Genomic DNA, 230,686 nt, shown 5'->3' on the forward strand with positions numbered 1-230,686 from the left:
TATCTGAGCAGGTAGGATCAGTTGTAAACTTAGGGGTTTTAGTAGATGTTGATTATACAATTAAGGAATCCGGTGGATTTATATTGCAACTTATGCCTGGGGCAGGTGAAGAAATTATTTCAAAAATAGAGAGTAATATAAAAAATATGAAATCTTATACTTCTTTACTTGACGAGGGAAATAATCCTGAAGATATTATAAAAATGGTACTTAAGGGTTTTGATACAAAGGAGCTTGAAAGAAAAAACATAGAATTTTCCTGTGACTGTTCAAGAGAAAAAGTTGTAGATTCATTAATATCAATAGGTAAAAAGGAAATTGAAGATATAATTAAAGAAGATGGAAAGGCTGAGGTAGTTTGCCATTTTTGTAATAGTAAATATTTATTCAGTAAAAAAGATTTGGAAGATATTTTAGAAAAAATGCCTGAATAAAAAAATGGAGCGGAAGACGAGATTCGAACTCGCGACCCTCGCCTTGGCAAGGCGATGCTCTACCACTGAGCCACTTCCGCACTGGTGCCCAGAGCCGGAATCGAACCAGCGACACGAGGATTTTCAGTCCTCTGCTCTACCGACTGAGCTATCTGGGCTTGTATGAAATTAATACTTCAAGATAGTAACATAAATTTTACATTTAGTCAAGATAATAAAAAATATTAAAAAGGTTGAACTTAATCAACCTTTTTTTAATACTTTGCAAAATATTAAAATCTAAACTTAAATAGCTCTCTCAACTTTACCTGATCTTAAGCATCTAGTGCATACATTTATTCTCTTTCTTTCGCCATTAACAACAGCTCTAACCCTTCTTAAATTAGGAGACCAGGATCTGTTGCCTCTTTTGTGAGAGAATGAAACCGTATTACCGAAAAGCTTTTGCTTTCCACAAATTTCACATCTTTTTGCCATAGTGCACCTCCTTGTACTAAAAACTAGCTTAAATATATTAACATATTTTTTACAATTTTTCAAATTGTCTTTAAATATAAAATTATTTAACAAATACCTATTTGTGATATAATATTACACAATTAGATTATCTGAAGGAGGTGCATTATGTCTGCAAATATAAAAACTGATAAGGGTTTTATAATTATAGATAATAACGTTATAGCAAATATAGCAGGAGTATCTGCTATGGAAAGTTATGGTATTGTAGGCATGGCTGCAAAAAGTGCTGCAGATGGAATTTTAGAAATATTGAAATTTGATAAATTATCAAAGGGTATTAAGGTAAGTACAGAAAACAATGAAATAAATATAAGTTTACACGTAGTTCTTGAATATGGAGTAAAAATTTCAACTGTAGGAGAAAATATAATTGACAGAGTTAAGTTTAATATTGAAAGCTTAACAGGTCTTACAATTAACAATATAGAAGTTGTAGTTGAAGGCGTTAGGTTTAAGTAGGGGGATTAGATTTGAAAATAAAGAATGTAGATGGTAATTTGCTTGCCGAGGCTTTTTCAGGCGGAGTTAATTATTTGATTCTAAATAAAGAAGAAGTCAATGCCCTTAATGTTTTTCCTGTTCCGGATGGGGATACAGGAACTAATATGTCCTTGACGGCAAAATCTTCTTTAAAGCAAATTAATAATCTTGATAATAAGGATTCAGTTTCGGAGGTTGCCAAAGCCGCTGCAAGAGGATCTTTAATGGGCGCTAGAGGAAATTCAGGTGTTATTTTATCACAGTTTTTGCGAGGATTTTCAGAAGGCTTGGAAGATAAACAATCCGCAACTATAGATGACTTGGCCCATGCTTTTAAAAGTGCATCAGACACCACCTATAAAGCTGTAATGAAGCCTACAGAAGGAACCATACTTACAGTTGGAAGAGAAGTGGCAGACTTTGCAGTTAGAAAGAGCAGAACCTATAAAGATATTACAGAGTTTTTTGAGGATTTGGTTAAAGAAGCAAACCTATCTCTTAGTAAGACACCTGAAAAGCTTCAAGTTTTAAAAGAAGCAGGAGTTGTGGATGCTGGAGGAAAGGGTCTTACACTTATATTTGAAGGGATTTTAAAAACTCTAAAGGGAGAAAAGACAACTGTCATAGAAGATGATGATGTGCTTAAGACAAAGGCTCAAAAAGAAGTTTTTACAGGCACAGGGGATGAAAATATAAAATTCGGATACTGTACTGAATTTATTATAAGCACCGACTATGAAGATGTTGAAAGCTTTAAATCAAGACTATCACCTCTTGGAGATTGCCTTTTAGTAGTTGGAGCAGGTGGAACCGGACTTATAAAGGTCCATATTCATACTAATAATCCTGGAGAAGTTTTGGAAAAGGCACTGAAAATTGGCGCTTTACAAGATATAAAAATTGATAACATGAGATTTCAACATAAGGAAGTTCTTTTCAAGAAAGAGGAAGTTGATAGAGTATCAAAAGAAGAAGGCGAAACAGCTTCTGAGGATATTCAAAGGGAAAATTCCTTTATTGTTGTTTCTATTGGTGATGGAATAAATAAAGTATTTAAGTCTTTAGGTGCCGACTATATTGTAGAAGGCGGACAGACTATGAACCCAAGTACTGAGGATTTTATAAATGCTATAGATGAAGTAAAAGGGAAAAAAGTCTTTATTATTCCAAATAACAGCAACATAATCCTAGCCGCTAATCAAGCTAGAGATTTAACTGATAGAGAAGTTTATGTAGTTCCGACAAAATCAATACCACAAGGAGTAACGGCCCTTCTATCATTTAGTGAAGATCTTGAGGGTAAAGAAAACCTTGAAAATATGACAGAGGCTATGGAAGAAGTAGTATCAGCCCAGGTAACTTATGCCGTAAGAAATACTAATATGAATGGAAAAGACATCAAAGAAGGAGATATTATAGGTTTAAGCGGAAAAGAAATAATTTCTTCAGGCGATGATGTAAATGATGTTACAAAAAATCTTATATCTAAGTTGGTAAGGGAAGATACATCTATGATTACTATTTATTGGGGATTTGATTTATCTGAAGATAAGGCTCAAAAATTATGTAGTGATCTTAGAGAAGAATATGGAGACCTGGATATAGACTTAATAAAAGGTGATCAGCCCCTTTACTACTATTTAATATCTTTGGAGTAAAAAGTCTATATAATATAGACTTTTTATTTTAATGGTGATTATATGAATATTAATGATTCCGTTATAACATTAAAGGGATTGGGTCCTAAAAAAGAGAAAAGCTTTAATGAGCTTGGAATATATACCTTAGGGGATCTTTTAACCTTCTATCCAAGAACATACTTAGATAAAACAAATTTAAAATCCATATCTCAAGCTATACCTGGAGAAAAAGAAAGCTTCCTTGTAGTATTTAAAACACTTCTTGAAGATAGAAGGATAAAAAGGAATTTACATCTTACTTCCTTTGCAGTAACTGATGGTGATTCTATTGCGAGGGTAAGTTTTTTTAATAACAGATTTATAAAATCCATGATAGATCTTGAAGAAAAATATGTGCTTACAGGTAAGGTTTCTGTTTTTAATCGCCAAATTCAAATTACATCTCCGGATTTTATAAAATATGAGGATTACCTTAAACAACCCCAAATATATCCCATATATCCCTTAAGCAAAAAAGTTAGAAACATAGACCTAACAAGGGCAATTAATCAAGTTTTAGATAAGAATCTTTTTGAAGAAAATTTGCCGGAATATTTAATAAAAAAATATGGACTTATGGATAAAAATAAAGCCATCTATAATCTCCACAGACCTAAGGATAAAAAAACTTATATTAGTGCCAGACAAAGGTTAGTTTTTGAAGAACTTTTTTTATTCCAGTTAAATCTTTTAATGATAAAAAAGAAAAATCAAGATCAAAGGGCTAAGGTATTTACTATAGATGAAAGAATTTATAAATTTATTGAAGGTTTAAAATTTGAACTTACTGAAGGGCAAAAAAATGTAGTTGAAGAAATTTTTAATGACCTAAAATCTTCAAAAAGAATGAATAGACTTATACAGGGGGATGTTGGGTCAGGTAAAACCATAGTAGCTATTATAGCTATGTATTTAGCCTATTTAAATGGTTATCAATCTTCTATTATGGTTCCTACTGAAATACTTGCCAAACAGCATTTAAAGTCATTTAGAGACCTTCTAGAGCCTTTAGGTGTAAGGGTTGAGCTTTTAGTGGGTTCAACAAGTCAAAAAAATAGGAATAGAATTTTAGCTGGCCTTGAGACGGGAGAAATAGATATCTTAATAGGAACCCATGCTCTCATAAATGAAAATGTGAGGTTTAGAAATTTAGCACTAAATGTTACTGACGAACAGCATAGATTTGGAGTTAAGCAAAGGGAAGCTTTTGTCGGAAAAGATTTATATGCTCACACATTGGTTATGACAGCTACTCCAATACCAAGGACATTAACCCTTGTCCTTTATAGCGATTTGGACATTTCAGTAATTAATACATTGCCTCCAAACAGAAAAAAAATAAAAACAATTGCAATTAATAAAACCATGCTTAACAGGGCTTTAAACTTTATTAAGTCTGAGGTGAAAAAAGGTAGGCAAGCCTATATAATAGCACCTCTTATTGAAGAAAGCGAAAAACTTGAATTAGATTCAGCCATGGAAATTTATGAATCCTTAAAGTCTGATTATTTTGAAGATTTAAATCTTGCTCTTTTACATGGAAAAATGGAAAATCAGGAAAAAGATTTAATTATGAAAGATTTTAAGGAACATAAGATAGATATAATAATCTCAACTACTGTAATAGAAGTGGGAATAAATGTAGCAAATGCCACAGTAATACTTGTATATAATGCAGAAAGATTCGGTTTGGCACAACTTCATCAATTGCGAGGTAGGGTGGGAAGATCGTCCTATGAATCTTACTGTATACTATATAACAGTTCAACAACAGATATTTCTTGGAAGAGAATGAAGGTTTTAGAAAATTCCAATGATGGATTTTTTATTGCCAATAAAGACTTAGATTTAAGAGGTAGTGGAGATATTTTTGGAACTAGGCAATCAGGCTTTATGAATTTTAAATTAGCTGACCTTGTAAGGGATGTAGATATATTAAAGTATACAAACTTAGAAGCAATGAAGCTTTTAGAAGAGGATCCGAAGCTTGAATTGCTTGGAAACAGTAGTCTAAAAGAATCTATGAATCAATTTTTCACAGCTGACCTTAGAACCCTTAATTAAATATTGTTATATTTATAGCGCTATGGTAGAATTAAGTAATTGGAGGACTTATGAGAGTTATTGCCGGTAAAAACAAAGGAACGAAATTATTTTCTCCCAAAAATTTAAATGTCAGACCCACAGAAGATAGAGTAAGAGAAAATGTTTTTAATTTAATAAGCCATAATCTTTACGGCACAAGAGCCTTAGATTTATTCTCCGGGAGTGGGGCCATAGGAATTGAATTTTTATCAAGGGGAAGTAAAGAGGTTTATTTTTTAGAAAAGAGTCCTCAGGCTTTAGATATTATTAGGAAAAATTTAGATAAAACAAATTTGAACGATAAAGCTTCAGTAGTTGCCTCAGATAGTATAAGATTTATTCAGGAATTTCATGGAGAGAGTTTTGATTATATATACATTGATCCTCCATATAAGGATTCAAAATTATATTTTGAAAGCATTAAAAACATAAAAAAATATAATTTGGCAAATAAAGATTCAGTTATTATAACAGAGGAAGATGTAAAATACATTCGGGATTATAGCGACTATTTAAATCTTATAAAAGAGAAAAAATATGGTAATACCTGTATTAGGATATGGAGTTTAATATGAAAGCAATTTATGCGGGCAGCTTTGATCCCGTGACAAATGGTCACTTAGACATTATAATGAGAGCGAAAAATATTTTTGGCGAGTTAATAGTGTCTGTACTTAATAATACAAATAAAAAAAGTTTATTTACAGTAGAGGAGAGGATGCGGCTGCTTAATGAGGTTTTAAAAGATGTAGACGGAGTGTATGTAGATTCTTTTGAAGGCTTGTTAGTTGATTATGCCAAAAAGAAAAATTGTCGCACAATTGTAAGAGGTCTTAGGTCTGCTTCAGACTACATAAATGAGTATACTTTAGCCATGGCTAATATGCACTATAAGGATGGAGTTGAAACTGTATTTTTACTTTCATCAAATAATAATTTATTTGTCAGCTCAACCTTAGCTAAAGAGGTGGCACAGTTTGGCGGAGATTTGTCTTTGTTTGTACCCGATGTAGTGGGCAAAGCTATGAAAGAAAAATTAATTAGGAGGTAACTTATGAATTTATTGGAATTAGTTGAAGAACTTGAGGATTTAATTGAAACATCAAGTCAAATCCCACTTACGGGAAAGGTAATGTTGGACAGAGATGAGCTACTTGAGTTGGTAAATGAAATGAAGAATGAAATACCTACAGAAGTAAGAGAGGCTCAAAGAATAAGCACAGATAGAGATACGATTATTCAAAGTGCCCAAACAGAAGCTGATAATATAATTGCGGGAGCTAGATCTCACGCTGAAGAAATTATATCTAAAGACGAACTTGTTTTACAAGCAAATCAAAGAGCTGATGAAATATTAAAGTCTGCAAATGAAGAGTCCACAAAGATTAGAGAAGGGGCAAGAGACTATGCCGATGAACTTCTTGAAAATACACAAGTTAATTTATCAGACATTATAAAATTACTAAATGAAAATAGACAAGAACTTAGGGGATAAACCCTAAGTTCTTTTTATTTTGCTACTTACCAGGTAATCTTCTCCTGCAGGTTTATTTAAAATATTGTTGTATAAATCTGTAGCAAAGCTTTCTTTTAGAGCAATTTTTTTAACAATAGAATCATCATCAAGGGACTTTATTTTTACAAACTTATCAATATAAGTTATCTTTTTTTCTTTTAAAACTTTAAGAATGGAGAAGCCATTTTCGCTTGCTCCTAAAATTCTTATGTAAGGAGCACTTAGTGAGCTTAAAATAAAATCTTTTTTTAAATCCAAGACTATTTGTATAATAAGTCTTGTTATTCGTGAATAGGTATACCTTTTAGACGATACTTTTTTTATAAATTCGTAGATATCCTTTGAGTCCATAAATTCTAAAAATCTTTTTTCAATTCCTTTTTCATAATCAATGTAGTCAGTATAATTAATATCCTCTTTTAAAATTATATACTTAAAGATTTTAAAGAAATCATTTAGATAAACTTTAGGTTGTGATATAAGCTCATTGTAGGAGTTTTGAGGAACCAGATCTTTTATTATTAAAAAATTATTTTTTTCAATCTCTTTTCTTATAAAACTTGATGATGAAAAGTTATTAATTGCTCTTGTTGATTTATGAGAAGCATATTTTCTTTTAATGTGTATAGGCTTAATCTGTGACTTGTAAAAATCAAGAGCCCTTAAATATTCAAGGCCTAAAATATTGTTAGGCTTTTTAATAATACTTTTATATTCAAAAGTTAAAAAATCATAGGATAATTCTCTTGCAACAGGATAGGAGTAGCCCATAAATAAATATTTTCTAATATTTATATCAGATACGGATTTATTAGCATCAATTAAAGTCTTAATATTAACTAGATCTTTAATATTATCTTCAAGCCCGAAACAAAGGTAATCAATACAGTCCATAGAGTTTAAAATTCCTATCGCCCCTTTTGCAAATATTTCAGCATTAGATGTTGAAAAAACACAAGGCAGTTCAATTACAAGATCAGCTCCATTTTCCAAGGCTATAAGAGCTCTTGTAAACTTATCTATAATTGCAGGTGTGCCTCTTTGAGTAAAGGACGAACTCATTATAACAATGACATTTGATTCATTATTTTTAATTTTTTCAATTTGATATTTATGACCCTTGTGAAAAGGATTATATTCTGCCACAATGGCTGTATTTTTCATAAAACACCTCTGTGTAAGATAATTATATGATATAATAAAATAGTTACGAAATAAAGTAATATGGGAGGTAAACATGAATATTTTAGTTATTAACTGCGGATCTTCATCTTTAAAGTATCAGTTAATTAATATGAAAGATGAAAGTATTTTAGCTAAGGGACTTGTAGAGAGAATAGGAATTGAAGGATCAGTTGTAAAGCACAAAACTCCACAAAAAGGAGAACACATTATAAAAGAGCCGCTTAAAGATCACAAAGCAGCTTTAAAAATAGTTATGAGTTCGTTAGTTGATAAGGAATATGGAGCGATTTCATCTCTTGATGAAATTGATGCTGTAGGACATAGGGTAGTACACGGTGGAGAGGATTTTGCACAAAGCGTTCCTATAGATGAAAAGGTAATGGAAGCTATTGATAGGAATATAGATCTTGCGCCTTTACACAATCCTCCTAATATTATGGGTATTGAAGCTTGCAAAAACTTGCTTCCAAAAGCAAAACAAGTTGCTGTTTTTGACACAGCATTTCATCAAACAATGCCTTCTGTTAATTATATATACGCTTTACCATATGAAGAATATGAAAAGCATAAAATAAGAAGATACGGATTCCACGGGACATCTCATAAGTATGTTACAGAAAGAGCAGCGAGTATTCTTGGCAAGAATGTAGACGAGGTTAATTTAATTACTTGCCATTTAGGAAATGGATCAAGTATTACAGCTGTTAAAGGTGGAAAATCAATTGACACCTCTATGGGACTTACACCTCTTGAAGGGCTTCCTATGGGTACAAGAACAGGTAATATAGATCCTGCAATAATTAAATTTTTAATGGATAAGGAAAACTTATCTATAGATGAAGTTAATGAAATAATAAATAAGAAATCCGGAGTTCTAGGAATTTCAGGAGTAAGCTCAGATTTCAGAGACATTGAAAATGCAGCAGAAAAAGGCAATGAGAGAGCGAAACTTGCACTTGATATATTTGAAAGTTCAGTAGCAAAATTTGTGGCTTCTTATTTGACAGAGTTTGATAATATCAGCGACATTGACGGAATAGTATTTACTGCCGGTCTTGGAGAAAATGCAAAGACAACTAGGGCAAATGTAGCAAAAAAATTATCAGTATTTGGAATTAAAATAGATGAAAATGCTAATGATGTAAGGGGGAAAGAAAGGATTATATCATCTGAAGATTCAACAATACCCTTACTTACTATTCCAACAAATGAAGAACTTATGATAGCAAAAGACACAATGAGACTTGCAAAATAATCTAGTGACTTGTTGACAAAGATATTTTACCAGGGTATAATATAGTGTGCTAATTTTAGGTGATGATCAATTATGAGAGTAGATTTAAAGAATTTTATAAACAGTGATGACGTCACTATGGAATTTGCCGGCGAGTTGGATAGGTATCACAGTGATTATGATACTGAAGACTTAAATTTAATATTACCTATAAAATATAAAGGAACGGTATATGATATAGGGGATGAATTACTTCTTGATTTATCAATAGTTTATAAGTATAAAACTCAATGTGACAGATGTTTAAAACCAATTGTTAAAGAGGAAGAGTCTGAACTAGAAGCATATTTTTTAAAGACTAAACAATTTGATTTAGCTGATGAAGCTGATGTTCAATACTTTGAATTAGAAAATCAGGAAATACTTCTTGATGATATTATAATATCTCAAATAATTACAGATAGGCCATTAAAGAACCTGTGTAATGAGAATTGTTTAGGTTTGTGTCCAAAGTGTGGAAAGGATTTAAATGAAGGTCCCTGCGAATGTGAATCTGAAGCAGATATTGACCCGAGATTTGAAAGTTTATTAGATTTGTTTAACGATGAGGAGGTGTAATAATGGCAGTACCTAAGGGAAAAACTTCAAAACAAAGAAGAAATAAAAGAAGAGCATCTTCTTATAGATTAAATAAAGCTACTGTTGTGGAATGTTCAAATTGCCATGAACCTAAATTACCGCATAGAGTATGTCCGAGCTGTGGACACTATGACGGAAAAGAAGTAATAACAGTTGACTAATAAAGAGAACTTCCTATTTAATTAATAGGGAGTTTTTTTATGTAGAATTTTGCCTAATATGGCAGTGATGAAATTTAATTCGGATTATGTTAAAATACAGTATAAATAAAATTTGAAAGGGGAAACTTATGTCAGGACATTCTAAATGGAACAATATTAAAAATAAAAAGGGAAAAGAAGATGCCAAAAAGGGTAAAATTTTTACAAAACTTGGCAGAAATATAATAGTAGCAGTTAGAGAAGGTGGACCTGACCCCAACTATAACCCATCATTAAAGGTAGCTATTGATAAGGCTAAGTCTGAAAATATGCCTAATGACAATATAGAAAGGGCTATTAAAAAAGGTAGTGGAGAAGGTTCAGAGGACAATTACGAACAAGTTATATATGAAGGTTATGGACCCAGTGGAATAGCAATTATGGTGGATTGCTTAACAGACAATAGAAATAGAACTGCACCTGATGTCAGACATATATTTGATAAAAATGGAGGCAATTTAGGTCAACCCGGTTGTGTTTCTTTCATGTTTTCTAAAAAAGGTCAACTTGTTATTGAAAAAACAGATTCCGTTGATGGAGAAGATCTTATGATGAATGCTATTGAAAGTGGTGCCGAAGATATATTGGAAGAAGATGAAGTCTTTGAAGTCTTGACTGCGCCTGAAGACTACCAAAAGGTTAGAAAAGCCCTTGAAGATTTAGGTTATGATTTTATGCATTCAGACATTACTTATATTCCTCAAAACTACACAGATCTTACAGATGAAGAAGACGTTAAAAAATTGGAAAAGTTAATTGATTCATTAGAAGATAACGACGATGTTCAAGATGTTTATACAAACTGGGGAGAATAGTAATTTTGAAAATACTTACAATAATGGGCTCAGAGAGAAAAAATAAAAATACTGCAAAGCTTCTTAACTTTTTTAATAAGAGATTTATTAAAGCTGAAGATGAAGTATATGAGTATATATTAAAAGATCTTAAATTTTCAGCCTGTATATCCTGCTATGGTTGTGCAAAGAAGCCTGCTTGTATAATAAATGATGATCTTCAAGATCTTTACAAATTGATTGAAGAAGTTGATGCTATAGTATTTTCAACACCTATATACTTTAATTCTGTACCTGCTATTTCTAAAAGTTTTATAGATAGAATGCAAGTTTATTGGTGCAGAAAATTTATATTAAAACTTCCTCCTATAAAAGAAAAAATAGGAATAGCACTAATAAATGGAGGTGCTCCTTACTATGAAGAACAATTTATAGGGCCGGAACTTGTATTTGATCATTTCTTTAAGTCTACAACTTGTAAAAGGAGAATATTTTTAGAACTTAGCAATACTGATTCAATTAAAATAGATGAAGACAATAAAGAGCTTGTTAGTTTTTTAAATAATATTGATTACTCCTTTAAAGAAAATAAAACTTACAAATTATAGGAGATATTAGAAGATGATTAATGAAATTATTGATCACGCTCTTTTAAAAGCAGATTCTTGCAAAGAAGATATAGAAAGGATTTGTCTGGAGGCAAAGAAATATAAATTTAAGACGGTTTGCGTCAATCCTATATGGGTGAGTTATGCATCAAATCTTCTTAAAAATACAGATATAGGCGTATGCACGGTTATAGGATTTCCATTAGGGGCTTCAACTACAGAGGTTAAGAAGTATGAGGCGGATAATGCGGTTAAAAATGGTGCTGATGAAATAGATATGGTTATTAATATAGGCTATCTTAAATCAAAAGACTATAAGGCTGTAGAAAAAGATATTAAAGCTGTGGTATTTGCTGCCAAGGGAAGACCTGTAAAGGTTATTTTAGAAACCTGTCTTTTAAATTCGGACGAAATTGTAAAAGCTTGTGAGCTTTCTAAAAATGCCGGGGCAAGCTTTGTAAAAACATCTACTGGATTTTCTATTGCCGGAGCAAAGGTTGAAGATGTTAAGTTAATGAGAGAGGTCTTAGGCGATAGCCTTGGAATAAAAGCATCAGGAGGGATAAGAGATTTGAAGACAGCTAGGGAAATGATAAAAAATGGAGCCACCAGACTTGGCCTAAGTGCTAGTGTATCCATAATTAAGGAATATGAAAATGAATTTTAATCCTGTGGCATTTAGAATTTTTAATATTGATGTAATGTGGTATGGCATTCTTATAGGGCTAGGCGTTTTAGTAGGCATTTTTCTTGCGGATAGACTTGCAAATAAAGAAGGCTATTACAATGGTATGATAACTGATCTTGCAACATTTTTGATTATTTTTGGAGTTATTGGTGCAAGGCTTTATTATGTTGTTTTCAGTTGGGATTACTATTCTAAAAATCTCATCGAAATATTTGCTATAAGAAATGGCGGCCTCGCAATATACGGGGGAGTTTTTGCAGGAATAATTGTGACCTATATCTTTTCAAAAAATAAAAATATCCCATTTTTTAAACTGGCGGATATTTTGGTTCCATCTTTAGCGTTTGGACAGGGAATAGGAAGATGGGGTAATTTTATTAATGGAGAGGCCCATGGAGGTCCTACTAGTTTGCCTTGGGCTATTAATGTTGATGGAGTTATGGTCCATCCAACATTTTTATATGAATCTATTTTGGATTTTGCAACATTTTTATTTCTTTACTTTTATTTATATAAAAATAAAAAATTTGAAGGTCATGTTTTTAGCTTTTATATGATCTTATATGGGCTAGGCAGGTTTTTTATAGAAGGTTTACGCACGGATTCTCTTTATATAGGGCCTTTTAGAGTATCTCAACTTGTAAGTCTTGTTTTTGTTTTTGTAGGAGTAATCTTATTAATTAAAAACAAAGAGAATTTAAAAAAATGACCCTTGTAATCGTAATTTTTCTTTTAGGATATTTATGCTTTCAGCTTGCAATTTTTAAGGTTGAAGGATTAAATATAAGAAATAAGAAGGTAAACTCAGAGATTAAAATAGTACAAATATCTGATTTTCATAATAATTTTTTTGTAAATTTAAAAGGCTTAAAAAGAAAAATTAATAAATTTAATCCAGATTTAGTATTTTTTACTGGAGACATGATTTCAAGAAATACAAAAAATTTTAAAAGATTGGATAAGTTTGTAAAAATTTTTTCTAAATATAGATGTTTTTTTGTAACGGGGAATCACGAACTTGAAAATCCACATATTGATTATTTGGAGGTATTTAACAAATACGGAGTTGAGATTTTAAGAAATACTTCTAGTAAAATAAAAATAAAAAATCAAGACCTTTTTATCTATGGTCTTGATTTTGGAAGTAATTCTATCCCTTTAGGAGATAAAAAATCATACAATATACTTTTATGCCACAATCCCGATACTTTTCTTTATTCTAAAATTAAATCCTATGATTTAGTTCTTAGCGGTCATAAGCACGGAGGTCAGGTAAGATTGCCTTATTTCGGTCAAATAATAGACCATGGTCCAAGGTTATTTCCTAAATTTTCCAAGGGTTTATATAGCTATAATAATGCAGATTTCTATATAAGTTCCGGTCTAGGGCAAAGTGTTTATTTTAGAATAAATTGTAGAATTTCATATACGGAAATTTTATTAGGCGGTAATTAAAATGCAAAGTTACCGTCTTTAAATATGTCTATTTTTTCTCCATTGTCCTTAACGCCTATAACATTTGTCGTTTTATCTCCTATCATAAAGTCCACATGAATTAAAGAGTCATTTGCACCCTCTTTCTTTAGACTTTCTACATCCATATCTTCTCCACCTTTTAGACAGGTTGGGTAAGCTTTGCCTAAAGCTATGTGGCATGAGGCATTTTCATCATAGAGAGTGTTATAAAAGAGGATGCCCGTATTTGATATTGGAGAGTCGTAGGGTACAAAAGCTATTTCTCCTAGGCTTTTTGAACCTTCATCAGTTTCAAGCAAATTTTTGAGTACTTCATAGCCAATAGTAGCATCAAAATCAACAACTTGTCCATCTTTAAACCTTAGATAAAAGTCATCAATTAAAGCTCCATTGTAGTTAAGAGGTTTAGTATTATACACAATTCCATCTATACGGTCCTTATGGGGTAATGAAAAGACCTCTTCAGTTGGAATATTTGCTATAAATTCGTTGCCGTGACTGTCATATTCACTTGCCCCTTCAAAAATATAATTTTTAGGCATACCTACTTTTAGATTAGTGCCATTATCGGATTTGATAATAAAGTAATCAAATTGATGCTGGTTCAGAAACTTACTGTGCCTTTTAAGAGTATAAGTGTGTTTTTCCCAGGCAGCCACAGGATCTTCAAGATCTGCACGACTTGTATAAAATATAAGCTCCCACAATTTTAAAGTTGCTTCTTTTTCATCAAGGTCCGGAAAAACTGTCTTTGCCCAGCTTGGAACAGCAGCACCAGCTACGCACCAAGAGTTTTCGCTATTCATCATTCTGTTGTTAAAATCTTTTAAAGCTTTTGAAAAAGCAATAGTTGATGCTTTTATTTTATCTGCCGGTATATCTTTAAGTAAATTTGGATCTTCTCCCGTTAGGGATAAAAATTTGGCAGATTTATCCATATAAAAATTTTGTTCCATTATAAAATGTTCTGGGACTTCGCTAACTGTGTCAAGACTTGCATATTTGTATCTTATTTTAGAAAAAACCTCATCTCTATAATTAACTTTTACATCTCTGGCTCCTGACATAAAGGCGGTTTCTGTAAGAAGATTTATAAATTCTCTATTCTCCGCTTGACCTCTTATTACAAGAAAATCTCCTTCTTTTATATTTAAACATTTTTCTATAATGAGTTTTGCATATTTTTTTAAATTATCATTGAAAGTCATGTAATCACCTCTATAGTAATTATATCACAGAGTAATTACAGTATTAATATAATAAAATTTTGTAATCTATATATAAAAAATAAGAACTTATAATTACTAAAGACTATCTTAGACTTTAATATTTATAAGTTCTTATTTTTATCAATGGCAGGGGTAGCAGGACTCGAACCCACGACACCTGGTTTTGGAGACCAGTGTTCTACCAGCTGAACTATACCCCTAAAAGTAAACCATAACTTACAACAAAGTACAGTTTACCAAAAATTTATATTTAAATCAAGACATTAATTCGTTTTTATATAATCCTTTATTTCTTCGAACTTTTTTTCGCCTATTCCACCAACATTCATAATATCTTCAATTTTGGAGAAAGAATTTTTATCCCTGTATTTAATAATTTTTTCTGCCATTTTAGGACCTATTCCCGGCAAACTTTTAAGCTCTTCAGCACTAGCTGTATTTATATTTACCTTCCCTTGGTCTGAGCTTGGCAAGTCACTTGTAGAAGTTTCACTTACAGCAGGAACATGAACCCTTTCTTCATCCTCAAGTTTCTTTGCAAGGTTTATATTGTCAAGGTCTGCATCTTCGTACATTCCTCCTGCAGCGTTAACTGCATCTATCACCCTTGATCCCTGATTTAATTCTATAAGTCCAGGATTTTTCACGCGACCGCAAACCTGTACAAAAATAGTATCTGTCTTATCATCTTCATCTGGTTCATCAGAATTTATTTCTTCAAGGCTTTCAACAGCTTTTTGATTAGACTCGTCAGATAAAGTTTTGCTGCTGTATTTGTTGTCATATGTTAGTTTAACTACAAACAAAAGAACAACAACAAGAGTTGCTAATAAAATTTTCTTTTGAAGATCAGAAAAATTGTCCATTTATAACTCCTTAATTTTAATGATTATACCACAGAGAATAAAAAAGGTCTTTAATTTAATAAAGCTTAATGTTTTTAAAAGTATCTTCAATAATATCCATGACTAGTTTTTTTACGTTATGAAAAATAAAGTCTTTTAAATATAAGAGATAGACCTTATCTGGGGAAGGTATATTAGATACATCCTTTATATTATTGAAATCTTCTGATAATATGTAGCGACATATAAGACCTTCATCATATTTATTTTCGTAAGTAAGAATATTTATATTAAAAATATTTTCTTTTAAGTAGAAGCTATGATTAAAACTATTAACTTCACAAGTAAAGGGACAATTTGTTGTACCTTTAATAATTAAAAGATTGTTTGAAAAAGACAAATCCTCAATTATAAAATTGTAACCTTCAACTTCTACAGTAAGCAATTTTTTTATAAAATTTATTATTTCCAAAGATTTTAGAAGACCTGTGACGTCATCTTTATTGTGGTTAATAATGGAGTTAAGTAAGTCGTCGTCTCTTGTTTTTAAATAATTTTTATAATTTTTTATAAGTTCTGCACCTGATATAAATTCATCTCTTTCATATCCAAGAAATTTTTCTATATTCTTTTGCTTGTAACTGTCTAGATTAAGAAGATACTTATATTTTTTTATATAATCATACAAATCGAAGCTTACATAAGATGAGGTTTTAATTGAGTAAAATTGCTCTTTATTTTTAATAAAGGGAAGGTCAAATCTATTGCCGTTATAAGTAATTAGCTTTCTATTATCTACATTTAAATTTAATAAAAGATCGACTTCTTCCTTTAAATTTTCTGCAAAATATATTTTGATTTTTGCAAATTTTTCTATTTCTAAAAGGCCAAGAATGATAATAGTGTCTTTTTGTCTTGAAAGTCCTGTAGTTTCGATATCTAAAATTATGGAATTTTTAAAATTTTCCAAAATAAATTTATTATTTATAGTTATTGGATACTCAAATTTTTTCATATACATCTCCAAGGTCATTATACATTAAAAATCGTTATGATTATTTGAAATTAATTTAAAATTTAAAGAATTTGGTTTATACTTATAGTGATATTTAAAAGAAGCCAAGGAAAGGTTGGTTATGTATGATATACCTAGATAATTGTGCAACAACTAAACCAAGAGATGAAGTTGTTGATATAATGATTCAATCTATGAGGGAGGATTTTGCAAATCCATCATCTTTACATAGTTTTGGACAAAGCGTTGAAAATAAAATTGAAGAGGCAAGAGAAAATGTTGCGAATTTAATTAATGCTGATCCCAGCGAGATATATTTTACATCAGGAGGGACTGAAAGCAATAATACAGCCTTAAATGGTTTTATTAATAAAAACAAAAGATTTGGTAATGAAGTTATCACAAGTTCAATTGAACACTCTTCAATTGTTGAAAAGTTAAATAAATACAAAAATGAAGATTATAAAGTTATAGAAATAGGAGTAGACTCCAAGGGAAATATAAATACTGATGAAATTTACTCAAAAGTTAATGAAAAAACGATTTTATTATCTCTTATTCATGTAAATAATGAACTGGGTACAATTGCACCTATAGCTGAAATTACTAAGAAAGTAAAGTCTATAAATAAAAATGTTTTAGTACATGTAGATGGAGTTCAGTCTTTTGGAAAAATAAAAATAGATATTAAAGATATGAATTGCGACAGTTATTCACTATCAGGACATAAGATATATGGCCCTAAGGGAATAGGTGCCCTATATTTAAAGAATGGTATTCAAATTGAGCCTTTGATAAAAGGTGGAGGGCAGGAAAAAAATATGAGATCAGGCACTGAAAATGTGCCGGGAATACTGGGCCTAGGTAAGGCTGCAAAAATAATGCTTGAAAATTTTGAACCTGAGCAGACTCATATTTTAGAAATTAAAAAATACTTAATAACTAAGTTAAATGAAAATATAAGTGACTTTATAATCAATACACCTAAACACTCATCTCCCTATGTGCTTTCTGTATCAATTAAAGGTATAAGGGGAGAGGTGCTTTTGCATTACTTGGAACAAGATGAAATTTATATTTCAACAGCATCGGCTTGTACTTCAAATGGCACTCACAAAAGTAGAGTTCTAGAGGCAATTAAATTAAAGCCTGACTATGAAGAAGGGACTATAAGAATTTGCTTATCCTATGAAATAAATAGAAATGATATAGATATTTTTATAGAAAAATTAAAATCTTATGTAAATGAAATTCGTGAAATAATGAAAAGGTGATAAATTGGAAAGAGTAGTAAGTTTAAGCCTTGGAGAAGTAATGCTTAAGGGCAATAATAGGAAAAGTTTTATAGACCAAATAATAAAACAAATAAAGAGATCCATATCAGACATTGAACATGGAAAGATTTATATAGATATGGGAAAAATCTATATAAGCGCTCCCAACGATAGCATAGATAAAATTATAGAAAAAACCTTAGATATATTTGGAATAGTTTATGCAAGTCCTTGTATAAAGATAAATAAAAATATGGAAGAATTTGAAGAAGCTATTTTAAAATCATTAGAAGAAGGATTAGATAAAGAAAATAAAACCTTTAAAGCACATTGTAAAAGGTCTGACAAGAGCTTTCCTATTAAATCCATGGATTTAAATAGAGAAATAGGAGCCATAGTTTTAAAAAACACTGATTTAACCGTGGATGTTCACAATCCGGATATTTATCTTTATTGCGACATAAAAAAAGATGTATACATATATACAAAAAAACATAAGGCAAGAGGAGGGCTTCCACTTGGTACAAACGGCAAGGGACTTCTCCTTTTGTCGGGGGGAATAGACTCTCCTGTAGCAGGATATATGATGGCTAAAAGAGGCATTAAGTTATCTGCCCTTCATTTTCATTCATATCCTTTTACATCAAAAAGAGCTGAGGAAAAAGTTCACAACCTGGCAAGGATTCTATCAAGGTATTCCGGAAGAATTAAAATATATTCAGTCAATCTTTTACCTATACAAAAGGAAATAAACAAAAATTGTCCTGAAAGGGAAATGACCATTATATCTAGAAGATTTATGATGAGAATCGCAAGAAAAATATCTATTGAGAATGGGTATAAATCGATTATAACAGGAGAAAATTTAGGTCAGGTAGCATCCCAAACAATAGATGGATTAAATGTTACAAACAGTATAGCAGATATGCTTGTTTTTAGACCATTAATAGGGATGGATAAAATAGATATTATTAATATTGCTAACAAAATAGGTACCTATGAAACTTCAATACAGCCTTTTGAAGATTGCTGTACGGTATTTCTTCCAAAGCATCCTGTTTTAAGACCTAAGCCGGAAGATATAGAAGCTTCTGAATCTTTACTGGAAGTGGAAAATTTAGTTGAAAGCGCAATTAAAGAAATGAAAATCGTAGAAATTGATTAGGAGGAATTATGAAGAAAATTATAGTAGCAGTAGTAGCTATATTATTGTTAATAGTAGCAAGTATTGTACCTAAATATAATAGACTTGTTGAACTTGATAATAATGTAGATCAAGCTTATTCCCAAGTTCAAGTAGTAATAAAAAGACGTGCTGATTTAATACCTAACCTTGTTGAAACTGTAAAAGGTTATGCGAATTTTGAAGAAGAAACTTTAACTAAAATTACAGAAGCAAGATCTAAGGTTAATAGTGCAAGCGGCCCTGAAGAACTCGCAAAGGCTGATTCTCAATTAACTGAATCAATTAGAAATTTTAATGTAGCAGTTGAGGCTTACCCTGAATTAAAGGCAAATCAAAACTTCTTGGATTTACAAGCACAGCTTGAAGGTACTGAAAATAGGATTGCAACTGAAAGGCAAAGATACAACGAAGTTGTTGCAACTTACAATAAAGAAGTAAGGAGTTTTCCTATGAACTTGTTTGCAGGGATAACCGGTTTTGAGAAAAAAGAATTTTTTGAAGCACCTGATAATGAACAAGAAGCTCCTAATGTTAAGTTTTAAAAAAGTTACAGGTGATAAAATGAGAAGGAAAAAAGTATTTTCTCTAATAATCGCCATGTTATTTTTCTTTACATCTTCGATTTTTGCAAAATCTTTAGAGGAACTGATACCAGACCCTGCTGAGGCAAGCAAGAACGTATATGACGAACTTGGTATTTTGAATAGCGATACAATTGAATATATGAACAATACAAATTCCGACTTGCAAAGTAAAACTGGAGGGCAAATAGTTGTTGTAGTGGTAAAATCCCTAGATGGATATAGCATAGAAGAGTATTCGACAAAGCTTTTTGAAAAATGGAAAATAGGAGATTCCAAAGAATTAAACGGGAGCCTTTTGCTTTTTGCTATAGATGATCATAAAATGCGAATTGAAAATGGTTATGGGACAGAGGGTTTTATTCCTGATGCATATAGTTCAAGAATAATAAGAAATATTGCAGAGGTATTTACATCAGATCCTGATAAGGGAAAGTTCAATGAAGGCATCCTTGAAGGTTATAACGAAGTCTTGCAGTATTATGCAGATGAATATAATGTTGAAATAGAAAATAAAAAAGATTCTGAATTTGATTATGCTGATTCAGAAGATGAAATTTATGTTTCCGATATTATGAGGATAATTTTTATAATGATAATTATTATAATTATTTTCAGCGGTCCCAGAAGAGGTAGTAGGTATAGGAGAAGGCGATTTCCATTTTATGGCGGTGGCTTTTTTGGAGGAGGGTCCTCAGGCGGAGGTTTTAGCGGTGGAGGATTCTCAAGTGGTGGTTTTTCCGGCGGCGGAGGAAGATCCGGCGGTGGAGGAGCAAGCGGAGGTTGGTAAAATAAGGGGCAATGTTTATACATTGTCTCTTTTCTAAGGAGAAAAAATGAAATTATTTAATTATAAGAAAGACGGACAGATAAGGTTAGGATTGAAAATTAATGGTATTTCAATAGATCTTGTTAAGGAAGCAAAAAATTTAGACTTTGATATAGAAGAGGACATGATTTCATTTATAAAAGGCTACAACAAAAAAGACTGGAATGAGCTTTTAAAAAGAATTGAACTAAATAAAAAATCACTAAATTTTTTAAATGAGGAAAAGATAGAATTTGCACCTGTGGTTTTAAATCCTGAGAAAATAATATGTGTGGGTTTAAATTATAAGGAACATATTGAAGAATCAGAATCCTTTAATCTTCCTAAGGAGCCAGTTCTTTTCAGCAAATTTAATAATTCTCTTTGCGCTTGTAATGAAGATATTCCTTTGCCTAGATATGGTAAAGAGTTAGACTATGAAGCGGAGCTTGTTATAGTTATAGGGAAAGATGGCAAAAATATAGACGAATATTCTGCTTATAAACATATTTTTGGATATACTGTTGGAAATGATTTATCAATTAGAGATCTTCAGTTTTTATCAAATCAGTGGCTTATAGGAAAAACGGCAGATAAATTTGCTCCAATAGGACCGTATATTGTAGAAAAAGATTATATAAATCCTAATAACCTTAATATTTCAACTAAAGTTAATGGAGAGTTTAAACAAAATTCAAACACTAAATATATGATTTTTAAACCTGAGGAAATAGTAAGTTATGTGTCAAGAAATATAAGCTTGAAAGCGGGAGATTTAATTTTCACAGGCACTCCAAAGGGGTGCGTTCTTGGATATCCTAAGGACGAAAGAAACTGGCTTAAAAAAGGTGATGTCGTAGAAATTGAAATTGAAAATATAGGAAGGCTAATAAACAAGTTAGTTTAGAATTAAGGATCATGAATAAATTTTCATGGTCCTATTTTTATAAATAATTTTGGTAATAGTATATTAAGTTTTTTATTTTATTTTTTAAATAATATTGACTTTAAAAATTAAAAGGTTTATAATTCATTAGTATTTAATAAACTAAATAATTTGTTTAATATTTTATAAGGTGATTTTATTGGATATAGGTAAAAAATTAAAAAATCTAAGAGTTAAAAATTATTTAACTCAGGAAGAATTGGCAGATAGATCTGAACTTACCAAAGGTTTTATATCTCAAGTTGAAAGGAATTTAACATCTCCATCAGTCGCAACTCTCATAGATATTTTAGAAGCTCTTGGTACAAGTCCTGATGATTTTTTCAAAGAAAGTGAAGAAAAAATTATTTTTAAAGATGATGATTATTTTAAATCGGAAAAAAGTAAAGGATATAAGGTAAGTTGGATAGTGCCAAATGCTCAAAAAAATCAAATGGAACCAACTATTTTAGAACTTGAATCAGGGGTTTCTACAAGAGAGATTCAGCCTTTTCCTGGTGAGATCTTAGGATATGTCTTAGACGGAAAAATAGAGTTAACTTATGGAGACGATATTTTTGAAGTAAATAAAAATGAAACTTTTTATTTTGCAGCTGATAAAGCAAGTAAGATAAAAAATTTAAGAAAAAAGTCGGCTAGGGTTATGTTAATCAGTTCGCCACCAAATTTTTAGGAGATTGGAGGAGTACATGGAAAATAATATTTTAATTAGTTTAGAAAATATTACCAAATCCTATGGGAACAATACAGTTTTAAAAAATTTTGATTTAGAAATTAAAAAAAATGAATTTTTAACCTTATTAGGTCCCAGCGGTTGCGGTAAAACTACTATACTTAGGATTATAGGAGGATTTGAATCTCCTGATGAAGGAAATGTTATTTTTGATGGGGAAGATATAACTAATTTGCCTTCATATGACAGAAAAATAAATACAGTTTTTCAAAAGTATGCACTTTTTCCTCACTTAAATGTTTTTGACAACATTGCTTTCGGTCTTAAAATAAAGAAAATGCCTAAAGACGAAATAGAATCAAGAGTTAACGATGTTTTAAAAATAGTTAATTTAGTTAATTTTAATAAAAGGGACATAGATTCTTTAAGTGGTGGCCAACAGCAAAGAGTTGCCATTGCAAGGGCCTTGGTTAATGAACCGGAAGTTGTTTTGCTTGATGAACCATTGGGAGCACTTGATTTAAAACTTAGGCAAGGAATGCAAATAGAGTTAAAAAGGCTACAAGAAAAAGTTAGGAGTACATTTATCTATGTTACTCACGATCAGGAAGAAGCCCTTACTATGTCTGATACTATAGTAGTTATGAACAATGGAGTTATTCAACAAATGGGAAATCCTATAGATATATATAATGAACCTAAAAATGCTTTTGTAGCTGATTTTATAGGGGAAAGTAATATTATTCCCGGAACAATGTTTGATGATTATAAGGTTAGTTTTTTAAATCATACATTTGAATGTGTAGATAAAGGATTTGAAAAAAACGAGTCTGTTGAAATAGTAATAAGACCTGAAGATGTAAAACTTGTTAAAAATGATGGTTACTTAAAAGGAAAAGTTGTATCAAATATTTTTAAAGGCGTTCATTATGAAATGGAAATAGATATAAACGGTTATATTATGCTAATTCAGTCTACAGTATCAAGTGAAGTAGGAGAAGATGTAAACATAGTTATAGAACCTGACCTTATACATGTAATGAGAAAGTAGGTACACTATGAAAAAATATTCTTACTTTTATATTTTATGGGCAATAGTTTTTATTCTTTTACCTTTAGTGCTTATTTTTGTTTATTCTTTCAATGGAGAGATAGGTGTAGGATTTGAAGAGTATTCCTTTTCCCTAGATAACTATAAAAATTTTTTTGATTCCCTTTATATAAAAATACTGTTAGTATCTATAGGTCTAGCAATGATATCTACACTTTTATGTTTATTAATAGGCTATCCCTTGGCATATATTATTTCTAGAATGTCTGAAAGATTAAGAAATAATCTTATACTTCTATTTGTTATACCAATGTGGATGAATTTTTTATTAAGAACCTACGCTTGGTTAACTCTTTTAGGTAATAATGGACTTTTAAATAAATTTTTCGGGCTTATAGGACTTGGCCCTTTTGACCTTATGTATAATATGAAAGCTGTTTTGCTAGGTATGGTTTATAATTTTTTGCCATTTATGGTTTTGCCAATTTACTCCGTTCTTTTAAAAATAGATAAGGACCTAATTGATGCTGCAAAAGATTTAGGAGCTGATAACAAAAAAGTTTTTTTAAAAGTAATTCTCCCATTATCACTGCCCGGAGTATACACAGGAATAACTATGGTATTTATTCCTGCTATATCAACCTTTGTTATTCCAAACCTACTTGGAGGAAACAAATTTTATCTAATCGGAAACTTAATTGAAAGACAGTTTACCTTTACAGGGGATTGGGGATTCGGATCAGCAATAAGTATAATACTTATTATAATTATGTTTTTGTCACTTTTCGTAACCGGAACTATATCAAAGGGAAAGAGTGAAAATCAAGAAGGGGGTGGCTTATGGTGAGAAAATATCTTGAGAAGATATATCTGTTATTAATTTTTGTTTTCTTGTATGCTCCCATAGTCGTTCTTATGGTATTTTCCTTTAATAATTCCAAGCTAAAGGGCAGGTGGATGGGGTTTACTTTCAAATGGTACAAAGCTCTTTTTGAAGATACCACAATATTGCAGTCTCTTTATAATACTCTAATAATCGCATTAATTGCGACGGTTGTTGCAACTATTATAGGAACAATTACAGCTATAGGTTTATATGAATTAAGAAACGGATTTTTAAAAAAATTTATATTAAACATTAATTACTTGCCTATTTTAAATCCTGATATTATAACAGCTGTTTCATTAATGGGACTTTATGCACTATTTAAACCATTAGGATTAAATTTCGGTTTTGTTACCATGACGATATCCCATATTGTATTTTGTACCCCTTATGTAATATTGGCAGTTTTACCGAAACTTTATCAAATGGACAGGAATACACTTGAAGCAGCGATGGATCTTGGAGCAAAGCCTTTATATGCAGTAAGAAATGTTGTAATACCTCAGATAATTCCTGGTATTGTAACAGGAGCATTAATGTCATTTACCTTATCAATAGATGATTTTGTAATTAGTTATTTTACAACAGGTCATGGAGTTTCAAATCTGTCAATAACTATTTACTCTATGGCAAGAAAAGGTATAAATCCTTCTATTAATGCAATTTCTACAATAATGTTTTTAACATTATTAGTTTTGCTTCTTATAATTAATAAAAATACTATAAAAGTAGATCTAACTACGGAGGAAGGGGAAAATATTGAAGAAAAAATTTAATTTTGTTTTAATTTTACTTATCTTACTTATTTCCTTGGCAGCTTGTTCAAAAGGAGATTCATCAAAAGAAACAATTAATGTGTATAATGCAGGAGAATATATTGACATGTCCGTTATTAAAGACTTCGAGAAGGAATTTAATGCAAAGGTTGTTTATGATACCTTTGCCTCAAATGAGGACATGTATCTTAAGGTTACTCAGGGAAATGATACCTATGATGTTTTAGTACCGTCAGATTATATGATAGAAAGACTTATTAAAGAAGATTTTCTTCAAAAATTAAATTTTGAAAATATACCTAATTTTGAAAAGGTTGAAGATGCACTGAAGAACCCTGAATTTGATCCATCTAATGAATATTCTGTACCCTATTTTTCAGGTACTTTAGGCATTATATATAATAAATCTATTATAGATGATAAAATTGATTCTTGGACAGATTTATGGCAAGAAAAGTATAAAGATCAGATAATTATGTATAACTCTCAAAGAGATTCAATAGCTTTGACTCTTAAAATGTTGGGTTATTCAATGAACTCAACTAATCCGAAAGAGCTTGAAGAGGCAAAACAGGCCCTAATAAAACAAAAGCATTTAGTCTATGCCTATCTAACAGATGATGGCAAAGACACAATAGTCCAGGGTGATGCAGCAATAGGAGTTCAATATTCCGGAGATGCGGCTCTAATGATTAATGATAATCCAGACCTAGAATATGTTATCCCAAAAGAGGGATCAAATGTTTGGATAGACTCCTTTGTAATACCTAAAAATGCAGAAAATAAAGAACTTGCTGAAAAATTTATAAATTTCATGTGCAGACCTGAAATAGCAAAAAGGAATGCGGAATATTTAGTAGGTTATACTTCACCTATAAAAGATGTTAAAAATCTTTTGCCTGAAGAAATGAAAAATTCTGAAGTTGCATACCCGGATTACTCTAAATTACCGGAACTTGAAACCTATAAAAATTTAGACAAGGAAGTTTTAGCCCTGTATGATAAGGTTTGGACTGAAGTATCCGCAAGCTCAAAAGAAAAATAAAGTCCTATATTTTTAATTTAAGTTTTCTTATTTATATAAACTATTTTATAATATGTTTAAACTTAATATTGTCATTGCCTTGATAAATTTAAGAAATATAATTTTGGAATAAAATATAAAAACTAATCCTGAAGCTATTTTAGAGAAATTATTCTAAAGTACTAGATTACAATAAAAAATAATTTAATAGATATAGAGTTTTTCTTGTAAGTAAAATACTTGGTAGTTTTAGAACCTTACAAAAATAAAAATATAATGATGTGATAGATTGGAAATCCTTAATTACAGAATATAAGTACGATACCTTAAAAACTGCTATTAAGATGAAATACAATACAATAATCAATGATGCTATACAGGGAAAGCACATACTGGTCATAATAATTATAAAACTGGTAAAGGCTATCTAAAGAAAGGAATAGATCCGCAAGGGTTTGTTTATAAATATGCTGGGACAGGGAAATAAAAATAAGTCCTAGAAGTTTTAAGTAAAGGCCTTAATAAAAGACAGTATAGCGATGATAGACAGGTTAAGTTTTATAATAATATACCAATTGTATATTTAGATAATGAGACAGAGTTCATAATATTATAGATAGAGGGAAAATGGAAAAATATCTGATTTAGGCTATGATATGCAAGATGTGATTGCAGAGATGGATTATATGGATGATTTCACAGAATGTAGAGAAAAGATCATAGAAATATTCAACAAAATGAAAAAAGAATATAATTATAACAAGCACACTAGCAAATAATGTTAGATGTGCTTTTTTATTGAAGAAAATATAGAAAGGCTTTAATTAAAAGTTTAAGTGTAGATAAGGGAAAACTCTATATAGTTAGATATTGGCATATAGACTTTGAATTTATAAACAATTTGAGATTAATATCTATGGAGGAAAAGAATATATAAATAGTCTAGAAAAAATGTAGTAACTAATAATATTACCTTGCACTTATTGTCCTTTATATTTTTATTAGTAAAAGCATATCTAATATACAAATAAATAGATAATTTTAAAATTTAAGAAGATGCTTTAATATGTGTATTTTAAGCTTTTATATATAAACTTCTTTATATTCTCATATTAATATGTTATTATATACTCATAAAAATGTTTTCATATGGAGGTTATTGAATGAGTAAAAGATTAAAAAATGCAATTATATTTGGTATATTTATTTTAATTTTATTCATCTCCACTTTAACTGGTAAATTCAGTGCCAATAACTTATGGAGTCAGTCCGAGGGAATAAGCTCTGAATTCGGAGGATTGCTTTTTAAAGATCCTGCCGATGTTTTGAATCTGACAGTTCAAAGAAGTATAGACAAAAGTGACGGTGAAGATATTGTTAAATATGATGTTGAGTTTATTTATCAAGGTCAAGACTCAGATCTTAGAATATTAGGCACTCCTGTTAGACAGGTGTTTTTCGGCAAAGGGTTAGTTCCAAGCCATAGCGTAGTTAATATAAAGGGTGACTATGATAAAATAAATGATAAGCTTTTCAATGAAAAACTTTCTTTAAACGATTATTATAAAAAGACTGAGAACTATGAATTTACAGCTAAATCCCAAATAAGGCTTCCTCTTGAAAATAGGGAAGAAGCTTATTCATTTACTTTGTACTATAAGCCAAGGGATTTAATGTATAAGAGTGAAGATAAATTTGCTTCAATGTCTGTATTTATAACAAATGCAAGAGTTGACAAATTTACAAATTCTCAAAAAATGGGAGAAAACGAAAATCCTACCTTTAGTGAATCAGGATTTTATGTAAATGCACAAGAAGTAAAAAATGACAGCAAAGTATCGAGAGTATCTTTGTTTAACAATGTTACGTATCTTGTTTTTGTAGTTTCAGTTATTCTTGTTGCAGGATTAATTTGGTTAGATAAAAAGTCTCTTTCAAAATTATTTATACCTTTGTTCATGCTTATAATTTTAACTTTTTATAAGTTCTTAGGCTTAGCGGCATCAACGCCTGTTATTCTCATAGTATTCCCTATTTTATCTTATATTGGAACATCTTTAGCTAGGCTTATGACAAAGGATACATTGAAACTTACAAAGAAGGAACTTAAACAAAATTTAGCTTACACTATAGCTTTCTTCGTATTTATGCTTGTAGTTATAATTATACCTAGAGCAATGTAATTTTATAGAATAAAAATTAGAATATATCGGCATTAGAACTTATAGTTTTTATGCCGATTTTTATTGACAAATTCACTTGTATACATAATTTGATATTTTATGATAATATATAAAATATGAATAAGAAAAACATATTAATTTCTTTTGATCTTGACGGTACTCTTTTAAAAGATAATAAAGAGCTTGATAATAGGAATTTTGAATATTTAAAAAAATTAAAATCTAAAGGTTATAAGGTAATTATAAATACAGGTAGAAGTTATAGATCTGCAGCTAATTTTTTTAAGGGTAGACTTGGAGTTGATATTATTTTTAACAATGGGAATGCTTGCAGGAATGTTGATAATGATGAGCTTTTGTTTATAGAACCTATAAAAAATGATATTGCTGTTAAGTTTATAAGTAAGGTTAAAAGCAAAAAGATTCAACCTCTAGTTCATATTAATCTTTATGATAGAGGTTATGATATAGCCACGATAAAAAGATATACCAATGAAAAAGCCGATAAATATATTAAAGCTTTTGGAGATCATGTTTTGTATTTAGAAGATTTTAGAAATCTTAATGCAGATATTATATCTATAGTTTTAATAGGTGAATATGAAGATTTATATCCATATAAACTTGAATTTGAGATGGATTATCCGGACTTTAATATTCATCTTATGAAGATTCACTCTAAACATAATTATATGCTTGAGATTTTACCTAAAACCAGTGATAAGTGGTATGGAATACAAAGATATATTAAGGCAAAAGGTATAAACGGTATTTATACAATTTCAATTGGAGATGATTCAAACGATTTTCTCATGCTAAAAAATTCGGACTTTGGCATTGCAATGATAAATGGAGAAAAAATAGCAAGGGATGGAGCAGACATTATTTCTAAATATAATAACAATGATTTAGGTGCCATTAAAGCTATTGATGAAATTTTAGAGGTTGGTGAGTGAATTGAATATAAATTGGTTTCCAGGACATATGAAAAAAACCATTGAAGATATAGAGAAAAAGTCGCTACTTACTGATTTTTATATTGAAATAATCGATGCGAGAATACCTATTTCAAGTAGAAATCCTTTACTAAAAGAGGCTCTTAAAAACAAACCCGGCCTTTTAATTTTAAATAAGTCCGATTTAGCTGAGGACTCCCAAAATAAAAAATGGGAGAAAGAATTATCTCAAAATGGAAATTTTGCAATTTTATATAATTCAAATAGACCTAATGTAAATAAAATTATAGATGCTTCATTTAAACTTATGGAGGATAAAATAAATAGTTTTAAGTTAAAAGGAGTTAACCTTACAACACTTAGAGCTATAATAGTTGGGATACCTAATTCAGGTAAGTCAACTTTTATTAATGGAATTTCAGGTAGAAAATCTGCTAAAACAGGAAATAAACCAGGAATCACCAAAACCAACCAGTGGATAAAAATAAATACTAAACTCCATTTACTAGATACTCCAGGTATTTTATGGCAAAAGTTTGAAGAAAAAGAAACTGCTCTTAACTTAGCATATACAGGGGCTATTAAAGATGAAATATTAGATACTGAGACTCTTGCTCTTAGGCTTGTTGAAAAGCTTAACGAAATTAATCCGGACCTTATAAAAAATCGATATAAAATACAAACTGATGATTTGACTTCTATTGAGATTTTAGATGCAATAGCCCTAAAGAGAGGAGCTATTATTAAAAAAGGCATGATAGATTATAGTAAAGTTGCAAATATTATTTTAGATGAGTTTAGGAAAGGAATAATGGGTCCCGTAACTATTGAGAGGTTATAATGGAAAATTTCGAAGAGGAATATTCAAATAATGGTTATAAATATATAGCAGGTATAGATGAAGTAGGTAGAGGATCTTTATTTGGAGATGTTCTGGCCTGCTCTATTATTATGCCTTTGGAAAATAGAATAGAAGGAGTAACTGATTCCAAGAAATTATCTAGAAAAAAGAGAGATTATTATTATGAATTGATTTTAAAAAATATGGTTGCCGTGGGCATTGGTAGAGTAAATGCAAATCTTATAGATAAAATAAACATTAAAAACGCTACTCACCTAGCTATGATTAAATCTGTTAAAAATCTAAGAAATAAGTATGACAAGCAAATAAGACCTGATTTGCTTTTAATAGATGCTGAGCATATAGAAGCCGATATAGAGCAAGTCTCTATAATTAAGGGAGATGACAAGTGCTATACTATAGCATGTGCATCTATTGTAGCAAAAGTATATAGAGATAAGCTATGTGAAATTTGGGCTAAATCATACCCTGAATATGGAATTGATAAACATATGGGATATGGCACAAAAAAACATAGAGAAATGATAAAACTTTATGGTCCATCAGATATGCACAGAAAGACTTTTGTTAAGAATAGTGAGAACTGGTAATGGATAATAAATATTTAGGTAAACTTGGAGAAGATGTTTCTGTAAAATATTTAGAAGATAAGGGCTATATAATACTTGATAGAAATTATAGAGCTCTAGGTAAAGAAATTGACATAATAGCTTTAGATAAGGACATATTAGTATTTATAGAAGTAAAAACTAGAAGCTCAAAAAAATTCGGATTTGCTTATGAAGCAGTAGATGAAAGAAAAATCTCAAATATAGTTAAAGCATCTCTAAATTATATAATTTCTCATAATCTATCAAGATTTCAAGTAAGATATGATGTAATAGAATATTATAATATTGATGGACGTTTAAACCATATAGAAAATGCTTTTTATGCCGTATAGGAGGAGTATATATGTATTGTAGCTTAAAAACCTGCTCGCTTGAAGGACTGGAAGGGAATTTAATAGATGTTGAGGCGGATTTAAGCAATGGTCTACCGAAATTTATTATAGTAGGTTTGCCCGATACAGCTATTAAGGAATCTATAGAAAGAGTTAGGTCGGGAATCAAAAACAGCGGCTTTGAATTTCCTCTAAAGAGAATAACTATAAACTTGGCACCTGCAAATTTAAAGAAGGATGGATCTCAGCTGGACCTTGCTATTGCAATGGCAATTTTAGGAGCTAGCGAGGAAGTTCAAGACATAGACGAAGACTATATATTTTTAGGGGAACTGTCATTAGATGGGGGAATCAATCCAATTACAGGTGCTTTGGCTATGATTATTTCTCTTAGAGAACAGGGGTTTAGAAAATTTATAGTTCCTGAAAAGAACAAAATAGAATGTTCATTAATTAGAGATGTGGAAATATACCCTGCAGACTCATTAAGAGGGGTTGTTGAGCATGTAAATAAGGAAAAGCCCATAGAGAGATACATAGGACAAATTGAATATAAAGATGATAGTTATGATTTAGATTTTTCTGATATAAAAGGGCAAGCTTTTCTTAAAAGATCCTTGGAGGTATCAGCTGCAGGAAAGCACAATATTCTTTTAATAGGAGTCCCGGGAAGTGGCAAATCTATGGCAGCTAAAAGATATGCCACTATTTTACCAAAGTTAAGCTTTGAGGAATCTATAGAAGTTACAAAAATTTATTCTGTAGCAGGGCTCTTAAAAGAAAACAATTTGATGATAAACCCTCCTTTTAGATCGCCACATCACACTGCATCATCTGTATCTTTAATAGGAGGAGGAAGAATTCCAAAGCCGGGTGAAATATCCTTGTCTCACAACGGAGTTTTATTTTTAGATGAGTTATTGGAGTTTCCTAAATCAGTATTGGAAGTTTTAAGACAGCCACTTGAAGATAAAACTATAAACATTGCTAGAGCTAATGCGAGCATTTCATATCCTGCGAATTTTATCTTACTTGCTGCAACTAACCCCTGCCCCTGTGGATACTATGGAGATCCTCACCATGAGTGTACTTGTAGTGTTTCTCAAATAGAAAGATATATGTCAAGAGCGTCACAACCGCTGTTAGACAGAATAGACATACACGTAAAAATAGATGCTGTAGATTATAAACATTTGGCAGCTGATGAAAAATCGGAGTCATCAAAAGATATAGCTAAAAGAGTTGCAGAAGCTAGAGAAATACAAAAAGACAGATATAAGAATTTAAACATTAATTACAATTCAGACCTAAGGGAAAATCAGGTTAACATATATTGCAGGTTAGATAAAGAATGTAAAAAAATCATGGAATTAGCATTTAACAAGTATAGATTTTCTGCAAGAGCATATAATAAAATCCTTAAAGTATCAAGAACAATAGCAGATCTTAGCGGAAATAAAGAAATAGAGAAAGAAAATATACTTGAAGCGATTAGGTACAGATCCCTTGACTTAAAGAGGTTAGTATGAATTATAATGAATTTTTATTAAACCTAAACTTTTTAAATTTTGAAAACATACAAATTGAAAGGCTTGAAAAGACTTTATTAAGCCTTGAGGTAAGTTATGAGGACTTTTTAGATAAATACGAAAGGTATGAAGATAAAATAAGTCCCGGAATAATCAAAATGTTAAAAAATTATAAATATAGTATAGCGGATAAAGCTTATGAATATTGTGAGAAAAAGGATATAAAAATATATTTTCAAGATGATCCTCTATATCCTAAGTACCTTTTAAACATCGATGATTCACCTAAGCTTATTTATGTTAAAGGTGACATTGCAAAAACTTGGGATGTAGGGGTAGCAATAGTAGGAGCCAGAAAGCACTCGGATTATGGCAGAGTGGTTGTAGATTCCATAGTAGATTATTTAAGTGATTATAATGTTGCAATTATAAGTGGTATGGCCTATGGGATAGACGCTGTATCTCATATGAGAGCAATAAAAAATAACATAAAAACTATAGGGGTTTTGGGAAACGGAGTAGATGTTGTATATCCATTGAAAAATAAAGATATATATAATAAAATTTTGGAGTATGGAGCTATAGTAAGCGAGTATCATCCAGGATCAAAAGCCATGCCTTATAGATTTCCCCTTAGAAATAGAATAATATCAGGACTTAGTGATATTGTAATAGTTGCAGAAGCGAGAAAGAGAAGCGGATCTTTAATTACAGGTAGAATTGCCGCAGAACAAGGAAAAGAAGTTTTTGCGGTTCCAGGTAACATAAATTCCATATATTCTGAAGGAACTAATAAATTAATTGCAGATGGGGCTTCTATACTAACTGAAATAAATGACCTTAGTATTTATCTTCCTTCAAAAAATAAAAGTACTTCCATCCTTGATGAGTCTAATTTGGGAAATGATGAATTAAAAATATTAAGGGAAATAGAGAATGGGACAGAGGATATTAATCTTATTTCCATAAATCTTAAGGAAGATATTGCAACAGTAAATTCTATACTTACAATACTTGAAATGAAAGATTTAGTTGAAATAAGCGGTCAAAAAGTAGCGCTTAAGGTTAAAATTTTATAAGGCATATAATCTCATAAAGCAAAGTAAATTAAGCGTAAAAAAAAGATTTATATTTTGTTAAGTTTCACCATACATTTTAAAATTTATGTTATAATTTTCGCGGGAGGACTTATGAAAAAGATTATTTTTGATTTACATCCGCTTGCAATGTTTTCACTGTCATGTGAAGCATATTCTCTTTATTATAAGCGTAAATATAACAAAGAAATATTTGTATATACCAGAAAAAAAGATAAATACATACGCGTAGATAATGACCGTGATAAACAAAAACTTAGAAACAGAGTGATGACATTAATCGATTTAGGCGAAGTTATAGATGAGATACCATTTGATAGTGAAATAAGAGTTCAGCCCATTGACGAAAGTTATGAAGAAGACGAAATATTACAAAATATAGTTGAGGAATTAGGGGATAGCGTCAATTGGAAAAACTCTAATCTTAAAATAATAGAAGTAGAAGATTGCAACTAATTTCGATAATTTGAATTAAACTGACTAATAAAAAACTGATACTTAAATTATAATTTAAGTATCAGTTTTTCAATTCTATTTCTTTTACTACTTGATATAGTAAAATTTAAGTTATCAATAAGCAATTTTTCGCCAGTTTTTGGGAATCTGTCAATTTTTTCTATAATGTAACCAGCTATTGAGTCGATTTCTTCAGAGAACAAGTTAGTATTGAAAGCGTGATTAAAATCATCGAGATTCATTGAGCCATTAATAATATATTCATTTTTACCGATTTTTATAAAGTCTTCATCCTCATCTTCATCATACTCATCTGAAATTGAACCTACTATTTTTTCAACTAGGTCTTCCATTGTAACCATACCCTCAGTTCCACCAAATTCATCATTAACTATTGCAACAGAAGTTTTGTTACGCCTCATTTCGTTAAAAAGCTTTCCAATAGGTTTAAACTCGTAAGTGTAGAGAACAGGTTTTAAAATGTCGATTTTATCCTTCAGCAGCTCTCCCTTTTCAAAAGAAATTAAATCTTTAACATGAAGTATTCCAACTATATTATCAAGATCCTCTTCATAAACAGGCATCCTTGAAAATGCTTCAGATTTTACAACATCAACTATCTCTTCATAAGAAGAATCTATATCTAAGGTTACCATGTCAGTTCTTGCTGTCATTGCATCCTTTGCCATTAACTCTTTAAAATCCATAACATTTTCAATAAACATAGACTCTTCTTCATTAATAATTCCTTCCTCAATTCCTAGAGAAACAGCATCTATAAGTTCATACCTTGTCATTAAAGGTTCCTTATAATTTTTACTTCCACCTACTACTCTTATTAATCCTTTAGAAATAAATTTTAAAAATTTTACAAAAGGAGAAAAAATACTGGTTAAAAAACTCAAAGCTTTAGCTCTTTTAAAAATTATTTTTTTATATTTTTGTTTTCCAATAGATTTAGGAACAATTTCCCCTAGGACGATTATTATAAAAGGAGCTAAAAAGCCTGCAATAACAAGCCCCTTAAAGCTATGTTTTGAAAACAAGATTAGACCTATAAGGATTGATACTAAAGAATTGGCAAAATAATCAAAAACTAAAACTGTTGAGAATAATTTATCACTCTTACTTAGATCCTTTACTATTTTATAAATTTGCTCGGACTTTTCTTTATATCCTTCTATTTCAAATTGAGTAATAGATAAAAAAGCACTTTCAATCATAGTAAACTCAAAGGAAAGAATAATTGAAATCACCAGTAGAACTATAACTATCGAAAAATAAGAATCCATAATACACCTCAACTTTATTAATAGATATAATAATATATTTTTAAAAAATTAACAATAAAAGATAAGCATTATATTCTTAAGTTAATATTTTAGTAAATAAATTTATATTAATTTAATCATTTATATATTTTAAGCTTTGTGATATAATCTAAAAGAATTAAATCCGAGCAAATTTGTATGATTTGACAAAAGGAGTGTAAAATGAGTAAAGAATTATTAAAAATAGAAAATTTATCTGCCTATGTAACAGAAGATCAAGACTTAGAAATATTGCACAATATTAATCTTAATATTAATTATGGAGAAGTGCATGTAATTATGGGTCCAAATGGGTCTGGTAAAACGACCCTTGCTAATGTAATCATGGATAATCCTGAGTATTCCTTGAAAAGTGGAAAAATTTATCTTGATGGTGAAGACATAACTGAATTAAGTACTGATAAGAGAGCACGTAAGGGATTGTTTATGAGTTTTCAAGCACCTATGGAAGTTTCAGGGATAAGTGTTGAGAACTTTATAAGGACAGCTAAATCTTCAATTGAAGATAAAAACATACCAATTTTAAAATTCAAGAAGGAATTAAAAGCTGAAATGGAAAAACTTGAGTTTGATGAATCTTATGCCAGTAGATATTTAAACCAAGGATTTTCAGGTGGAGAAATGAAGAAAAACGAAATTCTCCAAATGCTCATGTTGAATCCAAAGCTTGCAATTTTAGATGAAACGGATTCAGGTCTTGATGTTGATGCTACAAGAGTTGTAGCTGAAGGTATATCAAGATTTATGAACAAAGATAAGGCGGTTCTTATTATTACACACCACAGGGAATTAATTAAAAATATACACCCTGATTATGTTCACGTAATTGTAGATGGAAGAATAGTAATGACAGGAGACGACAGTCTTGTTGATAAAATAGAAAAAGATGGATTTAATTGGATAAAAAAAGAGGTGGAATAATTGTCAGATAGAATTAAAAAGAAAACTCATATAGATGATATGGACAGAGGCATCTATGACATAAAAAACAAATTCACCTATAAGTCAAAAACCGAACAGGGCCTTACGGAAGAAATAGTAAGACAAATTTCAAAGGAAAAAGGCGAACCGGAATGGATGCTTAACTACAGACTAAAGGCTCTTGAAATTTTTAATAGTAAAGAAAATCCTGTATGGGGTCCTGACCTAACTGAAGTTGATATAAATGAAATAACGACTTATATACGTCCTGATGCAGAGCTCACAGACGATTGGAGAAATGTTCCCGAAGAAATAAGAGATACTTTTGACAAGCTTGGCATTCCTGAAGCAGAAAAAGACTATCTTTTATCAGGAGTAGGGGCCCAATATGATTCCGAGGTTGTCTACCATAACATTCAAAAATATTTATTGGATCAAGGAGTTGTTTATGTAGACTTTGAAACAGGGCTTAGAGAATATCCTGAGATTGTAAAGAAATATTTTGGAAAATGCATAAGTCCTAATTTACACAAATATGCAGCTTTACACTATGCTGTGTGGAGTGGGGGATCTTTTGTTTATGTGCCTAAGGGAGTCAAGGTAGATGTTCCTCTTCAATCATATTTTAGATTGAATGCACCTGGAGCAGGACAGTTTGAACATACTTTAATAATTATTGAGGATAATAGCTATTGTCACTTTATAGAAGGTTGTTCAGCTCCTAAATATAATATGATTAATCTACATGCAGGAGCAGTTGAATTATTTGTAGGTGAAAATTCAACTCTTAGATACTCAACTATAGAGAACTGGTCAAAAAATATGTATAACTTAAATACTAAAAGAGCAATTGTAGAAAAAGATGGAAAAATAGAATGGATATCAGGATCCTTTGGATCAAGAGTGTCTATGCTATACCCTGCATCAATTTTAAAAGGAGAAAGAGCATCAAGTGAATATGTAGGCATATCATTTGCGGGTGCCGAGCAAAATATAGATACAGGAGCACAAGCCATACATCTTGCACCTCATACTAAATCAACAGTAAACTCAAAATCAATTTCCAAAGCAGGTGGTAAAGCTATTTATAGGGGCCTTGTTAAAATAGCAAAAGAGGCTACTGATTCTAAAGCAAGTGTTTCATGTGAATCTTTAATGCTGGATAATTTATCAAGATCAGATACCATACCTGTAATAGATATAAAAAATAAGAATGTTGACTTTGGGCACGAAGCTAAAATTGGTAAAATATCCGACGAAGTAATATTCTATTTAATGAGTAGAGGAATACCTGAAAGCGAAGCAAAAGCAATGGTAGTAAGAGGATTTGCAGAGCCTATAGCTAAAGAGCTTCCTATGGAATATGCAGTTGAAATGAATAATTTAATTAACTTGGAACTAGAAGGATCAATCGGTTAGGAGGAACTATGAATTCAACGGTTGTAACAAATAAGCTTACATTTAAAACTTTTAATTATTTGAATGTTAATGATTCTAAAATAGAGCTTCCTGAATTAAAAAATATCAAGCTTAGTATAGAATCTGATAAGGCTGATGATTTTTTAAATAGAAATTTTTATAAAAATGAAAAAGAAGAACTTCCAAAAGATATTTTAGATTTAAACAGAAATAATTGTAATCTCTTTAAGATTCATAAGTCAAATACAGAAAATTCCACAAGTAAAGTAATTATTAAATCTGATGACATTAGTAATCAAGTAATAGACTCTCACTACGTGGTAAGTGAAAAAGATGAGACATTAAATCTTATTTTAGATTATGAGAGTAGTGGTAATATTGAAAAATTTAGAAGCTCATTAATAAAAATATATGCAAAAGAAAATTCAAAAATCAATGTTTTCATTATACAGAATGAAGACAATGAGCATACATCAATTGAAACTATATATGTCAACATACAAGAGGGAGCAAGTGTAAATATTCATCAATTTGAGTTAGGGTCAAGTAAACTTTATACTTATCTTCAAAGTGATTTAATGGGGGAACATTCTAATTTTAACGTAAATTCAATTTATTTTGGTTCAGGTAGTAACGAAATAGATATGCTGTATAATGTCTTTCATTATGGAAAAGATAGCAAGTCCAATATTGTTGTAAATGGGGCCTTAAAAGATAAATCTAAGAAAATATTCAGATCTACTCTTGATTTTAAAAAAGGCTCATCATTTAGTACGGGTTCTGAAGAAGAATATGCAATACTACTTGATGATGATGTTGAGTCTATTTCTGTACCGGTGCTTTTGTCACATGAAGACAATGTTGAAGGCAATCATGCAGCGAGTGCTGGTAATGTAGATGATGATTTAATGTTTTATATTATGAGTAGAGGATTTGATGAAGAAAGCTCCAAATCAATTATTATACAATCTAAGTTTTCAAGTGCAATAAATAGTTTAGAAGATGAAAACTTTAAAAAAGTAATTTGGGATAGGGTTTTTGAAAAAGTTAGGGGTAGTAGAGATGTTAGATAAAAAAACAGTTGAAAAAATAAGATCTGATTTTAAATTTTTGGAAGAGGACGATAATTATATATATTTTGACAATGGTGCTACGACTCAAAGACCAATTCAAGTAATAGAAAAAACCGCTGACTTTTATAAAAAATATAATGGTAACCCTCATAGGGGAGCTCATTTTTTTGCAATTAAATCAACCGAGTTTTATGAAGAAGGTAGAGAAAAAATTTCAAAGTTCATAGGAGCAAATTCTTCAAATGAAATAATTTTTGTAAGGAATGCTTCAGAGGCCTTAAATCTTGTTGCTTATTCTTGGGGATTAAACAATTTAAAGCCGGGAGATGAGATACTTCTTTCTATTATGGAACATCACTCAAACTTAGTCCCTTGGCAAATAGTAGCAGAAAAGACAGGAGCAAAACTCAAGTTTCTTTATTTAAATAAAGATAGGCAAATAGAAGATAAGGATTTTGAAGATAAGCTAAGTAAAAACACAAAGATTTTTACAATAACAGCAGCATCAAATGTTCTTGGAACTATGCCTAATGTAAAAAGATATATAAAAAAGCTTAGGGAAGTTTCCCCGGATGCTATTAGTATCGTAGATGGGGCACAATATGTTCCACATCACAAGATAAATGTAAGAGAATTAGATTGCGATTTTTTAGCATTTTCAGGGCATAAAATGCTTTCCTCAATGGGAATAGGTATATTGTATGGTAAAGAAGATATTTTAAATTCAATGCCTCCGTTTTTATCAGGAGGAGATATGATTGAATATGTATATGAAGACAGAACATCTTATTTATATGCGCCTCAAAGATTTGAAGCGGGGACTGCAAATGTAGGCGGGGTTGTGTCACTTTCAGCAGCAATTGATTATATAGATAATATAGGTATAGAAAGTATTTATGAATATGAAAAAAAATTATGTGAATATGCTTATGATAAAATGAAAGATTTACCATATCTAGATTTATATACTACGCCGATAAAAGATAAATCTCCTGTAATAGCTTTTAATTTTCATGATGCTCACCCTCATGATGTAGCCTCTATACTTGATTCATATAAAATAGCTGTAAGATCAGGTCATCACTGCGCTCAACCTTTACACAGATACCTTGGTATAAATTCGTCATGTAGAGCAACCTTTGCATTTTACAATACCTTTGAAGAGATAGATACCTTTATAGAGCATTTGGAAGATGTTAGGAGGTTAATGAAAATTGAATCTTAATGAAATATATACTGAAGTAATTTTAGAACAAAGTAGAAATAAAAGAAACAAAAGAGATTTAGATAATCCAACTGTCAAGGAACTTGGGCACAACCCATCATGCGGAGATGAAATAACCTTACAGCTGAAAGTAGACAATGGCAAAATAGAAGATGCTTCCTATACAGGTACAGGGTGTGCAATTTCACAAGCCTCTACATCTATTATGGTTGATAGAATTAAGGACCTTTCCTATGAAGAAGCTTTAAAGCTTGCTAATGATTTTATAGCCATGGTCAAGGGAGAAGTTAAGGATGAAAAAACCTTAGAAGAACTTGGAGATGCTGCAATTTTTGAAAACATACAGAATCTCCCTGCAAGAGTAAAATGCGCAGTTTTACCTTGGTATACTTTAAAAGAAATTATAGAGAAAAAATAAAAAGTTTTATAAAGGTGGTGATTTAATGAAAATATCAACTAGAGGAAGATATGGATTAATGGCCATGTATAGTGTTTTTCAAAACTATGGAAAAGGACCTATATCAATTAATGAAATCGCAGAAAAAGAACATCTTTCAGTAGCTTATCTGGAACAGCTTTTTGCACTTTTAAAAAAAGCTGGTCTTGTAAAGTCTATAAGGGGAGCATTTGGAGGTTATGAGCTTACTAGAGATCCATCAAATATCAAAATAAAAGAAATCTTAAATGCGCTGGAAGATGACATAGCTTTATCATGCTCGGTTATGAGCAATAAACCTGAATGTAGAAATCTAGAAGAGTGTGCAACAAAAGACATATTAGACAAACTTCAAATTAAGATTGATGCTGTACTGGACTCCTTAACTCTTGCAGATATGTGAGGTCGATATGGAAATTTATTTAGACAATGCGGCTACCACTAAAATAAAAGATGAAGTTTTTGAAGCTATGGAGCCTTATTTAAAAGAAAATTATGGGAACGCTTCATCTATTTATTCCTTAGGTAAAATATCAAGAAATATAGTAGAGGAGTCCAGAGATAAAGTTGCGGAAATATTAGGATCTAAACCTGAAGAAATTTTTTTTACATCAAGTGGAAGTGAGGCTGATAACTGGGCTATAAAAGGTAGAGCCTTTTACATGATAGATAAGAACAAGCATCTTATTACAAGCCCTATTGAGCATAAAGCTGTACTTGAAAGTATGAAATATCTAAAAAAATTCGGTTTTAAAATAGATTATGTAAAAGTTGATAAGGAGGGATTTGTAGATCTTGATCATTTAAAAGATTTAATAAAAGAGGATACTTCTCTTGTATCCATTATGTATGCAAATAATGAAATAGGAACTATTGAACCCATTAAAAAAATTAGTAATATTTTAAAAAATAAAAATATAGCTTTTCACGTAGATGGTGTCCAGGCATTGCCTGGTATTGAATTTAATTTAAAAGACTTAGATGTGGACCTTTTTAGTATTTCCTCTCATAAAATAGGAGGTCCTAAAGGAATAGGTGCTTTATATAAAAAATCTGGAATGAAAATAGATAATCTTATTCATGGTGGAGGACAGGAAAGATCTAAAAGAGCAGGGACTGAAAATGTAGCCTATATAGTCGGTTTTGTCAAAGCCTTAGAAATACTTGACAGAGAAAAAAGTAAAAACATCAAGAGAGTAAAAGGAATGAGAGATTATTTTTTAGATAAACTTTTAAAACTTAACGGCGTTTATCTTAATGGCCCAATAGAAAATAGGTTGCCAGGGAATATAAATATTTCTATAGATAATATAGATTCCCAGTTTTTATTGATTCTTTTGGATAAATATACTATATTTGCCTCCAGTGGAAGCGCTTGTAATGCAGGAAGTATCGCCCCTTCTCACGTACTTAAAGCCATAGGAAGAAGTGATGAGCTTGCAAAAAACTGTTTAAGAATTACTATTGGGGAGAATAATAATATGAATGAAATTATTCAAGGGTCTGATATAATAGTAGATACAATAAATTCATTAAGAGGTTAAAATTATATGAATACAATTAAACTTACAGCTGATGAGTTTAATAAGCTCTCACCGGGATTTCTTTCAACTTTAAGAAGCGTACTTGTTGCAATGCTTTTGTTTTTGATTATTTATTATCTTATAAATATAGGAAATAGATACATTGACAGATCAAGACGTATTGAAATAGATCTTATAAATATAATAAGAATATTTTTAGTTATTGTATTTCTTTATATAGTAAAGATTATTTTTAATAAATTTCCTATTATAGCTGATACATTTTGGGCAATGATACTGGCAATAGTTATTTCTTTTGCAATTAATCCAATAGTTACCTATTTGGAAAAGAAAAATATAAAAAGAGGCTATGGAATAATCATTATATATATAAGTGCCTTATTAATATTTACAATTTTGCTTGTAATAGTAATACCAAAGACCGTATCTGAAATGTCTAATATTATTCTTAGATTGCAGGACGCCTTTGAAGTTTTAAATTCTGAGGCTTTAAAACTAAATTCATATATAAAAGATATTTTTAGTTATGATTTGCCTACATATGTAGATTCTAAAAAAATATTTGATTCTATACAAAAATCTATTACTGACTATATTATAGAATTTCAATCTCAGGCACTATTTAAAATTAGAAATTTGGCAACAAGCGTGGGAGGATTGGTTTCAAAAATTATAAGGTTTGCTCTAATATTTATTTTCACCTTTTATTTTACCATTGATAAGAATAAATTTAAGGCAAAAGTAGTAAGGGCTCTACCAGAAAAACATAAAGCTGATATTTTGTATATTTCAAATAAAATTAATCAGGCTCTTCTTGATTTTGTTAAGGGAAGAGTACTCATGGCTGTATTTGTAGGCCTTATAACCATGATTTATTTATTGATATTAGGCGTAGATTTTGCAATAGTAATAGGAATTATTACATGTATAGCGGATATAATTCCTTATATAGGTCCTTTTTTAGGATTTTTACCAGCAGTATTGTTTGCTTTTATAGATTCTCCAACGAAGGCTCTTTGGGTTTCGGTTTTATTTGTTTTAGTACAATGGGCTGAAAATAATATACTTGGGCCAAAACTTTTAAGCAATAAAACAGGGCTTAGTCCTATTTTGATTTTAATCTCCATAATAGTTGGAGGGGCAACTATGGGTGTTTTCGGTATGATTTTTTCAGTACCTATAGCATCTATTATAGTTATATTAATAGATTTTGCGAAATTAAAGTATAATGAAAAGAATAAGAATGTAGTCTAATTGACAAATTATGTCATTTTAATTATAATTTGAGTAAGGTATCTCCTCCCAAAATGGGAGGAGTTTTAAGGTGAGGTGCAGTGTGAAAAGATTAAAATTACATGATATTAGGACAGCTTATTTAGAATTTTTTAAATCAAAGGGACATTTAGTCCTGCCAAGTTTTTCCTTAGTTCCAAAGGGGGATAAATCTTTGCTTCTTATAGGTGCGGGAATGGCGCCTATGAAAAAATATTTTACAGGGGAATTAACACCTCCTTCTAAAAGAGTGACTACTTGTCAAAAGTGCATTAGAACAGGAGACATAGAAAATGTAGGTAAGACAGATAGACATGCTACTTTTTTTGAAATGTTGGGGAATTTTTCTTTTGGTGATTATTTTAAAAACGAAGCTATTGAATGGGCTTATGAATTTTTAACAAAGGTACTTGAAATAAACCCTAAAGATATATGGGTTAGCGTATATTTTGAAGATGATGAAGCTTTTAATATCTGGCACAATAAAATAGGGATACCTGAAGAGAAAATAGTTAGACTTGGAAAAGAAGATAACTTTTGGGAACTTGAAGTAGGCCCGTCAGGTCCTTGTTCAGAAATTTACATTGACAGGGGAGAAGATTATGGTTGCGGAAGTCCTGACTGTAAACCTGGTTGTGAATGTGACAGGTTTATAGAGGTTTGGAATCTTGTATTTACTCAATTTGATAAAGATGAAAATAAAGTTTATAATCCTTTAGATCATCCCAATATAGATACAGGTATGGGTCTTGAAAGATTGGCAACTATTTTACAGGGAACAGATAATATATTTGAGATAGATGCTATAAAGGAGATAATTTACTTAATTACTAAAAAAGCAGGCTACAAATACACAAGTGACAGTAAACTTGATGTATCTGTTAGAGTGATTACAGACCATATAAGGGCTATAACTTTTATGATTTCCGACAATATAAGGCCTTCAAACGAAGGTAGAGGTTATGTTCTTAGAAGGCTTATAAGAAGAGCTTCAAGACACGGTAGGCTTCTTGGAATCAAAGGAGGTTTTTTATCTGAACTTTCAGAATTTGTTATAGACTCCTGGGGCCAAGATTATTATTCTGATTTAAAAGATAACAAGGAAACTATAATGAAGGTTATTAAAGCTGAAGAGGAAAAATTCCTTGAAACTTTGGAATCAGGCATGGAGATACTGGATTCATATATAAATTCAATGAAAAATAATAATGAAAAAATTCTTAGTGGAGAAATTGCTTTTAAATTATATGATACTTATGGATTTCCAGTAGATTTAACAGAAGAAATATTAAATGAAAAAAACATGTCCATTGATATGGAAGCATTTAAGTCTAATATGGAAGAGCAAAGGCAACGAGCAAGGGAAGCAAGGCATGATAATACAGATTCTGGATGGTCAAACTTATCTGATGAAAAAATTTATGAAAATTTAGAATCTGAATTTGTAGGCTATGAATATAATAAAAGTAAATCAAATATTATTTTTATAACTAAAGACGATAAAGAAGTTGAGAATTTATCTGAAGGACATAGAGGTATAGTTGTACTCGATAAGACACCTTTTTATGGAGAAAGTGGAGGTCAAGTGGGAGATACAGGCATAATCTATTCAGATGATTTTAAGCTTAGAGTTTTAGATACTAAAAAGATTCATAATGATTTAATTATTCATATTGTAGATGTTGAAGAAGGGACTGCAAGAAAAACGGCAGTTAATGCAGAAATTGATGCGGCAAGAAGAAATAATATTAGAAAAAATCACTCAGTTACACATTTATTACACAAGGCTTTAAAAGAAGTTTTAGGAGATCATGTAAATCAAGCCGGATCTGAAGTTTTAGATAAATCAATGAGATTTGACTTTACTCATTATGAAGCTATAAAAGATGAAGATTTGGAAAAGATAGAAAGAATAGTAAATGAAAAAATTTCTGAATCTCTTAAAGTTAAAACTGAAATTAAACCATTGAAAGAAGCATATGAGTCAGGAGCAATCGGTCTTTTTGAAGAAAAGTACGGAGAAAAGGTTAGGATTGTATCTATGGGAGATTATTCTACAGAATTATGTGGGGGTACTCATGTGAATAATACTTCAGAAATTCAAATGTTTAAAATTCTTTCAGAAAACGGAATTTCATCAGGAGTAAGAAGAATTGAAGCTATTACGGGACCTGTTGTATATGATTATCTAAATAATCTTGAAAAGACAAGAAACCAAAGCGCTGCTTTGTTAAAATCCAGTAAAGAAGAGATTGTTAATAAAATTGAACATTTAACTAAGTCTTTAAAAAATTATGAGAAAGAAATTAATCTTCTTAAACTTCAGACTGCAAAAGACGAGATATCTAAAATTATTAACAAGGTAAGAAGTATAAACTCAATAAATTATGTAACATATAAGTTTAATGGAGTTGATCTTGATACATTGAGAAACCTTGCAGACCTTGTAAGAAACAAACTCGATTCTGTTGTTGTTGTTTTTGCAACTGAAAATGATGGAAAACTTAATTTTGTATGTGCAGTTTCAAAGGACCTTGTATCTAAGGGTATTAATGCAGGTAAAATAGTAAAGGGAATTGCTAAAATCGCTGGTGGAGGCGGAGGCGGAAGACCTGATATGGCGACGGCTGGTGGAAAAGATTTGTCTAAAGTTGATGAAGCCCTTTCAGGTATAGAAAATCTTTTAAATTAATTTTGTTATAGAAAGTTCTATGATATAATTAACGTGGAGGTTAATTATGGATAAAAATTATGAAACACAAGTATTTGAAAAACAATATTTAGAATCTGAAAAATATAGGAATATGCTAAAAAGTATATATGATTCTTTAGAGGAAAAAGGATATAATCCAATTGATCAAATTATAGGATATATACTATCTGGAGACCCTACTTATATAACAAGTTATAATAATGCAAGATCCATAATTCAAAAGATAGAAAGAGATAATTTATTGGCGGAACTATTAAAATCGTATTTAAAATAATGAAGTGAGATGGTGTTTCCATCTCACTTGCACATTAAAGATAAGTTAGGTTGTGATTGTATTAGAATTTTAGGATTAGATATAGGAGATAAGTGGATAGGTGTATCTATTAGTGATGAGCTTTTATTTATTGCACAACCTCTTGTAACAATTAAACGTGAATCTAATGAACAGGTCTTTAGTGAAATTAAAGATATTATTGATAAATATAATATTGGAAAAATTATTGTAGGTCTACCGAAAAATATGAATAATACAATAGGTCCGCAATGTGAAAAGGTTAGAAAATTTGCCACAAAGCTTGAAAACGAATTTAACATTAAAGTGGGTTACGTAGATGAGAGATTGACTACTATTTCTGCAAATAGAGTCTTAATGGAAGGTAAAGTTAGAAGAGAAAACAGAAAAAAACACATAGATAAAATTGCGGCGACTTACATTCTACAAACTTATTTAGATAGTAACTAGGAGGAAAAATGAACAAGCAAATTTTTTATGACGAAGAAGGAAATTCTGCTGAATTTGACATTAAGGCAAAGTTCGGCATTGATGATAAATATTATGTGGCAATGCAAAGAATTGACGATGAAGAGAACTTAATCTATTTACTAAGAATAGAAATCGATGATGAAGGCGAGGAATATTTAAAAGGAATAGATGATGAGGAATTAAAAGAGGCTCAGGAAGCCTATGAGGAATTGATTTCTGAAAAATAATATAGATAAAGGGGTGGATTATGAGCTCAAGTAGGGAATATATCAAGCAAGTGCTTAAGGAAAATGGACATAAATTTACTAATCAAAGATCGAAAATTTATAATGTATTTTTAAATAACCCGGGAGAGCATTTATCTACTGAAGATGTTTACGAATATGTATCTGAAGAATCTCCAGAAATTGGTATTGCAACCATATATAGAACACTTATGCTTTTTGAACAACTTGGAATTCTATATAAAATTAGTTTTGATGACGGTGTCGTTAGATATGAAGTTAAATCATCTAATTCAAAACATAGACATCATCATTTAATTTGTTTGAACTGTTCAAGTATTACTGAAGTGAAATTAGATTTATTAGATTCTTTGGAAGAAAAAATCGAGAAAACTGAACATTTTACTATAATTGATCATAATCTTAAGTTCTACGGATATTGTGAGAAATGCCGCAATAAAAAGGAGAAAGATAATGAAAAATAGTAATAAGTTAAAAATTATTCCCCTTGGAGGTATGCACGAGGTAGGGAAAAATTTGACTTTGATAGAATATCGTGATGAAATAATTATAGTAGATTGTGGTATGACATTTCCTGGAGAAGAACATCTTGGAATTGACATAATAATTCCAGATGTATCTTATTTAATCAAAAATCAAGAAAAGATTAAGGCTTTGGTTTTAACACACGGACACGAGGACCATATAGGGGCTATACCTTATGTTTTGAAAAAGATAAAGATGCCTATTTATGGAACACCTCTTACAATAGGACTTTTGGAAAATAAATTAAAGGAGCATCGTTTGGGTAATGTTGACCTTAATGTTGTACATGCAGGAGATAATATAAAATTTGGTAAAATGGAAGTTGAATGGATAAGAGTAAATCACTCAATTCCTGATTCGTGCGCCATAGCAATTAAAACACCATTGGGATATGTTTATCATTCGGGAGACTTTAAAGTTGACTTTACACCTATTTCCGGTGAGAAAATTGATCTTAAGAGAATATCTCAGATTGGAGAAAAAGGTGTTATTGCAATGATAGGAGAATCTGTTAATGTACTTAGGGAAGGCTATACAATGAGCGAATCCAAAGTAGGAGAAACTTTTAACAGATTATTTTCTCAAAAGAAAGATAACAGACTTATAATAGCTACCTTTGCATCAAATGTTCATAGGGTGCAGCAAATAATTAATTCTGCAGAAAAATATAATAGAAAAGTTGTTTTATCCGGCAGGTCAATGGTTAATGTTATAGAGACAGCTAGAAAATTAAATTACTTAAATGTTAAAAAGAATACTATTATTGATATAAAGGATATAAATAAATATGATGATAATGAGCTTGTTTTTATAACAACAGGTTCACAAGGAGAACCGATGTCGGCTTTAACTAGAATTGCTTGCGGGGAACATAGAAAGATACACTTAACTAAAAATGATGTGGTTATACTTTCCGCTACACCTATTCCAGGTAATGAAACGGATGTAACAAAGGTAATAAATAAATTACTGGAATCTGGGGCAGAGGTTGTGTATGAAAGTTTAACAGAGATTCATGTTTCTGGTCACGCCAGACAAGAAGAGCTGAAACTAATCCTTACTCTTGTGAAGCCCAAGTACTTTATACCGGCTCATGGTGAAATTAGACATTTGTTTAAACATGCTGAAATTGCTGAATCTTTGGGGGTAAAAAAAGAAAATATATTTATAATGGACAATGGAAATGTACTTGAGATTTCACAGAATGGCGCTAAATTCATAGGGGACGTTCCATCAGGAGAAATACTTGTAGATGGGCTTGGTATAGGAGATGTAGGCAATATAGTTCTAAGGGACAGAAAACATTTATCTGAAGATGGGCTTATAATTGTAGTTCTTGGAGTATCAAGAGAAAAGAAAAAGATTGTATCAGGGCCTGAAATTATTTCAAGAGGTTTCGTATATGTAAGAGAATCAGAAGATTTAATGGAAGAGGCTAAAGGAGTGGTTCAGTTAAGTCTTGATAAATGTTCATCTGAAGATATATTTGATTGGTCATCACTTAAAAATACTATTAGAGACGATTTAAAGGGATATTTATTCCAACAAACCAAAAGGAACCCTATGATATTACCTATAATTATAGAAATTTGAAAATTGGAATCGAAAGATTCCTTTTTTTACGAGGTAAAAATGACAAATATTAACTATGAATATATTGAAGGCTATATTAAAAGTTTAAATTTTGAAGAAGATCCCAAAATTTTATCTATGAGAAATTATGCTAAGGAAAATTCTATACCTATAATTGGTACTGAAACGGAAGAATTTATAAAATTTTTAGCATATATGAAAAACTCTGAGAAAATTCTTGAGCTTGGTACAGCTATTGGATATTCTTCTATAATTTTAGCAAAAGCTTCAAAGAATTTAAAAAAATTAAAAACAATAGAAATAAATAAAGAAATAGTAAAAATAGCAAATAAAAATATAGAGGATTTTAAATTATCAGATAAAATTAAAGTTATTAATGAAGATGCATATTTATATCTACAGGATGAAAAAGAGGTTTTTGATTTAATTTTTATAGATGCAGCAAAGGGACAGTATCAAAAATATTTTGACTTGGCGATTAGGTTGCTTAATAGCAATGGAATAATTATATGTGATAATGTTTTGTTTAAAGGCATGATTGCAAGTGACGATTTGATTAATAAAAGGGCAAAAACAATAGTAAAAAGGTTGAGAAAATTTTTATTAGATATAAAGTCAAATAATAGTTTTATTTCATCAATAGTTCCTATAGGAGACGGAATTTTATTAGTTAGGAGGAAAAATGACTAAAAAAGTTGAGTTATTAGCACCGGCAGGTGACTTAAATAAATTAAAATATGCTATAGACTATGGAGCTGATGCGGTATATTTAGGAGGAGAGAGTTTTGGATTAAGAAAGGCATCAAAAAACTTTAATATCGATCAAATAGCAAAGGGAGTAAAATATGCTCATGACAGGGGTAAAAAAGTACATGTTACCCTAAACATTATCCCTCACAATAAAGACATAATAGGGGTAGGTAACTATGCAAAAAACCTTTATGATATAGGAGTGGATGCCGTAATAGTTTCTGATCCGGGAATGTTTACAAATATTAGAGAATCAGCTCCAAACTTAGATATTCATATTTCAACTCAAGGTTCTGTTACAAATTCTCAAACAGTCAAATTTTGGGCTAATCAAGGCGCTAAAAGAGTAGTCCTTGCAAGAGAGCTATCTTTGAAGGAAATAAAAGAAATTGTTAGAGATTGCTCTAACTTAATTGAGATAGAAACCTTTCTTCATGGTGCTATGTGTATGTCTTATTCTGGTAGATGCTTATTGTCAAATTACATGACAGGTAGAGATGCCAATATGGGAGATTGTGCTCAACCCTGTAGATATAAATATTATCTTGTAGAAGAAAAAAGACCGGGAGAATATTTTCCCATAGAAGAACACGAAGAAGGTTCTTTTATAATGAATTCAAAAGATTTGTGCATGATAGAGCACATCGATGAGCTTATAGAAGCTGGTATAAGCAGTTTAAAAATAGAAGGAAGGGTAAAGAGCGAGTATTATTTAGCGACAGTTATTAGATCTTATAGAATGGCTATAGATGCTTATTATAATAATCCTCAATCATACAGGTATGATCCGGCACTTTTAGAAGAAATAAAAAAAGTAAGTCACAGAGATTTCACCACAGGATTTTTCTATGGTAAGGCAAATCAGGACTCTCAAGTATATGAAAATAATTCATATATTAGGGGTTATGATTTTATCGGAATAGCATTGGACTATGATAAAGATACACAAATAGCGACTATAGAGCAAAGAAATAGAGTTTTTAAGGGAGAAAATATAGAAATCTTTGGGCCAGGAGTTAAATATTTTAATCAAACCATTGATTTTATGACGGATGAGGACAACAAAGATATTGAAGTTGCAAATAGGGCAAAACAAATATTTAAAATAAAAACTATAAATGAAGTAAAACCTGGATTTTTACTAAGAAGAAAATCTAATATTTAATCTTAAAAGATAACATCAATAGATGTTATCTTTTCTTTATTTAGAATATACTATTGATAGTGACATAATTAATAATTAAAGCTTATAAAATTATATTATAGCTAAGTTTTAAATTTTTGATAAAAACAGGAGGATAAAAATGGCATTTTCAATGAATGGTAAGAATGTTTTAATAACAGGCGGGGGAAAGGGGATAGGTAAATCAATAACTGAAACCTTTTTAAAAGAAGGCGCGAATGTTGTTTTTTCAGGAAGAAACGTTCAAACTGGGGAGAGCACAGAAAAAGAATTTTCAACCTATCCTGGAAAGATAAAATTTATAAAATCTGACGTATCGTTAGAAGAAGATACAAAAAAATTATTTAAGGAAACAGAAAAATTCCTGGGTTCTATTGATATAGTTGTTTTAAATGCAGGATACTTTCCACAAAAAAGAATATCTGATATGTCTTCTGAAAACTGGGATGAAGTTATAAATATCAACTTAAAAGGAGTTTTCCTAAACACAAAGGAAGCTATGAATTATTTAAAAACAGGAGGGAGCATAGTCATAACATCTTCAATTACAGGAAACAGAGTGGGAAATCCCGGACTTTCTCACTATAGTGCTGCTAAAGCAGGAGTAAACGGATTTATGAGAACGGCAGCTCTAGAATTATCAGGTTTAGGTATAAATATTAATGCAGTAGAACCTGGAAATATAATGACCCCGGGAATGGAAAATGTTTTAGGAGAAAAATATATAAAAGATCAAGAGTCTATAATACCTTTAGGTAAGTTAGGTAAACCTGAAGATATTGCTTATGCTGTAATATTTTTAGCATCTGACGAAGCAAAGTATATTACCGGACAAAGTATAATAGTAGATGGTGGTCAGATTTTACCGGAATCAGCACTTGATCTTAAATAGTTCACAAATTAAAATTTAGATAAATTTTATTCAGGACTTATTATTTAAAAATATTTAAAATAATAGGTCCCTTTATGTATGCAATCATTTTATGAAATTTTATAAAAAATTAACCACTTTATGCCTTTCTTGACTTATCTTTTTAAAAGATATAAAATAATTCTGTACAAGTTTATATTGAAATATGTAATTATAAAATTGGAACTTGAAAATTAAATAAGGAGGTGTATGAATGTTACAGATTATAATTGCGATCATTGTCAGCCTTCCAATAGGCTTAGCCATTGGATATGCTGTTAGAAAATATATTAGCGAGGGTAAGTTAAATGATGCTAATAATTTAGCGACAAGAATAATCACAGATGCAGAACATGAGGCTGAGTCTAAGAAAAGAGAATTACTACTTGAAGCTAAGGAAGAAATTCATAGACTTAGAAGTGAAAATGATAGGGAAACAAAGCAGAGAAGAAAGGAACTCCAAACTCTTGAAAATAGAGTTGTTGCAAGAGAAGAGTCTGTTGAGAGAAAAATTGTATCTCTTGAGAAGAAAGAAGAAAAACTTAGCTCTAAGCTGGATGAAGTTAAGGAAAAGTATGCTAAAGCCGAAGAACTTGTTGAGTTAAGGGATCAGGAGCTTCAAAAAATTTCTGGACTTACTGCTGATGAAGGTAAAAAACTTTTACTATCTGAATTGGAAAGAGAAATTACTCAAGAATCTGCATTGATTATTAAAGAAAATGAAGCAAGAATTAAAGATGAAAGTAACAAGTATGCGAGGGATGTTATTGCCCAAGCTATTCAAAGATGTGCAGCGGATCAAGTTGCAGAAAGTACTGTGTCTGTTGTTAATCTTCCTAACGATGAAATGAAGGGAAGAATAATAGGCAGAGAGGGTAGAAATATAAGATCTATTGAAGCGCTAACAGGTGTTGATTTAATAATTGATGATACTCCTGAAGCTGTGGTTTTATCTTCATTTGACCCTGTTAGAAGGGAAATTGCAAGAGTTGCTTTAGAAAAACTGGTTTCTGATGGTAGAATTCATCCTACTAGAATTGAAGAATCAGTTGAAAAAGCTCAAAAAGAAGTAGATGTTATGATTAAGGAATCTGGAGAACAAGCAGCTTATGATGCTGGAGTTCATGGACTTCACCCTGAGCTTATTAAATATTTGGGTAGACTTAAATATAGGACAAGTTATGGTCAAAATGTTTTAAAACACTCTGTTGAGGTTTCGAATATTGCTGGTATATTAGCCAGTGAGATAGGAGCTGATGTTAAGTTAGCTAAAAGAGGCGGACTTCTTCATGATATAGGTAAAAGCATTGATCATGAAGTTGAAGGCCCTCATGTTGATCTTGGTGTTGAACTGGCAAAAAGATATAGAGAACCAGCCACAGTTATTGACGCTATAGAATCTCATCATGGAGATACAGAACCTAAATTTATCGAATCAATTTTGGTTCAAGCAGCTGATGCTATATCTGCAGCAAGACCGGGTGCGAGAAGAGAAACTGTCGAATCTTATATAAAGAGGCTTGAAAAACTTGAAGAGATTGCAACTTCATTTAATGGAATTGAGAAATCATATGCTATTCAAGCTGGTAGAGAGATTCGTATAATAGTAAAACCTGAAGAAATTTCAGAAGCTGAAATTACTTTGACTGCAAGAAAAATTGTAAAAAGAATTGAGAATGATTTGGATTTTCCAGGACAGATAAAAGTAAATGTCATTAGGGAAACTAGAGCTGTTGAATATGCCAAATAAAAAACCTGTTTAATACGGGTTTTTTATTTATAGGAGGAAAAATGATAAAAAGTAATTTATTAGATGATTTTATATCTTATCTTAGTACTTCAAGAGGCACCTCTGAAAAAACCAACAGAGAATATTATTATGATATAAGAACTTTTTTTAGATTCATTCTAATTAGAAAATCAATAGTCAAAGAATTCGAGATAGAAACCGAAAAAGATGTTGATATTGATCTTATGGACTTAGATGTTATTAAGTCTATTGATAAAAGAGATGTCTATGCTTATATATCTTATTTAGATAAGAATAGAAAAAATAATAATAAAACAAAATTTAGAAAAATATCATCTGTAAGAACTTTTTTTAATTATTTGGCTAATAAAGTAGACTTAATTGAATATAATCCAGCTAAAGATGTAGATATGCCTAAGATAGAGAAGACCTTACCAACCTATTTAACACTGGATGAATCATACAGGCTTCTTAAAGAAATAGAAAATTCAAAATCCCAAGATAAGTATAAAGCTAGAGATTTTGCTATAATCACCATATTTTTAAATTGTGGAGTAAGACTAAGTGAACTGACAGGTCTTGATATTAATGATATTAGAGATAATGATACAATGGTTGTAACTGGCAAAGGTTCAAAGCAAAGATCCATATATCTAAATAGGGCTACTAAAGAAGCAATAAACAATTATCTTTTATATAGACCTAAATCTAAAGATGAGGCTTTATTCTTATCAAATAGAAATACTAGAATCAGCAATAGACAAGTTCAAAGAATGGTTGAAAAATATATAACAAATGCCGGCCTTGATCCCAATAAGTATACAGTGCATAAATTGCGTCATACGGCAGCTACTTTAATGTATCAATATGGAGATGCAGATATAAGGTCTTTACAAGAAATTTTAGGTCATGAGTCCGTTACAACAACTCAAATATATACTCATATTGATAATAAATCATTAAGAGAAACTGTTGAGAATAATCCGTTATCCGATTATGAATTCAAGGAAAAATAAATATTTTTAATAGCTTATATAAAATAACTAAATATAAATTTTAAATTTAAATATTATATGTTCAGTCTTAAAAGTTATAAGTTAAACAATTAATAGTGGATTATAAGATTTAAAATTTATATTTACAAACGCTTATACTTAATCCGATAATAAGAACTAGAATTAATGTCTTAACAAAACTAAACAGTTGAAATATAGATATTTAACTGAAACTGCGACCATATAAAAATAGTCACAAAATTATTATTTTGTGACTATTTTTATGTCCATTAATCTGTATTTAAATTACTTACTCTTAACTTCACCGGGTATTTTAAGAACTGATCCAGGCTTAATATTATCCCCTATTTGATTAACTTCTTTTATTAAATTAATATAATCCCTTTTGTCAATTTTAAATCCATATTCATCTGCAATAGTCCATAAAGTATCCTTCTCAGAAACTATATAGTAAGAATAATTTGAATCTGGCTTAGGCAAATAATAATTAGTTAAGTCTACTATATTAAGACCTGTCAAAAAAATAAAAATGAAAATTAAACTTATAATTGCCTTTTTCTTTTTTATATATATTTTTCTATTCATAAAATCACCTCATAAATAAATATATGTTCTAAATGTATGTTCGGAATATATGTTCTGTATATAAGATAAACTAAGAACATATATTTGTCAATAGATTTTTCAAATAAATCAAACATTTGTTTGAAATGCTTGTTCTTTTTTGTTATACTTAAACAAATAATATATGGAGGAGATTTTTATGTACGAAAATTTAAATAGTCGAGAAATAGATATTTTACTTTTTATAAAACGTTTTATTGAGTCTAATGGTTATCCTCCCACAGTTAGAGAAATATGCACAGAGCTTAATATAAAAAGTACTTCTACGGTACACGGAAGTATGGAAAAACTTGAAAATAAAGGATATATTAAAAAAGACCCTACTAAACCTAGGGCAATAGAAATATTGGATAGTAATAATGATTTGCTTTTAACGAAAAAAAAGACTGTAGATATACCTATAGTAGGTTGCGTCACGGCCGGGATGCCTATCTTAGCCTATGAAAATATAGAGGATACCTATCCCCTACCCTTAGAGTTTACACAAGATAAAGATTTATTTATTCTTAAAGTTCGTGGAGAAAGTATGATTAATGCAGGTATTTTAGATGGTGATTATGTAATTATAGAAAAGACGGATTTTGCGAGAAATGGGGATAAAGTTCTTGCTCTTATTGAAGATGAAGCTACTATTAAAACCTTTTATAAGGAAGATGGCATATATAGGCTTCAACCTGAAAATGATTCTATGGAGCCTATATATGTGTCTAATTTAAGTATACTTGGTAAGATAGTTGGACTTTATAGGACGATGTAATTATCTTAAACCTTTACATAAATTCTGATAAAATTTTTGCTAGTGCAAATTTTGAATGATAATAAGTTAATCCACCTTGGTAGTATACCATGTAGGGTTCTCTTAAAGGACCATCTGCTGAAAGCTCTATAGAGGATCCCTCTATAAAATCTCCTGCAGCCATTATTACCTTATCTTCATATCCCGGCATATCCCAAGGTTCAGGAATAAAGTGAGAGTCAACAGGAGATGATTCTTGAATTGCTCTGCAGAATTTTTTTAGTAATTCAGGATCCTTTAATTCAATGGCAAGTATTATGTCAGATCTCTTATCTGTGGACTTTGGTATTGTTCTAAAACCAAGTTTCTCAAAAGCCACGGAGAATAGTAAAGCGGAATTTACAGCGTCTTCTACAACTTTTGGAGATATAAACAATCCTTGTAGTATTTGTCTAGTCATACCAAAACTTAAACCGCAATCTTTGCCGATTCCTGGGGCTGTAAGTCTATTTGCTACTCTTTCAATAAGATCTTTCTTGCCAACTACATAGCCTCCACTGTAGGCTAATCCCCCTCCAGGATTTTTTATTAATGAACCTGCTATTAAGTCTGCTCCGTAATCTGTAGGTTCTACTGTTTCTGTAAACTCTCCATAGCAATTATCTACAAATGTAATAATGTTAGGATATTTTTCTTTTATATATTTTATGGCCTTAGCGAGTTCATCTACTGTAAGGGCTCTCCTATCTGAATAGCCCGTAGATCTTTGAAGACCTATTACCTTTGTTGTTTTTCTAATTTTATTGTCCAGATTTTCAATATCTATTGAATTATTTTTTAAGTCAAGCTCAGAGTACTCCACACCCTTTTCTATTAAAGAACCTTTAGCATCTCCTTTAATACCAATTACTTTTTGTAGTGTGTCATAAGGAGATCCTGTTATATATAGTAAATGATCTCCCCTTTCAAGACATGAAAAAAGACTCAGGGAGATAGCATGAGTTCCGCTAACTATATTAGGTCTAACAAGCCCATCTTCTGTATTAAATATTAGACTATAGATTTTTTCAACTTTTTCTCTACCTATATCCCCGTATCCATAGCCTGTAGTCCAATTAAAGTCAGTTGACTGAAGTTTGCACTCTTGCATAGCTTTTAATATTTTTATCTGATTATACTGGCTTATATCCTTTCTATCTCTAAATTTATGTTCCAGTTCCTTTTCACAAGTTTCTATAAAATCGTATACTTTTTTTGAAATTTTATATTCTCTATCAAGTATTGAGTATAATTTATTTCTTTCCAAAATGCTCTCCCACTAATTTATCAATTTTTTCTTGCCAATTGTCTTCATCTTTATTTATCCAAATAATTCTTTTATCCTTTTTAAACCAAGTAAGCTGTCTTTTTGCATATCTTCGTGAATTTCTTTTTATTAATTCTACGGCTCTATTAAGATCTATTTCCCCTTTTAAATATGATATAAGCTCTCTATAGCCTATAGCTTTAAAACTTTCTAAATCATCACGGCTAAATTTGTTAAATAAAAATTCAGTTTCTTCTAAAAGTCCTGCTTCCATCATATTATCAACTCTTAAATCAATTTTTTCGTAAAGTCTTTTTCTATCCATATATAAGCCTATAAACAAAAGGTTGTATGAATTATTCTCACTTCTAAAATTTTCATTATTCTTCCTGGAGTATTTATTAATTTCAAGAGCTCTTATAAGCCTTTGTTTATTAGCTGGATCTATTTTTAAGGCACTTATAGGATCCAAACTTTCTAGTTTTTTATAAAGATAATCAGATCCCATGTTTTCATATAAACTGTCAAGGTAATCTCTATATTCTTTATCTTCCTTAACCTCCTGAAAATCTAAATTATAAACTATTGAATTAATATAAAGCCCTGTTCCACCAACTATAATGGGTAAGAAGTTTCTAAGATTTATGTTTTTTATAAGCTTTTTTGTTTCATATTGAAAGTCAACCACACTATATTTTTCACTAGGATTAATAATATCTATCATATGATGCTTAATATAAGTATCTTTAATATTAATTTTTGCAGTACCTATGTCCATACCTTTATAGATTTGCATAGAATCTGCCGATATAATCTCTCCCTTATATTTTTCGGCAAGCTTAATTGATAGGTCGCTTTTCCCAATTCCTGTAGGTCCTGTAATAATTAAAAGATTATCCAAAGGATCACTCCCTTAAAAACATTTTTTCTATGTTAGATTTTCTAATTTCTATAACAGTTGGTCTTCCATGTGGACAGGTATAAGGGTTATCGCATTCAAGTAAGGATTTTAACAAAGAATCAACTTCGTTTAAGCTTAGTTTATCGCCAGCTTTAACGGCGGCTTTACAAGCTTTTTTCATAATTCTATATGGATCTACTTGATATGGATTTGATACGCTCTCAAGAGAAGATATAAGATCATAAATAAAGTTTTTATCTATATTTTCACCAAATAATATAGGATATTGTCTTATTAGAACTTCAGACTCTCCAAAATCGGATATTTCAAAACCTAATCGCTTAAATAAATCTAAATTGTTTTCAATAAGATTTTTTTCCTTAGGGCTTAGCTTGATTATTTCAGGTTTAAGTAGTATTTGGCTATATACTTTAGAATTATCATACTGATTTTTAAATTTTTCGTACATGACTCTTTCATGAGCTGCATGCTGATCTATTAAAAACAAGGTATCTCTAGATTTATCCTCTAATATTATAAATGTATCAAAAATTATACCTACAGGCCTTGCAGTTAAAAGGTCCTTGTCTATTTTTTTATTATTATCTTCTAAGAGATTATTAGAAACTTTTTCAGTTAAGGCACTATTGTTGAAATTGATCTCATATTTAATATCACTTTCTTTAACTTTAGATTCTCTAGTATCAAAATTAGGTTCCTTTACATCAAAATTTTGATATTTATGATTTATGCTCACCTGATTATCACTAAGACTTTTTTTATCTTTAAATAAATCAAAAATACTTATATTTTTATTTGATTTGTTTAAAGATTGATTATTTTCAGTTTTTTTAGGATTATAAATCAATCTATTAGGATAAAGAGCTTCCGAGACCAGATTTGATAAGATTTCAGTTAAATTATTATCTTTAGAAAGTTTAATTTCTTGTTTTTTCGGGTGTATATTTACATCCACTAAAATAGGATCTATATTTATATATAAAACAAATACCGGAAATCTCTTTAGAGGAATCAATGAGTAATATTTATCTTCTATAGCTTTTGATATCTCTAAGCTTTTTACATATCTACCATTAATATAAATATACTGGTGAAGTCTGTTCGACCTATATAAGTTATTATTTGAAATAAATCCCTTAATATCATAGGAAGATGATTTAAATTCTATAGGAATTAATTGTGAGGCAATATCTCTTCCTAAAATCGAATATATATGATTTATATTATTTTCATTTTTTAAAGATTCAAGTATTATTTTATTATTTCTAATAAGTTTAATAGATATATTTGGATTTGAAAGAGCAATTTTCTGAGCTATATCATAGATATTATTAAATTCGACATTATCGCTTTTTAAATATTTCCTTCTAACAGGAGTATTGTAAAATATGTCTCTTATATAGAAGCTGGTACCTCTTTGCATTGCTATATTTTTTATATCCCTAATAAGTCCCTGATCTACATAAGCTTTTAAACCTGTTTTTTCAGCATCGTTTTTTGTTAAAACTTCAATTTTTGACACAGCTGATATACTTGCTAAAGCTTCTCCCCTAAAACCTAAAGAAGATATATTCATAAGGTCATCGGCATTTTTAAGTTTAGAAGTTGAATGCCTAAGAAAAGCAATTTGTAAATCTTCTTTAATCATTCCGATGCCATCGTCGATAATTTTTATCTCATGAGTACATTCCCCTTGTATTTGAACAAGAATATGTTTAGCTTGTGCATCTATTGAATTTTCAAGAAGCTCTTTTACAATTGATGCCGGGTTTTCAATAATTTCACCTGCGGCAATTTTTGAAATTGTATTATCATCAAGTATATTTATAGTCATAGTATCTTCCTTATTTCTTGAATAATTTTATTTAGTAGGTTAAGAGATTCTAAAGGCGAAATATTATTTATATCTATTTGTGAAATATCACTAATTAATTTGTTCTTTGCTGGATCCTCCAAACTTTCTTGCTTAATTGATCCTGAAGAGCTTAAAATTTTGATATCTTTATCTTCTGATATGGTATATAGAATTTCATTTGCTCTATTTAAAATAGACTCATTTATCCCGGCAAGTTTTGCAACTTCTATACCATAAGAATTGTCGCTATACCCTTCTACTATTTTCCGTAAAAAAATAATATTATCCTCTTGATTTTCAACTTCTATAGTTAAATTAGTTACAGATTTATACTTTTTACTTAATTCTACCAATTCATGATAATGAGTTGCAAATAGGGTTTTAGCTTTTATATTTTCTGCTATATTTTCAACTATAGCCCAAGCAAGAGAGATGCCATCATAGGTACTAGTACCTCTACCTACTTCATCAAGTATTACAAGAGAATCTTTAGTTGCGTTGTTAATAATATTGGCAACCTCTTTCATCTCCACCATAAAAGTACTTTCGCCTCTTGAAAGGTTATCTGAAGCTCCTATTCTTGTAAACAATTTATCTATAATAGAAATATTTGCATAAGATGCAGGTACGAAAGAACCAATTTGAGCCATTATAACAATAATAGCGACTTGACGCATATAAGTCGACTTACCTGCCATGTTTGGACCGGTAATTATATGAATCATATTGTCCATATTGTCAAGTATTGTATCATTAGCTATAAAACGTTCATCTGTCATACTTTTTTCTACAATAGCATGTCTACCATCTTTTATATCTATAATTCCATTATTATTAATAATGGGTTTTACATAATTATTTTTAATAGCAGTGTCTGCAAGGGAGGCTAAAATATCAATTTTTGAAATAGCCTTTGAAAGAATTTGAATATTATGGATATTGTTTATTAATTCCTTCCTAAGATCGTTGAAAAGATCCATTTGCATTTTCAAAGCATCTTCTCTTGAGGTTAGAAGTTTAGATTCCATTTCCTTAAGCTCAATACAAAAATATCTCTCAGAACCTACCAGTGTTTGTTTTCTAATGTAGCTATCAGGTACTTTGTCTGTAAATGACTTAGTAACTTCAATAAAGTAGCCTAGGATTTTATTATATTTTATTTTAAGGTTTTTTATTCCTGTATCTTTTCTTTCCTTGTCTTCAAGCTTTAAGATCCATTCTTTACCTCTTGAACTTATATCAAAAAGTTGATCTAAATCTTCAGAAAATCCGGTTCTAATAAAAGGGTTCTCCTCAAAATTAGCTGGAGGGTCTTCCATTATCATTTCTGAAATTCTGCTTTTTATTTCAGAAAGAGGCTCTATTTCATCTGAAAGATCATTAAAAATTTTATAGTCGCAAGTCGCTAAAATTTCTTTAATCTTATTTATGGAATCCAAAGAATCGGCCAATGATATAAGATCCTTAGGAGTAACTGTTTCTTTTGCGATTTTAACACTTAATCTCTCAATATCATAAATATTTTTTAAGTAAGAAGCAATTTTATCAAGAAGTATAAAATCTTTTATAAAGGTATCTATGATTTCATATCTGTATTCAATTTTTTCTTTATTTTTCAAAGGTTCTTCAATCCATTTTTTAAGCTCTCTAGATCCCATAGATGTCTTGCAATTGTCAAGTACGCCAAGTAGGGATTCAGATTTAGACCCTGTGTTGGAGCCGCGAACAAGTTCAAGATTTTGCCTTGAATTTTCATCAATAGTCATAAACTTATCGCTATCATAATATACTATTGAGTTTAAGTGATTTAATCCCATTTTTTGTGTTTCAGCCAAGTAATTAAGCAGAATATTAACAGAAGAAAAATCATTAACAAGGTTTTTTGAACCTAAAGCATCTAGGTCTTTAATAATATCTTTATTAATTAAAAATCTATTTTTTTCATTAATTACAGTATAATCATAGCTGAAATCATCAATATAGTTGACATAAGTATTTAATCCTTCAATAGCATTAACAACTTTTTTATTATTTTGTTTATTTATAAGAATTTCGCTTGGATTTATTCTATAATATTCATCCGTAAAGAATTTTATAAGATTATCAGAATTTAAAAATACTTTTGAGGTAGTGTAAAGCTCACCTGTACTGTAATCGGAATAACTTATATATACGCTGTTATTTTTAATAAATAAAGATAATAAAAAGTTGTTTTCCCCTCCCTTTAAATAGTTAGGATCAGTGAAGGTCCCGGGAGTTAAGACTTGTATTACCTCTCTTTTTACTAATGATTTTGCTAATTTAGGATCTTCTACTTGTTCGCATATTGCAACCTTATACCCTCTATTAATAAGTCTTGATATATATGACTGGGCTACATGATAAGGAAATCCGCACATTGGGGTATTAGATCCTGAAGAAGCCCTTTTAGTTAGTGTCAGATCTAACTCTTTAGATACAATTAAAGCATCTTCAAAAAACATTTCATAAAAATCTCCAAGTCTAAAAAGTAATATTTTATCCTTATGTTCTTTTTTAATATCTAAATATTGCTTCATCATTGGAGTTATATTTTCTTTATTAAGATTCAATTAAATCACCATTTAAAGAAAAAGTATTTGCAGATATAATTTTTACATCCAAAATATTTCCAATATCTTTTTTATTTCCCTTGAAATTAACAGTTTTAAAACCTTCTGTCCTGCCTGTTAAAACGTCACTTCTATTTTTACTTGCTCCCTCAACAAGGACTTTTTCAATATTACCTATAAGTTTTGTATTTTTTTTAAGTTGAATAGGATACAAAACATCAAGGAGTCTTTCAAATCTTTCATGCTTTATATTATCTGGGATTTGTTCTTTAGATTTTGCAGCCCTTGTCCCTTCCCTTTTTGAGTATATAAAGGTGAAGGACGTATCATATTCGACTTTTTTAACTAGGTCTAGAGTTTCTAAAAAGTCTTCTTCTTCCTCTCCCGGGAATCCCACCATTAAGTCTGTGCACAAAGCTATATCGGGATTTACATTTTTAATTTTATCTATAATTTTCAAATAGTCTTCTTTTGTATATTTTCTATTCATTAATTTAAGTAATCTTGTTGATCCGGATTGAACTGGTAAATGTAGAAAGTTACATAGCTTGTCAAGATCTTTATAGGCATTTATAAGTTCATCTGAGATATCCTTAGGGTGAGATGTCATAAATCTTATTCTTTCCAATCCGTCAATTTCATTGATTCTATACAACAGGTCTGTAAAATTTATTCTTTTGTCTAAATTTTTTCCATAGGAGTTTACATTTTGACCCAAAAGAGTTACTTCTTTAGTACCTGTTTTAACAAGATTTTTAATTTCATTAATTATATCATCAGGCTCTCTACTACTTTCTCTGCCTCTAGTATACGGTACAATGCAAAAAGTACAAAAATTATCACATCCATACATGATATTTACATAAGACTTAAATTTATAAAGTCTATTTGTGCCAATATCGCTATCTGTACGAAGCATACTCTCATCAATATCCATTGCCAAACTATTAGTTTCATAGTTGGAAATTATTAACTCCGGTAGTCTAAAAATATTGTTAGTTCCGAAAATTATATCTACATTTTCGAATTTATCAATTACATATTCTCTTGATTCTTTTCTTTGCATCATGCAGCCACAAACGGCAACTTTCATATTTTTATTTTGATTTTTTAGATGTTTAAGATTTCCCAACTGTCCATAGACCTTATCTTCCGCAGAGTGTCTTACAGAACACGTATTAAGCAAAATAAAGTCTGCATCCTCTATTGTATCTACTAGATTGTAACCCATTTTTTCAAGTAACCAACTTATTTTTTCGGAATCGTGTTCATTCATTTGACAACCATGAGTTATAACAAGTGCATTTTTATTTTGACAGCTATAATTCTCTTTAACATTTTTTATATATTCTTCAATATTATATTTATAATCGTTAATTAAATTTATATTTTCCAATTTAAACCTCTCTTTGCTAATACATAATTATAACATAGTAAGGCTTTATAAGTAGCGCTGAAATAAAAAATAAACTCCTTAGAGTTTATTTAAAAAGTTGTATTAATACTCATTAGACTTTTCCACAATAGAAATGCCGGCTTTATTTGTCACAAAATATGACAAGTCGCAAATTTCACTTAAATGTTTATCGTGGGTTACCATTATTATTTGTCTTTTAAACATATTTGAGGATTTTTTTAAAAGCTCCCCAAGATTAAATATATAGTCGTCACTTACGTGCTTTCCAGGTTCATCTAAAATCAAAGGACCCTGTATTTCAGGTCTATGGATTTGCATAAAAGCAATCCTTAAAGCTATAGATATAATGTCTACTATTCCTCCACCTCGCGCAAGTTCTGGTTTTGTTTTTATACTATAGCCATCATAGTTAGATATAACGTAAAATTCTGCCTGAGGTATATCTCTGCTTTCGCTAATTTCAATAGTAAACTCAATATCACTTTCAAGTATGTATTGCAAACATTTTGTAACCAAGTTTTCAATTTGTGTCTTAGCTTGCCTTCTGCCATAATCAGAAGTCTTTTGAAAAAGAATTATAACCTTAGATAGAATATTTTCATATTCTTCCAAAGATTGGATTTCAGACTGAGTCTTATCTAATTGTGCTTGTAAAATACTTCTTTCTCCCCTAGCAACATTTATTTCCTTTTCGAGAGAAACTATTTTATTATTAAGAAAATCCAGATCCATTTAATCATTCCTTAGGCATTAATTCATTTGCTTGTTTAAAAAGTTCATCTATTTCGCTTTTAAGTTTAGCTATTTCACCTTCTAAATTTTCAGGTTCAATATTCAGCGCTTTTATCTCTTTTATAAGTTCCTCTTTTTGCGAATAAAGTTGTTCAAGCTTGGCTTCCGCTTTATATTTAATACTTTTAGATTTTTCAAGTTCATCTCTTAACTTATTAAGATTTTCTTCGTAATTCATAATAACTCCTTAATTATAAAAGTTCTTTTATATGGCTTATTGTGTCATCTGTTATTTCGCTCATGCACAGAGGACAATGACCTAATTTTAATAAATTATATTCATATTCGTTATAATATTCATCTATAGATATCTTAGTTTTATTTATATAGTTGTTAAGGTTTTTAATATCCTCTGTTAAGGCATTTAAAGATTTTAAAGAATTAGACAATAGATTTAATAAAGATATTTTGTCATTAAGATTTTTACTAATAAAAAGGACTTTATCAATTTGTTTATATTTTTTTATAAATTTTTCTCCAAGTTCAATTCTATCAATTATATTGGTATATCTACTGTATATATCCAAAATATTATTATATTTTTTTATTTTTTCTTTAAGAGAAATTTGTAAATTATCTATAGAGGTTAAATCCTTGTATTTATTAAGACTAAACCTCGTATTTTCTAAATTAACATTTAAAATCTCAAGATTTTTATATAAATCATTAAAATTTTTATATTTATCAAATTTAAAAATAATATTTTCTTTTAAATTTTCCAATTTTGATAAATTTTTTACTTTTTCTAAAATTTTAGTGTTATAAGATATTTCTAAACTAATATCTATATAATTCTTGCTTAGATTTTTTAATTCTTTATACTTATAGTATTTAAAATTTATATCACTAAGCAAAATAGAAATTTTTTCTAAATTTTTATATTTGTTTAGTTCTTTTTTTATAACTTTAAGTTCAGAATTAAAATTCAAATAAAATTTGTTTAAATCGTTAAGTTTATCATAAAAAATTATCTTAGTATCAAGATCTTTTTTTAGAGCTTTAAGTTTGCCTAAAAGTAGCTCCTTATCTTTTAAATAGTAAAAAGCTTTTAGTTCCTCAGACAATTCATCTGACTTGGACTTTAAATATTTTAAACTTGTAGATGAAGTTTTACTATCTCTTATAGCATCTCTCATTGCATTATCTATAAGATTAACACCTATTAATCTACCAATAGCACTGGCTCTAATAGAAGTTTTTTCATTAATTAAAAATGGGCCTTCAAGTTGCTCAGCTATGTTGATAATATTATCATTACTACTGTCAAGGCTTATTTTATACATATTTATTTCTTGAATAATTTCTTTGGGAACACTTCTGCCAAATCCGTCAAAATTAAATTCTTCACCATTTGATTTCTTTAAATAATAGCTGTTTTTTGAAGAGGATCTAAATCTCCTTACTATGGCCCCTGTATTGAAATAAATAGTTACCGAAACTTTTTTCTCTCCCTGTCTAATAAAATAGTCGCCTTGAGGTTCATTATAAAGAGCCCATTTAATAGCTCTAATTATAGCTGTCTTACCACTATCAGAACTACCTATTATTACATTTAATCCTCTGTTAAATTCAAGAGTACTTTTTTTGTGAGACTGAAAATTTTCAAGTTCCAATTTTGTAATATAGATCAATAAAATTCAGCCTCCTGTATTTGTTGTTTTTCAATTCTTTTTATAGCTTCTTTTCTAATTTTTTCATCTATGGATTCATTTAATGCAATATTGTTCAAAATATCATAAACATCAATATTACCAAGTTCCGTCGTTGATTCTATGATTTCTTTAAACTCATCAAGTTTAAAACTCTTAAACTTATGTCTTTCAATTTCACTTCTATCAAGGACTAATTCTCCATCAAGAGCGGATTTTAAATAAATATCTTTTATTTCAATTTTATCAGTTAATTCAATTATATTTACCTTGGGTTTTCTTTTTATTTCAGTTAAGGAGTTGGATATACGAATCAAAGCTCCTGGATTAATAAAATATTTATCGTCTACTTTTTGAGTTTTAAAACCATAATGATAGTGACCTGCCAAGGTAATGTCAGCTTTTGTGTCTAAAATTTCAGATATAAGAGTGTGGGATACACCCCTTATAAAAGGCTTATCTATCAAAAATCCATGAGTCATATGAATCATATAATCAACATTAGGATTTTTTTCTTTAACAATATAATTTTCTCTATTTTCTGGATTATCCATACCCACTGAATAAGGATAACCTGTAAGCTGTACTTTTATACCATCTTTTTCGAGTATAATTTTTTTATCATTAACCAAGTTAACTACATTAAAGCTATTTAACAATCCTAACATACTTCTATTTAAAGTTTTGGAATTATGACCGAATATATCGTGATTACCACTTATTATATAAATAGGTGCTTTAAATTTCCTAAATATTTTTGAAAAATCAGCCACTAAAGCAATAGGTGTGTCAGGTCTATCAAAAAGATCTCCTCCATGTAGTACGAAGTCAACATTTTCTCTTATACTTATATCTGCTACTTCATTTATTTTGTTTTTTAAAGTTTGTAAGAAATCATCTAGCCTATTTTTTGGGCTTGTAGCTCTGATATGAGTATCTGTAAAATACAAAAATTTCAACTATATCACTGCCTTATTCATTAAGGTCTGAATCTTGAGCATCCTTATCGTCTATTTTTTTATCATGTTTACCTATATGATATTTCTCTTTTATTTCAGCTTCAATTTCTTGTAAGACTTCAGGATTTGCAAGAAGAAAATCCTTTGAATTTTCTCTTCCTTGACCAAGTTTATGTTCATTATAACTGTACCAAGCTCCTGATTTATTAACTATACCTGCTTCTGTTCCAACATCTAAAATATTTCCTATTCTAGATATTCCAGTTCCATACATAATATCAAATTCAGCTTGTTTAAAAGGGGGAGCAACTTTGTTTTTTACAACCTTAACCCTAACCCTATTACCGACTATTTGATCGCCTTGTTTCACGTTTTCTGTTCTTCTAATATCAAGTCTTATGGTAGAATAAAACTTTAATGCCCTACCACCTGTTGTCGTTTCAGGATTTCCAAACATTACTCCAACTTTTTCTCTTAACTGATTGATAAATATAACTGCAGTTTTTGATCTATTAATGGCTCCAGTAAGCTTTCTAAGAGCTTGAGACATGAGTCTTGCTTGAAGACCTATATGGCTATCTCCCATTTCACCTTCGATTTCAGCTTTAGGCACAAGAGCCGCAACAGAATCTACTATAATAACGTCAACTGCATTTGATCTAACTAAAGATTCTGTTATTTCAAGAGCTTGTTCTCCCGTATCAGGTTGAGAAATTATTAAATTCTCTATATCAACTCCAAGGTTTTTGGCGTATCCCGGATCAAGAGCATGTTCGGCGTCTATAAAAGCCGCTATACCGTCTCTTTTTTGAGCTTCAGCAAGTATATGGAGAGCAAGGGTTGTTTTGCCTGAAGATTCAGGTCCATATATTTCTATAATTCTTCCCCTAGGTATACCTCCTACACCAAGTGCTAAATCCAAAGATAAAGCACCAGTAGGGATAATATCTATATCAAGTTTGCTATCTTCTCCTAGTTTCATAATAGAACCTTTTCCGAATTGTTTTTCAATTTTTGCTATAGCAGAATCTAAAGCTCTTTTCTTATTTTCTTGTTCCATATTGCCCTCCTATTTTAAATATCAAGTGTAATAAAATTGTATCTACAGTGCGTGATTGAATAGTATTTCTATCTCCATTTAAAAAATATTCTTTTGTTTCATAATTATTTTCATTAAAATAATAACAGACAAAAACAGTACCTATGTCTTTTTCTGACTTAATAGGACCTGCCTCCCCTGTAACTGAAACACTTATGTCACTCATGTTAAGTTTACTAAGACCATACGCCATTTCATAAGCAGTTTCTTTTGATACAGCACCGTATTTGTTAAGAGTTTCGGGTTTTACTCCAAGAAGTTTTGATTTTGCTTCATTTGAGTATGTTATAATCGAATTTTTAATAGACTTAGATGCACCGGCCTCTGACGTTAATCTTGAGGTTAATAATCCACCTGTAACTGATTCTGCAAAGGATATGGTAAGATTATTTCTTATAAGCTTATTTAAAAGCATTTTTGCTAAGCTTATATTATCTTCAGAATAAAGATTTTTGCCAAAGCTTTCGTGAAGTCTTTTAACAACCTCATCAACCTTACTTATTAGTTTAGTTCTATCTTCTCCTTCTGCAATTATTTTGACTTCAGTATCGTAGTATCTGGCGAAAGTATTTAGAGAAACTTCACTATCTTCCAAATTTAATTTTCTAAGTCTATCCTCAACTTTACTCTCTCCAAGACCTGCAATATTTACCGATTTAATAATTATGGATCTGTCATTTATTAAATATTTCATAGTATATTTGTCAACCATAGGTTCAAATTCCCTTGGAGGTCCGGGAAGTAAAAATATTTTTTTATCTTTGTATTCAACAAGCTCGCCAGGAGCGGTACCATTATCATTATCAAGAATAGTTGATGACTCTATAACATAAGCTTGTCTTACATTATTTTTAGTCATAGTAGATTTATTCTTTTTGAATCTATTTATTAATTTGTTATATTGCTCATCATCAAGTATAAGCTTTCTGTCTAAATAATTAGCCAAAACTTGCTTAGTAATATCATCATCTGTTGGCCCAAGACCTCCGCACAAAAATAATATATCAACTTTTGAAAGTAAGTTTTCAATTTGATTTGTCAAAGCTTGTGCATTATCTCTAACTGATACATGATAGTCTACATGCACTCCAATTTCTGAAAGCTTTTCAGAAAGATATTTTATGTTTGTATTTAATATACTTCCTATAATTATTTCAGTTCCAACTGTTATTATTCCTGCATTCATAATTTCTCCTAAATATTCTCAAGATCCAAAACCCTTTTATTTTTTATAAAATAATCTAAACCTGAAATTATTGTAAATAATATTGCTAAATAGAAAAGATATATTCCAAATTTATATAAAATAGTTATGTTAGACAAAAGTATTATTGTGGATATAAGCTGGGATACTGTTTTTACTTTTCCAAGTTTGCTTGCTGCAATTGTTATGTTTTCAGATGCAGCTATAATTCTTAATCCAGTTACGGCAAACTCCCTTGCTATTATAATAATAACTCCCCAGGCGGGAACATCTCCTATTTCTGTAAGAATAATTAAAGCGGCACAAACAAGAATTTTATCAGCAAGGGGGTCTGCAAACTTGCCGAAATTAGTCACCAATTGATTTTTTCTGGCTATATATCCATCTAAAAAATCTGTAAAAGAGGCAAATATAAAAATTATAGTTGCAGCTATCCTTGCACCTTGGAAATCCATATACATTAATACAACAAAAACAGGTACCAATAAAATTCTTAAAAAAGTTAATTTATTAGCTAAATTCATAACAACTCACCAATTAAATCATACTCAAAACTATCGATTACTTGCACTTTTACGAAGTCACTTATGCATATATTCTTATTAGTATTTAAATAAATAACTCCATCTACTTCAGGAGCATCGCAATATGCCCTTCCAATATAATTAAAGTCATCAACCTTTTCTTCAACTAAAACATCAAGTGTTTTTCCTATATAGTTTTTAATATTATCTTCTGAGATATCTTTTTGGAGGCTCATTATTCTTTCATATCTATCTTCCTTTATTTCATCAGATAGATGATTTTTTAAATTATAAGCAGGAGTGTTTTCTTCCTTAGAATATTTAAAAACACCTAACTTATCAAGTTTGTTATCCTTAATGAAATTATAGAGTTCCATAAAATCTTCTTCACTTTCTCCAGGAAAACCTACAATAAAAGTTGTTCTTATAACAATATTTGTAATTTCTTTTCTTAGCTTATTAATTAAATTTTGAATGCTTTGCCTATCTGTGTGTCTATTCATCATCTTTAAAATTTTGTTGCTTACATGTTGAAGAGGAATGTCCACATATTTTAAAAGTTTATCATTTGTTTTAAATTCATTAATTAGCCTAGTATTTAAGTTATCTGGATATAAATACATGACTCTTATCCACTCAAGATCTTTTATTTTAGAAATTTTTGCTATAAGATCTGCTAACTTATATTCACCGTAAATATCTATACCATAGTCTGTGGTATTTTGCGCAATTAAAATTATCTCTTTTGCACCTTTGCTGACTAAATACTCAACCTCATCATAAATGTCTTCTATTTTTCTTGATCTGTTGCTACCTCTTAATTTTGGAATAATACAATAGGTGCAATTGTTATTGCATCCTTCTGAGATTTTGACATATTCAGTAGCAAATACATCTTTTTTCTTAAGCCCTTCTATATATTTATTATTTAAGTTATCTATTTCTATAGTTTTTTTGCCTTTTAGTGAAGTATCAAGAATATTATTTATATCGCCAAAATTGCCTGTTCCTATAATTGAGTCAATTTCAGGGATTTCTTCCAATAGTTCCTTTGAGTATCTTTGTGCAAGACACCCTGTTACAATAAGCTTCTTACACTTACCGGTTTCTTTATATCTTGAAGAACTTAATATTGCGTCTATAGATTCTTCTTTAGCAGCATCTATAAAACCACAAGTATTTACAACTATTACATCTGCACATTCAATGTCATCACTTATATCAAATTTATTTTCATCAAGAATAGATTTCATTTGAGAAGTATCTATGTCATTTTTAGAACAACCGAGAGTCATAAAATATACTTTATTCATTATCGTCTCCTATCAGTTTTCTAATATCTTCTTCACTCATTAAAATTTTTCGAGGTTTGGATCCTTCGTAAGGACCTATAATACCGGACTCTTCCATTTGATCAACAATTCTTGCAGCACGAGAGTAGCCTACTTTTAATTTTCTTTGTAAAAATGAAATTGAAGCCTGCTCATCCATTAATATATATTCAACAGCTTTTGCAAAAAGAGGATCTTTAGCATTATCAATGCTATCTTTTTTTTCTTTTATTTCATTTTTTATTTTATTCTCATACGGATTATCATATTCTGAATTTTCTTTTACGTAATTTACAACGGCTTCAACTTCATCGTCACTAATAAAAGCTCCTTGTAATCTTACAGGTTTAGAGTAAAAGCCAGGATAAAAAAGCATATCTCCTTTTCCTAAAAGTTTTTCAGCACCGCTCATATCTAAAATAGTTCTTGAATCAATAGATGAAGATACAGCAAAGGCAATTCTTGATGGAATATTGGCTTTGATTGTACCTGTTATTACATCAACAGATGGCCTTTGAGTGGCAATAATTAAATATATTCCAGCAGCTCTTGCCATTTGAGCAAGTCTTGTAATATAATCTTCAACCTCAGCTTGAGATGCCATCATTAGATCTGATAGCTCATCGATTATAATCACTATTTTAGGAATAGGATCTCCTTCTATGCCAGCCTTTTTCACTTTGTTGTTATATGATGTAAGGTCTCTAACAGCGTTTTCAGCAAAAATTTTATATCTTCTTTCCATTTCTCCTACTGCCCAATTAAGTGCAAAAGCTGCTTTTTTAGGATCGGTTACAACTGGAATTAAAAGATGAGGTATTCCGTTATAGACACTTAACTCAACAACTTTAGGATCTATTAACATAAGCTTAACTTCGTCAGGTGAAGATTTATATAAAATACTAACAATTATTGTGTTAATACAAACTGATTTGCCTGATCCAGTAGCTCCTGCAATTAACAAGTGAGGCATTTTATCTATAGATGATATTTCAATAGATCCAGATACATCCTTTCCTAAGGCTAAAGGTAGATGGGAAGTTGAATTTTTAAACTTATTGCTTCCAATAATTTCTCTAATAGTTACGGGTTGTTTATTTTTATTCGGCACTTCTATTCCAACTGCAGATTTTCCCGGAATTGGAGCTTCAATTCTTATGTCCGAGCTTGCCAGGGATAAAGATAAATTATCATTTAAAGATACTATTTTAGACAGCTTGACTCCTGCTGCAGGCTCAAGTTCATAGCAGGTAATTACAGGTCCTCTGTTAATCGCTACTATTTTACATTCTATTCCAAAATTCTCCATCGTTTTTTGAATTATTTGTCCATTTTTAATAATTTCACTTTTGGATATCTCAGTTGCTCCATCGTAATTATTAAGCAGATCTATTTTAGGAAAGGAGTAAATATTTTTTGATTTTTCTAAACCTTTATTTAAAACCAATTTTTCTTCTTCTAACTCTTTATCAAAGTCAAAATTTGTTTTATTTAATTCTTTTTCAATAATTTTGGTCTTATCTTTATTTTCTTTTTCTGGCTCACCCATAAAAGGGTTTTGCATTATATTATCTTCTTCTAAATCTGAAGACTCTTCATTTATAAGCTGATTTATCTGAAAATCTTTTATAAGAAAATCTTTTTTTTCATCTGCTAAAAGATTTATAGGCTCTTCAATAGTATCAAAATTTTTCTCTGCCCCTTTTTTCTCTTCCTTAGCAAATTTTCTTTTTTCTGATTTTTCTATTAAATTTTCTCTAAAACTAGAAAGCTTTTCAGAAAATCTTGAGAAGAATTCTTTATTGTATTTAACAAGTAGATAAAAATTAAATACTATTATAAGAGACAAAATAATATAAGTTCCAATAGAGCCGAAAAGCTTATAAAGAAAAAATCCAAGAATAGAACCTAAAATACCCCCTGAAGTTGCAATGTCAAGGTATTGAATGGATAAAGATATTCTGTCTATTAAGGTTAAATCTGATGTCTTGGTTCCGTCAAGAAAAACTAATATACAAAGAGTTATGATAATACCTGAGATAACTATTTTGAAAAAATTTTGTCTAAATTTTTCAAAACCGTATAAAAGTCCCCATACTATAAATAAAATTGGAAAAATAAAATTTCCACTTCCGCATAAAAATGTAAATATTTTATAAAAAATATTTCCAATTATTCCCATTTTTGAACTGAAAAGACTTATTAAACTAAGTAAACCAAGAATTATTAGGCTTATACTTATAATTTCTTTATTAAAATTTTGTGAATTAACTTTATTTTTTTTAAAAATTTTTTTCTTTGCCAAATTGACACCTCGTATGTTGATTATACCATATCGAGTCTTATATTAGGGTAAAATTACTTACCGGTATGTCCAAATCCGCCAGCGGATCTTTGAGTTTCTTCAAGCTTTTCAGAAATTTCAAAATCCACTCTTTCATACTTAATAAAAACCATTTGTGCAATTCTGTCTCCATTGTTTATAGTTACACTATCTTTACCTAGATTTATAAGTATTACTTTTATCTCTCCCCTATAATCAGAATCAATGGTACCTATTCCATTAGCAAGACAAAGTCCACTTTTTAAAGCGAGACCGGATCTAGCTCTTATTTGTGCTTCATAGCCTTTTTCTATTTCCAAGAAAAGTCCTGTTGGAACAAGATATCTTTCCATAGGTTTTATAGTAATAGGTTCATTTAAGTTTGCTTTTAAATCAACACCGGCAGAGCCTGAGGTTTCGTACTTTGGTAATTCATTTTTACTATTATTAATAACTTTAACTTTCATAAATCTCCTCTTATATTTTTATATAATCTTTAGTATAAGTATATAACATGAGCTAAAATAAAAACAGGATACGTAGTATCCTGAATTAATTATTTTGTTTTATTTATCTTCCAAATTTTTATCTTCTTTAGTCTCTTTTTCTATTAAGGCCTTTCTAGAAAGAGAAATTTTTGAATTTTCATCAATGTCTATTACTTTCACCTTAACTACATCTCCAAGCTTTAACACATCTTCTACTTTGTTAGTTCTTTCGTGAGCTATTTCAGATATATGAAGCAAACCTTCAACACCTTTTTTAATTTCCATAAAGGCGCCAAATTTCATAATTTTCTTAACTTTTGCATCATATATATCTCCAATTTCAACTTCTTTGACTATGGCTTCTATAATATCTATTGCCTTTTGAGCTCTATCGGAATCTTCTGAAATTACAGATACAGTGCCATCGTCATCTATGTCAATTTTAACTCCGGTCTGTTCAATAATTTTATTAATTGTTTTTCCTCCAGCCCCTATAATTTCTCCAATTTTTTCAGGTGCAACATTAATTATATGAATTATAGGTGCATATTTTGATAGATTAGGACGAGGCTCGGAAATTGTTGTATTTAGATGATCAAGTATTTCAATTCTTGCTTTTCTAGCTTTTTCAAGAGCTTCTGTTAAAACCTCTTTACTTATACCCTCAACCTTAATATCCATTTGAATAGCAGTTATGCCTTCTCTAGTTCCTGCAACTTTAAAATCCATATCTCCGAAATGATCTTCAAGCCCTTGTATATCGGTTAATATTTTAACCGTACCTTCTTTTTCTATAAGGCCCATTGCAATACCCGCAACAGGTGCTTTAATAGGAACACCTGCGTCCATTAGTGCCAAGGTTGATCCGCAAATAGAAGCCTGTGATGAAGATCCATTTGATGATAGAACCTCTGAAACAACCCTAATAGCATAAGGGAAGTCAGCCTCTGAAGGTATAACAGGTAACAATGCTCTTTCAGCTAAAGCACCGTGTCCTATTTCTCTTCTTCCAGGTCCTCTTACAGGTTTTGTGTCACCTACTGAAAAAGGCGGAAAATTATAATGGTGGATATATCTCTTGGGCTTATCGTCTCCAAGTCCGTCTATTACTTGCACATCTGAGAGACCTGCAAGAGTAACAACTGAAAGAACTTGAGTCTGTCCTCTTGTAAATAGTCCAGAACCGTGGGTTCTTGGAAGAAGTGATGTTTCTGATGATAAGGGTCTAATTTCATCTAAAGCTCTTCCATCAGGCCTTATGTTATCTTCAAGTATTTCTCTTCTAACTTCTTCAATTTCAATTGATTCCAAGGTTTCTTCTATGTCTTTTCCAAATTCTTCAGAAAATTCTTTAAAGTATTCTCTTATATTTTCCTTTACTTTTTCTGTGTTTTCAATTCTTGAAATTTTATTAGGATCGTTAATAGCTTCTATTAACATATCTTTTCCGTATTCTCTAACTTTTAATGAAATTTCTTCATCTGCTTTAAATACCTTGTATTCAGTTTTTTCCTTGCCTATTTCATTTGTAATTTCATTAATAAAATGACAGATCTTTTTAATTTCTTCGTGACCTGCAAGAATTGCATTTAACATTTCTTCTTCAGTAACTATATCAGATCCTGCTTCAACCATCATTATAGCTGTTTCAGTCCCTGATACTACAAGGTTTATTCTTGAAACTTCTCGATCTTTTTCGGTAGGGTTTATTATATATTTTCCATCAACATAACCCACTTGAACAGATCCAGTTGGACCATCAAAGGGTATGTCTGAAATTGATAGCGCAATTGATGAACCAATCATACCTAATATATCAGGTTGTGCATCTTGATCTACAGAAAGGACTGTTACTATAATTTGCACATCATTTCTATAGCCCTCTGGAAATAAGGGTCTAATGGGCCTATCAATAAGCCTTGATGATAAAATTGCCTTTTCGCTGGGCTTTCCCTCTCTTTTTATAAATCCGCCGGGCATTTTACCAACTGAATACATTTTTTCTTCAAATTCAACACTTAAAGGGAAAAAATCTATTCCTTCTCTAGGGGTGTTTGAAGCTACAGCTGTTACAAGTACAACAGTTTCCCCATATTGAAGTAGGCATTCGCCGTTTGCTTGCTCTGCGACTTTTCCGATGGTGACTTTTAAAGGTCTTCCGGCAAGATCTAACTCAAAAACTTTTTGCATTCTATCCTCCTTTAAAAAACAAAGAGCGGCGAACCGCTCTTTTAGATTAACCTCTTATGTTTAGCTTTTCTATCAATGAACGATATCTTTCAATATCTTTATTTCTTAAATATCTCAACAGATTTCTTCTCTTACCAACCATTTTCAAAAGTCCTCTTCTTGAATGGTGGTCTTTTTTGTGAGTTTTAAGGTGTTCATTTAACTCATTGATTCTTGTAGTTAATATTGCAATTTGAACTTCGGGAGATCCTGTGTCCTTTTCATTAACTTTAAATTCATCAATTATTTCTTTTTTCTTTTCAACGTTTAACATTAATTTCCTCCTAGATTTATAAAATTCACCTACATACAAGTATACGCCGAGGAACGATATACATATATGAGGTACTTAGCTTATACTATCATAATTAAATACTATTGTAAATAAATTTAATCTATTTTCTACTTGCAATCAAGTCTATATCTGATTTTATTTGTTTGAATAGATCATCTATATTATCAAAGGTAATTTCAGGTCTTATGAAATCAATAAGCTCCAACTCAACCTTTTCTCCATAAATGTCTTTATTGAAATTTAATATATGTGCCTCTATTCTTATACCGCTATTTTCTATAGTAGGATTTTTACCAATATTAGTTGCCGCCTTGTAAGTTCTTTTATTAATAATGATATTAGAGTCATATACTCCAAATTTTGGTATTATATATGGAGTAAAAAACTTTAAATTTGCAGTAGGAAATCCCATTTTTGACCCAAGCTTTTTACCATGAATAACCTCACAATCCATGGAATAACTATATCCCAAAAGGCCATTAGCTTCTTTGATCTTTCCTTCACTTATGAGATTTCTAATTCTGGTAGATGAAACTACGTGTTCATCAATAGCAACTTTATCTACTACAGATAGATCTAAAGCATTCTTACAAGCAAAGCTTTTTAATAGTTCAGTATCACCTTGTGCTTTATAACCGAATCTATAATCATATCCAACAACTATTCCTTTAATTTTAAGGTTATTTACTAAAAAGTTTTCTATAAAGTCATTAGGTTTAATCTTCATAACATCTTTAGTGAATTCCATTTCATATATAAGATCCACACCAAGATTTTCTAAAAGTTCATATTTTTTTCTATTAGATGTTAATACTTTCTGGTTCATATTATTAATAGTATTTTTTGTATGAGTTTTAAAGATTAATATTGAACTTTTCAAACCATTTTTCTTAGCCATATTTAGGAGCCTGTCAAGAAGAACTCTATGTGCCCGGTGAACCCCATCAAAATTTCCTAAGGCAATTACCGTTTCTTCTTTTGAAAGGTAGTCTTTATCTATACTTATTATTTCCAATATTCTATTCACCTTTTAACATTTTTTTCATTTTGAAGCCTGTAAATTCTTCATTACTATAATAATTAGCAATGCCTATAAACTTGTTTTTACAATATAATTTTACAAGTTCATTATCTCTAAAATCGGCTTCAGCTTTAAAAGCAACTCCATTGATTATCTTATCATAAAAAAAACTTGGGATACTATAGGACTTAAAATTAGCCAAAGCTTCATCTGTGGAAATTATTTTTTCTTTAATTTCATCAAGACTAAGTTTATCCAAGTCCTCTAAATTTAAAGATTCCTCTATAGCAAATCTTCCTGATCTTGTCCTCACAAGGCCTTCTAAAGTTGCTAAAGAATTTAAACTATAGGCAATATCTCTTACAAGACTTCTTATATAAGTCCCTGAAGAACAGTCTATAATTAATCTATAAGATTTATCAGAAAGTTTTTTTTCGATCTCTATGGATTTAATTTCTATTTTTCTTTCCTTTAACTCTACTGTTTTTCCCATTCTTGCAAGTTCATATAGTTTTCTTCCATTATATTTAATTGCGGAATACATTGGTGGAACCTGGTTAGTTTTTCCAAGAAAACTTTTAAGACACTTCTCTAAACTTTCTTCGTCGGGAATATAATTGTTTCTTTTAATTATTTCACCTGTTTTATCTAAAGTATCGGTTTCATACCCAAAAGATAAGTCTGCAATATAAGTTTTACTATTGGACATAAGGTACTCTGAAATTTTTGTAGCTTTACCTATGCACATAACAAGCACGCCTGTAGCCATAGGATCTAAAGTTCCTGCGTGGCCAACTTTTTTAATATTTAGTTTCCTTCTTAAAAAATTAACTACATCATGGGATGTCAAATCTTGAGCTTTATTAATTATCAGTATTCCGTTTATATAATTCTTCTTTTGCATATTTAATAATTTCTTCTTTCCTGTCTTTAAAGGGAAGATTCATAGTTGCTCCTGCGGCTCTTACGTGCCCGCCTCCCCCAAACTTAGATGCTATATTTATGGCATTTATGTAGGATTTAGTCCTAAGGCTTAATTTTATTGAATCCTTTTTTATTTTCATAAATATAGCAATTTCAACTCCCTCAATATCCCTTACAAATTCGACAATTCCTTCTGCATCAGATTTTTTCGCTTTAGATTTTTCTATCATATAATCATCTATATATACAATGGCAATTTTATTGTCGGCAAAAAATTCTATTGTGTCCATAGCTGATATTAAAAGATTTGTTTTTTCTAAAGATCTTCTTTGATAAAGATTAACCGCTATTTCATTTATGTTGACTCCATACTCCATAAGCTTTGCAGCAGCATAAAAGGTTTCAGGTCTGGTAGAGTCATATTTAAAGCTGCCTGTATCACTGGAAATCGCGGCATATAAAGGTGTAGCAATTTCTTTATTAAGATCATATCCAATTTCAGTAAAAATATTAAATAAAAGTTCACCGGTAGCCGGAGATTTTTTATCAACTATATTGACATCTGCAAATTCTGTATTGGTAATATGATGGTCTATATTAATAGTAATTTTTGCAGAATTAAATAAGTTAATAGCATCTTTGCCTATTCTATCTAGGTCCGCACAATCAAGAGTTATAAATAAATCTACACCTTTATCTAAATCGGTAGATTTAATGGATTCATTAATACCGGGCAAAAATTTTAAAAAATCAGGAACAGTGTCATCAATAATAAGGTAGACATCCTTTTTCAATGATTTAAGAAGATTATAAAATCCCAGTAATGATCCTATATTATCTCCATCAGGATTTAAATGGGATATTAAGGATATAGTTTGCGCTTTTTCAATGGACTCCTTTAAGAGGTTAATTTTCATTTTTTACCTCTTTAATTAATTTTTCAATTTCAAAGGATATATCCAGGCTATTATCATATATGAAGATCAACTCAGGCATAGCTCTCAGTTTTACCTCTTTAGCAAGCTCTTTCTTTATAAAACCTTTAGCGCTTTCTAAAGCCTTTTGAGTTTCTTCTTTTTTTGTATCATCGCCTAGGACTGAATAATATATTTTTGCATATGATAAATCGTTTGTTACATCAGCTCTTGATACACTTGTAATTTCTGGAATTCTCGGGTCTTTGAGTTTAAATTTAATGATATCTGAAACTGCTCGTCTCACCTCTTCAGATATTTGTCCAACTCTTTTTTTATTCATAAATTCACCTAGCCTTTTTTAACTTCTTTCAAAATATAACTTTCTAAAAGATCTCCTTCTTTTATATCATTAAAGTTATTAATTCCAAGGCCTCCCTCAAATCCGGTTGCAAGCTCCTTAGCATCATCCTTAAACCTTTTTAGTGATGCAATCTCACCTTCGTGAATTACAATATCATCTCTAAGAACTTTTATCATTGAATTTCTAGGAATTTTTCCACTAAGCACATAAACTCCGGCAACAATTGTGTTTCCTGGAAGTTTAAAAGTTTGCCTTACTTCGCATCTTCCTTGAATTTCTTCAACTATATCTGGTTCAAGCATGCCTGTTACAGCTGATTTAATATCGTTAATAATGTCATATATTACTCTATAGGTTCTAATGTCTACTTCTTCAGTTTTAGCAAGTTCTATGGCATTAATATTAGGCCTTACATTAAATCCAATTACAATAGCATTTGATGCTGATGCAAGGGATATATCTGATTCATTTATGCCTCCAACACCACTGTGAATTATATTAATTTTAACTTCTTCATTGGATAATTTCATAAGAGATTGGTTAAGTGCCTCAACTGACCCTTTAACGTCACCTTTTACTATTATATTCAATTCTTTCATTTCGCCTTCTTTTATTCTATCAAATAAATTTTCCAGCGAAACTTTACTTCCAACTTTGATCTTTGTTTCACGTAGGTGTTCTTGATTTTTCTCAGCTATAATTCTTGCAAGCTTTTCATCTTTTACAGCATATATAGTATCTCCGGCGTTTGGAACTTCTGAAAGTCCAAGTATTACCGCAGGCATTGACGGACCTACCTTCCTTATAGGTTTATTTTTATCATCTGTCATAGCTCTTATGCGACCGCTTGAAATTCCTGATACTACATAATCTCCAAATTTTAAGGTTCCTTTTTGTATAAGTACTGTAGCCATTGGACCCTTTCCACTATCAAGCTTTGCATCTACAACAGTTCCTACAGCAGTTCTGTTGGGGTTTGCTTTAAGTTCAAGCATTTCTGCAACAAGTAAAATCATATCTAAAAGCTCATCAATACCTTCTTTAGTTTTTGCAGAAACTCCAACCATAATTGTATCTCCGCCCCACTCTTCAGGCATTAGTCCATTTTCAAGAAGTTCTTGTTTTACTCTTTCTATATTGCTGCCTACTTTATCTATTTTATTTATGGCAACTATTATAGGAACTCCGGCAGACTTAGCGTGAGATATTGCTTCTATAGTTTGAGGCATTACGCCGTCATCTGCTGCAACTACTAAAATAGCTATATCTGTAATTAAAGCCCCTCTTAGCCTCATTGATGTAAAAGCCTCATGTCCCGGAGTGTCTAAAAATGTTACTTTTTTATTATTAACTGACACTGTATAGGCACCTATATGTTGAGTGATTCCACCTGCTTCTGAACTTTGAACGTGAGATTTTTTAATAGCATCTAACAATGATGTTTTACCGTGATCAACGTGTCCCATTACTGTTACAACAGGAGGTCTATATTTTAAGTCTCTTTCTCTATCTTCAAAATCCAAGTCATATTGTTCTTCTAAAGGTATTTCTTCAAGATTTTCAACCTTTATTTCTTTCCCGAAATCATCGGCTATTAATATGCAAGTATCTTCATCAATATCTTGATTTTGATTAGCCATGATTCCAAGCCCTATTAATTTAGTTATAACTTGTGCCACTGGAGTATTTAATTTTTTAGCGAATTCCTTTACTGTAATTGGTAAATTAATAGTTACTATAGTATCATCTCCTGTTTTTGTCTCTGCTTTATTGTCTTTTTTGTGATTTTTACTTCTTTTTTTTGCAGGCTTTTTTGTTAAATCTCTCTTAAAGCTTCGATTTTCTTTATCTTCTAGGGCTCTATCATTAGTTTTTTTCTTATGAAATTTTTGCTTATTTGGTTTATTTTCTATATTAGTAATATCAGTTTCGCTTTCGTAATTATTATGTTTGTTATTTTTGGTTTTGGCATCTTTATTTTTATTGAAATTCTTTATATTTTTTTTATTTTCAGAAGCTTGTTTATCTCTAACTTTTGAAACTTTGTTATTGCTTTGGGATTTATTTGTTTTTAAGGTTTGTTTTTTTGTATTATCCTTATTAGCTTCAACTTTTGTATATAAGGCCCTAACTCTATCAATATCAGTACCTTCAACATTAGACATGTGATTTTTAACTTCTATATTTAATTCTTTTAGCTTTAAAATAAGCTCCTTGCTGCTTATCCCAAGCTCTTTTGCCAGTGCATGTACTCTAATTTTTAACATTAGAACACCTCCTTGAAATAAGGTGCTATTTTTGTTTTATAGATTTTCTTAACTCTTCATAAGTTTCATCATTAATCTCCATTTCAAATGATCTGTTAAAAGCTTTTGACTTAATAGCTTTTTCCAAACATTCTTTATCAAAACATATATAGGCACCTCTGCCATTTTTCTTACCTGTAGTATCTAGAAAAATTTCATTTTCCTTGTTTTTTACCACTCTTATTAAATCTTTTTTCGGTTTGCTTTCACCGCACCCCAGACATTTTCTCATGGGTATCTTCCTAATTTTTGCCATGATACACTCCACGCTTATTATTTGACTTCATTTAAATTTTCAATATTTTCTTCAATATTTGTATCACAAGGTAGAATTTCATCTTTATCTGCCGTTTCCTCTTGGGCGCATTCACTTGTTTCTCTATCTAAATCAACTTCAATTTCCTTTTCTTCTGTATTTAACATACTTTTAAAGGAATTCTCCAACTCTTCTTCTGTAATGTTTTGCTCTTCAAGATATTTTTGAAACTGTTCAACAGATTTTATATCTATTTTCCAATTAGTTAACTTTGCCGCAAGTCTTGCATTTTGCCCTTCTTTTCCTATAGCTAGAGATAATTGGTAATCTGGAACTATTACAAGAGCTGATTTTTCCTTTTCATTTACAAATACTTTTTCAACTTTAGAGGGACTAAGTGAATTTGCAATAAATACCTCAATAGGTTTTTCATATATTACTATATCGATTTTTTCATCATGTAATTCGTCTACTATAGCTTTTACTCTTGATCCCTTATATCCAACACAAGCTCCAAGTGGATCAACCTCTTCATCTCTTGAAAAGACCGCAATTTTAGTCCTTGATCCAGCTTCTCTTGCTATAGAATAGATTTCTACAATTCCTTCAGCTATTTCAGGAACTTCCAGTTCAAAAAGTCTTTTTACCAAATTCGGATGAGATCTGGATAAAATAACCTGAGGGCCCTTAGTTGTTTTTTTAACTTGTATAAGTAAAAGTTTAAGTCTGTCCCCTTGTTTATATTCTTCTGTTTTTATTTGTTCAGCTGGTGGAAGTACAGCTTCAGTTTCTCCTAAATCAAAGTAAACTGATCCGTAGGAAATTCTTTGTACTTGCCCTGTTATAATTTCATTTTCTCTATCAGAATAATCATTGTATATAACTTCCCTTTCAGCATCCTTTATTCTTTGAATTACAACTTGTTTTGCTGTTTGAGCAGCTATTCTTCCAAAGTTCGCAGGCTTTAATTTTTCGGTATAAATATCATCTACTTCAATCTTAGGATCTAATTTTCTAACCAAAGATAAAGGAATTTCAAGCTTATCGTCCTCAAGATCCTCATCATTAACTACTTTTTTCATTGAGTAAAGGCTGATATTTCCATTTGTTCTGTCTATATCTATTTTAACATTTTGTGATGTCCCGAAATTTTTCTTATAGCTTGAAATTAATGCTGACTCCAAAGCATCAAAAACAACTTCTTTAGGTATACCTTTAACTTTCTCAAGTTCCTCAAGTGCCCCTATAAGTTCTTCATTCATTTATATTCCTCCATTAAAATTTAATAGTTTGTTTAGTAAGGGAAATAGATTTAATGGGTATTTGGATTTCATTTCCATTTTCATCTTTTAAGGTTAAGCTATCCTTGTCGTAGCTAAACAATTCACCGACAAAGGATTTTTTACCATTTATAGGTGCAAATAGTTTAACTTCAACCTCTTTATTTAAATTTCTTCTAAAGTCATCTTGAGTCTTTAATGGTCTATCAAGCCCAGGTGATGACACCTCCAGATAATAAGATTTTTTTATATCCAAGCTATCTATATCATCCTCTACCTTTCGACTAAATTCAGTACAGTCATCAAGGCTGATTCCATCCTTCGAATAAATATAAATTGAGATAAGAGAGTGTTTACTTCCATCTTTAAACTCTACGTCTACAAGCTCATAACCTAGGTCTTCAGCAGCTTTTGAAGCTATTTCTTTTACCTCGTTGATTAATACACTTCTTTCCAAATTGCACCTCCTTAAAAAAACAAGAGTGGGAAAACCCACTCTACAACCGACTTAATTAATATTACTCGTATATTATATCATATTCTAAGCATAAATCAATACTTATATCCTTTAGAAGAGGCTGGTTAGATATCTTGCTACGTAAACACCACTTGCTGAAGCCTGTGAAAGAGAATGAGTCACTCCGCCTCCATCTCCTACTACGAATAGTCCCTTTTTATCAGTTTGAAAATTACTATCTACCTTAACCTTAGAATTATAAAATTTAACTTCTACCCCATATAGTAGAGTATCTTCATTTGCAGTTCCCGGAGCTATTTTGTCCAGTGCATAAATCATTTCTATAATTGAATCCATTTGTCTCTTAGGTATTACTAAGGATAAATCCCCGGGAGTAGCTTTTAAAGTGGGCCTTGTAAAACATTTTTTCATTCTTCTATCACTAGATCTTCTTCCCTTTATTAAATCCCCGAATCTTTGCAAGATAATACCACCACCAAGCATATTTGAAAGTTTAGCGACAGATTCCCCATATTCATTTGAATCCTTAAAAGGTTCTGTGAAACAATTAGTTACCAGAAGAGCAAAATTTGTATTTTCGCTTTGAAGTTTTTTGTCTGAATAAGAATGACCATTTACTGTGATAATTCCATTTGTATTCTCAGAAACTACCTGTCCGTAAGGATTCATGCAGAAAGTTCTAATAAGATCATTATATAGTTTGGTTTGATAAACTATCTTACTTTCATAAACAACATCGGTTATATGTTTAAATACTTCCGCAGGAAGTTCAACTCTTACTCCAATATCTACCTGATTAGATTCAAGCTTTATATTAAACTTATTACAAATCTCAGACATCCATTTTGAGCCAGATCTTCCGGAGCACAAAATAACTTTATCACACTTATAATTTTCATTTGAAGTAACTACTTCGTATTTATTTTCATCCTCAAAATAATTAATATCGGTGCAAAAAGTATTAAATTGCATTTCTATATTTTCTTTAGAGAAATCATACATTTTCTTTAAAATTTTCATATTTCGATCGGTTCCGAAATGTCTTACCTTGGCGTCAAGCAAATGAAGATCATGTCTTAAAGCTGTTGTTTTAAGATTAGAATTTGAAGTTGTATAGAGCTTTGAATTACCACCGTCAAACTCACATAAAACCTCATCCACATATTCCATAAGCTCTATTGCTTTATCTTTTCCCAAATAAGCATGCAAATCTCCACCAAAGCTATTTGTAATATTATATTTTCCATCTGATAATGTGCCAGCTCCACCATATCCATTCATTATGTTGCATGGATTACAATTTATACACTTGTCCACTTTACCAATCTTAATGGGACAAATTCTTTTTTCAAGAGGATTGCCTTTATCAATCATAAGTATCTTTAAGTTTGATTTTAATTTTGTAAATTCATAAGATGCAAAAACTCCACTTGCTCCTGCTCCAATAATTATTATATTGTAATCTTTCATATAATACTCCTTAATATATAGATCATAATAAGTTCATTTTATACCATATACAATCTATTTAAAATAGTATAAAAAAAGCATATGAGTTTTTCTTTCATATGCTTTTGCACAAAGCCAATATTAAATTTTATTTTTCTATATAAACTTGATCTATGCCATCAGTTTCTTCAAGCAAAACAACTACCTTTTCTTCCAGTGATGTAGGTAAATTTTTACCTACAAAATCAGGTCTAATTGGTAGCTCCCTATGCCCTCTATCTATAAGGGTTGCGAGTTGAATTCTTTTGGGCCTTCCTGAAGATGACAAAGCATTTAGAGCCGCCCTTACAGTTCTTCCTGTGAAAAATACGTCATCTACAAGAACTATATTTTTGTTTTCAATAGGAATGTTTATTTTTATATTTTTATCTCTATTTATAATATCATCTCTAAAATTTCTAATATTTATTGAGTAGACCGGAACACTTCCTTCAAGCTTTTCTATTTCTTTGGCAATTCTTTTAGCGAGGTCCTCTCCCCTTCTAATAATTCCTATAATTACAAGCTTGTCGGTACCTTTATTTTTTTCGACTACTTCATTCGATATTCTTAAAATAGATCTGCCCATGGCAGCCTTATCCATAATAATACTTTTCATAATTAAAACCTGCTAATAAATTTTTTAAAACGTATAGGAATTTCATCTTTAAAACTCAATGATTCTCCTGTAATAGGATGCTTGAATTCAAGCTTATAGGAATGGAGCATTTGCTTATCTATATTAAACTTATTCCTATGACCGTAAGTAAGATCTCCTAAAACCGGATGTTTTATATAACTAAAATGAACTCTTATTTGATGGGTCCTGCCAGTTAAAATATTAATTTCTACCAATGAGTAATTGCTAAAAGTTTTTAATAGTTTGTAGGTAGATAAAGCTTCTTTTGAATTTTTATCAGTAACAGTCATGGTTTTTCTGTTTTTAACTGATCTTCCTATAGGCTTATTGATAATTCCAGATGAATTTATTTTACCTTCAACAATAGCTAAATAAGTTTTTTTCACTTCATGATTCTTAAAAGCATTTACCAGATTACTGTAAGCCAGATCTGTTTTCGCTATCACCATTAACCCACTAGTATCTTTATCTAGTCTGTGTACTATACCGGGCCTTAAAGAATCAGAGCCTTTAGCTAAGTGATTAAATTTATACATTAAACCGCTTACCAGCGTAGAATCAAAATTACCAGCCCCAGGGTGAACTATCAAGTTTTGAGGTTTTGAAATTACGGCTAAATTTTCATCTTCATATAAAATCTTAAAGTCAATTTTTTGTGGCTTAAGCATTTTTTCCTCGTCCTCTTCAATGGTTATAATATCACCCAAAGAAAGATTATAGCCAGCCTTTATGGTTTTATCGTTAACCTTAATTTGTCCTGATAAAATTTTTTTCTTTATCTGAGATCTACTAAATTCAACTTTATCTAAGAGATAAATATCTAACCTTATATTATCTTCTTTAGATTTTATTATTTTCATTTTTAACTCTTCTCTCGGGATTGTCATAAAATAAAATCATAATAATGAGTAAAATTGTACCTATTACTATAAAAGAATCTGCGAGATTAAATACAGCAAAATCATAACCGAAAATTCTAACTGAAATAAAGTCAACAACATAATGAAGTCTAATTCTATCTATAAAATTTCCTATAGCTCCCCCAAGAATTAAACCTAAAGATAAATTATACAAAAATGAATTTTGTCGATAGCTTTTTAATATTATAGATAATAAAACCAATATTATAATAATAGTGATAATTATAAATAAAATTCTTCTGTCCTGCATAATTCCAAAAGCTGCTCCTCTATTTTCAAGATAATAAAAGTTAAGAACTTTATCTATTATTACAAGTGGAGGCTTACCTTTTAAAAATTCCACGACTAGGTGTTTTGAAATTTGGTCTATCAGTATTAAAATTGCAGAAAAAATTATTACTCCCATTCTTCCTCCGTTATTATTTTGGAATTTTTATTTTTACGATGTATTTATCTTTCTTAGATCTTCCTATAATTTCATCAAAATAAATTCTTCCGAATTTTTTAACAGAAATAAGATCTCCTTCCTTTACATTAAAAGAGATCTTATTTTCCATTTTAAAATTAACTTTTACCTTATCTGATTTAATAAATTCACTAACATTGGATCTAGATAGATTAAGGGCCGAAGATAAAAATACATCCAGTCTTAATGATGAAATTATAATTACTTTATTTAAATATTGCAGTTCAGGCTCTATAAACTCCCTATACTTATATTTAATATTATATCGAGATACTTTCTCCAGATTAGTTTTTACAAAATCAAACAACTCTTTCCTAATAAATATATAAAAGAAACTGTCATCTACTACAATATCTCCTACTTTATTTCTATCTATTCCAAGACCCATAAGAGCACCAAGAATATCTTTGTGATTGATTTTGAAATTACTTTCATAACTTAAGACAGAAATATCATTTTTGTCTATTCCGCAAAGATAAGAAGGATATATATAAATAACCTGTCTTTCAGCGTTACTATACCCTCCGTTTATTTCATAAGAAATTTCACTAAATCTATTTAAAATACTTTTTGCTATTTCAATTTCATAAGGATCTAAAAAATCAGTAGAAACGGAAATATGACGATTAGCCGCTATCTCAATTTTATCTATAACTCTTCTTGCAGATAAAATTTTACTTTCATCAGTTATATAACCGAGCAAGTCCTCTTTATTTAACTTCATTACCAAGGAAACATTCCGGTATTTTTAAGTTCTTCTTTCAAACCATCAATTTCTACGTTTTTAGGTGCAAGAATAAAAATATCCTTATTTACTTTCTGAATTTTTCCATCAACTGCATACAAAGCTCCACTTACAAAGTCAAATATTTGTCTTTTAACATCCAGGTCTAACTGTTCAAAATTCAAAACTATAGATTTGCTAGCTCTTAAATCATCAACAATTTTTGGAGACTCTTCATATGATAAAGGTTCATGAACTGCAATTATCATATCAGCTGCGCTTAATGTATTTGTGCTTTGTTTTTTTGACTTAGGTGTTCTGACAGATTGCTCTTCTATTGCAGCATCTTCAATGTATTCACCTTCTGTATAATCATCATAATCATCGTACTCATCAGAAAAACCAAAAACTTTTTTAACCTTGTTCATAAATTCCGCCATAATATCCTCCTAATAATAATTTCTTTTACCAAAAATTTTAGTTCCTACCCTTATCATATTAGATCCCTCTTCAATGGCAATTTTAAAATCCCCACTCATACCCATTGAAAGATAGGCCATGTCTATTTCCTTGTAATTCATCTTTTTAATTTCTTCTCTAATATTATACAAGTTTCTAAAACAAGTTCTTATAACTTCCTCATTATCGGTTAAAGGCGCCATTCCCATAAGCCCTTTTACTTTTATATTATCAAAATCTATGGATTTTTCAATAAAAGGCATTATTTTTAAAGGGTCTACTCCTCCTTTTTGAGGTTCTTTCGATATATTGACTTGAATTAGTACATTAGCTTTAATATCATCTTTCTTTGATCTTTTATCTATTTCCGATAAAAGTTTTAAGTTATCCACAGATTGTATTAAAACCACTTTATCATAGATATATTTTACCTTATTTGTTTGCAAATTTCCAATCATATGGAAATTTATATCATTTGGAAGTTTAGGAATTTTTTCTTTAAGTTCCTGTACTTTGTTTTCTCCAAAATCCCTTATTCCTAAATTATAAGCTTCCATAATTTCTTCAATTGAATGCATTTTTGAAACTGCAATAAGCTTAACATCTTGAGAGTAGGCACTTCTTTTTTTTGCATCTTCTATTTCTTCAAATACTTTATTAATATTATCTTTTATAGTCATAACAGCCCCATTTAATTTAAAACTTCAGATTCATTTACCTGTTTAGGATTTAATACAATTGAATCATTAATAGATATAGTTCTGTATCTTTTATTTGATATAGTTATATAAGAATTTTTATCTCCTTTTGAAATATAACTTGAATTATCTAAAGGATGTATAACCTTTATAGGAACGAACCTTACTAAACCGTGTATTTCTTGAACATAAACTCCAAATAAATCATCTCTTTTTACAATAGTAGACTTAGGAATTTCAAAACATTTCTCCTCTCTAAGTATCAGATTAAAATCATTAATTCTTTTTTTATAGACAGCATCAAATAAGTCATCTATAAAAAGTATTATAACGGATCCTGAATCGGAATTATTTATTTTAACTATTTTTGACTTCGCCATATTGTTTTTATCAAATTCTATAGTTAGATAATCTCCTACTTTCGGATCCCCAACATCTTTTAAAGATTCAACAGCTAGAGCGATGTAGTAATTATCATTTTCTATTAGCTTAAATAAAGGGTCATCTTTTTCAATTCTAGTAACGGTCTTATTTTCCCTTATTTGTGAATTTTTGATCAAATAATTATAGGTGAACTTGTCTAAATCTTCAGGTTTATATTTATTTTCTAGATTATCTATTAAAAAAGAAACAACAGCGGAATTCTCACTTTTATAAGTTATATTACTCCTACTTATTTGCTCTAAAAGCTCTTTTTTTCTAGCCTCTAAAGCCTCTTTAGAATAATCTAAAAGCTCAGAAAGTTCAGAAATACTTACGCTTTTTTGTGAAGATATATCCAAATCATTTATATCTGCTATAGCTTTTGATAAGTTTTTATTTTTAAGGTCGTTTTGCAATTCTTTTAAGCTCAAATTATTATCAGTATCAACTTCTTCTTCGGAAATACCTTGAGTTTTATATGATAAAGCAGCATTAACTTTTATCAAATCGTCTTTTAGACCGGATGTATCATTCATAAGGTTAATACTTGCAACTTCAAATCCTACAGGGACCTTTTGACCCTCGCTGGCATTAAAAATAGTTATCCCGCTACCTTCTGCTTTGTATACTTTTTCTTTAAATATATTATATCCCTTAACTACTTTTGTTTTTCTATAGGTCGTATAAGTCGGAAATATAGTTTTATAATCCTTGTATAGCCTTCCTGTTATAGATCTGCTTACAAAAAATAAAAAAACAAAAGCTATTAACGTAAACACAAAGATTCTTCCATTTTTTTTCATTTTTCTGGTGTTTTTCAAATATACCACCTGTTATTCTAAAAATATTTCTTCAATTTCCTCTTTATAGGCTCTTGTCATTAGACTGCTAACTGCTATTCTGGGATTAAATCCTTCATATAAAACTTGATAAAGTTTTTCTGTAATAGGCATTATTACATTATATTTTTTGGAAAGTGCATAGGCGGATTTTGTTGTTTTTATTCCTTCTACAACCTGACCTATTTTCTTATTTACTTCATCTACAGTATGACCTTCACCAATTAGAATCCCGGCTCTTCTGTTTCTTGAATACATACTTGTGCAAGTAACAATAAGATCTCCAATGCCTGCTAACCCATTAAATGTATGGGGATTAGCTCCAAGTGCAAGACCAAGTTTACTGATTTCATATATTCCTCTTGTGGCTAAAGCCGCTTTAGTATTATCTCCAAAGCCTAATCCATCGCACATACCTGCAGCAAGAGCTATTACATTTTTAAGAGAACCGCTTATTTCTACTCCTATTAAATCATCGTTAGTATACACTCTAAAATTTTCAGTAGCAAATGCTTCCTGAACTTTTTTTGCAATTTGATGATTTTTAGAAGAAACTGTAACTGCTGTTGGTATATCTTTTGCTACTTCTTCCGCGTGAGATGGACCTGAGAGAGATACAAATACATTATTTGGTAATATATCTTCTACAATTTCAGAAACTCTTTCTAAAGTATCCACCTCTATTCCTTTTGCAAGATTTACTATAATTGTATCTTCATTAATATCAGGTTTAATCTCTGATAATAATGGTCTTATGGAATTAGTAGGCACTCCTAAAACTAACATTTCAATATTAGAAATAGCTTCTCTAATATTATTAGTAGCTATTAATTCTCCTAAATCTACTTGAGGCAAATATTTAGAGTTTCTATGATTTTTATTTATATCTTCAACTACCTTTTTATCCCTAATGTAAAAGTTAATCTCATGTCCTTTAAATTTTAAAAGTCTTGCTATAGCTGTTCCCCAGCTTCCCCCACCAAGTAATGAAATTTTCATTTCCTTTTCACTCCTATTTTGTTTTCTCTACCTTCTATTAATCTATAAAGATTTGTATTGTGCCTAAATATACCTAGGGATGCTATTATTATTAATATAATATATGTAAAATCGCTATAATTTCCAAAAAGTGTATATAAAAAAACGATGCTTATATAAAAAGACATTGATCCCACTGATACAATTTTTGTTAAAATCACTACCACAATCCAAATTATCACTCCATAAAGAGTTAAATAAAAATTAATTACTGCAAGAGTACCTATAGTAGTAGCTACTCCCTTTCCACCCTTGAAATTCATATGAAAGGGAAAGTCGTGTCCAAGAACACAAAATAAAGCACATAAGATTAAAAAATCACAACTGGGATTAAGAATAATCTTTACTAATGAAATATTTATAAATCCCTTCAAAAAATCAATAATGAAGGTGGCAATTCCAAATTTTTTGCCAAAGGTTCTCATAGCGTTTGTAGTACCGGCATTTCCACTTCCAAATTTCCTTATGTCTTTATTTAAAAATATTTTACCGATTAAATAAGAGCCGGATATGGACCCTATAAGATAGGATAGGGCTAGAAAAATTGCAAGACTTGGTAATGACATTATTTTTCTCCCCTATTCTTTAAACTTATAACTATAGGACTACCTTCAAAACCAAAATACTCCCTAATTTGATTTTCCAAATACCTTATATATGAAAAATGAAATAAATTTTTATCATTTACCGATAGAGAAAAATGTGGAGGCCTAACTGAAACTTGAGATCCATAGTATAATTTTCCTCTTTTTCCTTTATCAGATGGAGGTTGATTAGAAAGTACCGCTCTATTTAATATATCATTTAATACACCCGTTTTAATTCTATGATTGTAGTTGTTGTTAACCACAGATATAGTATCTAAAAGAGAATCAATTCTCTGACCTGTAAGTGCAGATACATAAACTATAGGTGAGTAATTTATAAAAGGCAGTCTTTTCCTTATATCAGACTCAAAATTTTTCATAGTGGAATTATCTTTAGTTAATAAATCCCATTTATTTACTGCAACAATTATAGCCTTTTTATTATCATGAGCATAGCCTACAATTTTAGCGTCTTGTTCTGAAACTCCTTCAGCGGCATCTATAACTAACACTACAACACTAGATCTTTCAATAGCCGTAAGTGTTCTTATAACTGAATATCTCTCTATAGATTCATCAATTTTCTTTTTTTTCCTAAGTCCTGCCGTATCGACAAATGTAAACTCTTCACCATTTCTTGTAAATTTTGAGTCTATAGCATCCCTAGTAGTGCCGGGTATATCAGTAACAATAGACCTATCCTCTCCTATAATTTTGTTAATTAAAGATGATTTTCCAACATTAGGTTTTCCTATAAAGCTTACCCTAATAGAATCATCAAAGTCTTCTCCCATTTGTATAGGAAAATCTTTTATTACTTCATCAAGTAAATCTCCGATTCCGGTACCTTGTTCGGAACTTATAATAATAGGATTATCAAACCCGAGTTCAAAAAAATCATAGTAGTTTTCTTTAGCAGCCTTAGAATCAAATTTATTTATTGCTAAAATAATTTTTTTATTAGACTTTCTTAAATAATTCGCAGCTTCTCTATCAGTAGGGGAAACACCTCTTACGCCATCTGTAAGAAAAATAATAACATCTGACATATCAAGGGCCAAGTCTACTTGTTCTTTTATATTAATGGTAAAAATATCGTCATCTTTAAGATCGAGGCCTCCTGTATCCACTAGCAAAAAAGGTCTATTTAGCCAAGAGGCTTCTGAATAAATTCTATCTCTGGTAACTCCAGGCTTATCTTCAGTTATTGAAATCTTTTTACCTGTTATTTTATTAAAAAGAGTGGATTTGCCTACATTTGGAGTTCCTATTATAGAAACTATCGGTTTTTTCAAAGTATCACCTCTTTATAGATTTTCGTACTTAATTATATCAAAATGGCTATTCACTTTCAATTTTAATAAGCAATATAGTATAATATATGCATTATGGAAAGATTTTTAAAGAATACCGAAGAAGTGAAAAAAATAATGAATCTAGCGCTTTATGCGGGTACCTTACAAATTATTTCAGGTGCGGAGATATATAGAGCTGAAAATACCATTGAAAGAATCTGCGAAAGTTGCGTTAATATAAGAAATATTGAAACCTTTGTACTTCCTTCAGCTGTTTTTCTATCTGTTGAATACCAAGGAAAAACTTTATCCAGCTTTAGAAAAGTTCCTCCATCTTCCATTAATCTTGAAAACATAGATAGAATTAATACTTTTTCAAGAAATTTTGTTGATGGCAAATATTCTATTGATAACTCGATAGCAATGTTAAATGAGATTAGAGATTTTAACAAAAATAATATTATTAAAAATATAATTGCATCAGGATGTGCCGGTTCATTTTTTTGTCTAGTTTTCGGAGGAACTGCTAAGGACTTTCTGCCTGCTTTTATTATAACTGCAATTATGTCAATTGCTGTAAAAAGCCTTAAAGTTTTTAAATTCAGTTTTGTAGTTGATAATTTTATAGGTGCTTTTATTGTAAGTTTTCTTGCGATATTTTTTAATCGTTTTAATTTTGGTCAAAATGTAGCCTCTATTATTATTGGGGCGATTATGATTTTGCTTCCTGGGTTTATATTTACAAACTCTATTAGAGATATTATGAGTGAAGATTATTTGTCCGGCCTTATAGGGCTTACTAAAGCTATATTTATTGCTTTTTTCATAGCCATGGGAGTAGGTAGTGCACTTAAAATCTTAAGATAGTCAGGTGATTATAAATGTATTACATATATCAATTCATAATTGTTTTCTTTGCAACAATAGGCTTTAATTTGCACTTTAATTGTCCAAGAAGAGCCATAATTATTACGTCAATACTTTCAGCATTAGTATGGTGCCTTTTTAAATTTATTATAATAAATTATGGTAACTATCCTTTTGCAAGTTTTATATCTGCTTTAGTTTTAGGATTATCTGGAGAATTTCTTGCAAGGCTTATAAAAAAGCCTGCAACAATTTCTATTATTCCCGGTCTTATACCTATGGTGCCTGGAGCCGGTATATATTATGCCATGTATTACTTTATCTATGGAGATTATGGTGAATCTGCCAATCATGCTATTAATACTTTGTGGATATCTATTTATTTAGCTCTTGGGATTTTTTCCTCCTTTGCAATAACAAAAGTTTTTACTACTTTAAAATCAAATAAAAAAAATAAGCTTTAAGATAATCTTAAAGCTTATTTTTTATTTAAATTTAGTTTTTATTCAAAATCTGAATGATCAAGAGATTCCATTCTTAAATAACTGTCGTATCTTTCTTTTGCATCCTTTTCTGCAAGTTCAAATAATTCTTCTGCCTTTTCAGGTTGAAGTTTCTTAAGAGAAGTATATCTTACCTCCCCATCAAGGAATTCTCTATAAGGTCTTGTAGGTGCTTTTGAATCAAGGATAAATGGATTCTTTCCTTCTTTCTTTAAATCAGGATTATATCTGTATAGATGCCAGTATCCAGACTCTACAGCTTTCTTTTCTTCTTCTACAGAGAAGCCCATTCCTCGTTTGATACCATGTGATATACAAGGTGCGTAGCAGATTATAAGTGATGGACCATTATATGCTTCAGCTTCTTTCATAACTTTAAGAGCATGATTCATATCAGCTCCAATTGCTATTTGAGCTACATATACATAGCCGTATGTTGTAGCTATTAATCCAAGGTCTTTTTTCTTTACCTTTTTGCCTGCCGCAGCGAATTGTGCAATTGCTGCTGTAGGTGTTGCCTTAGATGCTTGGCCTCCTGTATTTGAATATATTTCAGTATCAAGTACCATTATATTCAAATTTTCACCTGATGCAAGTACGTGGTCAAGTCCACCGTATCCTATATCATATGCCCAACCGTCTCCTCCTACTAGCCATTGTGTCTTTTTGATTAAGAAAGTCTTCAAGACTAGAATTTCGTCAATTATTTCATCTGCATCCTTGTTGCCTGTTTTCTTTTCAAGAAGAGGTAGCATTTTACCAGTCATTTCCTTAGAGGTTTTATAATCATCTAAATTTTCAATCCAAGTTTTAAACAAATCATTTAACTCTGAATTTAGATTTAGATTAATAAAATCTTCCATTAAGATTTTTATTTTTTCCCTGTTTTGTGTTTGAGCGGCAGCCATGCCGAATCCGTATTCAGCATTATCTTCAAACAATGAATTTCCCCATGAAGGACCATTTCCATTGCTATCCATACAATATGGCATTGAAGGCATTGAAGCACCCCAAATTGAACTACATCCTGTAGCGTTTGCTAGGTTTAATCTTTCTCCAAAAAGTTGAGTTAGAAGTTTAACATATGGAGTTTCTCCGCAACCTGCACACGCTCCTGAAAATTCAAGATATGGTTGATGGAATTGTGAATTTTTAACTGTATTTGTTTCAAAGTTTTCTTGTTTTGAAGATACTGTCATTGCATAATTCCAATTTTCTGATTGAGTTTCATACTCTTCTTCAAAAGGAGTCATTACAAGTGCCTTTTCTTTTGCAGGACATACTTGAGCACAGTTTCCACATCCTGTGCAATCAAGAGGTGAAATTTGCATCCTATATTGATATTCTGTAGCGCCTTTTCCCTTTCCATTTACAGTTTCAAATGTTTCAGGAGCTTTTTCTTTTTCCTCGTCATTTAATAGGAAAGGTCTTATAACTGCGTGAGGACAAACTAAAGAACATCTGTTACATTGGATACAGTTTTCTTTTTTCCACTTAGGTACATTTACTGCTATACCTCTTTTTTCATACTTGGATGTTCCATTAGGGAATTTTCCATCCACATAATCAACTAATTTTGAAACAGGTAGACTATTTCCTTCTTGTCTGTTTATAGGAATTAACATTTCGTTAATAAATTTAGGCGCTCCTTCAATTAAATGATTTTCATTAACTGTAAGGTTTTTCCAAGATTCAGGAACAGTTACCTTGTGAAGAGATTCAATACCTGCATCTACAGCCTTGTAATTCATATTGACAACATTGTCTCCCTTAGCACCATAATCATCAACTATAGCTTTTTTCAAATACTTAACAGCTTCATCAATAGGAAGTACTTCTGCAAGTTTAAAGAAAGCTGATTGCATTACCATATTTGTTCTTCCGCCAAGTCCTATATCAGCAGCTATTTTAGTAGCGTTTATTGTATAAAATTCTATTTCGTTTTCAGCAATATATTTCTTTAAGCTGTTTGGTAAATGTTCTTCTAATTCACTTTCTGACCATAAGGTGTTAAGTAGGAATTTACCACCTTTTCTAAGCCCTTTTAAAAGATCATAGTTGTTTACATAAGATTGTTTTGAACATGAAATAAAGTCAGCTTCAGAAATTAGGTATGTTGAAGTTATTCTATTGTGACCAAATCTTAAGTGAGAAATAGTTACACCACCTGATTTTTTAGAGTCATAATCAAAATATCCTTGAGCATACATATCGGTATTATCTCCGATAATTTTAATTGCTGATTTATTAGCTCCAACTGTACCATCAGATCCGAATCCCCAGAATTTACATCTTATAGTTCCTTCAGGTTCTGTTCTTACTTCAGGTCCTACATCTATTGAAAGATTAGTAACATCATCTATTATTCCAAGTGTAAAGTTGGATTTTAAATCTTTGTCATCGAGATGATCAAACACGGCAATTATTGAAGCAGGTCCTGTATTCTTTGAGCCTAGGCCATATCTTCCTCCAATAATTAGTGGAGCATTTTCTTTACCATAGTACAAATCTCTTACATCAAGGTATAGAGGTTCTCCTATTGATCCTTTTTCTTTGGTCCTATCAAGTACAGCTATTTTCTTTACTGTCTTAGGCATACTTTCAAAGAAATGCTTCTTTGAAAAAGGTCTGTATAAATGTACTTTAAGTACTCCAACTTTTTCTCCTTTGTCCGCCAAGTAATCTACAGCTTCTTCAATTGTTTCTGTAACCGAACCCATTGCAACTATAACTTTTTCTGCATCTTCTGCACCATAATAGTTAAATAAACCATAGTTCTTTTTTGTTAATGAAGATACTTTCTTCATATAGTCATCAACTATATCAACTACATTTTCATAATAAGTATTTGAAGCCTCTACAGCTTGGAAATAGATATCTGGGTTTTGAGCAGTACCTACAGTTTTAGGATTATATGGGTTCATTGCTCTTGCTTTAAATTCTTTTATTGCATCCTTATCTACTAAATTTTTAAGATCATTATAATCGAGAACTTCGATCTTTTGAATTTCGTGTGAAGTTCTAAATCCATCAAAGAAGTGTAGAAAAGGAACTCTTCCTTTTATAGCTGATAAGTGAGCAACTGCTGCCATGTCCATAGACTCTTGAACAGATCCTGAAGCTAATAAAGCAAATCCTGTTGCACGAGTTGCCATTACGTCTTGATGGTCACCAAAAATACTTAATGCGTGTAATGCTAAAGAGCGAGCGGCAACGTGAAATACTGCAGGCAAAAGTTCTCCGGCAATTTTATACATATTCGGAATCATAAGCAACAAACCTTGAGACGCTGTAAATGTTGAAGTTATAGAACCTGCTTGTAAGGCTCCGTGTACTGCGCCTGCAGCTCCGGCTTCTGATTGTAATTCTTTTACCATTACCTCTTGACCAAAAATGTTCTTTCTGCCATGTGCTGCCCATGCATCAACGTGTTCTGCCATCGGAGAGGATGGAGTGATAGGATATATACATGCCATATCGGAAAAAGCATAAGCAACATGTGCAGCTGCTTCATTTCCATCCATTGTTTTAAAAAATTTTCCCATAAAAACCTCCCATTATTTTTATTAATCTTACGATTATAATTATAATTCTACATTGTGCAAAAATCAAATTTCACATTTTAATTAAATAAAGCTTTAATATAATTATTCATGATTTCCTTTGTTATTTAAAATTTTACGATTTAATTCTAATGCTGCATTATAACCTATTTCATTTTGTTTATAACTTTTTGTTGCAACCTCTACAACAAGGGCATTTTGTCTTCCGGGTTTAACCGGTAAAGTATATTTTACGATTTTTTTCCCAAGGATTTCTTCATAATGTCTATCAATTCCGAGTCTCTCATACTCTTTATGATCTTCCCATTTTTCCAAATGGGCTATCATTTCAATTTCCTTACTTTCCATAACATAGCCCACCCCGAACATGCTTTGAACATCAATAATACCAACTCCTCTTATTTCCATAAAATACCTTGTAAGATCAGGAGATGTCCCTATGAGACTATCACCAAATTTTTTTACTATTACAGTATCGTCTGATATTAATTTCGAGCCTTTAGATATTAAATCCAAAGCTGTTTCAGATTTTCCGATTCCGCTATCTCCTGTAATTAAAACTCCAACCCCATAAATATCAAGAAGTACTCCATGAACTCTTATAACAGGAGCAAGTTCATATTCGAAATAGTTTTTAAACTTTGTGCTAAAGTTAAAAAAATTTTCTCTAGTTCTAAAAACGCTTACATTCTTTTTTTTAGCATACTCTATTACTTCTTCAAATATATAATTATCGGATATAAAAATTATTGCCGGAATTTTATAACTTGAAAAAAGCTCCATGATTTTAAATCTGTCTTCGCTTTTTTTCTCATTTATAAAATACCATTCTTGCTGGTCTATAATTAGTATTTTATTTGACGCCAGCTCCAAATGATGCCCTACCATTTGCAGACCGGGCTTATTTAGGTTTGAAGATATAATCCTTACATCTTCATAATCTGAAGATAAATAGACAGTTTCAAGTTTTAAGCTTTCAACTATTTTCTTTAGTTTAATGCTATCATGCATGGAAATCCTCACTTTAATATAACTGTGCTTTATTAAACTGACAATGCAGAAAATAATTTGTCAATTACCATAAATTATTGACAGTATATATAATATATTAAAATTGAAAAAAATACAAAAAAATTATCAAATAAGCTCTAATAATGATAATCGTTTGAGTTGTTTATGTTATTATCCATATCTTGATTTTTTATATTTCTAAAATAATTATATATTGATTCAGCAGATCTTACATTCATAGACTTAACTTCTAAAAGTTCATCAATAGATGCAGACTTGATTCGATCTATAGAATTAAAATGCTGCATAAGATCGCTTTTTCTCTTTGGACCTATATTATCTATTCCGTCAAGTTCGGATTTAAATATATTCTGAGATCTTCTAGATCTATGATAATTAATAGCGAACCTGTGAGCTTCTTCCTGAATTCTATATATCATTTTATATACCTGAGATGCTACATTCATGTTATATTCTTTATTTTTATATATAATTCCTCTTGTTGTGTGGAAGTCATCTTTTACAAGACCGCAAACTTCTATATCAAGATTTAATTTATCTAATACAGATTTAGCTATATTTATTTGACCCTTTCCACCGTCCATCATTATTAAATCAGGAAGTTTTGAAAAAGAAGATTCTATATTAAATTTCTTTTCATTTATTCCCCTTGTAAATCTTCTAGTAAGAACTTCTTTTAATGATTCATAATCATTAGGACCATTAACACTCTTAATTTTAAATTTTCTATAATCACTTTTTTTGGCTATTCCATTTTCAAATACCACCATAGAACCAACTGATTCTATTCCGTAAGTATTAGATATGTCATAAGCCTCTATTCTTTCTGGATACTTAGGCAAATTTATAATATTTTGCAGTTGCTTTAAAGTATCTATATTATTTTTAAGTCTATTTTTATATCTATCCCCATATTTATTAAGCATATCCAAGGCATTTTTCTTTACCATATTAAGAAGATCTTTTTTTTCTCCTCTTTGGGGCACTGTTATTTTTACCTTTCCTTCTCTTTTTTCAGACAAGAACTTTTGTAAAATTTCCAATTCTTCAGGCTCTGATTCTATAACTATCTCCTTAGGTATAAAGGCTAATCCGCCATAAAACTGCTTTATAAAAGCATTAGCAAGTTTAGGAGCATCATTATTAAAGTAATCTTTTAAAAAATAATGTTCCCTTCCGATTATTTTTCCTGCTCTAATAAAAAATACTTGTACTAGAATTTCTTCTATACCTCTTGCCATAGCAATAACGTCTCTATTTTCCATAATATCGGTATTGGAAATAATTTGTTTTTCATTAAGAAGTTTAAGATAAACTATATCATCTCTTATTGAAGCTGCTTTTTCAAAATCTAATTTTTCGGAGAAATCTCTCATTTCTTTCTCTAGCTTTTTAATAATATTAGTATCCTTGCCTGATAAAAACCTTCTTATTTCTTCAATCATTTCATCATAAGTTTTATCATCGACATTTCCCTGACATGGTGCCATGCATTTACCTATAAAATAGTTCAAACATGGTCTATATTTTCCGTCAGGATTTTCTAAATTAAGTGAACATGTCCTTAATTTATAATTTTTTTCAAATAACTTAAGAACTTCATTTACAGCTCCAACAGCAGGATAAGGCCCAAAATATTCGGAATCATCCTTTAAAATTTTTCTAGTTTTTAAAACTCTTGGATACCTTTCGTTTACTATCTTTATATATGGGTACTGTTTGTCATCCCTTAAAATAATATTATATTTAGGATGATTATCCTTAATAAGATTACTTTCTAGAATCAACGATTCCATTTCATTCTCTACAATAATATATTCAAAATCATGAATATGCTCCACCATTGATTTTACTTTTGCATTTGAGTTGGCATAGCTACCGAAGTATTGCCTAACCCTCTTTTTTAAAGATTTTGCTTTTCCTATATATATTATATTGTCATTTTTATCTTTCATTAAATAAACTCCCGGGAGATCCGGAAGTTTATTTAATTTATCTTCTAAATTCAAATTATTCACCTATTGCTTTTGTAACTTCTTTTAACCATTTCTTTTCTTCAGTTTCAAGATATGGAGACAATTTTTCAAATACCATTTTGTGGTAGGAGTTTAACTTTTCAATTTCTTCTTTAGTTAAATATTTTACATCTATTGCATCTATATCAATAGGAGCTAATGATATTGTATTAAGCTTTAGAAAGGTTCCGCTTTCATTTTTAAAGGTTTCAACTACTTCAACTATATTTTCAATCCTGATTCCGTGCTTTCCTTCTTTGTATATACCAGGTTCATTTGAAAATATCATTCCAACTTTTACTTCATTTACTGTAGATCTTGGACCTACAGTTGGAGGGGTTTCGTGTACTCCAAGAAGATATCCAACTCCATGACCTGTACCACATTTATAATCGTATCCTATACTCCATATCGGATTTCTTGCTATTGAATCCAGTTGAATGTCCTTAGTCCCTTTCAGAAAAACTAAATCCATTAGACTTAAATGAGACTTTAAGACGTAGCTAAAGTCCTTTATCTCTTCTTCAGTTAAGTCTCCAAGAGATATAGTTCTTGTAATATCAGTTGTACCATCAAGATATTGTCCGCCTGAATCAACTAAATAAAGTCCTTTAGGTTCAAGTTTTGAGTTTTTTTCTCTACTTGCCGTATAGTGCATCATAGCTGCATTAGATCCGTAAGCTGATATAGTATCAAAGCTACCCTCTAAAAATCCTTCTTGTTCTTTTCTTAGACCATATAACTTTTCAGACACTTCAAATTCATTTAAATTTTCTATATCCGCTTTTTTCTTTAGCCAATAAATATATTTTGTTAAGGCAACTCCATCTTTTAAATAAGCATTTTTTTGATTTTCTATTTCAACATTATTTTTTATAGATTTTAGACTTGCACTTATATCATTTCCCTTAACTATAATGTTACTTTCATTAATTGAAGCATATAATTTTCTATTTATTTTTTTATCATTCACATATATTTTCTTATTTTTATAAAGTTTTACATATTCAAAGATTTCATCATATTCCCTTATTATAGAAAACTTTTCAAGATATGATTTGACTTTATCATCAAGTTTACTATTGTCTACAAATAAATAAGCCTTGTCTTCTTCTATTATTGCGTAAGAAATAACCACTGGTGTATTTTTAATATCTCTAGCTCTTATATTAAAAATCCATGCTATATCATCAAGACTATTGAGTATAGTAAGATCCGCTTCTTTCTCTAAAAGTATTTTCCTTATTTCATTTATTTTTTCCTCTGAACTTTTACCTGAGTACTTAATATCATGAATAAATATTTTAGAATCACTTAAGGCAGGTCTGTCTTTCCATAGGTCATAAATTAAATCCACGTCCTCTATTATTATATTTTTACTATTAAGTAGATTTTTTAAATCTTCAAAATCTTTTTCTATATAATAGTTTGCATTAAGGCCTATTTTTGAACCATCTTTTAAATTATTAGAAAGATATTCGTTAATAGTGGGATAGCCCTCTATTCCCATTTTCATGAGCTTAAATCCAAAATTTTTAATTTCATTTTCAGCCTGAATAAAATATCTTCCGTCAGTCCATAAAAAAGCCTCATCTAAAGTTATTAATGCAGTGCCTGCTGATCCTGTAAATCCCGTTACAAACTTTCTTTCCTTATAATATTCAGGTAAATACTCTGAACCATGAGGGTCAAGAGTTGGAATAATATAAGCACTAAGTCCCAACTTTTTCATTTTACTTCTTAAATCATCTAATATCATTTTATCATCTCCATAAAAATCACTATTTTATTTTAATTATAATTAAAATAAACTAAATAAAAAAACACTTAAACTAAATAAAAAAACACTTAAATAGATAAGTGTTTTTTAAATTACCTGAATTTAGATTTGACTCTCCAAAAACAAGCGAGAATAACTTATAGGCTCAACTAAGCTAGACATACAAAGCAAACTTAGTAAAAATAACGTTATTCAGCTTCGCCTTTTTCGCTTTCTTCTTGGACTATTTCTTCATATTTAGCAAACACAGCATCCTCTACTAATTTTCTAGTTTCAGAATTAATAGGATGTGCAATATCTCTAAATTCTCCGTTAGGTAGCTTTCTACTAGGCATAGCAATAAAAAGTGATTCAGCACCTTCTATAATTTTAATATCATGGATAACAATTTGATCATCAAAAGTAACTGAAACAATAGCTTTCATTTTGCCTTCATCTGGCAACTTTCTAATTCTAACATCGGTAATATTCACTTGCTCATCCCTCCTCTAGTTAAGTATATTATACTATATTATTAAATAAATTGTATATCTTTTTTTTGATAATTATTTTTATCTTAATATTAGGATAAAAAGCTTTTTCTTGACATGAATGGTATAATTGTTTTTAGAAAAAATAAGGAGGAAGTATGTTTGATTTAAATATAGATAAACATATATATAAACATGTTCACTTTATAGGGATCGGCGGAATTTCAATGAGCGGTTTAGCTACAATTATGTATAGGGAAGGCTATGAAGTTTCGGGTTCCGATATTAATATAGGAAAAACTACTAAAAGTCTTGAAAAATTAGGGATTAAAATATACCATGAACATTCTCCCGAAAATATCATCGGAGCTGATTTAATTGTATATACGGATGCTGTGAATTTAGAGAATATAGAATTAAAAACAGCTATTAAAAATAAAGTTGATGTAATAGATAGAGCCAGCTTTTTAAATTCAATTATGTCTAATTATGAAGTGTCTATTGCTGTTTCAGGTACACACGGAAAGACCACAACGACATCAATGCTTTCAGAAATAATTATAAATTTGGATTCTAATCCAACAATTCTTTTAGGCGGTCAACTTGATGATATAGGTGGAAATATAAAATTTGGAGACAGAAAGCTTTTCTTAACTGAGGCTTGTGAATACAAAGCAAACATATTAAAGTACTTTCCAACCACTGCCATAGTATTAAATATTGATGAAGATCACCTTGATTATTTTGACAATATTGATCATATAATAAGAACCTTTCAAGGATACGCTAAAAATTTAAATAAAGAAGATAAGCTTATTTTAAATATAGATGATAAAAACACCAGTAGCCTAGAGAATATTGATAACACAAATGTTATAAGTATCGCAATTAATAAACATGCAGACTATATGGCTAAAAATATAAGATACTCTGATGAAGGCTATCCTGTTTATGATTTATATTCTAGAGATGAATTTATAGATGTAGTTAATCTTAAAATCTTAGGATATCACAACATATATAATTCCCTTGCTGCTATTGCAGCTGCAGCTGAAAACAATATTTCTTATGAAAAAATATTAAAAGGTATTGAGTCTTACAAAGGGGTTCATAGAAGACTTGAAAATAAAGGATTATATAAAGGAGCAAGAATAATTGATGATTATGCCCATCATCCAACTGAAATCAAAGCTTCCCTAAGTGCAATAAAAAAGTCTGTAGATAATAAGCTGTATTGTATTTTTCAGCCTCATACTTTCACTAGGACTAAACTGCTACTTGATTCATTTGCCAAATCTTTTACTGATGCAGATAAGATTATAATTACCGACATATATTCAGCTCGTGAAAAAGATTATGGAGATATCCATTCAAAGACCTTATGTGAATCTATAGTTAAAAATGGGCAAGATTCAATTTATATAGAAAAATTTGAAGATATTGTTAAATATCTTAGTAAAACTCTTGAACCTGGTGATGTTCTTATTACTATGGGTGCTGGAGATGTTTATAAAATTGGAGATATTCTTCTTGACAACAAAAAGCTTTGATCATTTGATCAAAGCTTTTAATATCTCTTTTAATATCTTTCGTTAATATAATCTTCTATCAAGGATTTTCTTATGCCCGAACTGAATATTCCATTTTCTTTAAGTATCTGAAGCAATCGTTCTGATTTTGAATGAAAAATTGCTTCTTTTTTATCTTCAAGAACTATCTCATACAATCTATTTTTTAAAGAATTAGAGTCACATTTTATAAAATACGAACTTACATTTTCAAAATTAATTAATTTCAGTATAGATAGTATAGATCCATCTTTTTGATTATAGAATTTGCTTCCTAAATTCAAATAATAATTGTAATATCTGGAATGTTTTTTACTATTTCTAACCTCTTTAGCTAACATTTTATAATATTTAGCCATACCGTTGTAGTATTGATAGTTATACATTCCTTTTTCATAGGAGTCTATCTTTAAGAAGGGTCTCGCATTTTCAGAAATCATATAGTCATAATTATATTGCAGAAATTCTCTTTTTGTAATATCTCCATTGTTGTATTGCATAATCAAATATGATCTTCTTTCAAAAAATCTTTCAAATAGACCATCTTTTCTTATAAAACTCACATATAACACCTAATTCTGAGCAAGTAATTCAGCTAAAATCGGTAAAACCATTAACAAAGCTAAAAATATAGCAATAATCTTAACAACACCTTTATTATTCATAATACCACCTATTCAGCTGTAATTTCAATTGCATTATTCTTTAGTGAATCAGGGAATTCACTTAAAATATAATCAATATTAACATAAATTTCTTTAGTTGAAGCGCCTTCAACTTTTTCAAGCTTATTCTTTAAAAACTCTAAGTCCTCAGGTCTTAATTTAACTATCTTATAAATACCGTCTATATATATTTTTTCTAAATCATAATCCATTGCCATTAACCCGCAAATAAACCCATAAAAAGATTCCTTATCATTTAATCTGTAATTATCTGCATTGATTAGTCTTACATTGTAATCCAAACTAAAAATATGATCATCATCAAATTCTACAAATGCAATATTTCCATTTCCGCTTTTAATATCTTCATTTGCATTATCGATAAGCCATTTTGTTTTTCCTACACCTTTTGCTCCTAAGATATACTTAATCATTTTTTATCAATCCTTTCAATATATTCACCCTGACAGAAATTAGAGTCTTTCATAATCTTCTCAATATCATCACGAATTTTCCACCAAGAAGTATTCCAATTACAAAACAAACTATTTTCCTCAGGTGCTCTGCCAATTAGTCTTTGAACAACAATATTTTTATCTAAATGCTGTAAAAATAATATAACTCTTTCTTTATACTCTTCGAGAGTTATAATTTGAAATTCTTTATTCTTATACATTAACCCTAATTTAGTATTTTCAAGGACATACAAGGCATGTAATTTTACCTCTTCAACATTGAGTGCGTTTAATAAATGTGCTGTTTCTATATTATCATCAAAATCATCAAAAGGTAAATTCAAAATAACATGAGCACATACCCTAAGACCTCTTTTATGGCACCTTATTACAGCATCAACAAATTCTGCAACTCCATGTCCTCTATTTATTTTTTTTAAGGTTCTATAATTTGCAGTTTGTAGTCCAAGCTCAAGAGTTACCATAAAATTTTTATTGATTTCATAAAGAAAATCCAAATATTTGTCAGGTAAACAATCAGGTCTTGTGGAAATAGATACGCCAACTACATCATCAAGAAGGCATTCTTCTATGTTATTTTTAAATTTTTCAAAATCTAAATAAGTATTAGTAAAATTTTGAAAATATGCAATGTATTTTTTGGCCTTGTATTTTTCCGAAATAATCTTTTTACTCTCTTCAAGCTGTTGTGTTATAGTTCCGAATTTATTTTCGAAGCTGCCGCCTTCTTCACCGCAAAAAATACAACCTCCATAACCTAATTTACCATCTCTATTAGGACAGGTTAGACCATCTATCTTAATAGGCAGTTTATATACCTTTTCTCCAAAATTTTTTTTAAGAAAGTTTGAATATTTATTATAAATCATAGTGATTTTAAATATTCAAGAACTTCTTTTGGATGGGTTTTACCATCGACTTTTCTAAATTCCTTAATAAGATTCGAATCTTTGTCAAAAACAAAAGTTGATCTTATAGTTTTAATGACATCCTTGCCATACATTTTAGCAGGCTTTAATACTTCATAGTTTTCGTGAACTTCTCTTTCAGGATCAGATAAAAGCTCAAAAGGCAAATTTTGTTTTTCTTTAAATTTAATATGAGAGCCTATTGTATCTTTGCTTATGCCCACTATTTCTGCATCTAAATTTTTAAACTCATCATAAAGGTCTGCGAAACCATTTGCTTCAATTGTGCAAACAGAAGTATTGTCTTTCGGGTAAAAGTACAAAACTAGATATTTACCCTTATAACTTTCAAGAGTTTTTTCTGTTCCGTCTGTAGATTGTAGCTTAAAATCAGTTTTCATTTAATTCACCTTCTTCAAAATATATTTCTTCAAAAACATCTAAAACTTTATTAAGTTCTTCCTTATTTTCGATGTTTTCAAGTTCTATTTCATCATCGTCAAGCTCTTTGTATTCATAGAAAAAAACTTCATCGGGATCTCCATCTTCATCAACAAGTGCAATATAAGATTTGTCCTCCAGGTCAAATATGTCTAAAACAACTAATTCAGCCTCTGTGCCATCTTCGAAAGTAAGATTTATAGTCTCAGGTTCCATTTCGTCATTTAGATATTCTAAATCTTTTAAATCATCTTTGTTCATAAAAAACCTCTTATTTTAATCTTTTTAATAATTCAATAACAAATTCAAAAATATTTTTTGTTGATTGGATTTCCAAACTTTCTCCAGGTGCATGTATACCATGCATATTAGGACCTATTGAAAGCATATCTATATCTCCTATTACTTCTTTTAAAATTCCGCACTCAAGGCCTGCATGAATAGCTTCAAATTCTAAATTCTCGCCTTTAAGATTTTTATAAACCTCTTTTGCCAGATCTCTTATTTTTGAATTTTCTTTATATTCCCAAGCTGGATAACTACTTATTACAAAGTGTTCAGCATTGCATAGTTCAGAGCAGATATTATTTTTCTTTGAAATTTCATTTCTCAATGACTCAAGTTCTGATCTTATGGAAATGTGTATTATTATTTCCTCATTACTTGATTCTATAACCCCTAAATTTGATGAAGTTCCTACAAGTCCTCTTATGTTATGACTCATGCTACTTACACCATTAGGCAATATATATAGCAGATTAATAATATTTTCTTTTAATTCATCATCTAAAAACTTATCAGATTTATCAGATTTTTCAGCTTTTTCAAAATTAAGTCTAACATCTGGATCTACTTTACCTATTTCCTTAACAAAATCTCTATTTATCTTTACAATTTCATCCTGTATTCCTTTTTTATCGTTAGGATCAATTGCTATAATGGCTTTTGCATATCGTGGAATTGCGTTCTCTTTAGATCCCCCTGATATATCAACTAATGATATGCCGAATTTTTGATTTATTCTCTTTAAACTTCTTGCTAAAAGTTTATTAGCATTTCCTCTTCCCTTATTAATATCTTCTCCTGAATGTCCGCCTTTTAATCCGGACAGGCTTATATAATAAAATTGTCTTACCTTATCTGCCAATTGAAACTTTTTCTTAAAAACAATATTATCTCTTTGGCCTGAAGAGCAAGCAATACAGCCTTTTCCTTCTGTTTCAGAATCAAGGTTTAGCAAGGTTTCAGATGTAAATAAAGATCCATCTAAATTTTTTGCACCTATCATTCCACTTTCCTCTGTTGCAGTTAACAGTGCTTCAATATAAGGATGTTCGTAGTTATCTGACTCTAAAATTGCAAGTATCATTGCAACTCCTATACCGTTATCAGCACCTAAAGTTGTATTTTTAGCCGTTATCCTGTCTCCTTCAACACTAAAGTCTATAGGGTCTTTATCAAAGTCAAAGTCAACACCTTCAAGTTTTTCACAAACCATATCTGTATGACCTTGAAGAATAATTCCAGGCGAATTTTCATATCCTAATGAGGCAGGTTTTTTTATTATTATATTATTATATTCATCTCGTATATATTCCAAATTAAAGGACTCAGCAAAATTCACAAGATAATCGGCAATTTTTTCTTCTTTAAATGAACACCTTGGAATTTTTGTTATCTCTTCAAAATAATGAAACACTCTTTTCGGTTCTATATTTTCTAATTTACTCAAAGTAATCCTCCTTAATGTTATTATACTCTATAATAATAAATCTTCATCAAATTTATTCCAATCAATTTAAATTATGTTTATTAGGATTTTTCATTAAGTAATTCTTAAAATATTTTTTACTAATTATTCTCCAGTCTGTTTTCAAACCTAACTTTTAACCTTTCAATATCAAATGGTTTTTTCCCTTTTATTTTAATAAATTCATATTCAGTTTCTATATCCTCAAGGGCTTCCTTAACTAGATAATTCATTGATCTATTTTCTCTAAAATTAGTATATACTTTGTTTAATATATAATTTTCAAGCTCGGTTTCATCTTTTAAAGCCAAATCAAAAAAATCAAACATTTTAATAAATAAAAGAGAATATTTAGAGCGTATAAAATTTAAAAAATCAATTATACTTTCGTTAGGATCTGTATTTTGCATCTGAATAATTATTTTTAAAGTGAGGTTCCAAGTCAAATCTCTGCTAGTTGAGTACATAATGGTTTTAAATATATTTTTCGTAAATTTATCTGAAAATTCAGTACAGGATTCGAATTTGATATTTTCCTGGAGATTTAATTTTGAATTGCTGACATCGTTTATCCTGTTAATCATTTTTACAAAATTTTCTCCGTATGATAATTCTTTCTTTTTAGCAGCAGTAAGTTGAAGAAACTCAACTATAATATCTGTTGAATGTTTGAAGTTAAATACAAATCCCAGTTCTTCCCTTACCTTATTACTATAAACATCGTGAATAATTTTTGAAAGGAGTTGATCTATTTGTTTATTAGCTGAAACTACAGCACTGGCATCAAGACTTGAAACGTGCTCAAAAACTAAAAGAAGTTGCCTGTCTATCATGTAAAGTGAATCTTTAATAGTAGACATTATGTCTCTGAAAAACGATTCATCAAGCATATAGTTGTAGTTTTTATAAAGAATTTTGTGGTCTATTTCTCCCCAAAAAACATTAACCATAGATTTTATTTGTAGTTCAAAATTAAAAATATTTTTACCGTACTGGTACCTGCAATCTATTTTATAAATTTCAAATCCATTTACCTGAACTTGAGGTTGTTTGTCAGAAAGCTTCAAAGATATAGGCGACTCAAGATCATTTTTATAGTAGCCATCACCTTGGTTAATATTATATTTTTTCTTAATTAAATTATAAATTTCCTCTTCATCTTTTATAAATCTGCACTCTATTCTAACCCCTATTAAATCGGAAAGATTCATAATCATAGATTCCGCATCATTATATTTTAAAAAGAAATTATTTTTAATAATTTTTTCCTTAAGTGATGATTCGGATTTAATTCTGTAGCTTATATTAGAAAAATTATCATCAGTATAAAGTGTATCTTTTAAAGAAGATACGATTTTATTAGATATTTGTCTTAATATTTCATTATATGATCTTAAGGTTAGAACACTTTCATCTATAAATTGGAAAAGTTCAATTTTCATTTTATTCCTCGTTATTTTTATTTTTCTTCTTCTTTTAAATTTGCAACCTCAATATGATGTTTTTGTGAAAGTTCCTTGATTTTATCAGCATAAGCATTTTGACTTTTAAAGTTTTTTACTTCTTCATATACCCTGTCTCTAACATCAGATAAGGTATGTTTCTTTCCTTTTATTTTACTGTTAAGTTTAATAATATGATAGCCGAAATCTGTTTTTATAGGATTTGAAATTTCTCCAACTTTCATTGTAAAAGCTGCATCTTCAAATTCTTTAACCATCATACCTTTGGAAAATTTACCTAGATTGCCGCCGTTATTTGATGATGGACAGTCGGAATATTCTTTGGCAAGCTCTTCAAAATTTGCTCCTCCATCTAATTTCTTTTTAAGATTTTCAGCTTCTTCTTTTTCAGCTACAAGTATGTGAGATGCTTCTACTGAATCATCTTCATCAAATTTTTCGGCATGTGCATTATAGTATTCCTCCACTTCTCTATCTGAAGGATTTATATTTTCCATAAGCTTTCCTATAGCATAGGTGGTAAGAAGTGATTCCTCTGTTTTAGTAAGTACTTTCTGAAAGTCCTCATCTTTGTCTAAGCCGTTTTCTTTAGCATCCATATATAATAAACGTTGGTATATGATTTCATCAACAATTTCTTTTACAACCTTATTTTCGCTTGAACCTTTTGTTAATTGGTTTTTTATTTGAGGGCTAAGAGTGCTCATAAAAACCATATAGTCTTCCATAGTTATTTCTTGATTATCGATTTTTGCAAGTATTTTATTTTTCATCTTTACCTCCATAAAACAAAAAAGCAGCCTTGGCTGCTTTAATTTATAAGATTACAATATTTTCAGCCTGTGGGCCTTTTTCACTTTCAACAACATCAAATTCAACCTCTTGAGCTTCTTCTAAAGTTTTGAAGCCTTCTTTTTGAATTTGAGAGAAATGTGCAAAAACATCATTTCCTTCTTCAGTTGTGATAAATCCAAAGCCCTTTTCGCTGTTGAACCACTTAACTTTGCCTTTCATTTAGTCCCTCCTTCTTAATTCCTTAATCCTTTGTCAATGTTGAGCAACCAAAACAAGAAGTTAAGCTGTCATTTTCAAATTCATAAAGTTTAATCATTAGTAATGATAACATTAAAAAGTATTTTTTTCAAGATTTTTTATATTTTATATTAATTTTAGCATTCGTTTCATTTGTGCATACCTCTAGGTAGCTAAAGTTATCATTGCTTAAAATATAAATTTTTTTATCATTTTTTATTTCTCTTTTATAAACTATATCAAAGTAATTTATATATTTTCCCTCTAAAAAATTTTCATCAATGGATTTATAAATCCAATATACGTATATTGTATTATTTACATGGCCATTATAATCTATGTCTGAATTTTTAACTGTAAATTCTTTTACTACTTTTATATCATTGTCACTCTCTAGGTAAAGAAAATTATCAAAATTTTTTTTGGGAAAAACTTTATATTTATTAATCATATCTTTGCCTATAATCACAGGTTTTTTATTTTTAAGATCCAATAGCAAAAATAAAGCTGTGGCTTTAACGAGAAGATTGCCGGAGGAGTCAAACACTCTATATTCCCTATAGCAGTAAATTTTTCTGAATTTGCTTGTCCATGTTTTTATCTTTATAAATTCATCTCTTTCAATAGGTCTTATTTGTTCAAGACGCCACCTATAAATAATCCAAATGCAATTATAATCTTTAATAAAATCAAAATAACTTTTTCCCTCCCTCTCATATTCTTCATTTGAAGTTTTAAGCAGTAATTTTAGTAAATTATAAAGTGTAAGAGACCCGTTATCGCATAAAGATTTGTAAACCTTAAAGTCTTTAGTAAACAAATTTTACACCCTTTCTAAAACAATAGTTAAATTATACCATCTATATTTAAGTAATTGTAGTTAATGATTAAGCCTGTTAGGCGCTATAACCAACTTGTCTAGTTAAATTGCCTATGTTATAATTACACGAAGGCAAAAATAATTATAGCGCCAGGTCCCTTATGGGATGACGAGGAATGAAGTTATCGAAATTTTCGGCGGATGCTTCATAGGTATCACAGCCTAAGTTCTCCTTAAAAACTAAGAGCAATCTTAAAACAAATGGAGTCCAGTGAGTCTTCAGTATTATATACCGGAGGTAAATTATGTGTGGAATAGTTGGATACTGCGGAAATAAAAACGCAGGTGAAATTATATTAAATGGATTAAAGAAAATGGAATACAGAGGTTATGACTCTGCAGGAATGTCATTAGTTGGACAAGATAAGCTTAAAACTATAAAAAGTATAGGTAAACTTGAAAATCTTAAAAAGATTTATAAAGAAAATCCTATTAAAGGGAGCGTTGGAATCGGTCATACAAGATGGGCAACTCATGGAGAAGTGAGCTTGGCAAATGCTCATCCTCATCTTAATACTTCTGAAACCATAGCCCTAGTTCACAATGGAATTATTGAAAATTACCAAGACTTAAAAAAAGAACTTGAGAATCTGGACTATAGTTTTAAATCTAAAACAGACACTGAAGTTATTGTTCAGTTAATAGATTACTACTATAATGGTAATTTGTTAAATGCTGTACTTAAATCCGTAAAAAGACTTAAAGGCTCCTATGCTTTAGGAGTTATATCAATGAATAATCCTAGTGAGCTGATAGCAGTAAGGTATAAATCTCCTTTAATAGTAGGCCTAAGTGATGATGGATATTTCATTTCCTCAGAATTATCTTCACTTGTTGAATATACAAACAAGGTTATTTATATGGAAAATAACGAAATAGCACAATTTAGTTTAAATAATGAATATAAGTTTTTTAACTATAATTTAGATGAGATTCAAAAGGAGATTACAAATATTGATCTTGACAGTCAATCAATTTCTAAAAACGGATTTGATCATTATATGTTAAAAGAAATTTTTGAGCAACCTGATGCTATAAGAAATACCCTTGAAAAAAGAATTGTTGAAAACAAAATAAAACTTGGAGATTCTTTTTTTACGAAGGAAGAAATTGAGAAGTTTAATAAAATTTATATTATAGCTTGTGGTACAGCCTTTCATGCCGGAGAAGTTGCCAAGTTTGCTATTCAAAAATTTACTGGGAGACAAGTTATTTGTGATATAGCATCTGAATTTAATTATAATCAAAAATTTATAGATGAAAATACATTGACTATATTTGTAAGTCAATCAGGTGAAACGGCAGATACGCTTTTAGCCCTTGAAAATGCTAAAAAATTAGGAGCTAAAATTTTAGCTATAGTAAATTCCGAAAATTCAACTATGACAAGAGAAGCGGATAAGGTAATATATTGTTATTGCGGACCTGAAATCTCAGTGGCTTCAACTAAAGCATATACATCTCAATTACTTCAGCTTTACCTTATAGCGCTTGATATGGCAGATAAACTTGGAACTATGTCTAAAGAAGAAATAACAGATATCCTTGAGGAACTAATGCTTATACCGGGCAAAATAGAATTTATACTTTCTAATAAAGATGACTTTAGAGATATTGCTGAAGATATTAAAAATGAGTCCTCAGTTTATTATACGGGTAGAGGTATAGACTTTATATCTGCAAAAGAAGGAGCCTTAAAGCTAAAGGAAATATCATATATACACACTGAGGCAATGGCATCAGGAGAGCTTAAACACGGCTCAATAGCCCTTATGGAAAAAAACACAAAAATAATTGCAGTTGTTACTCAAAACTTTACCGTTGATAAAATTGCATCAAATCTTGAAGAGCTAAAATCAAGGGGAGCGGATATTTATACAATAACTACATTTAACAATTCTACAGTTAATCAAAATTCAAAGCAAATTATAAAAATTCCTGAAACTATAGATATACTTGCACCTTTTTTAAGTATAATACCTTCTCAGTTTATAGCCTACTATACCTCTCTTGCCAAAGGAAATGATGTGGATAAGCCTAGAAACTTGGCAAAATCTGTTACAGTTGAATAGAACCTGCAAATTTCTTGTATTTTTTTATAAAATAATATATAATATCCAGGATTTGTGGGAATGAAGATCTCCCTTAGCTTATGCTAAAACTGCTTCTAAAGCTGATGACTTCTGTGCAAAATATACAGAAGCTGTCAGCTTTTTGTATCTATAGGAGGGTTTTATTATGTTGACATCTCTATCAATTATATTTCTTGTGGGATTATCGATGGCGGCAATTTGTGAAAAATTTTGTTTGCCAAGAATCATAGGAATGCTTTTTACAGGTATTGTTTTAGGGCCTTATGTTTTAAATCTTCTTGATCCAACTATACTTAATATTTCATCAGAACTTAGACAAATTGCACTCATTATTATTTTAATTAAGGCTGGACTGTCTCTAGACTTATCGGACTTAAGAAAAGTTGGAAAGCCTGCAGTTCTTATGTCCTTTTTACCTGCAAGTTTTGAAATACTCACCTATGTTTTCTTTGCGCCCATATTATTAAAAGTAACTTATATTGAAGCTGCGATTATGGGTGCAGTTCTCTCAGCTGTTTCTCCTGCTGTCGTTATACCTAAAATGATTCAATTAATGGATCAAAAATATGGAACTTCCAAAAGTATTCCACAGCTTATTATGGCAGCTGCATCATGTGATGATATCTTTGTAATTGTATTATTTTCGACTTTTCTCGACATGACAAAAGGAGGAGATATAAATATAAAATCTTTTTATAATATACCTTTATCTATTATAATAGGCATTATCATAGGAGCTATAGTAGGTTATGGTCTTAGCGTATTCTTCGAAACCGCCTATGCAAATAAACATTTCATTAGAAATAGTATGAAGACAATTATTGTTTTAGCTACCGCTTTTCTTTTAATATCAATTGAAAGCTGGATTAGGCCTTATCTTCCAATGTCTGGAATTATTGCTTTAGTAAGTATGGCATCTATGATTAAAATTAAAGGTAATAATTTTGTTTCTATGAGGCTATCTGAAAAGTTTGGCAAATTGTGGGTGGCAGCTGAAGTAATTTTATTTGTGCTTGTAGGTGCTTCGGTGAATATTAATTACACTTTAAATGCAGGATTTACAAGCATAGGAATTATTTTTATTGCTCTTATATTCAGAGCATTTGGTGTAATGGTATGCCTTATAAAAACACAACTTACCAATAAAGAACGTCTCTTCTGTGTCATTGCTTATTTACCTAAGGCTACAGTTCAAGCTGCTATTGGATCCATCCCTCTTTCAATGGGTTTATCTTGCGGCCAAATTGTTCTTTCTGTATCTGTCCTTGGAATTATAATTACTGCTCCTTTAGGTGCTTTAGGTATAGATTTAACTTATAAAAAACTATTGTCATTAGAAAACCAATAAACTATCAAATGATAATTTTTAAAATTAAAAATAAAAAAATAAAGGCTTAGCCTTTATTTTTTTATTTCAAACTGAATTATAAATTTTTTACTCTTTACCTCTATTGAGCAATTATATTCCAACTTATCCATTGCAGCATTAACTATACTAAGTCCAAGTCCTGTGGAGCTTTGTCGTGATGTATCTATTACTCTCATTTTTTCAAAAAGATAAGAATAATCTCCATCTTCTAAGCTTGTTTTATTTATAAATTCAATCCTTATACTTGATCCTATGTCTTTTATTAATATTTTGTTTTCTCCAAGAGAGTACTTAACCATATTATCCATAATATTGTGAACAGCTACCGATAAAAGTTCCTTAGATGTAACTATTTCATAAAACTCTATATTTTTCTCAATATCTATACTTTCATTTTTACTTTTTATAAGATCATAGTAATCAAAAACTATAGATACTATAAAATCAACAAGGTTAATCTTATTGACTTCTTTAATATCGTAGTTGGAAATTATAGAATATTCATAAAACTTCTCAATAATCTCTTTTATATATGAGCTTCTATTTATTACTATATCAAGATACTCTTTAGAATTTTCATCCTCTGGTTTTATTAAACTTAAGTACCCTATAATTGAAGTAAGAGGTGTTCTTAAATCATGGGATAAATTAGCAAGAAGTTCCCTATATGAAATTTCCTGCCTTTTATTTTCATTAATTAAAGAGTTATTTTCAACTAAAAGATTATTGAACTTTTCTAATATAAACCTATAGTTTTTAGGGATGTTTAAATAGGATTCAGATAAGTCCTTGTATTTTACTTTATAGTCCAAAAATTTTTCTAACTCTTTTAAAGCTTTTTTTGACTTATAACTTTTGTATAAGATAAAAATTACAAGTCCCAATATGATAAAACTACTAATCAATATTTCTCCTTTTAAATATAATCAAATTCAATCCAATTGCCATTACTAGTATAATAACACTTACTACAAGTCCTGGAATAAGATTTGAGTAATCTGTTGGACCTATATTTGAAAGATTAATATTTTTTCCTATACCTCCAAGTAAAGAATTCATGGCCTCTTCTGATGAGGATAGCTTGTAAATAACTTCTTTAAAAAATTTACCTGAAATTTTTTCTGCAGTTTTTATAGGCATTAAGTTCATAAGTTTTTCTATTTTGCCTATATTTAAAAAGTTATTTAATTTCAAAAGTATACCGGGAACTACAAGGTTTAAAGATAGCCCTAATATTGTGGCTAAGCTTTCATTTTTCATATTTAAAAAAACAAGGTGTATCACTGAAATAATGGCACATATAGGTAAAATCATAAGTCCCATATATTTAAGAAAAATTTTTATTAAAATAAACTTATAATCAATAAACCCATAAATTATTTTTGAGCATATAAAATGAACTGTAAGCATAAATATAGCAAATATTAAGCATAAAGTAACTGCTCCTAAAAACTTTGATATTATTATATTTTCTCTTGATATGCCAGCTTCAATAGGCCTTTTGTATCCTCCCTCCTTTTCTTCATCTGATAAGTTAAGAGTAGATAATCCTGCTGAAAGCCAAGAGGATGAGGCGATTACTATTTGTAAACTTGCAAAGGTAATAATTAAATAATTATAGCCTTCATTAATTGAGTTTAAAGCATTTTTATTCGCAAAAATTATGCCTAAATGACATGCAAGTACTATTAAGGAAAAAACCAAAAAAGTGCCTAATGTACTTCTCCTTTTTAAAGCTCTTTTCAAATCTATTTTAAAGTATCTCATTTTTTCCCTCCACCAAGTTTATATAATAGTTTTCAAGATTAAACTTCTCATCAGATATTGACTTAAGAAAAATATTTTCTTTTGCAAGTATTTTTTGCAAATCTTGGCTGTTAAAGTTTTCGAATACTTTTATTTCATTTTCGGGATATACTCTATATTCTTTTATATTAAAATTTCTCTCAAGTATATTTACTACTTTTTCCAAATCCTTATCAAGAGTTATTATGTCAATATAGTTTCTGCTTTTTGAGTCTATTTCCTCTTTGTTTATTTCTTCAATAACTTGTCCCTTCTTTATAAAGCCGAATTTTGTTGCTATCATGGACAGTTCTGATAATATATGAGAAGAAATAACTATTGTTGTATTCCACTCTCTATTTATCTTTAAAAGCAATCTTCTTAAATCTATTATTCCTTCGGGGTCAAGACCGTTAATTGGTTCATCTAAAATTAAAATCTTAGGTTTTCCCATAAATGCTGCTATTAATCCCAACCTCATAACCATACCTGTTGAATAGGATTTTACTTTCTTATTCAGATTATCTTCCATTTTAAATTCTTTTATTAAAGGGTCATTTGAATTGTAGGAAAAACCCCTTAACTCAGCTATTCTTTTTAGGTTTTTTTCTCCGCTAAGATAGGAATAAAATGCAGGCTTCTCTATTAAAAAGCCTATAGTTGATTTTTTATTTTTAATTTGATTTAAGGGTATATCAAAAACTTTAACTTCACCAGAATCTTCTATAATATGGCCGGCCAATATCTTTAAAATAGTAGATTTACCTGCTCCATTAGGCCCAACAAGACCATAAATATCTTTGCTGTCTATATTAAGATTTATATTATTTAAAGCTTTTGTATTTCCAAAGTTTTTAGAAATATTTTTATATTCTATAGCTTTCAACTTATCATCTCCTTATGAGTATTATTGCAAATTCTTATATGGTTTTTCTAAATAGAATCTAAATATTTTCTAAATTTTTGCATAAAAAAGCACCGGTTTATTTAGCCGGCGCTTTAATTTAGATTTTAAGCTCTTACCCTTGAATTGCTTTTATCATAAAACATTCTCTCACAAAGGCTAGCATCAATTTCTCCAGAAGAAGTTTTAATTTTTACTTTATCCCCGATTTTTGCTCTTTCGGTATTAATTAAAGCATATCCTATACCTTTTTCTACTGTAAATCCATAGGTGTACTTTGTAACCCTGCCAACACACTCACCGTCAATTAAAAGCTCGTTACCGGCCTCTACTCCTGCATCTTCCATTTCTACAGTAAATCCTACAAGATCTCTTTTAATTCCTTCTTTTTTTGCCCTTAAAAGAGCATCTTTTCCTATAAAATCACTATTCCAGTCAATTGTCCATCCGTAGCCAACTTCCATAGGGTTGCATCCTTTTAAGTCACTCATGAGAACGTATCCCTTTTCTCCAGGAAGACTGTTAATAATTACATCAGATGTAATATTCATAAGGTTAAATTTTTTTCCACAGTTTACAAGCTCTTTTTCAAGAAGATCTTTCTTTTCTGTAGGAACGTAAATTTCATATCCAAGCTCTCCTGTAAAACCTGCTCTTGCAACTTCAATATCAAGATCTCCAACTGTATTGTCTTCAATCGTAAAGAATTGCAAATCGTCAATATTATCATCTACAAGACTGTTGATAAGGTCCTTTGATTTAGGTCCTTGGACTGCAAACATAGTAAGCTTTGATGTAATATCCTCGTAAGTTACATCTTCATTTGTCTTATGCTTATCAAACCACTCTATCATTTCTTTAATATAAAGAGTTGAAACTACATATCTTTCCTCTTCAACATAAAAAACTATAACATCATCGATAATATGACCTTCTTCATTAAGCATAGTTGTATAAGTAGCCTGTCCCAAACCAAGTTTTGAAATAGCGTTTACAAACATTTTGTCTAAAAACTTTCCGGCATCAGGTCCGGTAACATTTAAAAGTTGGTGGGTAAAATCATAATATCCAACATTTTCTCTAACAGCTTTGTGTTCCTTCATTAAAATTTCTCTTTTCATATTACCACCTCATTTATATAGACAACATTCCTCTTTGTTACTTATACCCAATATTTATTAAAATAGCTTATTTTATCCTGTAGCCCATACCCCAAATAGTTTCTATGTAGTCCCTGTCTGTAAATTTTTTTATCTTGTTTCTAATATTTGAAATATGTGAGTTAACTGTATCTGCAGCATAAATATATTCATCATCCCAAACTGAAGTGTATAAATTTTCTTTTGAGAAAATTTTATTAGGATTTTCCATTAAAGTTTTTAAAATTTTAAACTCAATTGACGTGAGCTTCAAAACTTTATCGTCTATACTTGCTGTCATATTTTCAGTGTCAATTTTTAAATTTTCTTTTTCTAATGTGTATGATTTTTTATTTTTATCTTTAGATTTTTTATATCTTCTAATTGTAGCTTCAACTTGTGCTATTACTTCCTTGTTATCAAAAGGCTTTGCAATAAAGGCATCAGCACCTAAATTTAATACGTTAACCTTTGTATCTACGGAAATTTTTGCAGATATGACTATTATGGGAGCATCGTTTTTATCTCTAACTTCCCTTATAAACTCTTCACCTGTCATATTAGGAAGAATTAAATCCAAAAGTATTAAATCGTAAGAATTGATTTTAAGCTCAAGAAGTCCCTCTCTAGCTGTATAGGCACTGTCAACTTTATATTTATTATTTAATATATTTACAAGAAGTCTATTAATATCTGTGTCATCTTCAATAACTAAAATTCTTTCCATATAATCACCATTTCGATTATATCTAATTAACAAAATATAAAAAAGCCCCCTAAGGGACTTTTTAAATTAAAACTTTAATTATAAGATTTTATTCTCTTCAGATTTATTAAATTTTATTTTCGTTTTAAACAGGTCTCCATCTACTTCAAGAAAGAATTTTCCACCTTGAGCACTTATAAGAGTGCTTGCTATAGAAAGGCCAAGACCTGATCCTTGAGTATTTCTTGAGCTGTCTCCCCTAGTGAATCTTTCTATAAGTTCTTCCGGAGATATATTAAGTTGATACTTAGATATATTTTTAATTGTAAGATCAATATCCTTATCAACCTTTAAATCTATATATACTCTTGTATTATCCAAGGCATACTTTTCTATATTTGAAAATAGATTATCTAAAACCCTTGATGTTTTAGTTCCATCTAAATTTACAATTACAGGGTTTTCCGGAAGGCTTACTAAAAGCTCCAGACCTTTTTCCTCAAGCTTATCTTCCCACTCTCCTACTACTTGGCTTACTAAAGATTTTAAATCCAAATTCTCATATTCAAGTTCAATATTATTACTTGCGGCTTTTGATATTTCAAAAAGGTCTTCAATTATGTCTTTTAGCTTGTGAGATTTTTCATTTATTATCTGTGCATAATCCTTTATGTCCTTAGAATCCGTATTTTCATCTGTTATAAGCTCTGAATAGTTAATTATAGACGTTAATGGAGTTTTTAAATCGTGAGATACATTTGTTATAAGCTCAGTCTTTAATCTTTCAGATTTAACGGCATTTTCAACTGCAAGATTTAAGTTTTTGGATATGGTATTAACATTATCTCTTATAGCCGGAAATTTATTACTTTCGCTGATTTTGTAAGTATAATCTCCTCCGGACATATTTTCTGTAACTTTTCTAATTTCTTCTATACTGAAAAGATGATTTCTAAAGTATATGAAGATAGCCGCTACAAGACAAACCCATAAAATAAATACTACAGTTGATAGATATGGATATACTACAACTAAACAAGCTACAAGTCCTAATGCTATAAAACCTGCAATTATTAAGTAGTATTTTCTCATATAGCTGCTGTCAAAAGCTTCATTATTTACACTTAAATTTGAAGCTTTTTCCATGAAAAGATTTTTAATTCCCTTTAAGATTCTATAGGTTATTGAATTTTTAATAACTTTTGAATTAAATCCTTCATTATAAATGGACTTAATTGCATAGACAAAATAAATTACTGCAATAGAACCTGTTACCATTAGTAAAAACATAGATGCATAGCTGATTATATATCTATAATCCATAAATTCATCTATATAAATTAATTGTGTCCATGCTGTAAAAACAGCTGCCCAAGCTCCTATAGCTAAAAAAACAATTCCCAAAGGATATTTTATTATTCCCTTATAAAATCCTACCTCGCCTGCCCTTTCATAATCACTTGCTGCAGCAAAAATAAATATTAAAGCCAAGCCTATTAATCCTGCAATCACCATTTTACTAATATAATTTTGCATAAAATCATACTCAATTACAGCTTGTTTTATAAACCTTGCTTCGGGATCAAAGGAATAGGCAAAATTTAATTTTTTGATTCCTGTAGTTTGCTGATCAATTTCTCTATAAGCGCTTTTTAAAGATCTGGAAAATTGATTGGCAATATTTTCTGCAAATTCATTTTGAGGTATATCTGTCTGGGTTATACTTATATTTCCATCTTCGTAAAATCCCCTAAAGGTTATGTTTCCACTTGGAAAGTCTACACTTTGAGGATCCGAATTGCCGAATCTGCCGCCATTACTTAAATAACCTATTTTGTATACAGGTTCTTCAATTGATTTTATGTTAGAATCTTCTCTTATGTTTTTATCTTTTTCTCCGTCCTCATAGTCCTCTAAGGGCCTATAGGTGTATTCTCCGTCAGCATCCCTTGTAACTACACTTGTGGGATACTTTTCTCTATACTCTTTTGTAAATGGATAATTTGTAATTTTAAAAGATCTTACGCAATATTTAAATTCTCCAGACTGTGCCAAAATGTCATCATCATATAAAGATGATGATACCTTTGAATAAAAGGTATCTGCAAGACCTGCAGCCTGCCTATAAGTATCAGTTTCCTCAATAGAAATATTTAAATACAGGTATATTATAATAGATAAAAGAGATATTCCTAAAATAAATCCCCATATACCTAAATTACTATATCTTATGCTTTTTTTATTTTTTTCCATGCTAACTCCTCCTGTGGGGATCTACAAACTTATAGCCAAGACCCCAGGCAACTTTTAAATACATAGGTCTCTTTGGATCAATTTCAATTTTTTCTCTTATTCTTCTTATATGAACTGTAACTGTTTTTGCTTCAATAGCAGGTTCATTCCACACCAACTCGTAAATTTCTTCAATAGAAAAAACTCTGTTAGTATTTTTCATAAGAAGCTCCAAGATTTTATATTCAATAGATGTTAACTTAACTTCCTTTTTGTCTACAAAAACTGTTTTTTCAAAGGTATTAAGTTTAATATTGCCGATTTCTATATACTTCTTGTCTTCACTACCAGATTTTTGATAATCATATAGTCTTCTTATATTTGAATTTACTCTGGCCATTAGCTCTAAGGGATTAAAAGGCTTAGTAATATAGTCATCAGCTCCTATATTTAAACCTATCACCTTATCATAATCTTCCGATTTTGCTGATAAAATAATTATCGGAACATAGCTTTCCTCTCTAAGTTTAACTATTGCTGCCTCTCCACTTAATTTCGGCATCATAAGATCCATAATAATAAGATCTACCTTATTGTTCTTAAATTTTTCTATAGCATCTTCTCCATCTTCTGAATATATAACATTATAATTTGAATTTTGTAAATATATTCCTATAGACTCTCTTATCGCCTTATCATCTTCTGCTACAAGCACTGTATATTTTTCCATATATATCCTCCAAAAGTATAATATCAATTTAATTTAACAAAAGAATTTAAAAAGTATTAAGAAACTATTAAACTAATTATATTATACTCAGCTATGTCTTGTATTGATAATATTTCAGTTAAAACTTATATGGTATAATAATCCTCGGGTGATTAAATGGCATATGATGGATCAGTCCTAAGGGCTGTTATTTTTGATTTAAAAGAAAAGTTAATAGGATCCAGAATAGAAAAAATTTATCAAATTAGTGATTATGACCTAGTGATAAATGTTAGAAAGGGATCTGAAAAATATAAACTTTTTATCTCGGCATCAAATAATGCGCCAAGAGTTTATTTAACTGAAAAATCCTTTACAAATCCTCAAAATCCTCCAGCTTTCTGTATGCTTTTAAGAAAACACTTGGAGGGATTTAGAATTGAAAATATAGAACAGTATAAAATGGACAGAATTTTTAAAATAGATGTCTCTTCAAAAAATGATTTATCTGATTTTCTCATGAAATCTTTATGTATAGAAATTATGGGAAAGCATTCAAACATTATTTTAATTGAAACTGAGAGTAAGAAAATATATGACTCTATAAAAAGAGTTCCCCATTCAATGAGTAGAGTTAGACAAATTCTTCCTGCTTTAACCTATGCCTTGGAACCTATATCAACTGCCCTTGACCCTTTGTCAAAAGATTCATTTAATAGAGGTCTTAAAGTTTTTAATCCTAATAAAAGCATAAGAAACAATTTAATTTCCACTTTCACAGGATTTAGTAAACTAAGTGCAAGTGAAATATGCTATGGTGCCTTTATAGATGAGGATAGATCTTTTAGCAGCCTGACTAAGAAAGATATAGAAAGTTTAGAGCACTCTTTTAATCTTATGGTTAAATTATTTAAAGATAATAACTTTTCCCCAATAATTATATACAAGGAAGAAGAAGTATTTGACTTCTTCTCTTTAAATCTACAAATGATTAAAAATGGCGACAAAAAGACTTTTAGTAATATTTGTAGAATGCTTGAATACTTTTATTCTACAAGGGAAAACAACCAAATTATTAAAGATAAAGGTTTTTCAATTAGGAAAATTATTAAAAATAATATAGAAAAAGAAAAAAGAAAGCTTGCAAAGCAATCAGATGAATTAAATGAGGCTTTAGATCGCGATATATATAAGGTTTACGGGGATCTTATTTCATCAAACTTTTTTAAAATTAATTCCGGATCTGGAAAGGTTAGATTAGAAAATTTTTATGATAATATGAAAGAAATAGAAATACCCCTTGATAAAAAGCTTTCTGCTCATGAAAATGCAGCAAGATACTATAAAAAGTTTTCTAAATTAAAAAATGCAGAAACTAAACTTAAATCCGAAATAAAAAAGACAAAATCAGCTATTGAATATCTTGAAAATCAGGCCTTAAACATGGATTTAAGTGAAAACGAAAATGATATTGAAGAAATAAAGCAAGAATTATTTGAAATGGGCTATATTAAAAGGTATCAGAAATTTAAAAATAAAAAACCTAAACTTAAAACTCTTGAATACACCTTATCTAATGGAGATAAAATATATTGCGGTAAAAATAATAAGCAAAATGAATATTTAACTTTTAAGCTGGCAAATAGAGAAGATTTATGGTTTCATGTTAAAGATGCTGCCGGCAGCCATGTAATTTTAAAATCAGATAAGGATGAATTTTCTAAAGAAAGTATAGAAAAAGCGGCTTATCTTGCTGCACTTCACAGCTCCTTTAAAGACTCAAATAATATTGCTGTGGATTATTGCAAAAAAAAGTTTGTGAAAAGGCACCCTTCAAAAATTCCGGGTCTTGTAATTTATACTGACTTTAATACTCTTAATGTAAAAAAGAAAGATATAAAATTGGATGAATTTTAAAGAATATAAAATAAAGCCCTTGTAGTATTACACTTTGTAACCTACAAGGGCTATTTTCATTTATCGTCTTCGTCTAAAAAATTAAGTTTCTCAAGAACTAATTTATATCCATCAGCTCCATAGTTAAGAGATCTGTTTATTCTAGATATAGTAGCTGTACTTGCACCTGTCTCTGATTCTATTTCATGATAGGTTTTATTTTTAATTAAAAGCTTTACTACTTCAAGTCTTTGAGAAATAGCTTGAATTTCTTTAACAGTACATATGTCTTCAAAAAACCTGTAGCACTCTTCAATAGTTTCTAGAGCTAAAATTGCTTCAAAAAGCCCATCAGTTTGCTCACTTTTAATTTTGGAATTATAAATCATAGACTTCCTCCTAAATTATAGTTGTTTATTCATCTCTTCAACGTCTTTTTCAAGTTCCATTTTATAGTTGCTTAACTTTGTGCTAAGTTTTTCATCACTTAAAGCTAACATTTGTATTGCAAGAAGAGCTGCATTCTTACCACCGTTAATTGCAACCGTAGCTACAGGAACTCCTGAAGGCATTTGAACCGTTGCAAGAAGAGCATCAAGGCCATCAAGTGTAGATGATTTGACAGGCACCCCTATAACCGGAAGAGTGGTATTAGCTGCTAATACGCCTCCTAAATGAGCTGCCTTACCTGCTATGGATATTATAACTCCAAAGCCTTTATCCTTAGCATTTTTAGAAAACTCAAAAGCTTTTTTAGGTGTCCTGTGAGCAGAGATAACTTCAATTTCGTAGTCAACTTCGAATTTATCAAGTACTGAAACTATGTCATCACTTATATTTTTATCACTTATGCTTCCCATAATTACTGCTACCTTCATATTACCCTCCTTGAAAACTTGCACATGAAATTACATTTTTATAGTATCAATTTTTTACACTAAAGTCAATAATCCCTTACATCATTTATGTAATAAAGTGATAATAAAATGATATTCAAATACAGTACTAAAATATTTTTAAATTTTCTATAAAAAACATAAAAAAAGAGGCATAAGCCCCTTTTTATTATTAATATTCAACAAATTTTTCAGACTTGCATCCACAAATAGGGCAAACTGTTTCTTCAGCGTCAAAGGTTATATATCCACATACAGGACATAATAAGATTTTTTCGGCTTCAAGATCTTTGCCATTGTCTACAAAATCCTTTGCTTCTTGGTATCTTTGAGCATGGACTTCTTCAGCTGCAGTTGCAAACTTCATAGCTTTAACAGCTTCTTTTTCCCCTTGCATTTCAGCTACTGCTATATAAGCGGGATACATTTGTGTGCTTTCAAAAATTTCTCCGTCTCTTGCCCCTTCCAAATTTTCAGAAGTGCTTCCTATTCCGAATCCTGCCATTGATGTTACAGGGAAATCACCTTTAACATCTTTAAGTGCTTTGAAGTGTAAAGTTGCGTGTACTCTTTCAGCAGCAGATGTTGCTTTAAATAGTCTTGCTACATTTTTAAAGTTTTCTTTTTCAGCTGTATCAGCCCAAATTAAATATCTCATATGAGCTTGAGATTCTCCACCAAAAGCAGATCTTAGGTTGTCGCTTGTCATTTGATTCATAAATTAACCCCCTCATTTTACAAAACCAACAATACCGTTCTTGTATATTATAATTTATAGTAGAAATTAAATCAATCTTTTACATTAACCAATGTTTTCCAGCTTTTTTGCCTGATCGTTTGCAATTAAAGAGTCTATAATTTCATCAAGATCGCCATCGACAATTGAATCTATTTTATGAAGAGTAAGACCTATTCTGTGATCTGTTACTCTTCCTTGAGGATAATTATAGGTTCTTATCCTTTCTGATCTGTCGCCTGTTCCTATTTGTGATCTTTTAGCAGTGGAAAGTTTATCGTTTTGTTCTTGCATTTTTAAATCATAAAGTTTAGTTTTTAAAATTTTCATAGCTTTTTCTTTATTTTTTAATTGAGATTTCTCATCTTGGCAAGATATTACGATTCCTGTAGGTATGTGAGTAAGTCTTACTGCAGAGTCTGTGGTGTTTACTGATTGTCCGCCGTTACCAGATGACCTAAATACATCAAATCTTATATCTCCAGGTTCAATATCGATTTCAACGTCTTCTGCCTCCGGTAGGACAGCGACAGTTGCTGTAGAAGTGTGAATTCTTCCGGAACTTTCTGTTTCAGGTACTCTTTGAACTCTATGAACTCCCGATTCATATTTAAGTCTTGAATAGGCCCCCTTGCCTATTATCATAAATATAACTTCCTTGTACCCGCCGATACCTATTTCATTAGTATTCATTATGTCTATTTTCCAGTTGTTTCTTTCTGCGTATCTTAAATATTGTCTAAATAAGACTCCGGCAAATAGAGCTGCTTCATCTCCTCCTGCTCCTGCTCTTATTTCCACAATTACATTTTTTCTGTCATTAGGGTCTTTTGGTATAAGCAGAACCTTAAGCTCCTCTTCAAGAGAATCTTTTTTATCTTCATCTGATTTAATTTCATCTTTAACCAGATTCTTAAAATCATCATCAAGTTTGTCTTCAAGTAATTTTTTATTTTCTTCTATATTTTCATTTACTTGCTTTAGTTCCCTATATTTTTGAACTATAGGCTCTATCTCTGCGTGCTCTATCGCAGTTTTTTGATATAGGTCAGAATTGTTTATTACATTTATATCAATTAAATTTTTTTCAAGCTCTTGATATTTTTTTTCAAATACATCTAAATTTTCGTACATCTATCTCTCCCTCGCTTGCAACTATTACTCTGTCATGTCCGGATATATCCTTTATACACAAAGTATTACAGTCCTTGAGTAATTTTTCTATAGCTTCTTTTTGATTATAGCCAATTTCTAATACTAAATATCCTCCTGGATTTAGATATCTTTTAACATCTTTTATAATTTTTTTATAGACACTAAGTCCATCGGGTCCTCCATCTAAAGCAAGTCTAGGTTCTTGTTTTACCTCAATCTGTAAATTTTCTATATCTTCACTTGCTATGTAGGGGGGATTCGAATAAATTATATCATATTTCCCTGTAACATTTGAGTATACGTTACTTTCTGCTACTTTTATATTATTAAGATTATATAGATCTATATTCTTTTTAGTATTTGCTATTGCATCTTTTGATATATCAACAGATAAAAAATTGGTTTCTTCATATTGAAGGGCAAGAATTACACTCACTATGCCTGTTCCTGATCCAATTTCAAGAAAATTCTTAATTTTTTTTTCTTTTAATATAAGCTTTAATACATCAACGCTATGCTCAGTTTCTTTTCTAGGCACTAAAACATTTTTATTTACAAGAAATTTTTTACCGTAAAATTCACATTCCCCAAATATATAGGCTAAGGGCTCTCCATTTTTTCTTCTTTTTAAAATTTCAAAATATTTTTTTTCTAGATCTTTGGGGACTTCTGTATCATCATGTGCAACTAGATATGATATATCCTTATTAAAAAGTCTTGATAAAATTAGTCGCAACTCAAAAAAAGGATTAGTATATTCTGAATCCTTTAAATATATTAACCCTTCCTTTAAAATATCTCTTATTTCCATAAATCGCTTTCTCCGTCTTCAGGTATAACAGCCTTTAAACTTTCAATGGCTACCTCAATCATAGAGTCGTCCGGTTCTCTTACTGTTGCCAATGATTGAATTTTCATTCCAGGTAAAGCTAAAATTTTACAAATTTTTGAATCGCTTCTTCCTATAATCCTATTTATCTCATATGCTACACCCGCAATTATAGGAAGTGCCACAAGTCTTGAGACTATTCTCATTAAAGGAGATGGCCAGCCGAAGAATGATAAAACAACTATACTTACCATCATAACCATAAATAGAAAACTTGTTCCGCATCTAGGATGTACTATAGGATATTTTCTTACATTTTCAACTGTGAGTTCATCTCCAGCTTCATAACAGGATATTGATTTATGCTCTGAGCCGTGATATTCAAATACTCTTCTTATATCTTCAAGCTTGGAAATATAATAAAGATATACTCCAAATATTATTAATCTTAATATACCCTCCATAAGATTTAAAAGAATAACTGAATTAATCTTACCCTTAAGTAAGCCTGCTGCCACACTTGGAATTATCATAAATAAAAGAGCTGCCACTAAAAATGATACAAGCACTGTAAGTCCAGTTTCAACCGTTTCAGCATTTTCACCAAAAATCTTACTTATAAAGCCTTCTTTTTTATCTTCATTCTCTTCCTCTTCCCAAAATGATGCTGAGTAAGTTAAGGCATTGACACCTATTACCATAGCCTCAACAAGCTTATAGGCTCCTCTTATAATAGGTAAAGAGAAAAATTTATTTTCCTTAGTTTTATCCTTTAAATTTTCGACCTTTAATTCAATTTCTTTATTAGGTTTTCTGACAGCTATGGCAATTTTTGAAGGTCCTCTCATCATAACTCCCTCAATAAGTGCCTGGCCACCTATCGTCGTTTTAAAAAGCTCTTTTTTTGCTTTATTTTCCATAGTTCTCCTTAAATTAAAATGGTTAGCTAATTTGCTAACCATTAATTACTTTTACTTCGCTCTATTATACTTTTTATTGAACTTTTCAACACGTCCGCCATGATCAGTAAATTTTTGTTTTCCTGTAAAGAATGGATGACATTCTGAGCAAACTTCAACTTTCAAGTTTTCCTTTACAGAGCCTGTTTTAAAAGTATTTCCACATGCACATACTACTGTTGCTTCTTTATATTCAGGATGAATACCTTTTTTCATATTAATACAACTCCTTACGGTCTTATTTATTAGACTTTCTAAATTCCTTTTTTATATATTCTTTAATATTTATTGTTTCACCATCGTCCATAACAAGGTAAAAGTCATAGTCTCCTTGAAGACCTGCACCTACACCAAGTATAGCTGCTAACGGCGCAATTATAATACCAAATGCAGATACTGTCAAAGATAGAGAAAGAATAGTTTCTTCGCCTCTTTTAACTACTAACCTGCTGGCATTACCTTTTTCCCACACATCTTTTATCGCATCTTTTATATCATCAAAACTAATAAACTCGTTCTTTTTTTTGCTTTCATCTTCATATCCACCTACATCAGAAGGTTCTAAGGAACTTCTAATGATTTCTATAGCCTTATCTACATCACCGTCAGCTTCTAATAATGCTGATCTAACTACCTTATAAGAAGTATCGGTAACGTCCATAACATAATCTATTTTTTCCATTGTAATCATTAATATCTCACCTCAATAAGAGTTTACCCTTAGAGTTTAGCAAAAAATCATAAATTTAATAATTTTACAATATTTTAATTATTCAGCCTTTGCCAACTTAACAAGTTCTGAAAATCCATTAGGATCATTAATTGCCATTTCTGATAGCATTTTTCTATTTATATTTATATCTGCTTTTTTCAAGCCGCTAATAAACTTTGAGTAACTCATACCATTTAGTCTTGCTGCAGCATTAATTCTTGCAATCCAAAGTTTTCTGAAATCTCTTTTTCTTTGCTTTCTACCTATATATGAATAGCTCAGTGATTTCATAACAGCTTCATTAGCAGGTCTAAATAATTTTGATTTAGCTCCGAAATAACCTTTAGCTTGCTTTAATACTTTTTTATGTTTTTTTCTGGCATTTACTGCCCTCTTAATTCTTGCCATCTAATATACCCCCTATTAAGGAATCATACGATCAATTCTTTTTTGATCGCCCTTACTAACCACAGCTGATTTTCTTAATTTTCTAAGTCTTTTTGCTGTCTTCTTACCTGTTAAGTGACCTTTAAAGGCAAAAAATCTTTTTAATTTTCCACTGGCAGTCCTTTTAAATCTCTTTGCAGACGCTCTGTGAGTCTTCATCTTACCCATAATTTCCTCCTATTTATCTGTATTTGGAGATAAAAACATAACCATGTTTCTACCTTCCATTTTAGCTTTTTTATCTACAACACCATGCTCAGAAACTAAATTGACAAACTCATCAAGTACAACTTTACCTATTTCAGTATGTCCCATTTCTCTACCTCTAAAACGTACAGAAACTTTAACTCTATCGCCGTTATCAAGAAAAGTTTTAGCTCTGTTTGCTTTTGTATTTAAATCATGTTCCTCAATGTTAGGAGTTAATCTAAGCTCTTTTACATTGATAACTTTTTGTTTTTTCTTTGCTTCCCTTTCTCTTTTCATCATGTCATATCTGTATTTACCATAATCCATGACACGACATACCGGTGGTTTTGAATTTGGAGCTATTTTTACAAGATCAAGTTTGCTCTCTATTGCAATATCAAGCGCCCTATTTCTTGATACAACTCCTACTTGATTACCTTCACTGTCAATTAATCTAACTTCTTTATCTCTTATTTCTTCATTGATTTGAAGCTCTTTAATCTCTAAGCACCTCCATAAAATAATCCTCACCTATTTAAAACAATTCACATTAGATGAGCGCTTAAGAACTTTATTGTTCCAAATAAAAAAAGCGGACAAAAAGTCCGCAAGAATACTGAATAAAAACTATTCTTAAACAACCTTATAACTAATAAGAATAAGGTGAGAAGCGGACTTCTACTTAAACACTGGTATAGTTTACTATACATAAGCTTTTATGTCAAGTCCTAATAATAATTTTTATATGCAATCACTTAATTTATAAAATTTTTAAATCATGTTAAATAAACTCAGCTGATTTGAATCGGGTAAATTATTTAATACACCGTTTCTTTTTAAAATGTCAACAACAGATTTTGTGGCCTTGGTCTTATTCATAAAGTCTTCTATAGATAAATATTCTTTTTCCTTAGAAGCTTCAACTATATTATTTGCTACTTGCTCTCCAATACCTACATAGGCCCTTATTGGAAAAAGTATTTTATCTCCATCTACCTTAAATCTAAAAGAATCAGACTTATATAAATCTGCATTTTTAAATTCAAAACCTCTCGAAAACATTTCAAGGACCAGCTCTAAAATATTTAACTGAGATTTTTCTTTTACACTTAACTTTTCATCTGAGTTTTTTAAGCTATCAACTTTTAGCTTTACAGCTTCTACTCCTTGTATAATAAGTTCCCCGTCAAAGTCCTGAAGTTTATTTGTAAAATAAGTAGCATAAAATGCCAAAGGATAATTAAGCTTATAGTAGGCTATTCTAAAAGACAGCATAACATAGGCTACAGCGTGGGCCTTAGGAAACATATATTTAATTTTTTGACAAGACTCTATATACCAATCAGGCAAATCAAGAGTTTTAATTACTTCTTTTTGCTCATCAGTTAGGCCTCTTCCCTTCCTAACTCTTTCCATGGTGTCAAACGCTATTTTATTTTCAGCTCCTGCCCTTATTAGATAAAGCATTATGTCTTCTCTTGTAGATATTACATTAGATAAAGTTGCCTTCCCTTCCTTTACTAAATCTTGAGCATTGTTCGTCCACACATCTGTACCATGAGAAAGTCCTGAGATTCTTACAAGTTCTGAAAAACTCTTTGGTTTTGTTTCAAGAAGCATTTGTTTAACAAATCCGGTACCAAACTCAGGTATCCCCAATGTTCCTGTAGGGGTGTTAAATATATTCTCATCTAGATTTAATGCTTCACTTGTAGAAAATAGAGACAAGGTATTTTTATCATTTAAAGGAATAGTTGTTGAGTCTAGGCCTGTTATGTCTTCAAGCATTCTAATTATAGTAGGACCATCATGTCCTAATATATCTAATTTTAAAATCTTTCCATGAATAAAATTATAATCAAAATGAGTCGTTATTACTCCGGATTTTGCATCATCGGCAGGGTATTGTATAGGCGTAAAATCAAATATATCTTTACTCTTAGGACAAATCATTACTCCTCCCGGGTGCTGTCCGGAGGTTCTTTTTACTCCGACGATTTTTTGGACTAGCCTTTCAATTTCCAAAGCTCTAATATCTTTATCTTCAAAATAATTTTTTACATAGCCATAGGCCGTTTTTTCCGCTATTGTTCCTATGGTACCAGCTCTAAACACGTAACCTTTGCCAAAAAGATCTTCTGTATATTTATGTGCTGACGGTTGATATTCTCCTGCAAAATTAAGGTCAATATCAGGCTCTTTGTCTCCTTTAAACCCTAAAAATACTTCAAATGGTATGTTATGTCCATCTTTTTTAAGTTCATGTCCGCAATTTGGACAATTGGCATCAGGTAAATCTACGCCGCTGTCGTAATCACTATGAGAAAAATCTGAATATTTGCACCTAGGACACACATAATGAGCCGGCAAAGGATTAACTTCAGTTATAGAGCTCATAGTAGCTGCAAAGGATGAACCTACAGATCCTCTTGACCCTACTAAATAACCATCTTTATTTGATTTTTCAACAAGCTTTTGAGCAATTATATAAAGAACTGAATAACCATTTGATATTATTGAATTAAGTTCCTTATCAAGTCGTTTTTCAACTATATCAGGCAGATTATCTCCATAAATTTCATGTGCTTTTTTATAACACATAGTTTTAAGGTCTTCATCGGCTCCTTCTATAACTGGTGGATACTTACCATCAGGAATAGGTTTTAAATCTTTTGTCATATTACTAATTTTATTTGAGTTTTCGATCACAACTTCATAGGCTTCTTTTTCTCCAAGATAACTAAACTCACTTAACATTTCATCTGTAGTTTTAAAATATAAAGATTTTGGTGTATTCCAATCATTATCAAATTTCAATCTTTGACCGCTTAACACAATTCTTCTTGCAAGATCATCTTCCTCTTCAAGGTAGAAAACATCTCCAGTTGCTACAACAGGTATATTAAGATCTTTTCCTATTCTATAAAGTTTTTTATTAATTCCTTTTAATTCATCTAAATCTCTTACTAGACCTTGAGCTAAAAAATTTAAATTATTTTCTACAGGTTGAATCTCTATATAATCATAATATGAAGCAATTTTTTTAATTTCTTCATCATCTAATCCGTTATATACAGCTCTAAACAACTGTGAATATGAGGTTCCGCTTCCTATAATCAGTCCTTCTCTGTAGGTGTCAAGTAGAGTCCTAGGAACCTTGGCAACTCTATTTACATAATTTAGATGGGATTTACTTACAAGTTTATATAAATTTTTAAGTCCTTCTTGAGTTTTTACAAGAATACTTACTGGTGATTCAAATAGACTTGCAGGTTCTATGTTTTTAATTAAAGAATTTATATCTGAAAGCTTGGAAACATTATATTCTTTATCTGCAAGTTCCATCATTTTAAGAAAAACTTCAGCTGTAGCTTCTGCATCATTTACAGCTCTATGAGCATTAACTAATGAAACTCCAAGTTTTTTTGATAAAGTCGAAAGGTTATATCTTTTAGTCCCTTTAACAACAGCCCTTGACAGCTGCAGGGTATCTAAAACTGCATAATCAAATTTATATCCATTATTAGTAAAATCTCTTCTTATAAATGAACTATCAAACCCTGCATTATGAGCCACTAATACAGACCCATTACAAAAATCATAAAAGTCTCCTATAATATCTTCTATTTTAGGTTCAGATTCAAGCAAAGCGTTGCTAAGCCCTGTAAGCTCTTCTACTTTTTTAGGAATAGATTTTTCTGGATTAACAAGTTGCGAATATCTGTCAACAATTTTTCCGTCTATAATTTTAACTGCACCTATTTCTGTTATTTTGTCAGTTCTTGGAGAAAAACCTGTGGTCTCTATGTCAAATACTACAAAAGAATTGCTATTTTCTTTATAATTAGTAACTATAGGTGTTAAATCGTCTACAAAATTTGCATCAAGTCCATATATTACTTTTATTCCATCTTGATTTGATGCTTCCATGGCTTCTGGAAATCCCTGAACGTCTGCATTATCAGTTATGGCAATAGCACTCATGCCCCAATTACTTGCCGTTTTAGTAAAATCTTTAAAAGAGGTTAAACCACTCATCGCAGACATTTTTGTATGTAGCCTAAGTTCTACCCTTTTCTCCTGAGATTTATCTTCTCTCATTATTTTTTCAGATTTTTCCAAGTATCTTATCATTATATTGTCATCTTTACTATAGCTGTCATACTGAACATTACCTGTAATTATATAGGTGTCTCCAACTTTTACATTATCACTAAATTCTTCAAGCTTTTCACTTGTTAAAAAGATCTTAGCAAGAATTGAAGAAGTAGAATCGGTAATACTTAAGGATACTAAAAACCTACCGCTTTTTATTTCTTTAGTTTCAATATTAAAAATTTCAGTCTTAACAGTAACCTTATTTGAATTTATAGATATATCCTTTATAGTGGTAAATCCTAATATCTCTTTTTTTCCATAGGAAAATCCTGATTTTGATTTTCTAGAAGGTTTTTTATCTTTAATTGAAGTAGTATTATTAATATTTTTTATAAGATCGGATTCCATAAGGCTCAAATCTTCCATATATCCTTTAATATTATCATCATTACATTTACAAACTTTATCCGATAGTTTCAAATTGATTTTATAATTTTTAAATAAAGACATATCATTTTTTAGGTCATCTTCAAAATTTTTGCTTGTTATGCTGTAATAAATTCCCTCGTTAGGAATTGTTATATCTATAGAATTTTCATTTTCTTCAATATCTATAGATATGTCCTCAAGACAAGATATACAAGACGGACTTAATTTCACTATATAATCCTTAATCAACTCTTTTTTATTTTTATAAATATCTTCTTTTATAAGGTAGGTAATTTTTAAATTTAAACCCTTTAACTCCTTAGATAAATTTTCATAAAACTTTTGTTTTAAAGATTCGTCAACTTCTTTTTTACTTTCAACAAAAATTTCCAAATCCAAAATATTCTCTTTGAAATTAATATCTTTAAAACTAATTTCATTAAAACTTATGTCCCTGAAATCTTCGGGTCTTATATTTAATTTTTTTAAAACATCAATAAATTCTATCATTTTTATATCTCTCACATAAATATAATAAAAGAAATCTAAACTTTCTTAAAATTAACTTCTATATAAAATAATACAGCTCAAAGATAATATAATTATATCAAAAGAGCTGTATAAAAAATCAAAAGATTATTTTATTTCATATTTTCAATTTCTTTGTAGAGTTCATCTAAAAGATTTTCTTCAGAAACTTTCTTTATAACTACCCCATTTTTAAATATGAGCCCTACCCCGTTTCCTCCGGTAATTCCTATATCGGCTTCTTTGGCTTCACCTGGCCCATTTACAGGACACCCCATTAGGGCAATTTTAATATTTTTATCTACAGTCGAAAGCTTTTCTTGTGCTTTTTCTACTAATTCAATTAAATTTATTTTGGTTCGAGCACAAGTCGGGCAGGATATTATTTCAATTCCCTTATTTAATAATCCTAAGGATTTTAATATCTCCTTGCCTGCTTTTACCTCTTCAATTGGGTCTGCCGTTAAGGAAACCCTTATTGTATCGCCAATTCCTTCTTCAAGTAAAATTCCTATTCCAACAGATGATTTAATGATACCTGAAAGTCCGGGACCCGCTTCGGTAATTCCTATGTGAAGTGGATAGTCGCTCATTTCAGAAAATTTTCTATAGGCCGCAAGGGATAAATTCACATTACTAGCCTTTAAAGAAACCTTTATATCAGTAAAATTTAAAGATTCCAAAACATTTATTTCTTCAAAAGCACTTTCTACTATAGAATTCTCATTTACTCCCTTATATTTATCCAATATATCTTTGCTAATAGATCCTGAATTTACTCCAATTCTAATTGGAATATTGTTACTTGCACAAATATCAACAACTTCTTTAACCTTCCATTTTTCTCCAATGTTTCCGGGATTAATCCTAACGCAATCGATGCCATTTTTTGCAGACTCAACCGCCAATTTATAGTTATATTGAATATCGGCTATAGTGGGTATAGAAATTCTTTTTTTTATCTCTTTTATTGCGGCTGCATCATCTAAGTCATTTACTGCAAATCTAATTAAATCACAACCCGCTTCTTCCAATCTTTTTATTTGCTTAACTGTGGCAACAATATTTTTAGTGTCAGTGTTAGTCATAGACTGAATACTTATAGGAGCATCTCCTCCAATTGGAAGATTTCCTACCATAATCTGTTTTGTTTTTCTTCTATTCAAAAATATCACCTAAAATCTTAGCCTTGTTAGGTCACCAAAAATTGTAACATAAATCATAATTCCAAATAAAAATACAAGCCCGGCAAAGCTTAAAGCACTTTCAATTTTTTCATTAACTTTTTTGCCCCTTATAGCTTCTATTATTAAAAATAAGAGTTTTCCTCCATCGAGGGCCGGTATAGGAAGTATATTAACAACAGCAAGATTTGCGCTTATAATTCCTAAAATAAAAATCAGATTCACAAATCCTGCAGATGTAGCTTGCCCTATAGCTGATATAACCCCAACAGGTCCTGCCAGCATGGAAACATCAACTCCACCTACTAAAAGACCTCCAAGTACTGAGAAAACATCTGCTACAACAGAAAAGGTTTTTGTAAAGCCAAATTTTACTACTGATCCAAAGGATTTTGAAAACCCTATCCCAATAACTGAATAGCCTTCATATTCTATTGGTTTTAAAGTCTTAGTTAAGCTTTCTCCACGCCTTTCTATAACAAGATTTATATCCTTATTTGGATCCTTTTTAGAAATATTTTTTATAATATCTTCCCAGGAATTTATAAGTTCATTATCTATTTTTATAACCTTATCTCCGGGTTTAATATCGGCAACCATAGCAGGCGAATCTTTTTTTACACTTCCAACAATATTGGAATTTGAAGGAACACCCATTATTGATGCTAATATAATAAAGGATAATATTGCCAGTACAAGGTTCATAAACACGCCTGCAACAACTACAGCCATTCTTTTTGGAACCGATACATTCGAAAAGCTTCTTGGATCATCGGAGCTTTCTTCCTCCCCTTCCATGGCCACATATCCTCCTATAGGTAAGGCTCTAAGAGAATACTTAGTTTCTCCCTTCTGTTTCTGAATAAGTTTAGGGCCCATGCCTACTGAAAATTCATTAACTTTAATTCCTACAAGTTTTGCAACACTATAGTGACCAAATTCGTGTAGAAGTATAACTAACATAAACACAAATATTGAACCTATCAAAGTATACATTCTTCCTCCTATAAAACGTAAAAATAGTAAATTAAATATACCATTGGTATTACCATAATCACACTGTCAAATCTATCCATTAAGCCTCCATGTCCAGGAAGCAAATTACTATAATCTTTAATTCCTGTAATTCTTTTTATTTTAGATGCAAATAAGTCTCCTAACTGAGCCATAATAGAACTTGCAACGATCAAAAACAATAGTTCCAAGTTAATGTTTAGTCCAACATAATAAGAATATATAAGGGTAATAATTAAACACCCCAATACTCCTCCCACTGCCCCCTCAATAGATTTTTTAGGGCTCACTTTTTCTATAAGCTTGTGCTTGCCGAAAGTAGATCCTATTAGATAGGCAAAGGTGTCTGTAATAAAGGCGATTAGAAACACCATTATAAAAAACTTTCTTGGAAGCTGACTAAATAAATTAAATATAAAAGGAACATAGATAAAAATAAATACTGTGTGTGTAAGATCTGATGTTGAATAATTACCAAATAAAAACATAATAAAAGACACAACAAGTACAGCTATAATAGCAAAGTATTCAGGAATTACTATTTTATCAAAAATTAAGAGTAAGACAATTCCTAAAACTATAGCATCTAAATTTACTCTAATCCTTATTTTTCTAAAGGCATTAGCCAACTCATAAGATGCAAAAGCAGAGACGATGGCAAGGGAAAATTTCAGATACAATCCTCCGAGATAAATAAGTATTCCCAAAAAGATTATGCCTATTGCTCCGGTTGTAAACCTTTTTGTAAAATCAGACATTTAATCCTCCAAATCTTCTGTTTCTATTTTGATAATCAACTATAGCTTCATATAAAACTTCTTCTGTAAAATCAGGCCATAATACATTAGAAAACCAAAACTCACTATAGGCAAGCTGATAAAGCATAAAATTGCTAACTCTAAGCTCACCACTTGGTCTTATTAGAAGATCAAGCTCTTCTTGGCCTTTGGTGTAAAGATATTCTTTAAAGGTTCCTTCATTCAAGTTTTCTATATTTAAAATGCCAGCTTCTATATCTTTGTAAATGAGTTTTGTTGCTCTAACAATCTCACTTCTACCACCATAATTTAATCCAATATTAAGTATCATTCTATCATTGTCCCTAGTTGATGACAATGCAATATCTATTTCTTTTTTAACTTTTTCAGGTAGTGGATTAATGTCTCCAAGTAGGTTTATCTTTATATTATTTTTTTTAATTATGCTAAGTTGGTTTCTTATATAAAAAACTAAAAGATCCATAAGCTTAGAAACCTCCTCCTTTGGTCTTTTCCAGTTTTCTGTGGAAAATGCATATAAGGATAGAGATTTAATACCTAACTTATAGGAAGCTTCTACAATTTCTACAACCCTTTTAGCGCCTTCACTATGTCCTAATGATCTAGGTAATCCCCTTTTTTTTGCCCAACGCCCATTTCCATCCATTATTATTCCTATATGTGCGGGCAATTTAGTTTTATCTATTTTTTCAATTAAACTCATATTTCACCTATTAAGTAAAAAGAGGCCTAGGGCCTCTTTATTAAATTTCCATTAACTCTTCTTCTTTAATTTTTGTTGCTTCATCTACTAAATTAATATGTTTATCTGTAATTTTTTGAATGTCATCTTCAGCAACTTTTCTGTCGTCTTCAGAAATTTCTTTTGCTTTCTCAAGCTTTTTAATTTCATCTATAGCTTCACGTCTTATGTTTCTTAAAGCTACCTTTGCATTCTCGCCATTTTTCTTAACAACTTTTGTAAGCTCTGTACGTCTTTCTTCTGTAAGCTGCGGAATTACAAGTCTAATTAATTTCCCGTCATTTGAGGGATTTAAGCCTAAATCCGATTTTAAAATGGATTTTTCTATTTGAGGAATTAAATTTACATCCCAAGGTTGAATAACAAGTAATCTCGGCTCAGGAGCAGATATTGAAGAGGCTTGATTAATAGGAGTTTGTTGCCCATAGTAGTCAATTGTTATTTTATCAAGTAAAGTCGGATTTGCCCTTCCTGCTCTAATGCTTTGAAGGTCTTCTTTATATACTGAAATAGTTTTAACCATTCTCTTTTCAGCATCTTTTTTTATATCAGCTATCATAGTGATCCTCCTTATTTTACTTTAGTACCTATATTTTTGCCACAAACTACATCTATCATTGAACTTGGTTTGTCTATTCCAAATACAATTAACGGAATTTTATTATCCATGCACAAGGATGTAGCTGTAGTATCCATGATTTTCAACTTTTTATTTATTATCTCTAAATAAGAAAGTTCTAAAAATTTCTTTGCATCGGGATTTAGTTTAGGGTCTGAGTCATATATTCCGTCTACTCCCTTTTTAGCAAGGAGTATAACTTCCGCTGAAATTTCTGCGGCTCTTAGAGCTGCTGTAGTATCTGTAGAAAAGTATGGATTACCTATACCTGCAGAGAATATAACAACTCTTCCCTTTTCTAAATGTCTTATGGCTCTTCTTCTAATGTAGGGCTCAGCTACTTCTTTCATTTCTATAGCTGTTTGGACCCTTGTTATTACCCCCATGTTTTCAAGTGAGTCTTGAAGTGCAAGGGCATTCATTACGGTACCCAACATTCCCATATAATCGGAGGTAGCTCTATCCATGTTTTCGGAGTCTCTGCCTCTCCAAAAGTTTCCTCCGCCTACAACTATACCTGTTTCAACCCTCATTTCGCTAATCGCTTTTACTTGAGAGGCTATGGTTTTTACAGTATCCATATCAATACCTATGCCTTTTTCTCCAGCCATAGCTTCTCCACTTAGCTTTAATATAATCCTTTTATATTTCGGATTCATATTGTCACCTTAATTGCCTAGTTGTTTTGCCACTTCTTCTGCAAAATCTTCTTCTCTCTTTTCAAGACCTTCACCAACTTCATATCTTACAAATCTTCTGATTTTAATATTTTCTCCGATTTTTGAAGCTATGTTATTTAATACATCTTGTACTTTAAGGTCAGGATCTTTAATGAATTTTTGATCTAAAAGAACAATTTCTTCGTAGAATTTTTCCAAACGACCTGCAACCATTTTTTCTACAATATGTTCAGGTTTTCCTTCGTTTAAAGCTTGCTCTCTTAGAATTGATCTCTCATGCTCAAGCTCTTCCTCAGGTACTTGGTCACGAGAAACATATTTAGGAGAAACAGCTGCCACTTGCATAGCTACATCTTTAACGAAAGCTTTAAATTCTTCATTTTTAGCAACAAAGTCAGTTTCAGTATTAACTTCAACTAAAACTCCAATTCTTCCGCCATGAATATAAGAATCAACTATACCCTCAGATGCAATTCTTGAAGATTTTTTAGCTATTGATGCAAGTCCTTTTTCCCTTAAAATATCTACTGCCTTATCTAAATCTCCTCCTGTTTCTACAAGAGCTTTTTTACAATCCATCATGCCTGCTGATGTTTTTTCTCTAAGTTCTTTAATTGCTGCAGTTGTAATTTCCATTTTTTATTCCTCCTTAAAAAAAAGAGAGTTTTAAAGGCATAGCTTTAGAACTCTCACAGAATCTTATTCTTCTTCTTTATCTATAACCGGTGCTTCTTCTTGAAGATCTTCTTGTGCGCTAGCACTAACCTCTTCAGAAATATTATCAGACTCTTCTGTTGATTCTGATTTTTCTTCTGTATAATCCTCAGTTTGAGTACCTTGCTTTCCTTCCAACACCGCATTTGCAATTGTTTCAGTAATTAATTTAACAGCTCTTATAGCATCGTCATTGCCAGGAATTGGATAGTCGATTTCGTCAGGATCACAGTTTGTATCAATAATACCTACCACTGGTATTCCTAAAATTTGAGCTTCTTTAACTGCAAGTCTTTCTTTTTTAGGATCAACTATAAATATGGCATCTGGAATTCCACCCATGTCCTTAATTCCGCCTAAGAATTTTTCAAGCTTTTCTTCTTCGTGTCTTAATTTTATAACTTCTTTTTTAGGCAGTACATCAAACATTCCGTTTGTTTCCATTTCCCCAAGCTCATGTAGCCTGTCGATTCTACCTTTAATAGTCTTGTAGTTAGTTAAAAGACCGCCAAGCCATCTTTGATTAATATATGGCATTTCACATCTTTTAGCTTCCTTTTCAATCGCATCTTGCGCTTGCTTTTTAGTGCCGACGAAAAGAATCTTTCCGCCTTCTGCAGTAACTTCTCTTACAAATTCGTAAGCTTCATTAATTTTTTTGACAGTTTTTTGAAGATCTATTATATAAATACCATTTCTTTGAGTAAATATATACCTAGCCATTTTAGGATTCCATCTTCTAGTTTGGTGACCAAAATGTACACCCGCCTCTAGTAGAGACTTCATTGATATAACTGACAAAATATTCACCTCCGTTTTTTTCCTCCATTTTCGTCATTTGCATCGGGGACTCATAAGCAACTCCCGATACATCTGAAAATGTGTGTATTGTCTTCTTTACCGAAGATTAGTATAACATAAGCCAATCTTACAAGCAAGAAATATTTAATAAAAAAACCTGTTTATACAGGTTCTTTTAAAAATCAAGGTCTTTTGAATTGTAAATTCCATAGCTTATAGCAATAAGAACAAAAAATATAATAAGATTTATGCCGGCCTTTATAAAATCTATTCCGCCCTTTAATAAAACTATAGGGTGAAAGGCTTCAAAAGGTATAGCATTAGCAATTCCAAGTAAACTTCCTCCATAAATCTTGCCAAATATTAAGAAAGCAACTATAAATATTACAAATAATACACTAGTTCCGTCACTAAAATGTGTTGACTTAGACAAAGAACTAAAAAGCAACCCTACAGCCATAAAGATTAAGCCGGTAATTAGCATTCCCAAAAATATTTTCCCAAGATCTAAAAGCAAACTTGCTGCAATTATATCTTTAGCAAGAGGCGGTATGGTAATTATGAAGAATGTTGCTACCATAAGTAAAATTAAGAAAATAATATATATTAATATATTTGCAAATATTTTTTGAGTGACTATTTCAGATCTGGAAACAGGATTTGAATATAGGTACTGTATTGATCCGTCATCTAAATCTCTTGAAAGTGAATTTGCGCCTATTTGCATAGCAAACATTGCAATAAGTATAATCATATATTGATTAATAAAGGAAACATATTCACTTAAATCTGCATAATCTATTTTTTTATCAAAGCCTAAAATCTTTTGTAGGCTCGGACTTAACTGACCTGAAAAACTATCAAATAAAGATTTCATATTTGCATCGAGCATCATTGGATATAAGGCCAGTAAAAGTCCCGTAAGAATAACTATTACAAGGAACCAGGCCATCATTTTACCAAAATTATGTTTAAATTCTCTAGTAAAAATCATGATTCAATATCCTCCTCATTATCGGAATTTTTATTATCTTCATAAGAAGCTGCTGTGGAGTCATCTTTAAAAGGTTTATTTTCAAAAACAATAGTGTCATCATCGCTTCCTGAATCGGAATCATCTAAAATATCTTTTTCAACAACCTCAGATAAATTTATTTTTTCCTCTGTCATGTCAGCACTTTCAATATTTTCAGTAGAAACAAAATTTTCAATTTCTTCAGTTTCGCCTTTTAATGAGTCATCATTAACATAATTTGCATCATTGCTGGTCACTATAGTATCTAAAAGATGGTCATCTGTCTGTCTGTTTTTTGAATTTGTATCATCAAAATCTCTTTCAAAGTAAACAGTATCTTCTTTATTTTCAAAAGATTCTTTTTCTTCTTTTGAAGAGTTTTCATTTATAGCTTCTACATTAATATTTTCAGTTTCTCTCCTATTGTTAAGCTGTCCCGCTAAGTCTTTGTTTTCATAGTAGGCATTGATTTTATCAGATAAAGATGAATCCTCTATGGAATAATTTGCTATATTTGAATTGGCTATAACTCTTGACAAAATAAGTAGATCCTTATCATAGTAAAATACTTTTTCAAAAGGTTCATTTTTTATAAGCCTTGCTCCAATATCTATAAAAGCATTGTAGTTATCAAAAGGACTATAGATTTTAACTATTTTATCATTAGCTAACTTATCCCTTAAATATTCCACTTCCATTATTTCGCCCTTATATAAATAGGCAGCTCTATCACAGTATCTTTGAGCCTCTACAAGAGAATCTGTAAGTAAAAGTACTGTAAGCCCTTCATTCTTTTTCAATTCATCTAGATAGCTGAAAAATTTTTCCTTTTGATTAAGGGTTAATTCCTTAGTAGCTTCATCAATTACTACTAACCTTGGCCTTATAATTAAAGCATTAATTATAGTAAATATCCTTTTTTCATTATCAGTCATTTCAGATATTTTCAATCTAATATTAAAATTAAAATAATCTGAAAGTCTATAAACCTCTTCGGTATTCTTTAAATTATGGAAATCTAAAGTATTTTTAAATATAGTAGATGCCCTTAAATTATCTTGATAAAGGATTTGTTGAGGAATAAGAGATACTGATTCTTTAATAGTTTTTGAATCTCTTAAACAGTCCATACCGTATATATATGCCTTTCCCTTTGCAGGCTTTAAATAATTAAAAAGTATTTTTGCAAGTGTAGTTTTTCCGGATTCTTCCAAACCAAGTAAAGCAAGGCTCTCCCCTTCTATAACTTCAAGATTAAGATTTGAAAAAATTTTTCTTTTACCTACTCTTTTAGTTAAATTATTAATAACTATGGCACTCATTATATCCACCTCTCTATTCTCATGGAATTATTTTTTATCTCTTTAGTATCTAAGTTTATCACATTTGCCGCTTATTTACTATAAAAATAGAAATCAATATTAACTATGCTTAATTGATATTTTAAATTTTTATCCTTATACTTAAATTATATATAATTTAAATATGGAGATTGAAAAATGAAATACAAACTTGAACATGATGCCATGGGTGAGATACAGGTTCCAGCAAATGTATATTGGGGCTCATCCACTCAAAGATCATTAAATAATTTTAAAATTGGAAAAGATAAAATGCCCTTGGAGCTTATTTATGCTATGTCTATACTAAAAGCAGCTTGTGCTATAGTCAATTTTAAAAATAAAGATTTGTCCGAAGAAAAATCTAATGTAATTGTAGATGTTGTAAATGAAATTATTTCAGGTGAACTTGATGATAATTTTCCTCTTAAAGTCTTTCAAACAGGTTCAGGCACTCAAACTAATATGAATATTAATGAGGTAATAGCAAATAGAGGAAATGAAATTTTAAAAAGAAAGCTTTTACATCCAAATGATGATGTTAATATGTCCCAAAGCTCTAACGACGTTTTTCCAAGCGCTATGCACATAGCAGCTGTAATTGAACTTGATAAGCACCTTATTCCACAGTTATCAAGTGTTATAGAAACCTTTAAAGGCCTTGAGGAACAATACGGTAATCTCGTTAAAATAGGAAGGACTCATTTACAAGACGCAACACCTATAAAATTTTCCCAAGAACTTAGCGGATACAGAACTATGCTTGAAAATTCAAAATCAATGATATCTTTGTCCATGGAAAATTTGCTAAAACTTGCTATAGGTGGAACTGCTGTAGGTACCGGTATAAATGCAAGAAAAAACTTTGGAAATGAGGTCTGCTCAGTTTTAAGAGATAAACTCAACTATGATTTTATTTCTTCTGAAAATAAATTTCACTCTCTTACATCAAAAGATGATTTAGTTTTCGCTCATGGTGCTCTAAAGGCACTTAGTGCAAACTTATTTAAAATAGCTAATGATATAAGGCTCCTTTCCAGTGGACCGAGATGCGGTATAGGAGAGTTGACCCTTCCTGAAAATGAACCCGGTTCTTCTATAATGCCTGGAAAAGTAAATCCAACTCAGGCTGAAGCTTTAACTATGGTATGTATACAGGTTATGGGTAATGATGCAGCAATAGGATTTGCAGCATCTCAAGGGCAATTTGAGCTTAATACTTTTATGCCGTTGATTATATATAACTTTTTAAATTCGGCAAGGCTTCTAACTGATGCATTAAATTCATTTAATATAAATTGTCTTAAAGGTATTAAACCTAGAGAAGATAAAATGAAGGCTTACCTTGACAAATCTTTAATGCTTGTAACCGCCCTTAATCCATATATAGGATATGAAAACTCTGTAAGAGTTGTAAATCTTGCATATAAGGAAAATCTATCTCTTAAAGAAGCCGTTATAAAATTAGATCTACTAAGCTCTGAAGATTTTGATAGATTTATGGATCTTGAAAAAATGCTGTAGTTAGTTCTTCAGTATGGTATAATACATTGATGAAATGAGGCGATATAATGAAACTTGGAATAGTCGGACTTCCCAACGTAGGAAAATCCACTCTTTTTAATGCCCTGACTGCCGCAGGTGCTGAAGCTGCGAACTATCCATTTGCAACTATAGATCCTAATGTAGGAATGGTTAAGGTTCCTGATGAAAGACTTGATAAGCTTAGCGAAATCAGCAATAGTCAAAGAATTGTAAATGCTTCCATTGAATTTTTTGATATTGCAGGTTTAGTTAAAGGTGCCAGTAAGGGAGAAGGACTTGGAAATCAATTTTTAGCAAATATTAGAGAAGTTGATGCAATAGTACATGTTGTAAGGTGCTTCGATGATGAAAATATAATACACGTTGACGGAAGTGTAAATCCTTTAAGAGATATTGAAAATATTAACTTGGAACTTATTTTCTCAGATCTTGAACAAATAGAAAAAAGACTTTCAAAGGTAGAGAAACAAATTAAAGGTGACAAGAAGCTTAAGCCTGAATTTGATCTTCTAAAAAAACTTCTGCAAATACTTGAATCAAATCAATCAGCAAGGAATCTAGAACTTAGCGAAGAAGAGGAAATTTTAATAAGAAATTATGCCCTTTTAAGCTTGAAACCTGTAATATATGTGGCAAATGTTTCTGAAGATGACATTTCAAATAATCCTTTAAGCAATAAATATGTTAAGGAGGTATCTGATTTTGCTAAATCTCATGGAGATGAGATGGTAGTAATAAGCGCTGAAATAGAATCACAAATTCAGTCTTTACCTGATGATGAAAAAGAGCTCTTCCTTGAAGAACTTGGCCTTGACAGTTCAGGCTTAGACAAACTTATTAAATCCAGTTATAAACTATTGGGCCTAATAAGCTATCTAACTACAGGCGAAATGGAATCAAGAGCCTGGACAATTAAAAAAGGTACAAAAGCTCCTCAAGCTGCAGGTAAAATTCATACAGATATAGAAAGAGGTTTTATAAAAGCAGATATTATTTCCTATGATGACCTTATAGTTTGCGGATCTATGGCAAAGGCTAGAGATAAGGGCCTAATAAGATCTGAGGGAAAAGAATATATAATGAAGGACGGAGACGTAGTTAACTTTAAATTTAATGTATAAAAATAACCACTTGGTTACTAAGAAACTTAAATCTTAAATTCCAAGTGGTTTTTTATTAATTTTAACTATTTATGAGGTTTTATATAGTTTATATAAAACTGGAGCACCCGGAGGGATTCGAACCCTCAATCTCTAGCTTCGGAAGCTATTGCTTTCTCCTTTAGGCTACGGGTGCAGACCTCTAGTAGTTTCGAGGATTTCTGGTAATCTTTGTTGTTTGAATTGTTTTGAATGTATTCTTCCTCAATAGTATTCAAATCTATTTTATAAAGAGGCTTTTGTAGACTGTCATAGAAATATAAACAGGATTTACCATCAGAAGATATCTCTTCTATTAAAAATATCTTCTTATCACTATCAGCCATAAATTTTAAATTTTTACCATCTTCATAAGGACTTGTAAAAATATCTATATCTGAAATATAATTTGCATTTTCTGAGTAAGTATCTATTAAAAATAAATAATTATCCAAAATTTTTTTATAAATATCTTTGTCTAATTTTAAATTTTCATCTAAAGAAAACTTTTTTATTTCCATGCCAAGAGTTGAAGAATTACTGCCCATAGAACCCTTGGTTAAAAGCTCTGTGTAATTACTTAATGAATATAGGCCCATGTAATATTTTTTTAATAATATAAGATCCTTGGAAAAATCCGATAGACTAAGGTCTATATTATTTTTCAATAGACCCTTTTGTTCAAGATTATTATAAAGCAAATATTTTATATAAAAATTTTCAGTTTTATCTAAATATTTAAAAGTACCTATATACTTATTAATTCTATTATTGTCCTCTACAATATTTTCAGATATATCTGTATAATAACTGTCAGCAAAAAGGAAAGAACCGATTATTAAATTTCCATAATAGCTTTCTTCTGGAGCTGGGTCACCATTATAGTAAATAGTTTTTATTGTCTTTTTATCTTTGGGCTCGTTTTCTAAATATTCTATCCTCATGTTGCTCATATTTACGTTTATATCAGATATTCTAGAATCATCATATAGCTTTATTAAGGAAGCTAAGTCGAGGTCATTGCTATTTGTAGATAATTTTTTTTCAAGATCTTTTACTTTACTTATTTTATCACTTAGAGACTTATTCTTTTCATTAAGGATTTCTATATTTGCATTTTTTTCTTCTATTTTACCTTTTATAATATTATTGTCATTCTTTAATAATTCTACATTATTTCCCTTCCCTTCCATATATGTATAGGAAAGGCTGATAATGCAAACGGATACTACTAAAGCAATGATTGTAACTATTAATAAAGATTTATTACTTAGCCTTTTCATAATTATCACTTATTTCTTTAAGGGTTTCTATAATTCCCTTATTTTCATAAAAATCTTTAAATAAATCTGAGTTGGTTTTCTTTAAATTATTAAGTCTATCTGATGAAAGCTTACCTGTTTTAAAACCTGATTTTTCAAAAAATCTGTAAAGATTATACATGGCATCTATTTGAGCTTGAGTGCTATTAAGATTAACATCATAGTCAGTAAGACCTTTACTTATTGAATATAGGTCCTGGCTATACGGTATAGTCATAAAAAGAAATATATTATTCTCCTTACTCCAAGAATTAATCGAGCTTAAATATTTAATAGTTCCTTCAGATTTTGCATAGTCTAAAAATGATACAATGTTCAATTCTTTATAAAGGTCAGGATTTAAGCTGTTTAGTTCGTTTTTATTTGAAAGGTCAGAAAATTTTGACAAAAGATCTTCAAGTTCTTCACTTTCATAATAGTCTCCTTTATAGAAATCAGAACAAGCTTTAATATTTTCTATAATCTGAGCTTTTATTTTTTCATTTTCATTACTATAATAAGCCAATTCTTCATCCAACAAATCTTTTTCGTCAATATCAGGATCAAAACCATAAGTTTTTGAAAAATCTACTTTTTTTTGTTCAAAATCAACAGAAAGTTTATTATAGGTATTTTTTAATTCTTTTTCTTGACTGTTTAAATTCTCAATTTCCGCCTTTAATTTTTGATTTTCCTTGGCAAGTTCTTCAGAAGAATTAGCTTTTAAAAGAGCAAAGCCCCCGAAAAAAAGTGAAAAAACCAATATAATTAAAGAAAGAATTGAAAGAATATATAAAAATTTGGAATTTTCTTTCATGCTTCATACCTTTTCAAAACTATTATTTCTTTAACATCCTTATAATTAGAATCTATTTTTTTTATTATCAAGTAAGAAATAACCATAGACGCTATTCCAAAGATAAAAGATATTAGCTGATAATTTTCTGTCTTTTCCTTTAGAAAAAAGTTTGAAGAAACAACTCCAACTATAAAAAATACCAAAGGTAAACCATAAATCAGTAAAATAAATCTCAAAAAGTTTTTACTATTTGTCTCTATTAAAACCTTATCTCCTACCTCAGCATTTATAGAATTATAAAGAGTTTGAGTATGAACCTTTGACTCAGCACACTTGGCTGCACAGGATTCACAGCTTGTACCGCAAGAGGCTTCTCTAATTGATGCAACCTCAATAGTATCGCCTTTAACTTTAGTTACTATTCCTAAGCTTTCCATATAATCACCTATTTTATAACTTTAATATGGACTTCCTCCAAAGCATTTGAGTCTAGTTCTGTAGGTGCTCCAGTTAATAGATCCGTAGCGGATTGAGTTTTTGGAAATGCTATTACATCTCTTATACTTTCCGCTCCTGTAAACAACATCATAAGTCTATCTAAACCGTAAGCAATTCCTCCGTGAGGTGGAGCTCCATACTTAAATGCTTCTATTAAAAATCCAAACTTCTCTTCAATTTCACTATCTTCAAAGCCCATAGCCTTAAACATTTTATTTTGTATATATGGGTTGTTGATTCTTATGGATCCTCCGCCCATTTCATCGCCGTTTATAACTAAGTCATAGGCCTTAGCTCTCATATTTTCTATGTTTGAATCAAAAAGGTCTACATCCTCGTCCATTGGAGATGTAAATGGATGATGCTTTGCTACAAATCTTTCTTCCTCCTCATCATACTCAAATAGAGGAAATTCAGTTATCCAAGTAATTTTATATTCATTTTTATCTATAAGATCCATATCTTGTGCAATTTTATTTCTAAGATTGCCTAAAGAATCATAAACTACCTTATCCCTATCAGCTACAAACAGCAAAAGGTCCCCATCTTCTGCTTGCATTTTTTTCACTATCTTCTTCTTTGAATCTTCATTTAAAAATTTAGATATTGGAGATGATATACCTTCTTTTTCAATTTTCATCCAAGCAAGCCCTTTTGCCCCAAAATCTTTTACAAAATCTTCAAGCTTTGATATATTCTTTCTTGAATAGTGTGAGGCACCGTCTTTTACGTTAATACCTCTTACACTTTTACCATTTTCTACAGAAGATTCAAAAACCTTAAATCCACAATTTTCTACACAATCAGATAAATTCACAAGTTCCAACCCAAATCTCAAATCAGGTTTGTCTATTCCAAATCTGTCCATGGCTTCTTGATATTTCATTCTATTAAAAGGAACTTCCAAATCTATATTAAGCATTTCTTTAAAGGCTTTTTGTATAAATCTTTCATTTACCTCTATAATATCATCTATATCTATGAAGGACATTTCCAAGTCTATTTGAGTAAACTCAGGTTGTCTGTTAGCTCTTAAGTCCTCGTCTCTAAAACATTTTGTTATTTGAATATACTTATCTATTCCTGATACCATTAAAAGCTGCTTCATAAGTTGAGGTGATTGAGGTAAAGCATAAAACTTACCTTCATTTACCCTACTAGGTACTAAATAATCCCTTGCTCCTTCAGGAGTTGGTTTTGACAGCATAGGAGTTTCTACTTCTATAAAACCTTCATTACTGAAAAAGTCCCTTGTAACCTTGTAGAACTTTGATCTCGCCTTTAAATTTTTTTGCATTGAAGGTTTTCTCAAATCAAGGAACCTATATTTAAGTCTCATGTTTTCAGCAACATTGTCATCGTCTTTAATATAAATAGGCGGAACCTCTGATTCATTCAAGATTCTAAGTTCTTCTGCAAGAACTTCAACATAACCTGTGTCTATATTCTTATTAATTGAAGATCTTTCTCTTATTTTCCCTTTTACGGCTATTATATATTCAGATCTTAGCCCTGAAGCTTTTTCAAATAAATTCTTATCTACAGTATCATCAAAAACTACTTGAGCTATACCCTCTCTATCTCTTAAATCTAAAAATATAATTGATCCTAAGTTTCTTTCCTTAGCGACCCAACCCATAAGGACCACTTCTTGTCCTATGTTATCTTTTCTTAATTCTCCACAGTAATGAGTTCTCTTTAAACCTTTTATATTATCTAGCATAAATCCTCCTAAAAAAACTCGTCCGAAAAGGGACGAGTCTAAACACCCTATCAGGTGATCTATCATAATTTAACAGCAATTTAATTATAATCTTGCATTAATATACTGTCAAGCTAACAAGTTCTTTGTTCAACTTTAAATTCAAACTCTCCATTATCTTTTATAAGATTTTTATCTTTCATATATGAATAAGCAAACTTTGCACCTTTATCCATTCCTTGGCAACCTGCAAATAAAACTATGTCACCATCTTCTACAAGAGTTAAAATTGATTCTATTGAGTCCTTTAAATTTTTATAAATTTTTACTTTAATTCCATTCTTGTCCATAACGCTCTTGAAAACTTCAAGTTCATCATCTGACACCTTATCTTTTGAAGAAACAGTGTCTTCACTCATGCTGGCATAAAAGGTTTTAACCTTTAGTTTTTTTAACCACTTTGCAGTTACTTCAGCACATTCTCTATTAAGATTAACTCCCCTATTACCTCTAATGGCATAAACCATTCTCATATTATTAAAGTCCATTTTAGATAGAGTTTTTAAAGTAACCTCAATATTTCTGACATTGGCATAGTGATCATCTATGATTTTAAAATCTTTGTCATAAATCATTTCAAATCTTCTTTCAACACCTTTAAAGCTGTTAATGGATTCTTGTATAATCTTAGTATCCACACCTTGAACAAGAGCCACTATAATCGCTACAAATGAATTCATAACAGACGAATATCCTGCTACCGAGAGTTCAATATTAAAAGCTCCCTTTTTAATAAGTCTGCCTTTTGCCTCTATGTCTTTTAATATATTAAATTTATATTTTCCAAATCCAGTAGATAAATCAAGATTTGAAATTGAAAAGTCATAATTATCGTTTTCTAAGGAGTAAGATAGTACCCTCGCCTTGGTTTTATCCTTAAGAGCTGCTATATGAGGAAAATCCATATTTAAAATTGCAATGCTATTTTCACTTGCTTCTTTAATGAGCTTGGATTTAACAGCATAGTAATTTTCAAAGCTACCATGCTGATCAATGTGTTCTCTGCTAAAATTATTAAAGGTTACTATGTCAAAATCTACATTTCTAACTCTATAAAGTTCTTCAGCGGAAGAAGATACTTCCATAGTTACCTTATCAATGTTTTTATTAACCATATCTGCAAAAAACTCCTGTAAGTTATAAGATTCAGGAGTTGTTAAAATTGAAGGTATATTTACATTATCATATTTAACATAAACCGTTCCGATAATACCTGTTTTATAACCTGCATCCTTGTAAATTTTATCTACCATAAAAGATGTTGTTGTTTTGCCATTAGTTGCTGTAATTCCTGTAATATCCAATTTTTTTGAAGGATCATTAAAAAAGTTCTTAGAAATATCCGCAAGAGTCTTTCTGGAATTTTCTACTTTTATTTGAGCTATATCAATATCCTTAAAGTCTTCAACTATTGCAAGACAAGATCCCTTAGCTAAAGCTTCGGCTATAAATTTATGTCCGTCTGTAATATAACCCTTTATAGCCACAAATAAAGAATTCTCCTTTGCCTCCTTGCTATTGTAACAAATAAAGTCAATATTTTTTTCAAAATCCACTTCAAATTTTGTATCTAAAATATTAACCCCTTTTAATATATCTTTAAGTAACATTTCTCACCTCATTATAAAATTCAAGTTTTTTATTAAAAATTTCACTATTTCTAGACAAGTAGTCTTTCATATTTTTAAAATTAATAATTTGATTTATTTTTCCATTTCTAACAAATTTTGTAGATGCTCCCATTCCAAAACCTATAATATCATGAAATTCTTCTATCATAACTATATTGTAGATAGACTCGTGTCCACATCTAGTATATCCTATATTCTCGCCGTTTCCAATTATGTGTTTCTGTCTATATAAATAATAGGGATAATAGTTTCTTTTTTCTAAATAGCTTTTTGAAAAGTTTACTGCATCATTTATTTTAATTCCAAAATTATATTCATTTTCATAAAGCTTAGAGCCTTTTTTCAAAGAAAGATTATGAATTGTAATATTTTCAGGTTTAAGACTTTCTATATATTTAATGCTTTTTTTCATATCTTCACAATCTTCACCTGGAAGTCCAAGTATTAAATCCATGTTAATACTTTCAAATCCTAATTTATTTGCAAGCTCATACTTATCTTCTATATCTTTAATATCTATAGGTCTATTAATTAAAGCTGAGCTTTTAATATTTATAGTTTGAGGATTTATACTTATTCTATTTACGCCATAGGATTTAAGCAAATTTAACTTCTCAAAATCTATGGAGTCTGATCTTCCACATTCAACTGTAAATTCTCTTGGTATATTAAAGTTTTTATTAAGAACTTTTAAAACTTTATCCAGCTCTTTAATTGGGATAGAGGTTGGTGTTCCTCCTCCTATATAAATTGAAGTGGGATTTCTTTTTAAATATTTTGACTCTTTTTCAATTTCACTAACAAGTTCATTCACATAGTTTTTAATTCTATCATTATCTATTAGCATGGAATTAAATGAGCAATAACTGCAGATGCTTGAACAAAATGGTATATGAACATATATACTGTAAGATTCATCATTTAAAGATTCTAAAATTTTGTTTTCTGTTTCTGCTATTTTAAGACTTAGTTCAGCTTTTTCTTTTGAAAGTAAATATTTGTTTATTAAAATATTTTCAGTATCTTTATAGGAATTTAAATTTAAAAGTTTTCTTGTAAGTTTTACAGGTCTTACTCCCGTAAGAATTCCCCATGAAGAGTAATCCATATATTCAGATAAAGTCTTATAAATAGAAACTTTTATATTATTAATTGAATTTTCACTTTCATCCTCAAGGTAAATGACTTTATTAAAATCGCATGAATTTATTTTTATCTTTCCAGCTTTTAAATCCACTTCTACATAAATAGAGTTTTCCCCTAAATAAGAAGGAAAACTCATACTTAAAAACTCATATATTTTGTGAACTACAAGTCCATCTTCACAAGTAATCTTTATCATAATATACCTTTAATAAAGGGATTTGTAGCTTTTTCGTCACCTATTGTTGTCTCAGGACCATGTCCCGGAAGAACTAAGGTATCTTCAGGTAACTCCATAAGATTTTTAAGGGTATTCAACATTGTTTTATAATCTCCGCCTTCAAAATCCGTTCTTCCAATAGATCCTCTAAAAAGAGTATCTCCGGAAAATAAAATATTATCAATTAATAAACACATTCCATCAGGAGTATGCCCCGGAGTTTTTATTACCTTAAAATAATTTTCTCCAAAAGAAATCTCTTCTCCATTTCTGACAAGAACATCTGCACTTACTTCTTTGCCAATTTCAGATGATCTCTTTTTTAGAATTTCATTTTCATGCTTCCCTATATATGTTTTAACTTTAAAATATTTACTTAACTCCTCCATGGCACCAAAATGATCCGGATGAGCATGAGTTACTATTATTTTGTCTACTTTTAGGTCCCTATGTTCAATAGTTTCTCTTATATAGTCACTTTGAGCACCTGGATCAATTATAATTGCTCTGTTTTCTTCATCAAATACCACATAACAATTTGCCTGATAGGAACCAACAATAAGCCTTATTATTTTAAAATTCATTAAAACTCCTTTCTGCTATCCAAAAGTATTGTTACCGGACCATGATTTATTAATTTAACATCCATATCTGCACCGTATTCTCCGGTTACAATATTTATTCTATCTTCTTTAGCTTTATCTATAAATTTTTGATACAAATTTATTCCTTCATTAAATTTAGCAGCTCTTACATAACTCGGCCTGTTGCCTTTTCTTGCATCTCCGTAAAGGGTAAATTGAGATACTAAAAGGATATCCTTGCCTTCATCAATTAGACTTTTATTCATAATCCCGTTTTCATCATCAAAGACTCTAAGATTGACAACCTTTCTATATATATAATCAAGATCCTTATCTTGATCCTCACCTTCAATCCCTAAAAGAACCATAAGGCCTTCTTTTATCTTTGATATTTCCTTTCCATCTACTGTTACGCCGGCTTCCTTAACCCTTTGTACTACGGCTCTCAATTTAACCTCCTAAGCTTTAATTCTATATGCATCTATTACATTATCTATCTTTCTTATTTTGTCGAGAATTTTGGTCAGTTCTTCCTTACTTTTTATTTCAACTATTAAATTAAGGTATAAATCCTTGTCCTTATTGACCCTTGCATTTAAGGAACGTAAAGCTATTTTTGAAGCGTTTATCTTACTTGCAACATCTGATATTACATTGCCTTTATTAAAGGCTCTTACTTCAATTTCTGTATTGTAACTTGCTCCTTCATCGCTATCCCAATAGACTTCAATGAGCCTATCTGTATCTTTTAAGCCTTTAATATTTGCGCAATCAACTCTGTGAACTGAAATTCCTCTACCTATGGTTATATAGCCTACTACCTCATCTCCCGGAACTGGATTACAGCACTTTGCGAACCTAACTTTAACATTATCTATATCCTTAACTATAATACCGTCTTGAGATATTTTATTTTGTTTAGCTGAAGGAGTTGGCTCAACTATAGGAGGTTCGCTTTTATTTTCTTTTTTATAAATATCTATAAGCTTTGAAAATACCTGATTAATAGTTATGCTTCCAAAGCCTAAACCGGCATATAAATCATCTAAGCTGTTTAGGCTCATCTTATCTTTAATTTCATTTAGCCAATCTTCTTTAACTATATCAGAAACTCTGTAGCCTAATCTTTTAGCTTCATGTTCAAGATTTTCTTTGCCTCTCTCAATATTTATATCTCTATCCTTTACCTTAAAGTATTGTTGAATTTTTTTCTTTGCCTGGTTGCTTTTTACTATCTTCAGCCAGTCCCTTGACGGTCCGGAATTTGAGTTAGTAATAATTTCTACTATATCTCCACTTTTTAAAATATAATCCAAGGCAACAATACGTCCATTAATCTTTGCACCGGTACAGGTATTTCCTATAGCAGAGTGAATCCTATAGGCAAAATCTATAGGAGTTGATCCTTCCGGAAGATTTATTACATCTCCCCCAGGAGTGAAAACAAACACTTCGTCAGCAAAGAAATCAATTTTTAAGGTTTCTATAAAATCATTAGGATCATTAAACTCCTTTTGCCATTCCAAAAGTTGCCTTAACCAAGTTAAATTCTCATCAAATGAAGTTGTTTTAGTAGTGCCGGATTTATATTTCCAGTGAGCGGCAATACCATACTCAGCAGTTTGATGCATTTTATAGGTTCTTATTTGCACCTCAAAAGTTTCTCCGTTGTCATCTATTACTGTAGTATGAAGAGATTGGTAATTATTAGGTTTAGGCATAGCTATATAATCTTTAAACCTACCTGGAATTGGTTTCCATAAGGTATGAACCACTCCCAAAACTCCATAACAATCTTTTATATCGTCTACCAAGACTCTAATGGCTGAAAGATCATATATTTCATCAAATGCCTTTCCTTTTATTTTCATTTTTTTATAAATCGAATAAAAATTTTTCGGTCTGCCGTGGATATCAGCCTTTATATTTACCTTATCAAGGTTCTCCTTTAAGATTGCAATTGTCCTGTTGATTATATCTTCTCTTTCATTTCTTCTCTTATTAACCATGTCCATTAACTGGTAATAGTTTTCCGGATCAAGGTATCTTAAAGATGAATCTTCAAGTTCCCACTTAATTCTACTCATACCAAGTCTATCAGCAATAGGAGCATATATTTCAAGAGTTTCCATTGCTTTCTCTTTTTTCTTGGCGTCTGTCATATACTCAAGAGTTCTCATGTTGTGAAGTCTATCAGCAAGCTTTACTATAATTACCCTGATATCCTTTGCCATGGCAAGAACCATTTTTCTAATGTTTTCAGCCTGTTTTTCCTGCTTTGTTTTATAATTAAGTTTTTTTAACTTTGTAACTCCATCAACTAAATCGGCTATTTCTTCTCTAAACTCATTTTTTATATCATCATAGGTTACATCTGTATCTTCAATAGTATCGTGAAGAAGCCCTGCAATTATTGTAGGAGTATCCATATTCATATCTGCTAAAATCATGGCAACATTTAAAGGGTGTACAATATAATCTTCTCCGGAATTCCTTTTTTGCCCTTTATGGTGCTCGTAAGCCATATTATAAGCCCGCTTTAGCATATCAACATCTAAATCAGGATTGTATTTTTGTATTTTTTTAATTAATTCATCAATCATAAAACAACACCACTTACCCTATAGTTACTAATATTAAGCTGGATAGTGTTAAGACCTTTATAAGTATTAATTACAGGTGTATAAATAATATCCAGACTGAAATCCGACTTTTTATAATAAAATAAAGATTCGACCCTATCTTCTCCTACATATAAAGCTAGATCTTTTTTTAATTCTTCAATGTCTTTAAAGAGCAAACCATAAAATTCTGCCTTTCCATCACTTAACAAGATTTTTATAACATTTCTATTTTTGCCAAGAACATTTATATCTAATATTGATAAGTTTTTACTGACAAAAAGAGGTCTGGGATTGCCATTACCAAAGGGCTTTAATTTTTCTATTTCAAAAATTAAATAATTGTCTATATCTTTAAAATCTATCGCCACGTCTATATAAATTTTTCTTACTAAATCATCTTTTTTTATTTGTGAACTATTATTTACCTTAACAACAAAATCTTTAAAATTATCCTCTCTTAAAGAAAGACCACAAGCCATTGCATGCCCTCCAAATCTCTCTAAAAGATCCTTGTGTTCAGAAACTTTTTCAAACATGTTGTAGGAGTCTATACTTCTTCCTGATCCTTTTAATAGGTCCCCGGATCTTGTTAAAACTATAGTAGGATGATTGTATTTTTCTTTAATTTTTCCTGCTATTATTCCCACCACAGATTCCTCAAGATTTTCCTTTCTAAGTATTAAAACAGGAAATTTTTCAGTTATCTTATACTTTTCAATAGTGTTTTCAATTTCTTTAAAGCCGTCATTAGTTAACTTTTGTCTTTGAGCATTTAGCTCTCTTAAATAGTTAGCAATTTCACAAGCTTTTGCATAGTCTTCCTCAAGTAAAAGTTTAATCGAAGTGTAAGCGGTTTCAAGCCTTCCACTTGAATTAATAGTAGGACCGATTATAAATCCTATATGGTAAGAATCAATCTCTCCTTTTCGAATACCTGCTTTTTCAATTAAAGCCCTTAGCCCCACATTGTCAGTTTCATTAAGATTTTTTAGACCAAAATAGAGAAGATCTCTGTTTTCAGACTTAAGAGGCATAACGTCACAAACTGTTGCTATAGCAGCAAATTCAAGATATTTTTTATAAAAGGAGTCAAGATCCATTCCCTGTATTCTAACAAGATATTCAATAAGTTTAAAGGCAACAAAGGCGCCACATATATCCTTAAATGGATATTTAGATCCAACTATTTTCGGATCTACAAGTGCATTTGCCCTCGGTAGTTTTTCTTTATTTTCGTATAAAGGAGGTTCATGGTGATCTGTAACTATTATTTTTATACCTTTATTAATACAGTAATCTACTTCTTCAATAGCTGCGATTCCGTTATCACAAGTTAATATTAAGTCTATATTGTCATTTGCGGCCTCATCTATCATAGACTTATTAATGCCATAGCCGTCTTTAACTCTAGATGGTATTCTGAAATCAATATCAGCTCCCATATCTAAAAGACCCTTATATAAAATATAGGTGCTCATAACCCCGTCTACGTCATAATCTCCCATGATTCTTATTTTTTCTTTTTTATTTATGGAGCTTAAAATTATGTTAGATGCTTTAATAAGGTCTGGCAAAAGAAGAGGCGTATTTAAATTATCAAGGCTAGGATTTAAAAATTTTACTATATCATCTTCACTGTTTATACCTCTATTAACCAATATTTTATATAAAAATTTACTTATTTTAAGTTTTTTATAGTCTGTTTGTAAACTGTCTTCAGCCTGTTTTAAAAACCACTTTTCCATTGAATCACCATCACCAATTATAGCTAAGTATAACACAAATATAGTACAATTAAAATAATCTACAAGTCATAAAAAAAGAACGGCTAACCCGTTCTTTAGTCTTGCTCATTTGCAACTATGGATATGGCACATTCTATCCTTTTCTTTTCCATCTCGCAACCTATCTTAAATGGTTTTGTTATGGTGCCGTTTGAGTAGTAGGCGTTGGCATGGCAACCCCCGCTACAATAATACCTTGCCCAACAGCTAGCACAATCCTCTTTAGTATATACGTTGCTGCACTTAAAATTATCTCTAAGTTCAGTGTTTACTATACCGCTATCCAAATCTCCAAGCTTAAAGTCCTTTTCCCCTACAAATTGATGGCATGGATATATATGACCTTCCGGTGTAACTGCAACATATTCTGATCCTGCTCCACAACCCACAGTCCTCTTTACTGCACAGGGACCTTGGTTTAAATCTATCATAAAATGGAAAAATAAAAAATCTTTATCCTTTTTCCTAATATTTATATAATCCTTACTCAAACTAACATATTCGTCTAAAATTTTTGCCAAGTGTTCTTCTCTTATGGCATAAGGTTCTTTTTCGTCAGTAACTACAGGTTCAATAGAGGTTTTTTTAAACCCTTCATCATAAAAAACTTTTAAATCCTCTGAGAAATCCAAGTTTTCATTAGTGAAGGTTCCTCTTATGTAGTAATCCTTGTCTCCTCTTTTATCAACTAGTTTTTTAAATTTAGGTACTATTATTTCATAAGAACCTTTGTTGTTAACTGTAGGCCGCATGTTATCATTTATAGATTTTCTTCCATCAAGGGATAGAACAACATTATCCATATTCTCATTTATAAAATCTATTTTTTCATCATCTAGTAAAACTCCATTGGTAGTTATGGTAAATCTAAAGTGTTTGTTATATTCTCTTTCCTTTTCTCTACCGAATTTAACAAGCTCCTTTACTAAATCAAAATTCATCAAAGGCTCTCCTCCGAAAAAATCCACTTCAAGATTTTTTCTATTTCCTGAATTTTCTATAAGAAACATTAAAGCCTTTTTACCAACTTCTTCAGACATTAAAAGCCTCTCGCCCTTAAAATTTCCTTGGGCTGCAAAGCAATACCTACACTTTAAATTACAATCGTGTGCTACATGTAGACACATTGCCTTAATTATATTCTCTGAATTATAGCTTGGTTTAAGATAGCTTTTGTCTTCTGTAAAAAGCATCTCTTCATCTTTTAAAAAACTTATTTCCTTAAGAGCTTCTCTTATTAAATCTTCTTTATATTCACTCTTATGCTTATTAAGTATCTCATTTTCAGATAAATTATTAAAATCTTCTATTAAGTCATACACTATTTTATCTACTAAATGAACCGATCCACTTGGTACATCTAATACTATATATTTATCATTTAAATAAAATTTATGTATATTCATACATTCTCCCATATCTATTTAAAAATAATAAAAGGGCGGTTGTTACCTACCCTTCTACTTGTCAGTATTTTCGCATTTTTGATTTCCAACGGTACAACTTGTTTTACATGCTGATTGACATGATGTTTGACATTCACCACATCCACCCTTTGCAAATGTATCTTTAAGTCTCTTACCGGTAAGTGTTTTTATAAGTTTCATATGTACCTCCATTATGCTTTTAAATCTTCCTTATCTGTAACTACGGAGTTAATTCCCCATTTCATAAGTTCAATATTTGTTTTGTTTGCTGAACTTTCAATTACAATATAATCTTCTTTAATTAAAACTATTTTTCCCTTTATACCTCCTATAGTTAGAATTTCATCTCCAACCTTAAGGTTTTCTCTCATATCTTTAATAGCTTTCTCTCTCTTCTTTTGTGGTCTTATAAATAAGAAATAGAAAGCCACCATTATTAGTACAAAAGGACCAAAGCTTCCTAGAAGTGTAGCTGTATCCATAATATTACCTCCTACCTACTAACATATATTAATTATAACCATAATTTTTATAAAAGTCATCTTTAAATAATTCAAAAGTATCATTTTTTATTGACTCTCTTATTTTTTCCATTAATTCAATTAGAAAGTGAAGGTTATGAATTGTTGCAAGTCTTAGAGCCAACACTTCATCTACATTAAATAAGTGTCTAATGTAAGCCCTTGAATAATTCTCACATGTATAGCAGGAACAATTTTCATCAAGCTTAGAAAAATCTTCTTTATACTTAGCATTTTTAATTACAAGTCTTCCCTTAGATGTCATAACTGTTCCATTTCTAGCAATTCTTGTAGGTAGAACGCAGTCTGCCATATCTATGCCTCTTTCAACAGCCTCAAATAAATAATCAGGAGATCCTACTCCCATTAAATATCTAGGCTTTTCTTTAGGCAGAAAATCAACAGTATAGTCAAGTATATCGTTCATAAGCTCAAGGGGTTCTCCTACACTTAGACCTCCTATAGCATATCCTGGAAAATCAATATCCACTAAACCTTTTGCACTTTCCTCTCTAAGGTCCTTGTACATTCCTCCTTGTACTATTCCAAATAGTGCTTGTTTATCTGTAAGATTATGATGTTCTTTACATCTTTTTGCCCATCTTAAAGTTCTTTTCATGGAGTTTTCAATATATTCATAGGAAGCAGGATAAGGTGCACATTCATCAAAGCTCATTATAATATCTGATCCTAAAATATTTTGTATATCTATTGATTTCTCAGGAGATAAAAATTGCTTAGATCCGTCAATATGGGATCTAAACTCAACACCTTCTTCTGAAATTTTTCTATTGTCGCTAAGACTAAAAACTTGAAATCCACCACTATCTGTAAGTATAGGCCTATCCCAATTCATAAACTTGTGCAGCCCTCCCGCTTTTTTTATTATTTCGGTACCCGGCTTTAAAAATAAATGATAAGTATTGGATAGTATAATCTGTGCTTTTAAATCTTTTAATTCCTCAGGTGTCATAGTTTTAACTGTTGCTCTTGTACCCACAGGCATAAATATAGGGGTCTCAATTTCACCATGATTAGTGGTAATTTTCCCAAGTCTTGCCTTACACTCTTTTGATTCTTTTAATAGTTCGAATTTAAACATACATCACCTAATATATAAACATTGCATCGCCAAAGCTGAAAAATCTATATTCTTTCTTTATTGCCTCACTATATGCTTTAAACATAAGCTCCTTACTGCTAAAAGCACTAACCAACATAAGTAAAGTTGATTCCGGCAAATGAAAATTAGTTATAAGAGCATCAATAGTTCTAAACTTAAACCCTGGATAAATAAAAATATCAGTCCATCCGGATTTTTCTTTGATACTACCGTCATCTTCAGCAACCGATTCTATAGTTCTTACAGAAGTAGTTCCTACAGCAATTACTCTATTTCCATTTTTCTTTGCCTTGTTGATTTTATCGGCAGCTTCCTTGTTAATTATATAGAACTCAGAATGCATTTTATGATTTTCAACATCTTCAACTTTCACAGGTCTAAAGGTCCCTAGCCCTATATGAAGAGTTATGTAGGCAAGCTCGACACCTTTAGCTTTTATCTCATTAAGAAGCTCTTTGGTAAAGTGTAGCCCTGCAGTTGGCGCAGCAGCAGAACCCTCCTCCTTTGAGTAAACAGTTTGATAACGATCTTTATCTTCAAGCTTTTCTTTTATATAAGGAGGCAAGGGCATTTCTCCGAGCTCATCTAGAATCTCATGGAAAATACCTTCATAATTAAATTTTATAAATCTGCTCCCGTCATCTGAAAGATCTACTACTTTCCCACTAAGCCTATCTGAAAAAATTATTTCTGAATCTATTTTAGTCTTCTTTCCAGGTTTAGTTAAACACTCCCAAATATCATCCTCATTTTGTTTTAATAAAAGAACTTCTATGCTCTCCTCTTTACCTTTTCTATGGCCGAAAATCCTTGCAGGCATTACCTTTGTATCATTTAATACCAGTACATCTCCTTTATTAAGATAATCTATAATGTCATAAAAATGCTTATCTTCCATGGATCCGTTTTTTTTATCTACCAATAATAATCTAGAACTTGATCTGTCCTTTAAGGGATGCTGTGCTATTAACCTCTCCGGCAAATCATAATAAAAGTCTTCGGTTTTCATAAAATCCTCTCTAAATATCTTCTACTACAGTATTTGGAAAATAGAAATTTAAAATTTCCTTATAATTAAAGCCTGATTTTGCCATTTCTACTGCACCTACCTGACTAAGTCCAACCCCGTGACCATAGCCTTTACCGTTTATTACAAAATCGCTGCCGTTATTTGTAATATTAAATAAAGTACTTTTAAACTTTGTATTTCCAAGAATAGATCTTAATTTAGCTCCTGTAATTTCTTTATTACCATCGCTCCCTATAAGTAAAATCTTCTTTGCTCGACCCGAACTGTCATATTCACTTATTTTAAAATCTAAAATACTTCCTATTTGTATATTATTCTTACTTAAAATGTCCTTTAATTTTTCCACATTAATTTTATATTCCCACTTATCTAAAACAGAATAAGGATCTTCTTTAGATACCATATAAGGACAAGATTCTCCTCCCCACACTTCGCTTATATCCGCTGTAATTCCACCTGAAGAACTCCCATAAACAGTATTTGCAACTTTGCCTTCATGTTTAACAACTATCCCCTTAGTTTCTAAAACCGCTTCATTTGAACTTTTTTCTTCAGCGCTTTTACCGCCATAAACTTGGCATGCTGTAGTATCGTCTAAGTTATAGCCTAATTTAGAATACTTATTTATATTAGATAAGGCAAAAGACCTTGCTACAACCGCTTGAGACTTCAATGCATCTTTAGGCGAACTGGCAGATATCTCTTTAGGCACTACACCCTTTAAATAGTCTTCAAGTTCTAAATAATTAATTATTGAAAGCTTTTTATCTTTTACAATAAAACCTATAGCTCCTCTATATTCATTTTTTATTTTTAAAAAATCATCACTTAAAAGCATTAAATTAGCCTTATTGTCAAAATCCTTTGAAAATATAGTTTTGTTTTTTAAAATTAACTTATCGTTTTCAAGAGAAACTTTTACCTTAGAACTATTTAGATCTAAGATTTTATTAAAATTTTCATCTACAACATAAATATTTGATTTTGATGTAATAGTTACCTCTTCTTTTTCACTATAATTTTTGCCTATTTTTACCTTTATGTAATTGCCCTCAAGAGCAAATGCTCTAGTTGGCAACAAGGTCAGAATAAATAATAATGCTACTAAAAAAATTCTTTTCATAAGAAGCTCTCCTGTTCCCTATACTCTATACCAAAATGATCATAGGCAGCTTTGCTTGCCACCCTGCCTCTGGGAGTACGATTTATAAATCCTATTTGCATAAGATATGGTTCATAAACATCTTCTATTGTTATTCTCTCCTCACCTACAGATGCTGCTATTGCATCCACTCCTACAGGTCTACCTGAGAAATTTTCAATCATAGTTAAAATAATTCTTCTGTCAAGATTATCTAAGCCGTAATTATCTATTCCAAGCATATTTAATCCTTTTATTGCTACAGATTCAGTAATAACTCCTTTTTCTTTAACTTCAGCAAAATCTCTTACTCTTTTTAAAATTCTATTTGCAATTCTTGGAGTACCTCTTGATCTTTTTGCAATTTCAACAGCTCCCCTATCCTCAATTTTTATATTAAGAATCTTTGCTGATCTCATAATTATTTCTCTTAGAGAATCCTCATCATAAAGTTCAAGATTCAGTAAAACCCCAAACCTATCCCTTAAAGGTGATGTCAACTGTCCCGGTCTTGTAGTGGCTCCTATTAGGGTAAATCTTTCAAGATCCAACCTTATTGACCTTGCAGATGGACCCTTGCCTATAATAATATCTAATGAATAATCCTCCATGGCAGGATACAATATCTCCTCTACAGATTTATGTATTCTATGAATTTCATCTATAAAAAGGACATCATTTTCATTTAAATTGGATAAAATACTAGCTAGATCTCCTGCTCTTTCTATTGCTGGGCCACTTGTTACCTTTATATTAACCCCCATTTCATTGGCTATTATATAGCTTAAGGTAGTTTTACCAAGTCCCGGAGGTCCACTTAACATAACATGATCTAAAGGCTCATTTCTTTTTTTTGCGGCCTCTATAAATATTTTTAATTTTTCAACAGCCTTGCTTTGACCTATGTACTCATCTAACCACCTAGGTCTTAGGTTGTTTTCAACTCCATTGTCCATGGGAGTAAAACTTGGTTCGACGATTCTATTATCTTCCAATTAAATTACCTCCCTAAATTTTTAAGCCCTTCTTTAATCATTTTTGATATTTCAAGATTCTCATCTACACTCTTTAGAGCTTTTTGGGCTTCATATTTATTGTAACCTAAGCTTATTAAGGCTTCAACAGCAGGACCCTTAGCATCTTCGTTAACTATTTCAGTTTCTTTTTCATCTTCAATGTGTATATCAAACTCAGAAACCTTATCCTTTAATTCAAGTATTATTCTTTGGGCAGTTTTCTTTCCTATGCCGGGAGCTTGAGTAAGAATGTCAATGTTAGAAGTTCTAATGGCCTTTATTATATCTGCAATACTTAAATTAGATAAAACACCTATTCCTACCTTAGGTCCTATGGAGCTTACAGTCGTCAATAAATCAAAAACCCTCCTTACATCCCTTGTTAAGAAGCCATAGAGTGTTAAAGAGTCCTCTCTTACAACAAGTCTCGTATAAATCTTCACATCGTCGTCAGGAGAAAGCTCTCTAATTTCTATTTCGGACATATTAATCATATAACCTATGAAATTAGTTTCAACTACTATATACTTATTGTTTATTTCAGTTACCGTTCCCCTTAAAAAATCTATCATTTTATTTCATCCTATATAAATTTTTATTTTTTAGGCAAAGAGCATGTATAAGTGCTACTGCAAGTGCATCTGCAGCATCGTCGGGCTTAGGTATTTCGTTTAGGTTAAGTATCATTTTAACCATTTCTTGAACCTGAAATTTTTCAGCTCTGCCATAGCCTACTACTGCTTGCTTTATTTGCAAGGGAGTATATTCATATAAATCTTGATTGTACATTTTTGATGTTAATATTAAAACTCCTCTCGCATGAGAAACAGTAATAGCTGTCTTAACATTTTTATTAAAAAATAACTCTTCAAAGGCTATATCATCAGGGTTATATTTTTTAATAATACCCTCTAAATCTCTATTTATTTTTAAAAGTCTATCGGGAAAATTCATTTTTGCCGGGGTCGTTATTACTCCATAGTCAAGTGTTTTATACTTATTCCCCTTTATCTCTATTAACCCATAGCCTATAGTTGCAAGACCCGGATCTATTCCTAAAATTATCATAATTTCAAAAAAACTAAGATTATTAATAACCTTAGTTTTTTATTTATACCTCTTCATTACTTTATCATTTACACCATTCCAAAAGGCATTTTCAAATACCCTCATGCCGTCTCTATACAAAAACTTCACTATTTTTCTATTAAGTCCTAAAAGTTCTTTCTTGCTTAGATACGAATTCACTTCTTTAAACTTTCGGGTATCATTATCATCTTTTGGTTCAAGATTCAAAATCAACTGTCTATCTAAACTATCATTAAGTTTCATAATCTTTCTCTTTAAAAACTTAAGATTAAATTTAAATACTGAATCATAAATATAGGATCTTGTAGTATTGCTTCTTCTAAGATCTTTGATAATGCTTTGCTTTAAGTTTAAAATTTCGCTGTTTTTTATTTCATAATTAAACAACTTTTGTCTTATATACAATTCTTCCAGGCTTATGTACTTAAATGTGAGGATTTCAAGTCTATTCGCAGCTTTTATGGAGTTTGCCCCAGCTCTATATCCTTCAAGATATAAAAAAAGTTCAAATCTATTAATATCTGGATATATTAGAGAAGATATGTTATAAGCTATAAGCTCCTTGCCTTCTTTATCCTTTAAAAATTTAAGTATATCTTTCTTTAAATGCTTTAAGGATATGTATGCAGGACTTATATTCTCTATCTTCCCTTCAAATTCATATATATTCAAAAGGATGTTAAGAGACTCTGTATCGCTATCATATAAAAATTTTTCAATTAGAAACCTCTTTATATTTTTTAACGAAAACTTTTCATCCTCATTATTTTTTAAACTTTTAGACATAGCTTCCATAAAAAATCCTCCGTTGCAATGTCTACATTATACTATAAATTCTTAAAAATGTGAAAGGATAATTAAAATATAAGACCGATTTGATATATACAGATCGGCCTTATATTTTTAAGCTGTTTAGTTGTCTTGCTTAATATTAATTTTAAATTTTTAAATTATAGATAATAATTTTTAATAGAAATATTATAAACTACAATAAAAATATATTTTCATCTTTTGCCAGTTCTAATGTAGCATTATCCCATATAGATGCTTGTACTTCTCCAATATGTTTTTTCTCAAGGAAAAACATACATAACCTTGATTGACCTATTCCTCCTCCTATAGTAAGAGGAAGTCTGTCCTCCATTATTGCCTTATGAAAATCCATAGACAGTTTTTCAGTTTGATTCATAGCCTCTAATTGAGATTTAAGAGAGTGCTTATCTACTCTAATTCCCATAGATGAAAGCTCAAAAGCGCAATCTAAAATTTCATTGTAAAATAAAATATCGCCATTAAGCTTCCAATCATCGTAATCTGCACTTCTCGCATCGTGAGGCTCACCATTGCTAAGCTTGTCTCCTATTCTCATTATAAAAACAGCCTTTTTCTCTCTACAAATTTCTCTTTCTCTTTCCTTAGCTGTAAGATTAGGATATTTATCTAGAAGATCTTGTGAATCTATAAAGAAAATTTCATCTACAAGCTTTTTCTTAAGTGCAAAGGGATAGACTTGATTTATATACTCTTCTGATCTTTTGAAAACTTCATATATTTGTCTAACGACAGTTTTTAAAAACTCCTCATTTCTATCTCCGGACTTAATAATTTTTTCCCAGTCCCATTGGTCAACATACAAAGAGTGAAGGGCATCGAGCTCCTCATTTGGTCTTATAGCATTCATATCCGTATATAGACCTTCGTAGCATCTGAAATTATATTTATGAAGAGCACTTCTTTTCCACTTTGCTAAAGATTGAACTATTTCAACATTAATTCCATAGTTGGTAATATTAAAATTAACAGCCTTTTCATTAGCCCCTAGATTATCATTTAAACCGGTTTCCGGTCTTACTACAATAGGTGCAGATACTCTTGCTAAATTTAAAGTATTCGCCAAATCTCTCTGAAAATAGTCCTTTAAAGATTTAATCGCCATTTGTGTTTCTTTTAAGTTTAAATAAGTTACCTCTGAATTGTTTCGCATTTTTCCTCCATATACAAAATAAAAAGACCTCTTGAGAGATCCTTTTATATAAATTGAAATTGTAATTCTACAGAATATTCTAGTATTGTTTCTATAATAAAATAAGCAATATCTCCGCTTAATTTAAGGGCATAATCTAAATCAGTTGAAAACCCTTTTGGTGCTTTCATATAACAGTCTACCGCATCATTAATATAGGTCTTTATCCTCGTTTGCAACGACTTTTTGCCGTTATTGTAAATATTAAGTTTTGCTATATCCCAGTTAATTTCTGCAAATTCATGGTTTTCAGCATAAATCCCCAGGTCTGACTCATATTTTATATGACTTTTCATACTATTAATAAAAGTCATTCTGTAGGCGTGGGGATAACAATTATAATCACACAAATAGTGAGAAATTATTCCTATTTTCTTGCTTAAATATTTAAGTAGCAAGGAATCCTTATCCCCATGTAAATCAGCATACCTGCAAAGATATATTAAAGAAACTATCTCCTTAGCTATATAATCTATACTTTCTTCTTTATAATGCCTTATAAGTTTATAATAAGGAAGCACATCAGGTGCAATTGCTCCCCATTGTAATTTATCGATATTTAAATCAACATCATATTTATTAAGTATATTATCATGAATATTCCTAGCAATAATCTTATGCGTTTGAGTTAAAATTTTCTACACCCCTTATAAACATCTAAGTTAATTCTATAACACCTTAGGAAGTTTTGCAATAATTATATAGCTAATAGTATTCAATAGCAGATAAAATTTCTTCTATTTTTATCCAAACATCAGGTGTCTCAAGACCTTTTTGCCAACTGGCAACCCCTGCCAAATTATACTTATTGATAAGAAGTGTTTTATACTCAAGGCTTTTGGCATCTTCTATCCAAAGTTTATATTTTTTACCATTCTCATTGTATTCAACATAACTTTGTTTAATTTCTTCATCCCACTTAGGGAAAAGATTTCTCTGACTTACTATACTGTTAACTTTATCCATTGATATTGAGTTTGATTTTAAGCTATTCCCCGACTCTTCCCATAGTCTTGAATAAAACGGTATGCAAAGCACAAGTTTTTCCTTCGGAATGGTTCTAAATAAGTTGTTTAAATTACCTTCAACCCAACTGTATTCAGCTACCGATCCCGCCTTGTCAGAGCTTGACCAGTGTTGGTCATATGCCATAACCATTACATAATCACAAATTTCCGCAAGTTTTTTTCTGTCATAAGGCTCCTTTGTAACATCACCAGATATTTGTGGAGTAACATCTACGCTTACTATTAAACCTTCAGTTTTAAAAACCCCTGTTATCTCTCTTACAAATTGAGTAATTAAATCTCTGTCTTCTATATTAGTATGTTCAAAATCTATATTTATTCCCTTTAAATTATATTTTTTTACCAAGGCAAAGGTATTTTCTATTGCTTTTTGTCTTTTACTGCTGCTTTTTAAAACTTCATGAGTTATATCAGAGTCAAAAGAGTTATCTAAGTAACCCCAAACATCTATGCCCATATCCTCATATCTTTTTACATACTCATATTTTCCTCTATCTGTAATATCTCCACTCTTGTTTTCTAAAGAAAACCAGGTAGGACAAATTACATTAAGTCCGGGAACTGCCTTTATATTTTCTATAGAGCTATCGCTTTGAGTTGAATATGTATAATCCCAAGTCAAATTAAGAGGCTTTTTAGCCTCTTTTTTTTGATCTTTATCAAGCTTAAATTTATTTTCAGGGAATTTTACATTTAAAAGATCTTTTCTGATGTAGCCTAAATAGCCGTCTTTTTGTCTAACCTTATAAAAATCTCCGACCTCACCATAAACATAAACTTCTTCATTGTCTTTAAGAATTGCTACTATCGGTGATTTTGTGCTATCGCTTTCTCTCACATTTAGTCCGTCGCCTGTAGACACACCTATAGCATATTCAACATCTTCAAAGTCAAGAAGTAAAAGCTTTTTTTGATCTACATACCTAAGACTTACAGGATAATCGTAAATAAATGACTCTATAGGCAAATAAATCTTGTCTCCCTCTTTATATGCTGCCTGTCTTAGATCTATGGTTTTCCCATTTAAATCTAAGCTTTTTTCATCAAGCTTTATTCTCTTTGTTCCAGCCTGATTTACAAGTACTATAGTTTCTTCTTTTTCATCATAATATGCTGTGTCGTCTAAATTTTCTTTTATGTAATCCAATGACAAATAGTACATACCGTCATTTCTTGTGAAATCATCTTTATCTATGTCCTTATCTTCAGATATAAAACTGAATTCACTGTACTTCTTTGAAGTTTCTCCGGAAGGTCTCCCTTTTAAGAAATACACTCCCCCAGCTCCTCCAATTAAAAGCAGCAGGAGTAATCCAACAAAAAATTTTTTCATATAATCTACCTCTGTTCTTATAAAATGAGTATTCTACTACATTATATAGGCTAAACCTACAAATTAAAAGCATTTTATAACTTTTACTTTAAATAAGGTTTATAAATTAAATTAAAAATTTTTTAAATAATAGTTTCAACTAAAAAGAGACCTTTTAGGTCTCTTAAATAATTAGTAATTTGTTCTTCCTTTAACTTTAGCAGACTTACCTTGTCTATCTCTAAGATAAAATAATTTTGCTCTTCTAACTTTACCTTTTCTTGTTATTTCAAGCTTTGATATTCTAGGTGAGTTAAGTAGGAAAGTTCTTTCTACGCCAACTCCATAGGAAAGTCTTCTAACTGTAAAAGTTTTTCTTGAACTTTCGCCTTGAATTTTAATTATGGTACCTTCAAAAACTTGAATTCTTTCTCTTGTGCCTTCTATTATTCTGTAGTAAACTTGCACAGTATCTCCTACTTCAATATTAGGCAAATCTTTTTTTATTTGTTCAGCTTCAATTGCTCTTATTATGTCCATTCTTTTACCTCCCCTCTTTGTATATCGGTTAGTATCTTTTTTTCATAATCATTTAATTTTTCTAAATTTATTAAATCCGACCTTTTTTCAAGAGTTAGCTTTATAGCCATGTAGGTTCTATAATCTTGAACTTTTCCATGATCTCCACTTGTAAGCACATCGGGAACCTTTAAAGAATTAAATTCTTTAGGTCTTGTATATTGAGGATATTCCAAAAGTCCCTTATTAAAGGACTCCATTAAATAAGATTCCTCACTGCTTAAAACACCTGGTAGTAATCTGACAATACCATCTATCAGTACTAAAGACGCTACCTCTGCTCCGGTGAGTATATAGTCTCCTATAGAAATTTCTTCATCTACATAATTTTCAACAACTCTGTAGTCAATTCCTTCATAATGTCCATTTAACAAGACTAGATGTTTTTCCTTAGACAGCTCAACAAGCTTACTTTGCCTAAGTCTTGCACCATGAGGTGACAAATATATAACCTTTGAGTCCTCATCACTTACAGACTTTATAGCTCTATATATAGGCCCTACCTGCATTAACATACCAGGACCTCCGCCATAAGGATAATCATCTACCTTATTGTGCTTATTATCGGAAAAATCTCTAATATTAACCGAATTTATTTCTACCTTTTCACCTTTAATGGCTCTTGAAATTATACTGTAATTATTCAAAATTTCGAAAAACTCCGGAAAAAGTGTAAGGATACTGAATTTCAATTTATCATTCCTTCTATAGGGTCAATAGTTATTAATTTGTTTTCTACATCAACGTTCTTTATAAAGACCGAAACTGCAGGTATATAAGACTTTTCTTTAGCTTCAGACTCAAGAACATATACATCATTGGCCGGATTATCAATAACATCGATTATCTTGCCAAGATGTTTTCCTTTTAAATCAACTGCTTCAGACCCAATAATATCACTTACAAAATACTCTCCGGCATTAAGCTTTATCCTTTCAGAGTCGGGAACATAAATGTAACTTTCTTTAAACCCAAGAACATCATTTATGTTTTCATATCCTTTAAAGGTGATAAAAACAAATTTATTATTATCCAATACTTTAAGTATTTCAAACTCTTTTAAGTCTTCTCCAAGGAAAACTCTATCTAAATTATAGAATCTTTCAATATCTCGAGTCATTGGCAAAACCTTAACTTCGCCTTTAATTCCTCTAGTATTTATTATTTTACCTATTATTGAAAATTCACTTAATTTCTTCAATTTCTAAATTTACCCTTATGTTTTCTTTAAGAGAAATAGCTTTTAAAATAGATCTTATAGCCTTTGCAATCCTGCCTTGCTTGCCTATTATTTTACCCATATCTTTTTGGTCAACTCTAAGGGTTATTCTAAGCTCGTCTTTATCTCTTACAGATGTGATTTCTACCTTTTGAGGTTCATCTACTAAATTTTTGGCTATATATTCAATTAGTTCAACCATTGTTACTCCTCCATAGAAATCAATTTACTTCTGACTCTTCCTCAGATTGTTTTTCTTCAACTTTAACATCGTATACGCTGTTTTCCTTGAATATTCTGTCTACTGTATCAGTGGGCTTAGCACCATTTTTAATCCACTTATTAACTTTCTCTGAATCAACCACCACTTTTTTAGGCTCAGTAAGAGGATCGTAATATCCAATTTCTTCAATAAATCTACCATCTCTAGGGCTACGTGAATCAGCTACTACTATTCTATAAAAAGGATTCTTTTTAGCTCCCATTCTTCTTAATCTAATTTTTACTGCCATTATATTCACCTCCAAATATAAAATAAATTTATATTAATATAAATTTTAACTACTTAAAAGGAAAAAGGCATTTTAAACCTACCCATTTTTGGAGATTTGCTCATTTTTCCAAACTGCTTCATCATTTTTCTCAAATCCTTAAATTGCTTTAAAAGTTTATTTACATCTACGGGACTTGTACCACTACCCTGTGCAATTCTCTTTCTTCGAGAAATATCAATTATTTCAGGCTTAATTCTTTCTTCTTTAGTCATTGATTTTATAATTGCTTCAACTTTTACAAATTCTTTTTCATCAATTTTAATGTTTTTAAGAGCTTTATTATTCATTCCCGGTATCATTGCAAGTATGTCTTCCAAAGGTCCCATGTTTTTCATCTGTTCCATTTGATCTAAAAAATCGTCAAAGGTAAAGGTTTGAGTCCTAAGCTTTTTCTCAAGTTCCATGGCCTTCTTTTCATCTACATGCTCTTGAGCCTTTTCAATTAAGCTTAATACATCTCCCATGCCAAGTATCCTACTTGACATTCTATCAGGGTGAAAGCTTTCAATTTGATCAAGTTTTTCTCCTGTTGTAATGAATTTTATAGGCACGTCAGTTACAGCTCTAATTGATAGCGCTGCTCCCCCTCTTGCATCTCCATCAAGCTTTGTAAGAATTACACCACTAAGCTTAAGCTCTTTATCAAATGCTTCTGCAACATTTACTGCATCCTGGCCTGTCATTGCATCAAGAACTAATAAAATTTCCGACGGATTTGTTTCATAAGCTATGGACTTTAACTCACTCATAAGATTCTCATCAATATGAAGTCTTCCCGCTGTATCTATTAAAACCACATCATTGCCATTTCTCTTTGCATGCTCCAAGGCAGCTTTAGATATATCTACAGGGCTTATCTTATCACCCATGGAAAACACCGGTACATCAACTTGTTCTCCGACAACCTGCAATTGTTTAATTGCTGCCGGTCTATATACGTCACAGGCAACCAGTAATGGCCTTTTTCCGGATTTTTTCATAAGCTGAGCAAGTTTTGCAGAGGTAGTTGTCTTACCTGCTCCCTGTAATCCACTCATTAGTATTACAGTGGGCTTTTTTGAATAGTCAATTTTTGCTTCCTTTTCACCCATTAGCTTAGTCAATTCATCATTTACTATCTTTATAACTTGTTGACCCGGGGTTAGAGATTCCATAACCTCAGCTCCAAGAGACCTTTCTTTAACCTTTTTCACAAAATCCTTTACGACTTTAAAGTTAACATCCGCCTCAAGTAGAGCAAGTCTTACTTCTCTCATTGCAAGATCCAAATCTTTTTCTGACAATCTTCCTTTACCTCTAAGCTTTGCAAGAGTATTTTGAAGTTTATCAGAAAGTGATTCAAAAACCATATTACACCTCCTCGGCATTAAAAATTATGGTATAAATCTCACTCAAAGTTTTATTATCAATTTCCTTTGAATTTTCCTCTAGCTTTTTAAAAAGTTCCTTGAGTTTTTTCTTATCTTCCATCTTTTTTAAGTGCTTGCTTACTAACTTAAGGCTCTTTTCATAAAATCTTAAGTTTTGCTCAGCTCTTTTAATATTATCTGACACAGCTTGTTTACTTATATTAAGCTCTTCAGCTATTTCAGTTAAAGAAAAATCATAAGCATAATACATACTAAGTGATTTTTCCTGTTTTTCAGATAAAAGATCTCTATAAAAATCCAAAAGCATATTAATTTCAAAAACATTGCTAATCAATATATCACCATAGTTCTTTCTGTCAAGTTTTATCATTGACCCTACTTATTATACAGATATACTTCTGCTTTTGTCAATAAAAATTTAAAATATATTTTAAATTTAAAAAGAGATGACACAAATTGTATCATCCCTTTTTAAAACTCTTTTCTGTATTCTATAATATCATCTATCAATCTAAATGGTTTATTATTTTTTAAGTATAATTTAGGCAACCTTGGAGAAAGATGTGTACAAAAGGAGGTTACTATTTCGTCCGCCATATTGGCAAGTTCATCTATTTCTATAAACTCTTTCCCTTGCTTTCCTACAATAACCGCCTCATCTCCCATTTTACAATCCACACCTGTTACATCTACCATAAACTGGTCCATACATATTCTACCTATTTGCCTGCACCTTTTACCGTCTATTAAAACATTTATTTTTCCACTTAGTTGTCTTATTATTCCATCTGAATATCCTATAGGCACAGTTGCAATTTTCATGTCTTCATTAGCAGTAAATGTTAATCCATAGCTAACTTTATCACCTTTTTTTATTTCTTTAACTAGGGCGATTTGTGCTTTGATTTCTCCTATAAACTCTAGTTCAAATCCCTCATACTTACTTTTAACACCCTCAGGTGAACCATATTGTATAATTCCGGGTCTTACCGCCTCAAGATTATACTCTTTATAATTAAGCACTCCCTGAGAATTACAAATATGCCTTATTGGGATTTCTATCCCTAGAGCTTTAAGACCTTTATCCATTTCCATAAATTTATTAAATTGTTTTTCTGTATAATCTCTATCTGTATCTGCAACTGCAAAGTGAGAAAAAATTCCTTCTATTTTCAAATTAGATAGATTATATATGTCTTTAATTTCTTCTTGAGATTTTTTATTTACCTTAAACCCGATTCTGTTCATACCCGTATCTACAGCTATATGTATTTTAGTAATGACTCCCTTTTTAATTGCAAGCTCATTTAAGGCTTTTGCTTGATTGTAATCATAAGTACTTAATATTATATCCTCAGTAATCGCTCTATCAAATAGATAATCCGGTGTATAGCTTAAGACTAAAATCTTTATATCTTTAAATTTAGATCTAAGTTTTATTGCTTCTGTTATTGTTGCAACTGCAAAAAACTTTATTCCTTCATCTATTAGACACTCAACTATTGTTTCTTCACCAAAGCCATAAGCATTTGATTTCACAACGGATATAATTTCCGTACCTTCATTTATATTTTCCTTTATTTTATTAATATTCCTAATTAACTTATCAAGATCAATTTCTATCCAAGCGGGTCTAGTTAATTCCATAGATTCTCCTTAGTCAAATATCGCATCAATAAATGAGTCCATATTAAAGTCCTGTAAGTCCTCTATCTTTTCTCCGACTCCTACAAGCTTAATAGGTATTTTAAGTTCACTTTGAAGGGCTATTACAACTCCTCCCTTAGCCGTTCCATCAAGTTTAGTAAGAGCTATTCCTGTAGGATTGCAAACTTCTTTAAAAGTTTTTGCCTGACTAATGGCGTTTTGTCCTGTTGTCGCATCAAGAACCAAAATATTTTCTCTTGCAGCTTCAGGATATTCCCTGTCTATTACTTTGTTTATTTTTTCAAGTTCCTTCATTAGATTGGCTTTATTATGAAGTCTACCTGCTGTATCGCATATTAAAACATCCGAGTTTCTAGATTTTGCTGCAGAAATTCCGTCAAATATTACAGCTGCAGGATCCGCACCTTCTGAATGAGCTATAACTTCAACTACAGCCCTATCTCCCCATGTCTTTAACTGATCTATGGCAGCTGCTCTAAAGGTGTCTGCTGCGGCTATAAGAACTTTTTTACCTTCTGCTTTTAATCTTGCAGAAAGCTTTCCTATAGTTGTTGTCTTTCCAACACCGTTTACTCCTATTACAAGTATGATAAGTGGACTTTTATTTGATAATTCTGAATTTATATTTTTATCCATTAGTTTTTTTACTTCTTCTTTTAGAAGTGTTTTAACTAAGGACGGATCGTTTATTTTATTTTTTATAATCGTATCTCTAAGATTATCTATTAAAGTCATAGTAGTTGTCATGCCTACATCTGCAGATATTAAAATATCTTCCAAATCTTCTAAAAGATCATCTTCTATTTTTACGTAAGATCCTAAAATGGTGTTTATCTTAACTCCCATTTCGTTTCTGGTTTTTAAAAGACCTCGCTTTAATCTTTCAAGTAAAGGTAACTCTTTTTCAACCTCTTCAGATTCTTCCTCGAACTTTTGATCTTCTCCTTGAGCTTTTTTATCCAAGGATTCATTTTCAATTATTTTCTCTTCTTCATTGCTTTCCTTGTTTTCAAAGAATTTTTTATCAAGATTAGGTTCTTCTGAAATAGCTTCATGATTTTGTGAAAGCTCTTCACTTACATTCTCTTCTTCAACAAGTACACTTTCTTCTATTTTTTCTTTAACTTCTTCTACTGAATTTTCCTTTGTATCGTTTGAAAATTTATCCTTTATCCACTTAAACATAGTTGCCTCCTAATTTTTAAGTTCTACTGAAATCAACTTACTTATCCCCTTCTCTTCCATTGTAACTCCATAAAGAACATTTGCTATTTCCATAGTGAGTTTTCTGTGGGTAATAATTATAAACTGTATATCCTTTAAATCCTTTATATAGTCTGCATATCTGATTATATTTGCATCATCAAGGGCTGCATCTATTTCATCAAGTATGCAAAAAGGCGCTGGTTTTACTTTTAATATTGCAAAGAGTAGTGATACTGCCGTAAGAGCTCTCTCTCCTCCTGATAGCAAGGATAGAGATTGAAATTTTTTACCTGGTGGTTGGACGCTAATATTTATTCCTCCACCTAGAATATCATCTCCTTCAATTTCAATAGCTGCTCTTCCTCCGTTAAAAAGAATTTTAAAGATTTCATCAAAATATTTAGATATTTTAAGAAAACTCTTCTTAAACATATCCCTCATTTCTATTTCCATCTCTTTTAAAACGTTTAAAATTTCCTTTCTCGATATTAAAAGGTCGTTTTTCTGTTCTAAATTAAACTTTAATCTATTTGAAGTTTCTTCATAATCTTCTATGGCAAAAAGATTTATACTTCCTAAATCTTCTATAGCCTTAGTTAATTCCTTAATTTTAATTCTTATTGACTCTTTACTTCCTTCAATCGGTTCCCTTGTTTTCTCATCAAGGTTTACTCCATATTTTTCCAAAACTGCATCTTTTAGAGAATTGATTTTTACTTCAGTATTTTCAAAATATGATTCCAACTTAAAAAATCTTTTTTCCCTCTCCATAAGTTCATCTTTTAAACCGTCTATTTCTTTTACTAATTTTTCAGATTTATTTTCCAAGTCTGATCTTTTATTTTTAGCATCAATTATAAGATTTTTTATAAGATCTAAATTTTTACTTATAGAATCTCTACTCTTTGCTGAAATCTGATATTCCACTAAAAGCTGACCACTTTCATTTTCATTTTCTTTTATCAAGTTTAATAAATTAGAAATTTTATTTCTATCAATTTCATTAAAGTTTAAATTATTCTCTAAAGATTTTTTCAAATTATCTATTCTTGATTTTAATTTTACTTCTTCTAAACTTAGGTTTGATGAATCGATTCTTAATTTCTCAACTTCTTCTTTTAATAGGTCTAAATCTTCTTTGTCTTTTAAATTATCTTTGTAAGCTTCAAGCTTATTTTCTATTTCTAGAACTTCTCCCTTGATTTGTATATAATCACTTGTTTCAGCCGCAATGTTTTCTTCTAACTTATTTATTTCTTCAGTATATCTTAAAAGATAAGCATCATTTGATTTTTTACTGTTATTTAGATTTGATAAATTTATTTCAAGATTAGTCAACTTATTTTCTACTTGTCCGTAAGAATTTTCGATTTGTGATTTTTTTTCAGATTCAATTTGTAAATTCTTTTCTAATACAGTCTTTTTAGATAAAAGATTTTCATAATCAAATCTTATTTTACTAATATGGTCTTTAATTTCATTGAGTTGATTCTTTCTACTTAATATTTCATTAGATTGCTTAGAAATGTAACCTCCCGTTAAAGAGCCACCTATATTAAAACTGTCTCCATTAAGGGTTACTACTCTGTATGCTTTTGAAAATGTATTAGAAATTCTTGAGCCGCTATCAAAATCCTTTGTTATAATGACTCTAGCCAAAAGATAACCTATAATATTTTTAATTTTCGCATCATATTCCACAAAATCTTCGGCAAATCCTAAAACCCCATCTGATTTATAAGGGGCAAGATTAACATTTGAAGCTTTGTACTTAATAGAATTAATAGGCAGAAAGGTAACTCTTCCAAGTTTTCTATCTACTAAAAATTTAATCATATCTTTAGCGGCCTTATCGTCATTAATAATAATATTCTGTAAACTCGATCCAAGTGCTACGGATATAGCTTTTTCAAATTTAGGAGATACCTTAATGTTTTCAGCAACTGGTCCAATTAAATCTTTAGAAAATAAGCTTTGAGATTTAGACAAGTTCATAAAGCTTTTCACACTTCTATTGTAGCCCTCATAATTTTCGCTTATATTTTTCAAAGCATTAAATCTTGCTTCTTCTCTGTCTAAGTCTTCTTTTTTATTTAAAACTTCTATTTCAATTTCCTTGAATTCCTTATAAAATTCACTTAATTTTACTTTTGATTCTTCCTCTGAAGCCTTTAATGAAGTCAATCTTTCTGTTAAATCTTTATAACTTTTTTCGTTTGTTTCTAAAGCAGAGGTGATTTCTTCGTTATTTGCCTTTAATATCTCTAAATTTTTGTTTACACTTTCATGTCTTTCTTTACGATCTTTAATTAAAGAATCCTTTAAAGATAATTTAGATTCAATATAGGCTTTTTTCTTATGTAAATCTAAAATTTCATTGTTTTTTTCCTGATATAAATTTTCTCTTTCTTCTAAGCTTAGAATTTTATCTTTAAATTCTTTTTCAAGTAGTTTTATATTTTCAGATAAATCCGAATAGTTTTTCTCTTCCTCTGATAAATTTGATTTTATTTCTTCATTGCTATTTATTCTGTCCTCTAATAGTTGCTCCAGGTCTTCAATTTCTTGCCTTTTGCTTTCTGTATCCTTAATAAGATTTTCTTTTTTTGTTAAAATAATATTTTCTTTTGAATTAGCTCTTTCTATATTATTATTTATCTCTAAAATCTTACTTTGATTATCCTCTAAACTTTTATTAACATCGGCAAGCTCTTTTTTTAATTCCTCGTACTTTTCCCTTGATTTTCTTATCTTACCATTAGACTCTTCTATTTCTATCTCTAGGCTTTCTTTTTCTTTGGAATATTTTTCATTCTTTTTATTTTCCTGATCTATTTGTAAAAAAGTATTTTCTATTTCATATTTTTTAAGTTCTTCGAAAAGTCTCTTGTATTTTTTAGCATTGTCGGATTCTACTTTAAGAGTCTTTTCCCTTGATTCTATTTCTGAAATTATGTCATTAAGCCTTATTATATTTTCTTCTGTTTTTTCCAGTTTTCTTTCAGTTTGAACTTTTCTTAACTTATACTTGGATATGCCTGCAGCCTCTTCAAAAATTGCCCTTCTCTCTTCAGGCTTACTGCTTAAGACTTTTTCAATTTTTCCTTGACCTATTAATGAATAGCCGTCTTTGCCTATGCCTGTATCCATAAAGAGTTCTTTAATATCTTTAAGTCTACATTTAATATTATTAATTAAATATTCAGTTTCACCGGACCTATACATTCTTCTGGTTACGGAAACCTCGCTGTACTTTATAGGAAGAGTTCCATCGGAATTATCAAGATTCATAGTAACCTCAGCTAAAGACAACGCCCTTTTATTATCTGATCCTGAAAATATTACATCTTCCATCTTAGATCCTCTAAGATTTTTAACACTGCTTTCTCCAAGTACCCACATAATTGCATCGGAGATATTGCTTTTCCCGCTTCCATTAGGACCTACAATTCCTGTAATATTATTATTAAATTCAATTTTAGTCTTATTAGCAAAGGATTTAAAACCTTGTATATACAAACTTTTTAAATACATTTTATCTCCGTTTTTAAATAATCCTTTATATTTATGGTTTCTTCCTTATCCAAGAAAAACATAAGCTTACTGTCTGGCAAATCTCTATAGCTTAGCTTTAAACTAGAAAGATTTAAATCTTTAATAATCTTATTTTTAACTATTTTTTTCTGTCCTGATAAATTGGATATATTTTTATTAGAACAAAATATAAAGAGATCTTTATTATTTGTGTTTCTATCTTTAAAATAATCTACAATTATATCTCTCATTATTTCTCCTTCTACCAATTGCCTAATAGAAGGATGAAAGGGACCTGCAACTACATCTTTTCCCAACTGAATGTTTTCCGTAGGCTGCAGACCTATTCTTATTACATCAATATCATTAATCCTATAAAATTTTAGAAGCTCCTTTGATATTTCAACAGCCTCATTTAAGGTTAAAGGATTGTATATGCCTTTAAGATAATCCTTTTCCATTTGGGTCTGAGTAATTACAAGACTTGGATAAATCCTTACTATATCAGGATCTATTTCTTTAAATTTGCAAGCTGTATAATAAATCTTTTCCTTATCATCTCCAGGTAAGCCTATCATTTGTTGAAGCCCTAAAGTAAATCCCCAAGACTTTATTAAATCTGATGACTTAAATACACAATCTGCATCATGACCTCTCTTGGATTTTAAAAGCACATCTTCATTAAGACTTTGCACCCCAAGCTCAATTATATCGACGCCATATTTTTTCAGCATAGAAAGTATATTTTCATCAATGCAATCAGGTCTTGTAGATAATCTTATTCTGTGAATCAAGCCAAGATTTTTATAGCTCTTAGCTATTTTTAAAAAAGATTCCTGCTTATCAAGATTTATGGCAGTAAAAGATCCTCCATAAAAAGCAATTTCAATATTTGACTTATCTCTGAAATAGCTTAAATATTCTTTTATTCTTGCATCCAGGTAACTTTCATCTACATCTGTAATTTCAGAAGCTATCTTTTTTTGATTACAAAAAACGCAATCGTTTGGACAACCTAAATGAGGTACGAAAATAGGAATAATATTAATTTTACTCATTAACTACACCCAGTTTCTTTAAAGCATCTTTAGCGGCATTTTGTTCGGACTTCTTCTTGCTTTTTCCCTCTCCCGAACCTATTGTTTTTTTGTTAACAACTACATGAGTATAAAAAGTTTTATTATTATCAGGCCCCTCTTCCTTTACAAGAATATAATCAGCCTGTGAATTTTGCTTCTGCAGATATTCCTGTAGCAAAGATTTATAGTTTTTGGAACCCTTATGATCTTTTATATCATCTAATCTAGTTGCAAATAAATATAAAACAACCTTTTTTGCATTTTCAAATCCTGAATCCATATAAATAGACCCTATTATTGCCTCAAGGCAATCAGAAAGTATAGAAGGCTTTAAATTTCCCTTGTTTTTAATCTCTCCATGACCCAATCTAATATATGCCCCAAGATTAATGGATTTAGCTACCTGAAAAAGACTGTCTTCACTTACAACTTGAGATCTTAACTTTGATAAATCTCCTTCTCTAAGGTTAATGTAATAGTTGAAAAAATACTCTCCTATAACTAAATCTAAAACTGCATCTCCGAGAAACTCCAGTCTTTCATTATCAATTATTAGTGAAGATTTTATTTCATTTGCATAGGAAGAGTGAGTAAGAGCTGTTTTAAGTAAAAATAAATCCTTATATTCATAATTTAATTTATTGATAAGCTCCTCTAAATTTCCCTTCAATTATTCCATCTCTTCCATATAGTCCAAAACATCACCTATAGTATGAATTCTTTCCAATACTTCATCTTCAATTTCGATGCCAAACTCATCCTCTATACTCATAACAAGCTCTACTATATCTATTGAATCCGCATTTAAATCATCTTCAAAGGATGTGTCTTCATTTATTTCATCTACATTCCTATTAAATTGATCAGCTATAAGTTCTAAAATTTTCTCTTTCATTTCTCTTCCTCCATAAAAGTATCCCTTAATTTTTCTATTATATTATTTTCTTGAGCAAAGACTCCGGATTTAGCTGCGTTTTTTATGGCTCTAGCATCAGAGCTTCCGTGAGCCTTAATTAAAATTTTGTTAAGACCAAGCAATAATACACCGCCTACATCTTTATAGTCAAGAGATTTAGAAAAGTTCTTTAAAATCATTGCTCTTTGCTCATCAGTAATGTCAGTTTCTAAAAGAGTTTTTTTAAGGGTTTTTACTAGAAAGCCTGCAACTCCTTCTGTAGTTTTTAATATGGTGTTACCAACAAATCCATCACATATAACCAAATCGCAAATTCCCATACTTATATCTCTTGCTTCGACATTTCCTATAAAGTTAAGATTTGAATCCTTAAGAAGGCTGAATGTTTTCTTTGTAACACTGTTACCCTTTCCTTCTTCAACTCCCACATTAAGAAGGCCTATTTTAGGATTTTCTATACCTAATGATTCCAAATAAACTTTACCGGTTTCAGCAAATTCAAAAAGTAAATTTTCATCACAATCCATATTTGCTCCTGAATCGATTAACAGGGTTTTCCCTTTTATATTCGGAATAAATGTAGGAAGAACGGCTCTTTTTATATTAGGTATCCTTCCTACTATAAAAAGTCCTCCTGCCAGTAGTGCCCCGGTACTGCCGCAAGACACAAAACAATCGTAGGTATTTTCTTTAAGCATGCCTAAACCCCTTACTATAGATGAGTCTTTTTTTCTTCTAATAGCTGTTGCAGGATTGTCGGAGTTTTCTATAACTTCTTGGACATTTATTATTTCAAAATCTAAGTTAAGGTCGTTTTCTTCCGCAGCCTTTCTTATTTCTTTTTCATTTCCAATTAGTGCTACTTCAACACCAAATTCATCCCTTGCTTCAATTGCTCCTTTAATAACTGATAAAGGCGCATTATCTCCTCCCTGGGCATCAAATAAAATTCTCATTTTACCTCCATTTTAAAAGTTATATTTTATATATTTAATAATCTAATATAGATATTGTCAAGCTATATAAATTTAATCACCTTATACAAAAGATACCAAAAAAACTGTGAAATGTTAAGATATATGAAATTAAATATTTCTTTATAAACAAAAATAAAAATTTCCATAAAAAAAGCAGATGTAAATTTCACACCTGCTTTTGATTATAAACCTTTAATAGTATCTGTTAAAGTCATAGTAATAATCTGAAACAAATCTTCCAGTATTATCTATTTTATCAATACTTACTGTTGATAAGCCTGATCCTGAAGAATCCTTTAGTCCTCTTACTCTTAAAATATCATACCAGGAAAACTCAGGATAATTTCCCTCTCTTGTAATTCTAAATTCATCATTTTTGCTGACATTACTATTATTTGAATTTATTGTCTTAATAGTGTAGGTATATCTAGTTGTTGAAAATGCGTAATCAGTTTCAATTTTTGTAACCTGTGCAATAATATCTATTTGAGATCCTTGATTTGTTTCTCTAATTTCTACTACTCTATCTCCGTTAATTTCTATCTCACATTTTAAACCCTTAAGCTGATATACTGATGGACTGGCTGTATATAGGCTTGAGTTTCCAAACTTATATTTAGTGTCTTTAGTTAGATAATAGGTGTTTGTTGAATATGCAGATTTAAATTTAATTTCACCTGTACGATCGTCATATCTTGAATAATTGTAGCTACTCAAATAGGCGTCAGTAATTTCTCCAACTAAAACATTTTGCGGTCTAGCTGATGTTGATGTTATAAATTTATAATTTGTACTAAAGGTCACTCTTTCTCCTGTTCTTATATCCTTAAACAAGCTTGTAGAATAGAAAGGATTTGAAACAGAGCTGTAGCTTCCGTAGAAAGTATAGTCTTTATTATTGTCAAGTCTAAGGGTTATAGACTCCCTATTATTAGTTTGAGTTGATGCTGAGGCAATGCTTACTACTGTTCCTGTAACTTGTCCGCTCTTTGGAAGTATATCTGCTTCACTTATATTACCGGAACTATCAGTTTTAAATTCGATTATATCATCGTAATATATATCATTTAATGATGCTTGTTTTCCTAATCTATAGATCTTAGCATTTGAAGCAAATTTAAAGGTTCCTGATGTAGTTGTTGAAATCTTTGTATCCTTTGATAAATCTACATCCTTGTCGTTATTTCTATAGCTTATTGATATACTGTCTGTTCCTTTACTTGTTACATATCCTATTAAATCTTTAGATGAGCTTGTAACCTCAACTGTTTTTGCAAGACCCTCAACTGTGGAATCGGAATCTTGAACATAGGTGATTTTTACTTCTTGGTCTTTTTTTAAGTCTTCAAATTTTACAGTTGAATTATTCATTTTGTAAGTAGTACTTGAATCAACTTTAAACTGATGGTTGCTTCCGTCTTTTTCTATAATTATTGTCTTTACATTATTAATATTAACAGGTAAAACAACTTTTCCTGTTATAGTTTTTGTTTCAGTGTTAAGAGCTGCAGATTTACTGTAGTCATAAGAAAGTTTAGTTATTTTAGCCATTTCTGATCTTCTAATGTGTCTAGTTCCTTCAAACTTTCCATCTGAACCTGTTGATGAAAAAATTCCTGCCTTAACAAGAGAAGCTAAATATCCTCTTGTAGTTGAAGGGATTTTATCCTTATCTTCATGTCTTAAATAGCTTTCATCTCCACTACTTGATAATCTTAAAGCTCTCGCATAGTATACTGCTATTGTATTTCTATCAGGATATATTATATTCTCAGAATCAATGAATCCCTTACTTTGAGCTTCCTTAACTGTATCAAGAGTAATAACGTCCTTTTCAATTGCTATTGCAGCAGCTTCCTTAGCCCAACCATCTATTCCATAGTAGCTTAAATCACTACCATATCTTTGAACAGCTTTTGTAACTTCACTTGAAGGTGCATTTATTACGCCCATTATAAGTTTAAGAACTTCTTGAAAACTTACAGCTCTATCGGGTTCATAGTTTCCATTAGGATAACCTTCAATAACACCTTTGTCACTCATTTCATCAATATATGAGTATGCCCATCCGTAAGGACCGCCTTTTTGCACATCCTTAAATTCTTTGGCAAATATCGTTGATGTTAGTAGCATGGTCGTACACAATGATGCTCCAATTATTTTTTTAAATTTATTTTTATACATTATAACCTCCTAATCATCAATTCTAAGTATACTTACTTGGACTTATTATATCATATCAGTACCTTACCTTTTATTACAAATTCATTGCAATAATTAATCTTTGCTTCATTAATTGTTTATTTAGTGAAATTTGATGTATAATTATTGAAAAAGGAGGGATATTATGAGGTACTTACCTATGGGTTTTGATACTGAAAATAAAAACGTTTTGGTCCTTGGAGGCGGGCTTCTTGCACTTTCAAAGATTAAAGACTTAATAGATACGAATTTTAAAATTTATGTTATTGCCGATTCCTTTGTTGATGAGGTGTTGGATCTTCAAAAAAAATATTCTGAAAGATTTTTCATTAAGGAAGAGGTACTAACTGAAGAGTTTATATTTTTTAACTATGATTATTTAATTATTGCAACTAATGACTTTGTTCTTAACTCGGCTTTTGAAAAAAGAGCAAAAAAATCAGGTATACTCTATGAAAGATGTGACATTCTTTCTGAATCAGACTTAATTATTAACAAGTCCATTTCTAAAAACGGAATAACTATAGGCCTTGATACTCATAAAATGAATCCTGCCATAAAAGATATTATAGTTAAGGATTTAGATGAGTTTTTAAATAGGTACAATCCCGAAAAATTGAATTTGCTTAATGATATAAGATCAGAGCTTGTAAGAAAAAATTCTCCGGATATTGATGAAACAATAAAAAAACTGTATACGGAAGAAAAAATCACAATAGATAGTTATCTTAAAGAAATTAAAAAATCAGAAGATAAAAAAGATAATTTTAAAAACCCAGAAGATGCAAAAAAAGAAATTAATATTATAGAAGATAATATAAAGAAAGACGATATAAATTTAAAAACTGATATAAAGGATGATTCGAACATTGAAAAGTAAAGATATTAAATTATATAATATGATACTTCCTATTTGGATGTTGATTATTTTCCCACCTGCTTGGATAGTTACTATACCGATGAATTTTATAATTGACTCTTTGGTTTTGATTGTTGCCATGAAAGTTTTAAGCCTTGACAATAGAAAGGATATTTATAAAAAAACTATCTTACCTATAGTTATATTCGGATATTTAAGTGACTTAATAGGAGGAGGTCTTTTAACCGCTCTATCTATCTTTAATGACTTTTACCATTTTTTTAAGTTCTCTAATGAATTAAGCTTCTCAATAGCCTACGCACCTACCGAAAGTCTGGCATCTTTTCTAATAGTTTCTTTCTTTGTTATAGTGTCAGGGATTTTTATTTATATCTTTAATTATAAATTGTCTTTTAAGAAGCTCTCACTATCCTGTGAAATAAAAAAGAAGCTGGCTCTTGCTCTTGCAATATTTACAGCTCCTTATACTTTCCTTATTAGTCTTGATTTTTTAAATAATTTTTTCAATCTATATTAAAGGACTGCCTAAGCAGTCCTTTTTTAATTCTTAATCTCTCTTTTCTCTAAGACCTCTAAGTATCATTTTTTGTTCAACTGATGCTATAAGTCTTCTTGTATATTCAACTGTGTCAGGGTTAACGCTCATTGAGGTAACTCCGCACTCAACTAAATACTCAGCAAGCTCCGGATACTGACTTGGTCCTTGGCCACAAATTGAGCATGTTTTTCCTTTTTTATTGCAAGCTTCAATTAGAATTTTAAGTGCTCTCTTAACAGGCTCGTTTCTTTCGTCAAAGTATCCCATATTATTAAGGATTCCTGAATCTCTGTCGGCTCCCATAACAAGCTGCGTAAGGTCATTTGAACCTATTGAGAATCCATCTACCAACTCAGCAAATTCTTCAGCTTGGAAAACTACTGAAGGTACTTCAGCCATAATCCATATTTTAAAGTTTTTATTTTGCTTTAGACCTTCACTTGCCATTATTTCTTTAACTTCTTTTAGTTCTTCAATGGTTCTTACAAATGGAAGCATAGCTATTACATTAGTTAGACCGTAATCCTCTCTTACCTTTTTCATAGCTCTACATTCAAGTCTAAAGCCTTCTTCATATTCAGGCGAAATATACCTTGATACGCCTCTCCAGCCTATCATAGGATTAGCCTCTATCGGTTCAACTTCATCTCCGCCCTTTAAGCCTCTAAACTCATTGGTTCTAAAGTCAGACATTCTAACTACAATGTTTCTTGGGTAAATAGCTTGAGCTACCTTTGATATACCCTCTGCAAGCTTTTCAATCATGAAATCCCCTTGATTATTTTTAGCAAGATACATTGGGTGAGCACCTATCATATTTGTAAATATAAACTCTGTTCTCATAAGTCCTATACCGTCAAAAGGTAAATCCTTGTATCTTTCAATTAAATCAGGTTCTCCAAGATTCATGTAGATCTTAGTAGCTGTTACAGGTGCAACAAGATTCCTAATTGATGCAGTTAAATCTTCACTAACTTGTAAGCTTGTTTTTGATCCTTCTTCGACTTTTTTCTTTTCTTCTTTTAAAACATCTCCCTCATAGACTATTCCTCTAGTTGCATCCACAGTTACAAACTTTCCGTTTTTAAGAACTTTTGTAGCATTTTTAGATCCAACTATACAAGGGATTTGCAGTTCACGTGATACTATGGCAGCATGACAGGTTCTTCCGCCTTCATCTGTAACTACTCCTGCAGCCTTTCTCATAGCAGGTACCATGTCAGGATTAGTCATTTCAGTTACAAGAATGTCTCCTTCTTCAACAAGGTTGATTTCTGAAACATCCTTTATAAGCTTAACCTTACCCCTTCCTATTCCCGGTGATGCAGGAAGTCCTTTTACCAGTGTAGTTAAAACTTCTTTCTTTTCTTCTTCGTCTTTTATTGTAGTTATCGGTCTTGATTGCAAGAAATAAAACTCCTTTGTATCTTTATCAAAAGCCCATTCAGTATCTTGAACGCTTCCATAAAGTTCTTCAACTTTTAATCCTCTTTCGATTAATGTTTCGATTTCTTTCTTTGTTAAACATTCTCCATCTACATATTCTTCGCCAAGATAATCTTTAACATTTACCTGTTCTGTTCCTATACCGTCAGCTTTTTTTATAACCATAAAGTTTTTTGTAGCTATATGCTTCTCTTTTATCTCTTTAGTCTTTTTATCTATAATGTACTCATCTGGAGTTACTATTCCTGAAACAACAGCTTCTCCAAGTCCCCAACTTGCATTAATCATCATTTCATCTTTATTGCCGTTAATAGGATTTGCAGTAAACATTACTCCGGACTTTTCTGAATTAACCATTTTTTGTACAACTACTGAAAGTGAAACTTCAAAGTGATCGAAGTTTTGTTTTTCTCTATAATAAATTGCTCTTGAAGTCCAAAGAGATGCAAAGCATTTTCTAACATATTCAAGAAGTTTTTCTTCTCCTCTAATATGTAAATAGGTATCTTGTTGACCTGCAAATGAGGCATCAGGAAGATCTTCCGCAGTCGCTGATGACCTTACCGCAACTTCAGGATCCTTCATACCAATACTATCTGAAAATTCCTTGTAAGCTCTTTTTATTTCATTTTCTAGCTTATCAAAAAATTTTCCTTGGATAATTTTGTCTTGAATTGCTTTTGATGCTTCAAATAAAGCATTTACATCTTCAACATCTAAAGATGACATTAAAAATTTTACAGTTTCATCCAATGAAGAATGTTCAATAAATTCATCATAGGCTGTAGATGTAACACAAAATCCTGGTGGCACAGGCAAACTCATTCTTGTTAGTTCGCCAAGATTAGCTCCCTTACCACCAACCATATTAATATCTTTCTTTGAAATCTCATTAAACCATTTGATATAAGTGTATTCTGACATAGTATCCTCCTTTTCACAAAACTATTATAACATATTATTAAACTATGATATGCTATTTTTATAAATTTTTTTAAGTTCTGCAATAGATTTTGTAGAAATTGCTCTCTTATCCACATTTAATTTATTTAATACATCATAAAGATCTTCTTTGCATCTAAATTCAACCTCTATATATGGAAAAGGGTAAGTTTCTTTATCCCAACTGTCAAATTCAAACTTCATATTTTTATAAATATAAGAGGTCCTTTCCTTATATCCAGTATCATATTTATCATATCCTAAAGCTTTTAAGGTCTGAATAAGGTCATCTTTTTTATTTACAATAGTGTTATATTCAATATTTTCTCTGACTTCTTTATCTGAAATATGTTTTTTAAATGTGAAAAAAATAGTTTTTTCTCCTGTCAAAAGATTTTTTGTAGTTCTTATTCTAAGGTAACCCTTTGCTTTAGGATCTATAGGATTTATAGATGAATCTATAATTATATTTTCCTGCTCTTCTTTGCCTATAAGTTCAGCACCAAGATTAACTAATTTTTCTTCAATATCCTTGTTGTCAAGGCCTAATAATTTTACTTCAACTTCCTTTTCCATTATATGTTTATCTCCTGTAACTTAAAATCAACATAATCTGATGCCACGCATTTATAATCTACCTTGTTAATCTTTCCTTCTATAATAAACTTGTGTCCTTCTCCGTGTAAATGCCCATAAAGGCACAAATTTACTCCTCTTTCCGAACAAAAAACAGAGAAATCATTAGGTTCCTTATTTTGCATAAAGGGAGGGTAGTGAATCATCGCAATCTTTTTTTTACAATTCTCCAAGCCTGAAAATGAATTTTTAAGTCTTAGAATTTCTCTATTGTATATTTTTTCGTCTTGATCATTAAAGCCCGGAGTGTCTGTAGAATACCAACCTCTACTTCCAAAAATACCTACATCCCTATATACATAGTTATTATTGTGCAAAAACTCTATGCTTTTAAAACCCGCCTCTCTCATTTTACTTAAAGAAGTCCACCAATAGTCATGATTTCCCTTGGATATTATTTTTTTTCCAGGTAAATTATCTATGATCCTAAGGTCTACAAAGCTATCTGTAAATTTTAAAGCCCAGCTTGTGTCTCCAACTAATAAAACAAGGTCCTCATCTGACACTTTTTCCTTCCAATCAGAAATTATTTTTTCGCTATGGTTTATCCAGTTGTCACCAAATATATCCATGGGCTTTTCTCCTCGAAAATCAAAGTGTAAATCTCCAATTGCCCAAATCATAATTACTCCATTTCAATTAAATTATAATCTTTGTCCAGATTATCAAGAATTTTTTCTTCTCTATCTGTAGCTGTAAATATAATTATCTGTCTATTAGAATCAGATAAGTATAATAAAGCATTCTTAAGTCTCTCATTATCATATTGCAAAAAATGATCATCTAGTATTAAAGGAACATCTTTAAAAAGGATATCTATAATTGCAAGTCTAAAGGATAAATATATTTGATCTATAGTTCCGTTACTTAAACTTTCAAAATCCACAAACATTTCATTATCTTCATCGTAGACTTTTATATTAAAATCCTTATCAGCTATTATACTTCTATATTTATCAGCTGTAATTTTAGAAAGAAATTCTCCTATTTTATCTACAAGTTTTGGAAAAATTTCTTTTCTATTTTCATTTAAAATCTCAGAAATAATATACATAGCTTCCTTTATAGCTTCAACCTCTCCTTCTTTAGCTTTAAGCTCATCTAGGAGGGCCCTTTCTTTTTCCTTTAAATACATATAATGTCTGAATTTTTTTTCTTCTAATGAGAGGCTTTGTCTTAACTTAGCTAAATTAATTTCTAAATCTTTAATATTTATAGATTCTATAGGCTCAATACTTTCCAAATTTATTCCATGATTTAAAGATTCAATTTCCCTCCCATTTGCAAGGTGTTTTATATCATTTTCCAGTATTTTTATATTTGCCTCAGCATCTTTTAAATCTAAACCTTCAGTAAATTTATTCTTTAAATCTTCAAGATCTTCTACATTCGCTTCTTTACAAATTTTGTCTATCTCTTTCTCTACATTTTCTAAAGCCTTTTCTATTTTTTCAAGTTCTACCCTGTTATTCTTAGTCTCCTTTAATATAAGGTCTTGTTTATACTTCTCTGCTGCCTTTTCATTAATAAGAGTCTCTATATGAGCTTGGAGTGTAATTTCATCACTTAAACCATACTTTTCAAAAAGATATTTGAATTCATCATCCATTTCTTTTTTTTCTATGGTCTTATCATAGGAAAGTTCTTGATACTCTCTTAGTTTTAAATTAAGCCTTGATACTACATCCTTTGAAATTCTGTATTTTTGATATTTCAAAATGGCATATAAAAATATAAAAGCTGATACAATAATCAGATAATATTTTTTTAATAGCAAGGATCCTATAAGTGCAAGTATAGATAAGCCTGTAGATATAATTGTAAAAACAAGATACTTATTTACATCCTTACTGCTTAAATTAATATCTCTTAAAACAAATTCCATTTCTTTAGAATAATTAATAGAGTTAAGCTCATTAAGCTTTTTATTCATAAATCTTAGATTATAAAGATCTTTAGACAATTCATCTGTTTCTGTATCTTTTGTTATTTCAAAATTTCTATTTACTTTCGATATAAGGTTTTCTTTTAGTGTCTTTAGGCTAAGAGAACTTTTTTCAAGCTCTATTGCTCTTTCATAAGTTGTAGATTCAATGGCTTGAAGGTTATTTTTACCTGATATAAGCTCCGAAATTTCTTCTTTCTTCTTTATTATCTCGTTATAATCCATCTGCTGGGATAACTTATCTTTAAATTTTGATTTTTCTTCCGCCAAGTGGATACTTTCTTTTGTATCTCTTATTTCATTTCTTATATTTTGGCAATTTTTTATAGAGTCTTCATATTTAGGCAGTTCTTTTCTAATTTCCTTAATTTTACTATTTAAAGAACCTATAATGGTTTTGCTTCTGCTCTCTTTACCTAAAACATCAAGTTGCTTCTCTAAACTATCAAGGGATTTTCTACCATCAAATTCTTCGTCCTTAGTTAATACAAAATTTTCAAATTTCTTTTTTATTAATTCGTAACTTTCAGATTCAAGTTTTGTTTTAAGCTGACCTATAAAAAATGTATTTTCAAATATTTCTCTACTTACATCAAAAAACAGAACTCCAGGTTGACCTATTTTAGTAAACTTAAATATTAACTCATTTTTAGAAATATCTTCATTATTTGTAAAGTCTATTAAAGAAAGCTCATTATTGTTAAAATCTCTCTCCAACCTATAGTCTTTTCCCTTATAGGATAAAGTTAAATAGCCTCTGTAATCTTCCTTAATCCAAGGTTTATATTTTTTGTATTCATCTGAATAAATTCTTTTTTTAATTGAACTTTTAGCAAATCCGTAAAACATTCCACTTAAAAAAGAAGAAACCGTACTTTTTCCACTTTCGTTATTTCCCTTTATGATATTTAATCCATCAGTAAGTTTTATAGATTTATTATTAAATTTCCCAAATGAAATCATATTAAGCTCTTTAATCTTCATTTTTTGCCTCCATTAAAGCTCTTAATCCATAATCTATTACTTTTTCATTTCCTCTTGCTTTTTCTATAAACTTTCCCAATAGATTATCTTTGTTTTTTTCATATAAATCATCTAAATCATAATCAGGTTTTAAATCATCTTCTATTTCAAGATAAAAATAATTTAAACTGTAGTTTAAATATTCAATTAAATAATCAGAATCTCCATAGCTTCCAATTAAAGTTATTTTATTGAAATCCTTCTCTAAACCCTCTAACATATCTTCGATTTTATCTTTTATCGTATAAATCGACATTGTCTTATTAATTTCAAGATCATGCTTATAATAATTTCTTAAGCTTTCCCCCTTATAGTCAATCTTTAAATCTTTTGTTTTTTCGTCTAAATCAATCTCAATGAACCCATGACTTCCTGTATCTTTAAAGCTTACAGGCTCAGGTGACCCGCTATAATAAATCCTATTAGATATTTTTTGTCTTATATGAATATGACCTAGAGCCACATAATCAAATCCTAAACCTTCTATTTCTTCCTTATTTAAGGCAAAATGTTCTTCATTGATTGTGCTTCCATGTAACATAAGTATATTGCTGAAATTTTTATCTAAATTGAAATTAAAATCAGCTTTAAAGTCATACTTCTTATTCCATGAAAATCCATAAACTCTAAGTTTTAAATTTTCTATTTCAAAATATTCTTCCTTTTCAAAAAAATGAATATTTTTATTAAACTCGACTGTATAAATAGGTGAATCGGAATCAAGATAGTCATGATTCCCGCTTATTATAAAAATTTCAGTTTCTTTAACTGAGTTTAAAAGCTCAGCAAGTCTATCCATATCGCTTGCTGTAAAATAGTCTCTTTCGTAAATATCTCCACACAAAAGCAAAACATCTATTTTGTTATCCTTTACATAGTTAATATTTTTCTCCATAGTTTGCCAGATTTCTTCTCTTCTCTTGGAGGATACTTCAGGACTTAGTCTGCCTTTATAAAATCTTCCCAAATGAGTATCTGCCATATGTACTATTTTCATACAATCACCTAGTCAATTATATCACAGTTTATTGCCTTATAAAGCAAGAGAAAAGCCCGAGGCTTTCCCTCGAGCTTATATAATTAATTTTTGTACTTTTTTAAATTCGTCAGTACCTGATACAGAATTTAAGTCAAACATTATAGACTCTGTATTTGTTACAACGCATCCCATTTCTGACATAAGAGCCAATGAATTTTTGTAGTTAAATTCAGTTCTTGAACTTATTGCATCAGATGCTATAAATACCTCATAACCTTTTTCAATTAAATCCCTTACAGTTAACAAAACACAAATATGACCCTCTATTCCAGAAACTACTACTTGCTTTTTTCCTGTGCTTTCTATTGCTCTTCTAAAATCTTTATTAAGCATACAGCTGAATTCTGTTTTTGCAATCTCCTCCTGATTTAATATATCCAAAAGATCTTTATTGGTATTGCCTAGTCCCTTTGGGTATTGTACTGTTATTAGGCTTTCTATTTTCATAATTTTTGACATTTCTGCTAAAACTTTATTATATTTTAGCACTCTTTCGTTTTGATAAATCGCCTTTAATAATTTATCCTGAAGGTCAATAAATAAAAATAAAGCCCTCTCTCTATCCAATCTGTAATTTTTCATCTGTCCTCCTATATTTCATATAATTTTATTTCTTTCATTAGTCCTTTAATATCAGCCATAGTTATATTTCTAAACTTAACATAATTTTCCACCAAATATGATGCCATAGATACCTTTATTGCAGTTTCAAAATCATAGCTTCTGTTTATTCCAAAGACTATACCTGCTAGCATTAAATTTAAGTTAAACTTTGTAATATAGTCTGAAAGTTTCGAAAAATCCGCTCTATATTTTCTATCCCCATTTAAAATTACAGTCCCTTTTTCAGAGTTTACTATAAGTATTCCGATTCCGTTACTTATTAAAACTCCTCCCGCTTTTACAACCTCATCTTGATTATTAATTACAAGACAAGTGTAATCCTCAAGGGATTCCTTGTTTATTATCATAATGTAAGGTTTAGATTCTTTTATAATATTCATATCATCAGTTGCAACAGCTACCTTTATACCTTTTTTATAGCAAGTATTTATAAAATCATTATAGCTTATACTTTCAAGTTTTTCATTAAATGTTGAAAGGGCAACTATATCCTTATTCTCAATCTCCCTTGAAAAAAGAGAGAAAAACCTTTCCTCTTCATCTAGAGTTTTCCTATTTAAGGGACTTTTTAAAGTTGTTTTCAGATTTATTGATTTAATAAGAACAACCTCTTCATTGTTGTCCTTAATATCTATAAAGTCAAAGTCAATTAAGTCTTCCCTTAGCTTCTCTTTAATTAATTCTCCGTTTTCTCCACCAAGATAAGTTATAAGTTTAGGATTTTCTCCTATGCTTTTTAAAAAATAACATATATCTAAACCATTTCCTGAGGTGTATACCCTGCTTTCACTAAAGCTATTGCTTATGTTTTTAGTAAAATTCACGGACCTATAGCCTCTTACAATTTTAGGATTAAAGTCGCACAAAAGTATCATATTACGCCTCCTTATTTTATCTTGTTTATAAGACTAACTATATCATTTTTCAAAAATTTTAGCTTATTTATGGCAAGATTTTCATTTTCATCAACAATATATATATATAATTTTATTTTAGGTTCAGTCCCTGAAGGTCTTAGAGCAAACCATGAGCCTTCTTCTAAATGGTAGATTAAAAGATTGGAACTTCCTATATCCTTATATCCATGTTCAAAATCGATTTTTTCTTTAACCTTTAAGTCTCCAAACTCCTTATAATCATTTTCCCTAAAAGCTTCCATGATTCTTAAAATTCTTTTTGAGCCTTCTATTCCTTTCAGATTCAAACTTACAAGCTCTTCTTTATAATAACCGTATTGACTGTAGATTTCTTCCATAAGTTCAACTAAATCTTTTCCCATTTTTTTATAATAAGCTGCCATTTCGCATATTATCATTGAAGAAACTACAGCATCCTTATCTCTTACATAATCTCCAAATACATATCCTATGGATTCTTCGTATCCGAATATAAATTTATATTCACCGGTTTCGTCCCACTTGTTTGGAAGAGAACAGATATTTTTAAATCCTGTTAGGGTTTCGAAACTTTTAACGCCTAAACTTTTAGCTATTTGAGCTCCTAGGTCCCCTGTTACCAATGATTTTACTATGGCAGCATTAGGGGCAAGCTCTCCCTTAGCCTTTAATGATTTAAGTATATAATATACCAACATTGCTCCTATTTGATTACCGTTAAAATTATAATATTCTCCCTTGTGCTTTGCCATAATAGATACTCTATCGCAATCAGGGTCTGTGGCAATTATTATGTCCCCTCCAAGGTCTTTTGCATAATTAAGAGCACGTTGAAATACTTTTTTCTCCTCAGGATTAGGATAATCAAGTCCCTTAAAGTCAGGATCCGGTTTTTCCTCTTCTTTTACTATAAACACATTTTTAAATCCTCTTCGCTTTAAAATTTCTCTTACAGGTTTATTTCCTGTTCCTTTTAGGGGAGTATAAACTATTTTTATATTCTTATCTATATCTTCATTTATAGCCATGCTCAAGGTTTTTTTATAAAAGTCCTCATCTAAGCTACTATCTAAAATTTCTATTAAACCTTTTTTTACTCCCTGTTCATAATCTATAAATTTTACATCTTCAAAGGATATATTTTTTCTCTCTTCCTGAATTTCATTTGCTATATCATCAAGTATTTGAGAACCCTTGTCCCAATAAACTTTATATCCGTTATAGTTCTTAGGGTTATGTGATGCCGTAACCATTATGCCGCTAATTGTGTTTAAATACCTTACAGCATAAGAAAGCATAGGCGTGGGTCTTATATCATCAAACATATATACCTTGATTCCGTTTGCTCCATATATTCTTGCGGATATTTCAGAAAACTCCTTGGATTTATGTCTTGTGTCTCTAGCTATTACTATGCCTCTTTTTGCACCATCAGGCCTTTTTAAAATAACATTTGCTATTGCCTGGCAGACGCAGGATAGTACAAATTCATTCATTCTATTGCTGCCTGCTCCTAATATTCCTCTAAGACCTGCTGTACCAAAATCAAGCTCCTTATAAAACCTATCTTTAATTTCCTCTTCATCTTTTATATTTAATATTTCATCTTTATAAGCTTTTGTTATTACAGGTGAGTTTAACCATTTTTCTCTTCTATTTTTGTAATCCATATAAACCTCCTGATTCTTTTTCTTTAATTTTATCATATTAAGCTTTATTTAATTAATAGCTATTAAATAAAAAATAACTTCCGTCAGCTATTAGCCTATTAACTAATACTTAAGCCTTTACAGAAGTTATTTTCTCTCTATTAATTTGCACTTTTAAGTCTTAAATCTATTAACTGAGCAGCTATACTTATTCCTATTTCTCTAGGAGTTTCGCAAGCTATATCTATTCCTATAGGAGATACTATCCTTTCAATATCCTTATCAGAAAAGCCCCTTTCCTTTAACCTCATATCCACTGATTTTTTCTTCCTTCTGCTACCTATTACTCCTATATAGGGAGCTTTGGTTTTTAGGGCTTGAGCCTGTATAACTTCGTCATACTTGTGACCCCTTGTTAAGACACAAAGGTAGTCATTAGCTCCTATGTCTATATAATCAGATACTTTACTGAAATCTATTAATATTCTTTCTGAAGCTGATGGAAATCTCTCTTTAGTGATAAATTCTTCTCTGTCATCACACACAAGTACATTAAAATCAAGATATGAAAGTATCGGTGCCAAGGCTTGAGATACATGGCCTGCCCCAAAAAGAATAACTCTTATTTTTCTTTTTATTTCTTCAACAAAGAATTTTGATTCTTCATAGTCTATAATAATTTTACTCTTGCTTCTTTCCTTTAAAGCCTCTTTTATTTTCTTTGTCAAGTCTTCAGGCAAGCTTCCCTTTACCTCGTCGCCTTCAATAAAGCTTATGCCCTTATTTGGACTTTCAACTATAATGAAGTTTTCATTATTGTTGGCCCAAGTATAAGCGGATTTAAATCCATCTATTAACTCCAAGTTTTTGTGACCTATATAATAAAAATTAATAACTACAGTTCCTCCGCAAACCATTCCTATGTCTTCAACTTCATTTTGTGTCAGCATAAAGGAATGTGTTCCAGATTCTTTATCTTTTAAAAAAGTTTTTCCATACTTAATTGAATTGTACTCGACGCTACCTCCACCTATTGTCCCATAGATAGTACCATCATCAAAAAGAAGCATTCTTGAACCGGCCTCTCTTGGAGTAGATCCGGAACTGGAAACTACTGACATTAATATTAAATCTTTTCCTTTATCTGTTTCCTCAATTATTCTTTTCAATAAATTTTTCATAGTTTTCACCTAACTCCCTGTAAATGCTTTCATAATCTAAATTTATTTTTAACTTAATAAATTCTTCCAACTCTTTTGCAAATTCATATCTTTGATTGTGAAAATAAATCGCCTCTTTAGTTTTACATTTTATAAGGCTTCTCCTAAATCTCTCATCTATACTTACAAGTCTATCTTCAAAGGAATATTTATCTGCAAGATATAAAATATCAGATTCAGTTATTTTATCGTCTTCTAGCTGCCTGTAATTATTATGGTTTTTAATAATATCTGATAGCTTTCTATATCCTAAATTTCTAATATAATCTGCAGCCTTTAGCTCGTGATTTTTTTCTTTTCTTTTTATATCATGTAAAAGTGCAGCGGACCTCAGTAAATTTTTATTTAATATGTATCCATTTTTCTCTAAGTGATTTGACAAAATGTTTGAAATGTTCATAACACTTACCATGTGTCTAATAATCTTTTGATCAAGGTCTAAGTCTTTATATATGTTCTTAATTTCTATATCACTTGGATAATCTACAGGCAAAAATCCGTAATAAATAAGATTAAGTTTTGAATCTACTAAGTCAAATCTCGTTATGCTTCCAGGTGGAATACTATAGTCCCATGCCTTTAATAGGTTGTTGTCCTTCTTATAGCCAAGTAAAAGTTGTATCAAGCCTTTATGAGTAAAAATCACAAGGTCACCTGCGGAAGATTTTATAATTTTTTCAATTGCTGAAGAAAACCTATCATAGGCCATGTATAAACTTTCCCCTCCCTTGGGGCAGAAGTTTATATTCTCTCCTCTTTCTATAAAATCTTCATTATAATTTTCCTTTATGTAAGAAAAACTTTTACCTTCCCAATCTCCCAGTTCTATTTCTCTTAAATCATTGCAAATATTGACATTATTTATTTTACTCACTTTACTAAAGTCAAAAGCTCCAATTTTGCAACGTGAAAGAGGCGATGTGTATATAGAAGATATTTCTTTATTTCTTAAATATTTAATCTGATTGTTTAATTTTATCCTGCCCACTTCATTTAATTTAAAATCAGCGCTGCTATAATAGATTTTTTCCTTATCTCTTTTCTCAATGTCCCCATGTCTTAAAAAATATATAGATCTGATATTTTTTTCTTTATTATAATAGTCAAGCATTTTTTCATAATCATCAAAATAATCCGCGTCAAAATCAATTCCAGGATCATCTACTATAGCGTATTTTTTGTATTCAACTTTTTCTAAAAATGATTTAAGCCCTTCTTCACCCTTAAAATTTAAAAGTTCAGTAAAGGCTTCTTTTTTTATAAAAATAGGGTGTCCTTGAGTTTTATTTATAGGAATTACTATCTTATCTTTGTAATCTAACAAGGTTTTTACAGTTGAAAGTTTAAAAAGTGGATTATCACAAGGTGTCATAAGTACTCCATCACATTTTTCTTGCAAAAATTCAATACCTAGTTTCAAGGAGTAAAACATATCTGTTTTTTCATAAAGGTCATTATTTAAAAATATTAAATCCTCGCCTTTAAGTTTTTCCTTTAGAAGCTCTAAATTATATCCTCCTACTATTACAATAGGTGATAAGCCCACTAATCTGAACTTGTTTATTATATGCTCTATAAAAGTTTTATCTCCGATTTTTAAAAGAGGTTTAAATACTCCCATTCTTGATGACAAACCTGCAGCAAGAATAAGTCCCGCGTTTTTATTCATACTTACTTTATAACCTTAATTACATCTGATCTTTTTACCTTGCCAGCTGATATAACTCTTGCAAATATACCTTCAGTTGGCATTATACAGTAATTAACTTTTTGCTTTATAGCACAGCCTTGATGACATTCCTTTCCTATTTGAGTAATTTCTATAAGGGCATCTCCTACTTGTAAAACATTTCCAACCTTAAGATTTTTTAAATCTATACCTTCAGTTGTAAAGTTTTCTGCAAAATCTCCATTATTAAGATTTAAGTCATAATCTTTTACCATTTTATCTATTGATTCCTTAGCCAGTAAACTTACCTGCCTGTGCCATTTGCCGGCGTGAGCGTCATTTTCAATACCGTAGTTTTCAATTAAGTTCACAAATTCAACAGGCTTTTTACTTGTTCCTTTTTCTTTTGAAATGTTAACGTCTATAATTCTACCTTCAACAACTTTATTGTTAATAAAGTGTCCAGATTTTCCACCTGTTTTTTCCTTTAAATAAATCTCTTCTATTACAATTTCTTTATCTACCGCTTTACACATATCATAAATAGTAAGAGCTGCTATACTAACAGCAGTTAATGCTTCCATTTCAACTCCGGTTTTACCCTTTGAATATACCTTAGCCAATATATCAATAGTGTCTTCATTTACTTTAAAATCTATATCCACTCCATTAATTAATATATTGTGGCACATAGGTATAAGTTCTGAAGTTTTTTTGCTTCCCATTATGGCGGCAATTTGTGCAGTTGAAAGAACATCTCCCTTTTTTGTTTTTCCTTCTCTAATTTTTTCTATCGTTTCTTTCTTTAGTCTTACTCTTCCAACAGCTGTTGCTACTCTATCAGTATCCTCTTTGTTAGCTACAGAAACCATTCTTGGTCTTCCTTTATCATCAAAGTGAGAAAATTCCATTTATCCTCCTATTGTATTCATACTTCTTTTTACAGTGTGTCCTTGTAAAATTTTGTGGTTTTTAGGCTTATCCCTAATGGCCTTGTCGATGATATTTCCAATTTCTTCATCGTCATTCAAAGCATCTTTTAAACTTATAAGTTTATCAGAGTGCAGGCAAGAAATTAAATTCGCCTCGTGATCCAATCTTATTCTGTTGCAGGAGCTACAGAAATTACATGAAAGGGGACTTATAAATCCGATTAAACCATTTTTGCCTTCCCTATAATAATAATCTGCAGGTCCTGTATTACTTTTGTAATTATATTTTTTCAAAGACTTACAATTATTTATAATATCTGAATTTTTTACAAGTTGATCCTTAAACTTAATTCCCTCTCCTATAGGCATCAGTTCAATAAATCTTACAATTAAGTCTTCCCTATCTGAAAATTCTAAAAAGTCTTCAAATTCATCAAGATTAAAATCCTTTAACAAAACAACATTAAGCTTTATTGGACTTATATCATATTCTTTGCAAGCCTTTATTCCTTCAAAAACTTTTGAAAGTTTGCCTCCCCTTGTTATATACTCGTATTTCTCTTCATTGAGAGTATCAAGGGATATATTTATTCTGTTAAGTCCTGCCGCCTTTAAATCCTTTACATACTCCGCAAGTAAAATTCCATTTGTTGTTATACTTATATCTTCTATACCCTGATCTCTAAAACCTTCTATAAGTTTAAATATATTCTTTTCAACAAGAGGCTCCCCTCCCGTTATTCTTATTTTTTTTATCCCCTTGTCTATCATAATTTCAGATATTTTTAAAAATTCCTCCAGGGACAAAGAATCCTCACTGAATTTCTGATCCTCAGCCATGCAATATCTACACCTTAAATTGCATTTGTCAGTTATGGATATTCTCAAGTAATCAATATTTCTATTATATAAATCTTTAACCATACTATCATCCTCGGATAAAATTTTATTTCAAGCTCTATTAAATTATATCAAAAAAAGTAAGTGTATATCTACCACTTACCTTTTTCTTACAATTGACTATTAAAATATCAAATGTACTATTAAAGCACATAGGGGAATAGAAATTATTGTCCTTTCAATAAAAGTAATAAGTAAATCTTTAAAGCTGATAGGCATTGAAGAACTTAACATAGCATTACCCGCCTCAGTCATAAATATAACTTGAGAACAAGATAAAAGAGCTATGAAAAATCCTGACATAGCCGGAAGCTTATAAGATGACACTAAAATTGAAGGCAAGGTTATTTCAATAAATCCTATAAGGGTTGACGGTGCAACCTTAGCCGCTTCAGGAATTCCTAAAAGTTCTATAATAGGCGTTAAAGGCTTGCCTATAATTTCAAAAATAGGCGTGAAGTAGACAAGGCTTAAAGCAACCATAACAACTGTAACATTTACCGCTATTATTTTTTGTGCAAATTTCATAGCATTAACTATGGACATTATAAGTTCCTTTAAGTTAAATTCTCTTGAAGCCAATGCCGCACCCTTAACTGATGTTATAACTCTTTGAGAATAAGGAATTTTTTCAACTTTTCTATCTTCGTCTGTTTGAATTTCTCCATCTATGTAAGCATTCTTTTTCCAAGACACTGGAGGAATTCTGCAGCATATAGCCGCCAAAATCAAAGTGTTAATAAAAGCGAAAAGAATAAGAGTTCCATAATATTCATCTATTCCATTTAAAGTACATAAAAGAGCCATAAATCCAAGGCTTACTACGCTATAGTGAAGAGATGTATTAACAGCCTCTCTGTCAGTGTAGAGCTTCTTGTTATAATATACATCTGTAAAATAAACCCCTACTGATGCAGATGATACAAAAGACGCAACTGCATTTACAGAAGCCTCTCCCGGTAGTTGAAACACAGGTCTCATTAAAGGCTCCAAAAGGCCTCCGAAAAATATAACTATTCCTGATTTTAAAATAAAAACTGTAGCTGAACCTGCAACAAATATTGTAATTACAACATTAGATGCTATGTTGAGAACATTTCCCCCAACTTTTTCGTGCTGAATAGGCGCTAGATTCACTTTAAAAAGTATCATTAGTATAATAATAAATGAAGTTACGAAGCAAATTTTTTGAAAAGGTTTGTCGTGTTCATGATATTTGACAAAAATCTTTACCTTAAATACCTTTCCAAGAAGTAAAGTCACATTTAATGCAGCTATTAAAACTATAACTATATGTGGCAAGGATTCACCGAAAAATCCTTTAACGGCATTTATAGCAACTACTATAGGCGTTGCAGGTCCGCTAATAGGTATAAAAAAGAGGAATATACCTATACAACTTAATACTACAAATCTTATATAGTCAATGGCTTTTAAATCTTCATATATGTTTTTTTCATTTTGTTTTTCCACGTTACTCTCCTATCTAATTAAATCTATAGGTCTGCCGCCGTTTTTTCAATAGCTTTTATTATTTGTTGGTAACCTGAACAACGACAAATGTTTCCTGCTATACTTACCTTTATCTCTTCTCTTGTAGGCTTGGGATTTTCCATTAGTAAAGCCTTGGCGCTTATAATCATTCCCGGAGAACAATAACCGCACTGAATTGCACCTTCTTCAACAAAGTTCTTTTGCAAACTGTCAAGTTCTCCATCTTTTTCCAAACCTTCAATTGTAATTATATTCTTTCCTTCAAGTTCCGCTGCCAGAGTCAGGCATGAATGCACCGCTTTGCCGTCCATTATAACTGAACAAGCACCACATTCGCCTTCGGCACAACTTTCTTTTGTCCCTGTAAGGTTAAGATCTTCTCTTAAAATATCAATTAGCCTTCTATCAGCAGGTACATCAATGCTTATTGGGCTGTTATTTACAGTAAAGTTGGTAATCATAATTATCTCTCCCTTTTTTGTTCAAGTTACTTAATACAAAGATGAAAGCAAGTCTAAAGTATCTTCTACTACTCCCCTAACGCTATAAGGTTTATAGTATCTATAGTGTCTCTTATAATACTGTTCGTCGTGTCTTTCATATCCCTTAGGTGTTATATCTTCAATAATATAAAAGAGTATGTCACTTATTTTATCCTTGACTTCCTGATTAACAACGCTACCATTTAAAATACTTTCAGCAGCCTTTACTCTCATTGGAGTTGGAGATATAGCTCCCATATAAACTCTTGCATTATATAAAGTTCTATCCTTATTAAAGTTTGCTGAAACTGCCATTCCTATTCTTGATATAGTTACTGAGCGTCTGCTTCCTAATTTATGAAAAGCACTTATAAAGTTATCCTCTTCGTGTTTAGGCAATATAAGTTTTGTTATAACTTCATTTTTAGCAAGGTTAATTTTTCCTTTTCCTTTTAGGACTTCATCTATTGGAGCTAAGGTCTTCTTACCTTGTGGTCCTGTAATTTCAACTCTTGCATCATAAAGAAACATTATTGGAACAATGTCCCCTGCGGGAGATGCCGTAGCTATATTTCCAACAAGAGTGCCCTTGTTTCTAATTTGCTTAGAGCCTACATCTTTTGCCCCATAATATAGGGCTGTAAATTTTTCCCTTACCAAGGGTGAATCTTCAGCATCTGTCATAGTTACTCCTGCACCTATTTCGATTGTAGACTCAGTTTCCTTTATTTCTTTCATTTCTGGAATGTTGCCTAGGTACAAAATAGCTTCAGGTTCAAGACCTCTATTTCTCATTTTTATAACAATGTCAGTTCCTCCACCTAAGATAATATTATTACTTGGTATAGTTGACAAAGCGGTATTTAATTCTTCCAAGGTTTTTGGTGCTATACTTATACAATTCACTTATTTTGCCTCCCTGGATTTTTCCATATTTTTTTCTGCCATAGTCCTAACTATAGTGTCTGTATTAATAGGTATCTCTCCTATTTCAGTTCCAAGAGCATTATTAACTGCTCCTGCTACTGTAGGTGCAACAGGGACATGAGAAACTTCCCCTATTGATTTGGCTCCAAAAGGTCCATCAGTTTGTCCGTCTTCTATAAACTCGACTTTGGTTTCAGGGGCGTCAAAAGCGTTTATTAAGTGATAATCCTTAAAACTTTTTGTTGCAACTCCGTTAGAACCTGTTATAACTTCTTCTATTAAAGCTGCTCCGCCTCCCATTAATACGGCTCCTTGAGTTTGAGCTATACATATTTGTCTATTTAAAGCCTTTCCTATGTCATGAATAGCTAGATAATCTAAAATTTTCACAAGACCTGTATAGGTATCAACTTCAACCTCTGCAAAATGGGTTCCTGTTACTCCTGGATTTGAGGTTTCTACAAATTGCTCTAATGATACAATTTCCTTTCTCAATATAGACATACTTTCACGAGCAGCTCTCTTATAAGAATAGTCCTCTCTTTTTCCATCTTTTATAAAATAAAAGCTGCCATTTTCAAATGTAATTTCAGAACTGCTTATATTATTTATCTGGGCTATATTCTCTTTTATTGTATTAAGCAAGTTTTCTGCACACTTTTGAGTTGTTCTTCCTATTACATAAACTGTTCTACTTGAATAACAACCAAAGTCTAAAGGTGTATTATCTGTGTCCGCTTCTGATACTTTTATTTTATCAAGATCCATATCAAGAGTTTCTGATATAATCATTTTCATAGCAGTTACACTGCCACAACCATGATCGTGTATACTTAAACTTCCTATTACAGATCCATCTTCTGCAATCCTAAGCTGAGCTGCTGCAAAATCTCCCATCCTAGGGTAGTATCCGTTAACGTGACCTCCACAGCCTACCGCCATACCTCTTTTATATCTATCATTGTTTTTATTAAACTCTTCTATATCAGCTTTCTTCTTATCCCATTGGAATTTCTCTCTTCCAAGCTCAAGAGCCTGATAAGTTCTGATAGGTCCCATGGGTTCATTTAATTTTGGATCAATATCGCCCTCTACAGCTACGTTTCTAAGCCTTATATCTATAGGATCCATTTTTAAAACCTTAGCTGCTTTATTCATATTATGCTCAACCATGGCAGCTATTTCAGGGGCAGTCCATCCCCTGTAGGCTCCGGAAACCGGAGAATTTGTTATTACAGCCCTTGCATTATATTTCATATGTGGATAATTGTAGGTTCTAAAAAATTTACTTCCTAAAGCTCCCGCATAGTCTCCCGAATTACCCATATAGGCTCCTGCATCTAAAGTATTATCTATTGTTATTGACAGTAATTTTCCATCTTTTGTAAAAATAGATTCAACTTTTGCGTCCATAGGACTCCTAGTTACCGTTGATATAATGGTCTCTTCTCTGTTATAAACAAGCTTTACAGGGCAACCCATTTTTAATGCTGCCGCAGCAACAACAGGTTCAAGCATCCATTCTTGTTTGGCTCCGAAAGATCCTCCCATAGTGGTCTTAACAACTCTTACATTGTTATAGCTTATATTAAAAAGATCTCCTATAACTGTACGAATTCCATGAACTGCTTGATTTGGTGACCATATTGTAAGTTGTCCGGAATACTTATCGTAGTCGGCTATTGCCGCATGGGTTTCCATACATGCATGAGTGATCCTTGCAAGTTTTGTATGTGTGCAAACCTTAATAGCATCTATAGGATAGTTTTTTTCACCTAGCTCCGCATCTATTTTAGCAACAACAGGTCCCTCCTCTAAAACATCATCTATAACACCATTTAAAGAATCTTCAGGAGTTACTGAATATGGCAGCTCTTTATAAGTTACCTTTACAAGTTTTGCAGCTTTTCTGGCAATTTCTTCGCTAGTTGCAATTACAGCCCCAACTCTGTCTCCTATAAATCTTACATGTCTATTAAAAATACACTCATGCTCTGGTAAATTCTGTATAGCTTGGGATCTGTATCTGTTAAAGGTTTTGTCAGTCGTATTAAAACAATGTATTATATCCTTAACGCCTTCTAGCTTCATAGCTTCACTAGTATCAATTTTTTCCACATAGCCATGGGGAATACTACTGAATATTACAGCTAAGTGTAGCATTCCAGTCATTTTTATATCTGAACAATATTTTGTATGACCTGTAGCTTTTCCAAGTGCATCGTGCACAGGTTGGTTTGTACCTATAACTCTCATATTTACACCTCATACCTTTTTACAATCAAACAATTAAATACACCCTACAAACCTAATTAAATAAGTATTGTATAACTCATATCTATATATTACCACAATTAAAGATATAAATCATATTAATTTACTAAATTTATGAATCCTTTGTCTTAAACTTATGGTCTTGAGATTTTTCCTTATCATCTCTAATTAGATCTATTGCATGAAAAAGGATGGGAACAACAACCTCTATATTCTCCTCAACAGCCTTTACGGATCCAGGTAAATTAATTATCAAAGTATTTTTACAAATTCCCGCTACCTGCCTTGACAGCATTGCATAGGGAGTTTTTTCCATGCTTTTTCTTCTCATTGCCTCGCTTATACCCGGACAATTTTTTTCAATCACCCTTAAGGTTGCTTCAGGAGTAACATCTCTTTTAGAAAAACCCGTTCCTCCTGTTGTTAAAATTAAATCACTTTTGTCCTCATTACACCACACGTTTAATGTGTTAAAAATATCATCTTCTTCATCAGGAACAACTTTATAGTTTATTAGCTTATAGTTTAATTTTTCCATAATTTCTATAATTTTCTTACCTGACAAATCTTCAGATTCATTTTTAGACCTTCTATCACTAACTGTCAACACTGAAAATCTATAATCCACGCTAACAAATCCCTTCTATAATAATCCATCTAAACCATAAAAAGCTATTTCTTCTTTTTTTATTTCATCTTTTGCAAATATTCTCGGCAAGAAAAAGTCAAGGCTTGTTATTTTAGAATGCATAGATGCTCCAGGCACTCCAATAATAGTTGTTTTATTTAACTTTGCTATTGTAAGCATGTTGCCAGGTTGCATAGGGACACCTTGACAAATTAAATCTGCTCCGCTGTTTTTAATTGCACTTGGAGTTACATCATCAGGATCTACTGACATACCGCCTGTAATCAATATTAGCTCCACACCTTCTTTTATAGCCTTATTTATTTCCCTTAAAATAAAATCTTCATCATCAGGACATACTACATAACCTAAATATTCAGAATCGTAGTATTCAAGTTTTTTCTTTAAAATTGGTTCAAAGGCATCTTTTATCCTTCCGTCATAAATCTCTTGCCCTGTTATTAAAATTTTGCTTTTAAGTTTGTAAAATGGTTTGACTTCAAATATTGGTTTATATTTCTCCGCTATCTTTACTGCTGCTTCAAAATTTTTCTTTTCCGTTACTAAGGGAACAATTCTTGCTCCACATAAGGGTTGGTCTTTTATTACTGAACTTTTATTTCTAATTGAAGCAAAGGTATAATCAGGTAATTTGTTTATCTCTACTAGTGCCTTCTCATTAAGACTGTACATTCCCTTACAACTTGCCTTAACTGAAATTTTCCCTTCTCTAGGTCCTTCAGTATATACATTTCTGCCAAGAGATGGCTCAACTACAAGACTAGATGCATCGTCCTCGTGAACTTCTTCCACATTGTCTTCCCAAACATAAACATGGTATTTCCCCATGTTTTTCATTTCTTCTATATCCTTTTCTTCAATTATATGCCCTCTTTTAAATTTAACTCCCTTAAATCCTCCGCTAATTATTGCAGTTAAATCGTGGCATAAACTTTTTCCTACTGCATCTTCCACTCTAATTTTTTTCATAAATTACCTCGTAACTATCATCAGTTTTTCCTTGGGGATGTAAATCTTAATAAGGTCCCCTATACTTGACTCAGCAAAAAAATTCTCATAGGTTTTACTGTTAATTGTTATATTAATTCTTGTAAAATTTTCAAGATCTGTACTTGTTTTAAGAGTTAGGTTAATTAAATCATATGAATTTTTTATTAATTTGATTAATTTGGCTTCTATAGCAAAACAATTATTTAAATTTTCGTATGTAAAATTATCACTTCTAAATGCTACTAAATAATTATTTATTTCATCTTTTGATATTTGAGGAAAATCAGCTAATAATCCAAGTTCTGAACCCCATTCCTTGGCAAATAACTTATCATTTTTTATTAATATGGAGCTGAAATTTTCAATTCCCGACAAAACCGCTGATGCTTTAGTTTTAGGACTTTCAAAAAGATTTTTAATACTTCTTACAGGTTCAGACTTTCCTTTAGATAAAACGCAGACTTCATCTGCAAGCCTTCTTACTTCTTGATCATCATGAGTGACAAGTATTGCTTCAAGGGAATAGTCAGCTAAAATCTCTTCAAGCTCGTAGGCAAGATCCCATTTCAGAAATCTATCCAGTGCTGAAAAAGGCTCGTCTAAAAGTAATATATCAGGCTTATTTACCAGTATTCTTGCAAGGGCAACCCTTTGCTTTTGCCCTCCGGAAAGTTGAGAAGGTTTTCTTTTCTCCAAACCCTTTAACTTCATTTTTCCAATAATATCTTCAATTATCTTATGGCTATTGGCCTTTTCATTTTCCTTAATACCGTATTTTATATTTTCATATACGGATTTAGTTGGAAATAAGGCATAGTCTTGAAACAAGTATGCCACTTTTCTATCTTGAGGTCTTAGATTTATATTTTTTTCAGAATCAAAAAGCACTCTATCATTTAAAATTATTTTGCCCTTGTCAGGAGTCTCTATACCTGCTATACATTTAAGAGTTAAACTTTTACCTGAACCTGATGATCCCAAAAGACCTATTATCGGTTTTTGAGATCTAAAACTTACTCTTAAATTAAAATCTGAAATATTTTTTTCTATATCTACTGTTAACACAATTACTCCTAATTTTTATTTAATCCTTTTGTTGATTTTTTTCAAAATAATTTATAGCAAATAGTACCACAAAGGATATAAAAACATTTATCAAAACCCATTTATAAGCTTCAGCATCTTTACCTATCCTCCACAATTGATAAACCGTTGTGGAAATTGTGGCCGTTTTACCCGGGGTATAGCCCGCCACCATACTTGTTGCTCCATATTCTCCCAAGGCTCTTGCAAATGATAAAATGGTTCCTGCAATTATTCCTTCCTTACAAGTAGGCAACATTATTGTCCAAAATATTCTAGCATTTGATACCCCCAAAGTTTTTGCCGCATAAGTTAATTTCTTATCGTAGCTTTCAAATGCACCTCTGGCAGTCCTATACATTAGGGGAAATGATACAATTGTTGTTGAAATTATGGCAGAATACCACTTCATAATTATTTTCTCTTGAAATACATTCATTATAAAAGAACCTATTGTTGAATTGGGACTTAATAATTTTAAAATAAAAAATCCTATTACAGTAGGAGGTAAAACTAAAGGCAAGGTCAAAACTACATCTAAAATCGCCTTTAAAAACTTAGGGGACTTAGATATGTAGTAAGCTGAAAGAACTCCAATAAAGAATATCAGTATAGTTGATATTATAGATATTCTAAGGGAGTTATATAATGGATATAGGTCCATTTTAATCACCTTTATGTTAGATTTTAGTATTAAACCCTACAGATTCAAATATTTCTGAAGACTTTTCATTTTGAAGATATTCTAAAAATTTCTTTGCTTCTTCTTTATTCTTAGAATTTTTAGTTACCGCTGCAGGATATACTACCGGTGTATTTAATTCATCCTTACCTGCTGTTATAAGAACCTTTAAATTTGCTGAAAAAGCATCTGTTTGATAAATTATTCCACAATCAACTGCACTTTCACTAATCCAATTTGTAACCTCTTTAACATTTGAACCGAAGGTTATTTTATCTTGAATCTCATCCCAAACGCCTATGTTTTTAAGAATTTCTTCTGAATATTTTCCTACAGGTACGTCCGAATTGCCTAAGCCTATGGATTTAACTTTATCTGATGCCAAATCCTTAAAGCTTTCTAAGGTTAAATCGCTGTCAGGTTTAACTGCAACTGTTACCTTGTTTTCAAGTAAATCTACTCTTGTATCTGAATCAATAAAATCCAACTTGTCTTCGTTTTTATCAGACTTAATATCAAGATTATTCATATGCTTTTGTGAGGCTGATATAAATAAGTCGCAATCTGCACCTTCTTCTATTTGAGTCTTTAAAGTTCCTGAAGAATCAAAGGTTGGGATTATCTTTACCTTGGGATTTTCTTCTTCATAGTTTTTAGCTATTTCTTCTATTGTTTCAGTCATACTTGCTGCTGCAAAAACTATAACTTCAGTTTTTTCTTCACTATCTGTTTGCTCCTTGTTGTTTCCTGAAGCTTCAGCTGCATTTTTGTTTCCCCCTCCGCAAGCTGTAGATACTACTACTAAGCTACACAACAAAGACAGTAAAATTAATTTTTTCATTATTTATCCTCCTTATTTTTTTACTTTTAACTATCTTAATGCTGACTTTACTGTTTATTTACAGTACAAGTCAATTTTAAGATATATCATATTAACAAGTCAACAGATAATTAATGTAAACTATTATACATTTACTTATAAAAAGTAAATACAATTGGATTTTTAAGGTTATAATAATTTATTTAATAGCTACTGAATATAAAAAAACCGAAGACTTTTAAATTGTCCTCGGCTTCTTATATTATTTCTTTCTAAAAGCTTTTATAGTTAAATAAATTACTGCCGGTATATAGAATAGTCCTGTTAGTAGGAGTTTAAAGGCAACTGACCTATTCCCTTCTAAATAATATCCAATCACTGCCCATATTAAAAGGCCGGCAACAATTATACTTACCACTACAAAAATTAATCTTAAAGCTTTAGAAATAATTATTAAATTTTTATTTGATGATTTGCTTATTAAATCATAAATTACCAATATAAATACAATTGCCAATACCTCAATCATATTAATCGCTTATGGTCCTATTGTTTATTTCTTCTTTTAAATCATTAATAAATGTGTTTACATCCACGTCTTGAACTTCTTCTCCGTTTCTCTTTCTAACTGAAAGTTTTCCGGATTCAATTTCTTTTTCACCTACTACCAGCATATAGTTAATCTTCTTAAGTTGGGCTTGTCTAATTTTGTATCCTACCTTTTCAGCTCTGTCATCTAAATGAACTCTTATGCCTTCCTTGTGAAGCTTTTCTTCTAATTTTTCTGAATATTCAATGTATTTTTCTGATACCGGGATAATTTCAACTTGAACAGGTGATAGCCATAGTGGAAACTTACCTGCAAAGTGTTCTATTAATATACCCATAAATCTTTCAACTGAACCAAGTAAAGCTCTGTGAAGCATAGCAGGTCTTGCCTTTTCTCCCTCTTCATTTACATAAGAAAGGTCAAAGTTTTCAGGCATTTGGAAATCAAGTTGTATAGTTCCACATTGCCATGTTCTGCCTATGGCATCTTCCAAATGGAAGTCTATTTTAGGTCCGTAAAAGGCTCCATCTCCTTCATTAATAGTATAAGGAAGGTCCTTTTTCTTTAAAGCATCTTCAAGGGATTTTTCTGCAAAGTTCCAAGTCTCCAAATCTCCCATATAATCATCAGGTCTTGTAGAAAGCTCTATAGTGTACTTAAATCCGAAGGTAGAATACAAATAGTCAGCTAAGTCTATCATTTTAAATACTTCCTCTTCAATTTGTGAAGGCAAGCAATAAACGTGTGCATCATCCTGAGTAAAGGTTCTTACTCTGAATAGTCCATGTAAAGCTCCTGAAAGCTCGTGTCTATGAACTTGACCGAATTCTGAAAGTCTTATAGGCAACTCCTTATATGAGTGTTTGTTTGAAGAATATACAAGAGTTGAGCCCGGACAATTCATAGGTTTTACTGCATAATCTTCATCATCTATTTTAGTAAAGTACATATTTTCCTTATAGTGATCCCAGTGTCCTGATCTATGCCATAAAGACTCATTTAATATAATAGGAGTCATAATTTCTCCATAGCCGTTTTCTTCAAGGACCCCTCTCCACCAGTTAAGTAGAGTATTTCTTACTATCATTCCTCTTGGATGAAAGAAAGGAAATCCGGGACCTTCTTCATGCATTGAAAATAGGTCAAGCTCCTTGCCAAGTTTCCTATGGTCTCTTTTCTCAGCTTCTTCAAGTCTTGTTAAATACTCATCAAGATCTTTTTTCTTAGGGAAGCTTATAGCATAAATCCTTTGAAGCATCTTGTTCTTTTCATCGCCTCTCCAATAAGCTCCTGCTATTGAAAGAAGTTCTACAGCTTTAATTGGCTTTATGTTCTCAAGATGAGGACCTTTGCATAAGTCGTAAAAATCGCCTATTTTATAAATTGATATTTCTTTATCTTCCAATTCATTTATAAGTTCAAGTTTGTAATCCTGGCCCTTTGACTTAAAAAATTCAATTGCCTCTTCTCTAGGCATATAAATATGCTCTACCTTGTAGCCCTCTTTAATTATATTTTTCATTTCTTCTTTGATTCTATCAAAGTCTTCTTGTGTAAGGGTATGTTCAAGATCCAAGTCATAATAGAATCCATTGTCTATAGCAGGTCCTATTGCAAATTTAGTTTGAGGATAAAGCTTTTGAATAGCATAGGCCATTACATGGGAACTTGTATGCCAAAATATTTTTTTCCCTTCCTTATCTTCAAATTTCAATACTTTAAATTCACTGTCTTCTTTGACTTCATCATACATACCTTTAGCTTCTCCATTTACTAAGGCTCCTAAAGCTACTCTTGCAAGTCCTTCAGATATATCTTCTGTAATTTGTCTTACAGTTTTAGGTTCATTATAATTTTTTTCTGATCCGTCAGGTAATTTTATAATCATTTTTTCCCTCCAAATAAAAAAGGCCTATCGCCAAAGGACGATAGACCGCGGTTCCACCTTAATTTTACTCTTATCTTTATCGCAGACCTACGCTTCGCATTACCGAAGTTCTCAAGGTTAGTCTTCAAATAGATCAATTAAAGGTTCTCTCAGCTCTAAACCTATCTCTGTATAATCTAACTATTCTACTCTTCCTATCCGAAATATTAATGCATTTATACTACCACAAGAATTTGAATTTTTCAACTTATATTTAATATACTTCCATAATCAACAAGTTTATTTTTGCTTAAAATTTTAAATTCTTCTCTATTTTCATTTAAAAAAGAATTAATTTCTTTCCCGCAAGGGTGGATAAGAAAATCACCGGTAAAGTAAAGTACATCATCTATAAGACCGCTTGCGCCTCCTATAAATCCATAATTAAAGCCTTTAAGATCTATGTTCTTGTGTTTAATCAATAGTACATTAAACTCCTCTTTAAGCTTTTCATATATATCTTTATCTGATGTAATAAGAGAATTTTTTCCAACTACTATATTACACTTTGTATAGCCTTGCTTAACATCTATAAACTTATAGTTTCTTTTTTTACAGTAGTCTATTACCTGCCTGTCGGTAAAGCTTAAATTATGAATAAGGTAACCCTTATAAAGGACAAAATTAAGTGCCACATCATAAGGATAAGATCTCTTTAGGGATTTCTCCGATGGTATAATGTTATAATTTTCTAAAAGTTTTTTATAGTAGCTAAGATTATCTCTATCAACTATTATATCTTTTCCCTCTAGGGGTCTTATAAGAATATCAGGATGAGTGTTTATTCCAGGCATAAGCGCTTTATTTTCTTCTGTAAAAATAATTTCCTTATTAAGTTTTTTTAACTCTTTTAAAATTTCTTTATCTATATTCTTATCTAAAATTATCATGATTCATTTCATATAAAAGTATAGAGCCTGCAACGTTTACGTTTAGGGAGTCAAGCTCCATAGACATAGGTATATATATTTTTTCATCACTTAAGTCTTCTATGTATTGAGACACACCTCTAGCTTCATTGCCTAATACTAAAACCATATTCTCAGAAAATTTATAGTTATAAGAAATATCCGCATCTTTTACTGATGTTGTAACTATAGTAAATCCATTTTTTTTCAAATCCTCAAGTTCTTTTACATCTAAAGACGTGTAGATATTGATTTTAAATATAGATGCCATTGTTGTTCTTATAAGTTTTGGATTATAAAGTTCAACGGAATTTTTAGACAAAATAACCCCGTCTATATTAAATGCCAAAGCTGATCTTATTAATCCTCCTACATTCCCCGGGTCTTGCAATTCATCAAGATAAAGATATCTTCCCTTTTTAATCTCTGACAAGCTCTTTTTATCCAAATGCTTATAATAAGCTACTATCCCCTGGGAGCTTTCTGTTTCTGCAAGAGAATTGAAAAGATTTTCTTTAAACACAAATATATTTTTGCAAACCTTTGAAATTTTTTCCATCAAACCTTCTTCATTAAAGCTTTCGGAAATTGCAATATAGGTGGGATTAACATAAGCTAAGGACTCTTTTATAACCTTAGTACCTTCAGCAAAAAACAAGGATTCTTTATCTCTATATTTTTTAATCTTTAAAGACTTTAAAAATTTAAAAATTTTATTGTCTTTACTTTCAATTAATTTATAATTCATATTTATCAAACTTATTAATCATAGCCTTTACAAATTCATTGTTACTTTTGTACCTGCTAATATTCTCAAGAAGCATTTCAGTAACCTCTGCAGTGGATTCTTGATTCATGGCTCTTCTTATTAACCATGCAAAATTAAGCTCTTCTTTGCTTAGTAGAAGCTCTTCCTTCCTTGTACCGCTTTTGTAAATATCTATTGCAGGAAATATTCTTCTTTCTGAAAGCTTTCTGTCAAGATGAACCTCCATGTTGCCTGTGCCTTTAAACTCTTCAAAAATTATATCATCCATTCTTGAGCCTGTCTCAACAAGAGCTGTAGCAAGTATAGTTAAAGACCCTCCGTCTTCAATATTTCTAGCTGCTCCGAAAAATCTCTTGGGCTTGTGTAGTGACAAGGGGTCAAGACCTCCTGAGAGAGTTTTTCCACTTGGAGGAGTAACAAGATTGTAAGCTCTGGCAAGTCTTGTTAGAGAGTCAAGAAGTATTACTACATCCTGCCCGCTTTCCACAAGTCTCTTTGCCCTTTCAATAGCATTTTCAGCAACTCTTGTATGATTTTTAGGCTGCTCGTCAAAGGTTGAATAAATCACTTCTCCCTTAACAGATCTTTGCATATCTGTAACCTCTTCAGGCCTTTCATCTATTAATAAAACTATTAACTTTACTTCCGGATAATTTAAAGAAATGGATTTTGCTATTTTTTTAAGAAGTGTTGTCTTTCCACTTTTAGGTTGTGAAACTATAAGGCCTCTTTGGCCCTTGCCTATTGGAGATATTAAATCTATAAGTCTTGTAGCAACATCATCAGCTGAAGATTCAAGTGCCAGCTTCTGCTTTGGATAAACAGGAATCATTTTGTCAAAATTTGGTCTTTTAGTTGACTTGTCCGGGCTAAGACCGTTAACTGATTTTATATAAATAAGAGCATTATAGCTTTCATTGGCTTTTGACGGTCTGATTATTCCTACTACTTCGTCTCCGTTTCTAAGTTTAAACCTTCTTATTTGAGATGGTGAAACGTATATATCCCCTTCTCCAGGAAGATAATTATGAATTCTTAAAAATCCATAACCATCCTGGTGCAGGTCTAAAATTCCTCCAACATAGTTTATATCTTCCATATCCTCTATAATTTCAGTTGCATTGTCTGAAAGCTCTTCTGTGTTTATTTCTTCTTTAATATCTATGCTTTCTTCTTTTTCAGTAAAGTCATCAAAATCTAAATCACTTTCCTGAGCTTCGAGGATTTTATTAATAAGATCATTTTTCTTGTATTTATACGCTTTTTCAATTCCAATACTATCTGCTATTTCTTTCAGTTTAGTAATGGTCATTTCCTTTAGTTTGTTTTCTAAATTTTCATCTTCAGTAATATCTTGTTTATCTTCTTTTAAAATAAGGTCTATAAGTTCTGTCTTTTTGTATTTATATGCCTGTTCTATTGACAAGTTTGCTGCTATTTTTCTTATATCTTTTAGGCTTAAATGCCTTAATTCATCTTCTGTATAGTTGTCTATTTTAGGCTCTTTCCCTTCTACGATATAGGTGTAATAATCTCCCCTTGTAAGTGAATCATGGTCTGTTAAACCCATAGAAACAGCTATTTCTTTTAATTCATCCTTGCTTTTCCCGGCAAGTATATCAGTATTAGCCTTATTATCACTATCTCTCAAGATGTCCTCCTTATTCTTATTTAGCATAGTCCGGTTTTTGCAACAATTTGTGAGTTGACTTAATTCTTCTTATAGTTCCGCTTGGAAGTCTAAGTACCAGAGATTCTGTTGTAGCTATATCTCCTTCATAGTACTTAACTCCATCAAGTATTTCTCCTGTTGTAACTCCTGTAGCAGAGAAAATTACTTCATTGCCCTTTACTAAATCGTCTATATAGTAAATTTTTTTAATATCTGAGTGAAGAGCCTTACATCTTTCCCTTTGAGCTTCATCTGTAGGGTGAAGTCTTCCTTGAAAATCTCCACCTAAGCATTTTAAAGCGGCGGCAGCTATTACACCCTCAGGTGCTCCTCCTATGCCTATAATCATATCTACACCTGATTCTTCAAAGCAAGCTTCAATAGCTGTTAATATATCTCCGTCAGATACTTTTTTAATCCTTGCTCCAAGATCTCTTATTTCCTTAATTATATTATCATGTCTTGGCCTATCAAGTACGGCAACTGTAACTTCGCTCACATTTTTTCCAAGTGCTTCAGCTACTCTTTTTACATTATCACTTACGCTGTCATCAAGATTTATACAGCCTTTAGCCCTGGGGCCGCAAGCTATTTTTTCCATATAAACATCAGGTGCATTTAGCATAGTTCCTCTTGGAGATACTGCAAGTACCGCTATTGCATTTGATTTACCTTCTGCAATTGAGGTTGTGCCATCAATTGGGTCAACAGATATATCAACTTTATCATAGCCTTTAGAGTCGCTTCCTATGTGTTCTCCTATATATAGCATAGGTGCTTCGTCAATTTCTCCTTCACCAATTACAACTACACCGTCAATTTCAATAGCATCAAACATCCTTCTCATTGCATCAACTGCGGCCTTATCCGCTCCATTTTTATCTCCCTTGCCTTGAAATTTTCCAGCTGATAAAGCTGCTGCTTCAGTTACTCTTGCAAGGTTTAGTGCCAAATTTCTATTCATGTTCATTATCTAAAACCCTCCCTTTGATTTTACTGTTTTAAAGTCATTTAAAAATTTTTCTATTCCTATGTTTGTTAAAGGATGCATAGCCATCTGTTTAAAAACTTTATAAGGTATTGTCGCTATATCGCAACCGCAAAGTAAAGATTGTCGAACATGTTCTGTATGTCTAACACTTGCGGCAATAATTTCAGTTTCAATTTTGTAGCTCTTAAATATTTCAGATAAATCCCTTATAAGCTCAATTCCATTTTGTCCTATATCATCAAGCCTTCCTATAAAGGGGCTTACATAATTTGCCCCGGCTTTTGCAGCAAGTATAGCCTGATTTACAGAAAAAATTAAAGTAACATTTGTCTTTATATTCTTTTGAGAAAGAATTTTAACAGCCTTAAGTCCCTCTATGGTCATAGGAATTTTCACAACTATGTTATCTGAAATTTCAACAAGCTTTTGAGCCTGTTTAACCATATTGGGGCAATCTTCAGCTGTTACTTCTGAAGATATAGGGCCGTCTACAATTTTCGAAATTTCCTTAATTACATCCTCAAAAACTTTATTTTCTTTTGCAATTAAACTTGGGTTTGTTGTTACTCCATCAAGTATCCCCCAGGAATTAATTTCTTTTATTTCTTCAATGTTAGCCGTATCAATAAAAAACTTCATTAATTGTCCTTTCTTTCTAAAATTACAACAGCATGAGCACTTATTCCTTCCTCCCTACCTTCAAAGCCTAATTTTTCAGTTGTTGTAGCTTTAACAGAAACATTATCTACGGAAGTGTTTAAAATTTCAGCAAGCTTTTCTCTCATGATATCTATATAATCTTTAAGCTTAGGTTCCTGTGCAACTACTATAGTATCAAGGTTAGAGATTCTATATCCCTTGTTAGACATTATTTCGTATACTTTTTTTAAAAGTATCTTGGAATCTATATCCTTGTATGTATTATCGGTATCAGGAAATAGCTTCCCTATATCACCTAGAGCTAAGGCTCCAAGAATAGCATCCATTATTGCATGGATTAAAACATCTGCATCAGAGTGCCCTAGAAGACCCATACTATGATTTATTTCAATGCCTCCTATGAAAAGCTTCCTTCCCTTAACCAGCTTGTGCACGTCATATCCAATACCTATTCTCATTTAATCATCCTCTACTAAAGCTTTCGCCAAAATTAAATCTTCCGGTGTTGTAATTTTTATATTTTTATAATCATTTAATATTAGTTTAACTTTCCTTCCGGTTTTTTCCACTAAAGAACAATCATCTGTTCCATAATAATTCTCCTCAAAGGCCTGTTTATAAGCTTTTAAAATAACATCTTTTAAAAATACCTGGGGAGTCTGTACAGCCCAAAGCTCTTCTCTTTTAGGTGTATATTCAACAGTATTTGAGTTGTATGAAACTTTTATTGTATCCTTAACAGGATTTGCCAAGGTACAAGCCCCGGTTTCAAAAACCGATTCAATGGCCTTGTCGATTTTTTCCACAGATACAAAAGGTCTTGCTCCGTCATGGGTTAAGACTACTTGGGTATCCTTGGGCAAATTCATCAATCCGTTATATATTGAATCTTGTCTCTCCTTGCCTCCATAAACTATTTTAAAGGGAAGAGATATTCCGTATTTGCTTATTATGTCTCCAACATAATGTATGTCACTTTGTTTAATTATAATCAGTATATAATCTATATATTTGGATTCTTCTATTTTTTTTATAGTATGAGATAAAATCGGTGCGCCGTCAATTTCTAAAAATTGTTTATTAACAAGCCTTTTCATTCTTTTCCCCATGCCTGCGGCAGCAATTATTGCACATACATACTTGTTATTAATCATTTCAATCTACCTACTTAGCTCTTCAAGAGAAAATTGCATAATCTCTTTTGCCATGGGAGCGGCTATTTCTCCGCCTAAATACTGAACATTTTCTATAACTACAGCTACTGCTATTTGAGGATCATCTGCAGGAGCAAAACCTACAAACCATGCGTTATTAATTACTTTTTCAGTTGATCTTTCAGCAGTTCCTGTCTTTCCTGCCACTTGAACTGACCTAAGCCTTGCTGATTTTCCTGTACCTCTGTTTACAGAGTCAATCATCATATCCTTTATCTCTGATGCAACTTCCGGTGATACTGATTGTACAAGTTCAGTTGGCTCTTTAGTTAAAATATCTGAACCGTCACTTGATACAACCTTAGATACTAAATATGGTTGCATCATTTTCCCATTATTGGCAATTGCAGATACTACCATACACATATGAAGAGGTGTTACGCTTACATCCGCCTGTCCTATTGATGCAGATGCCAGAGCTTGATTGTCCCAGGATTCATAGTTATATGTCGATTTATTTAATTTGGAATTAGAAGTATTTAAATCAAAGTCTATGGACTTATTATAGTAAAAATCTTCAGCGGTTTTTCCCATTTGTTCCTTGCCTATGGCAATGGACTTATTAGCAAAGTAAGTATTTACAGAATAAGTAAAGGCATCCTTTAAATCAATATTTCCATATTCTTTACCCCCTGCATTCTTAATGGGATATCCTCCTGCCGTTTCTTCTCCGGTATCCTTATAGCTCCTGTTTACACCGCTTTCAATTATAGCTGCGGCAGAAACTATTTTTTGAATTGAGCCTGGAGCAAATCCTCCTTGCATAGCAGAATTATAAAAAGAGCCTTCATTTCTCTCAACTATTGCGGCATAATCCCTTTCTATAGTTTCAAGGTTAAAGTCCGGATAAGATACCATGGAAAGAACCTCTCCCGTTTTAGGATTCATAACAACTATGGCTCCTTTTTCTCCTGTTTCACTTAAAAGCTCCCTTGCCTTTTCCTGAATAGAGGTGTTGGTAGTTAAGTAAAGACTGTCTCCAGCATCCTTATCATAATTTTTATCTAAAAATGCCCTTATACTTTTTAAAACATCTGATTGAGTCGCTCCTAAAAGATATTTGTTATAAGAAGCTTCTATACCACTATTGCCTATTACCTTACTTGAGTAGCCTACTAAATGTGAATAACTCTCAGGATAATTATAGTGTCTTGTATATTTATATTCTTCTCCTTCAGAATAGGCGATAAGCTCTCCTTTTCTGTCGTAGATATTACCTCTTTTAATCTTTGCTCTTTTTAAGGCCTCTCTTCTATTAGCCGGATGATTTATAACTTCAGCTGATTTGAAAACCGTAAAATAGCTTAGATAAATAATTAAAGACATAAAAAGAGCTATTAAAAAAACAAGGAGAATTAAAATTTTTCTATTTTCTTTAATATTCATCTTTTACCTCACTCATACTTGTAGGACATATCTTCACTTGTTACCTGTAATATTCCAAGAGCTATAAAGCTTGAAATCATTGATGAGCCTCCGTAAGAAATAAATGGAAGAGTAATACCTGTCATAGGTATAAATTTAGTAACTCCTCCAATATTTAAAAAGGCCTGTACCGTAAAAAGTATTCCAACCGCTATAGCAAGTATCCTATAAAATTTATATTCTTGACCCATAGCTATTTTTATTGCCCTATATGTTAAAAGCATAAAAAGCATTATTATTCCTATGCCGACAAAAATTCCCATTTCTTCACAAATTATTGAAAAAATCAAATCTGAATACCCTACAGGAACAAGATTTGGATATCCAAGGCCAAGACCTGTACCGAAAAATCCACCTTCTCCTATGGCAAAAAGAGATTGAACAATTTGCGAGCCTATGTTATAAACCCTGTCCTGTTTCCATGGATCAAGCCAAATGTCAACTCTCACCCTTACATGAGAAAAAAGCTTATAGCCAAGAAAAGCTCCTACAAGAATTAATCCTAAATTTATTAAAATTCCCTTGTAATTGTCATCATAAATAAATTGTATACCGGTAAAAATCGCCAAAAATATAGCCGCTGTACCTAAATCTTTTTGCTTAAATAACAGAGCAACTAAAAAGTAAATAGCCAATAATAAATTATAGTCCTTATACTTTTTATTAATGCTGGATGTGTACTGAAAAGATGAATAGTAAGATGCTACTAAAAAGATGACTAATATTTTAGTAATTTCTGAAGGCTGCATTGAAAAGTTTCCAATTACTATCCAGTTCTTAGCACCCATGTCCTTATCTGTTCCAAAAATTGCAGTAGCAAGAAATAAAAATACTGACCCTAAAAAATAAAGAACAGTATATTTTTCAAGTCTTCTAAAAGCTCTCATGGCAAAGTAGGTTATATAAAAAAGAGAAATTCCCAATAAAGACCAAACCAATTGCAAAATACCAAGATTGGGATTAATCCTGTAAATAACTATTATGCCTATTGTAAGAAGCATAGAAACTATTAAAAATATGTAATTATCACCTGAGGAAACTCTTCCGAGTATAAAATTAGATATGTATATAATTAAGATGAGCCCTAAAAAAAGTATGGCTATATATTTGTCTACATGAGTATTGTTAAAAAAGAAGAGTAATAAAATCGCTAACAATTCAAATAACAAAAGCAAGTCCCTGGGACGTCTTTTCTTTAATAAAAAATCTAACATTTTACCCCCTGTTGTCCACGAAAATAAATTGGATAAAACCTACTCCAATTTTATCTCCATCTCTTAACTCAACAATATCATCTATAGGCTCTCCATTTAAAAAAGTTCCATTTGCAGAATTAAGATCTTCAATAAAGTAAAGCCCATTATCCTCTGTAATCCTTATGTGAACTTTGCTAACAAACTTATCTTTTATAGGTATATCACATCTGGAGGATCTGCCAATAGTAGTTTTGGCTCCCAAAATATATGACTCCTGCATTTTAAAATTTAAGGAATCAAGTCTGTTAACTACCTTTAAATAGGCTGCATCAAGAGATGAACCTTTTTTGTCCATTGTCTTTATATCTAAATACATAAGTCTTATTATTCTGAAAATAAATAAATATATTATTAATATAAATACATATTTTAAAACTCTGGATATTAATTCAAACACAATTACACCTCTTAATTTTTATCAGTTTTATAATATCACAAAATACGATCAAATTAAATATAAATGATTTTAGCCTTATGTTAGAATATATTAAGGTGATTTAATGAAAATTAACAGGGTTTTTTACGATAAAAAAACAAAAGAATATTCAATTGAAATTGATGATGGAAATTTTATAAAGGTAATTGAGGATACTCTTGTTAAGTGTGATTTGCGTAAGAATAAGGAAATATCTGAAGAAGACCTTGAAAAAATTCTTTTCGAAGACAATAAATATAGATCTATAAATCTCTCCCTTAAATACCTAAGAAAACTTAGAAGCGAATTTGAAATGAGAAGCTATTTAAGAGACAAGGAAATTGATTCTGATACGATAGATATAACTATAGAATATCTTAAAGAATTTAATTATATTAATGATAAAAACTATGCTGAATCCTTTTCAAGAGATAAACTTTATATAAACAAATATGGTCCTGAAAAAATAAAAATTTACCTTTTGCAAAAAGGTATTTCTAAAAATCTAATAAGTGAAGCTCTTAATAAACTTGATGAGAATTTAATAAGGGAAAACTTAATTACTGAAGGCAAAAGAAAAGTCTTAAGCCTTGAAGATGATAAAAAGCTCTATGAAAAGACAATAAGATTTCTACTTAATAAGGGTTATTCCTATGATATGATAAAATCCAGCTTGGAAGAGGTAGGTCTATGAATTTTTATGTTTATATTATAGAGTGTAGCGATAAAACTTTATATACTGGTTATACAGTAGATATAGAAAAAAGACTGAAGATGCATAACGCAAAAAAAGCCTCAAAATACACCAGGGTAAGAACTCCCGTTACCCTAAAATACCTTGAGGTTTATTTAAACAAATCAGATGCCTTGAAAAGAGAAATCGCTATTAAAAAACTTACAAGATCTCAAAAACTTAAACTCATAGACTCCTATCCCAAATCATTCTGAACAATTCCCATAATAAGAGCAAATAATAAAGATATGATTCCACTGGCACAACTTATTATAAAAATTACCAAGGTTTCAATATTATCCGGGTTAAATAAATCGTCCACTACTGTGAAAAATGAAAACATACCTATACAAATAAGTATAAGGCCGGGAATGTACTTTGCAAATTTAAGCCTTCTTGCTGCAAAACCTACTATAAATGTAAAAAGAACTGAAGCCACAATTGCGTAAAGGGAAATTTTAATATACTCGTCATTTTTTAATACTGCTTCCATTATACTGGTCATAAACCACCTCTTAAGTCATTAAGACACTTTAATTCTTTATTCTTTCTAAAGCTTGATTATACTCTTCTTCTTCTACCTCATCGGATATTCTGTTGATTTGAATAAAAATATCTGAATCATCTATAAAAGCCCTGTCTTCATCAGTTTTTAATATTTCAAAAATTATATCATTATCCTTATAAATATCTACAATTGTAAGATATTTTGATGATATATTCAACTTCTTCTCATCCATCTCATATTTTCTTTGAAGATATTTCGAGCTTTCTAATTTTTTTGCCTTAAAGGTAGGATTATATAGAGACTTGTTTCCATAAATAAAACCTTTTTCTGTAATAAGCACATCCTTACCTATAAGCTCCTTATACTTAAAAGGATCTTCCTCATCCTCATTTTTAAAAATAATTTTAGTAACAGTCCATTTACCGTTAATGGGGGTCCTTGCCACTGAAGGTTCTTCAATTTTTGAAACATTTGCATCTATTAAAGCACAGGAGGAAAGAATGAAAATTAAAATTATTAAAAGTAAAGCTTTTCCAAATCTATTATTCATCTTCCTGCTCCTTGTCATTTGCTATTGGAATAGTAACTTTTACAGTTGTGCCTATTTTATACTCCGAAAAAATTTGTAAGCTTCCATCATGTAGTCTTGCTATTTCATCTGATATTGAAAGACCTATGCCACTGTGACTTTTAGAATGCTTACCCTTATAAAACTTTTCCTTAACATGAGCTAAATCTTCCTTTGCAATTCCCATTCCATTGTCTGAAATTAAAATTACAAAATCCTTATTATCGGTATAGGTTTTTAACTTTACCCAACCTTCATCTGAACTGAATTTTATAGCGTTGTCCAACAAATTTATAAGTAGCTGCCTTAATCTGTTTCTGTCTCCAATTACAATTACTTTCTTGTCTTCTATATCACTTATAAAATCAATATGTCCAGCACTTGCTCTTGGTTTCATTTGCTTAGCAACATCACCACAAATATCTGTAATATTAAAGGCTTCCTTCTCAAGCTGAATCCTTCCGGATATAAACCTGGAAAAATCAAGTAACTCTTCCACCATTTTAGCAAGTCTGTCCGACTCGCTTTCTATTATTCTAAGACCATCTTCAAAAATATCTTTATCTTGGGGATCTGTAGATTTAAGTACAACAGCCCAACCCTTTATAGATGTCAAAGGCGTCCTTAACTCATGGGAGATAGAAGAAATAAAATCATTTTTTATCTGCTCCTTATTAAGAATTTCTTCTGCCATCGTGTTAAGAGTTGCGGCCAATTGTCCCAGCTCATCCTTGGAGTTAAGAGAAGACCTTACCTTATATTCTCCATTTGCCATTCTTGCAGCTACCCCTGTAAGCTCTTTAATAGGTCTTACAATAGTCCCTGCAATAATAAGAGAAATAATAGTTGTAATAATTATAACTATAAGACCGAAAACTATAAGTAAAAGAATAGTATTGGAAATTGCCTTATCAACCTTTTCCAAAGAAGATATCATTCTTATATAGCCTAAAACTTCTCCTTGAGAATTTTTAAGAGGTCCTGTTATTGCCATAACCTTATCTTTAGTGTAACTGCTATTACCTATATAGGGCTGTGTCTTGTCTTCTCTTGCTGAAATTATGTCTTCAGTATTAATAGGATCTGAAGGCAAGGCTCCTATAGTATCTAAAAGTACAAATCCATTTCTTTCAATAACCTGAACTTCCAAATTCGATCTATGAACCCAATTAAGATCCATATCAGATAAAAGCATTTCATCTAAAGATTTATCTGAATAAAATCTTTTAAAGGAATCCTGAGTAACTACAAGTCTATTTTCTATTTCATTTTGTGTGCTTGAATAATAAAAATTTCTAAAACCTAAAATCAAAAATAAGTCAATAATAAAAACTGTAAAGAAAATAATTGTTAGGAAGCTCCTTACAAGCCTATTACCTAAACTTTTTCTCACAATTACACCCCGGTATACCATCTGTATCCTAAGCCCCAAACAGTTTCAATATATTTGGGCTTAGCAGGATTAGGTTCTATTTTTGCCCTTAACCTTCTCATATTTACATCTACAATTTTAGAGTCTACAATAAATTCCTCTCCCCAAACAAGAGAAAGAATCTCCTCTCTTTTTAAGGCCTTGCCCGGATTCTCCATAAAAAGTTTCATAATTTGATATTCTGTCGGAGTTAAAATCAGCTCCTTATCATTTTTATAAAATTTCCTGGCATAGGTGTCAAGTTTAAATGGATTTTGTACTATGGAATTTTTAGAGTCACTTTCTATTTCAAGTCTTCTTTCCAAAGACTTGATTCTAAGAGATAGTTCTGTGGGGTTAAAAGGCTTTGTCAAATAGTCATCAGTTCCATATTGCAAGCCCATAATTTTATCCAGGTCTTCAGATTTAGCACTAAGAATTATAATACCCAATTCAGGAAACTCGGATCTTAAAACCTTACAAACCTCAAAGCCATCTATTCCCGGAAGCATTATATCAAGTACCACTATTTCAGGCTTCTTCTCCCTCGCTATTTCAATTCCGTCCTCTCCTGTTGCTGCTTCATAGACTTCATAGTGCTCTCTTTCTAAATTTATCTTAACAAATTTTCTTATAGCATCTTCATCTTCAACTAAGAGTATTTTAGTCATTTAATCACCTTTCCATTGTACATATTATAATTAATAATCCCTTAAAAAACAACATTATCCGGCTTTTAAAGATCACTTAAAAAGAGTAAGGCAAACTGCACTTACTCTTTAAAGTTAAATATAATTAATATTTTCCTATATAGTTAGGTGACTCTCTGGTAATAGTAATATTATGAGGATGATTTTCCTGTAGGGTTGCAGGGCTGATTTTAATATACTTGGTCTTAGTTTTAAGCTCTTCTATATTCTTACATCCTGTATATCCCATACCTGATCTTAACCCACCAACAAGTTGATATATTACATCTGAAACCTTTCCTTTAATAGGTACACGTCCTTCAACGCCTTCAGGTACATACTTTTTAGTTTCATTTTGGAAGTATCTGTCACTTGAGCCGGAATTCATGGCTCCTAAAGATCCCATTCCTCTGTATGATTTAAATCTTCTTCCTTCAACATAAATTTCTTCTCCCGGAGACTCATCCGTTCCTGCGAGAAGTGATCCTATCATTATGCAGTCTGCTCCTGCTGCAAGGGCCTTAGTTATATCTCCGGAATATTTAATTCCTCCGTCTGCAATAATAGGAACTCCAAATTCCCTAGCAGCCTTTGCCGCTTCAAGTACAGCTGTAATTTGAGGAACACCAATACCTGTAACGACTCTTGTTGTACAAATTGATCCCGGTCCTATACCTATCTTTACGCAATCAGCACCGGCTTTAATAAGGTCTACGGTACCTTGATAGGTTGCAACATTACCGGCTATTAATTGTATATCAGGGAAATGATCCTTTATCTTTCTAATTGTATCAAGAACTCCCTTTGATTGACCATGAGCCGTATCTATTACTATTACATCGACTTTAGAATCAACAAGAGCTCTTACTCTTTCAAGAACGTCTGATGTAACCCCTACTGCTGCTCCTGCAAGAAGCCTGCCTCCTGAATCTCTGGCTGAATTAGGATATTCTATTTGCTTTTCAATGTCTTTTATAGTTATTAAGCCCTTAAGGTGATTTTCATCATCCACTAAAGGAAGCTTTTCAATTTTATATTTTTTTAGAATTTCCAAAGCTCCATCAAGAGATATATTTTCCTTACCGGTAATGAGATCTTCCTTAG

Annotated in this window: 227 protein-coding genes, 4 tRNA genes and 1 riboswitch (2 of these 232 only partly in view); of the genes, 65 read left to right on the forward strand and 166 right to left on the reverse strand. The window is 30.7% G+C overall.

Annotation, left to right across the window (positions count from 1 at the left end; all coding sequences use genetic code 11):
• Nucleotides 1–434, forward strand: the final stretch of a protein-coding gene (gene hslO / locus PEPCATONIAE_RS00435) for an Hsp33 family molecular chaperone HslO (RefSeq protein ID WP_138158801.1). 448 nt of this gene lie to the left of the window's left edge; only the last 434 of its 882 coding nucleotides appear in the window; its start codon lies off the left edge, out of view; the stop codon is at nucleotides 432–434.
• A 5-nt stretch (nucleotides 435–439) separates the two neighbouring features.
• Here hslO and PEPCATONIAE_RS00440 read toward each other — a convergent pair.
• The 3 genes from PEPCATONIAE_RS00440 to rpmB all read right to left on the reverse strand — a co-directional run bounded on the left by PEPCATONIAE_RS00440 (nucleotide 440) and on the right by rpmB (nucleotide 911).
• Nucleotides 440–514 (reverse strand) — tRNA-Gly (locus tag PEPCATONIAE_RS00440).
• 2 nt (nucleotides 515–516) lie between these two features.
• A tRNA-Phe gene (locus PEPCATONIAE_RS00445) sits at nucleotides 517–592 on the reverse strand.
• Between the two features lie 127 nt (nucleotides 593–719).
• Nucleotides 720–911, reverse strand: coding sequence for a 50S ribosomal protein L28 (rpmB, locus tag PEPCATONIAE_RS00450; RefSeq protein ID WP_138158802.1), 192 nt, complete (start codon nucleotides 909–911; stop codon nucleotides 720–722).
• A 147-nt stretch (nucleotides 912–1,058) separates the two neighbouring features.
• Here rpmB and PEPCATONIAE_RS00455 point away from each other — a divergent pair, with 147 nt between their 5' ends.
• From PEPCATONIAE_RS00455 to PEPCATONIAE_RS00480, 6 genes are read left to right on the forward strand one after another with little or no spacing between them, the layout of a single operon-like run.
• Nucleotides 1,059–1,412 carry an Asp23/Gls24 family envelope stress response protein gene (locus PEPCATONIAE_RS00455; protein ID WP_138158803.1) on the forward strand — a complete coding sequence of 118 codons (354 nt, stop codon included), beginning with the start codon at nucleotides 1,059–1,061 and terminating at the stop codon, nucleotides 1,410–1,412.
• A gap of 11 nt (nucleotides 1,413–1,423) precedes the next feature.
• Nucleotides 1,424–3,091: a DAK2 domain-containing protein gene (locus PEPCATONIAE_RS00460; protein ID WP_138158804.1), complete on the forward strand. Its 1,668-nt coding sequence runs from the start codon at nucleotides 1,424–1,426 to the stop codon at nucleotides 3,089–3,091.
• 42 nt (nucleotides 3,092–3,133) lie between these two features.
• Nucleotides 3,134–5,176 carry an ATP-dependent DNA helicase RecG gene (recG, locus tag PEPCATONIAE_RS00465; protein WP_138158805.1) on the forward strand — a complete coding sequence of 681 codons (2,043 nt, stop codon included), beginning with the start codon at nucleotides 3,134–3,136 and terminating at the stop codon, nucleotides 5,174–5,176.
• Nucleotides 5,177–5,226: 50 nt separating this feature from the next.
• Nucleotides 5,227–5,772, forward strand: coding sequence for a 16S rRNA (guanine(966)-N(2))-methyltransferase RsmD (rsmD, locus tag PEPCATONIAE_RS00470; protein ID WP_138158806.1), 546 nt, complete (start codon nucleotides 5,227–5,229; stop codon nucleotides 5,770–5,772).
• The gene (coaD, locus tag PEPCATONIAE_RS00475) at nucleotides 5,769–6,248 is read left to right on the forward strand and encodes a pantetheine-phosphate adenylyltransferase (protein ID WP_138158807.1); all 480 of its coding nucleotides are present in this window, start codon (nucleotides 5,769–5,771) and stop codon (nucleotides 6,246–6,248) included. Before rsmD ends, coaD begins: the two co-directional genes overlap by 4 nt.
• A gap of 3 nt (nucleotides 6,249–6,251) precedes the next feature.
• On the forward strand, nucleotides 6,252–6,692 hold the full coding sequence (locus PEPCATONIAE_RS00480; protein ID WP_138158808.1) for an ATP synthase subunit B family protein: 441 nt from the start codon (nucleotides 6,252–6,254) through the stop codon (nucleotides 6,690–6,692).
• A gap of 3 nt (nucleotides 6,693–6,695) precedes the next feature.
• Here PEPCATONIAE_RS00480 and PEPCATONIAE_RS00485 read toward each other — a convergent pair whose 3' ends face one another.
• Nucleotides 6,696–7,877, reverse strand: a complete 1,182-nt coding sequence (locus PEPCATONIAE_RS00485; RefSeq protein ID WP_138158809.1) for a tRNA(Met) cytidine acetate ligase — start codon at nucleotides 7,875–7,877, stop codon at nucleotides 6,696–6,698.
• Between the two features lie 73 nt (nucleotides 7,878–7,950).
• Between PEPCATONIAE_RS00485 and PEPCATONIAE_RS00490 the strand changes: the two genes are divergently transcribed.
• The 8 genes from PEPCATONIAE_RS00490 (at nucleotide 7,951) to PEPCATONIAE_RS00525 (ending at nucleotide 13,516) form a co-directional block, all read left to right on the forward strand.
• A complete protein-coding gene (locus PEPCATONIAE_RS00490) occupies nucleotides 7,951–9,153 on the forward strand; it encodes an acetate/propionate family kinase (protein WP_138158810.1) in 1,203 nt (400 codons plus the stop codon).
• A 72-nt stretch (nucleotides 9,154–9,225) separates the two neighbouring features.
• On the forward strand, nucleotides 9,226–9,750 hold the full coding sequence (locus tag PEPCATONIAE_RS00495; protein WP_138158811.1) for a YceD family protein: 525 nt from the start codon (nucleotides 9,226–9,228) through the stop codon (nucleotides 9,748–9,750).
• A gap of 2 nt (nucleotides 9,751–9,752) precedes the next feature.
• Nucleotides 9,753–9,932 carry a 50S ribosomal protein L32 gene (gene rpmF, locus PEPCATONIAE_RS00500; protein ID WP_138158812.1) on the forward strand — a complete coding sequence of 60 codons (180 nt, stop codon included), beginning with the start codon at nucleotides 9,753–9,755 and terminating at the stop codon, nucleotides 9,930–9,932.
• Nucleotides 9,933–10,060: 128 nt separating this feature from the next.
• Nucleotides 10,061–10,786, forward strand: coding sequence for a YebC/PmpR family DNA-binding transcriptional regulator (locus PEPCATONIAE_RS00505; RefSeq protein WP_138158813.1), 726 nt, complete (start codon nucleotides 10,061–10,063; stop codon nucleotides 10,784–10,786).
• Between the two features lie 5 nt (nucleotides 10,787–10,791).
• Complete coding sequence (locus PEPCATONIAE_RS00510) at nucleotides 10,792–11,373, forward strand: flavodoxin family protein (protein ID WP_138158814.1); 582 nt, start codon at nucleotides 10,792–10,794, stop codon at nucleotides 11,371–11,373.
• 13 nt (nucleotides 11,374–11,386) lie between these two features.
• Nucleotides 11,387–12,040 (forward strand): deoxyribose-phosphate aldolase, encoded by a 654-nt coding sequence (gene deoC, locus PEPCATONIAE_RS00515; RefSeq protein ID WP_138158815.1) that lies wholly within the window; start codon nucleotides 11,387–11,389, stop codon nucleotides 12,038–12,040.
• Entirely contained in the window at nucleotides 12,030–12,770 is a 741-nt protein-coding gene (lgt, locus tag PEPCATONIAE_RS00520) for a prolipoprotein diacylglyceryl transferase (protein WP_138158816.1), read from the forward strand. Before deoC ends, lgt begins: the two co-directional genes overlap by 11 nt.
• Entirely contained in the window at nucleotides 12,767–13,516 is a 750-nt protein-coding gene (locus PEPCATONIAE_RS00525) for a metallophosphoesterase (protein WP_138158817.1), read from the forward strand. The genes lgt and PEPCATONIAE_RS00525 overlap by 4 nt, the downstream gene beginning before the upstream one ends.
• On the opposite strand, the gene PEPCATONIAE_RS00530 is transcribed toward PEPCATONIAE_RS00525, so the two are convergent.
• The 4 genes from PEPCATONIAE_RS00530 to PEPCATONIAE_RS00545 all read right to left on the reverse strand — a co-directional run bounded on the left by PEPCATONIAE_RS00530 (nucleotide 13,513) and on the right by PEPCATONIAE_RS00545 (nucleotide 16,626).
• Nucleotides 13,513–14,745, reverse strand: coding sequence for an aminopeptidase (locus PEPCATONIAE_RS00530; RefSeq protein WP_138158818.1), 1,233 nt, complete (start codon nucleotides 14,743–14,745; stop codon nucleotides 13,513–13,515). The two genes, PEPCATONIAE_RS00525 and PEPCATONIAE_RS00530, sit on opposite strands and share 4 nt — an antisense overlap.
• A gap of 145 nt (nucleotides 14,746–14,890) precedes the next feature.
• Nucleotides 14,891–14,966 (reverse strand) — tRNA-Trp (locus tag PEPCATONIAE_RS00535).
• 63 nt (nucleotides 14,967–15,029) lie between these two features.
• Complete coding sequence (locus PEPCATONIAE_RS00540) at nucleotides 15,030–15,632, reverse strand: helix-hairpin-helix domain-containing protein (RefSeq protein WP_138158819.1); 603 nt, start codon at nucleotides 15,630–15,632, stop codon at nucleotides 15,030–15,032.
• 55 nt (nucleotides 15,633–15,687) lie between these two features.
• On the reverse strand, nucleotides 15,688–16,626 hold the full coding sequence (locus PEPCATONIAE_RS00545) for a ribonuclease H-like domain-containing protein (protein ID WP_180339327.1): 939 nt from the start codon (nucleotides 16,624–16,626) through the stop codon (nucleotides 15,688–15,690).
• 125 nt (nucleotides 16,627–16,751) lie between these two features.
• On the opposite strand from PEPCATONIAE_RS00545, the gene PEPCATONIAE_RS00550 reads away from it, so the two are divergent.
• The 18 genes from PEPCATONIAE_RS00550 (at nucleotide 16,752) to PEPCATONIAE_RS00635 (ending at nucleotide 33,857) form a co-directional block, all read left to right on the forward strand.
• Entirely contained in the window at nucleotides 16,752–17,900 is a 1,149-nt protein-coding gene (locus tag PEPCATONIAE_RS00550; RefSeq protein WP_138158821.1) for a cysteine desulfurase family protein, read from the forward strand.
• Nucleotides 17,901–17,904: 4 nt separating this feature from the next.
• Nucleotides 17,905–19,065, forward strand: coding sequence for a tRNA uracil 4-sulfurtransferase ThiI (gene thiI, locus PEPCATONIAE_RS00555; RefSeq protein ID WP_138158823.1), 1,161 nt, complete (start codon nucleotides 17,905–17,907; stop codon nucleotides 19,063–19,065).
• An 8-nt stretch (nucleotides 19,066–19,073) separates the two neighbouring features.
• Nucleotides 19,074–19,628, forward strand: coding sequence for a LemA family protein (locus tag PEPCATONIAE_RS00560; RefSeq protein WP_138158825.1), 555 nt, complete (start codon nucleotides 19,074–19,076; stop codon nucleotides 19,626–19,628).
• 19 nt (nucleotides 19,629–19,647) lie between these two features.
• On the forward strand, nucleotides 19,648–20,457 hold the full coding sequence (locus tag PEPCATONIAE_RS00565; protein ID WP_180339328.1) for a TPM domain-containing protein: 810 nt from the start codon (nucleotides 19,648–19,650) through the stop codon (nucleotides 20,455–20,457).
• Nucleotides 20,458–20,503: 46 nt separating this feature from the next.
• A complete protein-coding gene (locus PEPCATONIAE_RS00570) occupies nucleotides 20,504–21,382 on the forward strand; it encodes a fumarylacetoacetate hydrolase family protein (protein WP_138158829.1) in 879 nt (292 codons plus the stop codon).
• Nucleotides 21,383–21,560: 178 nt separating this feature from the next.
• On the forward strand, nucleotides 21,561–22,094 hold the full coding sequence (locus tag PEPCATONIAE_RS00575) for a helix-turn-helix domain-containing protein (RefSeq protein WP_138158831.1): 534 nt from the start codon (nucleotides 21,561–21,563) through the stop codon (nucleotides 22,092–22,094).
• 16 nt (nucleotides 22,095–22,110) lie between these two features.
• A complete protein-coding gene (locus PEPCATONIAE_RS00580; RefSeq protein WP_138158833.1) occupies nucleotides 22,111–23,145 on the forward strand; it encodes an ABC transporter ATP-binding protein in 1,035 nt (344 codons plus the stop codon).
• A gap of 7 nt (nucleotides 23,146–23,152) precedes the next feature.
• A complete protein-coding gene (locus PEPCATONIAE_RS00585) occupies nucleotides 23,153–23,992 on the forward strand; it encodes an ABC transporter permease (RefSeq protein ID WP_138158835.1) in 840 nt (279 codons plus the stop codon).
• A complete protein-coding gene (locus PEPCATONIAE_RS00590; RefSeq protein ID WP_138158837.1) occupies nucleotides 23,986–24,807 on the forward strand; it encodes an ABC transporter permease in 822 nt (273 codons plus the stop codon). The genes PEPCATONIAE_RS00585 and PEPCATONIAE_RS00590 overlap by 7 nt, the downstream gene beginning before the upstream one ends.
• Nucleotides 24,791–25,852 (forward strand): ABC transporter substrate-binding protein, encoded by a 1,062-nt coding sequence (locus PEPCATONIAE_RS00595; protein WP_138158839.1) that lies wholly within the window; start codon nucleotides 24,791–24,793, stop codon nucleotides 25,850–25,852. The genes PEPCATONIAE_RS00590 and PEPCATONIAE_RS00595 overlap by 17 nt, the downstream gene beginning before the upstream one ends.
• Before the next feature lie 1,142 nt (nucleotides 25,853–26,994).
• The gene (locus PEPCATONIAE_RS00600; RefSeq protein ID WP_138158841.1) at nucleotides 26,995–28,014 is read left to right on the forward strand and encodes a hypothetical protein; all 1,020 of its coding nucleotides are present in this window, start codon (nucleotides 26,995–26,997) and stop codon (nucleotides 28,012–28,014) included.
• A gap of 116 nt (nucleotides 28,015–28,130) precedes the next feature.
• Nucleotides 28,131–28,970, forward strand: a complete 840-nt coding sequence (locus PEPCATONIAE_RS00605) for an HAD-IIB family hydrolase (RefSeq protein WP_138158843.1) — start codon at nucleotides 28,131–28,133, stop codon at nucleotides 28,968–28,970.
• 1 nt (nucleotide 28,971) lies between these two features.
• Complete coding sequence (gene ylqF, locus PEPCATONIAE_RS00610) at nucleotides 28,972–29,811, forward strand: ribosome biogenesis GTPase YlqF (RefSeq protein WP_138158845.1); 840 nt, start codon at nucleotides 28,972–28,974, stop codon at nucleotides 29,809–29,811.
• Nucleotides 29,811–30,422: a ribonuclease HII gene (locus tag PEPCATONIAE_RS00615; RefSeq protein WP_138158847.1), complete on the forward strand. Its 612-nt coding sequence runs from the start codon at nucleotides 29,811–29,813 to the stop codon at nucleotides 30,420–30,422. Before ylqF ends, PEPCATONIAE_RS00615 begins: the two co-directional genes overlap by 1 nt.
• Nucleotides 30,422–30,775 carry a YraN family protein gene (locus PEPCATONIAE_RS00620; protein WP_138158849.1) on the forward strand — a complete coding sequence of 118 codons (354 nt, stop codon included), beginning with the start codon at nucleotides 30,422–30,424 and terminating at the stop codon, nucleotides 30,773–30,775. Before PEPCATONIAE_RS00615 ends, PEPCATONIAE_RS00620 begins: the two co-directional genes overlap by 1 nt.
• An 11-nt stretch (nucleotides 30,776–30,786) precedes the next feature.
• Entirely contained in the window at nucleotides 30,787–32,304 is a 1,518-nt protein-coding gene (locus PEPCATONIAE_RS00625) for a YifB family Mg chelatase-like AAA ATPase (protein WP_138158851.1), read from the forward strand.
• Entirely contained in the window at nucleotides 32,301–33,383 is a 1,083-nt protein-coding gene (gene dprA, locus PEPCATONIAE_RS00630; protein ID WP_138158853.1) for a DNA-processing protein DprA, read from the forward strand. Before PEPCATONIAE_RS00625 ends, dprA begins: the two co-directional genes overlap by 4 nt.
• A gap of 111 nt (nucleotides 33,384–33,494) precedes the next feature.
• Nucleotides 33,495–33,857, forward strand: coding sequence for a hypothetical protein (locus tag PEPCATONIAE_RS00635; protein WP_138158855.1), 363 nt, complete (start codon nucleotides 33,495–33,497; stop codon nucleotides 33,855–33,857).
• Nucleotides 33,858–33,904: 47 nt separating this feature from the next.
• On the opposite strand, the gene PEPCATONIAE_RS00640 is transcribed toward PEPCATONIAE_RS00635, so the two are convergent.
• The gene (locus PEPCATONIAE_RS00640) at nucleotides 33,905–35,149 is read right to left on the reverse strand and encodes a hemolysin family protein (protein ID WP_138158857.1); all 1,245 of its coding nucleotides are present in this window, start codon (nucleotides 35,147–35,149) and stop codon (nucleotides 33,905–33,907) included.
• Between the two features lie 201 nt (nucleotides 35,150–35,350).
• On the opposite strand from PEPCATONIAE_RS00640, the gene sufC reads away from it, so the two are divergent.
• The 19 genes from sufC to PEPCATONIAE_RS00735 all read left to right on the forward strand — a co-directional run bounded on the left by sufC (nucleotide 35,351) and on the right by PEPCATONIAE_RS00735 (nucleotide 54,526).
• Complete coding sequence (sufC, locus tag PEPCATONIAE_RS00645) at nucleotides 35,351–36,109, forward strand: Fe-S cluster assembly ATPase SufC (protein ID WP_138158859.1); 759 nt, start codon at nucleotides 35,351–35,353, stop codon at nucleotides 36,107–36,109.
• Between the two features lie 39 nt (nucleotides 36,110–36,148).
• The gene (gene sufB / locus PEPCATONIAE_RS00650) at nucleotides 36,149–37,528 is read left to right on the forward strand and encodes a Fe-S cluster assembly protein SufB (protein WP_138159412.1); all 1,380 of its coding nucleotides are present in this window, start codon (nucleotides 36,149–36,151) and stop codon (nucleotides 37,526–37,528) included.
• Between the two features lie 8 nt (nucleotides 37,529–37,536).
• A complete protein-coding gene (locus PEPCATONIAE_RS00655) occupies nucleotides 37,537–38,601 on the forward strand; it encodes a SufB/SufD family protein (RefSeq protein ID WP_138158861.1) in 1,065 nt (354 codons plus the stop codon).
• A complete protein-coding gene (locus PEPCATONIAE_RS00660) occupies nucleotides 38,591–39,826 on the forward strand; it encodes a SufS family cysteine desulfurase (protein ID WP_138158863.1) in 1,236 nt (411 codons plus the stop codon). Before PEPCATONIAE_RS00655 ends, PEPCATONIAE_RS00660 begins: the two co-directional genes overlap by 11 nt.
• Nucleotides 39,816–40,244 carry a Fe-S cluster assembly sulfur transfer protein SufU gene (sufU, locus tag PEPCATONIAE_RS00665; RefSeq protein WP_138158865.1) on the forward strand — a complete coding sequence of 143 codons (429 nt, stop codon included), beginning with the start codon at nucleotides 39,816–39,818 and terminating at the stop codon, nucleotides 40,242–40,244. The genes PEPCATONIAE_RS00660 and sufU overlap by 11 nt, the downstream gene beginning before the upstream one ends.
• Nucleotides 40,245–40,269: 25 nt before the next feature.
• Nucleotides 40,270–40,665 carry an RrF2 family transcriptional regulator gene (locus tag PEPCATONIAE_RS00670; RefSeq protein WP_138158867.1) on the forward strand — a complete coding sequence of 132 codons (396 nt, stop codon included), beginning with the start codon at nucleotides 40,270–40,272 and terminating at the stop codon, nucleotides 40,663–40,665.
• Nucleotides 40,666–40,672: 7 nt separating this feature from the next.
• Complete coding sequence (locus tag PEPCATONIAE_RS00675) at nucleotides 40,673–41,806, forward strand: cysteine desulfurase family protein (protein WP_138158869.1); 1,134 nt, start codon at nucleotides 40,673–40,675, stop codon at nucleotides 41,804–41,806.
• A 6-nt stretch (nucleotides 41,807–41,812) separates the two neighbouring features.
• Nucleotides 41,813–43,060: an AI-2E family transporter gene (locus tag PEPCATONIAE_RS00680; protein ID WP_138158871.1), complete on the forward strand. Its 1,248-nt coding sequence runs from the start codon at nucleotides 41,813–41,815 to the stop codon at nucleotides 43,058–43,060.
• Nucleotides 43,061–43,142: 82 nt separating this feature from the next.
• Entirely contained in the window at nucleotides 43,143–45,770 is a 2,628-nt protein-coding gene (gene alaS / locus PEPCATONIAE_RS00685; RefSeq protein ID WP_180339329.1) for an alanine--tRNA ligase, read from the forward strand.
• A gap of 46 nt (nucleotides 45,771–45,816) precedes the next feature.
• Nucleotides 45,817–46,065, forward strand: a complete 249-nt coding sequence (locus PEPCATONIAE_RS00690; RefSeq protein ID WP_138158875.1) for an IreB family regulatory phosphoprotein — start codon at nucleotides 45,817–45,819, stop codon at nucleotides 46,063–46,065.
• A 9-nt stretch (nucleotides 46,066–46,074) separates the two neighbouring features.
• Nucleotides 46,075–46,533, forward strand: a complete 459-nt coding sequence (gene ruvX, locus PEPCATONIAE_RS00695) for a Holliday junction resolvase RuvX (protein WP_138158877.1) — start codon at nucleotides 46,075–46,077, stop codon at nucleotides 46,531–46,533.
• 8 nt (nucleotides 46,534–46,541) lie between these two features.
• Nucleotides 46,542–46,781 (forward strand): DUF1292 domain-containing protein, encoded by a 240-nt coding sequence (locus PEPCATONIAE_RS00700; RefSeq protein WP_138158879.1) that lies wholly within the window; start codon nucleotides 46,542–46,544, stop codon nucleotides 46,779–46,781.
• A gap of 20 nt (nucleotides 46,782–46,801) precedes the next feature.
• Complete coding sequence (locus PEPCATONIAE_RS00705) at nucleotides 46,802–47,263, forward strand: Fur family transcriptional regulator (RefSeq protein ID WP_138158881.1); 462 nt, start codon at nucleotides 46,802–46,804, stop codon at nucleotides 47,261–47,263.
• Nucleotides 47,253–48,917, forward strand: coding sequence for a ribonuclease J (locus PEPCATONIAE_RS00710; protein WP_138158883.1), 1,665 nt, complete (start codon nucleotides 47,253–47,255; stop codon nucleotides 48,915–48,917). Before PEPCATONIAE_RS00705 ends, PEPCATONIAE_RS00710 begins: the two co-directional genes overlap by 11 nt.
• A gap of 39 nt (nucleotides 48,918–48,956) precedes the next feature.
• On the forward strand, nucleotides 48,957–49,607 hold the full coding sequence (locus PEPCATONIAE_RS00715; protein WP_138158885.1) for an O-methyltransferase: 651 nt from the start codon (nucleotides 48,957–48,959) through the stop codon (nucleotides 49,605–49,607).
• Entirely contained in the window at nucleotides 49,600–50,832 is a 1,233-nt protein-coding gene (locus PEPCATONIAE_RS00720; RefSeq protein ID WP_138158887.1) for a peptidase U32 family protein, read from the forward strand. The genes PEPCATONIAE_RS00715 and PEPCATONIAE_RS00720 overlap by 8 nt, the downstream gene beginning before the upstream one ends.
• 139 nt (nucleotides 50,833–50,971) lie before the next feature.
• A complete protein-coding gene (locus PEPCATONIAE_RS00725) occupies nucleotides 50,972–51,742 on the forward strand; it encodes an SDR family oxidoreductase (RefSeq protein WP_138158889.1) in 771 nt (256 codons plus the stop codon).
• A 232-nt stretch (nucleotides 51,743–51,974) separates the two neighbouring features.
• Nucleotides 51,975–53,510 carry a ribonuclease Y gene (gene rny, locus PEPCATONIAE_RS00730; RefSeq protein ID WP_138158891.1) on the forward strand — a complete coding sequence of 512 codons (1,536 nt, stop codon included), beginning with the start codon at nucleotides 51,975–51,977 and terminating at the stop codon, nucleotides 53,508–53,510.
• Between the two features lie 41 nt (nucleotides 53,511–53,551).
• On the forward strand, nucleotides 53,552–54,526 hold the full coding sequence (locus PEPCATONIAE_RS00735) for a tyrosine recombinase XerC (RefSeq protein WP_138158893.1): 975 nt from the start codon (nucleotides 53,552–53,554) through the stop codon (nucleotides 54,524–54,526).
• A gap of 285 nt (nucleotides 54,527–54,811) precedes the next feature.
• On the opposite strand, the gene PEPCATONIAE_RS00740 is transcribed toward PEPCATONIAE_RS00735, so the two are convergent.
• Complete coding sequence (locus PEPCATONIAE_RS00740) at nucleotides 54,812–55,111, reverse strand: LysM peptidoglycan-binding domain-containing protein (RefSeq protein ID WP_138158895.1); 300 nt, start codon at nucleotides 55,109–55,111, stop codon at nucleotides 54,812–54,814.
• Between the two features lie 178 nt (nucleotides 55,112–55,289).
• Here PEPCATONIAE_RS00740 and lexA point away from each other — a divergent pair, with 178 nt between their 5' ends.
• On the forward strand, nucleotides 55,290–55,907 hold the full coding sequence (gene lexA, locus PEPCATONIAE_RS00745; protein WP_138158897.1) for a transcriptional repressor LexA: 618 nt from the start codon (nucleotides 55,290–55,292) through the stop codon (nucleotides 55,905–55,907).
• A gap of 13 nt (nucleotides 55,908–55,920) precedes the next feature.
• Here lexA and PEPCATONIAE_RS00750 read toward each other — a convergent pair whose 3' ends face one another.
• The 36 genes from PEPCATONIAE_RS00750 to der form a co-directional block, all read right to left on the reverse strand.
• Complete coding sequence (locus PEPCATONIAE_RS00750; protein ID WP_138158899.1) at nucleotides 55,921–57,192, reverse strand: methionine gamma-lyase family protein; 1,272 nt, start codon at nucleotides 57,190–57,192, stop codon at nucleotides 55,921–55,923.
• Nucleotides 57,179–58,093: a tRNA (adenosine(37)-N6)-dimethylallyltransferase MiaA gene (gene miaA / locus PEPCATONIAE_RS00755; RefSeq protein WP_138158901.1), complete on the reverse strand. Its 915-nt coding sequence runs from the start codon at nucleotides 58,091–58,093 to the stop codon at nucleotides 57,179–57,181. The genes PEPCATONIAE_RS00750 and miaA overlap by 14 nt, the downstream gene beginning before the upstream one ends.
• 4 nt (nucleotides 58,094–58,097) lie before the next feature.
• The gene (gene mutL, locus PEPCATONIAE_RS00760; protein ID WP_138158903.1) at nucleotides 58,098–59,948 is read right to left on the reverse strand and encodes a DNA mismatch repair endonuclease MutL; all 1,851 of its coding nucleotides are present in this window, start codon (nucleotides 59,946–59,948) and stop codon (nucleotides 58,098–58,100) included.
• Nucleotides 59,945–62,560 carry a DNA mismatch repair protein MutS gene (mutS, locus tag PEPCATONIAE_RS00765; protein WP_346265064.1) on the reverse strand — a complete coding sequence of 872 codons (2,616 nt, stop codon included), beginning with the start codon at nucleotides 62,558–62,560 and terminating at the stop codon, nucleotides 59,945–59,947. The genes mutL and mutS overlap by 4 nt, the downstream gene beginning before the upstream one ends.
• Nucleotides 62,550–63,956 (reverse strand): tRNA (N6-isopentenyl adenosine(37)-C2)-methylthiotransferase MiaB, encoded by a 1,407-nt coding sequence (miaB, locus tag PEPCATONIAE_RS00770; protein ID WP_138158905.1) that lies wholly within the window; start codon nucleotides 63,954–63,956, stop codon nucleotides 62,550–62,552. The genes mutS and miaB overlap by 11 nt, the downstream gene beginning before the upstream one ends.
• A 102-nt stretch (nucleotides 63,957–64,058) precedes the next feature.
• Complete coding sequence (locus PEPCATONIAE_RS00775) at nucleotides 64,059–64,709, reverse strand: AAA family ATPase (protein WP_138158907.1); 651 nt, start codon at nucleotides 64,707–64,709, stop codon at nucleotides 64,059–64,061.
• A gap of 4 nt (nucleotides 64,710–64,713) precedes the next feature.
• Nucleotides 64,714–64,947: a hypothetical protein gene (locus PEPCATONIAE_RS00780; RefSeq protein ID WP_138158909.1), complete on the reverse strand. Its 234-nt coding sequence runs from the start codon at nucleotides 64,945–64,947 to the stop codon at nucleotides 64,714–64,716.
• Between the two features lie 13 nt (nucleotides 64,948–64,960).
• The gene (locus PEPCATONIAE_RS00785; protein WP_180339330.1) at nucleotides 64,961–66,400 is read right to left on the reverse strand and encodes an AAA family ATPase; all 1,440 of its coding nucleotides are present in this window, start codon (nucleotides 66,398–66,400) and stop codon (nucleotides 64,961–64,963) included.
• Nucleotides 66,397–67,377 (reverse strand): metallophosphoesterase family protein, encoded by a 981-nt coding sequence (locus PEPCATONIAE_RS00790; protein ID WP_138158913.1) that lies wholly within the window; start codon nucleotides 67,375–67,377, stop codon nucleotides 66,397–66,399. The genes PEPCATONIAE_RS00785 and PEPCATONIAE_RS00790 overlap by 4 nt, the downstream gene beginning before the upstream one ends.
• 13 nt (nucleotides 67,378–67,390) lie before the next feature.
• Nucleotides 67,391–68,437, reverse strand: coding sequence for a recombinase RecA (gene recA / locus PEPCATONIAE_RS00795; protein WP_138158915.1), 1,047 nt, complete (start codon nucleotides 68,435–68,437; stop codon nucleotides 67,391–67,393).
• The gene (locus PEPCATONIAE_RS00800; protein WP_138158917.1) at nucleotides 68,421–69,662 is read right to left on the reverse strand and encodes a competence/damage-inducible protein A; all 1,242 of its coding nucleotides are present in this window, start codon (nucleotides 69,660–69,662) and stop codon (nucleotides 68,421–68,423) included. Before PEPCATONIAE_RS00800 ends, recA begins: the two co-directional genes overlap by 17 nt.
• A gap of 8 nt (nucleotides 69,663–69,670) precedes the next feature.
• Nucleotides 69,671–70,204, reverse strand: coding sequence for a CDP-diacylglycerol--glycerol-3-phosphate 3-phosphatidyltransferase (pgsA, locus tag PEPCATONIAE_RS00805; protein WP_138158919.1), 534 nt, complete (start codon nucleotides 70,202–70,204; stop codon nucleotides 69,671–69,673).
• The gene (gene rimO, locus PEPCATONIAE_RS00810; protein ID WP_138158921.1) at nucleotides 70,201–71,517 is read right to left on the reverse strand and encodes a 30S ribosomal protein S12 methylthiotransferase RimO; all 1,317 of its coding nucleotides are present in this window, start codon (nucleotides 71,515–71,517) and stop codon (nucleotides 70,201–70,203) included. Before rimO ends, pgsA begins: the two co-directional genes overlap by 4 nt.
• On the reverse strand, nucleotides 71,510–73,840 hold the full coding sequence (locus tag PEPCATONIAE_RS00815; RefSeq protein WP_138158923.1) for an FtsK/SpoIIIE family DNA translocase: 2,331 nt from the start codon (nucleotides 73,838–73,840) through the stop codon (nucleotides 71,510–71,512). Before PEPCATONIAE_RS00815 ends, rimO begins: the two co-directional genes overlap by 8 nt.
• Before the next feature lie 53 nt (nucleotides 73,841–73,893).
• On the reverse strand, nucleotides 73,894–74,325 hold the full coding sequence (dut, locus tag PEPCATONIAE_RS00820; RefSeq protein ID WP_138158925.1) for a dUTP diphosphatase: 432 nt from the start codon (nucleotides 74,323–74,325) through the stop codon (nucleotides 73,894–73,896).
• 99 nt (nucleotides 74,326–74,424) lie between these two features.
• A complete protein-coding gene (locus PEPCATONIAE_RS00825; RefSeq protein ID WP_138158927.1) occupies nucleotides 74,425–76,536 on the reverse strand; it encodes a polyribonucleotide nucleotidyltransferase in 2,112 nt (703 codons plus the stop codon).
• Nucleotides 76,537–76,582: 46 nt separating this feature from the next.
• Nucleotides 76,583–76,849, reverse strand: a complete 267-nt coding sequence (rpsO, locus tag PEPCATONIAE_RS00830; protein ID WP_138158928.1) for a 30S ribosomal protein S15 — start codon at nucleotides 76,847–76,849, stop codon at nucleotides 76,583–76,585.
• Between the two features lie 121 nt (nucleotides 76,850–76,970).
• Entirely contained in the window at nucleotides 76,971–77,885 is a 915-nt protein-coding gene (locus PEPCATONIAE_RS00835; RefSeq protein WP_138158930.1) for a bifunctional riboflavin kinase/FAD synthetase, read from the reverse strand.
• A gap of 4 nt (nucleotides 77,886–77,889) precedes the next feature.
• Nucleotides 77,890–78,795 (reverse strand): tRNA pseudouridine(55) synthase TruB, encoded by a 906-nt coding sequence (gene truB / locus PEPCATONIAE_RS00840; RefSeq protein ID WP_138158932.1) that lies wholly within the window; start codon nucleotides 78,793–78,795, stop codon nucleotides 77,890–77,892.
• Complete coding sequence (locus tag PEPCATONIAE_RS00845) at nucleotides 78,755–79,732, reverse strand: DHH family phosphoesterase (protein ID WP_138158934.1); 978 nt, start codon at nucleotides 79,730–79,732, stop codon at nucleotides 78,755–78,757. The genes truB and PEPCATONIAE_RS00845 overlap by 41 nt, the downstream gene beginning before the upstream one ends.
• Nucleotides 79,722–80,072, reverse strand: coding sequence for a 30S ribosome-binding factor RbfA (gene rbfA / locus PEPCATONIAE_RS00850; RefSeq protein WP_138158936.1), 351 nt, complete (start codon nucleotides 80,070–80,072; stop codon nucleotides 79,722–79,724). The genes PEPCATONIAE_RS00845 and rbfA overlap by 11 nt, the downstream gene beginning before the upstream one ends.
• An 8-nt stretch (nucleotides 80,073–80,080) precedes the next feature.
• The gene (gene infB, locus PEPCATONIAE_RS00855) at nucleotides 80,081–82,360 is read right to left on the reverse strand and encodes a translation initiation factor IF-2 (protein WP_138158938.1); all 2,280 of its coding nucleotides are present in this window, start codon (nucleotides 82,358–82,360) and stop codon (nucleotides 80,081–80,083) included.
• Nucleotides 82,361–82,385: 25 nt separating this feature from the next.
• Nucleotides 82,386–82,655, reverse strand: a complete 270-nt coding sequence (gene rnpM, locus PEPCATONIAE_RS00860) for an RNase P modulator RnpM (protein WP_138158940.1) — start codon at nucleotides 82,653–82,655, stop codon at nucleotides 82,386–82,388.
• Between the two features lie 17 nt (nucleotides 82,656–82,672).
• Nucleotides 82,673–83,917 (reverse strand): transcription termination factor NusA, encoded by a 1,245-nt coding sequence (gene nusA / locus PEPCATONIAE_RS00865; protein WP_138158942.1) that lies wholly within the window; start codon nucleotides 83,915–83,917, stop codon nucleotides 82,673–82,675.
• Nucleotides 83,918–83,930: 13 nt separating this feature from the next.
• A complete protein-coding gene (locus PEPCATONIAE_RS00870; RefSeq protein ID WP_138158944.1) occupies nucleotides 83,931–84,392 on the reverse strand; it encodes a ribosome maturation factor RimP in 462 nt (153 codons plus the stop codon).
• Between the two features lie 111 nt (nucleotides 84,393–84,503).
• Nucleotides 84,504–85,883, reverse strand: coding sequence for an NAD(P)/FAD-dependent oxidoreductase (locus PEPCATONIAE_RS00875; RefSeq protein WP_138158946.1), 1,380 nt, complete (start codon nucleotides 85,881–85,883; stop codon nucleotides 84,504–84,506).
• Between the two features lie 127 nt (nucleotides 85,884–86,010).
• Complete coding sequence (pyrR, locus tag PEPCATONIAE_RS00880) at nucleotides 86,011–86,520, reverse strand: bifunctional pyr operon transcriptional regulator/uracil phosphoribosyltransferase PyrR (protein ID WP_138158948.1); 510 nt, start codon at nucleotides 86,518–86,520, stop codon at nucleotides 86,011–86,013.
• Nucleotides 86,521–86,522: 2 nt separating this feature from the next.
• A complete protein-coding gene (locus PEPCATONIAE_RS00885) occupies nucleotides 86,523–87,401 on the reverse strand; it encodes an RluA family pseudouridine synthase (protein WP_138158949.1) in 879 nt (292 codons plus the stop codon).
• Complete coding sequence (lspA, locus tag PEPCATONIAE_RS00890; protein ID WP_138158951.1) at nucleotides 87,382–87,867, reverse strand: signal peptidase II; 486 nt, start codon at nucleotides 87,865–87,867, stop codon at nucleotides 87,382–87,384. Before lspA ends, PEPCATONIAE_RS00885 begins: the two co-directional genes overlap by 20 nt.
• Nucleotides 87,868–87,880: 13 nt before the next feature.
• Nucleotides 87,881–88,651: a YlmH family RNA-binding protein gene (locus PEPCATONIAE_RS00895; RefSeq protein ID WP_138158953.1), complete on the reverse strand. Its 771-nt coding sequence runs from the start codon at nucleotides 88,649–88,651 to the stop codon at nucleotides 87,881–87,883.
• Nucleotides 88,651–89,091: a cell division protein SepF gene (locus PEPCATONIAE_RS00900; RefSeq protein WP_138158955.1), complete on the reverse strand. Its 441-nt coding sequence runs from the start codon at nucleotides 89,089–89,091 to the stop codon at nucleotides 88,651–88,653. Before PEPCATONIAE_RS00900 ends, PEPCATONIAE_RS00895 begins: the two co-directional genes overlap by 1 nt.
• A 9-nt stretch (nucleotides 89,092–89,100) precedes the next feature.
• A complete protein-coding gene (locus PEPCATONIAE_RS00905) occupies nucleotides 89,101–89,790 on the reverse strand; it encodes a YggS family pyridoxal phosphate-dependent enzyme (protein ID WP_138158956.1) in 690 nt (229 codons plus the stop codon).
• A gap of 11 nt (nucleotides 89,791–89,801) precedes the next feature.
• Nucleotides 89,802–91,061 carry a biotin/lipoyl attachment domain-containing protein gene (locus PEPCATONIAE_RS00910; protein ID WP_138158958.1) on the reverse strand — a complete coding sequence of 420 codons (1,260 nt, stop codon included), beginning with the start codon at nucleotides 91,059–91,061 and terminating at the stop codon, nucleotides 89,802–89,804.
• Between the two features lie 3 nt (nucleotides 91,062–91,064).
• Nucleotides 91,065–92,069 (reverse strand): NAD(P)H-dependent glycerol-3-phosphate dehydrogenase, encoded by a 1,005-nt coding sequence (locus PEPCATONIAE_RS00915; RefSeq protein ID WP_138158960.1) that lies wholly within the window; start codon nucleotides 92,067–92,069, stop codon nucleotides 91,065–91,067.
• Nucleotides 92,066–92,674 carry a glycerol-3-phosphate 1-O-acyltransferase PlsY gene (gene plsY, locus PEPCATONIAE_RS00920; RefSeq protein ID WP_138158962.1) on the reverse strand — a complete coding sequence of 203 codons (609 nt, stop codon included), beginning with the start codon at nucleotides 92,672–92,674 and terminating at the stop codon, nucleotides 92,066–92,068. Before plsY ends, PEPCATONIAE_RS00915 begins: the two co-directional genes overlap by 4 nt.
• Nucleotides 92,674–93,990 (reverse strand): ribosome biogenesis GTPase Der, encoded by a 1,317-nt coding sequence (der, locus tag PEPCATONIAE_RS00925; RefSeq protein ID WP_138158964.1) that lies wholly within the window; start codon nucleotides 93,988–93,990, stop codon nucleotides 92,674–92,676. The genes plsY and der overlap by 1 nt, the downstream gene beginning before the upstream one ends.
• A 135-nt stretch (nucleotides 93,991–94,125) precedes the next feature.
• Between der and PEPCATONIAE_RS00930 the strand changes: the two genes are divergently transcribed.
• Nucleotides 94,126–94,857 carry a threonine/serine exporter family protein gene (locus PEPCATONIAE_RS00930; RefSeq protein ID WP_246060399.1) on the forward strand — a complete coding sequence of 244 codons (732 nt, stop codon included), beginning with the start codon at nucleotides 94,126–94,128 and terminating at the stop codon, nucleotides 94,855–94,857.
• 14 nt (nucleotides 94,858–94,871) lie between these two features.
• Nucleotides 94,872–95,321, forward strand: a complete 450-nt coding sequence (locus PEPCATONIAE_RS00935) for a threonine/serine exporter family protein (RefSeq protein WP_138158967.1) — start codon at nucleotides 94,872–94,874, stop codon at nucleotides 95,319–95,321.
• A 38-nt stretch (nucleotides 95,322–95,359) separates the two neighbouring features.
• Here the strand turns inward: PEPCATONIAE_RS00935 and nifJ are convergent, their stop codons facing one another.
• From nifJ to spoVG, 5 genes are all read right to left on the reverse strand, one after another.
• Entirely contained in the window at nucleotides 95,360–98,905 is a 3,546-nt protein-coding gene (gene nifJ, locus PEPCATONIAE_RS00940; RefSeq protein WP_138158969.1) for a pyruvate:ferredoxin (flavodoxin) oxidoreductase, read from the reverse strand.
• Nucleotides 98,906–99,007: 102 nt separating this feature from the next.
• On the reverse strand, nucleotides 99,008–99,934 hold the full coding sequence (gene hprK / locus PEPCATONIAE_RS00945; protein ID WP_138158971.1) for an HPr(Ser) kinase/phosphatase: 927 nt from the start codon (nucleotides 99,932–99,934) through the stop codon (nucleotides 99,008–99,010).
• Nucleotides 99,935–100,071: 137 nt separating this feature from the next.
• On the reverse strand, nucleotides 100,072–101,964 hold the full coding sequence (uvrC, locus tag PEPCATONIAE_RS00950; RefSeq protein ID WP_138158973.1) for an excinuclease ABC subunit UvrC: 1,893 nt from the start codon (nucleotides 101,962–101,964) through the stop codon (nucleotides 100,072–100,074).
• Nucleotide 101,965: 1 nt separating this feature from the next.
• Complete coding sequence (locus PEPCATONIAE_RS00955; protein WP_138158975.1) at nucleotides 101,966–103,729, reverse strand: aminopeptidase P family protein; 1,764 nt, start codon at nucleotides 103,727–103,729, stop codon at nucleotides 101,966–101,968.
• A gap of 209 nt (nucleotides 103,730–103,938) precedes the next feature.
• Complete coding sequence (gene spoVG / locus PEPCATONIAE_RS00960) at nucleotides 103,939–104,223, reverse strand: septation regulator SpoVG (protein WP_138158977.1); 285 nt, start codon at nucleotides 104,221–104,223, stop codon at nucleotides 103,939–103,941.
• A gap of 155 nt (nucleotides 104,224–104,378) precedes the next feature.
• Here spoVG and murC point away from each other — a divergent pair, with 155 nt between their 5' ends.
• The gene (gene murC, locus PEPCATONIAE_RS00965; RefSeq protein ID WP_138158979.1) at nucleotides 104,379–105,770 is read left to right on the forward strand and encodes a UDP-N-acetylmuramate--L-alanine ligase; all 1,392 of its coding nucleotides are present in this window, start codon (nucleotides 104,379–104,381) and stop codon (nucleotides 105,768–105,770) included.
• A 29-nt stretch (nucleotides 105,771–105,799) separates the two neighbouring features.
• On the opposite strand, the gene PEPCATONIAE_RS00970 is transcribed toward murC, so the two are convergent.
• From PEPCATONIAE_RS00970 to PEPCATONIAE_RS01015, 10 genes are all read right to left on the reverse strand, one after another.
• Entirely contained in the window at nucleotides 105,800–106,351 is a 552-nt protein-coding gene (locus PEPCATONIAE_RS00970; RefSeq protein WP_138158981.1) for a DUF6648 family protein, read from the reverse strand.
• Nucleotides 106,352–106,461: 110 nt separating this feature from the next.
• A complete protein-coding gene (locus tag PEPCATONIAE_RS00975) occupies nucleotides 106,462–106,887 on the reverse strand; it encodes a hypothetical protein (RefSeq protein WP_138158983.1) in 426 nt (141 codons plus the stop codon).
• A complete protein-coding gene (gene mnmL / locus PEPCATONIAE_RS00980; protein ID WP_138158985.1) occupies nucleotides 106,884–107,798 on the reverse strand; it encodes a tRNA modification radical SAM protein MnmL/YtqA in 915 nt (304 codons plus the stop codon). The genes PEPCATONIAE_RS00975 and mnmL overlap by 4 nt, the downstream gene beginning before the upstream one ends.
• Nucleotides 107,795–108,238, reverse strand: coding sequence for a peroxiredoxin (locus PEPCATONIAE_RS00985; protein WP_138158987.1), 444 nt, complete (start codon nucleotides 108,236–108,238; stop codon nucleotides 107,795–107,797). The genes mnmL and PEPCATONIAE_RS00985 overlap by 4 nt, the downstream gene beginning before the upstream one ends.
• Nucleotides 108,228–108,539, reverse strand: coding sequence for a DUF1292 domain-containing protein (locus PEPCATONIAE_RS00990; protein WP_138158989.1), 312 nt, complete (start codon nucleotides 108,537–108,539; stop codon nucleotides 108,228–108,230). The genes PEPCATONIAE_RS00985 and PEPCATONIAE_RS00990 overlap by 11 nt, the downstream gene beginning before the upstream one ends.
• A 10-nt stretch (nucleotides 108,540–108,549) precedes the next feature.
• On the reverse strand, nucleotides 108,550–110,010 hold the full coding sequence (locus PEPCATONIAE_RS00995; RefSeq protein ID WP_138158991.1) for an aminoacyl-histidine dipeptidase: 1,461 nt from the start codon (nucleotides 110,008–110,010) through the stop codon (nucleotides 108,550–108,552).
• 119 nt (nucleotides 110,011–110,129) lie between these two features.
• Nucleotides 110,130–111,470 carry a GTP pyrophosphokinase gene (locus tag PEPCATONIAE_RS01000; RefSeq protein ID WP_138158993.1) on the reverse strand — a complete coding sequence of 447 codons (1,341 nt, stop codon included), beginning with the start codon at nucleotides 111,468–111,470 and terminating at the stop codon, nucleotides 110,130–110,132.
• 17 nt (nucleotides 111,471–111,487) lie between these two features.
• Complete coding sequence (locus PEPCATONIAE_RS01005; protein WP_138158995.1) at nucleotides 111,488–112,264, reverse strand: peptidylprolyl isomerase; 777 nt, start codon at nucleotides 112,262–112,264, stop codon at nucleotides 111,488–111,490.
• 43 nt (nucleotides 112,265–112,307) lie between these two features.
• Nucleotides 112,308–112,505, reverse strand: a complete 198-nt coding sequence (locus PEPCATONIAE_RS01010; protein WP_138158997.1) for a cold-shock protein — start codon at nucleotides 112,503–112,505, stop codon at nucleotides 112,308–112,310.
• Between the two features lie 127 nt (nucleotides 112,506–112,632).
• The gene (locus PEPCATONIAE_RS01015; protein ID WP_138158999.1) at nucleotides 112,633–113,343 is read right to left on the reverse strand and encodes an acyl-[acyl-carrier-protein] thioesterase; all 711 of its coding nucleotides are present in this window, start codon (nucleotides 113,341–113,343) and stop codon (nucleotides 112,633–112,635) included.
• A gap of 305 nt (nucleotides 113,344–113,648) precedes the next feature.
• On the opposite strand from PEPCATONIAE_RS01015, the gene glmS reads away from it, so the two are divergent.
• Both glmS and PEPCATONIAE_RS01025 read left to right on the forward strand, forming a co-directional pair.
• The gene (gene glmS / locus PEPCATONIAE_RS01020; protein WP_138159001.1) at nucleotides 113,649–115,475 is read left to right on the forward strand and encodes a glutamine--fructose-6-phosphate transaminase (isomerizing); all 1,827 of its coding nucleotides are present in this window, start codon (nucleotides 113,649–113,651) and stop codon (nucleotides 115,473–115,475) included.
• Between the two features lie 47 nt (nucleotides 115,476–115,522).
• A riboswitch (Fluoride riboswitch) is annotated at nucleotides 115,523–115,596 on the forward strand.
• A 45-nt stretch (nucleotides 115,597–115,641) separates the two neighbouring features.
• Nucleotides 115,642–116,844, forward strand: a complete 1,203-nt coding sequence (locus PEPCATONIAE_RS01025) for a cation:proton antiporter domain-containing protein (protein ID WP_138159003.1) — start codon at nucleotides 115,642–115,644, stop codon at nucleotides 116,842–116,844.
• Nucleotides 116,845–116,897: 53 nt separating this feature from the next.
• Here PEPCATONIAE_RS01025 and PEPCATONIAE_RS01030 read toward each other — a convergent pair whose 3' ends face one another.
• From PEPCATONIAE_RS01030 to PEPCATONIAE_RS01060, 7 genes are all read right to left on the reverse strand, one after another.
• Complete coding sequence (locus PEPCATONIAE_RS01030) at nucleotides 116,898–117,770, reverse strand: sensor histidine kinase (RefSeq protein WP_180339331.1); 873 nt, start codon at nucleotides 117,768–117,770, stop codon at nucleotides 116,898–116,900.
• The gene (locus PEPCATONIAE_RS01035; RefSeq protein WP_138159007.1) at nucleotides 117,763–118,632 is read right to left on the reverse strand and encodes a hypothetical protein; all 870 of its coding nucleotides are present in this window, start codon (nucleotides 118,630–118,632) and stop codon (nucleotides 117,763–117,765) included. The genes PEPCATONIAE_RS01030 and PEPCATONIAE_RS01035 overlap by 8 nt, the downstream gene beginning before the upstream one ends.
• Nucleotides 118,619–119,536 carry an ABC transporter ATP-binding protein gene (locus tag PEPCATONIAE_RS01040; protein ID WP_138159009.1) on the reverse strand — a complete coding sequence of 306 codons (918 nt, stop codon included), beginning with the start codon at nucleotides 119,534–119,536 and terminating at the stop codon, nucleotides 118,619–118,621. Before PEPCATONIAE_RS01040 ends, PEPCATONIAE_RS01035 begins: the two co-directional genes overlap by 14 nt.
• A gap of 125 nt (nucleotides 119,537–119,661) precedes the next feature.
• Nucleotides 119,662–120,675 (reverse strand): aminomethyl transferase family protein, encoded by a 1,014-nt coding sequence (locus PEPCATONIAE_RS01045; RefSeq protein WP_138159011.1) that lies wholly within the window; start codon nucleotides 120,673–120,675, stop codon nucleotides 119,662–119,664.
• A gap of 67 nt (nucleotides 120,676–120,742) precedes the next feature.
• Nucleotides 120,743–121,420: a response regulator transcription factor gene (locus PEPCATONIAE_RS01050; protein ID WP_138159013.1), complete on the reverse strand. Its 678-nt coding sequence runs from the start codon at nucleotides 121,418–121,420 to the stop codon at nucleotides 120,743–120,745.
• 78 nt (nucleotides 121,421–121,498) lie between these two features.
• Nucleotides 121,499–123,652, reverse strand: coding sequence for a sensor histidine kinase (locus PEPCATONIAE_RS01055; protein WP_138159015.1), 2,154 nt, complete (start codon nucleotides 123,650–123,652; stop codon nucleotides 121,499–121,501).
• A 1-nt stretch (nucleotide 123,653) separates the two neighbouring features.
• The gene (locus tag PEPCATONIAE_RS01060; protein WP_138159017.1) at nucleotides 123,654–124,361 is read right to left on the reverse strand and encodes a response regulator transcription factor; all 708 of its coding nucleotides are present in this window, start codon (nucleotides 124,359–124,361) and stop codon (nucleotides 123,654–123,656) included.
• A gap of 156 nt (nucleotides 124,362–124,517) precedes the next feature.
• On the opposite strand from PEPCATONIAE_RS01060, the gene PEPCATONIAE_RS01065 reads away from it, so the two are divergent.
• Nucleotides 124,518–126,257 carry an Rqc2 family fibronectin-binding protein gene (locus tag PEPCATONIAE_RS01065; protein WP_138159019.1) on the forward strand — a complete coding sequence of 580 codons (1,740 nt, stop codon included), beginning with the start codon at nucleotides 124,518–124,520 and terminating at the stop codon, nucleotides 126,255–126,257.
• A 56-nt stretch (nucleotides 126,258–126,313) separates the two neighbouring features.
• Here PEPCATONIAE_RS01065 and PEPCATONIAE_RS01070 read toward each other — a convergent pair whose 3' ends face one another.
• From PEPCATONIAE_RS01070 to PEPCATONIAE_RS01175, 22 genes are all read right to left on the reverse strand, one after another.
• Complete coding sequence (locus tag PEPCATONIAE_RS01070; protein WP_138159021.1) at nucleotides 126,314–126,625, reverse strand: YerC/YecD family TrpR-related protein; 312 nt, start codon at nucleotides 126,623–126,625, stop codon at nucleotides 126,314–126,316.
• Between the two features lie 15 nt (nucleotides 126,626–126,640).
• Entirely contained in the window at nucleotides 126,641–127,114 is a 474-nt protein-coding gene (gene purE / locus PEPCATONIAE_RS01075; protein WP_138159023.1) for a 5-(carboxyamino)imidazole ribonucleotide mutase, read from the reverse strand.
• A 190-nt stretch (nucleotides 127,115–127,304) separates the two neighbouring features.
• Nucleotides 127,305–127,850: a rubrerythrin family protein gene (locus PEPCATONIAE_RS01080; RefSeq protein ID WP_138159025.1), complete on the reverse strand. Its 546-nt coding sequence runs from the start codon at nucleotides 127,848–127,850 to the stop codon at nucleotides 127,305–127,307.
• Between the two features lie 84 nt (nucleotides 127,851–127,934).
• The gene (prfA, locus tag PEPCATONIAE_RS01085; RefSeq protein ID WP_138159027.1) at nucleotides 127,935–129,002 is read right to left on the reverse strand and encodes a peptide chain release factor 1; all 1,068 of its coding nucleotides are present in this window, start codon (nucleotides 129,000–129,002) and stop codon (nucleotides 127,935–127,937) included.
• The gene (prmC, locus tag PEPCATONIAE_RS01090; RefSeq protein ID WP_138159029.1) at nucleotides 128,977–129,834 is read right to left on the reverse strand and encodes a peptide chain release factor N(5)-glutamine methyltransferase; all 858 of its coding nucleotides are present in this window, start codon (nucleotides 129,832–129,834) and stop codon (nucleotides 128,977–128,979) included. The genes prfA and prmC overlap by 26 nt, the downstream gene beginning before the upstream one ends.
• On the reverse strand, nucleotides 129,825–130,772 hold the full coding sequence (locus tag PEPCATONIAE_RS01095; protein WP_138159030.1) for a DUF1385 domain-containing protein: 948 nt from the start codon (nucleotides 130,770–130,772) through the stop codon (nucleotides 129,825–129,827). Before PEPCATONIAE_RS01095 ends, prmC begins: the two co-directional genes overlap by 10 nt.
• Before the next feature lie 51 nt (nucleotides 130,773–130,823).
• Nucleotides 130,824–131,027 carry a 50S ribosomal protein L31 gene (rpmE, locus tag PEPCATONIAE_RS01100; RefSeq protein WP_138159032.1) on the reverse strand — a complete coding sequence of 68 codons (204 nt, stop codon included), beginning with the start codon at nucleotides 131,025–131,027 and terminating at the stop codon, nucleotides 130,824–130,826.
• Between the two features lie 22 nt (nucleotides 131,028–131,049).
• On the reverse strand, nucleotides 131,050–131,502 hold the full coding sequence (locus tag PEPCATONIAE_RS01105) for a DUF4342 domain-containing protein (RefSeq protein WP_138159034.1): 453 nt from the start codon (nucleotides 131,500–131,502) through the stop codon (nucleotides 131,050–131,052).
• A 78-nt stretch (nucleotides 131,503–131,580) separates the two neighbouring features.
• Nucleotides 131,581–131,931, reverse strand: coding sequence for a 50S ribosomal protein L20 (gene rplT, locus PEPCATONIAE_RS01110; RefSeq protein ID WP_138159036.1), 351 nt, complete (start codon nucleotides 131,929–131,931; stop codon nucleotides 131,581–131,583).
• A 15-nt stretch (nucleotides 131,932–131,946) separates the two neighbouring features.
• Nucleotides 131,947–132,138: a 50S ribosomal protein L35 gene (rpmI, locus tag PEPCATONIAE_RS01115; RefSeq protein ID WP_138159038.1), complete on the reverse strand. Its 192-nt coding sequence runs from the start codon at nucleotides 132,136–132,138 to the stop codon at nucleotides 131,947–131,949.
• A 9-nt stretch (nucleotides 132,139–132,147) separates the two neighbouring features.
• Nucleotides 132,148–132,690 (reverse strand): translation initiation factor IF-3, encoded by a 543-nt coding sequence (infC, locus tag PEPCATONIAE_RS01120; RefSeq protein WP_138159039.1) that lies wholly within the window; start codon nucleotides 132,688–132,690, stop codon nucleotides 132,148–132,150.
• A 240-nt stretch (nucleotides 132,691–132,930) separates the two neighbouring features.
• On the reverse strand, nucleotides 132,931–137,196 hold the full coding sequence (locus tag PEPCATONIAE_RS01125; protein WP_138159041.1) for a PolC-type DNA polymerase III: 4,266 nt from the start codon (nucleotides 137,194–137,196) through the stop codon (nucleotides 132,931–132,933).
• Nucleotides 137,197–137,327: 131 nt separating this feature from the next.
• Nucleotides 137,328–138,386 (reverse strand): flavodoxin-dependent (E)-4-hydroxy-3-methylbut-2-enyl-diphosphate synthase, encoded by a 1,059-nt coding sequence (ispG, locus tag PEPCATONIAE_RS01130; protein ID WP_138159414.1) that lies wholly within the window; start codon nucleotides 138,384–138,386, stop codon nucleotides 137,328–137,330.
• A gap of 3 nt (nucleotides 138,387–138,389) precedes the next feature.
• Nucleotides 138,390–139,394, reverse strand: a complete 1,005-nt coding sequence (gene rseP / locus PEPCATONIAE_RS01135) for an RIP metalloprotease RseP (RefSeq protein WP_138159043.1) — start codon at nucleotides 139,392–139,394, stop codon at nucleotides 138,390–138,392.
• A gap of 8 nt (nucleotides 139,395–139,402) precedes the next feature.
• Nucleotides 139,403–140,170: a phosphatidate cytidylyltransferase gene (locus tag PEPCATONIAE_RS01140; protein WP_138159045.1), complete on the reverse strand. Its 768-nt coding sequence runs from the start codon at nucleotides 140,168–140,170 to the stop codon at nucleotides 139,403–139,405.
• Entirely contained in the window at nucleotides 140,163–140,894 is a 732-nt protein-coding gene (uppS, locus tag PEPCATONIAE_RS01145; protein WP_138159047.1) for an undecaprenyl pyrophosphate synthase, read from the reverse strand. The genes PEPCATONIAE_RS01140 and uppS overlap by 8 nt, the downstream gene beginning before the upstream one ends.
• Before the next feature lie 40 nt (nucleotides 140,895–140,934).
• Nucleotides 140,935–141,492, reverse strand: a complete 558-nt coding sequence (gene frr / locus PEPCATONIAE_RS01150) for a ribosome recycling factor (RefSeq protein ID WP_138159049.1) — start codon at nucleotides 141,490–141,492, stop codon at nucleotides 140,935–140,937.
• Nucleotides 141,493–141,503: 11 nt separating this feature from the next.
• Entirely contained in the window at nucleotides 141,504–142,211 is a 708-nt protein-coding gene (gene pyrH, locus PEPCATONIAE_RS01155) for a UMP kinase (RefSeq protein WP_138159051.1), read from the reverse strand.
• 9 nt (nucleotides 142,212–142,220) lie between these two features.
• Complete coding sequence (gene tsf, locus PEPCATONIAE_RS01160; RefSeq protein WP_138159053.1) at nucleotides 142,221–142,868, reverse strand: translation elongation factor Ts; 648 nt, start codon at nucleotides 142,866–142,868, stop codon at nucleotides 142,221–142,223.
• A 63-nt stretch (nucleotides 142,869–142,931) separates the two neighbouring features.
• Nucleotides 142,932–143,747: a 30S ribosomal protein S2 gene (rpsB, locus tag PEPCATONIAE_RS01165; protein ID WP_138159055.1), complete on the reverse strand. Its 816-nt coding sequence runs from the start codon at nucleotides 143,745–143,747 to the stop codon at nucleotides 142,932–142,934.
• Nucleotides 143,748–143,922: 175 nt separating this feature from the next.
• On the reverse strand, nucleotides 143,923–144,741 hold the full coding sequence (locus PEPCATONIAE_RS01170; protein ID WP_138159057.1) for an ABC transporter permease subunit: 819 nt from the start codon (nucleotides 144,739–144,741) through the stop codon (nucleotides 143,923–143,925).
• Complete coding sequence (locus PEPCATONIAE_RS01175; RefSeq protein WP_138159059.1) at nucleotides 144,738–146,084, reverse strand: ATP-binding cassette domain-containing protein; 1,347 nt, start codon at nucleotides 146,082–146,084, stop codon at nucleotides 144,738–144,740. The genes PEPCATONIAE_RS01170 and PEPCATONIAE_RS01175 overlap by 4 nt, the downstream gene beginning before the upstream one ends.
• Before the next feature lie 177 nt (nucleotides 146,085–146,261).
• On the opposite strand from PEPCATONIAE_RS01175, the gene fumC reads away from it, so the two are divergent.
• Together fumC and ychF are read left to right on the forward strand one after the other, a co-directional pair.
• The gene (gene fumC / locus PEPCATONIAE_RS01180; protein WP_138159061.1) at nucleotides 146,262–147,626 is read left to right on the forward strand and encodes a class II fumarate hydratase; all 1,365 of its coding nucleotides are present in this window, start codon (nucleotides 146,262–146,264) and stop codon (nucleotides 147,624–147,626) included.
• A 47-nt stretch (nucleotides 147,627–147,673) separates the two neighbouring features.
• Nucleotides 147,674–148,768 (forward strand): redox-regulated ATPase YchF, encoded by a 1,095-nt coding sequence (gene ychF / locus PEPCATONIAE_RS01185; protein ID WP_138159063.1) that lies wholly within the window; start codon nucleotides 147,674–147,676, stop codon nucleotides 148,766–148,768.
• Nucleotides 148,769–148,867: 99 nt separating this feature from the next.
• Here ychF and PEPCATONIAE_RS01190 read toward each other — a convergent pair.
• From PEPCATONIAE_RS01190 to PEPCATONIAE_RS01375, 38 genes are all read right to left on the reverse strand, one after another.
• Nucleotides 148,868–148,943, reverse strand: a tRNA-Arg gene (locus PEPCATONIAE_RS01190).
• Nucleotides 148,944–150,052: 1,109 nt separating this feature from the next.
• Nucleotides 150,053–150,904, reverse strand: a complete 852-nt coding sequence (locus PEPCATONIAE_RS01195) for a hypothetical protein (RefSeq protein ID WP_138159065.1) — start codon at nucleotides 150,902–150,904, stop codon at nucleotides 150,053–150,055.
• Nucleotides 150,901–151,323, reverse strand: coding sequence for a SoxR reducing system RseC family protein (locus tag PEPCATONIAE_RS01200; RefSeq protein WP_138159067.1), 423 nt, complete (start codon nucleotides 151,321–151,323; stop codon nucleotides 150,901–150,903). The genes PEPCATONIAE_RS01195 and PEPCATONIAE_RS01200 overlap by 4 nt, the downstream gene beginning before the upstream one ends.
• Nucleotides 151,324–151,331: 8 nt before the next feature.
• Nucleotides 151,332–153,107: an aspartate--tRNA ligase gene (gene aspS / locus PEPCATONIAE_RS01205; protein WP_138159069.1), complete on the reverse strand. Its 1,776-nt coding sequence runs from the start codon at nucleotides 153,105–153,107 to the stop codon at nucleotides 151,332–151,334.
• A gap of 113 nt (nucleotides 153,108–153,220) precedes the next feature.
• On the reverse strand, nucleotides 153,221–154,756 hold the full coding sequence (locus tag PEPCATONIAE_RS01210) for a Mur ligase family protein (protein WP_138159070.1): 1,536 nt from the start codon (nucleotides 154,754–154,756) through the stop codon (nucleotides 153,221–153,223).
• Complete coding sequence (hemZ, locus tag PEPCATONIAE_RS01215) at nucleotides 154,746–156,119, reverse strand: coproporphyrinogen dehydrogenase HemZ (protein WP_138159072.1); 1,374 nt, start codon at nucleotides 156,117–156,119, stop codon at nucleotides 154,746–154,748. The genes PEPCATONIAE_RS01210 and hemZ overlap by 11 nt, the downstream gene beginning before the upstream one ends.
• Nucleotides 156,116–156,724, reverse strand: a complete 609-nt coding sequence (locus PEPCATONIAE_RS01220) for an MBL fold metallo-hydrolase (RefSeq protein ID WP_138159074.1) — start codon at nucleotides 156,722–156,724, stop codon at nucleotides 156,116–156,118. The genes hemZ and PEPCATONIAE_RS01220 overlap by 4 nt, the downstream gene beginning before the upstream one ends.
• On the reverse strand, nucleotides 156,724–157,173 hold the full coding sequence (dtd, locus tag PEPCATONIAE_RS01225; RefSeq protein ID WP_138159076.1) for a D-aminoacyl-tRNA deacylase: 450 nt from the start codon (nucleotides 157,171–157,173) through the stop codon (nucleotides 156,724–156,726). The genes PEPCATONIAE_RS01220 and dtd overlap by 1 nt, the downstream gene beginning before the upstream one ends.
• 9 nt (nucleotides 157,174–157,182) lie before the next feature.
• Nucleotides 157,183–159,327 (reverse strand): RelA/SpoT family protein, encoded by a 2,145-nt coding sequence (locus PEPCATONIAE_RS01230; protein WP_138159078.1) that lies wholly within the window; start codon nucleotides 159,325–159,327, stop codon nucleotides 157,183–157,185.
• Nucleotides 159,324–161,093 carry a single-stranded-DNA-specific exonuclease RecJ gene (gene recJ / locus PEPCATONIAE_RS01235; protein ID WP_138159080.1) on the reverse strand — a complete coding sequence of 590 codons (1,770 nt, stop codon included), beginning with the start codon at nucleotides 161,091–161,093 and terminating at the stop codon, nucleotides 159,324–159,326. The genes PEPCATONIAE_RS01230 and recJ overlap by 4 nt, the downstream gene beginning before the upstream one ends.
• 95 nt (nucleotides 161,094–161,188) lie before the next feature.
• Nucleotides 161,189–162,538 (reverse strand): thioether cross-link-forming SCIFF peptide maturase, encoded by a 1,350-nt coding sequence (gene scfB / locus PEPCATONIAE_RS01240; protein ID WP_246060400.1) that lies wholly within the window; start codon nucleotides 162,536–162,538, stop codon nucleotides 161,189–161,191.
• A gap of 54 nt (nucleotides 162,539–162,592) precedes the next feature.
• Complete coding sequence (gene scfA / locus PEPCATONIAE_RS01245) at nucleotides 162,593–162,739, reverse strand: six-cysteine ranthipeptide SCIFF (RefSeq protein WP_045078064.1); 147 nt, start codon at nucleotides 162,737–162,739, stop codon at nucleotides 162,593–162,595.
• 11 nt (nucleotides 162,740–162,750) lie between these two features.
• On the reverse strand, nucleotides 162,751–163,041 hold the full coding sequence (yajC, locus tag PEPCATONIAE_RS01250) for a preprotein translocase subunit YajC (protein WP_138159084.1): 291 nt from the start codon (nucleotides 163,039–163,041) through the stop codon (nucleotides 162,751–162,753).
• A gap of 28 nt (nucleotides 163,042–163,069) precedes the next feature.
• Entirely contained in the window at nucleotides 163,070–164,182 is a 1,113-nt protein-coding gene (gene tgt / locus PEPCATONIAE_RS01255) for a tRNA guanosine(34) transglycosylase Tgt (protein ID WP_138159086.1), read from the reverse strand.
• Between the two features lie 7 nt (nucleotides 164,183–164,189).
• Nucleotides 164,190–165,212, reverse strand: a complete 1,023-nt coding sequence (gene queA / locus PEPCATONIAE_RS01260) for a tRNA preQ1(34) S-adenosylmethionine ribosyltransferase-isomerase QueA (protein WP_138159088.1) — start codon at nucleotides 165,210–165,212, stop codon at nucleotides 164,190–164,192.
• 10 nt (nucleotides 165,213–165,222) lie between these two features.
• A complete protein-coding gene (locus tag PEPCATONIAE_RS01265; RefSeq protein WP_138159090.1) occupies nucleotides 165,223–166,356 on the reverse strand; it encodes a SpoIID/LytB domain-containing protein in 1,134 nt (377 codons plus the stop codon).
• Nucleotides 166,353–167,330, reverse strand: coding sequence for a Holliday junction branch migration DNA helicase RuvB (gene ruvB / locus PEPCATONIAE_RS01270; protein ID WP_428842293.1), 978 nt, complete (start codon nucleotides 167,328–167,330; stop codon nucleotides 166,353–166,355). Before ruvB ends, PEPCATONIAE_RS01265 begins: the two co-directional genes overlap by 4 nt.
• 44 nt (nucleotides 167,331–167,374) lie before the next feature.
• Nucleotides 167,375–167,962 (reverse strand): Holliday junction branch migration protein RuvA, encoded by a 588-nt coding sequence (gene ruvA, locus PEPCATONIAE_RS01275; protein WP_138159094.1) that lies wholly within the window; start codon nucleotides 167,960–167,962, stop codon nucleotides 167,375–167,377.
• 1 nt (nucleotide 167,963) lies between these two features.
• Nucleotides 167,964–168,458 carry a crossover junction endodeoxyribonuclease RuvC gene (gene ruvC, locus PEPCATONIAE_RS01280; RefSeq protein WP_138159096.1) on the reverse strand — a complete coding sequence of 165 codons (495 nt, stop codon included), beginning with the start codon at nucleotides 168,456–168,458 and terminating at the stop codon, nucleotides 167,964–167,966.
• 39 nt (nucleotides 168,459–168,497) lie between these two features.
• Entirely contained in the window at nucleotides 168,498–169,274 is a 777-nt protein-coding gene (locus PEPCATONIAE_RS01285) for a hypothetical protein (RefSeq protein ID WP_246060401.1), read from the reverse strand.
• Nucleotides 169,275–169,464: 190 nt separating this feature from the next.
• Nucleotides 169,465–170,463 (reverse strand): aspartate--ammonia ligase, encoded by a 999-nt coding sequence (asnA, locus tag PEPCATONIAE_RS01290; RefSeq protein ID WP_138159098.1) that lies wholly within the window; start codon nucleotides 170,461–170,463, stop codon nucleotides 169,465–169,467.
• Nucleotides 170,464–170,507: 44 nt separating this feature from the next.
• Nucleotides 170,508–171,137, reverse strand: a complete 630-nt coding sequence (locus tag PEPCATONIAE_RS01295) for a zinc dependent phospholipase C family protein (protein WP_346265067.1) — start codon at nucleotides 171,135–171,137, stop codon at nucleotides 170,508–170,510.
• A gap of 70 nt (nucleotides 171,138–171,207) precedes the next feature.
• The gene (locus PEPCATONIAE_RS01300) at nucleotides 171,208–172,863 is read right to left on the reverse strand and encodes a glycosyl hydrolase family 18 protein (protein WP_138159099.1); all 1,656 of its coding nucleotides are present in this window, start codon (nucleotides 172,861–172,863) and stop codon (nucleotides 171,208–171,210) included.
• 171 nt (nucleotides 172,864–173,034) lie between these two features.
• Nucleotides 173,035–173,382 (reverse strand): 50S ribosomal protein L19, encoded by a 348-nt coding sequence (rplS, locus tag PEPCATONIAE_RS01305; RefSeq protein WP_138159101.1) that lies wholly within the window; start codon nucleotides 173,380–173,382, stop codon nucleotides 173,035–173,037.
• On the reverse strand, nucleotides 173,373–174,113 hold the full coding sequence (gene trmD / locus PEPCATONIAE_RS01310; protein WP_138159103.1) for a tRNA (guanosine(37)-N1)-methyltransferase TrmD: 741 nt from the start codon (nucleotides 174,111–174,113) through the stop codon (nucleotides 173,373–173,375). The genes rplS and trmD overlap by 10 nt, the downstream gene beginning before the upstream one ends.
• Nucleotides 174,110–174,622, reverse strand: coding sequence for a ribosome maturation factor RimM (gene rimM / locus PEPCATONIAE_RS01315; RefSeq protein WP_138159105.1), 513 nt, complete (start codon nucleotides 174,620–174,622; stop codon nucleotides 174,110–174,112). The genes trmD and rimM overlap by 4 nt, the downstream gene beginning before the upstream one ends.
• The gene (locus PEPCATONIAE_RS01320) at nucleotides 174,606–174,842 is read right to left on the reverse strand and encodes a KH domain-containing protein (RefSeq protein WP_138159107.1); all 237 of its coding nucleotides are present in this window, start codon (nucleotides 174,840–174,842) and stop codon (nucleotides 174,606–174,608) included. Before PEPCATONIAE_RS01320 ends, rimM begins: the two co-directional genes overlap by 17 nt.
• A gap of 19 nt (nucleotides 174,843–174,861) precedes the next feature.
• Nucleotides 174,862–175,152, reverse strand: a complete 291-nt coding sequence (gene rpsP, locus PEPCATONIAE_RS01325) for a 30S ribosomal protein S16 (RefSeq protein ID WP_138159109.1) — start codon at nucleotides 175,150–175,152, stop codon at nucleotides 174,862–174,864.
• A gap of 53 nt (nucleotides 175,153–175,205) precedes the next feature.
• On the reverse strand, nucleotides 175,206–176,543 hold the full coding sequence (ffh, locus tag PEPCATONIAE_RS01330) for a signal recognition particle protein (protein ID WP_138159111.1): 1,338 nt from the start codon (nucleotides 176,541–176,543) through the stop codon (nucleotides 175,206–175,208).
• Between the two features lies 1 nt (nucleotide 176,544).
• Entirely contained in the window at nucleotides 176,545–176,934 is a 390-nt protein-coding gene (ylxM, locus tag PEPCATONIAE_RS01335) for a YlxM family DNA-binding protein (RefSeq protein WP_138159113.1), read from the reverse strand.
• A 101-nt stretch (nucleotides 176,935–177,035) separates the two neighbouring features.
• Nucleotides 177,036–178,211 (reverse strand): alanine racemase, encoded by a 1,176-nt coding sequence (gene alr, locus PEPCATONIAE_RS01340; protein ID WP_138159115.1) that lies wholly within the window; start codon nucleotides 178,209–178,211, stop codon nucleotides 177,036–177,038.
• Between the two features lie 9 nt (nucleotides 178,212–178,220).
• Nucleotides 178,221–179,417: a signal recognition particle-docking protein FtsY gene (gene ftsY / locus PEPCATONIAE_RS01345; protein ID WP_138159117.1), complete on the reverse strand. Its 1,197-nt coding sequence runs from the start codon at nucleotides 179,415–179,417 to the stop codon at nucleotides 178,221–178,223.
• A 9-nt stretch (nucleotides 179,418–179,426) separates the two neighbouring features.
• A complete protein-coding gene (gene smc / locus PEPCATONIAE_RS01350; protein WP_138159119.1) occupies nucleotides 179,427–182,972 on the reverse strand; it encodes a chromosome segregation protein SMC in 3,546 nt (1,181 codons plus the stop codon).
• Nucleotides 182,963–184,030 carry an elongator complex protein 3 gene (locus tag PEPCATONIAE_RS01355; protein WP_138159121.1) on the reverse strand — a complete coding sequence of 356 codons (1,068 nt, stop codon included), beginning with the start codon at nucleotides 184,028–184,030 and terminating at the stop codon, nucleotides 182,963–182,965. The genes smc and PEPCATONIAE_RS01355 overlap by 10 nt, the downstream gene beginning before the upstream one ends.
• Nucleotides 184,023–184,721 (reverse strand): ribonuclease III, encoded by a 699-nt coding sequence (rnc, locus tag PEPCATONIAE_RS01360; protein WP_138159123.1) that lies wholly within the window; start codon nucleotides 184,719–184,721, stop codon nucleotides 184,023–184,025. The genes PEPCATONIAE_RS01355 and rnc overlap by 8 nt, the downstream gene beginning before the upstream one ends.
• Entirely contained in the window at nucleotides 184,722–184,946 is a 225-nt protein-coding gene (acpP, locus tag PEPCATONIAE_RS01365; protein ID WP_138159125.1) for an acyl carrier protein, read from the reverse strand. It abuts the gene before it with no gap.
• On the reverse strand, nucleotides 184,943–185,923 hold the full coding sequence (plsX, locus tag PEPCATONIAE_RS01370; protein WP_138159127.1) for a phosphate acyltransferase PlsX: 981 nt from the start codon (nucleotides 185,921–185,923) through the stop codon (nucleotides 184,943–184,945). The genes acpP and plsX overlap by 4 nt, the downstream gene beginning before the upstream one ends.
• A gap of 213 nt (nucleotides 185,924–186,136) precedes the next feature.
• Nucleotides 186,137–188,128, reverse strand: coding sequence for an S-layer homology domain-containing protein (locus PEPCATONIAE_RS01375; protein WP_138159129.1), 1,992 nt, complete (start codon nucleotides 188,126–188,128; stop codon nucleotides 186,137–186,139).
• Between the two features lie 163 nt (nucleotides 188,129–188,291).
• Here PEPCATONIAE_RS01375 and PEPCATONIAE_RS01380 point away from each other — a divergent pair, with 163 nt between their 5' ends.
• Nucleotides 188,292–189,026 (forward strand): NAD(P)-dependent oxidoreductase, encoded by a 735-nt coding sequence (locus PEPCATONIAE_RS01380; protein ID WP_138159131.1) that lies wholly within the window; start codon nucleotides 188,292–188,294, stop codon nucleotides 189,024–189,026.
• Nucleotides 189,016–189,543 carry a hypothetical protein gene (locus tag PEPCATONIAE_RS01385; protein ID WP_138159133.1) on the forward strand — a complete coding sequence of 176 codons (528 nt, stop codon included), beginning with the start codon at nucleotides 189,016–189,018 and terminating at the stop codon, nucleotides 189,541–189,543. The genes PEPCATONIAE_RS01380 and PEPCATONIAE_RS01385 overlap by 11 nt, the downstream gene beginning before the upstream one ends.
• A gap of 30 nt (nucleotides 189,544–189,573) precedes the next feature.
• Here the strand turns inward: PEPCATONIAE_RS01385 and ppsA are convergent, their stop codons facing one another.
• The 33 genes from ppsA to PEPCATONIAE_RS01550 all read right to left on the reverse strand — a co-directional run bounded on the left by ppsA (nucleotide 189,574) and on the right by PEPCATONIAE_RS01550 (nucleotide 225,655).
• On the reverse strand, nucleotides 189,574–191,934 hold the full coding sequence (gene ppsA / locus PEPCATONIAE_RS01390) for a phosphoenolpyruvate synthase (RefSeq protein WP_138159135.1): 2,361 nt from the start codon (nucleotides 191,932–191,934) through the stop codon (nucleotides 189,574–189,576).
• A 42-nt stretch (nucleotides 191,935–191,976) separates the two neighbouring features.
• Nucleotides 191,977–192,528 (reverse strand): class IV adenylate cyclase, encoded by a 552-nt coding sequence (locus PEPCATONIAE_RS01395; protein ID WP_180339332.1) that lies wholly within the window; start codon nucleotides 192,526–192,528, stop codon nucleotides 191,977–191,979.
• A complete protein-coding gene (locus PEPCATONIAE_RS01400) occupies nucleotides 192,528–193,211 on the reverse strand; it encodes a metallophosphoesterase (RefSeq protein WP_138159139.1) in 684 nt (227 codons plus the stop codon). The genes PEPCATONIAE_RS01395 and PEPCATONIAE_RS01400 overlap by 1 nt, the downstream gene beginning before the upstream one ends.
• Before the next feature lie 2 nt (nucleotides 193,212–193,213).
• On the reverse strand, nucleotides 193,214–195,517 hold the full coding sequence (locus PEPCATONIAE_RS01405) for an ATP-binding protein (RefSeq protein WP_138159141.1): 2,304 nt from the start codon (nucleotides 195,515–195,517) through the stop codon (nucleotides 193,214–193,216).
• On the reverse strand, nucleotides 195,507–196,553 hold the full coding sequence (locus PEPCATONIAE_RS01410; RefSeq protein WP_138159143.1) for a metallophosphoesterase family protein: 1,047 nt from the start codon (nucleotides 196,551–196,553) through the stop codon (nucleotides 195,507–195,509). The genes PEPCATONIAE_RS01405 and PEPCATONIAE_RS01410 overlap by 11 nt, the downstream gene beginning before the upstream one ends.
• Before the next feature lie 75 nt (nucleotides 196,554–196,628).
• Nucleotides 196,629–197,177: an isochorismatase family protein gene (locus tag PEPCATONIAE_RS01415; protein ID WP_138159145.1), complete on the reverse strand. Its 549-nt coding sequence runs from the start codon at nucleotides 197,175–197,177 to the stop codon at nucleotides 196,629–196,631.
• Nucleotides 197,178–197,185: 8 nt separating this feature from the next.
• Complete coding sequence (locus tag PEPCATONIAE_RS01420; protein ID WP_138159147.1) at nucleotides 197,186–198,094, reverse strand: PfkB family carbohydrate kinase; 909 nt, start codon at nucleotides 198,092–198,094, stop codon at nucleotides 197,186–197,188.
• A gap of 11 nt (nucleotides 198,095–198,105) precedes the next feature.
• Nucleotides 198,106–199,785: a phospho-sugar mutase gene (locus PEPCATONIAE_RS01425; RefSeq protein WP_138159149.1), complete on the reverse strand. Its 1,680-nt coding sequence runs from the start codon at nucleotides 199,783–199,785 to the stop codon at nucleotides 198,106–198,108.
• Nucleotides 199,786–199,925: 140 nt separating this feature from the next.
• Nucleotides 199,926–200,945, reverse strand: coding sequence for an XdhC family protein (locus PEPCATONIAE_RS01430; RefSeq protein ID WP_138159151.1), 1,020 nt, complete (start codon nucleotides 200,943–200,945; stop codon nucleotides 199,926–199,928).
• Entirely contained in the window at nucleotides 200,917–202,653 is a 1,737-nt protein-coding gene (locus tag PEPCATONIAE_RS01435) for a histidine phosphatase family protein (RefSeq protein WP_138159153.1), read from the reverse strand. The genes PEPCATONIAE_RS01430 and PEPCATONIAE_RS01435 overlap by 29 nt, the downstream gene beginning before the upstream one ends.
• A 2-nt stretch (nucleotides 202,654–202,655) precedes the next feature.
• Nucleotides 202,656–203,564, reverse strand: coding sequence for a cyclic pyranopterin monophosphate synthase MoaC (gene moaC / locus PEPCATONIAE_RS08715; protein ID WP_138159155.1), 909 nt, complete (start codon nucleotides 203,562–203,564; stop codon nucleotides 202,656–202,658).
• Nucleotides 203,565–204,509: a GTP 3',8-cyclase MoaA gene (moaA, locus tag PEPCATONIAE_RS01445; protein WP_138159157.1), complete on the reverse strand. Its 945-nt coding sequence runs from the start codon at nucleotides 204,507–204,509 to the stop codon at nucleotides 203,565–203,567.
• Nucleotides 204,510–204,608: 99 nt separating this feature from the next.
• Complete coding sequence (locus PEPCATONIAE_RS01450) at nucleotides 204,609–205,958, reverse strand: YjiH family protein (protein WP_138159159.1); 1,350 nt, start codon at nucleotides 205,956–205,958, stop codon at nucleotides 204,609–204,611.
• 23 nt (nucleotides 205,959–205,981) lie between these two features.
• Nucleotides 205,982–206,440, reverse strand: coding sequence for a (2Fe-2S)-binding protein (locus PEPCATONIAE_RS01455; protein WP_138159161.1), 459 nt, complete (start codon nucleotides 206,438–206,440; stop codon nucleotides 205,982–205,984).
• A gap of 30 nt (nucleotides 206,441–206,470) precedes the next feature.
• Entirely contained in the window at nucleotides 206,471–207,367 is an 897-nt protein-coding gene (locus PEPCATONIAE_RS01460) for an FAD binding domain-containing protein (protein WP_138159163.1), read from the reverse strand.
• On the reverse strand, nucleotides 207,368–209,644 hold the full coding sequence (locus PEPCATONIAE_RS01465) for a xanthine dehydrogenase family protein molybdopterin-binding subunit (protein WP_138159165.1): 2,277 nt from the start codon (nucleotides 209,642–209,644) through the stop codon (nucleotides 207,368–207,370). It lies immediately after the preceding gene.
• 130 nt (nucleotides 209,645–209,774) lie between these two features.
• Nucleotides 209,775–210,290, reverse strand: a complete 516-nt coding sequence (locus tag PEPCATONIAE_RS01470; RefSeq protein WP_138159167.1) for a MogA/MoaB family molybdenum cofactor biosynthesis protein — start codon at nucleotides 210,288–210,290, stop codon at nucleotides 209,775–209,777.
• A gap of 15 nt (nucleotides 210,291–210,305) precedes the next feature.
• Nucleotides 210,306–211,280, reverse strand: a complete 975-nt coding sequence (locus tag PEPCATONIAE_RS01475) for a molybdopterin-binding protein (protein ID WP_138159169.1) — start codon at nucleotides 211,278–211,280, stop codon at nucleotides 210,306–210,308.
• 3 nt (nucleotides 211,281–211,283) lie between these two features.
• Nucleotides 211,284–212,366 (reverse strand): sulfate/molybdate ABC transporter ATP-binding protein, encoded by a 1,083-nt coding sequence (locus PEPCATONIAE_RS01480; RefSeq protein WP_180339333.1) that lies wholly within the window; start codon nucleotides 212,364–212,366, stop codon nucleotides 211,284–211,286.
• A gap of 19 nt (nucleotides 212,367–212,385) precedes the next feature.
• Entirely contained in the window at nucleotides 212,386–213,048 is a 663-nt protein-coding gene (modB, locus tag PEPCATONIAE_RS01485) for a molybdate ABC transporter permease subunit (protein ID WP_138159173.1), read from the reverse strand.
• 16 nt (nucleotides 213,049–213,064) lie between these two features.
• Nucleotides 213,065–213,907: a molybdate ABC transporter substrate-binding protein gene (gene modA, locus PEPCATONIAE_RS01490; protein WP_138159175.1), complete on the reverse strand. Its 843-nt coding sequence runs from the start codon at nucleotides 213,905–213,907 to the stop codon at nucleotides 213,065–213,067.
• Between the two features lie 241 nt (nucleotides 213,908–214,148).
• Nucleotides 214,149–214,415, reverse strand: coding sequence for a hypothetical protein (locus tag PEPCATONIAE_RS01495; RefSeq protein WP_138159177.1), 267 nt, complete (start codon nucleotides 214,413–214,415; stop codon nucleotides 214,149–214,151).
• A gap of 1 nt (nucleotide 214,416) precedes the next feature.
• Nucleotides 214,417–216,324: a threonine--tRNA ligase gene (gene thrS, locus PEPCATONIAE_RS01500; RefSeq protein ID WP_138159179.1), complete on the reverse strand. Its 1,908-nt coding sequence runs from the start codon at nucleotides 216,322–216,324 to the stop codon at nucleotides 214,417–214,419.
• A gap of 242 nt (nucleotides 216,325–216,566) precedes the next feature.
• Nucleotides 216,567–217,253, reverse strand: coding sequence for a DUF6873 family GME fold protein (locus PEPCATONIAE_RS01505; RefSeq protein WP_138159181.1), 687 nt, complete (start codon nucleotides 217,251–217,253; stop codon nucleotides 216,567–216,569).
• Nucleotides 217,237–218,019 (reverse strand): TrmH family RNA methyltransferase, encoded by a 783-nt coding sequence (locus tag PEPCATONIAE_RS01510; protein WP_138159183.1) that lies wholly within the window; start codon nucleotides 218,017–218,019, stop codon nucleotides 217,237–217,239. The genes PEPCATONIAE_RS01505 and PEPCATONIAE_RS01510 overlap by 17 nt, the downstream gene beginning before the upstream one ends.
• A complete protein-coding gene (rho, locus tag PEPCATONIAE_RS01515; RefSeq protein WP_138159185.1) occupies nucleotides 218,009–219,718 on the reverse strand; it encodes a transcription termination factor Rho in 1,710 nt (569 codons plus the stop codon). The genes PEPCATONIAE_RS01510 and rho overlap by 11 nt, the downstream gene beginning before the upstream one ends.
• Nucleotides 219,708–220,676 (reverse strand): class II fructose-bisphosphatase, encoded by a 969-nt coding sequence (gene glpX / locus PEPCATONIAE_RS01520; RefSeq protein ID WP_138159416.1) that lies wholly within the window; start codon nucleotides 220,674–220,676, stop codon nucleotides 219,708–219,710. The genes rho and glpX overlap by 11 nt, the downstream gene beginning before the upstream one ends.
• A 9-nt stretch (nucleotides 220,677–220,685) precedes the next feature.
• The gene (gene fsa / locus PEPCATONIAE_RS01525) at nucleotides 220,686–221,342 is read right to left on the reverse strand and encodes a fructose-6-phosphate aldolase (protein WP_138159187.1); all 657 of its coding nucleotides are present in this window, start codon (nucleotides 221,340–221,342) and stop codon (nucleotides 220,686–220,688) included.
• On the reverse strand, nucleotides 221,342–221,821 hold the full coding sequence (gene ispF / locus PEPCATONIAE_RS01530; protein ID WP_138159189.1) for a 2-C-methyl-D-erythritol 2,4-cyclodiphosphate synthase: 480 nt from the start codon (nucleotides 221,819–221,821) through the stop codon (nucleotides 221,342–221,344). Before ispF ends, fsa begins: the two co-directional genes overlap by 1 nt.
• Nucleotides 221,822–222,517: a 2-C-methyl-D-erythritol 4-phosphate cytidylyltransferase gene (ispD, locus tag PEPCATONIAE_RS01535; RefSeq protein WP_138159191.1), complete on the reverse strand. Its 696-nt coding sequence runs from the start codon at nucleotides 222,515–222,517 to the stop codon at nucleotides 221,822–221,824. It abuts the gene before it with no gap.
• Nucleotides 222,518–222,523: 6 nt separating this feature from the next.
• Nucleotides 222,524–223,963: a peptidoglycan D,D-transpeptidase FtsI family protein gene (locus PEPCATONIAE_RS01540; protein WP_138159193.1), complete on the reverse strand. Its 1,440-nt coding sequence runs from the start codon at nucleotides 223,961–223,963 to the stop codon at nucleotides 222,524–222,526.
• Nucleotides 223,964–223,971: 8 nt separating this feature from the next.
• Entirely contained in the window at nucleotides 223,972–225,216 is a 1,245-nt protein-coding gene (locus PEPCATONIAE_RS01545) for an FtsW/RodA/SpoVE family cell cycle protein (RefSeq protein WP_138159195.1), read from the reverse strand.
• 1 nt (nucleotide 225,217) lies between these two features.
• Nucleotides 225,218–225,655, reverse strand: a complete 438-nt coding sequence (locus PEPCATONIAE_RS01550) for an FHA domain-containing protein (protein WP_138159197.1) — start codon at nucleotides 225,653–225,655, stop codon at nucleotides 225,218–225,220.
• Nucleotides 225,656–225,758: 103 nt separating this feature from the next.
• On the opposite strand from PEPCATONIAE_RS01550, the gene PEPCATONIAE_RS01555 reads away from it, so the two are divergent.
• Both PEPCATONIAE_RS01555 and PEPCATONIAE_RS01560 read left to right on the forward strand, forming a co-directional pair.
• The gene (locus tag PEPCATONIAE_RS01555; RefSeq protein WP_138159199.1) at nucleotides 225,759–226,367 is read left to right on the forward strand and encodes a RecX family transcriptional regulator; all 609 of its coding nucleotides are present in this window, start codon (nucleotides 225,759–225,761) and stop codon (nucleotides 226,365–226,367) included.
• Nucleotides 226,364–226,621: a GIY-YIG nuclease family protein gene (locus tag PEPCATONIAE_RS01560; RefSeq protein ID WP_138159201.1), complete on the forward strand. Its 258-nt coding sequence runs from the start codon at nucleotides 226,364–226,366 to the stop codon at nucleotides 226,619–226,621. Before PEPCATONIAE_RS01555 ends, PEPCATONIAE_RS01560 begins: the two co-directional genes overlap by 4 nt.
• Here PEPCATONIAE_RS01560 and PEPCATONIAE_RS01565 read toward each other — a convergent pair.
• The 5 genes from PEPCATONIAE_RS01565 to guaB form a co-directional block, all read right to left on the reverse strand.
• Complete coding sequence (locus PEPCATONIAE_RS01565) at nucleotides 226,603–226,911, reverse strand: cytochrome C biosynthesis protein (protein ID WP_138159203.1); 309 nt, start codon at nucleotides 226,909–226,911, stop codon at nucleotides 226,603–226,605. The genes PEPCATONIAE_RS01560 and PEPCATONIAE_RS01565 overlap by 19 nt on opposite strands.
• 28 nt (nucleotides 226,912–226,939) lie before the next feature.
• Nucleotides 226,940–227,464 carry a hypothetical protein gene (locus PEPCATONIAE_RS01570; protein WP_138159205.1) on the reverse strand — a complete coding sequence of 175 codons (525 nt, stop codon included), beginning with the start codon at nucleotides 227,462–227,464 and terminating at the stop codon, nucleotides 226,940–226,942.
• On the reverse strand, nucleotides 227,457–228,875 hold the full coding sequence (locus tag PEPCATONIAE_RS01575; protein ID WP_138159207.1) for a sensor histidine kinase: 1,419 nt from the start codon (nucleotides 228,873–228,875) through the stop codon (nucleotides 227,457–227,459). The genes PEPCATONIAE_RS01570 and PEPCATONIAE_RS01575 overlap by 8 nt, the downstream gene beginning before the upstream one ends.
• A gap of 2 nt (nucleotides 228,876–228,877) precedes the next feature.
• Nucleotides 228,878–229,564 carry a response regulator transcription factor gene (locus PEPCATONIAE_RS01580; protein WP_138159209.1) on the reverse strand — a complete coding sequence of 229 codons (687 nt, stop codon included), beginning with the start codon at nucleotides 229,562–229,564 and terminating at the stop codon, nucleotides 228,878–228,880.
• A gap of 124 nt (nucleotides 229,565–229,688) precedes the next feature.
• Nucleotides 229,689–230,686, reverse strand: partial view of an IMP dehydrogenase gene (gene guaB, locus PEPCATONIAE_RS01585; RefSeq protein ID WP_138159211.1) — the 3' portion only. 457 nt of this gene lie beyond the right edge of the window; the window shows 998 of its 1,455 coding nt (coding positions 458–1,455); its start codon lies beyond the right edge, outside the window; its stop codon occupies nucleotides 229,689–229,691.

The organism is Peptoniphilus catoniae (assembly GCF_901447155.2).
GTDB lineage: Bacteria > Bacillota > Clostridia > Tissierellales > Peptoniphilaceae > Peptoniphilus_E > Peptoniphilus_E catoniae.

Bases quoted from the DNA above. Each gene is read 5' to 3' on its own strand.
- truB (WP_138158932.1), bottom strand. From the start codon at position 78,795: ATGCAAAAGAAGAATTATATAAACGGAATACTGATAATTAATAAAGCT.
- PEPCATONIAE_RS00660 (WP_138158863.1), top strand. From the start codon at position 38,591: ATGTTAGATAAAAAAACAGTTGAAAAAATAAGATCTGATTTTAAATTT.
- PEPCATONIAE_RS01045 (WP_138159011.1), bottom strand. From the start codon at position 120,675: ATGAAAAGAGAAATTTTAATGAAGGAACACAAAGCTGTTAGAGAAAAT.
- PEPCATONIAE_RS01125 (WP_138159041.1), bottom strand. From the start codon at position 137,196: ATGATAGAATTTATTGATGTTTTAAAAAAATTAAATATAAGACCCGAA.
- scfA (WP_045078064.1), bottom strand. From the start codon at position 162,739: ATGAAACTTATAAAAACACTTACCGGTAAGAGACTTAAAGATACATTT.
- PEPCATONIAE_RS01070 (WP_138159021.1), bottom strand. From the start codon at position 126,625: ATGATTTATAATTCCAAAATTAAAAGTGAGCAAACTGATGGGCTTTTT.
- purE (WP_138159023.1), bottom strand. From the start codon at position 127,114: ATGAAGGTAGCAGTAATTATGGGAAGCATAAGTGATAAAAATATAAGT.
- PEPCATONIAE_RS00725 (WP_138158889.1), top strand. From the start codon at position 50,972: ATGGCATTTTCAATGAATGGTAAGAATGTTTTAATAACAGGCGGGGGA.
- PEPCATONIAE_RS01265 (WP_138159090.1), bottom strand. From the start codon at position 166,356: ATGAAAAGAATTTTTTTAGTAGCATTATTATTTATTCTGACCTTGTTG.
- plsY (WP_138158962.1), bottom strand. From the start codon at position 92,674: ATGTCATTACCAAGTCTTGCAATTTTTCTAGCCCTATCCTATCTTATA.
- modA (WP_138159175.1), bottom strand. From the start codon at position 213,907: ATGAAAAAATTAATTTTACTGTCTTTGTTGTGTAGCTTAGTAGTAGTA.
- prfA (WP_138159027.1), bottom strand. From the start codon at position 129,002: ATGTACGAAAATTTAGATGTATTTGAAAAAAAATATCAAGAGCTTGAA.
- recJ (WP_138159080.1), bottom strand. From the start codon at position 161,093: ATGGAAAAGTGGTTTTTAAAACAGGCTGAAGACAGTTTACAAACAGAC.
- PEPCATONIAE_RS01025 (WP_138159003.1), top strand. From the start codon at position 115,642: ATGTTGACATCTCTATCAATTATATTTCTTGTGGGATTATCGATGGCG.
- PEPCATONIAE_RS01195 (WP_138159065.1), bottom strand. From the start codon at position 150,904: ATGAAAGAAAATTCCAAATTTTTATATATTCTTTCAATTCTTTCTTTA.
- ruvC (WP_138159096.1), bottom strand. From the start codon at position 168,458: ATGATAATTTTAGGAATAGATCCGGGTCTTGCAACTATAGGCTATGGG.
- PEPCATONIAE_RS01005 (WP_138158995.1), bottom strand. From the start codon at position 112,264: ATGAAAAATAAAATACTTGCAAAAATCGATAATCAAGAAATAACTATG.
- rimO (WP_138158921.1), bottom strand. From the start codon at position 71,517: ATGAATAAAGTATATTTTATGACTCTCGGTTGTTCTAAAAATGACATA.
- recA (WP_138158915.1), bottom strand. From the start codon at position 68,437: ATGGAACAAGAAAATAAGAAAAGAGCTTTAGATTCTGCTATAGCAAAA.
- rho (WP_138159185.1), bottom strand. From the start codon at position 219,718: ATGCTAAATAAGAATAAGGAGGACATCTTGAGAGATAGTGATAATAAG.
- PEPCATONIAE_RS00635 (WP_138158855.1), top strand. From the start codon at position 33,495: ATGAAAAAGATTATTTTTGATTTACATCCGCTTGCAATGTTTTCACTG.
- PEPCATONIAE_RS01400 (WP_138159139.1), bottom strand. From the start codon at position 193,211: ATGATTTGGGCAATTGGAGATTTACACTTTGATTTTCGAGGAGAAAAG.
- PEPCATONIAE_RS01095 (WP_138159030.1), bottom strand. From the start codon at position 130,772: ATGGAAAATAAAGCAAAAAAAGAGCTTTTTAAAACGACGATAGGTGGC.
- PEPCATONIAE_RS01555 (WP_138159199.1), top strand. From the start codon at position 225,759: ATGAAAATTAACAGGGTTTTTTACGATAAAAAAACAAAAGAATATTCA.
- plsX (WP_138159127.1), bottom strand. From the start codon at position 185,923: ATGAGAATTTTATTTGATGCCCAGGGAGGAGATAATGCGCCTTTATCA.
- PEPCATONIAE_RS01140 (WP_138159045.1), bottom strand. From the start codon at position 140,170: ATGTCTGATTTTACAAAAAGGTTTACAACCGGAGCAATAGGCATAATC.
- alr (WP_138159115.1), bottom strand. From the start codon at position 178,211: ATGGAATTAACTAGACCCGCTTGGATAGAAATTGATCTTGATAAGTTA.
- rpsO (WP_138158928.1), bottom strand. From the start codon at position 76,849: ATGTTAAACGTTGAAAAGAAAAAAGAAATAATTGATGAATTTAAAGTT.
- PEPCATONIAE_RS00955 (WP_138158975.1), bottom strand. From the start codon at position 103,729: ATGATATTAGATGATTTAAGAAGTAAAATGAAAAAGTTGGGACTTAGT.
- ruvA (WP_138159094.1), bottom strand. From the start codon at position 167,962: ATGATAGATTTTTTAAGGGGAACGGTAACTGAAATAAACAATAAGTAT.
- PEPCATONIAE_RS01170 (WP_138159057.1), bottom strand. From the start codon at position 144,741: ATGATTTTTACTAGAGAATTTAAACATAATTTTGGTAAAATGATGGCC.
- rseP (WP_138159043.1), bottom strand. From the start codon at position 139,394: ATGTATACTTTGATAGGTTCAATATTTGTGTTTATGTTAGTTATACTT.
- PEPCATONIAE_RS00895 (WP_138158953.1), bottom strand. From the start codon at position 88,651: ATGAAGTTAAATAAAGAGGACTTGCTCGGTTATATAACTGATGAAAGT.
- PEPCATONIAE_RS01415 (WP_138159145.1), bottom strand. From the start codon at position 197,177: ATGAAAAATTACAGATTGGATAGAGAGAGGGCTTTATTTTTATTTATT.
- PEPCATONIAE_RS01540 (WP_138159193.1), bottom strand. From the start codon at position 223,963: ATGAATATTAAAGAAAATAGAAAAATTTTAATTCTCCTTGTTTTTTTA.
- lgt (WP_138158816.1), top strand. From the start codon at position 12,030: ATGAATTTTAATCCTGTGGCATTTAGAATTTTTAATATTGATGTAATG.
- PEPCATONIAE_RS00485 (WP_138158809.1), bottom strand. From the start codon at position 7,877: ATGAAAAATACAGCCATTGTGGCAGAATATAATCCTTTTCACAAGGGT.
- PEPCATONIAE_RS01035 (WP_138159007.1), bottom strand. From the start codon at position 118,632: ATGAGATACTTTAAAATAGATTTGAAAAGAGCTTTAAAAAGGAGAAGT.
- murC (WP_138158979.1), top strand. From the start codon at position 104,379: ATGTTTGATTTAAATATAGATAAACATATATATAAACATGTTCACTTT.
- PEPCATONIAE_RS00625 (WP_138158851.1), top strand. From the start codon at position 30,787: ATGTATTGTAGCTTAAAAACCTGCTCGCTTGAAGGACTGGAAGGGAAT.
- modB (WP_138159173.1), bottom strand. From the start codon at position 213,048: ATGGACCTATATCCATTATATAACTCCCTTAGAATATCTATAATATCA.
- PEPCATONIAE_RS00990 (WP_138158989.1), bottom strand. From the start codon at position 108,539: ATGAACAAAGATGATTTAAAAGATTTAGAATATCTAAATGACGAAATG.
- PEPCATONIAE_RS00530 (WP_138158818.1), bottom strand. From the start codon at position 14,745: ATGACTTTCAATGATAATTTAAAAAAATATGCAAAACTCATTATAGAA.
- prmC (WP_138159029.1), bottom strand. From the start codon at position 129,834: ATGGAAATAAGAGATATTTTAAAGGAAGGGTTAATATATTTAAAGGAT.
- PEPCATONIAE_RS01425 (WP_138159149.1), bottom strand. From the start codon at position 199,785: ATGGATTACAAAAATAGAAGAGAAAAATGGTTAAACTCACCTGTAATA.
- hprK (WP_138158971.1), bottom strand. From the start codon at position 99,934: ATGCATGATAGCATTAAACTAAAGAAAATAGTTGAAAGCTTAAAACTT.
- ppsA (WP_138159135.1), bottom strand. From the start codon at position 191,934: ATGTCAGAATACACTTATATCAAATGGTTTAATGAGATTTCAAAGAAA.
- dut (WP_138158925.1), bottom strand. From the start codon at position 74,325: ATGAAAGTTAAAGTTATTAATAATAGTAAAAATGAATTACCAAAGTAC.
- sufB (WP_138159412.1), top strand. From the start codon at position 36,149: ATGGACAGAGGCATCTATGACATAAAAAACAAATTCACCTATAAGTCA.
- PEPCATONIAE_RS00680 (WP_138158871.1), top strand. From the start codon at position 41,813: ATGAATACAATTAAACTTACAGCTGATGAGTTTAATAAGCTCTCACCG.
- moaA (WP_138159157.1), bottom strand. From the start codon at position 204,509: ATGGTTAAAGATTTATATAATAGAAATATTGATTACTTGAGAATATCC.
- PEPCATONIAE_RS01565 (WP_138159203.1), bottom strand. From the start codon at position 226,911: ATGACCAGTATAATGGAAGCAGTATTAAAAAATGACGAGTATATTAAA.
- glpX (WP_138159416.1), bottom strand. From the start codon at position 220,676: ATGAATAGAAATTTGGCACTAAACCTTGCAAGAGTAACTGAAGCAGCA.
- PEPCATONIAE_RS01410 (WP_138159143.1), bottom strand. From the start codon at position 196,553: ATGAAAATAGTACATATGGCAGATACTCATTTGGGAAGATTTTATAAA.
- PEPCATONIAE_RS01080 (WP_138159025.1), bottom strand. From the start codon at position 127,850: ATGAATCAAATGACAAGCGACAACCTAAGATCTGCTTTTGGTGGAGAA.
- PEPCATONIAE_RS01405 (WP_138159141.1), bottom strand. From the start codon at position 195,517: ATGAAGATTAAAGAGCTTAATATGATTTCATTTGGGAAATTTAATAAT.
- PEPCATONIAE_RS00905 (WP_138158956.1), bottom strand. From the start codon at position 89,790: ATGACTATAAAAGATAATATTAATAAAGTATTTGAAGAAATAGAAGAT.
- PEPCATONIAE_RS00565 (WP_180339328.1), top strand. From the start codon at position 19,648: ATGAGAAGGAAAAAAGTATTTTCTCTAATAATCGCCATGTTATTTTTC.
- PEPCATONIAE_RS00670 (WP_138158867.1), top strand. From the start codon at position 40,270: ATGAAAATATCAACTAGAGGAAGATATGGATTAATGGCCATGTATAGT.
- infB (WP_138158938.1), bottom strand. From the start codon at position 82,360: ATGTTAAAAATTAGAGTACATGCACTGGCAAAAGAGCTTGGGATAAGC.
- PEPCATONIAE_RS00480 (WP_138158808.1), top strand. From the start codon at position 6,252: ATGAATTTATTGGAATTAGTTGAAGAACTTGAGGATTTAATTGAAACA.
- coaD (WP_138158807.1), top strand. From the start codon at position 5,769: ATGAAAGCAATTTATGCGGGCAGCTTTGATCCCGTGACAAATGGTCAC.
- PEPCATONIAE_RS00975 (WP_138158983.1), bottom strand. From the start codon at position 106,887: ATGATTAAGTATATCTTAGGAGCAAAAGGTGTAGGAAAAACAAAATGG.
- yajC (WP_138159084.1), bottom strand. From the start codon at position 163,041: ATGGATACAGCTACACTTCTAGGAAGCTTTGGTCCTTTTGTACTAATA.
- PEPCATONIAE_RS00780 (WP_138158909.1), bottom strand. From the start codon at position 64,947: ATGAATTACGAAGAAAATCTTAATAAGTTAAGAGATGAACTTGAAAAA.
- PEPCATONIAE_RS01065 (WP_138159019.1), top strand. From the start codon at position 124,518: ATGGCATATGATGGATCAGTCCTAAGGGCTGTTATTTTTGATTTAAAA.
- PEPCATONIAE_RS01495 (WP_138159177.1), bottom strand. From the start codon at position 214,415: ATGATTGAGGTATTGGCAATTGTATTTATATTGGTAATTTATGATTTA.
- PEPCATONIAE_RS00505 (WP_138158813.1), top strand. From the start codon at position 10,061: ATGTCAGGACATTCTAAATGGAACAATATTAAAAATAAAAAGGGAAAA.
- PEPCATONIAE_RS01060 (WP_138159017.1), bottom strand. From the start codon at position 124,361: ATGGAAAAATATACAGTGCTTGTAGCAGAAGATGATAAGGCGATAAGA.
- PEPCATONIAE_RS00570 (WP_138158829.1), top strand. From the start codon at position 20,504: ATGAAATTATTTAATTATAAGAAAGACGGACAGATAAGGTTAGGATTG.
- dprA (WP_138158853.1), top strand. From the start codon at position 32,301: ATGAATTATAATGAATTTTTATTAAACCTAAACTTTTTAAATTTTGAA.
- scfB (WP_246060400.1), bottom strand. From the start codon at position 162,538: ATGAATATACATAAATTTTATTTAAATGATAAATATATAGTATTAGAT.
- ylxM (WP_138159113.1), bottom strand. From the start codon at position 176,934: ATGATAAAACTTGACAGAAAGAACTATGGTGATATATTGATTAGCAAT.
- PEPCATONIAE_RS01395 (WP_180339332.1), bottom strand. From the start codon at position 192,528: ATGGAAAAGGAAGTTGAAGTAAAATTATTAGGCCTTGACAACAAGGAT.
- queA (WP_138159088.1), bottom strand. From the start codon at position 165,212: ATGAAAACCGAAGACTTTTATTATGATTTGCCGGAGAGGTTAATAGCA.
- PEPCATONIAE_RS00490 (WP_138158810.1), top strand. From the start codon at position 7,951: ATGAATATTTTAGTTATTAACTGCGGATCTTCATCTTTAAAGTATCAG.
- PEPCATONIAE_RS01580 (WP_138159209.1), bottom strand. From the start codon at position 229,564: ATGACTAAAATACTCTTAGTTGAAGATGAAGATGCTATAAGAAAATTT.
- sufC (WP_138158859.1), top strand. From the start codon at position 35,351: ATGAGTAAAGAATTATTAAAAATAGAAAATTTATCTGCCTATGTAACA.
- smc (WP_138159119.1), bottom strand. From the start codon at position 182,972: ATGTATTTAAAAAGTTTGTATATACAAGGTTTTAAATCCTTTGCTAAT.
- moaC (WP_138159155.1), bottom strand. From the start codon at position 203,564: ATGGAATTTTCTCACTTTGATGATAAAGGAAGACCAAGAATGGTTTCT.
- PEPCATONIAE_RS01105 (WP_138159034.1), bottom strand. From the start codon at position 131,502: ATGATTACAATGGAAAAAATAGATTATGTTATGGACGTTACCGATACT.
- pyrR (WP_138158948.1), bottom strand. From the start codon at position 86,520: ATGAAAAGTATTATTATGGATAAGGCTGCCATGGGCAGATCTATTTTA.
- PEPCATONIAE_RS01200 (WP_138159067.1), bottom strand. From the start codon at position 151,323: ATGGAAAGCTTAGGAATAGTAACTAAAGTTAAAGGCGATACTATTGAG.
- PEPCATONIAE_RS01465 (WP_138159165.1), bottom strand. From the start codon at position 209,644: ATGAGAGTTATAGGTACAAACCAACCTGTGCACGATGCACTTGGAAAA.
- PEPCATONIAE_RS01175 (WP_138159059.1), bottom strand. From the start codon at position 146,084: ATGAGTGCCATAGTTATTAATAATTTAACTAAAAGAGTAGGTAAAAGA.
- PEPCATONIAE_RS01510 (WP_138159183.1), bottom strand. From the start codon at position 218,019: ATGAATTATAAATTAATTGAAAGTAAAGACAATAAAATTTTTAAATTT.
- rpmI (WP_138159038.1), bottom strand. From the start codon at position 132,138: ATGGGTAAGATGAAGACTCACAGAGCGTCTGCAAAGAGATTTAAAAGG.
- PEPCATONIAE_RS00710 (WP_138158883.1), top strand. From the start codon at position 47,253: ATGAAAAATAGTAATAAGTTAAAAATTATTCCCCTTGGAGGTATGCAC.
- nusA (WP_138158942.1), bottom strand. From the start codon at position 83,917: ATGAATGAAGAACTTATAGGGGCACTTGAGGAACTTGAGAAAGTTAAA.
- PEPCATONIAE_RS01010 (WP_138158997.1), bottom strand. From the start codon at position 112,505: ATGAAAGGCAAAGTTAAGTGGTTCAACAGCGAAAAGGGCTTTGGATTT.
- rpmE (WP_138159032.1), bottom strand. From the start codon at position 131,027: ATGAAAAAAGGTATTCATCCTGAATATAAAGAAGCAACAGTAGTATGT.
- PEPCATONIAE_RS01435 (WP_138159153.1), bottom strand. From the start codon at position 202,653: ATGAATAAAAACGCGGGACTTATTCTTGCTGCAGGTTTGTCATCAAGA.
- PEPCATONIAE_RS00615 (WP_138158847.1), top strand. From the start codon at position 29,811: ATGGAAAATTTCGAAGAGGAATATTCAAATAATGGTTATAAATATATA.
- PEPCATONIAE_RS00495 (WP_138158811.1), top strand. From the start codon at position 9,226: ATGAGAGTAGATTTAAAGAATTTTATAAACAGTGATGACGTCACTATG.
- PEPCATONIAE_RS00655 (WP_138158861.1), top strand. From the start codon at position 37,537: ATGAATTCAACGGTTGTAACAAATAAGCTTACATTTAAAACTTTTAAT.
- PEPCATONIAE_RS01570 (WP_138159205.1), bottom strand. From the start codon at position 227,464: ATGAATAATAGATTTGGAAAAGCTTTACTTTTAATAATTTTAATTTTC.
- tgt (WP_138159086.1), bottom strand. From the start codon at position 164,182: ATGTTTAAATTCGAACTATTAAAAGAATCAAAAGAGTGTAAGGCAAGA.
- PEPCATONIAE_RS00540 (WP_138158819.1), bottom strand. From the start codon at position 15,632: ATGGACAATTTTTCTGATCTTCAAAAGAAAATTTTATTAGCAACTCTT.
- deoC (WP_138158815.1), top strand. From the start codon at position 11,387: ATGATTAATGAAATTATTGATCACGCTCTTTTAAAAGCAGATTCTTGC.
- PEPCATONIAE_RS01455 (WP_138159161.1), bottom strand. From the start codon at position 206,440: ATGATTACCAACTTTACTGTAAATAACAGCCCAATAAGCATTGATGTA.
- ftsY (WP_138159117.1), bottom strand. From the start codon at position 179,417: ATGTTTAAGTGGATAAAGGATAAATTTTCAAACGATACAAAGGAAAAT.
- rbfA (WP_138158936.1), bottom strand. From the start codon at position 80,072: ATGAATAAAAAAAGAGTTGGACAAATATCTGAAGAGGTGAGACGAGCA.
- hemZ (WP_138159072.1), bottom strand. From the start codon at position 156,119: ATGATAAAGATTACTTGTGAAGATGGACTTGTAGTTCACAAAATATAT.
- ispF (WP_138159189.1), bottom strand. From the start codon at position 221,821: ATGAGAATAGGTATTGGATATGACGTGCACAAGCTGGTTAAGGGAAGG.
- PEPCATONIAE_RS01230 (WP_138159078.1), bottom strand. From the start codon at position 159,327: ATGATTGATGAATTAATTAAAAAAATACAAAAATACAATCCTGATTTA.
- thrS (WP_138159179.1), bottom strand. From the start codon at position 216,324: ATGATTATAAAATTACCTGACGGATCAGAAAAAAATTATAATGAACCT.
- PEPCATONIAE_RS00825 (WP_138158927.1), bottom strand. From the start codon at position 76,536: ATGCAAAAAGTTTTTGAGTTAGATCTTGCCGGAAGACCTTTAAAAGTC.
- PEPCATONIAE_RS00640 (WP_138158857.1), bottom strand. From the start codon at position 35,149: ATGGATTCTTATTTTTCGATAGTTATAGTTCTACTGGTGATTTCAATT.
- ffh (WP_138159111.1), bottom strand. From the start codon at position 176,543: ATGGTTTTTGAATCACTTTCTGATAAACTTCAAAATACTCTTGCAAAG.
- PEPCATONIAE_RS01300 (WP_138159099.1), bottom strand. From the start codon at position 172,863: ATGAAAAAATTTTTTGTTGGATTACTCCTGCTGCTTTTAATTGGAGGA.
- PEPCATONIAE_RS00600 (WP_138158841.1), top strand. From the start codon at position 26,995: ATGAGTAAAAGATTAAAAAATGCAATTATATTTGGTATATTTATTTTA.
- asnA (WP_138159098.1), bottom strand. From the start codon at position 170,463: ATGCGAAACAATTCAGAGGTAACTTATTTAAACTTAAAAGAAACACAA.
- PEPCATONIAE_RS00800 (WP_138158917.1), bottom strand. From the start codon at position 69,662: ATGAATGCAGGAATAATAACAGTTGGAACTGAAATAATTATAGGAAGT.
- fumC (WP_138159061.1), top strand. From the start codon at position 146,262: ATGAAATACAAACTTGAACATGATGCCATGGGTGAGATACAGGTTCCA.
- PEPCATONIAE_RS01475 (WP_138159169.1), bottom strand. From the start codon at position 211,280: ATGAAAAAAATTAGAGTGGAAGATGCAGTAGGAAAAAGTTTATGCCAC.
- rplT (WP_138159036.1), bottom strand. From the start codon at position 131,931: ATGGCAAGAATTAAGAGGGCAGTAAATGCCAGAAAAAAACATAAAAAA.
- nifJ (WP_138158969.1), bottom strand. From the start codon at position 98,905: ATGGGAAAATTTTTTAAAACAATGGATGGAAATGAAGCAGCTGCACAT.
- pgsA (WP_138158919.1), bottom strand. From the start codon at position 70,204: ATGAATTTAGCTAATAAATTAACTTTTTTAAGAATTTTATTGGTACCT.
- rsmD (WP_138158806.1), top strand. From the start codon at position 5,227: ATGAGAGTTATTGCCGGTAAAAACAAAGGAACGAAATTATTTTCTCCC.
- pyrH (WP_138159051.1), bottom strand. From the start codon at position 142,211: ATGAATCCGAAATATAAAAGGATTATATTAAAGCTAAGTGGAGAAGCT.
- PEPCATONIAE_RS01380 (WP_138159131.1), top strand. From the start codon at position 188,292: ATGAGGTACTTACCTATGGGTTTTGATACTGAAAATAAAAACGTTTTG.
- PEPCATONIAE_RS01505 (WP_138159181.1), bottom strand. From the start codon at position 217,253: ATGATAATTTTAGATAAGAATATAGATAAAGAAATTTTAAAAGAGTTA.
- PEPCATONIAE_RS01420 (WP_138159147.1), bottom strand. From the start codon at position 198,094: ATGATACTTTTGTGCGACTTTAATCCTAAAATTGTAAGAGGCTATAGG.
- PEPCATONIAE_RS00915 (WP_138158960.1), bottom strand. From the start codon at position 92,069: ATGAAAATTTCATTACTTGGTGGGGGAAGCTGGGGAACAGCTATAGCA.
- rplS (WP_138159101.1), bottom strand. From the start codon at position 173,382: ATGGACATAATAAGAGCAATTGAAGCTGAACAAATAAAAAAAGATTTG.
- PEPCATONIAE_RS00935 (WP_138158967.1), top strand. From the start codon at position 94,872: ATGTATTACATATATCAATTCATAATTGTTTTCTTTGCAACAATAGGC.
- PEPCATONIAE_RS00545 (WP_180339327.1), bottom strand. From the start codon at position 16,626: ATGAAAAAATTTGAGTATCCAATAACTATAAATAATAAATTTATTTTG.
- ychF (WP_138159063.1), top strand. From the start codon at position 147,674: ATGAAACTTGGAATAGTCGGACTTCCCAACGTAGGAAAATCCACTCTT.
- PEPCATONIAE_RS00885 (WP_138158949.1), bottom strand. From the start codon at position 87,401: ATGAAAATAATAAAATCTAAAGAAGATAATATAAGGTTAGATATTTAT.
- mutL (WP_138158903.1), bottom strand. From the start codon at position 59,948: ATGACTATAAATATACTTGATGATAATACAATTTCAAAAATTGCCGCA.
- rpmF (WP_138158812.1), top strand. From the start codon at position 9,753: ATGGCAGTACCTAAGGGAAAAACTTCAAAACAAAGAAGAAATAAAAGA.
- PEPCATONIAE_RS00930 (WP_246060399.1), top strand. From the start codon at position 94,126: ATGAATCTAGCGCTTTATGCGGGTACCTTACAAATTATTTCAGGTGCG.
- PEPCATONIAE_RS00580 (WP_138158833.1), top strand. From the start codon at position 22,111: ATGGAAAATAATATTTTAATTAGTTTAGAAAATATTACCAAATCCTAT.
- PEPCATONIAE_RS00525 (WP_138158817.1), top strand. From the start codon at position 12,767: ATGACCCTTGTAATCGTAATTTTTCTTTTAGGATATTTATGCTTTCAG.
- PEPCATONIAE_RS01320 (WP_138159107.1), bottom strand. From the start codon at position 174,842: ATGGTTGAACTAATTGAATATATAGCCAAAAATTTAGTAGATGAACCT.
- ruvB (WP_428842293.1), bottom strand. From the start codon at position 167,330: ATGGACAATGGAGTTGAAAACAACCTAAGACCTAGGTGGTTAGATGAG.
- ruvX (WP_138158877.1), top strand. From the start codon at position 46,075: ATGGTGTTTCCATCTCACTTGCACATTAAAGATAAGTTAGGTTGTGAT.
- frr (WP_138159049.1), bottom strand. From the start codon at position 141,492: ATGATAGCTGATATAAAAAAAGATGCTGAAAAGAGAATGGTTAAAACT.
- PEPCATONIAE_RS01285 (WP_246060401.1), bottom strand. From the start codon at position 169,274: ATGGAAGCTATGTCTAAAAGTTTAAAAAATAATGAGGATGAAAAGTTT.
- PEPCATONIAE_RS00775 (WP_138158907.1), bottom strand. From the start codon at position 64,709: ATGGATCTGGATTTTCTTAATAATAAAATAGTTTCTCTCGAAAAGGAA.
- PEPCATONIAE_RS00585 (WP_138158835.1), top strand. From the start codon at position 23,153: ATGAAAAAATATTCTTACTTTTATATTTTATGGGCAATAGTTTTTATT.
- rny (WP_138158891.1), top strand. From the start codon at position 51,975: ATGTTACAGATTATAATTGCGATCATTGTCAGCCTTCCAATAGGCTTA.
- fsa (WP_138159187.1), bottom strand. From the start codon at position 221,342: ATGAAGTTTTTTATTGATACGGCTAACATTGAAGAAATAAAAGAAATT.
- PEPCATONIAE_RS01355 (WP_138159121.1), bottom strand. From the start codon at position 184,030: ATGAGTAAAATTAATATTATTCCTATTTTCGTACCTCATTTAGGTTGT.
- PEPCATONIAE_RS00845 (WP_138158934.1), bottom strand. From the start codon at position 79,732: ATGAAAATTAACCTCTTAAAGGAGTCCATTGAAAAAGCGCAAACTATA.
- rpsP (WP_138159109.1), bottom strand. From the start codon at position 175,152: ATGGCAGTAAAAATTAGATTAAGAAGAATGGGAGCTAAAAAGAATCCT.
- uppS (WP_138159047.1), bottom strand. From the start codon at position 140,894: ATGAGTTTAATTGAAAAAATAGATAAAACTAAATTGCCCGCACATATA.
- PEPCATONIAE_RS00675 (WP_138158869.1), top strand. From the start codon at position 40,673: ATGGAAATTTATTTAGACAATGCGGCTACCACTAAAATAAAAGATGAA.
- tsf (WP_138159053.1), bottom strand. From the start codon at position 142,868: ATGGAAATTACAACTGCAGCAATTAAAGAACTTAGAGAAAAAACATCA.
- PEPCATONIAE_RS00700 (WP_138158879.1), top strand. From the start codon at position 46,542: ATGAACAAGCAAATTTTTTATGACGAAGAAGGAAATTCTGCTGAATTT.
- glmS (WP_138159001.1), top strand. From the start codon at position 113,649: ATGTGTGGAATAGTTGGATACTGCGGAAATAAAAACGCAGGTGAAATT.
- PEPCATONIAE_RS00690 (WP_138158875.1), top strand. From the start codon at position 45,817: ATGGATAAAAATTATGAAACACAAGTATTTGAAAAACAATATTTAGAA.
- PEPCATONIAE_RS00590 (WP_138158837.1), top strand. From the start codon at position 23,986: ATGGTGAGAAAATATCTTGAGAAGATATATCTGTTATTAATTTTTGTT.
- PEPCATONIAE_RS00735 (WP_138158893.1), top strand. From the start codon at position 53,552: ATGATAAAAAGTAATTTATTAGATGATTTTATATCTTATCTTAGTACT.
- lspA (WP_138158951.1), bottom strand. From the start codon at position 87,867: ATGGGAGTAATAATTTTTTCTGCAATTTTAATACTGATAGACCAAATT.
- lexA (WP_138158897.1), top strand. From the start codon at position 55,290: ATGTACGAAAATTTAAATAGTCGAGAAATAGATATTTTACTTTTTATA.
- PEPCATONIAE_RS00900 (WP_138158955.1), bottom strand. From the start codon at position 89,091: ATGGCGGAATTTATGAACAAGGTTAAAAAAGTTTTTGGTTTTTCTGAT.
- PEPCATONIAE_RS01050 (WP_138159013.1), bottom strand. From the start codon at position 121,420: ATGGAAAGAATTTTAGTTATTGAAGATGACACAGATATTAATAGACTT.
- PEPCATONIAE_RS00720 (WP_138158887.1), top strand. From the start codon at position 49,600: ATGACTAAAAAAGTTGAGTTATTAGCACCGGCAGGTGACTTAAATAAA.
- mnmL (WP_138158985.1), bottom strand. From the start codon at position 107,798: ATGATTTATAATAAATATTCAAACTTTCTTAAAAAAAATTTTGGAGAA.
- PEPCATONIAE_RS01375 (WP_138159129.1), bottom strand. From the start codon at position 188,128: ATGTATAAAAATAAATTTAAAAAAATAATTGGAGCATCATTGTGTACG.
- PEPCATONIAE_RS01000 (WP_138158993.1), bottom strand. From the start codon at position 111,470: ATGAAAATTGAACTTTTCCAATTTATAGATGAAAGTGTTCTAACCTTA.
- PEPCATONIAE_RS01210 (WP_138159070.1), bottom strand. From the start codon at position 154,756: ATGTTACTTAAAGATATATTAAAAGGGGTTAATATTTTAGATACAAAA.
- PEPCATONIAE_RS00605 (WP_138158843.1), top strand. From the start codon at position 28,131: ATGAATAAGAAAAACATATTAATTTCTTTTGATCTTGACGGTACTCTT.
- PEPCATONIAE_RS01545 (WP_138159195.1), bottom strand. From the start codon at position 225,216: ATGTTAGATTTTTTATTAAAGAAAAGACGTCCCAGGGACTTGCTTTTG.
- PEPCATONIAE_RS00715 (WP_138158885.1), top strand. From the start codon at position 48,957: ATGACAAATATTAACTATGAATATATTGAAGGCTATATTAAAAGTTTA.
- PEPCATONIAE_RS01560 (WP_138159201.1), top strand. From the start codon at position 226,364: ATGAATTTTTATGTTTATATTATAGAGTGTAGCGATAAAACTTTATAT.
- PEPCATONIAE_RS01055 (WP_138159015.1), bottom strand. From the start codon at position 123,652: ATGGAAAAAAATAAAAAAAGCATAAGATATAGTAATTTAGGTATATGG.
- PEPCATONIAE_RS00705 (WP_138158881.1), top strand. From the start codon at position 46,802: ATGAGCTCAAGTAGGGAATATATCAAGCAAGTGCTTAAGGAAAATGGA.
- PEPCATONIAE_RS00740 (WP_138158895.1), bottom strand. From the start codon at position 55,111: ATGAATAGAAAAATATATATAAAAAAGAAAAAGGCAATTATAAGTTTA.
- rpmB (WP_138158802.1), bottom strand. From the start codon at position 911: ATGGCAAAAAGATGTGAAATTTGTGGAAAGCAAAAGCTTTTCGGTAAT.
- ispD (WP_138159191.1), bottom strand. From the start codon at position 222,517: ATGATTAATAACAAGTATGTATGTGCAATAATTGCTGCCGCAGGCATG.
- PEPCATONIAE_RS00455 (WP_138158803.1), top strand. From the start codon at position 1,059: ATGTCTGCAAATATAAAAACTGATAAGGGTTTTATAATTATAGATAAT.
- PEPCATONIAE_RS00550 (WP_138158821.1), top strand. From the start codon at position 16,752: ATGATATACCTAGATAATTGTGCAACAACTAAACCAAGAGATGAAGTT.
- rnpM (WP_138158940.1), bottom strand. From the start codon at position 82,655: ATGGCAAAAATTAGGAAGATACCCATGAGAAAATGTCTGGGGTGCGGT.
- PEPCATONIAE_RS00985 (WP_138158987.1), bottom strand. From the start codon at position 108,238: ATGAAAACTGATTTTAAGCTACAATCTACAGACGGAACAGAAAAAACT.
- PEPCATONIAE_RS00560 (WP_138158825.1), top strand. From the start codon at position 19,074: ATGAAGAAAATTATAGTAGCAGTAGTAGCTATATTATTGTTAATAGTA.
- acpP (WP_138159125.1), bottom strand. From the start codon at position 184,946: ATGAAAGAGAAAATTTTAGAACTTATAGCTGATCAATTTAATAGGAAT.
- recG (WP_138158805.1), top strand. From the start codon at position 3,134: ATGAATATTAATGATTCCGTTATAACATTAAAGGGATTGGGTCCTAAA.
- PEPCATONIAE_RS00875 (WP_138158946.1), bottom strand. From the start codon at position 85,883: ATGAAAGATTACAATATAATAATTATTGGAGCAGGAGCAAGTGGAGTT.
- PEPCATONIAE_RS00620 (WP_138158849.1), top strand. From the start codon at position 30,422: ATGGATAATAAATATTTAGGTAAACTTGGAGAAGATGTTTCTGTAAAA.
- aspS (WP_138159069.1), bottom strand. From the start codon at position 153,107: ATGCTAGATAATATAAAAGGTTTAAAGAGAACTCATTACTGTGGAGAA.
- PEPCATONIAE_RS01430 (WP_138159151.1), bottom strand. From the start codon at position 200,945: ATGAAAAATTTATTGAAAAGAATAATTGAGGAAACAGATAAAGGAAAA.
- PEPCATONIAE_RS01220 (WP_138159074.1), bottom strand. From the start codon at position 156,724: ATGAATTTTAAAATAATAAGGCTTATTGTTGGTTCCTATCAGGCAAAT.